Below are 230686 nucleotides of genomic sequence, written 5' to 3'. Positions count from 1 at the left end.
GTATGGAATTGATGCGGAAGCTCACCAAGCTACCTTGAAAGCAGGCGGTAAGACCATTGGTGTGCTCGGATGCGGAATGAATCACGTTTATCCTACTCGGCATCGAGAACTTTATCGTGAAATTGAATCTTTTGGCCTACTTCTCAGCGAATATCCTCCTCATATTCCACCTGTTTCTGGATTATTTCCAGAGCGAAATCGTATCATAAGTGGTCTTTCTATCGGTGTATTAGTGGTGGAAGCAGCAGAAAAAAGCGGATCTTTGATTACGGCAGACTGTGCACTTGAGCAGGGCAAGGAAGTTTTTGCGATTCCTGGTCCGATTTTTTCATTGATGAGTGCGGGACCGCATAACTTGATCAAACAAGGTGCAAAGTTAGTAACGTGCAGTAGCGATATATGGGAGGAAATCAAACATCATCTTCCAGAAGCTGAGCAGAAGCAGCAGTTCGAAAAAAGTGATGCAAACGATGTAATTCCCTTATCTAATGAAGAAAAAGCAATTGTAGAAGCCGTAACATATGACGGGATTCATCTGGATGAGTTAATGAGTAGCTTAGAAAAAGACCAACGCAGGATGCTACATCAGCTGGTCATTCGTTTGGAAGCAAAAGGGGCCATCGTAGCACTTCCGGGAGGTTATTTTGCTCGTCGCTAGCATTTTTTCCAGATATTTGGCAAAGTCTAGACGTACAAGTGTTTGACAAACCGGATGAGGGTATTTAATAATAGGGAAGATTCCTTACTAAAAGGGGAGGAAAAAAATGGCTGATACGCTAGTAATCGTAGAATCCCCTACGAAGGCCAAGACCATTGGAAAATACCTGGGTAGTAAATATATCGTGAAAGCGTCTATTGGGCATGTACGCGATTTGCCGAAAAGCCAAATGGGTGTAGACGTTACGCGTAATTTTGAACCCAAATACATAACCATTCGCGGCAAAGGCGATGTATTGAAGGGCTTAAAAGATGCCGCTAAAAAAGTAAAAAAAGTATATCTCGCAGCCGACCCGGATCGCGAAGGGGAGGCAATTGCTTGGCATTTGGCACAATACTTGGGGCTCGATTTGAATCAGCCGCTTCGTGTGGTATTTAATGAGATTACCAAAGATGCGATCAAAGAAGCGTTCAAGCATCCACGACACATAAACATGGACTTGGTAAATGCTCAACAGGCACGTCGTATTCTCGACAGGCTCGTTGGCTACAATATTAGTCCAATTCTATGGAAAAAGGTTCGGAAAGGCTTGAGTGCTGGACGTGTTCAATCGGTTGCGGTAAAGCTTATCATGGATCGTGAGCGGGAGATCCAAGAATTTATCCCCGAAGAGTATTGGACAATTGCGAGCACATTGATCAGCGACGGTAAAGAAATTAACGCGAAGTTCTATGGTTATGGCGATGAAAAGGTGGAGCTCCATTCGGAAGATGATGTAGCAGCGGTATTAAAACAAATGAAGAACAAGCCATATGTGGTACAAAAGGTAACCAAGCGTGAACGCAAGCGCAATCCTGCACCTCCTTTTATCACGAGTTCTTTACAACAAGAGGCAGCGCGTAAGCTGAATTTCCGCACTTCTAAGACCATGCGAATTGCTCAAGAACTCTATGAGGGGATCGACGTTGGCAATAAAGAAGGCGCAGTTGGTTTGATTACCTATATGCGTACAGACTCTACTCGCCTATCTGTAACTGCACAGAATGAAGCAAAAGAATACATACTTGAGAAGTATGGTCCAGACTATGTGTTGTCTGAGCCACGCAATCAGGCGAAAAACGAAAATGCCCAAGATGCTCACGAAGCGATTCGTCCAACAGGTGTGATGCGTACACCAGAAGAAATCAAGGAATACTTGTCGAGAGATCAATTACGCTTGTATCGATTAATCTGGGAGCGTTTCCTTGCCAGTCAAATGTCATCTGCTGTTCTTGACACGATGAGCGTAGATATTGACGCAGGTGGAGTTACCTTCAGAGCTACAGGATCAAAAGTGAAGTTCCCTGGATTTATGAAGGTATATATTGAAGGAAACGATGATGGCACAGAAGAAGAAAGCTTCCTTCCGCCTATTGAAGAAGGACAAATCCTTGAACAAAAAGAAATCGAGCCGAGTCAGCACTTTACACAGCCACCGCCTCGATTCTCCGAAGCCCGCATGCTTAAAACGATGGAAGAGATGGGAATTGGACGTCCGTCTACCTATGCGCCTACATTAGAAACCATTCAAAAACGGGGCTATGTGGCGTTAGAGGAGAAGCGATTTGTCCCGACTGAGTTGGGCGAGATTGTGATCACGCTTGTCGAGGAGTTTTTCCCGGAGATCCTCAACGTAGAATTCACAGCGCATATGGAATCGGGCTTGGATAACGTCGAAGCAGGAACCACCAATTGGGTGCAGGTGCTGGACGATTTTTATCAAGACTTTGCAAAGCGTGTTGTTGTTGCAGAAGAAGAAATGAAAGAAGTAGAGCTGAAAGTCGAAGAATCAGATGAATCATGCGAGCTTTGCGGCCGTGTGATGGTATATAAGCTTGGTCGATTCGGCAAGTTTTTAGCCTGTTCCGGGTTCCCGGATTGCCGTAATACGAAGCCGATTGTAAAAGAAATCGGCGTAAAGTGTCCGCAGTGTGAAACCGGAGAGATTATCGAACGTAAATCTAAGAAGAGTCGTATTTTTTACGGATGCAATCAATATCCGGAGTGCGATTTTGTATCGTGGGACAAACCGATTGCCAGACCTTGTCCCAAATGCTCCAGCATGCTCGTAGAGAAAAAGCGCAAGAAGCAAGGAGTTAGCATTGTTTGCACCAAGTGTGATTATCAAGAAGAAGCAGACTCCTAAGCAGCTTGATTCGATTTTGTAGTTTGGAGGATTAACAGCATGTCACAACCAACAATTACAGTAGTGGGCGCTGGTCTCGCTGGTAGTGAGGCAGCATGGCAAATCGCGCAGGCGGGTGTAAAAGTAAAGCTGTATGAAATGAGACCGAAGACACAAACGCCTGCACACCATACCGATAAATTTGCAGAGTTGGTATGCAGTAATTCATTGCGTGCTAACACGTTGACAAATGCAGTGGGTGTATTAAAAGAAGAAATGCGTCGACTGAACTCTGTCATCATCGATGCGGCAGATCGTTGCGCGGTTCCAGCAGGAGGCGCGCTTGCCGTAGACAGACACGAGTTCGCGGCTCATGTTACAGATGCAGTTCGTAATCATCCATTGGTGGAGGTCATTTCGGATGAGATTACCGAAATTCCAGATGGGATTGTCGTAATTGCGACGGGGCCACTTACTTCTCCCGCTTTGTCTACCAAGTTAAAAGAGCTGACGGGTGAAGAATATCTATACTTCTATGATGCGGCTGCGCCCATTATCGAGAAAGACTCGATTGATATGAACAAGGTATTCGTTGCTTCCAGATATGATAAAGGTGAAGCAGCCTACCTGAACTGCCCGATGACAGAAGAGGAGTTCAATCGCTTCTATGATGCGCTGATCTCTGCGGAAACAGTTCCATTGAAGGAATTTGAAAAGGAAATCTTCTTCGAAGGCTGCATGCCGATTGAAGTATTGGCAAAGCGTGGTCACAAAACCATGACATTTGGTCCCATGAAGCCAGTGGGCCTAGTTGATCCGCGGACAGGTAAAAAGTCTTACGCGGTTGTACAGCTTCGTCAGGACAATAGTGCTGCGACGTTGTATAACATCGTAGGTTTCCAGACTCATTTGAAATGGCCGGATCAAAAAAGAGTCTTTTCACTCATTCCTGGGTTGGAAAACTGCGAAATCGTCCGTTATGGTGTGATGCACCGCAACACCTTTATCAACTCGCCAAAACTGCTGAAGCCTACGTACCAGTATAAAGACCGGGAAACACTTTTCTTTGCTGGTCAAATGACTGGAGTAGAAGGATATGTAGAATCAGCGGCATCTGGCTTGCTTGCGGGGATAAATGCAGCCCGACTCGCAAAAGGGGAAGAATTGATCGAGCTTCCGCCAGAAACAATTATGGGCAGTATGGCTCGTTATATTACAACGGCAGATCCAAAGCATTTCCAACCGATGAACGCAAACTTCGGGTTGGTACCGGAATGGCCAGAAAGAATCCGAGACAAGCGTTTGAAAAATGAAAAGCTCGCTGAGCGGGCGCTAGATACAATTCAGAATTTTACACAAGAACGACACAATTAACATTGATATCCGATTTTCGTCTGTGTTACTATATAGGTGCTTCGAGGAGGGTGCATCCCGTATGGACATTTCGCAACAAAATTCTGCGGATATTGAGATGTTTACCCGCTATTTGCGAGTTGAAAAAAACGCCTCTCCTCATACGGTGAAGCAGTATGTGGCAGATATCAGCGAATTTGTCTCCTTTATGGAACAGCACCAAATCACCGTATTTGCTGCTGTTTCTTATTTGCATGGTCGCTCCTTTCTCGCGCAATTGGCTGGCAGGGGGCTTTCCCGGCGAAGTATTGCCCGCAAGCTATCCAGTTTGCGTAGCTTGTACCGATTTCTGTTGCGTGAAGGTCAACTGGAACAGAATCCATTTCAACTAGTCTCCACTCCCAAAATGGAGAAGAAACTTCCTTCCTTTTTATATCCGCAAGAAGTTCAAGCTTTTTTCGATCTGCCTGATACCACCACTCCATTGGGAATTCGTGATCGGCTGATTTTTGAACTGTTGTATGCAAGCGGCATGCGTGTTACGGAGCTTACCACTTTATCTGTGAATGATGTGAATCCGAGCATGGGAGTCGCCTTGGTTTATGGAAAAGGAGCGAAAGAACGGTATGTGCCGGTTGGTAGTTATGCCTGCGACGTTCTTCGGCAATACCTAGAATATGGAAGAGAAAAACTGTTGGCTGGAAAAGTAGAACACGGCAATTTGCTGGTTAACTATCGGGGAGAACCGTTATCCGACCGCAGTGTTCGTCGGATTGTAGACAAATACGTAGATACGTACGCTCTTCAATTGCGGGTTTCACCACATACCTTTCGTCATACGTTTGCGACCCATATGTTGAACGGCGGTGCTGATTTGCGTACCGTGCAAGAATTACTGGGACACGTCAATGTTTCGACGACACAGGTGTACACCCATGTGACCAAAGAGCGACTTCGGCATGTATATGACACCGCTCACCCACGAGCAAACCCGGGCAATACAGGTTCCGCCAATCGGACATAACGGGAGGAATCAGTGATGGAACAGTTTCACGCAACAACCATATTTGCTGTACAGCACAATGGGTCTGTAGCGATGGCCGGAGATGGTCAGGTTACTTTTGGCAACAGCATGGTAATGAAGCACGGTGCCAAAAAAGTAAGACGTCTATATCGCGGCGAAGTTTTAGCAGGATTCGCTGGCTCTGTTGCTGATGCTATTACGCTTTTTGAGAAGTTTGAAGGAAAGCTGGAGGAGTATCACGGCAATCTGCAGCGTGCTGCTGTAGAGCTGGCGAAAGAGTGGCGCATGGATAAAATTTTGCGTCGTTTGGAAGCAATGATGATTGTTGCCAATAAGGAGCATTTGTTGCTTATCTCCGGAAATGGCGAAATCATTGAGCCTGATGATGGGATTCTTGCAATTGGTTCTGGCGGTAGCTTTGCCCTTGCAGCAGGTCGTGCATTGAAGACATATGCGCCTCATCTCGGCGCACGTGAAATTGCGGAAGCATCGCTTCGTACCGCTGCTGAAATTTGCGTGTTCACAAACAACAATCTTGTTGTGGATGAGTTGAATTGAGCGAAAGGGAGGAACCTACTGTGCTGAATCTTGAGCAATTAACCCCGCGTAAGATCGTAGAGCATTTGGATAAATACATTGTCGGGCAGGCACAAGCCAAGAAAGCCATTGCTGTAGCGCTTCGCAACCGCTATCGTCGCAGTCGTTTGCCAGAGCAAATGATTGAAGAGGTTGTTCCAAAAAACATCTTAATGATCGGACCTACTGGTGTTGGAAAAACGGAAATTGCACGTCGGATTGCCAAACTGACAGGTGCTCCTTTTATTAAAGTAGAAGCAACGAAGTTTACGGAAGTCGGTTATGTAGGACGAGATGTAGAATCGATGGTCCGTGATCTGGTGGAAGCTTCTATCCGTACGGTCAAACAGGAAAAAGTAGAGTCGGTGAAAGAGAAAGCCGAGAAGCTTGCGAATGAAGCGATTGTGAACGTACTCGTCCCATCTCGCAAGCAGTCGAACTCGTTCAAAAATCCGTTGGAGATGTTCTTCGGTGGACAGCAGCAACAGCAGCAGGATACCTCTGATCAAGAAGAAGTGTCGATCCAGCAGCAACGTAGACAAATCATGTGGCAATTGACGAATGGCCAGTTAGAAGAGCAAATGATTGAGATTGAAGTCGAAGATCAATCACCTTCGATGTTTGACATGTTCCAGGTTCCGGGTACAGAACAAATGGGGATGCAAATGCAGGATATGCTCGGTAGCCTGATGCCTAAGCGGATGAAGAAACGAAAATTGCGAATAAAAGATGCGCGAAAGGTATTAATTCAGCAGGAAGCGCAAAAACTGGTGGATATGGACGAAGTTACGCAGGAGTCTATTCGTCGAGCTGAACAACACGGTATTATCTTCATTGACGAAATTGACAAGATTGCGGGTAAGGATGGGCGTGGCCCGGATGTATCCCGTGAAGGGGTCCAGCGTGATATTTTACCGATTGTGGAAGGCTCAACTGTTATGACCAAGTACGGTCCTGTCAAAACAGATTATGTTCTGTTTATCGCAGCTGGTGCTTTTCACATGGCAAAGCCATCAGATTTAATTCCTGAATTACAAGGCCGTTTTCCGATTCGGGTTGAACTGACTAGCTTGCGCGTTGAAGATTTTGTCCGAATTTTGACTGAGCCTAAAAACGCGTTGCTTAAGCAGTACGTGGCCCTCTTGGAAACAGAAGGTGTGCGTGTTGAATTTACACCAGAAGCCATTCAGGAACTCGCTCGTCTCGCTGCTGAGGTCAATCAGAGCACAGATAACATTGGTGCTAGACGTTTGCACACCATATTGGAGAAGCTACTGGAGGATCTCTCTTTTGAAGCCCCAGAAATCCACCTAGAAGTTGTACAGATTACCCCCGATTATGTCCAACAGAAATTAGGTACAATCGCGGGGAACAAAGACTTGAGTCAATATATTTTATAAACATTGGATAGGCAGCACATATAATTAGGAGGAAATACAGATGGATCTACTGTCAAAAACAAGAAGAATTAACCGCATGTTGCAAAAATCCGCGGGTCATGCCGTGAACTTCAATGAAATGTCTCAAGTTTTGAGTGACGTTATTGAAGCAAATACTTATGTTGTAAGCCGCAAAGGAAAACTTCTCGGCTATGCGATTCATCAAGAGATGGATAACAGCCGTATGCGCAAAATGCTGGAAGAGCGCCGTTTTCCAGAAGAGTACAGCATGGGGTTACTGAAAGTAGATGAAACATCTGCGAACCTGGATGTAGATAGCCCATACACCATTTTCCCAGTAGAAATGAAAGAAGTATTCCGCACAGGTTGGACGACGCTTGTTCCGATCATGGGTGGAGGAGATCGTCTCGGTACGCTGATTTTGGGTCGCATTAACGATCAATTTGTCGATGATGACCTGATCCTCGCAGAAGTAGGGGCAACTGTAGTAGGTATGGAAATCTTGCGCGAGCGTTCTGAAGCAATCGAAGAAGAAGCGCGCAGCAAAGCGGTTGTACAAATGGCAATTGGTTCCCTCTCTTATAGTGAGTTGGAAGCAGTTGAGCATATCTTTGAAGAACTCGAAGGAAAAGAAGGCTTGCTCGTAGCCTCCAAAATCGCCGATCGCGTAGGCATTACTCGCTCTGTAATTGTAAACGCACTGCGTAAGCTGGAGAGTGCGGGTGTTATCGAATCCCGTTCTTTGGGAATGAAAGGTACCTTCATTAAAGTACTGAATGAAAAGCTGTTGCCTGAACTGGAGAAGCTCAAAACCTCGTAATGTACCTTGTTAAAGTTACGCGAAAGTAAACAAAAGGTGTAGCAACTCATGTTGCTGCACCTTTCTTCATGGGACTTTAGTCCTGGTTTTTTCAAGAAACGACACATTATTACCATAAATTATATATTGATTTTTTATGCATGCTTCGACATTTGCGATGGTTTGAATATGGTTTCCTTGTAAAATGCAGTAAAAAAACAGGAAAGATAAGGGATTTAGTCCCATTGAATCATTTTGAAAAACGTCATGAAAAGGGGCTTTTTTGTCCAAATTGATTTTGCTATGATTGAATCGTATTAGGGTGTCGAAAATACAGGAAATATAGGTGGTTTTAGGGAAAAGAATTGACTCATATTGGGGGAGAAGGAAAAATGCTGGATAGTTACCATCTGCAGGTCCTGGAGAGATCACTCGACGCTGCAACATTGCGACATAGAACGATCGCAAACAACCTTGCCAACATAGACACCCCTCAATTCAAAAGTCAACAAGTCATCTTTGAGAGCTTTTTGCAAGATGAGTTGAACGCAAGAGCGGGAAATGGCAAGTTAGAAGCGTATCGGACCAATCAACGACACCTCCCGTTTGGAAATGTAGGGGGCGTTGCAGTACCACAGGTTGTGTCCAATCCGAATAACTTCATTCAGAACAGTGGCAATGATGTTGACTTGGAAACAGAAACAACAGAATTGGCCAAAAACCAAATTTGGTACAGCGGATTAACACAATTGACAGCAGGACATTTTCAAAAACTACGAAGTGTAATTGAGGGTGGAGGTAAATAAGGATGAGCTTGTTTCAGGGAATTAACACAAGTGCTTCTGCCTTAACAGCTAACCGCTTGCGACTGGATACGATTGCTTCCAACATTGCAAATGCGGAAACCACTCGAGCAAGCTTCGTTGATGGCGCCTGGCAGCCATATCGGAGGAAAATGGTGGAGTTGTCACCTCAAACAAATGGAACATTTGATAACTTCCTGCAAGCAGCCGTGGGGACGGTCTCAGGAAGTCGAGGTGGACAAGGTGTGAAGGTCACAGCGATTCAAGAAGACAATACACCGTTTAAGCGAGTATTTGATCCATCTCATCCAGATGCAGACCAAGACGGATATCTCTTGATGCCGAATGTCGACCCGATGAAAGAGATGGTGGACATGATCTCTGCATCAAGATCATACGAAGCCAACGTGACAGCATTGAACGCTTCCAAATCGATGATGCTAAAAGCATTGGAAATCAAGTAAAGCGGGTGACAGTAAGGAATGGAAATGAGTGCAATCTCCCAACTAACGCCAATTCGTACACCGAGTGTGAACAAGCCAACCCCAGCTGAAGTTTCCCAAGAATTCTCATCGTTTCTATCGGATGCCATGAATAAAGTGAATCAGGCGCAAGTAGAATCGTCGAATCTTGCCGACAGGTTTGCAGCGGGAGAAATCACCGACTTGCACCAATTGACTGTTGCAGGTCAAAAAGCTACCGTGATGCTACAGATGACTATGCAGGTCAGGAACAAGATGATTGAGTCTTATCAAGAAATCATGCGCATGTCGATTTGATCGTTGTTGGTATCCTTTGAGAGGTGAAACATGAACGAACGTTTAGCAGTATACAAAGACCAGTTTACGTCAAAATGGAACCAATTTTCCAAGAAACAAAAATGGATGATTCTCGGTATTTCGCTCTTCCTCTTGATTTCTCTTGGTCTATACATATACATCGCTTCTCAGCCGGTGTACAAACCACTCTACAACCAAAAATTGAGTGAACAAGAAATCGGGACTATCAAGCAAGAGTTGGAAGCTTCACAAATCCCATATCGTATCACGGGGAATGGTACAAGTATCGAGGTTCCAGAAAAAATGGCACAAGATGTTATTGTCGATTTGGCTGCACAAGGTATTCCGAGTCAAGCAGGAATTAATGCGGAAATTTTCTCCAGTACCCTTGGAGTTACAGATCGTCAATTTGATGTCATGAAGAAAGAGGCTTTACAACAAGAGCTGCGGAAGATGCTAGAACGTGTAAAAGGCGTACGCTCCGCACAAGTGATGATTACATTGCCGCAGGAAAGCGTTTGGGTGACGGAGACTCCGGATACAGCGACGGCTTCCGTTATCGTCGATGTTGAACCTGGAACAACGCTTGATCAAAAGCAAATTAACTCGCTTTATCTGCTTGTTTCCCGAAGCGTTCCGAAATTGCCAATGGAAGCGATTGCGATTACAGACCAGTATTCCAATCCGCTTGAACGTTCCGAAGGCAATGAAAACGAAGGCACATTGAGTAGCTTTAAGCAACAGGAAACAATCAAAGCAGATGTTGAAAAGAAAATTCAACAAAACCTGTACAACTTGTTGGGTACCATCATGGGACGCGATAAAGTCATCGTCCATACGTTCATCAAAATGAACTTTGACAAAGAAAATCGCGTAGAGAACATAGTCGAGGCACCTGACAAAGAGAATAACGAAGGACTTATCATTTCTTCTCAAAAATTATCAAAAGCCTTCTCTGGACAAGGTCAGCCTCCAGGGGGAATTGCAGGAACCAATAACAATGCAGTTACGAACTACCCGGGAGCTACCCCACAAGGAAGTAACAGTCAATACGAAGAGTTGAATGATACGATTAACCGTGAAGTAAATCGCATCACGCGAAATGTTACATCAAGCCCGTACAAGATCGAAGACATCACAATCAACGTGGGTGTAGAACCGCCGGAGGGTGGAACGTTGGATGCGGCTACGCTTGAGAGCATCAAACAAGTGTTGCGCAATGTTGTTCGTGTCACTTTAAGTGAACAGGCTTCTGATTTAACGGATGCTGAGTTGGACAAGCATATCTCTGTACTCCCTCGTCAGTTCTCAGGAAAAGCTGAGATTGAGGATTCCAGTGCACTAAGTCCTGCTGTTCTTTGGACGGTTGGTGGTATTGCAGTCCTGGCACTTGCTGCTGTTGCCTTCCTCGTTTATCGCAGACGCAGTCAAGCGAAGCAACAACAAGAAGAAGAGGAATTGCCAGACTTGCTGACACCGTTAAACGCGGCCGAAATACCAGACTTGATTTACCAAGAAGATGGAGACCAGGTAGTGGTCAGAAAGCAACTTGAAAAATTGGCGCGAAGCAAACCAGATGAGTTTGTTGTTCTGCTTCGTACTTGGTTAGCAGAAGATTAAGGAGTGAATGGTATGGCTCGCGGCGCTAAAGAGTTGTCAGGACGACAAAAAGCAGCTATCCTCCTCATCTCACTCGGGCCGGAAGTTTCTGCCCAGGTGTTCAAGCATTTGCGTGAGGATGAGATCGAGCAACTGACATTAGAAATCGCCAATGTGCGAAAAGTGGATACGGATGAAAAAGATAAAATTTTATCTGAATTTCACCAGATAGCAGTTGCCAAGGAGGTAATTGCACAAGGCGGGATTACATACGCCAAAGAAATTTTGCAAAAAGCTTTGGGTGAGACCAAAGCGATGGATATTATCAATCGCTTGACGGCAAACCTTCAAGTTCGACCGTTTGACTTTGCAAGGAAGGCTGATCCAGGTCAAATCCTTAACTTTATCCAAAATGAGCATCCGCAGACGATAGCTTTGGTGCTTTCTTATTTGGAAGCCCAACAAGCAGCCATGATTCTGTCCGCTCTTCCGCAAGAACGTCAAGCAGAGGTTGCGAAACGTATTGCGACTATGGACAGTACTTCACCGGAAGTAATTGCTCAAGTTGAACAAGTATTGGAGCAAAAGCTCTCTGCCACTGTTACCCAAGATTACACCCAGGCAGGCGGGATCGAAGCGATCGTGGCTGTACTCAACGGTGTCGATCGTGGAACCGAACGCACGATTCTGGATTCCCTCGAAATTCAAGATCCAGAGCTGGCAGAAGAAATCAAGAAGCGTATGTTCGTCTTCGAAGATATTGCAACACTCGACAACCGTTCGATTCAGCGCGTTATCCGCGATGTGGAAAATGCCGATCTGCAACTTTCTCTCAAAGTATCCAGCGAAGAAGTTCGGGAAGTTATTTTCCGGAACATGTCCAAACGGATGGCGGATACCTTCAAAGAAGAAATGGAGTTTATGGGCCCAGTTCGCCTTCGCGATGTCGAAGAGGCACAATCTCGTATCGTTGCAATCATCCGTCGCTTAGAGGAGGCTGGTGAGATCATCATCGCCCGCGGTGGAGGAGATGATATCATTGTCTAGGATCATCAAAAGCGCCAATTATCGGCCTTCTGAGGAATCTTTTCTCCTCTCGGTAACGCCTGTACCACTTAAGACGGAAGAAGTTGCCGAAAGGTTGCAAGAAAATCAAGAAATTTTAAATCAAGCTGAGATCGAAGCGAAAACGATCATCTCAGATGCAGAAGAGACCGCGCAAAACATCTTGCAGCAAACTGCGGAACAAGCAGAACAACTAAGACAAGAGACGCTTGCTCAGATGGAAGAATGGTGGGAACAAAAGCGTCAGGAAGCTGCGCAACTGTTTCAACAAGTACAAGAGCAAGCATTGGCGGAAGGGCAAGAGGCAGGATTCGAAGTGGGTAAACGTGAGGCGTACGAGGAGCAAACTGCTACACTCAGCCAAGCGAAAACCATTTTGGAACAGGCGTTTGCCGAGAAAAAACAGATTATAGCTGAAGCGGAGCCTTTCCTAGTGGAACTCAGCATGGAAATCGCAAAAAAAATCATTGGACAGGAATTGCAACAGCATCCCGAACAGGTCCTGGAGATGACCAAAAAAGCACTCCGCCGCTCCCGTGTTCATGGCGAGATTACGGTGTGCGTCAACCATAAGAACTTCGAATATGTGCTCGAACATCGTGCCGGTTTTCTGGAATTGCTAGATGGACAAGCAGAGCTCTCCATTTATCCTGACTATACGGTACAAGATGATGGATGTGTCATCCGTACTGCTTTGGGAAGTGTTGATGCCCGCATTGATACACAAATGGAGGAGATTAGGCAGGCACTGCTTACGATTGCCAGAGGAAGTGAGGCTCCATGAGCATCCTAGATCTCTCGAAGTACAAGCACATGCTGCATAGCTTAGATCCGATGCGCGTAAATGGCAAAGTGACACAGGTTGTTGGACTCACTATTGAGTCGCAAGGGCCAGAAGTGAAATTAGGCGAGATATGCCATCTATATCCGGCTAACACAAAGGAACCGATCATCGCAGAAGTCGTTGGCTTTCGCGAAAACAAAGTGCTGTTAATGCCTTTAGGCGAATTGACCGAAATTGGTCCAGGTTGTGATGTGGTCGCGACAGGACGTTCGCTAGATGTAAAAGTTGGACCTGAAATATTGGGTTCGATCCTCGATGGACTGGGCCGACCCTACCAAGGTTCACTGCCATTTGGGCTGACATCTTATCCTACGAACAATATGCCGCCAAATCCGATCCTTCGACCGCGCATTCAAGAGCCATTGAGTGTAGGTGTGAGAGCGATAGATGGTCTCCTTACCATTGGGAAAGGTCAGCGGGTCGGCATCTTCGCTGGATCAGGGGTTGGAAAAAGTACATTGATGGGAATGATCGCCCGAAATACTACGGCAGATATCAATGTCATTGGTCTTATTGGAGAACGCGGACGTGAAGTCATGGAGTTTATCGAGCGCGATCTTGGGGAAGAAGGACTAAAGCGCTCTGTTGTTGTCGTAGCTACTTCCGATCAACCCGCCATGATTCGAATCAAGGGAGCAATGATTGCGACATCCATCGCGGAATATTTCCGCGATCGTGGAATGAATGTCATGCTCATGATGGATTCTGTCACGCGCTTTGCCATGGCACAACGTGAGGTGGGCTTGGCAATCGGAGAACCGCCAGCTACACGTGGTTATACGCCATCAGTGTTTGCAATGCTGCCAAAGCTAATGGAGCGCGCAGGAACAGCGGATAAGGGGAGTATTACAGCCTTTTATACCGTACTGGTTGATTCTGACGACATGAACGATCCGATTGCGGATGCGGCGCGGGGAATTTTGGACGGTCACATCGTTCTTGACCGAAAAATCGCTCACAAAGGTCACTTTCCTGCCATTGATGTGATGGCGAGTGTAAGTCGTGTCATGAATGAAATCGTCGATAGTAACCATTTGGATGCTGCTCGTCAGCTGAAAAAGCATTTGGCTACGTTTCGTGAAGCAGAGGACCTCATCAATATTGGGGCGTACAAGCCAGGAAGCAACCGGGAAATCGATGCAGCCATTCGCTATCGAGATATCATTTCTGGTTTTACGGCACAAGGAACGCATGAGCCATCTACTTTGCAGGGCGCTATCCAAGCGTTGACAGCTCATTTCGGAGGAGTGAACTAACGTGCGAGTGTTCCAGTTTCATCTCCAAAAGGTTCTTGATTTAAAGGAAAAAGAAAAAGAACAAGCAGAGTGGGCTTTCGGAAAGTCGATCCAGCGTAAAAACGAAGAAGAGTGGAAGCTTTCTCAACTAACTGATCATCATGACGAGATGACGATGAAGCTCCAGGAAGTACAGATGCAGACATGCAGTGCTGCACAGCTCATTTCCATTACGCAATATCAGCAATCTGTTGCGAGATCCATTCAGAATCAGCAACGTACCTTGCATGGTTGTGAACAGGATGTGGAACGCTGTCAGTCACGATTGACGGAACGTATGAAAGAGTCCCAACTATGGCAACGCCTTCGGGAAAAGTCGCTCCACCAATTTCTGGACGACCAGAAGCAAAGAGAGCAAAAAGAATTGGATGAGATCGGTACGCAGCTCTATCTTCGCCGAAGCTACTGAGGGAGGTTCCAAATGGAAGAAATCCAAGAAGAACGGGAATACGGCAGGTGGGAATGGTTCTTTTATATGATTGTCATTCCTGCACTGTTTGCCAGCCTCCTTGGCGGTGTGCTCCTGAGCTTGCTCGGAGTAAATGTGTTAGGGAATGTTCTCCACTGGGCTAACTCCATACCGTACGTGGAAAAATTAGTCCCGGACGAATATGCGGCAACTCCCGACTCAGAAGAACAACCTGACATGGACAAACAAGTGGCAACCCTACAGCAAGATCATGCAAAAAACCAGCAGCAGATAAGCGCATTACAAGAAGAGTCTGCAAAGAAAGACGCCACCATTGTGGCGCTGGAAAAACAGATCGATGATTTAAACAAGGCAATGGAAGATAAACGTGCTACTGAAGAAGAACGTCAGAAGCAGTTTGCAGATTTGGCGAAAGTGTATACAACCATGTCACCCAAAAATGCGGCGGCCATCATTGAAAATCTCAAGCTCGAAGAGTCAGTGACGGTTATGACCAAAATGAAACCTGCCCAGCAAGCTGACATTTTGGCGAAGATGGAACCGAAGAAAGCTGCCGATATTTCGATCTTGTTAAAAGATTCAGTAGTGAACAAAGATGATGACATTGCTGCTCTACAACAACGTGTAGATGTTCTTACAAAGGCGCTCAGCAATACGCGTGATGGGTCTGAATCGAATGAGGATCTAAAGAACACATTTACTCAATTGCCGCCAGCGGATGCTGCTGCCATTATTCGTTCACTCATGAGTACTAACAAGGCTCAAGCCATTGCTTTAATGAAAGATTTGCCTGCAGATAAACGGGCACAAACTCTCTCAGCGATCGCCAATGACGACAAGAAAGAAAAAGACAATCTGGCGGCTCGCATCACGACAGAGTTGCTTCGAAAATAGATTGAGTAATCATCTGTTTTCGTTCCTATAAGCAACAAATCAAAAAGAGGAGGTGAACGAGATGAATGTAGCCAATTTGACTCCTGCCGTAGGATCAGCAGGATCTGTTACAGCTACACCTGTAGCAAATGCGGGAGGAACTGGTTTAGGACAAATGTTTTCCATGCAATTGATGCAGGTGTTGGATCAGGTGGGGAACGCAGAAGACACAATGGTTGCGCCGGAGGGTTTAAGTGAAGAGGAAATGCTAGCATTAGCTGAGCTCATGGCATTATTTGCTCAACTGCTTGGCTCTGGCCAAACTACGCAAGACGAATTACCACCTGACGCCCAAGAAAAATTTGCAACTGCAATTGAACAACTTTTGGGTAAAGCGCAAGGAAATGCTGGGCAAGTGAGTGAGGATTTGAAGCAGATTCTAGCTAACCTGAAAAAAGGGGAAGCAACTCCGAACGACCTGGACAAACTGGCAGCTCTTCTCGAATCCCTGAAGAATCAAAAAGGAAATGCTGAGGAGTCAAAACGAAGTGGACTGAACTTGCGATCAGATGTGATGGCAAACATGAACACAACCCAACAGGACACGTTTAAGACGATTTCTCCACTGCGGTTGAATCAAGGTCTCTCGGCTTACAAGCTAGAAGCAGGGATTCAGTCCCAGACAGTACAGTCTACCCTTCAAAGCGGCCTTTTGAATCAAGAGGGCGATACACAAGAAGGCACGTTGAACGGAAATGGTCAGACTCCGATTATTGCTTCATCTAATACGCAGACACAATCTGTACAGACCTTTCAGCAACAGTCGGTTCCAACACATCATGTGAACGCCAATCAACTGACACAGCAAGTCACACAGCTTTTCGTGTCCAAGATGCACTTGACGCAAAATAATGGCGTACATGAGGCAAGGTTGATTCTGAATCCACAATCTTTGGGCCAGGTAGATGTCACGATTACTTCCCAAAATGGTGTGATTACAGCACAGTTCCATGCGGAAACACAGGCTGGAAAGGAAATGCTGGACAATCAGCTTCCGCAGCTTCGAGCTGCTTTGACCCAACAAGGATTGCAGGTTGATCGCTTGGAGGTAAACCAGCAGCAGGATACAGCTTTTAACTTCCAACAGCAGCGTGAACAAGCACGACAACAGCAAGAGAATCGACAACAGCAAGAGAAAGACGAGCAAGAATTTGCTCTCGATGCCCTGGTTGATAGCAATGAATCAACAGAAGTGCTATGGAATCGATTGCGGGACACGGCTCGCGGCATTGACGACATCGTCTAGGATTGGATAGAAGGAGGAAGCGCCATGAACCAATTTCGTGTGGGGCAACCCTATTTTCCTCCGAAAACGAATCACGTCGCAAAAGCTACTACCCAAACTGCTCCGGGAAACAACACGTTATTTCAGCAGTATTTGACGGAATCGATTGGCGCTGCAACCAAATCGGAGCCACTTAGCTTTAGCCAGCATGCCGTCAATCGCTTGCAGGAGCGGGGCATTACGCTAGAAAGACAGCAGATGGAGCGTTTGGAATCCGCTGTGCAAAAAGCAGCCGCCAAAGGCGCCAGAGAGTCTCTCGTTATGATGGATAATGTGGCCTACGTCGTGAGCATCGTAAATCGGAAAATTATTACCGCCGTAGACGATGGTAGCATGAAGGACAACGTATTTACTAACATTGATAGTGCCATTTTCGTGTAGGTGGCTGTTCACTGGGCTGGACCTCCTTTTGAGGAAGCCCATTCGGTTACCGACTGACAGAGGTAGCCGCTCTAAATGAGAAGGTTAAGGAGGAAATAACTATGCTTCGCTCAATGTACTCAGGTATTTCAGGCATGCGTGGTTTTCAAACAAAACTGGACGTTATTGGTAACAATATCGCGAACGTAAACACAGTTGGCTTTAAAAAGGGTCGTGTGATGTTTCAAGATATTTTGAGCCAAAACGTTCAAGGGGCTGGTGCTCCTACAGATGGTGGTAAAGGCGGTACAAACCCGACGCAAATCGGTCTAGGTGCTTCCATTGCTTCGATTGATACGGTTTTCTCTGCTGGTAGCCCAATGACAACGAACCTGCCGACAGACCTTTCTATTGAAGGGGACGCGTTTTTCATGGTCAGTCCTGATGAAGGGGCAACCATTTATTATACGCGTGCAGGGAACTTCACTCGTGATGCCCAAGGTTTCTTGGTGAACTCCCAGGGGATGAAGTTGATGAACACGGACCCGGCTCCAATTCAAATCAACCAAGCAGATGGAATTGTTTCTTACTCCATTGGCAAAGATGGCGTAATTACGACTGTGGATGATACTGGAGCACTTGCTTCGGACAATACCATTGGCGTAATGACCTTCAACAACCCAAGTGGTTTGAAGAAGATCGGTAACAATCTCTACGAAAACACAGTGAACGCCGGTGCACGTGATGATGACCCAATGACTCCAGCTACTCCAGCAGATGCACGAATCAGCATCATCGCAGGACAACTGGAAATGTCAAACGTTGACCTTTCTGAGGAATTTACAGAAATGATCGTGGCACAACGCGGTTTCCAAGCAAACTCTAGGATCATCACGACATCTGACACAGTATTAGAAGAACTGGTGAACCTGAAACGATAATTTCGTTTAACGGAAAAGCCGGGGAAGTGTTCTAAGACTTCCCCAGCTTGATCCGGAAAGGAGCAGCCAATGATTAAGTTAACTCGGTTTAACGGCTCTACTTTTTATCTGAACATCACTCACATTGAAACTGTTGAAGCAACTCCGGATAGCGTGATCACGCTGTTCAACGACAGAAAGTACATCGTGAAGGATTCGGTGGAATCCATCGCTGAACGTGTTCAGGCTTTTTATCATAATGTTCCTCCGGCAACATCTGTACCGAAAATGCCGGGTGATTCAAATGAATAGCGGGAGGCATTAGCGATGTTTCAAAATCGATTGTTTAACATGGCTCTAATCATTATCATCGCGATATCGCTACTGGGAGTGATCTCGTTTGTTCTCTGGCAAACGTATCTCTCTCCGGCTGCGCAAACATCTTCGACGGAAGAGCAAGAAGTGAAACCGCTCACGGCAGAGGAAATGAAAGAGTTCTCCGTTGACACTGGCGAAATTACGACGAACTTGCTAACGAATAATTACATGATTGTACGCTTTAGCATTACGGCGGACAGTGCTGATGCCAAAACAGAATTAGAGCAGCGTTTGCCGCAAGTCAATCAGGTGATTATTAAAACATTGGCGGGGTTGACACCAGAAGACATAAAAGGAACTGAAGGTGTGAACAAGCTGGAAGCAAAAATCATGAATGAAATCAGCTCCCTGATGCAAGAGGGTAAGATTGTTCAAGTAGTGACAACCAAACGCGTCTTGTCATAGGAAGCGATTATGGTATACATAGCAAGGAGGTGACGACATATGGCCGAGGTTCTCTCACAGAGTGAGATTGATGCGCTGTTGGCCGCCCTATCTTCGGGCGAAATGGATGCCAACGAGCTGAAAAAGGAAGAAACTGAGCGTAAAGTCAAAGTATATGATTTCAAACGCGCCCTGCGGTTCTCAAAAGATCAGATCCGTGGTTTAACGCGAATCCATGAAAACTACGCGAGGCTGTTGACTACTTATTTTTCAGCTCAGCTCCGTACCTTCGTGCAAATTACGGTTGCCTCCGTCGATCAATTGCCGTATGACGAATTTATACGTTCTATTCCCAAGATGACCATCTTGAACATCTTTGAAGCTCCTCCGCTGGAAGGACGAATGGTTTTGGAAGTAAATCCAAACATCGCCTATACCATGCTGGATCGACTTCTGGGAGGACAGGGGGCGATTCCGGAAAAGATGGGCGCCCTTACGGAAATTGAAACAACGGTGATGGAACGTGTATTCGGCAAAGCGCTGGATACTTTCCACGAGGCATGGAAGCAAATCATTGAGCTAGATCCGTATCAAGAAGGTTTGGAGATGAATCCACAGTTCATGCAGATCGTCTCACCTAACGAGATTGTCGTGGTAATCTCCTTTAGTACCAAAATCGGCGATACAACAGGAATGATCAATCTCTGTTTGCCTCACGTGGTACTGGAGCCAATCATGACAAAGCTGTCTGGACAATACTGGTTCTCCAAACAAAAGAAAACACGGGATGAAGAAGAGCGCCTGCGTGTAGAAGAGCGAGTAAAAGTTGCAAAATTGCCGATTGTTGCTGAAATGGGAACAGCTACGATTACAGTAGGAGATTTCCTGCAGCTACAAAAAGGTGATGTCATTCAATTGGATCAATCAATCGACAACAAGTTAAAGATTAAAGTGGGCGACCACTTAAAGTTCTTGGGTCAGCCAGGAACACATAAAGGAAGAGTCGCCGTACAGATTGATGAAGTCATAGAGGAGGGGGAGGAACAAAATGAGTAGAGATATGCTTTCTCAAGACGAGATTGACGCGCTGTTACGTGCGAACAACTTGGTTGAGGACGAAGAGGAAGCTGTGTCGGCAGTGACCCAGGATGTTGCCGATTTTCTGTCCCCGTTTGAACAGGATGCACTCGGAGAAATTGGGAATATCTCCTTTGGGAGCGCAGCTACTGCGTTATCTACTTTGTTAAGTCAAAAAGTAGATATTACAACCCCTACTGTTTCCGTAGTTAATGTGGATGAATTGGAAAGTGAATTTCCGATTCCTCACGTGGCTGTCCACGTGGAATATACAGATGGTTTCAAAGGAATTAACCTGCTAGTCATTCGCATGGAAGATGCAGCAGTTATCGCGGATCTGATGATGGGCGGAGACGGCAGACCAGCGAACACGGAAATGTCTGAGCTTCATATCAGTGCGGTACAGGAAGCAATGAATCAGATGATGGGTTCCGCCGCTACGTCCATGTCAACGATTTTCAACCAGTTCATTAATATTACGCCACCAGGCATTGATGTAATGGATCTGGCGCAAGGCAAGGGTGGAGACAGCTTCTCTGATGATGACAGTCCTCTGGTAAAAGTATCTTTCCGCTTAAAGGTAGGAGAGCAAGGCGAACTTATCGATTCCAATATTATGCAGCTTCTCCCGCTTTCCTTTGCGAAAAAGATGATAGATAGACTGGTTGGAGGTGCAGGGGATGAAGAAGCAGCAGCGGCCCTCATAGATGAGATAGAGATGCCTTCTCTGCCTGCTATGAGTCTGTCGGCTCCTTCTATCCAACCAAGTGCACAAGAGCAACCACAGAGCCACGTACCGCCTGTAGCGCCACCACCACAGCAACAGCCGATGTATCAGCAACCGCCGGGTTACGCACAGCCAATGGGCTACCCAGGACAGCCGCCGATGTATCCTGACGCGTATGGACAACAAATGATGCCACCTGGCTACGCTCCGTACCCAGGAATGTATCAGCAGCCTCCAATGGCTCCGCCAGCTCCACAGCATTTCGGAGGTCCAGCAGCTAGTCAGGCGAATGTAGTAGCAGCACAATTTGCTCCGCTTGGAGGTGCTCCTATGTATACAGGAGACATACAGAACTTGAACTTGCTTCACGATATTCCATTGCAAGTAACAGTTGAGTTAGGTCGTACGAAAAAGCTGATTAGAGAAATCCTTGACTTGTCCGCTGGATCGATTATACAGTTGGACAAGCTGGCAGGTGAGCATGTAGACATTTTGGTGAACAACAAATTAATTGCCAAGGGCGAGGTTGTCGTCATTGATGAGAACTTTGGGGTTCGTGTTACAGACATCATCAGTCAGATCGATCGTGTTCAAAAATTACAATAATCCAATCAAGAAGGAAGCATTAGGGAGGAGCTATTCATGTCTAACAAAGTTTTAATCGTAGACGATGCAGCATTCATGCGTATGATGATCAAGGAAATTCTTTCGAAAAACGGGTACAGTGTCGTAGGGGAAGCAAGTGACGGTGCACAAGCAGTTGAAAAGTATAAAGAATTGGGACCTGATCTCGTAACCATGGATATTACCATGCCAGAGATGGATGGAATTTCTGCATTGAAAGAAATAAAAAAATTAGATCCTAACGCGCGTGTGATCATGTGCTCCGCGATGGGACAACAAGCGATGGTAATCGATGCGATCCAGGCGGGCGCAAAAGACTTCATCGTAAAACCATTCCAGGCGGATCGCGTTCTTGAAGCGATCAAAAAGACAATGAGCTAATGATGATGATCCGGAATGCAGGGGCAAGACTCATTTTAGCCTTCAGTCTGATCCTGTTGCTTTTCGTCTCCTCCCTGCCAAGTACCGTTTTTGCAGAAGGTTCAGTAGCGGATGCGTACAACCAGGGAAAAGTGCCAACTAGCAATGCGCCCGCCGGCAGTGAACAGCCGGCGGCCATTCCGGGCAGCGGAACAGGAAGTATGATCGGGTATCTAGTTCAAGTCATCTTTTCGCTAGGCTTTATTGCAGTATTGATCTTTTTATTGCTCCGTTTTCTTGGTCGACGTCAAGGAGCTCAAAGTCATGGACCGATTAAAGTGATTAGCGCTACTGCACTAGGCAATGGCAAAACACTTCAGGTTGTTATGATCGGCGAGTCATTGTACATCGTGGGAGTGGGAGAAAACGTTCAATTGCTTCGTAGGATCGAACCGGGTGAAGAGGTAGATTTGATCTTGGCAGACGCAGAGATCAAACCAATGAAAAGCCCATTCTCATTAGAATGGCTCCCGTTCGGTAAGAAAAAGCAGGCTGAAGAAGAAATCTTGTTTTCTTCTGATATGGACGGCAAAAGCTTTCAGGATCTGTTGCAGGGTCAATGGAACGACTTGAAAAATCGTCCAGACCAAACAGAACATTGGAAGAAAGAGCAAGCTCAGGACAGAGGGGACCAAAAATGAAATATTTTTTGCAGGTGCTGATGCTTGTCGCAGTGTTGCTATCCGTACCTGATATGGTCATGGCGGCGCCAGCGGGTACACCGCTTGTTCCGAGTATTGATTTGAAGATAGGCGGCGGAACAGGAACACCGCAGGAGACATCGACGGCCATTCAGCTGTTACTGATTTTGACAGTATTATCTGTAGCTCCAGCGATTTTGCTTTTAATGACCAGTTTTGCGCGAATTGTTATTGTGTTGTCTTTTGTTCGAAATGCGTTGGCAACTCAACAAATGCCACCGAACCAGGTATTGATTGCCCTTGCATTGTTTATGACTTTCTTCATTATGGCTCCGACACTCGGACAAGTAAACGAAACAGCCGTGCAGCCATTTATGCAAGGAAAGCTAACGCAACAGCAGGCATTGAACGCAGCGGTCATACCCTTTAAGGAATTTATGGCAAAGCAGACGCGTGAAAAAGATTTAGCACTTTTTCTGGAATACACAAAAGCCGAACGACCAAAATCAATCCAAGATATTCCGTTGAATGCGCTGGTACCTGCTTTTGCCATTAGTGAATTGAAGACGGCTTTTCAGATTGGCTTTATGATATTCATTCCATTTCTCGTAATTGATATGATCGTCTCCAGTATTTTGATGGGGATGGGGATGATGATGTTACCGCCGGTTATGATTTCATTGCCGTTTAAGATTTTATTGTTCATCATGGTGGACGGCTGGTATCTCATTGTGAGATCACTTTTGACCAGTTTTTAGCGACATTCCGAATGCCTCAGGAGGTAGAGCATGACACAAGAATTACTTATGCAGATTGCCCAAAGCTCTGTTTATACCATCCTGCTGATTTCGGCACCCGCACTTGGGGTCGCCTTACTGGTCGGTTTGATGGTCAGTGTCTTTCAGGCAACGACACAAATTCAGGAGCAGACACTCGCTTTTATTCCAAAGATCGTGGCCGTATTTGTCGTGATCTTGGCTGTTGGTCCATGGATGCTTCGGGTAATGCTTGATTTCACGATGGGGATCTTCGGTAACCTTCATCGTTTTGTTGGGTAGCATATGAATCTTTTTCTGATGTATCTGCCCGTATTCTTGCTTGTTTTTGTCCGAATGAGCGCCTTTTTTGTAACGGCTCCGTTCTTTTCCATTCGCGGTGTACCGAATCAGTTTAAAATCGGTCTCGCGTTTATCATTGCCGTCATCAGTTTTCAATCCTTGCCGGTACAAGGCGAGATTCCGATGGATTTGACATTTATTTTGTATGTCATGAAGGAAGCCCTTGTTGGTGTCATTCTTGGTTACATATGTGAAATGATGTTTATCGCCATTCAGGTTGCCGGTGGACTGATGGACATGCAGATGGGGCTCGCAATGGCAAACGTGATTGACCCGAAAACGGGTGCATATATCCCGGTGACAGGTAACTTCAAAAACATTCTCGCTGTCCTGTACTTTTTCAGTATTGACGGACATCACATGCTGATACGAGGTGTAATGAGCAGTTACCAGGTTATACCGGTGGACATCATGTGGGCGGCTTTCGGAAGCGAGAACGTCATGATGACAGCAGTAAAAACATTTCAAACGATGTTTACGAGTGCGTTTATGATTGCGGCACCGATCGTCGTTGCATTGTTTCTGGTTGATCTCTCTCTTGGTATTATCGCCAAATCTGTCCCGCAGTTTAATATCTTTGTGGTGGGTTTGCCCATTAAACTGCTTGCCGGCTTTTTACTGCTTATCGTGGTGATGCCTGCGTTCTTGCTGACCCTGAACGGATTGTTTGGGAACATGTTCCGGGCACTTGCAGAAATGATGAAATCGCTCGGAGGAGCACCATGAATCAATTGAGGCTTTCTTATCAAGTAGATCTTCAATTTTTTAATGGGGAAAAGACAGAAAAAGCTACGCCCAAGAAAAAGCAAGACGCACGAAAAAAAGGGCAAGTCGCGAAAAGTCAGGATCTTTCCCCAGCCCTATCTTTAACAGCATTCTTCTTTCTGTTAATGATGCTTGGCTCTACCATGCTAGGCACATTTCAAGATTTGATGCGGGAGTCATTGATTACATATACCACGTGGCAAGTAAATGAAGAAAATTTAAAAGTCATCGTGATGCAGCTCGTATTTGAAGCGATAAAAATTGTCGGACCTATCCTAGGCTTGAGTTTTCTTGTCGCATTTGCGGTGAACTACATGCAGGTAGGCTGGCTAATTAGTACAGAACCCCTTCAAATGAAACTGGAAAAGATCGATCCGATTAAAGGGGCAAAACGCATTTTTTCCTTACGCTCGCTCGTAGAGCTATTGAAATCTTTATTAAAGATAAGCGCAGGCATATATGTCGCGTACGTCATTTTGTGGAATGCAAAGGAACAAGTTGTACAGCTTTCCTTATTGTCTGTCGGAGCAGTCCTAGCGTTTACTGCCGAAGAGGTGACAAAGCTAGGAATCTATCTCGGGTTATTGCTTTTCATTCTCGCGATTCTGGACTATGCCTATCAGCGTTATGAGCATGAAAAGAATCTGCGAATGTCCAAGCAGGATCTCAAGGACGAGCATAAGCAAGCGGAAGGTGATCCGCTCATTAAAGGGAAGATTCGTGAACGGCAAAGAAGTATGGCCATTCGCCGTATGATGCAGGAGCTTCCCAAAGCGGATGTCATTATTACGAACCCGACTCACTTTGCCGTTGCCGTTCGCTATGACGCAAGTGCGATGAGTGCACCGACGGTAATCGCCAAAGGGCAAGACTATCTAGCATTAAAAATAAGGGAAGTAGCGAAAAAGCATCGTATCGTTACCATGGAAAACAAGCCCTTGGCCCGGGCTCTCTATAGTCAAGTTGAAGTTGGGCAACAAATTCCCGAAGAGATGTTTAAAGCGGTCGCGGAAGTTCTCGCGTACGTCTACAAGCTGCAAGGGAAAGTGAAATAAATGGAAGGAGGATAACCAGTGGGATTCAAATTTAAAGAAGTTGGTACGATCCTTTTTGTCATAAGCATTGTTGTCATGATGGTAATCCCACTTCCTTCAGCGCTACTTGATTTGCTGTTGATTTTGAATATCTCCCTTGCATTGACCATCTTGCTTGTGTCGATGTATACAAAAGAAACTTTGGAATTCTCGATCTTTCCGACGGTTTTGCTTATTACAACACTGTTTCGACTAGCTCTGAACGTGTCGACAACGAGAAATATTTTATCGCACGGTGAAGGCGGTAAAGTTATTGAAACGTTCGGTAGCTTTGTAGTCGGTGGTAATCAAGTCGTCGGTTTCGTCGTGTTCCTCATCTTGATCATCATTCAGTTTATCGTAATCACCAAAGGTTCTGAGCGTGTAGCTGAGGTAGCAGCACGTTTTACGCTCGACGCGATGCCTGGTAAACAGATGAGTATCGACGCGGATCTGAATGCAGGAATGATCACAGAAGCAGATGCACGTGTCCGAAGAAAAAAGATTGAGAACGAAGCTGATTTTTATGGGGCAATGGATGGTGCCAGCAAATTTGTAAAAGGGGACGCCATCGCGGGTATTATCATTTTTATTGTAAATATTATCGGTGGTTTTATCATCGGGATGCTCATTCACGATATGAGCTTTGCCGAGTCTGCCTCTCGATTCACTACCATGTCTGTCGGTGACGCACTTGTGAGCCAGATTCCAGCGCTCTTAATCTCGACCGCAGCAGGTATTATTGTCACGCGTTCCACTTCTGGTGAAGGTCTGGGTGAAGATATCGTCAAGCAGATGTTCAGCTTTCCGCGTCTTCTCTATATCGTAGCCGGATGCATGTTATTGCTGGGGCTCTTTACACCAATTGGAATTCTGCCTGTACTTCCGGTATGCGGGATAATGGCATTTGCTGCTTGGAAAATGGAGAAGAACCAAAAGATGCAAATACAAGAATCCGCCGACAAGGTGGAAGAGCAGCAGATGGAAGAAGTACGCAGTCCAGAAAGCGTCGTGAATCTGTTACAGGTCGATCCCATCGAGTTCGAGTTCGGTTATGGCTTAATCCCGCTTGCCGATGTGAAGCAGGGAGGAGATCTGTTAGATCGAGTCATCATGATTCGAAGACAAATTGCACTCGAGATGGGGATCGTTGTTCCGGTCATTCGTATACGTGACAACATCCAGCTTCGACCGAATGAATATATGATCAAAATAAAAGGCAACCAGGTCGCAAAAGGGGAAATCATGCTGGATCACTACCTGGCGATGAGCCCGGGGATCGAAGATGATTCTATTGTTGGGATAGAAACCGTAGAACCTGCGTTTGGATTGCCCGCATTATGGGTAACAGAAGAGAATAAGGAGATTGCTGAGCTGTCTGGCTATACAGTTGTCGATCCGCCATCTGTTGTGGCTACACATCTGACAGAGGTCATCAAGCGACATGCCCACGAATTGTTAGGTCGCCAGGAAACAAGGGCCCTGATCGACAATGTACGGGAGACAGCACCAGTTCTCGTAGACGAGCTGATTCCAAGTCTGCTCGCCATTGGGGACGTACAAAAAGTATTGCAAAAGCTGTTGCGTGAAAAAGTGTCTGTTCGAAATCTTCACGTTATCCTTGAAGCACTTGCGGATCATGCCTTGTATACAAAAGATCCAGATGTGCTGACAGAATATGTGAGACAGGCGATGGCGAGACAGATCACACTCCAATTTACGGAGCCAGGACAACCACTTCGCGTGCTTACAGCTGGAGCAGGATTGGAAAAAGCAATCTCTGAACGTGTGGAACAGTCTGAGCAAGGAAGCTATCTGGCGATGGATCCGGAAACGTCTCAGCGAATTTTCCAAAACATGTCGACTGAAGTGAGCAAAATGATCAACTCGGGTCAACAGCCGATCATTCTTTCATCACCAGCGGTTCGAATGTACTTGCGTCAATTAGTAGATCGTATGATGCCAGACGTTCCCGTTTTGTCGTACAGCGAGCTCGAACCACATGTTGAAGTGCAAAGCGTAGGGATGGTGAACATTTCGTGAGGGTAAAACGTTACATTGTCGATTCGATGCCAGAAGCAATGGAAAAAATCAGGACGGACTTAGGAATGGATGCAGTGCTTCTTAATTCCAAGCCGATCAAAACAGGTGGATTGTTCGGGATGTTTGGCAAACAACGAATCGAAGTAATCGCTGCTGTCGATGAAAAGGCATCCGAGCGAGAAAATCCCACAGTAGCAGCTGAACATCGAACCAACAACGTTTTGCCCAAATCGCAGACAGGTACGTACACGGCTGCTCAAGCGTATCGAAAACCGACTGTGACAAAAACAACGGAGAATCAACAAGTTGAATCAACAGGTAGGGAGCAGGTCGTAGCCGCGATGACACAAACCGCGGTTGCGAAGCCTCCAAAAGAAGAGATCCCAGATACGAGAGCCGGACAGAAGCAAGGAGAGCCAACTGAGCAGCAAGCTCCTGTCATGACAAGCAATCATGACGCGATTGCCACTGAAATGCGAGATATGCGTCAAATGTTTCAAAAGCTGTTGGTGCATGACTTAAGTGAACAACTTCCTCCGGCGATACAGTCTATTCGTGCAAAGTTAATGAAGCAAGAAGTGACTGAAGAGCTAACTGCGGAAATCATTCGAAAAGTAATGGAAATGTCGCAACCGGGTGAAAAGTGGACGGAGGAAGAAGCGTTTGCGGTATGCCGAACGATTATCACTTCCATGATCGAACCATATACAGCCTCTTCGCCAAAGCTGGGTAAGAACGTGCGGTATGCTTTCTTTTTCGGTCCGACAGGGGTTGGAAAAACAACGACCATTGCGAAGCTTGCGGCGAATAGCATGTTGAAGGAAAAGCGAAAAATCGGCTTTATCACGGCTGATACGTATCGAATGGCAGCTGTAGAACAATTGAAGACGTACGCAAACATTTTAAATGTCCCGCTGGAGGTTGTCTTTTCTCCCAAAGAAATGGCGACAGCGATGGAACGCTTAAGTGATTGTGACCTCATTTTTGTAGATACGGCTGGACGAAATTTTCGCAACGATGAGTATGTGGAAGGCATTCGTGAATTGTTGGAGCATGGAAAAGACAGCGTGAACTACCTAGTACTGAGCTTGAGCTCCAAATTCAACGATATGAAAGCGATCGTCCAAAACTTTGCGGAAGTTCAAGTGAAGCAAGTCATTTTTACAAAAGCGGATGAAACGAACAGCTTTGGCACGATGTTGAATGTTTGCCAGGAGATGAATCTACAGCTCTCCTATGTAACGACAGGTCAAAATGTACCAGATGATATCGTTGTAGCTACACCCGCGCTGGTTTCAACGATGATTATGGGAGAGTAAACAGATGCGTGACCAAGCAGAGCAACTCCGTGAGCGGATGCTACAAAACAAGAAGACACGACCAACTAGACTGGTGACAGTGACGAGTGGAAAAGGTGGTGTTGGCAAGTCCAATTTCAGCTTGAATTTTGGACTTGGTTTGAGTGAGAAGGGTCATAAGGCGGTTTTGTTTGACTTGGATCTGGGTCTGGCAAATCTGGATGTATTAATGGGAATTACTCCAAAAAAGCATCTGTTTCATTTGTTAGAGCCAGATACGACTGTTTGGGACATTATCGAGCACGGGCCAGGAGGCTTGGAATTCATCGCGGGTGGTTCTGGATTTACGCAGATCATGCAGTTAGATGATGAGAAGCTAGATCGCTTATTCTCCCATCTGGACCCGCTGCAAGGCTATGCCGACACAATCATTTTTGATACGGGAGCAGGTTTTTCAAAAGAATCCATGCGATTCATGCTCTCCTCAGACGAGGTCATCCTCGTTACCACTCCCGAACCACCAGCGATAACGGATGCCTATGCAGTCATCAAGATGCTACACGCACGTAATCCCGCTGTCTCCATTCGTTTGGTGATAAACAGAGCGTCATCGGAGAAAGAAGGTAAAATGACGGCGGACAAGCTTGCGATGGTTTCCAAACGCTTTCTGGATATGGATATTCAGTCACTTGGATATGTTTCGGATGATCCTTATGTTTCAAAAGCTGTTAAACTGCAGCGTCCTTTTCTACTTACATATCCACAATCGCAAGCCGCGAGAAGCATACGAAATCTGGTAGAACGGTATTTGGATCGTCCGGATACTTCAGATGCTTCTGTCAGTGGTCTCAAAGGTTTTCTTGCGAAGTTGAGGCACTTCATACGATGAGACATAAAAGTAGGAAGGGAGCGACATTCGAATGAGTAAAATCCGCGTCCTCGTCACAGACGATTCTGCATTCATGCGTAAAGTGATTTCGGACATTTTATCTACTGATCCTGAGATTGAAGTGATTGATCGAGCCAAGAATGGACTCGAATGTATTGAAAAATGTAAAGAACTGGCGCCGGATGTCCTCACACTCGACATTGAAATGCCGGTTATGAACGGTTTGGACGCGCTTGAAAAGCTGATGAATGAGTACCCGCTTCCGATCGTCATGTTGAGCAGTCTGACAAAAGAAGGGGCCGAAGCTACGATTCATGCGTTGGAGCTAGGTGCGTTTGACTTTGTAACGAAGCCTTCTGGTCCAATTTCTCTCGACATCCATAAAGTGGGCGATCGTCTTATCGAGCGTGTGAAGGCTGCGGCAGCAGCGAAAGTACGTTTGAGAAAGCAGATGCCTCGCGTAGTCAAACCGGTATCTTCCGAATCAAAAGCTACACCTGTTGCACCAGCAGCTCCAGTAATACGTACGAAAATACCGAGCCCGCCTGCCGTGATGCGGTCACAAGTGGGCGGAAAGGCAAGACTGGTGGTTTTAGGTACTTCCACGGGTGGTCCTAAAGCATTGCAGAGTGTACTGACTGCAATTCCGGCGAACTTTCCGGCACCAATTGCCATCGTTCAGCATATGCCAGCAGGTTTCACAAAATCGTTAGCAAATCGGCTAGACTCGTTATGCCAAATTCGAGTAACCGAGGTTGTCGATGGCGAGTATTTGGAAAATGGTACAGCTTACATCGCTCCAGGAGGCTTCCATTTCGAAGTTCGCCAAGTAAATGGGAGACTACAGGCCTATTTACATCAAGAGGAGCCACGAGGCGGTCACAGACCGTCTGTCGATATCCTGTTTGAATCAGTCAGTCAATTGACAAATGTAGACAAATGGGCAATCATCATGACAGGCATGGGAAATGATGGGACTAAAGGGCTAAAGCGCATGAAGGAGCTTGGCGTTGTCACAAGTATTATCGAGGATGAGTCGAGTTGTGTCGTATTCGGAATGCCACGAGCAGCGATTCAAGCAGGCTTGGCAGACAACGTGGCCCCATTAGAAAAGATTCCGGAGCTGTTGTGCAAGCTCTTGCACTGATTTTTGGGAGGTGGATCACCGATGGATATGAATCAGTATTTGGACATGTTTATTGAGGAGTCAAAGGAACACCTACAGGCAATCAACGCCAACTTGTTACTCTTGGAAAGTGATCCGGGTAATATTGGCCACGTCAAAGAGATTTTTCGTTCCGCTCATACATTGAAGGGGATGTCGGCGACCATGGGCTTTGAAGACATGGCGAGTTTGACTCACGAAGCGGAAAATGTACTTGACCTGATTCGCAATCAAAAGTTAACGATTACCAGTGATATTATGGACGCTATTTTTCAGAGCGTAGATTTGATTGAAGGCATGGTCATCGATATCACGGAAGGTGGAGACGGTTCAGCAGATGTATCCACTATTGTAAAGAAGCTGCGGGCGATTGTAGCTGGAGACTTTTCAGCCGAGCAGGAAGTAGCAGCTGCTACGATGGAAGTGGAAGCACCGCAAGAGGAAAGCACGCCTGCTGAAGATCATGAGCTGGATGATTATGCAATGATGGTCCTGAAGCAGTCGCAGGAACTCGGAAACAACGTTTTGTGGATCAAAGTGACATTGAATGAAAACTGCTTGCTCAAGGCTGCTCGCTCTTACATGGTTTTTGATCAATTGGAATCCATGGGTGAAGTGATCAAAACGAAGCCGGCTGTTGAAGATATCGAGAATGAGCGATTTGAACAATCGTTTGAAATCGCCTATGTGACGGAGCAATCAATTGAAAAAGTACGTACTACGATTCTTAACATTTCGGAAATCCAAGATGTGACAATCGAAACCATTCAATTGAAGAGTGAAGCTCCACCTGCTCCCGTAGTGCAACAGACGCCAGCGCCAGCTGAAAAAGGAGCAGCAGAAGCGCCTCAAGCACCTGTGAAGAAGGCGACGGCTGGTGGAAAAACAATTCGTGTGGATATCGAACGCTTGGATATCTTGATGAATCTGTTTAGCGAATTAGTCATTGACCGCGGTCGTCTGGAGCAGTTGGCACGCGAGATCGGAAAGAATGAACTGCAAGAAACCGTGGAGCACATGAGCCGGATTAGTGGCGATTTGCAAAACATCATTCTGACCATGCGCATGGTTCCGGTGGAGCAAGTATTCAATCGTTTCCCACGTATGATTCGCGACCTGCAAAAAGATCTGAATAAAAAAGTGAATCTGGAGATAATCGGTGCGGAGACAGAATTGGACCGTACTGTCATTGACGAAATCGGGGACCCACTCAATCACTTGCTGCGTAACTCGCTTGACCACGGAATTGAGTCTCCAGCAGATCGGAAAAAGGCGGGTAAGCCAGAGGAAGGAAAAATCGAGCTCCGCGCTTTCCACAGTGGGAACCATGTATTCATTGAAGTAAAAGATGACGGTGCTGGAATCAATAAGGATAAAGTTCTCAAAAAAGCGCTTGAGAGAGGCATTGTCAATCCTGCCAATGCAGACAGCATGAGCGACAAACAAATCCACGAGTTGCTATTTGCAGCAGGCTTTAGTACAGCGGAAGTTGTTTCTGATATTTCCGGTCGTGGTGTTGGACTGGATGTCGTTAAGTCCAAAATTGAATCGTTGGGTGGAAGTGTCAGCGTAGATTCTGTGCGAGGCCAAGGCACGACTTTCCTCATTCAATTGCCACTTACGCTCTCTATCATTTCCGCGATGCTGGTACAAGTGAAAGATGAGAAGTACGCTGTCCCACTCAGCTCCATTATTGAGACGGCTGTATTTAAAAAAGATCAAATCATGATGGCTCACCGCCAGAAAGTGATCGACTTCCGGGGACGTGTAGTTCCGCTCGTTTCGCTACAGGACATTTTCCAAGTGCCTGATAATGGGGAAACAATGGAAGATGAAGTGGCAGTCGTCATCGTACGTAAAGGTGAGAAAATGGCAGGCCTTGTCGTCGATTCGTTCATCGGCCAACAAGAGATTGTTCTAAAATCTTTGGGCAAATATCTGGTTAATGTATTTGCCATTTCAGGTGCAACGATCCTGGGAGACGGTCAGGTCGCGCTCATCATAGATTGTAACTCACTGATTAAGTAGAAGGAGGGGCAGCCACATGCTCGATCAAAAAGAAGTCATTAGCGAAGTCAAAGTGATTGTCTTTCGATTGAAGGACGAAGAGTATGGCGTAGAGGTTCATCAGGTCAAATCCATTGAAAAGCTGGAGCACATCACAAGAGTTCCTCGAACGCCTAGTTTCGTCAAAGGGGTTATTAATCTGCGTGGCGTTGTGACACCGATTATTGACCTGCGCAATCGCTTTAGTCTTGAAGAAAGCGTCTATTCCGAAGCGACTCGAATCATTATCGTGGCCGTAGGTGAGTTGGAAGTGGGTCTCATTGTAGATGCTGCTAACGATGTTATTGATATACCAGTTGATGCGATTGAACCGCCTCCAGAGGTTGTTGGAGGAGTGGAAGCTGCTTATTTGCGAGGCGTCGCTAAGCTGGATAAACGACTGTTAATCCTCTTAAACCTCGATAAAGTATTGAGCAATGAGGAAATCAAGCAGTTGGACGCAATTGAGGGGTAAGTAAAATGGGCGATTTTACGAAGTTTGGGGATTTCCAATTTGACGTTTTACGGGAAATCGGGAATATCGGTGCTGGTCACGCTGCCACGGCTCTCTCCAAGCTCATACAAAAAGAAATCGATATGAAAGTTCCACAAGTAAAGATTATCCCCTTCGACGAAGTTGCAGATTGTGTAGGAGGAGCGGAAACTGTAGTAGTGACCGTCTTCCTCCGGGTTGAAGGCGATTGTCCAGGGAACATGTTTTTCATCCTTGATTTGGATTCTGCCAAGCACCTGCTCGAACAAATTACGGGAATTAATAAAGATGTATACGAGTGGGAAGAGCTGGAGATATCAGCGCTGCACGAGATTGGCAACATCTTAACAGGTTCTTATCTATCATCGTTAGCTGATTTTACACAATTAAATTTACAGCCGTCCGTACCTGCACTCGCTGTGGATATGGCTGGAGCTATTCTAAGTTATGGATTAATAGCGTTGGGTCAAGCGGGTGACTTTGCCCTCACGATTGACACCGCTTTTTTCGAAGGCAATGATCAAGTAAAAGGGAACTTTTTCTTAATTCCTGATCCTGAATCGCTCCCAATACTATTTCGTTCATTAGGGGTTCCGTTCGATGGAGATTATTAAGATAGGGATGGCTGATCTTGGTGTGGCAAAGCCGCCGAGTAAGCTGCGTACTACCGGTTTAGGTTCTTGCGTAGGGGTAGTGCTCTACGATCATATCCATAAAATTGCAGGTATGGCACATGTTATGCTTCCAGAATCGTCTTTGGCTAAAAGCGGGGAGCTAACGATAGGCAAGTATGCGGATACAGCAATCCCTCATCTGATTCAGTTGATGGTGAAGGCTGGCGCGGAGACCAGACACACAGTTGCGAAATTGGCTGGTGGCGCACAAATGTTCGCGTTTTTAGGGAATAATGACACCATGCGGATTGGGCCTCGGAACGTAGAGGCGTGCAAACTTGCATTGAAGGATGCTCATATAAAGATCGTGGCAGAAGATACAGGGGGAAACTGCGGTCGGACAATCGAGTTAGATGCCACAAACGGCATTCTTCAAATCAGGACCGTAAATCAAGGTGTGAAGGAAGTATAACAAATGTTAGGAACCATTTGGATTAATTTTGGATTAGGAATGCTCGCATTTCTTGTGACGCTGGGTACGGCTGTGGCGAGTAATGTCTGGCTCGTATCACTGGAGAGAGCAGGTATCGCATTTGTCCTATTCTTCCTCGCAGCTTTTCCAATTCGTTGGCTGCTCGCAACGTTCATTCAGTCATCTACTCCACCAATGGTTACGGACACGCTAGAGGGGACAAGCTCTCCTCTAGCAGAAGGTGGAGTCGTTCTGGAAATTGGACAACAATTGGAACAGGAAGATCAAACATTTGCACCACTCTCAATCAACAAGATGGAAAGGATTCATCCTACTGAGGATCCAGCCACCGTTGCAGAGGTCGTTAGGCGCTTATCAGATGAGTAAAGGTTGGTGACTATTCGTGGCACGGCTAACCAGTCAAGAAAAAGCAAAAGAGTTCGATAAATGGGTCATGTGGAAGCAAGAGGGGAGTCGCGAGGCGGAGGTTGACTTGGTCACGCGGTTTTTGCCACTGGTCGATAAGGTGGCAAATCGGTTGGCGATTAATCTGCCAGCAAATGTGGACAAGGATGACTTGATTAGTTATGGGCGCTTTGGGCTATTGGACGCTTTGGCTAAATTCGATCATACCCGGGGTCTCCAATTTGAGACGTACGCCATGTGGCGGATTCGTGGTGCGATGATCGATGGACTACGCGAGAATGACTGGATCCCTCGTACTGTTCGAGACAAGGCCAAAAAAATCGAAGAAGCATACACCACCTTGGAACAGCAAATGCTGCGAATGCCAACCGATCAAGAAGTGTCTGATTATCTGGGAATAAGCAAAAAGGAGCTTCAACAGGTTTTCTTGGAAACCTCTCTTGCCAGCATGGTTTCTATCGATGAGGCAGTAGGGGATGAAGACGAACAAAAAACAGCAAGACATTCGTATATTATCGACGAGCTCACACCTCGCCCTGATAATGTGGCGGAAGTATCCAGCTTAAAAGAGGTTCTTGTAACGGTCATCGACAAATTGCCTGAAAAGGAACGATTGGTTGTCTCCTTGTTTTATTTTGAAGAAATGACCTTATCAGAAATTGCGGAAATCATGAGCTTGTCACCTTCAAGAATATCCCAGTTGCACTCCAAAGCTCTTTTCCGACTTCGTTCTGCGTTGTCCAGATGGAAATCGCAATTGATGTAAGGGGACATTACCCAAGCTTGAGAGGGGTAGAATGATGGAAGGGATCGGGAAATATAAAATAGAAGTAAAAATTTCAGCTGATAAATTGGAGGCTGAGGTACTTCTCCGTGTGGACGAACAAGATATCGACGAAATTGTCATCTTGGAAACAGATGTATACAAAGTATTACAAGCAAGCCATGTGAAATATGGAATTCTCGATGATGTAGTCCAGAACTTGTGTACCTTACCAGCGAAGTATGCAAACGCGAGAGTAGTGGTTGCTCAAGGGATAGCACCTGTGGCCGGAACCGATGCGACTATTGAGTACCCCTATTTGGCATCTATTAATGAAGGGGAAGGTCCAAAAGAGCTTGAGGATGGTCGAGTTGATTTTTATAATGTGACGACAATCCCTAATGTGGCAAAAGGGCAACTCTTGGCACGTAAAATATCAGCAAGCCAGGGACAACCAGGCACAGCAGTTACCGGAGAGCCCATCGCTCCCAAAGCCGGCAAGGAAATAAACATAAAGCCTGGGAAAAATGTTGTGCTCAATCAAGAGCGGACGATGCTATACGCCGCTATTGACGGGCAAGTCTCCTTTACGGAACAGGCAAAAATGAACGTGTTTCCCGTATTTGAAGTAAACGGGGATGTTGATTTTGGTGTTGGCAATATTGATTTTGTGGGAACGGTGGTCATTCGCGGGAACGTATTGAATGGCTTTCGCGTAAAGTCATCAGGAGATATACGTGTACTTGGCAGTGTAGAAGGGGCCGAGTTGTACGCGGAAGGCTCCATTGAAATCAAAAGCGGAATAGTTGCCCAGGACAAAGGCTGCATTGTTGCGGGGAAAGATGTCCGGACATCCTTTATCCAAAACGCAAATGTAACGGCTGGCAATCAAGTGATTGTTTCACAAAGCATCATGTTCTCAACCGTACGAGCTGGAAAGCAAATCATTTGCAAAGGGGCAAAAGGCTTCATCATTGGCGGTGTGCTGCAAGCTGGAGAAAAGATTGCGGCTCGAGTATTTGGGAACAGCAGCGCCACTCCTACGATACTCGAAGTAGGAGTAAAACCGGAATTAAGACAAGAACTAGCGAACATTCAAAAAGAACTACAAAATGTGTATGAAAATTTACGCAAAACAGATCAAGGGCTAGGCGTTATGAATCAGATCCTTCAAGTCAGCAAAGAACTTCCAGCAGACAAACGCCTTATGCAAATCAAGCTAACCAATACTCGTTTGGTTCTGGAAAAAGAAAGCAAGGAATTGGAAGCACGCAGAAATGATATTGAACTCGAGCTGAAAGGGGAAGGACCAGCAGCTATTGAGGCATATCATGTGATGTATCCAGGAATCAAAATGACGTTTGGAAAGCTGGTGCACTTTATCAAGCACGAGTATGCAAGAACGAGATTTATTGTGCTGGACGGTGAAATTAGCACAGCAACTCTTATCTAATCCAGGATGCTAACATACTTAGTGTGACAAAGGGAGTTGGGGCCATATGAGTTTGAAAGCGGTTGAATTGCAGGTGGCAATACCACGAACGCTAGAAGTCAGCCGAATTCAGGAGCATCAGCAACAACGAACCATGCATGAACAACAATCAATGATTGATCAGCGAAGAGACCTGGATGAACATATGCGCCAGCGCCCAAGCGATCTTGAGCAGTCACAAAAGAACCAGATACGCGAACGAGAAAAAAAGCAAGGACAGCAAGAACATCAGGACAAAAAAGAATCCGCTGGAAGTCAAATGTCCGAATCGAGCGAAGGTGTATCTACGAATGCTGATCTCATGAGAGATCCATTGCGCGGGCGTATTATAGATATTTCTTTATAAACGAAGATTAAGCCAGAAATAAAGGTGGACAACATGGACGTAGTGTATCCCATCCTGATTGGAGCAGGAATGATCAGCATGCTTCTTGCTTTTGTCATTAAAAAGAAGCAGCCTGTTGACTCCTTTTCCTCAATACCGACACAACGCACGACGGACAAGGACGAGCTCGAAAAAAGCGTGCAGCGTCTTCAAAAACAGGTAAAGCAAGAAACCAATCTTCTTGCTGCAGAATGGCAGGAAATGAGAGCGGATCTTCTCGAGGATATTGCTAGTTTGCGCAAGCGATTAGACAATATGGAAGAACAATGGCAAAAGGGTGAAACTCATAAGCAAGAAGCTCCAATGGAAACGAATCGGATCGAAGCAGCACCTCAAATTCAAGAGGTGGATATGCTGGCACTACGAGAACGTTATCGCCGTGCCTTTGAGCTGAGTAAAGAAGGGTTGTCTCGGGATGAGATTGCAAAACGACTCGGTGCCGGCAGAGGGGAAATCGATTTGATCTTTTCCTTGGCTGACAGGCATGAGCGAGGTCTTGCCGATGCGTAAACAAGAGCTCTTATTTGGATTTGGAGCAGGACTGATTGTGGCTACCTCTATAATCGGACTGTTAGCGCCTAAGCAGACTACGCAAGCCCCAGCCATGACTGTCGATCAAATGAAAGTAGCTGCACAAGAGCTGGAAATGGTCGTGCTTACAGCAGAAGAATACAAACAGTGGCAGGAAGAAAAGAAAGTGAACGTACAGCCAGCTCCTGGAGTGCCTAAGGCGCCAGTTACGCCAAAGGTAGGTCAAACAGTGGCGCCTGTGACAAAGCAACCGCAGACGCCAACTGTACAGCCTACGACACCTGCTGCTTCATCAGAGCAAAAGGCGATTCCGCCAGCGAATCCGAGTAAGGACGGTCAGCCTACTCCAACCGTACCGAATACGCAGACACCAACGTCACCCAATGCGCTGGCACCTACAGCTCCGACAGTGGAAGCACCAGTAGCAGAAAAGAAGGTATCTTTCACCGTTCCTTACAAAGCAACTGCAGAGGATGTAGCGCAGATTCTAGTAAAGGAAGGAATCCTTCCTGCCGACAATCAATTTGTGGCACAGCTACGTGCGAGCGACAAGCTAAATCGTATTCGTGTTGGTACCTATGAAGTGTCGACCGCCGCTAAGGAAGCAGATATCGTCAAGTTGATAACAACTCCGCCTAAAAAATAGGCGGTTTTTTTCAATGTAACCAAATGTGTCCATTTGTCGTCAGCCATGAAGGGTCAAAACTTTTTTTTACGAAATAAATGGAATTCGTTTGTTGCAATTGAAACTCCCATATGATATATTCATTTACGGTGTTGAAATCGCACGTCCACCAATTCCAGCAACGGTGCTGCCAATGGCAGAATTGCTTGGAACATGCGGTGAGGCGGAGGTAGGCATCACAAAAACCATTCTTGAAGGAGGTGTGAAATATGGCAGTAATTTCGATGAAACAATTGCTCGAGGCTGGTGTACACTTCGGTCACCAAACTCGTCGTTGGAACCCGAAAATGGCTCGCTATATCTTCACCGAACGTAACGGAATCTACATTATTGACCTGCAAAAAACCGTTAAAAAAGTAGAGGAAGCGTACAACTTCGTGCGTGAACTCGCTCAAGACGGCGGAAAAATCCTCTTCGTTGGTACGAAGAAACAGGCACAAGAATCCGTTAAAGAAGAAGCAGAACGCACAGGTCACTACTTCATCAACCAACGTTGGTTGGGTGGTACTCTGACAAACTTCACAACCATCAAAAAACGTACTGCTCGCTTGGCTGAGCTGAAACGTATGGAAAACGATGGTACTTTCGCAGTATTGCCTAAGAAAGAAGTTATCGTTCTGCGCAAAGAAATGGATCGTCTGGAAAAATTCTTGGGCGGTATCGCTCACATGGATAAACTGCCTGACGCTCTGTTTGTCATCGATCCTCGTAAAGAGCGCATCGCTGTAGCAGAAGCTCGTAAATTGGGTATCCCAATCGTAGCGATCGTAGATACTAACTGCGATCCAGATGAAATCGATTATGTGATCCCAGGTAACGATGACGCAATTCGCGCTGTGAAATTGCTCACTGCTAAAATGGCAGACGCTCTCTTGGAAGGAAATCAAGGTACAGAGCAACAAGCAACAACAACTGCGTAAGCATGTGTGTTAAAGGGTGGACTGAGGGTGTCAGAACCCCCGTCCATCCTTTTTTGCTGAATAGCGTCGCCGAGGTTAACAGGCGACTTGCTTTTCGATTATAATAGGATCGTAACTTTTCGAGGAGGTTTCACTCAATGGCAATTAGTGCACAAGCGGTTAAAGAACTGCGCGAGCGTACAGGCGCAGGTATGATGGATTGCAAACGCGCGCTGGAAGAAACAGCAGGCGACATGGAAAAAGCAATTGACTTGCTCCGTGAGCGCGGTGTAGCGAAAGCGGCGAAAAAATCCGGACGTATTGCAGCCGAAGGTTTGACTGCGACAGCAGTTGCTGGAAACGTAGCAGCAGTTGTAGAAGTAAACTGCGAAACTGACTTCGTTGGTAAAAACCCTGAGTTCCAAACACTTGTGAAAGACATCGCTGAGCACGTTGTATCCCAACGTCCTGCATCTGTTGAAGAAGCTCTGGAGCAACCTTTCAAAGGTGCTGGCGAGACTTTGGCTCATGTAATCAACGAGAAAATCGCGACTATCGGAGAAAACATCTCCTTCCGTCGTTTTGCACTCTCCGAGAAAACAGACAACGGCGTTTTCGGTGCTTACCTGCACATGGGTGGCCGTATCGGCGTTTTGGTTACTTTGGAAGGTACACAAGACGAAACACTGGCTCGCGACTTGGGCATGCACGCAGCAGCGTCTAACCCTCGTTTTGCTAACCGTGATGAAGTTTCCGCAGATGAGATCGAGCGCGAGCGTGAAGTTCTGAAAAACCAAGCGCTGGCTGAAGGCAAACCTGCTAACATCGTTGAGAAAATGGTAGAAGGCCGCCTCTCCAAATTCTTCGAAGAATACGTACTGGTTGAGCAACCATTCGTAAAAGATACTGACAAGAAAGTAGCTGTTCTGTTGAAAGAAGCAGGCGCTACCTTGAAAGAATTCGCTCGCTTCCAAGTAGGCGAAGGTATCGAGAAAAAACAAGAAGACTTCGCAGCTGAAGTAATGGCTCAAGTTAATAAGCAATAATAAAGGTTATAGGGAACACCTTCGTGTTCCCTATTTTCAAAGCGAGAGTTTCACTTTGTGTGAAACTCTCTGCATGTAAAGAGCAATGTGTACCTGTTCCCAATTAGAAGGAATGAAGACTGGGCACAGAGAATGATTCATGAATGGAGGCCGTTTCACATGCCACTTCCTGCCTATAAACGGGTTGTGTTAAAGTTGAGTGGGGAAGCTTTGGCGGGGGACTTAGGGTATGGTATTGACCCAAAGGTTATTTTCTCCGTCGCTAACCAGATCAAGGAAATCGTAGAATTGGGTGTACAAGTCGCAGTAGTCGTCGGAGGAGGTAACATCTGGCGCGGACTTTCCGGCAGCTCTAAAGGAATGGATCGGGCAACAGCCGATTACATGGGGATGCTGGCCACAATTATGAACTCACTCGCCTTGCAGGATGGGTTAGAAAAAGTGAACGTCCCGACTCGTGTTCAAACCTCGATTGAGATGAGACAGGTAGCAGAACCATACATACGCCGTCGTGCCATTCGTCATTTGGAAAAAATGCGCGTGGTCATCTTCGCTGCCGGTACTGGTAACCCATACTTTTCAACGGATACGACTGCAGCTCTGCGTGCAGCTGAGATTGAAGCTGAAGTAATCCTGATGGCGAAAAACAAGGTAGACGGTGTGTACTCTGCAGACCCAAGCCTTGACCCGAACGCCAAGAAGTACGACCAGTTGACATTCCTGGAAGTACTGAATAAAGGTTTAGGTGTCATGGATTCAACGGCGTCCAGCTTGTGTATGGATAACAGTATTCCGTTGATCGTCTTTAACATTTCTGAAGAAGGCAATATTCGTCGGGCAGTAATGGGCGACAAAATCGGTACTCTAGTGAAAGGGGAATAATTATGCCTCAAACTGTGCTAAAAGACATGGAAGATCGCATGAATAAAGCGATCAATGCTTTGAAAAGAGATCTGTCCAGCCTGCGTGCAGGTCGTGCGAACCCAGCGATGCTGGATCGTGTTACAGTAGACTACTACGGCACTCCAACGCCGATTAGCCAATTGGCAAACATCAGCGTACCAGAACCACGTATGCTGACTATCCAGCCTTGGGATAAAACGGCGCTTAAAGAAATTGACCGTGCGCTGCAACAATCGGATTTGGGAATTTCTCCATCCAACGATGGCGTAATTATCCGCCTGATCATTCCTCCACTCACAGAAGAGCGTCGTAAAGACCTCGTGAAGCTGGCAGGAAAAGGTGGAGAAGAGGCAAAGGTAGCGATTCGTAACATCCGTCGTGATGCAAACGATGAAATCAAAAAGCTTGAAAAAGCTGCTACCATTTCTGAGGACGATTCCCGTCGTCATCAAGAAACTATTCAAAAAACGACGGATAAATTCATCGCCGAAGTTGACAAGGTCGTTAAGGACAAAGAGAAAGACATTTTGGAAGTATAGGTAATGGTAATCCCCCTCGTTTGAGGGGGATGTACGTCTATATCTCTCATTACGGGGGAACACTTTATGTTAGAACATCTGGCGCGCAAATGGGGCCGCAAAGAAAAGCAATCGGAGCCAGCCGAGTTGGATCGTTCCGGTAAGATTCCGGAGCATGTGGCAATTATTATGGATGGTAACGGTCGTTGGGCCAATAAGCGCAGTTTACCCCGGGTTGCCGGGCACCGTGCAGGAATGAAAGCAGTAAAAGAAGTCGTCAAGGCTGCAGACGAGATCGGCGTGCGCTATATGACGATGTACGCGTTCTCTACCGAAAACTGGAAGCGACCACGCGATGAAGTGGATTTTCTCATGAAACTTCCGCAGGAATTTTTGTCGACAGAATTGGATGAATTAATAGAACGTGGTGTCCGCATACGCATGCTGGGCAGTAAAAACGAGCTGCCTTCTCATACGCTGAAAGCACTGCTGGAAGCAGAAGAGAAAACGAAGGACAATAGCGGTCTTCAATTGAATTTTGCCCTGAATTACGGCGGGCGAGATGAGCTTGCGAAAGCATTTTCAGTAATGGCAGCACAAGTAAAAGCAGGTGAGCTTCAACCAGAACAACTGACTGAAGAATTGATTTCGAGCTACCTGTATACAAGCGAAATTCCCGATCCAGACCTCTTGATTCGCACAAGTGGAGAGATTCGCTTGAGTAACTTTATGCTGTGGCAATTAGCATATACAGAATTATGGTTTACGGACGTGCTATGGCCTGATTTTACCCGTGAACATTTTTATCAGGCAATCGTGGAATACCAAGGCCGAGCTCGTCGCTACGGGGCGGTATAGCCGAGAGGTGGAATCAGTTGAAGCAACGTATAATAACAGGCCTGATAGGTGGGGCTGCTTTTCTATTATTGATGTATGCTGGTGGAGTTTGGTACTCACTATTGGTGTTTTTACTGGCTGTCATTGGCTATTATGAATTTATGAGAATGGCTGGTATTCAGTCATTTTATTTGGCAGGATTGCTCGGATATGTATTGATGTTAAGCATTTTGTGGCCGTCTCTATTATTTTCGGATTGGCTCAGTATCAGCATGCCGGATCTGATGCTGCCCGTCATCCTGCTCTTGTTGATTTACTCCGTTTTGCGGAAAAATCAGTTTCACATTGAACACGTCGCCCTTACGTTGGTGGGGGCGTTATACATAGGCTACGGTTTTACTTATATGGCCGCTACCCGAAACCTACCTGAAGGATTCATGCTTACGGTCATGGTCATTATGGGAATCTGGTCGACAGATTCGGGTGCCTATTTTGTCGGAAAAGCAATAGGTAAGCGTAAGCTGTGGCCGGAAATAAGTCCAAACAAGACGGTGGAAGGGGCTTTAGGAGGTCTCGCCGCTTCTGTCTTGATTGTTCTTTCCATCAATGCAAGCTTTGGACATTTTGCGATTGATCAGGCATTGACCATCGCACTTGTTGCGGGGATCGTCGGGCAATTGGGTGATTTGGTTGAGTCGGCATTCAAGAGACATTTCCATGTAAAAGATTCAGGACAGCTCATTCCGGGTCACGGAGGCGTTTTGGATCGCTTTGATAGTTTTTTGCTCGTCTTTCCGGTTCTACATCTATTAGGTATTGTCTAAAACCTTTTGCATATAGAAAGAGATATAGAGGGTGAAATCCGTGAAAAAAATAGCGCTCTTAGGTTCAACGGGGTCAGTTGGAACGAGCACGCTTGAAGTCGTAGACCAGCATCCTGAGGATTTTTCGGTGGTGGCTATGGCTGCTGGAACAAACGTCGATCTATTGACACGCCAGGTGGAAAAATTCAAGCCCGAGCTCGTTTCTGTGGGAAATGAGAAGGCTGCCGTTGAACTGCGAGATAGATTGGCGGGTAAGTCTCAGCCAGAAATCGTTTACGGAGCAGAAGGCTTGGAACTGGTTTCCCGTCATGAAGCTGCCAATTTCGTTATGACCGCTGTTGTCGGCAGTGTAGGGGTCGCACCTACACTCGCTGCAATTGAGGCGGGAAAAACAATTGGACTGGCCAACAAAGAGACACTGGTGAGCGCTGGCCCTGTTGTTATGAAACGAGCGAAAGAAAAAGGCGTATCGATTATTCCAGTAGACAGCGAGCATTCAGCTGTCTACCAATGTCTGCAAGGTGAGCGCAGGGAAGATGTGGCGCGAGTCATTTTGACCGCTTCAGGCGGTTCCTTCCGTCACCTCTCTCGTGAGGATTTACAGCAAGTGACAGTAGAGCAGGCATTGGCTCATCCGAATTGGAGCATGGGTGCAAAGATTACGATCGATTCTGCTACTATGATGAACAAAGGTTTTGAAGTGATCGAGGCTCATTGGCTGTTCAATTTACCTTATGAGCAAATCGAATGCGTATTGCATTATGAAAGTATCATACACTCTATGGTAGAATACAAAGACAGAGCGGTTATGGCCCAACTCGGTACGCCGGATATGAAGGTTCCGATTCAGTACGCCATGAGCTATCCCATCAGAAAAGAACTGCCTACCGAACCACTCGATTTGGTCAAGATCGCCACGCTTCATTTTGCAGCCATGGATTATGAGCGTTATCCACTGTTAAAATTAGCGTATGAGTGCGGCATGGCAGGAGGTACGCATACTGCGGTACTGAATGCAGCCAATGAAGTCGCAGTTGATAGGTTCTTGAAGGGAGAGATCCGTTTTTTGGACATTGAAAAGGTCGTCCGAAAAACATGCGAAGCTCACCCCGGTGTAGCGAGTCCAGGGCTTGCAGATATTTTTGCAGCTGATGAGTGGGCACGCTCTTATGCGCTCGTCTCCAGCTAAGGAATATGAGTGTTAGATACTTGACAGAAAGGTGGCTGTTCACTTGCCTTTGCCCAACCTGGATTCCGTTGAATCAATTCTCGCGATTGTAGTTGTATTTGGGGTACTTGTCTTTGTGCACGAACTAGGACACTTCCTTCTGGCCAAGAAGGCAGGGATCTTATGTCGTGAATTTGCACTGGGAATGGGGCCAAAAATTTTTCGCGTGAAGCGGGGAGAAACGGAATACACCTTACGCCTGTTACCCATCGGCGGTCTCGTTCGCATGGCGGGGGAAGACCCGGAGATGGATATGTTGAAACCGCACATGGAAGTAAGCGTGGAGCGGGATGCGTTAGGAAAGGTCACACATATTTTGCTCGATGGGCCAAGTTCTGGTTCCGCTCGTGCGATCACCGGTACAGTCGTACAATTTGATCTGGAGCAAAATTTAAATATCGTGCTTGAAGTGGATGGAGAGCAGAAGACATTTGCTGTACATCCACAGGCTCAGCTGGTCAAGGATGGAGAAGAAGTACAGATTGCCCCTCTGAACAGACAGTTCAAAGGCAAGACAGTTTCACAACGTTTTTGGGCGATTTTTGCAGGACCTGCAGCCAACTTTTTGCTGGCGTTTGTTTTGTTTATCGTGATCGGCTTCTTGTACGGTGTACCGAATGGCAGCTATCTGGGAAATGTAATCCCGGGAGGACCTGCTGCTCAAGCCGGATTATTGTCAGGTGATAAGGTGATCGCGATTCAGGGTCAGCCTGTATCCTCGTGGAAAGACGTTGTCGAGAAGATTAGCAAAGCGCCGGACCAACAGTTAACATTTGAGTACGAGCGCAATGGACAGCGTATGACTGTGCCAGTTAAAGTAGGAAAAGACGAAAACAACGTGGGCAAAATTATGGTAACCAATGCAACCACGTTTGCCCCAGGGGAAGTTCTGAAATCGGGTGCAGCCAACACTTACGATTTTACGGTGATGATCCTGAAAAGCTTGGGAATGCTCGTAACTGGGGAATACGGATTGAAGGACTTGAGTGGTCCAGTCGGTATTTTCAAGATGACTGGAGAGGTTGCGCAACAAGGTATGGCGATTCTGTTGAAATGGGCTGCTGTATTGAGCATTAACCTTGGATTGTTCAATCTGTTGCCGCTGCCAGCTTTGGATGGCGGACGTCTCGCATTCTTGGGAGTAGAGGCGCTGCGTGGTCGACCTGTTGACCCGCATAAAGAAGGAATGGTTCATTTCTTGGGCTTTGCCTTTTTGATGTTGCTGATTTTGGTAGTGACGTGGAATGATCTGCAACGATTGTTCTCCTAATCACGTACTAACACGATAGAAAGAAAAACAGACATACCTAAAAGGATGGTGCAAAATGTTCAAGCGCGAGGAGACGAAACCGGTTTTTGTAGGTGGAGTGCAAATCGGGGGCCAAAAAAGCGTAGTCATCCAATCGATGACGACAGCAGACACACGTGATGTAGAAAAAACTCTGGCCGAGATTCAGAGACTGCACGATGTCGGTTGCCAAATTGTTCGCTTGGCCGTCATCAATGAGGATGCAGCCCGTGCCATCAAAAAAATTAAAGAACGCTCCCCATTGCCGCTCGTTGCCGATATTCATTTCGACCACAAGCTGGCATTGATTGCGCTGGAGAGCGGAATTGATAAAATTCGGATTAACCCAGGAAACATCGGTTCGAAAGAAAAAACGCAACGCGTAGTGGAAGCGTGCCGTGAGCGCAATGTTCCAATCCGTATCGGGGTCAACTCCGGTTCAGTAGAGAGAAGACTTTTGGAAAAATACGGGTACCCTTCTCCGGAAGCAATCGTAGAAAGTGCAATCGACCATGTGCAAATTCTGGAAGACTTGAATTACGACAACATCGTCATTTCCTTGAAGTCTTCCGATGTTCCAACGATGATCCAAACCTATTCGTTGATGGCACAGAAACGTAACTATCCGTTGCACGTCGGTGTAACAGAAGCAGGTACACAGTTCTCTGGCAGTATTAAGTCTTCCGTTGGAATCGGAACGGTATTGTCGATGGGAATCGGTGACACCATCCGTGTATCCCTGACGGCTGATCCTGTTGAAGAAATTAAAGTAGCAAAACAAATCCTTCGCAGCTTGGATATCGTGAACAACGATCCAGTAGTCATTGCATGCCCATCTTGCGGTCGATGCGCTATTGACCTGATCGGCTTGGCAACAAAAGTCGAGGATGCTATTTCCACGCTGAAAGTACCGTTAAAAGTAGCGGTAATGGGATGCGCGGTAAATGGCCCTGGTGAAGCTCGTGAAGCAGATGTAGGCGTTGCCGGCGGAAATGGCGAGGGCTTGATTTTCCGTAATGGTGAAATTGTTCGGAAAGTAAAAGAAACTGAGTTGTTTGAAGAGCTGATGAAAGAAATTAACGAAATGGTAAACGAGCAAAAACCTACAACTGTAGGATAATGCACGTTGATTGCTGATAAGGCATAAGGAGGACACGCACGTGTTGAAGCAAAGTCAAATGTTGATCCCTACCCTGCGGGAAGTGCCATCCGACGCGGAGATTGCCAGCCACAAGCTGCTGCTCCGCGCAGGAATGGCCCGCCAACTGGCTTCCGGTATTTATACGTACCTGCCCCTGGCGCTCCGTTCCCTGCACAAAATCCAAGCGATTGTGCGTGAAGAAATGAACAATGCTGGGGGACAAGAGCTGTTGATGCCAGCGATGCAACCAGCTGAGCTCTGGCATCAAACGGGCCGCTGGGATGTATACGGTCCCGAGCTCGTTCGCCTGCGTGATCGTCATGATCGTCCTTTTGCCTTGGGTCCAACCCACGAAGAAGTCATTACGAGTCTCGTGCGTGATGAGATTAACTCTTACAAAAAACTGCCGATCAACCTTTATCAAATCCAAACCAAGTTCCGTGATGAAGTGCGTCCCCGCTTCGGTTTGATTCGTTGCCGCGAGTTTATTATGAAGGATGCTTACTCTTTCGATACGTCACAGGAAGGGCTGGATCGCAACTTCCAGGCTATGTATGATGCGTACACGAACATCTTTACCCGTGTAGGCTTGAATTTCCGTGCAGTAGAAGCTGATGCAGGTGCAATCGGCGGAAAAGGCACTTACGAATTCATGGCGTTGTGCGACATTGGGGAAGACACGATTGCTTATTCTGAAGAAGGCGATTATGCGGCCAACTTGGAAAAGGCAGAAGTCGTGTACAAGCCATCGGCGAAGCCAGCAACAGAAGCGCCAGCTCGCGAAAAATTGCATACGCCTGGCACCAAAACGATCGACCAATTGGTACAAGCACTGCAAATCGAAGCAAAGCAAATCATCAAGAGCCTCATTTATCGCGTAGACGACAAGCTGGTTATGGTGCTGGTGCGCGGTGATCATGAGATCAATGAAGTGAAGCTGAAGAACTTGTACGATGCGACGATCGTAGGACTGGCTTCTGAAGCGGATATCGTTTCGGTAACAGGAGCGCCTGCGGGATTTGTTGGCCCAGTTGGCATTGATCCTGAAAAAGTGGAAATCATCGCAGACAATTTTGTTCAAGATGTTTATGATGGTGTCGTCGGTGCCAATGAAACAGACTATCATCTGACTCACGTAGTTGCTGGTCGTGATTTCACCGTTTCCAAGTACGCTGACTTGCGTAACATTACAGAAGGTGACGAGTGCCCTCGTACAGGTGGTGTTATCAAGTTTGCACGTGGTGTAGAAGTCGGTCACGTATTCAAGCTGGGTACGAAATACTCCACAGCGATGGGTGCTACGTACCTGGATGAGAACGGTCGCAGTCAACCAATGATCATGGGTTGCTACGGAATCGGTGTATCTCGTACGATTGCGGCAGTGATTGAGCAGAACAATGATGAAAATGGTATCATTTGGCCAGTATCTGTTGCACCTTTCCATGTGCATGTGATTCCGGTCAATGTTAAAGTAGAAGAGCAACGTCAAGCTAGTGAACAAATTACAGAAGCATTGCGCAAGGCTGGCGTAGAAGTTTTGTTTGACGATCGTCCTGAGCGTGCTGGTGTGAAGTTTAAAGACGCGGATTTGATTGGATTGCCTCTGCGTATTACGGTTTCTGATAAAGCCGCACAAGAAGGAACCGTGGAAGTGCGTATCCGCAAAAACGGTGAAGCACATGATGTGAAGCTTGATCAATTGGTCGATGAAGTGAAAGGCTTCTTATCTCGTGTTGACCAAACTGGAGCTGCTTTGTTCGGTAACTAGTTGCATGCAGGAATAAGAAGGATTTTGTCGAATTTTTACGGGGTACTCCCCTAGATTAATGGGGAGTGCCTCTTTTTCTTGTTTGAACGCTCACTTATAGGGAAGGTGGGAAAACCGTGGACCGTTTACAAGAGCAAAAACATCGCTTCTCCCTATTGGTCAAGCAAATGGAAGTTCCTGACGAATGGGTGGAGCGATTTTTTCTTGATGCTCAGATTGAAAAGCTAGAGCTGTATAAACAAAACAAAGAATGGGTTTTTCACTTTGCCCTCCCGAGAATGATACCTGCGGATGTTTATGCAGCTTTTACCAAGCGATTGACGCATACATTTTCACATCTAGCGAAAGTAGAAACCCGATTTCGCTATCTGCAAAAGCCGTCACTCGATCACGTAGTCGAAGAGTATTGGGATGTATTACTAGCGGGGCTGGAGCCAACTCTGAACTCCCTGGCAGTGACGATGCGTCAGGCGCGTAAGCAAGTCGACCAACAGGAAGTCAAGGTGTACTTGCCAACGGAGATGTCCGTTGAGGTTGCCAAGCGTAAGCGAGCGGATAATGAGCTATTGGCTGCTTTCCAGAAGGCTACCGATTGCTCGATGCGTTTTACTTTCCATGGGGAAGAAAGCGATGACGCATATAAGGCCTTTGAGGAGCAACGTAAAGAGGAAGAGCGTGCTCTCGTCGAAGTTGTGATGACGGCTGTTGCGCAAGATAGCAAATCGTCTGATAAAGCTGAGGCTGTCACTACGCTCATGATGGGCTATGAAATCAAAGATGCGCCGATCCCGATTTGCGAGATTCAAGATGAGGAACGCCGTATCGTCATTCAAGGAACCGTATTTAACGTTGAAGTAAAAGAGCTTCGCAGTGGACGCCATTTGCTCACTTTTAACGTTTCAGACTATACGGATTCTCTCACGGTGAAGATGTTCTCCCGCGATAAAGAAGATGTGAAAATGCTTGAATTGCTAAAAGACGGCATGTGGGTGAAAGTACGGGGAAGTGTACAGCATGACACGTTTGTACGCGATCTTGTGATGAATGCCAATGATTTAAACCAGATTGAGCAGGTCATTCGCAAGGATCATGCGGAAGAGAAACGTGTTGAGCTCCACTGCCATACGCCGATGAGTGCGCTGGATGCCGTTGCATCCGTAAAATCCCTGGTTTCGACAGCAGCAAAGTGGGGTCATAAAGCAATTGCTGTCACTGACCATGGTGTCGTGCAGGCTTTTCCAGAGGCGTATTCCATCGCCAAAAAGAACAACATCAAATGCATTCTCGGTATGGAAGCATACGTAGTCGAGGATGGTATCGATATCGTTTATAACCTGCAAGCAGACAATAATCTTGCCATTGATGAAAATACCGAATACGTCGTATTTGATACGGAGACGACGGGGTTAAATGCCTCAGAACATACCATCATCGAGATCGCTGCTGTCAAAATGAAAGGCTCAGAAATTGTCGACCAATGGACGGAGCTGATTGACCCGCAATTGGAAATTGGGCCAAAGACAACCGAGATTACGGGGATTACCAACGAAATGCTCCGCGGGCAAGAGACACTCGATGTGGTGCTCCGCAAATTCAAGGATTTTACTGGTGACGCCATCCTGGTTGCGCATAATGCTGAGTTTGACAAAGCGTTTATTAACGCCTGTGCCAAAAGGATTGGCATGGAGCCATGGAGCAATCCATTTTTAGATACGTTGCCGTTGGCTCGTTTGATGTACAAAGGAATGCGCAATTATCGTTTGGGATCATTAGCGAAAAAGTTCAACGTCGAGCTCATCAATGCTCACCGTGCGTTGGACGATACTGTGGCCTTGGCTCACGTGTTCCAGCAAATGTTGAAGGACATAAAAGAAGCGGAAATCAAATCGCTTGCTGAGCTGAATGAAAAAAGCAACGAAGAGGCGGATTACAAGAGTGGACGTCCATTCCATGCGACGATTCTCGTGCAAAATAAAGAAGGCCTTAAAAACCTGTACAAGCTCGTGAGTCGTTCCCATGTGGAAACTTTCTTCCGTTGGCCCCGAATTCAGCGAAGCCAACTGACCAAATACCGCGAAGGCTTGCTAATTGGTACGGCGTGCAAAGACGGAGAACTCATGCAATCGATTCTCCGTGGTAAGTCACCAGAAGAGTTGAAGGAAGTTGCTGCTTTTTACGACTTTTTGGAATTACAGCCGATCGCTCATTACTCACCACTGTTGCGTAATGAAGAAATTCCTTCGTTGGAGACGATGAAAGGCTACCATGAAAAGATTGTTCAAATGGGAAAAGAGCTCGGCAAGCTGGTCGTTGCCACAGGGGATGTGCATTTCCTGAATCCCCAGGATGAAATCTTCCGCGATGTTTTCTTATTGTCAAAAGGAGATCCAACCGCAGGCAACCAGCCGCCGCTTTACTTTCATACAACGGAAGAGATGCTAGAGGCGTTTTCCTTTTTGGGGGAAGAGACCGCAAAAGAAATTGTCGTAACAAATACGAATGCCATTGCGGATATGATTGAGGATATTAGTCCGATTCCAGACAAGCTGTACACGCCGATCATTGAAGGGGCAGACGATGAGCTTCGTCAAATGTGCTACGACAAAGCAAGGTCGTTATATGGTGACCCATTGCCCGAACTGGTCGAGCATCGCTTGGAAAAAGAATTGACCAGTATCATCAAGCACGGCTTCGGTGTGATTTATTTGATTTCGCAGCGTTTGGTAACGAAATCGTTGAATGATGGTTACCTGGTAGGTTCACGTGGGTCTGTAGGCTCGTCATTTGTTGCGACGATGTCTGAGATTACTGAGGTAAACCCATTGCCTCCTCACTATCGTTGCCCAAATTGCAAGCACAGCGAGTTTATTACAGATGGTTCAATAGCCTCTGGGTTTGACTTGGAGGATAAAGCCTGTACAGAATGTGGGACCATGTATGCCAAGGACGGCCAGGATATCCCGTTCGAGACGTTCCTCGGCTTTAAAGGAGACAAAGTACCGGATATTGACTTGAACTTCTCCGGTGATTATCAGCCCCGTGCACACAAGTACACACAAGAGCTTTTCGGAGCGGATTACGTATATCGTGCAGGAACGATTGGTACCGTTGCGGAAAAAACAGCTTATGGCTACGTGCGAAAGTATGCCGATGAGCGTGGCATGACGTTGCGCAATGCAGAGATATCCAGGATCGTCAACGGCTGTACAGGTGTAAAAAGGACGACAGGACAGCATCCGGGCGGTATTATCGTAGTTCCTGACTACATGGAAATTGAAGATTTTTGTCCGATTCAGTTCCCGGCTGATGATAATGAGTCAGAATGGCGCACAACCCATTTCGACTTCCACTCCATTCATGACAACTTGCTAAAACTCGATATTCTTGGACACGATGATCCGACTGTCATTCGCATGCTGCAAGACTTGACGGGAATGGACCCGAAGACGATTCCACTGGATGATAAAAAGACGATGTCCATCTTCAGTACAACGGAAGCCTTGGGAGTTACACCGGAGCAAATCGGTACGAATATGGGGACACTTGGCATTCCTGAGTTCGGAACCAAATTCGTACGTCAGATGCTAGAAGACACGAAACCGACTACGTTTGCCGAGCTTGTTCAGATTTCTGGACTCTCTCATGGTACGGACGTTTGGTTGAACAACGCACAAGACTTGATCAGAAACGGTACCTGCAAGTTGCCAGACGTAATTGGTTGTCGTGACGATATCATGGTGTATTTGATCTATAAAGGGCTAGAGCCTTCACGCGCCTTTAAGATCATGGAGTCTGTGCGTAAGGGGAAAGGGGTTCCTGAGGACGATCAGGAAGAAATGCGCAATAACAATGTGCCAGAATGGTATATTCAGTCGTGCCAGCGGATCAAGTACATGTTCCCGAAGGCGCACGCGACTGCTTACGTCATGATGGCCGTGCGGATTGCCTATTTCAAGGTTCATCGCCCATTGGAGTTTTACGCAACGTATTTCACTGTTCGCGCAGATGACTTTGACATTCCGCTGATGGTCAAAGGCTCAGCAGCGATTAAGCAAAAGATTGAAGAAATCGAAGGCAAGGGACACGATGCACAGCCTAAAGAAAAGGCATTACTGACTGTTTTGGAGATGGCGCTGGAGATGGTAGAGCGTGGCTTCCGTTTTGTCAACGTTGATTTGTACAAGTCGGACGCTACCCGCTTCTTGATCGAAGGTGATTCCCTCATCGCTCCGTTCAACGCCCTGCCTGGTTTAGGGACGAACGCAGCGATCAGTATCGTGCAAGCGAGAGAGCAAGGGGAGTTTTTGTCCAAGGAGGACCTCCTATCCCGATCCCGCATCTCCAAGACCATTTTGGAGTTCTTGGACGAGCAAGGTGCTTTGAAGGGATTGCCAGAATCCAACCAGCTATCCTTGTTCTAAGGCGTCCAGACAAGGCTCACAATCATCCAAAGGTTGTCAGCAGAGGGCTGTTATGCTATAATTTTTTTGGAAATACTGGTTTTATACGCATGGCTGATCGAGAGTGGGGAAACCCACTCTTTCTTTCTGGCTACACCTCATGGTTCAAATGAGAAGGAGGTACTTGCTTGAGCAAGGTAACAGGCATCGTCACTGAACTCGTCACGCCCATTGTGGAAGGATTGGGCCTGGAGCTAGTTGACATCGAGTACAAAAAGGAAGGCAGCAACTGGTTTCTGCGCGTGTTTATCGACAATGAAACTGGCAACATCGACATTGATGACTGCCGCCTTGTCAGCGAGAAGCTGAGCGAAAAACTAGACGAAGTAGATCCCATCCCTACGGCATACTTTTTAGAAGTATCTTCGCCGGGTGCTGAGCGCCCATTACGCAAGGATAAGGATTTCACGAAAGCTGTCGGCAGAAATGTGCATATCACAACAAAAGAGCCAATAGAAGGTGCAACCACGTTCGAAGGCGAACTGGTATCCTATGAGGATGGCAAGCTGACAGTAAAAGAAGCAAAGAAAACGTATGTAATTTCCCAAGAGCAAATTGACACGGCTAGAATGGCAATTATTTTTTAGTTGTCGCGGCCTGTGTAGCCTGTGGTAAGTAAAGGAGGAGGCAACGAAAGTCATGAACGGCGATTTTATCGAGGCTTTAGAAGCCATTGAGAGAGAGAAAGGCATCACCAAAGACGTACTGATTGAGGCCATCGAAGCGGCTCTTATCTCTGGATACAAACGTAACTTCAACTCGGCCCAAAATGTGCGGGTGGATGTAAATCGTCATTCAGGTATGGTGCGTGTGTTTGCGCGGAAGAACGTAGTGGAAGAGGTATTGGATCCGCGCCTAGAGATCTCTCAAGAAGCAGCACAAGAAATCGATCCTAACTTCCGTCTGGAGGACATCGTCGAAATCGAGGTAACGCCTCGTGATTTCGGTCGTATTGCTGCTCAGACAGCGAAGCAAGTGGTTACGCAGCGCATTCGCGAAGCGGAGCGCGGTTTGATCTACAGCGAGTTTATTGAGCGTGAAGACGATATCGTAACTGGCGTCGTTCAGCGTATGGACGCTCGCAATTATTACATTGATCTGGGTAAGGCGGAAGCCGTTATGCCGATCACCGAAAAAATGCCATCCGAAGATTTTAAATCACAAGATCGTGTGAAGGCATACATCATCAAAGTAGAGAAAACCACTAAAGGACCGCAAATCGTCGTTTCCCGTACTCACCCGGGGCTTTTGAAGCGCCTCTTCGAATTAGAAGTGCCAGAAATATATGACGGTGTGGTTGAAATCAAATCTGTTGCGCGTGAAGCGGGTGATCGCTCGAAGATCGCTGTGCATTCCATCAACGCAGATGTTGATCCAGTAGGGGCTTGTGTCGGTCCAAAGGGCATGCGCGTCCAAACGATCGTTACAGAGCTGAAAGGCGAAAAGATCGACATTGTTCGTTGGTCTGAAGATCCTGCGGAGTATGTAGCCAATGCACTCAGCCCTGCAAAAGTGCTGCATGTAGAGGTTAACGTAGCGGAGAAGGTTACACGTGTGATCGTTCCTGATTATCAATTGTCTCTGGCGATTGGTAAGCGCGGTCAAAACGCACGCCTGGCAGCCAAGCTGACGGGCTGGAAGATCGATATCAAGAGCGAGTCCCAAGCCGACCAAGAAGGCATCGCTTATCCAAAAGAAGTAGAGAGCGATGAAGGGACGGACAACGAATAATCATGAAGCAAAAAAAGATCCCGTTGCGTAAGTGCATTGTTTGCCAAGGAATGTTTCCGAAAAAGGAATTAATCCGCGTTGTCCGGACGCCAGAAGAAGAGATCGTCATTGATCTTACTGGAAGGGCGGCGGGACGCGGTACCTATGTGTGTCGGCAGGAAAGCTGTCTGAAGCCGGATGCGTTCGCATCGGGAAAATGGAAAAAAGTGCTGGAACGTGCCCTCAATATGTCCATCTCCCAAGAAAAGTATGATGCTTTCCGTGAGAAATGGTTGGAGATGATGGGAAAATGATCCCAAAAGCAGCACAACTACTCGGATTGGCGATGCGAGCGAGAAAGATCGTTACCGGGGAGGAACTGGTCATTACCGCTATTCGTAATGGGCAGGCCCGTCTGGTATTACTCGCATCAGATGCATCAGACAATACCGCCAAGAAAGTAAAGGATAAATGTTCCTATTACGGTGTCTCATGTGTAACCACTGGCGACCGACATTCATTGGGACACGCAATCGGAAAAGATGGGCGCGTTACCGTGGCGGTAACCGATGGGAAATTGGCCGAAAGCATTCAGCGTCTGCTCACCTAACTTAGAAAGGGTGAAGTATATTTGAAGACACGTGTGTATGAGTATGCCAAACAGCACAACATGAGCAGTAAGGAAATCCTCAATTTGCTAAAACGATTGAATATAGAAGTAGCAAATCATATGAGTATCATGGAAGAAGGGACGATCAAAAGGATCGAGGATCACATGGCCAAATTGCGTTCTGGTGCCAAACCAGAAACGCGCAGTACACCTAGTGATGCAAGACCCAAACAAACGGACGATCAACGACGCCCCAACGACTCCAGAGGACAACAGATCAAACCCCAGCAGCAAGCGGGGCAAGTTCAACCGGTTAGAAATGAAAGACCAAACAGCGATCGCGGACCAAAGAACACAAGCACAAATCGTCCAGGAAATAGCAGTGCTAGTGGCAATCCCGATCAGCATAGTCCTCAGCATGGAAAAAATCAGGGGAAGAATCAGGAGAGAAAACCAAACAATATGAGAAGTCAACCTGCAAAGCCGTCTGACCGTAAGCCGCAGAATCAACAACGACCACAAAACCAACAGCGTCCTCAAAATCAGCAACGACCACAAAACCAGCAACGACCACAAAACCAGCAGCGTCCTGCACAGCAGAACCAAACGGAAGGTCGTACAGGGGAAGATTTTGAAGATAAAGTGAACCTTCCATCCAACGTTGGTATGGAAAAGCGTGAGAAAATCAAAAAAGCCCCTCCAACCCAAAAGACTTTCGAAGATAACAAGAAGAGTCAACCATTCCGCGGTGGGAACAACCGTAACAACCAAAACAACCGCCGTGGAGGAAACAACCATCGTGGTGGAGGACAAAAGCCGCAACGCCCTGTTCTTGAACCACCTACAAAGATTACGTTTACAGAGTCTTTGACTGTAAATGAGCTGGCAGTGAAACTGCGCAAGGAACCGGCTGAAGTCATCAAAAAGCTGTTCGGTTTGGGCATCATGGCGACGATCAACCAGTACCTCGACCGTGAAGCTATCGAACTCATTTGCGCGGACTACAACGTAGAAGTCGAAGAAAAAATCATCATCGATGAAACGAACTTCGAAACGCTGGAAGAAGTAGATGCACCAGAAAGCCTGTTGGAGCGCCCGCCAGTTGTTACCATCATGGGTCACGTTGACCACGGGAAAACAACTTTGCTGGATGCGATTCGCTCTACAAACGTAGTAGCGGGAGAAGCAGGCGGAATTACACAGCATATCGGTGCGTACCAAGTTGAGATCAAAGGAAAGAAAATTACATTCCTCGATACACCTGGTCACGCGGCGTTCACAACTATGCGTGCACGTGGTGCGCAAATCACGGATATTACCATTCTGGTTGTTGCAGCAGATGACGGTGTCATGCCGCAAACGATTGAGGCGATCAGCCATGCAAAAGCGGCAAACGTTCCAATCATCGTAGCTGTTAACAAGGTTGACAAACCAGAAGCAAATATTGACCGTATTAAGCAAGAGCTGACCGAGTATGAACTGGTTGCCGAAGAGTGGGGCGGCGATACGATCTTCTCCCCATTGTCTGCGAAACAGCGTACAGGTATCGAAGAACTGCTTGAGTACATCTTGCTCGTATCCGAAGTACAAGAACTGAAAGCAAACCCAGACAAGCGCGCTCGCGGTACTGTTGTAGAAGCTGAGCTTGACAAGGGACGCGGTCCAGTTGCAACCATTCTGGTTCAACAAGGTACCCTACGCGTTGGTGACCCAATTGTAGTAGGTTCCGCTTTCGGACGTGTACGTGCAATGGTGAACGACAAAGGACGCCGTCTGAAAGAAGCTGGTCCATCTACGCCAGTTGAAATCACTGGTCTGAATGATGTACCACAAGCAGGTGACCAGTTCCGTGTCTTTGAAGACGAGAAAAAGGCGCGCGCAATCGGGGAAGCACGTGCATCCAAGCAGCGTGAATCCGAGCGTCGTGAGAGCTCCCGCGTTTCTTTGGATGACTTGTTCCAGCACATCCAAGAAGGCGACATCAAAGAGCTGAACCTGATCGTAAAAGGTGACGTACAAGGTTCTGTAGAAGCTCTGCGTGGTGCTTTGGAGAAAATTGAAGTCAACGGTACACGTGTCAAAATCATTCATACAGGTGCTGGCGCAATTACAGAGTCCGATGTTACGTTAGCAAATGCATCGAATGCGATTATCATTGGCTTCAACGTGCGTCCTGAACCGAATGCACGCAGCATGGCTGAACAAGAGAAGATCGACATTCGCCTGCACCGTGTCATTTACACTGTAATCGAAGAGATCGAGTCTGCTCTCAAAGGGATGCTTGATCCAGTCTTCAAAGAAAATATTATCGGCCAGGCTGAAATTCGTGAAGTGTTCAAAGTATCCAAAGTCGGAAACATTGCAGGTTGCTATGTGACTGAAGGTAAATTGAGCCGCGATGCTGGTGCGCGTTTGATCCGTGAAGGCATTGTGATTTATGAAGGTAAGCTCGATACCCTCAAGCGCTTCAAAGATGATGCGAAAGACGTTGCAGCAGGCTATGAGTGTGGTCTCACTTTGGAACGCTTCAATGACCTCAAAATCGGCGACGTAATCGAAGCATTCGTCATGGTTGAAGTGAAACAATAATGATAGCCGGTGTGCAGATTGAACTGTTTCTGCCGGCTAGCCAAAACCTGAAAGAAAAACGAGCCATCGTCAAAAGTCTGATCGGCAAGCTGCGGAGCCGATTTAACGTCTCCGCGGCAGAGGTGGCTTATCTCGAGCAATGGCAGCGTACCGTGTTGGGTATCGCTGCCGTTGCTAATGAGATATCTTTTTTACAACAAGAAATGCAGACTGTCGTTCGATTTGTAGAGAACCATCCAGATGTAGAGTTGATTCGTGTGGATACGGAATACTACGATTAATGAACAGTCAGCGGAGGTGAAAAATCGATGAATAAAACACGGATTAGCCGCGTAGGCGAAGAAATCAAAAAAGAGCTGAGCCTCGTATTGCAGCGTGGACTTAAAGATCCTCGTGTCGGTTTTGTAACAGTAACGGATGTAGAGGTAAGCAGTGACCTGCAATTGGCGAAGGTTTTTGTCAGCATTTTTGGCAGTGAGGAAGAACGTAAAGCTTCTCTTGCTGGTTTGACAAAAGCGAAAGGTTATTTGCGTACGGAGATCGGGAAACGCGTAAAGCTGCGTCACATTCCTGATTTTGTATTCAAGCTGGACGAGTCCATTGACTACGGCAGCAAAATTGAATCAATCCTGCGTGAAATCTCCACAGAGGGAGAGAAACAGGATGAATCCTAATCAAATGGCAGTACAGGAAGCGGCGCGGTTTATGCAGGAGCACGACCGCTTCCTGGTTCTCTCTCATGTAAGTCCTGACGGAGATGCTACAGGATCTGCTTTGGGAGTCGTGCTCATGCTAGAGCAATTGGGAAAAGAGTATGTGGTTGTAAACGAAGGGGAAACACCGATCAAGTTTAACTTCTTGCCCCGGTTTGACCGTCTTTATAACCTGCGCAAACAACCACTGAACGAGACGTTCGGGGCCGTAATCGCTGTAGACTGCGCGGATGAGTCGCGGATGGGCGATGTACGGTCTTTATTTGCTTCTGGCGCTGCTTTGCTGAATATCGATCACCATCCGACCAACGATCATTTTGGAACGGTAAATCTGGTCCGTCCGGATGCAGCCGCAACAGCAGAGATTTTGTTTGATGTTGCTGAAGCAACTGGGGTTTCTTTCAATGATGAGCTTGCGCTGTGCATCTATACTGGTCTTCTGACGGATACAGGTGGTTTCCGCTATTCGAACACATCACCGCGCGTCATGGAAATCGCTGCTCGATTGCTCGGATACGGTGTGAAGCCAGGAGACGTAGCAGAGCGCTGCCTGGAGGAAATTACTTTTGCCCATGTGAAAGTTTTGCGACGTGCGCTCCAAACCTTGCAACTGTCCCATCAAAATTTGGTTGCTTCCATCACTGTTTCAGCCGCAGATTTTGCAGAAGTGGGTGCCGAGCGAGAAGATGCTGGTGGATTGGTGAATTACTGCCGCAACATTGAGGGAGTCGAGGTCGGCGTTTCTTTTGTGGAAGCGGAACCAGGAGTGGTCAAGGTGAGCATGCGTGCTCGCGATCGGGTTGACGTAGCTGTCATTGCGAAGCAGCTCGGTGGCGGTGGACACGCAAAAGCAGCAGGATGCACGATCAAAGGAGCACTTTCAGAAGTACAGCAAAAAGTATGGACTGTGCTGGACGATGCAGTAGGAGTGAAATTCGATGAGTAACGTGAACGGCGTGCTGGTTATCGACAAGCCAGCTGGTATGACTTCTCATGATTGTGTAGCACGTATTCGTCGATTGTATGGAACGAAAAAAGTGGGGCATACGGGTACACTCGATCCAGATGTGACGGGAGTACTCCCCATTTGTGTGGGACACGCAACGAGGCTAGTCGAATATTTGCAAGAGCTGCCTAAGCGCTATGATGTAGTCATGCGCCTCGGCTCTACGACCACGACGGAAGATGCTTCTGGAGAAGTGGTGGAGCAAGCTGGAGTAGATGCAGCATCGATTACGACGGAGCGTATTCAAGCGCTGTTCGAATCCTTTCTGGGTGAAATGGAGCAGGTACCTCCGATGTTCTCTGCGGTAAAGGTAAACGGCAAGCGGCTGTATGACCTTGCTCGTGAAGGTACGGTAATCGAGCGGCAGGCACGGAAAGTGACGCTGTATGAGCTGACACTTCATAAGATTAGCGTGGATGGGGACACTGTCGATGTTGCATTCACGTGTACGTGCTCGAAAGGCACATACATGCGCACCTTATGTGTTGACCTCGGACGCGCTCTGGGTTATCCTGCCCATATGAAGCTGTTGCGGCGAATAAAAAGCGGCCCGTTCCAGGAGCAAGAGGCAATCCCCCTCCAGCAAATTGAGGAACAGGCAGCAAACGGGGAAGACATTTCCCGCTACTTGGTCTCCATCCCTCAAGCAATCTCGTTCTTACCATCGTTTCAGGTCAAGCCTGAACGGATCAAAGCAGTACGTAATGGACTTGCGACTGCACTTCCGGGCGTCACTGCGGAGGAAGGTAGTTTGATTTGCTTGTTTGCGGGGGAAGAATTACTTGGCATCCATCGCGTATGCCGTGGAGACAAAGGACTTTTCGCCAAACCAGAAAAAGTCTTTCCAGCCGAGGTGTAATCCGTGAAAACGATCTACCTGACATACCCGTTTCCGTCTGACCTGCAAGCGAATCCTTGTGCGATTGCACTGGGGTACTTTGATGGTGTACATATTGGGCATCGCCGAGTCATTCAAAAGGCGATTGATACAGCGAAAGCAAACGGATGGCAAAGTACGGTAGTGACCTTTGATCCGCATCCTCGAGAAGTATTGGGGCAAAGCGGTTATACCCGCTATTTGACACCACTTACAGACAAGCTCGAGCAATTCGAAAAGATGGGCGTAGACACCACGTATGTGATGAAGTTCGATATTAGCTTTGCGGCTATTTATCCAGAGGATTTCATCGCAGAGTGCCTTCTCCCATTGGAATGCCGCCATATTGTCGTTGGCTTCGACTACACCTTTGGTTATCGCGGGATGGGAACTGCCCATACCTTGCAAGAAATGAGCAAAGGTCGCTATGGGCTAGACATTGTGGGTCCGGTAAATCGCTTGGGTGAAAAAGTGAGCAGTACAATCATCCGTGAATATCTTCATCATGGGGATGTCGAGCAGGTTCGCCATTTGCTAGGTCGCCCCTACAAAGTGCGCGGGACAGTCGTGCATGGTGACAAACGCGGTCGAACCATTGGCTTTCCTACAGCGAACGTCCAAGTGAATCAGCCGTATTTGATCGGAAAGAATGGGGTTTACGGTGTTCGCTTTACTGTGGATGAACAAAGCTACTATGGCGTCATGAACGTAGGGATCAAGCCTACATTTGAACTGGAGAAAAAAGAAAAGTCACTAGAAGTGCACATTTTTGAGTTCTCTGGTGAAATCTATGACAAAGAAGTAGAAGTAGAGTTCCTGTTCTACATACGGGAAGAACAGAAATTTGCTGGAGTCGATGCACTCATCGCGCAAATTGGACGAGATGTACAAACGGCGAAGCAAAAATTCGCAGAAGGAATCTCGTAAAGGATTCTCTTTGCTTTTCACAAAATGGTATGCTATAATTCAAAACGTTGTACAGATAACCGTAGCTTGGCTGTCCGATTCTCACCGACGGCAGACTCGGCGAACGGTATAAAAAATGAGGAGGTGAGTCATGATGGCATTGACTCAAGAACGTAAAACTCAACTGATTCAAGAGTTCCGTACTCATGAGAACGACACCGGTTCACCGGAAGTGCAAATCGCTATCTTGACCGAAAACATTAACAATCTGAACGGACACTTGCGTACGCACAAGAAAGATCACCACAGCCGTCGTGGTCTCTTGAAAATGGTTGGTCAACGTCGTAACCTGTTGACATACCTGCGTGAAGCAGATGTTCAACGCTATCGTTCGGTTGTAGACCGCCTGGGTCTGCGCCGCTAATCAGCGTCTTGCAAAAAGCGGGTTCTACCCGCTTTTTCTATCGTGTAGGAGGGTTTAGCGTAGAAATGCGCTAAGCCCATCCGAAACGAGTAAAAAGGCTTGTGTCCTATCTGGTAGTTTTCATTAGCTTCAAAAGAAGCTTTTTTTATTATCTAGAACGACTGCCAAAGGTAACCATTTAATTTTTATCATGGCAGGAAATAATACATATAGGTAGAAAACAAAGTGTGAAATGCACATTGTTGTGAAGGAGGACTGCTAGCATCATGGAGCAACAATACCGTACATATGACTTCGAACTGGCAGGCCGAAAACTGACCCTGGAATTTGGCAAAATGGCTAAACAGGCGCATGGTTCGGTCTTGGTTCGTTACGGCGATACAGCAATCCTGTCCGCAGTTACAGTCTCGAAGGAACCAAAACCACTTGATTTCTTTCCATTGACTGTCAACTATGAGGAGCGTCTCTACGCGGTTGGGAAAATTCCTGGCGGCTTTATTAAAAGAGAAGGACGTCCAAGTGAAAAGGCAATTTTGGCTAGCCGCTTGATTGACCGCCCTGTCCGCCCTCTTTTTGCAGAAGGATTCCGTAACGATGTACAAATCGTAAATACTGTTTTGTCTGTGGATCAAGACTGCTCACCTGAAATCGCTGCGATGATCGGTACTTCCGCAGCGCTGTCCGTTTCGGAAATTCCTTTTGAAGGTCCGATTGCAGGAGTGATCGTAGGACGAATTGACGGGGAGTTCGTCATTAATCCTACTGTAGCTCAAGCGGAGAAAAGCGATATTCACCTGACTGTCGCAGGTACACACAAAGCGATTAACATGGTGGAAGCAGCTGCGAACCAAGTACCAGAAGCAGTAATGCTCGAAGCGATCATGGCTGGTCATGACGTAATTAAGCAGCTCGTAGAATTCCAGAACATGATCGTGTCCGAAATTGGCAAGCAAAAGATGGAAGTCATCTTGCATGAGGTAGATCCTGAAATCGATCAAGCTGTGCGTGAATATGCGGAAGCTCGCCTGAAAGAAGCTGTTCGCATCGAAGAAAAACAAGCACGCTACGATGCTATTGACGATATCAAGGCAGAAACCAAAGAGCATTTTGCAGCCAAGGACCCTGAGGCATATCCAGGGCAGGAAAAGATGATTAGCGAAGTGCTTGGCAATATTGTCAAGGACGAGGTTCGCCGTCTGATTACTGACGAGAAAGTTCGCCCTGATGGACGAGCTCTGAACGAAATCCGTCCGCTGTCCAGTGAGACAACCATTCTTTCCCGTACACATGGCTCTGCTATGTTTACCCGCGGTCAGACGCAAGCGCTGAGCGTTTGCACACTGGGCGCGCTGGGAGATGTTCAGATTCTCGATGGACTCGGTCTGGAAGAATCGAAGCGTTTTATGCACCATTACAACTTCCCGCCGTATAGCGTGGGTGAAGCACGTCCGTTGCGTCCTCCAGGGCGTCGTGAAATCGGACACGGTGCGTTGGGTGAGCGTGCAATTGAACCGATCATTCCATCTGAGACAGAGTTCCCTTACACGATTCGTCTCGTATCCGAAGTAATTGAATCCAACGGTTCCACATCGCAAGCGTCGATTTGCGCGAGCGTACTTGCCTTGATGGATGCAGGTGTACCAATCAAAGCACCGGTAGCAGGTATTGCGATGGGCTTGATCATGAGCAAAGATGAGAAATCTTTCTCGATCCTGTCTGATATTCAAGGTATGGAAGATCATTTGGGAGACATGGATTTCAAAGTAGCGGGTACAGAGGCTGGTGTAACAGCTATCCAAATGGACATCAAAATTTCCGGTATTAACCGTGAGATTTTAGAGCTGGCCTTGGAGCAAGCGCGTGTAGGTCGTTTGCACATCCTGAACCATATGATGAGCACGATTTCCGAACCGCGTAAAGAACTGTCCCCTTATGCACCAAAAATCATGACCATGACGATCAATCCGGAGAAAATTCGCGATGTAATCGGTCCACAAGGTCGTGTCATCAATAAGATTATCGAAGAAACCGGCGTAAAAATCGACATCGAACAAGATGGACGAGTCTTCATCGCATCCATCAACCACGAAGCGAATCTGCGCGCGAAACAAATCATTGAAGATCTGGTTCGTGAGGTAGCTGTTGGACAGGTGTACCTGGGAACTGTAAAACGCGTAGAGAAGTACGGTGCGTTCATCGAGTTGTTCGCAGGTAAAGAGGGCTTGTGCCACATCTCTCAACTGGCTGAAGAGCGTGTAGCCAAAACAGAAGATGTTGTCGCAGTTGGTGATAAAGTAGAAGTGAAAGTGACCGAGATCGACGACCAAGGTCGTGTGAATCTCTCTCGCAAAGCAGTTTTGAAAGAGCAAGCTGCTGCGGCACAAGCTGCTGAAACACCAACACAAGCAGAATAAAGAAAAACAAAAGGCTTCGTCACTCGAAGAAATTCGTGTACGGAAGCTTTTTTCTTTTATATGCGGGATGCTCCCGTTTCGTATGTCTAAGTCATTCCTTCCTCTCATACATTGGACAAGAGAGACTCGTACGATCGATAGAGGAGGGCGACGCCCTAATGACGAATAGGACCAGGAGACTTTTGTTCATCGTTATATATGGAGCAGCGCTGATCGTTCTCTTGAATTATCAGCCTATTCATCATTACATTAGCACGATCAAAAATGTCCAAGTAGTGAATGGAGATCGTAATGAAAACGAAAAAGCGCGTTTACGGGCGCAGATTGAAAAGTGGAAAGAGGGCAGAGAGGAACAGCCGATAGATGCCGTCGTCGATCAGACGTGGAAGGCAATTCCGGGCTATAATGGCCGTGTAGTGGATGTAGAAGAATCAATCAATAAAATGCTGGCTACGGGTGTGTCCAGTCCAGATTTGCTGGTATACAAGGAAGTACCTCCAGCGGTTTCGCTTGAGCAATTAGGAGCACAGCCCATCTATCGAGGAAATCCGAATAAACCAGCGATTTCTTTCATGATTAACGTGGCTTGGGGAAATGAGTACCTCGATTCGATGCTCAATACACTCGATAAACATAAGGTAAAGACAACCTTCTTTCTGGATGGCTCTTGGGTAAAACGTTACCCAGAAGAAGCAAAAAAGATCTTGGCACGTGGCCATGAGATTGGTAATCACGCGTATTCCCATCCCGATATGAACACACTGGGAACACAGAGAATTCATCAAGAGATAAGTCGTACGCAAGATGTTATTTATAAAACGCTGGAAGTGAAGCCTTCCCTGTTTGCCCCCCCATCTGGTGCTTTTAACCAGCGCGTTGTACAAATCGCGCATTCTTCTTATCAAATGAATACGATTCTATGGACGGCAGATACGATTGACTGGCAGAAACCTTCGCCTGCTTATGTGATCAATAAAATAAGCCGGAAAATGGGCAATGGTGTCCTTGTGCTCATGCATCCTACCTCTACCTCCGAGGCCAGTTTAGATCAACTCCTGACGATCGCTAAAAAGAAGGGGCTACAGCCAACGACTGTTTCGGAGGTTATTTCGAGCCGTAGACTCCCGTCACCGTAAATACATGTTCATTTATTGTGGAGACAAAGGAAGTTTGCTATAGTTAGACGTGTTTACAAGAAATTCCCCGAGGTTTCGGGTAGAGACAGATGAACAACCGAGGAGGATTTACGTGATACAACATCATACGTGTGATAACGGTCTCCGAATCGTGACGGAACGGATTCCGTCCGTTCGCTCCGTTGCCTTAGGCATCTGGGTAGGGACTGGTTCGAAATATGAAAACGAGAAAAACAACGGGATTTCCCATTTTCTCGAGCATATGTTTTTTAAAGGGACGACAACTCGTTCTGCAAAGGAAATTGCGGAAACCTTTGATGAGATTGGCGGGAATGTGAACGCCTTTACCTCGAAGGAGTATACTTGCTATTACGCAAGAGTGCTCGACCAACACGCTCCAATCGCCCTCGATGTTCTTTCTGATATGTATTTCAACTCGGTGTTTGATGCCGATGAGTTGGAAAAGGAAAAGAACGTCGTCATTGAAGAGATTAGCATGTATGAAGACGCGCCAGATGATATGGTGCATGATTTGATTGCGCGTGCTTCGTACAGCACACACCCACTGGGGTATTCGATTTTGGGGACGGAAGATGTCCTGCGTAGCTTGAAACGTGACGATTTGCTCGCTTATATTGATCAGCATTACCTGCCAACGAATACGGTGATTACAGTAGCAGGAAACTTTGAAGACAGTTTGATTGAAGACATTCAAAAGCGCTTTCAGACTTTCTCGCGTCCAGGCAGTATGCCGACCTTGTCTACACCTGACTTTGCTGGAAATGTGATCGCTCATCATAAGGCGACAGAGCAAGCGCATTTGTGCCTGTCACTACCTGGTTTTAAGGTAGGGCATCCTGAAGTATACTCCTTGATTTTGCTGAACAACGTGCTGGGAGGCAGCATGAGCTCGCGTCTTTTCCAAGAAATTCGCGAAGAGCGAGGCTTGGCATACTCTGTTTATTCCTATCATTCGTCCTATAAAGAAGCGGGTACGTTCCATGTATATACAGGAACGGCACCAGAGCAAGTAGGACAGGTATTTGATATCGTCTCGCGCGTCCTGCGCGATGTAGCTGATCATGGAATTACAGACAAAGAGCTGAACAAAGGAAAAGAGCAACTGAAAGGCAGCCTGATGCTCAGCTTGGAGAGCACGAACAGCCGTATGAGTCGACTTGGCAAGAATGAACTCCTGCTGGGCCGTCACCTTAGTCTAGACGAGATCATCGCCAAAATTGACCGTGTTTCCCATGAATCTGTCTTGGCTGTGGCGCAGCAACTGTTCCGTTCCAAGATGGCTATGGCGATGGTGAGCCCACTCGACGGCTTCCCTGAAAACGTGAAGAACGATATTTTGTTGTAAGCAAAAATCCGGCATAGCCCGGATTTTTTTGCGTATATCAACAGTAAATGAAAGGACAAAGGGGGCTTCTCCATGCGCTTAAGCGAGTTGGGTGGGAAGGAGATTATCGGACTGGACAACGGGGAGAAAATGGGGGTCATCAGTGATTCCGATTTAGTCATCCATCCCGAAAACGGTACGATTCAATCCATCATCTTGCCAGGAGGCAGTTTCTTTGGTTTCGGCAAGAAGCGAGAGGACCTCGTGATCCCATGGAGCTCCATCGTAAAAATTGGGCCAGATATGGTCATCATCCAGCTTCAAGCGCCTGAGGCACAAGCTTTGCAAAAGTAGGCGCTTCTGTCACCGAAGTAGCAGGAGCGGAATAGGATGGGGGTAGACCGCATGGATTTCCGTCAACTTTTCCAAATGGAAAACCTTTGCGTTCCGATCATTTAATGCAGTAAAATGTGTGGAAAGGGGAACGCAGCATGCTAACGGGCATACATGTTGCCTTCATCGGCGGAGACGCTCGCCAGTTGGAAGTCATTAAGCGATGCATACAACTGGATGCTAGCGTCACGTTAGTTGGCTTCGACAACCTGGAAAGTAATTTTACAGGGGCAACGAAGAAACCATTAACATGCGATGTGTTGAAAGACGTGGACGCCCTCATCCTACCCATCGTAGGGACCGATGACCAAGGATACGTGGAAAGTATTTTCTGCTCCAAACAAATGCAGTTGCTAGACGAACATGTGGCGAGTCTGCCGAGTCATTGCGTGGTTTACACGGGAATGGCGAAGCCTTATCTGAAAAAGCTGTTGGCTTCCACACAGCTTCCTCTGGTGGAGCTCTTGGATCGTGATGACGTAGCTATCTATAACTCTATCCCTACTGTAGAGGGAGCGTTAATGATGGCGATTCAACATACGGATATTACGATTCATGGATCTCAGTCCATTGTTTTGGGATTGGGCCGAACAGGTTTGTCCATGGCTCGAGCATTGCATGCGTTAGGGGCCCGCGTAAGAGTTGGGGCCAGACGTCAAGAACACTTGGCACGCATTTATGAGATGGGATTGACTCCCTTCCATATAAGCGAAGTAAGGCAACAGGTTACGAATGCTGATTTCATTTTTAATACCATCCCGCAATTATTACTCACGGCAGAAGTGATAGCTCAAATGCCTCAGTCGGCGTTTATTCTTGATCTTGCCTCCAAGCCAGGGGGAACGGATTTTCGTTACGCTGAAAGACGAGGTATCAAAGCTCTTCTTGCTCCCGGATTACCTGGAATCGTTGCACCGAAAACCGCTGGACAAATTTTAGCCCAAACATTATCTCGTCTTATTGCGGGTCAAAGGAAAGCGCCAGGAGGGGATGCAACATGAGTAAGCTTCAGGGAAAGACCATTGGATTTGGTTTGTCTGGATCGCATTGCACCTTTGAGGAAACCATGCCGCAAATTAAGCGATTTGTGGATGCTGGAGCACGGGTGGTACCAATCGTATCGAATACGATTATGACCACGGATACACGCTTCGGTACTTCCCAAAGCTGGCAGCAACAAATCAAGGAACTGACGGGGGAAGAGCTTATTTCGACGATTCCTCAGGCTGAGCCGTTGGGACCTTCCAAGTTGTTGGATGTCATGCTGATTGCGCCCTGCACAGGCAGTACGACGAGTCGACTGGCGAATGCCATTACGGATAGTGCCGTACTGATGGCAGCTAAAGCGACGATGCGTAATCTGCGACCTATAGTGATTGCCATTTCTACCAATGATGGTCTGGGATTAAATGCAGCCAATATTGCCAAGCTGTTGGCCGCGAAAAATATGTATTTCGTACCGTTCGGGCAGGATGCCCCGGATAAAAAACCGAACTCGCTTGTAGCTCGTATGGATCTCCTATTGGAAACATGCGAAGCAGCTTTGGAAGGTCGACAATTACAACCCTTGCTCATCGAAAGATTTAACTACTAATAAGACTACAGAAAAAACAATTAACCTGCTTTTTCGCGATTAGGAGGAGAGTAAGAGATGGCAAACCAACTGACTTTCAATGTTGCTGTAGTCGGTGCGACTGGTGCAGTCGGACAGCAGATGATTCAACTATTAGAAAAGCGCAACTTCCCAATCAAACAGCTTAAGCTGCTTGCTTCTGGACGTTCTGCAGGAAAAACAGTCACCTTCAAGGGGCAAGAAATTGTACTGGAAGAGGCAACTCCAGACAGTTTTGCAGGGGTTGATTTTGCCTTGTTTAGTGCTGGCGGATCGGTCAGCAAGGAACTGGCTCATCATGCAGTGCGTCATGGTGCCGTTGTCATTGACAATACCAGCGCATTCCGGATGGATCCAGATGTTCCTCTCGTTGTGCCAGAAGTAAACATGGATGCTGCGCTCGCTCATAATGGAATCATTGCGAATCCGAATTGCTCTACGATTCAGATGGTTGCCGCTCTAAAACCCTTGTATGATCGTTTTGGTATAGACCGAATCATCGTTTCTACTTACCAGGCAGTATCTGGTGCAGGTCAATCTGCGATCAATGAATTACTGGACCAAAGTCGAGATATTTTGGATGGTAAAGAACCGCAGTGTAACGTACTTCCCGTAGGCAAATTGCCTGTACATCATCAGATTGCGTACAACGCGATTCCGCAGATTGATGTGTTCACCGACAATGGTTTTACTTATGAAGAAATGAAAATGATCAATGAGACCAAAAAAATCTTCGGTGATGACACTGTACTTGTTTCAGCTACTTGCGTACGTATTCCAGTGGTCTATGGCCATAGCGAGTCGGTATATGTAGAGCTGAAACAGGATTACGATCTGGCAGAAGTAAAGGCCCTGCTGAAAAACGCTCCCGGTGTCGTGTTAGTAGATGTGCCGGAGGAACAGCAGTATCCACTCGCTACTGATGCAACAGGCAAACTGGAAGTATTCGTGGGCCGGGTGCGTCGTGATCTCCATCATCCTCGTGGACTGCATATGTGGATCGTTTCTGACAATCTTCTCAAGGGTGCAGCATGGAATACAGTACAAATCGCTGAAGAACTCATAAAAGCAAGAGTATAGGGGAGAGGTTAGTGAAGATTCTCGTCCAGAAGTTCGGTGGTTCTTCCTTGACGACGGAGGATTGCCGGATGCGGGCAATCTACCATATGGAAAAAGCAATTGATGAGGGCTATGCCCTCGTCGTTGTCGTATCGGCAATGGGTCGCAAAGGTGATCCATACGCAACCGATACACTTTTGCAGTTGGTTCGTGCGAATGGGAACCAACTGCCAAGTCGAGAAACGGATATGCTGATGCATACCGGAGAAATCATCTCTGCTACAGTCATGTGCAGCATGCTGAATGCACGAGGAATTAAAGCAACGATTTTGACAGGCGGTCAGGCAAATATTGTGACGAGCGACGACTTTACGAATGCACAAATTATGTCGATCGATCCAAGCCGTATTTTGCAGGACTTGCAGGAAAGTCAAGTTGTGATCGTTCCAGGGTTTCAGGGACGTACAGCCGAGTGGGAAATTACGACACTGGGGCGGGGCGGAAGCGATACGACTGCAACCGCTCTCGGTGTCGCCTTGAAGGCTGAAACGGTGGATATTTTCACCGACGTGGAAGGCATCATGACGGCGGACCCGCGTATCGTCGAAGAAGCGCAGCGGCTCGGTATGGTGACCTACACGGAGATTTGCAACATGGCTCACCTCGGTGCAAAAGTTATTCATCCTAGAGCGGTGGAGATCGCGATGCACGCAAACGTGCCGATTCGTGTTCGCTCTACGTTTTCGGACGACCCCGGTACACTCGTTACGACTATGCTGGAGATCGGGAAATTGGGCTACACTGTACACGACAGAGTCGTCATGGGAATTGCTCATGTACCGAACATTACGCAGATCAAGGTCGCGAATAAAGAAGGGTCTTACGATACACAGCTACAAGTCTTCAAAACGATGGCAACCAATAACATCAGTGTAGATTTCATCAATGTGAACCCAATGGGTGTTGCTTACACGGTCCATGATGAAATGGGAGAAAAAGCTGCTCGTCTGTTAACGGAAATGGGTTACGAGCCGCAGCTTTTGCCGCATTGTGCAAAAGTGTCCGTTATTGGTGCAGGTATGACGGGCGTGCCGGGCGTGATGGCGCGAATCGTGGAGGCACTTACGCAAGAAGACATTCAAATTCTTCAATCGGCAGACTCCCATACAACCATCTGGGTACTCGTGCATGAAATGGATATGGTGAGGGCTGTTCGTGCGCTTCATCAGCAGTTCAACCTGCATGTTCAACATATGTAAGAGCATATCCTGACTAAAATACCTACTGATCACAATAAGAGGAGTTGGAGAGGTAGTGGCACGTTTTGGCCGACTGGTTACCGCTATGGTAACACCTTTTAATGAGCAGCTACAGGTCGATTACGATAAAACAGAGCGACTGATTGACCATTTGATTGCTAATGGTACAACTGGAATCGTACTAAGTGGTACCACGGGTGAATCACCGACCTTATCCCGTACGGAGAAACTCGATCTTTTCCGTCATGTGGTTTCCTACGCAAAAGGAAGATGCCATATCATTGCAGGAACAGGCAGCAATGATACAGCATCAAGCATTGAGTTCACCCAAGCTGTACAATCCATTGGCGTAGACGCTGTCATGGTGGTTGCACCTTATTACAGCAAGCCATCGCAGGAAGGGCTTTACGCACACTTCAAGGCATTATCGGAAGCAACCGAGCTGCCGGTGATGCTGTATAATGTGCCAGGAAGATCCGTCGTCAATATGACTGCCGAAACGACACTTCGTTTGGCGGAACTGCCTAATGTAGTATGCATAAAGGAAGCCTCCGGTAATTTGTCGCAGATGTCGCAAATCATTGAACATGCTCCGGAAGGCTTTGAGCTGTACAGTGGTGACGATGGCTTAACCTTACCGATCCTGTCTATCGGGGGAGTGGGCATTGTCAGTGTGGCGAGTCACGTAGTTGGTCGTCCAATGACAGACATGATGGACGCCTTTTTTGCCGGTAACTTTACGGAGGCAGCAAGACTGCATCGCAAGCTGTTGCCGATTTTTGAAGGCCTGTTTGCCTACCCGAGCCCAGGACCGACCAAGGTCGCTTTAGAAAAGCTCGGCGTTCAAGTTGGGGGAGTTCGACTGCCTTTAGTCGAGCTGAACGAACAAGAAAAAGCATTCGTGCATTCCCTGCTTATTTAACTCCATAGAAGATCAAGAGCCATTCCTACCCGGGATGGCTCTTTTTCCTTGTGTTCATGATTTCACTTCGGGTATAATAAGAACAAGTGATTTGGGGCGGTTTTTTTGAGTGGACATGACAACTAAATATAGGAGGTTACACGTTTTGGCAAAGTCGAATCACTCTGTTCTCGTTTTCGCCCTGGGCGGAGTCGGCGAAATTGGGAAGAATATGTACGTGGTACAAAGCGGTGACGACATCGTAGTGATTGATGCCGGATTGAAGTTCCCAGAAGAGGAAATGCTGGGGATTGATATGGTTATTCCGGATATCACCTACTTGGAGGAACATCGCGACAAGGTTCGGGGTATTATTATTACGCATGGACACGAAGACCACATCGGCGGCCTCAGCTACGTGCTGAAGCATTTGAAAGTCCCGGTTTATGCGACAAAACTTACCCTTGGTTTAATTGATGCAAAGTTAAAAGAAGCGGGCATCCTAAACGAAACAAAACGCGTATTGATCAACAGCGACTCGGAAGTCGTTCTCGGAAAGATGAAGGCGACCTTTTTCCGCGTAAACCACAGCATCCCGGATTGTGTAGGGGTATGCCTGGATACGCCAGAAGGTTACATCGTTCATACAGGAGACTTCAAGTTCGATCAAACACCTGTTAACAATCAGGTAGCTGATCTGGCAAAAATGGCGATGATCGGTGACAGAGGCGTTTTATGCTTGCTCTCTGACAGTACGAATGCAGAACGGCCTGGATTTACCGGATCGGAACGCTCAGTGGGCAAAGCACTCATGGATGTGTTCAGCAAAGCATCTGGACGTATTGTTGTTTCTACGTTTGCATCAAATGTTCACCGCATTCAACAAGTGGTGGACGCTGCAGCACAGTTCAACCGTAAATTGACGGTTGTTGGCCGGAGCATGCAAAATGTCATTACTATCAGCAGAGACTTAGGGTACTTGATGGTCCCTGAGGGCTTGATTGTTGAGATCGATGAAATCAACAAATTACCTGCTGAACAAGTCGTTATTTTATCAACTGGAAGCCAAGGAGAGCCTATGTCCGCGCTCACTCGGATGGCCCGATCCGCCCATCGGAAAATTGACATCCTTCCAGGGGATACTGTTATTATTGCAGCCACTCCCATTCCAGGGAATGAAAAATACGTGGCGCGTACGATCGATCAATTATCGCGCATTGGTGCAGATGTCATTTATGGTGGCCATGGACCTAACGGAACCGTCCACGTCTCCGGTCATGGTAGCCAAGAAGAATTGCGCCTGATGCTTAACCTAATGAAGCCTAAGTACTTTATTCCTGTTCACGGTGAATATCGCATGTTGAAAACGCATGCCTTACTTGCTGAACAGGTTGGCATTCCTGAAGAAAACATGTTCTTGCTGGATAACGGCGATACAGTTGAATTCTTAGGGGGCAAGGCCCGTTACGGTGGAAAAGTCCATGCTGGCAATGTTTTGATTGACGGCTTGGGTGTTGGTGATGTAGGAAACATCGTACTTAGAGATCGCAAATTACTGTCACAAGATGGCATACTGGTAGTTGTCGTTACACTCAGCAAACAAAATGGCACGATTTTGTCTGGTCCAGACATCATTTCTCGCGGTTTCGTCTACGTGCGTGAATCCGAAGAGTTGCTGGATGAGGCAAATCGCATAGTGACCCAAACACTTGTCAAATGCATGGAAGAAAATGTGAATGAATGGTCTTCACTGAAAAATAACGTAAAAGAGTCGTTAGGCCGCTATCTGTATGAGCAAACGCGCAGACGTCCGATGATCTTGCCGATTATCATGGAAGTGTAGGATCACTTGATAAAGAGCTAGAAACCCTTTTGAAGAAGGGTTTCTGGCTTTTTTTGGCTTTGTGGGCGCATGATTTTTCCTCCCCTTATCCATACTACAGAGGAAAGTGAGGGAGGATCATCCATGCCGAATCAACAATTTAACGATTTTTTAAATAGGCCACCGTTTGGAAACGCAGCGGTAAATAGTAAGGAATCCCAGCCACAATCACCAACTGATGATCAGGAGCCTGCAGCTTCGCCGCCGTCAGAAGCACCTGTACAAGAAGATCCGAAGAAAAAACTACTCGATTCCATTACGCAATTGGGTCAGACAAACGTCCCGCAGCTCGAAAGCAATATTTATTGTATGACCATCATCGGACAAGTAGAAGGGCATATTCAGCTCCCTCCTCAAAATAAGACGACCAAATACGAGCACCTCATCCCTCAATTGGTTGCGGCAGAACAAAACAGCAAAATAGAGGGCGTGCTTGTTATTTTGAATACGGTTGGTGGGGATGTGGAAGCAGGCTTGGCGATTGCGGAAATGGTTTCGTCCTTATCCAAACCGGTAGTCACACTCGTACTCGGGGGTGGTCATAGTATTGGTGTGCCAATCGCTGTAGCTGGTTCGTACTCGTTTATTGCAGAAACGGCTACAATGACGATCCATCCGATCCGCTTGACAGGTCTTGTAATTGGAGTACCCCAAACGTTTGAGTACTTGGACAAAATGCAAGATCGTGTCGTTAGCTTCATTTCCCGTCACTCCAATGTCTCGGAAGAAAAGTTCCGTGAGCTTATGACCCGAACCGGTGAATTGACACGAGACATCGGAACCAATGTGATTGGCGTAGATGCGGTGAAATACGGTTTGATTGATGAAGTCGGCGGCCTTGGAAGTGCGCTGAAAAAGCTGAATGAACTAATCAAAGCGCAAAAAGGTGAGGAGAGTGTACTCCAATGATCTTATACTCCATCATTCCGATGGAAACGGTTTTTGAGAACATGGAGCAAGTGGAGAAACAAGAGCTGAAAGAGATCACAGTGGGTCACGCCACGATGCTCATTGAGCAAACTGGACCGTTTGAAGGAAAAATCGTCAGGCTCATTAGTCCAGATCCGCAAGACTACTTAAAGGAGCAGTACGCACCGGGACAAAAAATCCAGTTTCAACCTGAATGGCTCGTCTAAGAAGTCCTGTATTTCTATGAATTTCCTGTGTTATACTAGTGATGTACGAACAGCAGCCGAACACGCGACGGCTGCCTTTTTTAACGAATAGGAATTTATAAATGAAATTCCGGAGCGCATGGTAACTTTCCGCTAAAACGCGGTCGCTCCACGTTGAAAAAGCCTCGATAGAGGGTTTCTTACCATTCGGTACATAACGGGTGTAATGACCAGGAGGAGGCGTGCCATTGAGTAGGAGAAAAAAAGAGCGTTCACAAGCGGCATTGGCCTCAGTTGTCAAAATAGAGCTGCTGGGACTTCTCATCATCGTGCTGTCCTTGATCGGGCTTTTGGAGAGTGGATGGCTAGGCAAAAATGTACTGGCACTTCTATTTCGATTTATTGCGGGCTCATGGGATTTCATCATTCCTGTTCTGCTAATCGGTATGGCCATACATATGATGTTTACAAGAAAGTCACCGAAGCTTACTTACCGCGTCTTAGGGATAGCTCTCATTGGTGTGGCGATTTTGACCTGGGATCACATGATTCTGTACAAACAAATTACCGCAGATGGAAAATTTGCAGAGCAAAGCATCATTAAGGTTACGTGGGACAGAATTTGGCTCGATCATGGTCAAAAAGTGTCAACCACCGGGGTAGGCGGAGGAATGGTCGGTGCCCTGTTTTTTGCGATGACAAATGGTCTTGTTGGAACAATTGGTACTGGTCTCGTGATTGTTTTCCTTTTCCTTGTGGGACTGATGTTTCTGTTCAATCTTTCTTATGTAAACATTTTGATGTTTGCCAAGGACAAGCTCGCTTTGTTTTACGGAAAGGCCAAGGATACAGTGAAGGACTCTGTACAGCTTTTGCAGGAAGAGAGCGAGAAGCGAAAGAAGGAAGCAAAGGAAGCCGAAGAAGCTCGCAAGCACAAGCAATCGGAGGAAGAGAACGAGGTCATCGCAGTTACGGCGTTAAAAGAGCAAAAATCTCATCCACAGCCTGCTATTCAGGAGGAAGAAGTCCAGCAACCGAACGCCCCGTTAATTCGTGATTTTACGGATCGCATTGCGTTGGATGAAGATGAGGTACCGGTTGATCCTAGTCATCAAGCGAGAGTTGCACAACCGAAAACGAACCAGGAAATTACGTTTGCGCTCGAAGGAGAAGAAGAAATCTTCGGTACAATAGCTACTGGAGAAGAACAGAACACCATACCGTATGAGCTGCCAAGTCTACAAATGCTCGCAAGGCCCAAGGCGAGTTCTACAGGAAAAGACGTCGATCATACCTCAAATGCGGCGAAATTAGTGCAGACACTGAAGAGCTTTGGGGTCAATGCAACGGTTTCCGAAGTACATCGCGGACCAGCTGTTACACGATATGAAGTTCAGCCTGCTACAGGAGTAAAAGTAAGCAGGATTGTTAGCTTGACGGATGACCTTGCTCTGGCATTGGCGGCAAAAGATATCCGGATTGAGGCACCAATCCCAGGAAAATCAGCCATCGGCATCGAGGTTCCGAACTCGGAGGTAGCAGTCGTATCCCTACGAGAAGTGTTGGAAGCTCCCGAGTATCAAGATGCGCCAGGGAAGCTCACCGTTGCTCTTGGCCGAGATATTTCCGGAGAGCCGATCGTAGCAGATTTGACCAAAATGCCCCATTTGCTCGTAGCCGGTGCGACCGGAAGCGGAAAATCAGTATGCATTAATGGATTGATCATGAGTATTTTGTTCAAGGCCAAACCAGAAGAAGTCAAGCTGATGATGGTTGACCCGAAAATGGTGGAACTGAATGTGTACAACGGAATTCCACATTTGTTGGCTCCTGTTGTTACTGACCCGAGAAGGGCTTCTGTTGCATTGAAAAAGGTCGTGGCCGAGATGGAGCGGCGTTATAATTTGTTTGCCAAAACAGGGAGCCGCAATATTGAAATGTACAATGCCCAAGTGGTAGGGACGCCACTACCCTATATTGTCGTCATCGTCGATGAGCTTGCTGACTTGATGATGGTAGCTCCGGGAGAAGTGGAAGATGCGATTTGTCGACTCGCGCAAATGGCTCGTGCTTCCGGAATTCATCTCATCATCGCGACACAACGTCCTTCCGTAGATGTCATTACGGGTGTAATCAAGGCAAATATCCCGTCCCGTATTGCCTTTGGGGTATCTTCGATGGCTGACTCTAGAACGATTCTGGATATGGGGGGAGCAGAAAAGCTTCTCGGAAGAGGGGACATGCTTTCGCTGCCGATGGGCGCATCCAAGCCGACTCGTGTTCAAGGGGCCTTTGTATCCGACAAGGAAGTAGAAGAGGTCGTTCGTTTTGTGAAAGAACAGCAAGAGGTTCGCTACAATGAAGAAATGATCCCCGGTGACGTGCAGGAGGAACAGCAGCCAGTCGTGGATGATGAACTGTACGATCAAGCTGTCCAAATCGTTTCAGAAGCCCAAACGGCATCGGCATCCTTGTTGCAGCGTCGTCTCCGTGTCGGTTATACGAGAGCTGCACGTTTGATTGATATGATGGAAGCTCAAGGAGTAGTCGGTCCATATGAGGGAAGCAAGCCTCGTGAGGTTCGTCTTCCACGCCCGTCCATAGAAAGTAATATTTCATAAAGTGAGACCATGCCAGTATTTGTACTGGTAGGGTCTTTTTTCCTATTTTAGGAGAAAAATCCCTGTCGAAATTAATCATTTTGCATTATTATTCATAAATATTTGGCTTGCATGATACTCGCCCCTCATGTAAAATTTCTAAGAGATTGACGGAAATTGTTGTTATTAAGTCTCATACGAATCAGAGGTCTGACGTCCTACCTGTTGGGATGGCTGAAGGACAGCAGGAGTGAATGATGATGAGCATCAAAGGGAATGTTCGATCACTGTTTCTCTTGGTAATGGACAAGATCAAGAGTGATATCGAAACCGGACTTCTTCGTCCTGGTGAACGCCTCCCTTCTGAAGCCGAACTATCCAAACAGCTTGGTGTAAGCAGGGCGACGCTTCGCGAGGCACTCCGACTTCTTGAGGAAGAGAAGATTGTCATTCGTAGACACGGTGTAGGTACCTTTATTAATTCAAAGCCTGTTTTTTCAGGTGGGATTGGGGAACTCTTTAGTGTGACGGATGCAATCGAGCGTCAAGGATATACGGCAGGAACCTTGATCCTGAAAACATCCTTTGGCGAATCTGCTGAAGAAGAGAGGAAGCGGCTAGCCTTAAATCCGGGTGAAGGCGTTCTCATAGTAGAGCGAATTCGAACGGCTGACGGTGAGCCTGTGGTTTATTGTGTGGACCGCATTCCTGCACATCTGGTGCCCGAGGGCTATGCGGCAAGTGGAGAGTCTATCTTCAAATGGCTAGAGAGCGTAACAGGGGTAAGGATCGCATACGCAGTAGCCGATATTGAACCTGTGGGCTACAATGAAAAGGTTTCCAACCTGCTGCATTGCGATAAATCTGCTCCCATGCTCTTGCTCAAACAGATTCATTACGACGAAAGTGAAAAGCCAGTGCTATACTCCCATAATTACTTCAGGGCTGACAAAATTCATTTTCATGTCGTACGGAGACGGTTGTAACTGTGGGGGCAACCTCACTCAACAATTTCATCAACTAAAAACAGGGGGTAATCTCAGATGAAGAAAGTTCTATCCGTGCTTTCTGTGGCAACGCTCAGCCTGTCGCTCGTTCTCGCTGGGTGCGGAAGCAAACCAGAAGCACAGCCTCAAGGCCAAACTGGTAGCAATGGAGGCGCTCCAGCCGCTAAAGCTATCAAAGTAGGTATGGTTACAGACGTTGGCGGTGTAAACGACAACTCCTTTAACCAGAGTGCTTGGGAAGGGCTGCAAAAACTCCAAACCGATTTGAATCTCCCGAAAGAAAACGTAAACTATCTGCAATCAAAATCAGATGCTGACTATGTACCAAACCTGACTCAATTCGTAAAAGACGGTTGGGATCTAACTTGGGGTATCGGCTTCCTGATGGGTGACCACCTGAAAAAAGTAGCAGATGAAAACAAAGACGCAAAATTGGCGATCATCGACGCTGAAGTTGATGCTCCTAACGTTGCATCCGTACTCTTTAAAGAGCATGAAGGCTCCTTCCTCGCTGGGGTAGTTGCAGCGAAAATGACCAAAACGAAAAAGGTTGGATTCGTGGGTGGCGTTGACATCCCAGTAATCAAACGTTTTGACCTTGGTTTCGAAGCGGGCGTAAAAGCTGTAGATCCAAGCATTCAAGTAGTGAAAGTTTACACGGGTGCTTTTGATAAACCAGACATGGGTAAATCCACGGCTTCCTCCATGTACGGTCAAGGTGTGGACATCATATTCCACGCTTCCGGCGGTACAGGCGACGGTGTGTTCAACGAAGCAAAAGACCGTAAAGCTAAAGGCGAGAACGTATGGGTAATCGGTGTTGACAAAGACCAATCCCTGACTTTCGGCGACGAAATCACTTTGACTTCCATGGTAAAACGTGTTGACGAAGCAGTTATTCGTGTAGCGAAAGACCTGTCTGAGGGTAAATTCAAAGGCGGAGTACAATGGCTCGGACTGGCTGAAAACGGTGTAGGTCTGGCTGACACTTCTACGAAGAACGTTCCTGAAGACGTACTGAAGCTGGTTGAAGAATACAAGCAAAAAATCGTTAAAGGCGAAATCACAGTTCCTGACAAGTAAAAACTAAGGAAGCTGCAAAAGGACAAGGCTGGTTCGAGCTACTGGCCTTGTCCTTTACCTTCACAATAGACCCGAAAAATGGGGTGAGCATGCATGAACTCGGTAAAAAAAGTGGTTGAAATGAGAGGGATCACAAAACGGTTCCCAGGCATTGTTGCGAACGACAGTATTACACTGTCTGTAGGTAAAGGTGAAATTCATGCGCTGCTTGGAGAGAATGGCGCAGGTAAGTCCACACTCATGAATATCTTGTTCGGTCTATATCAGCCGGATGAAGGCGAAATTCTGATTAACGAGAAAGTTGTACAGATCACCAGTCCAAGGGTTGCAAACGAACTTGGTATTGGAATGGTTCACCAACATTTTATGCTCGTAGAAACATTTACAGTCACTGAAAACATTGTGCTAGGAAATGAACCGAAAAACGGGTTGAAGATAGATATTCAAAGCGCTGAGAAAGCGGTAGAAAAACTGTCGAATCAATACGGGCTCAAAGTTGATCCGAGAGCAAAAATCCAGGATATCTCCGTAGGGATGCAGCAGCGCGTAGAGATTTTGAAAACGCTTTATCGCGGCGCGGACATCTTGATTTTTGATGAGCCTACGGCTGTATTGACGCCGCAGGAAATCCATGAACTTATCGAGATCATGCATAACTTGGTAAAAGAAGGTAAGACGATTATCCTGATCACGCACAAGCTAAAAGAAATTATGGCAGTATGTGACGCGGTTACGATCATTCGTCGAGGAAAAGTCATTGACTCCGTATGGGTAAAAGATACGAATCCAGACGACTTGGCTGCAAAAATGGTTGGTCGTGAAGTAAACTTCCGCGTGGATAAAACGGAAGCAAAACCAAAAGAAACGATCTTGGCTGTAGAGAACTTGACTGCGATGGGTAACCGAGGTGTGAATGCACTGAACAATCTCAGCTTAGAGGTTCGTGCTGGTGAAATTCTCGGAATTGCTGGAGTCGACGGAAACGGCCAAAGTGAACTGATTGAAGTATTAACTGGCTTGCGTAAAGCAACAAGTGGGCGTGTCCTTCTTAATGGCAAAGAAATTACGAATCAAAATCCGCGAAACATCTCGGAATCAGGATTGTCTCATATTCCTGAAGACCGACATAAACGAGGATTGGTTCTTGATTTCACCATGAGTGAAAATATGGTATTGGAAACGTACTTCCATCCAACGTTTTGCAAAGGCGGTTTTCTTGATTATGGCGCCATTGACAAGCATGCGGCCAAGCTTATCGAAGAATTCGACGTTCGGACTCCGAGTATTTACACACCAGCACGAGCACTGTCGGGAGGAAACCAACAAAAGGCAATTATTGCCCGCGAAGTGGACAAGAACCCGGATTTGCTGATTGCGGCACAACCTACTCGTGGCTTGGATGTAGGGGCTATCGAATTCATTCATCGCAGACTAATTGATCAACGCGATCAGGGAAAAGCGGTTCTCTTGCTTTCCTTGGAGTTGGATGAGGTTATCAATGTGTCCGACCGGATTGCGGTTATTTATGAGGGCGCCATTGTGGGGATTGTCGATGCTAAATCGACAACGGAACAAGAGCTCGGCTTGATGATGTCCGGCGGAAAAGTAATGCAAGGAGGGGGAAACGATGAATAGAGTTATTGCGGTCTTCACGAAAGAATCGTTTCTCGTTCCTGCCGTTGCGATCCTTCTTGGTCTTTTGACTGGAGCAATCGCAATGCTGGCAGGTGGATTTAACCCAATCGATGCCTATACGGCTTTGATTAAAAAAGTATTTGGAAGCGCGTATAACTTTGGTGAAACCATTCGCCAAATTACGCCTTTGATCTTTACAGGTTTGGCTGTGGCGTTTGCATTCCGTACAGGTCTCTTTAACATCGGGGCAGAAGGTCAATTTATCGTAGGGATGATTGCTTCTACTGTCGTAGGTGTTTCGTTTGACCTTCCAGCTATCATTCATGCTCCACTTGCTATCCTTGCAGGTGCTGTAGCAGGTGGCTTGTGGGGTGCCATTGCCGGTTATTTGAAAGCAGCTCGTGGTGTCAATGAGGTTATTACCAGCATCATGTTGAACTGGGTAGCTCTTTACTTTGCAAACTGGGTCATGAATGCTTTCTTTATTCCAGCAGGCAAACAAACATCCGAAGAAGTAAAGGATTCTGCGATCATTACCATTGGATGGCTCGCCGAAATGTTTGACAATGCTCGTTTACACTGGGGTACACTGATTGCCGTACTCGCAGCTATTTTCTTCTATATCATTCTTTGGAAAACAAAATCTGGTTTTGAATTGCGTTCCGTTGGTTTGAATCCGCATGCTTCTGAGTATGCTGGTATGAACGTGAATCGTAATGTTGTAAAGGCCATGTTCATTGGTGGTATGTTTGCAGGAATTGGTGGAGCTACTGAGATTTTGGGCGTATTCCACTATCAAGCGATCATGACGCAGCATACGGGCTATGGCTTTGATGGAATTGCGGTAGCATTGATTGGCGGAAATACACCATTCGGGGTTATCCTTGCTGCTATATTGTTTGGGGTTCTCACATTCGGTGCGAGCGGCATGCAGTTTAGTGCGGGTGTACCGTTTGAGTTGATTCGTGTTGTAATTGCTTCTGTTATTTTCTTCGTTGCTGCACATGGCATCGTGAAAATTTTCGTTAAGCCGATCTTGATGAAGAAAAAGGAAGGTGGACACTGATGGATTGGGGATTAATTCTCAGCAACCTCGTTCATGATACCATCGTGTTTTCCACTGCCTTGATTTTTGCCGCATTGGGTGGACTGTACTCCGAGCGTTCTGGTGTCGTGAACATTGCGCTAGAAGGTATGATGATTATCGGTGCTTTTACTGGTGCCGTAATGACCTATGCTTTCCAAGATTCACTGGGTGCTTGGGCACCGTGGGTCGGATTTATTGCGGCAGGGATTGCCGGTTCTATTTTTGCACTCCCGCATGCCGTTGCTTCTGTTACATTTAAAGCGGATCAGACTGTCAGTGGTGTGGCCCTGAACTTCCTGGCAGCTGGGCTTTCTATCTACCTGACCAAAATTATTTTCGACGGAGCAGGCCAGACAACAACATTGAACACTGTGTTTAACAAATTCAGTATTCCTGGATTGAGTGAAATTCCGTACATCGGACATGCCATTTTTGAGGCGTATCCTACTAGCTATCTAGCTTTCATTGCCGTTTTCCTTACTTGGTATATTGTATTTAAGACACCATTCGGATTGCGCTTGCGTTCAGTTGGTGAGCATCCGCGTGCTGCTGATACAGTAGGGATCAATGTAAAGAGAATGCGTTACACGGCTGTTATGATCAGTGGTATGCTGGCTGCATTGGGTGGAGCTACCATTTCTTTGACGACAACCAGTAACTTTTCCCATAACACGGTTTCCGGACAAGGGTTTATCGCGATTGCGGCCTTGATCTTTGGTAAATGGCATCCAATGGGTGCGATGGGAGCAGCTTTGTTCTTTGGTGTCGCTCAAGCGATCAAGTCTTTGGTGCAAATCTTCGGATTGACCAATTACATTCCTACTGAATTTATCTTCATGCTTCCGTACGTACTGACGATTCTCGTGATGGCTGGTCTGGTAGGGCGATCCAGTGCTCCAGCGGCCCTCGGCAAACCTTACGATACGGGATCTCGTTAATCATTCGTTGACAAAATTTAGCGTCTAGAACCTGTCACTTCCTCTGTGCGATAATTTTTGTGACTGCTTGCGGTCCGCAAAAAACGGTCCTAACCGTTTTTGCAAATTATCTGTGGGGAGGGAAAAAGATGAACCGCTGTCTACATACGTACAGCAGTTATCGATGGAACAGGATTCTAGGCGCTTTTGTCTTTTGCCTGATGATAGCCGTATCCGGTGGAATGGTTTCAGCAAAAGAGCCAGGACCGGTCATTTCAGTCGTTGTCGATGGAAGGGGAGTCCAATCAGATGTATCGCCCATCCATCAAAATGGACGCATGCTCGTTCCGATCCGGATAGTAGCGGAGGCGACAGGATCAGAAGTAAGCTACGAAGCCCAAACACAAAAAGTAATGCTCAACAAAAAAGGCAAGCATATCACCCTTACAATTGGAAGCCAGACTGCGTATGTTGATGGAAAACGCTTGAAGATGGATGTCTCTCCCATCATTGTGGATAAGCGGACGCTTGTTCCGATCCGGTTTATCTCAGAGGCATTTGGCTATCAAGTTCAATGGGATGAGATGTCGGCCGTTGCATACATACAATCCAAACCTGTGGAGGACAAGGCTGCGAGTGTGAAATACTCTTTGAATCCGTATGTCGTTCAACAGGGTGATACCTTATCAAAAATTGCAGCTAGCCACGACACGAGCATGAATGCTATTCAGAAAAATAATCCTCTCTCTTCTGATGAGCTACTGGTGGGTCAAATTTTATTTTTGCCAGAAGGTGCACAACGAGCTGAGCATCCCATTGCCACAAAAGTTGCGGATGATCAATTGATTGGAGACCAATTTCGGTTTCCTTTCCACGATAATAGCTGGTATGAGCCGTATGGGGATAGCTTCGGGTCTGATCGAGAGTGGACGGAGACGAATAGCGGCAGTGTCCGTAGTCACGAAGGCATCGACATTATGGCACCGAAAGGAACGCCGATTTACTCGGTATCTGATGGGACGATCAACAAAGTGGGCTGGAATACGTATGGTGGTTGGAGAGTAAACATTACGGATGAGAACGGTCAATATCGGATGTATTACGCTCATTTGCAGGCGTATGCACCAGGATTGTTTATAGGGAAAACGATAAAAGCTGGACAACTGATCGGTTTTGTTGGAGATACAGGCTACGGTGGAACTGGTACAGTGGGAATGTTTGAACCTCACCTGCATTTTGGCCTCTATCGTAACAGCACCGGGAAAGCGATCGATCCGTATGATTACTTGCGTATTTGGGAGCAAAATAAAGTGGAGAGTCCCCTCTAATATTGGGACAAACTACTACGGAGTACCTTTACGAATAAAAGGAGGCCCTTCGTATGTGGACTTGTCCGTACTGTGGGGGAAGCCACGGCTTACCCTTTCACGATGAGCAGTTGGATGGCATGCTCTGTCTCTCGTCTGATTGTGGTCGATTTGTTGAAGAGCATAGCACATCAGATGATCCTCGAGAGTGGGATGCAATGGATATGTAAAGGAAAAGAGTGAACGCCCTTCGTAAAAAGGTGTCGTTCGCTCTTTTTTGTACATAGGGAAGCGCTGTGATTTGCGTATTACGGGACTTGCGTGAGCGCATAGGATGAAGGACTGGGATATATAATGGAAGATTCTGATGCTTGATGCCCTGACAATTGGTTACAATAGAGAAGAGTATGAGTAAGCTGATGGAGAAGGGAGATTGGACTATGACTGCTTCTACAACCGAAATTGCATTTCAAAGCTCCCAAATCAATGGGATGAACGTACATATCCTTCCAACCGAAAAGTTCAAGACAACGACGATCGTGACGATGATTGAACAGGCGCTATCGGAGGAGCACGTAACGAAAACAGCATTGCTTGCGATGGTCATGAAACGTGCCAGCGCTCGTTTTCCAGAAACGAAGCTATTGCGAGCACATTTGGATTTCCTGTATGGTGCTATTTTTGATGTAGATGTCACCAAAAAAGGCGAGCGACAAATCCTGCAAATTTACATGGAAGTCCCGAATGAAAAATATTTGTCCAATGAAGCCTCTCTTTTGGAGCAGGCCATCGAATTCGTAGGAGATATGCTCGTTAGACCGTATATACAAAACAACGCTTTTTCCGAAAAGTACTTGGCACAGGAAAAAGAGACGCTACGTAAACGGATGGAGAGTTTGATCGACGACAAAATGAAATATGCGAACCAACGTGTGACAGAAGAAATGTGTAAAGGCGAACCATTCGCTCTTCTCGTCCAAGGGCGCGTGACGGATTTGCCGAAGATCTCCGGTCAGGAGTTGTATCAATATTTTAAAGAAGTAACGACGACGAATCCGATCAATATGTTCGTGGTGGGCGACGTTGATCAGCAGGAAGTGAGCGAGGCAATTCGCAAGCATATCCCATTGGAGCGCTCCCACGTAGGTGAACTGCAGATCGCATTGACGGCGAAGAATGTATCAGCTCAACGCGAAGTGATCGATCGACTGGATGTCAACCAAGCAAAGCTCAATATCGGCTGCCGCACGCAGATCACTTATAAGGATGACGATTACCCGACGCTGCTCTTGTTCAACGGGATATTAGGTGGTTTTCCTCACTCCAAGCTGTTTGTCAACGTCCGTGAAAAAGAGAGTCTCGCTTACTATGCCGTTTCCAGACTAGAGAGTCACAAAGGGATTCTCATGATTATGTCTGGGATTGATGTTAGCAAATATCAGCGTGCAGTTGAGATTATTAAGCAGCAGCTTGATCTGATGCAACAAGGAACCATCACGGAAGAGGAAATGAGCCAGACGCGGGCGACTTTGTCTAACCAGTTCCGTGAACTGCTGGACAGTGCTCGCGGCATGATTGAATTTACGTACAACGGTGTAATTAGCGGACGTCCTCGGAAAATCGAAGAGCTTTTGGCGGGGATCAACCAAGCGACCATTGAGGATATCAAGAAAGTAGCGAGCAAGGTGACGATCGACACGATTTATCTGCTACGGGACAAGAAGGGAGAGGCATAAGATGCAGACCACTGTCTTTGAACAAGTAAATGAAACGGTATATCATGAAGCTCTCCAAAATGGATTGCAAGTCTATTTGGTTCCCAAACAAGGCTTCAGCAAAACATACGCTGTGTTCACTACGCGCTACGGCTCCATTGATAGCCATTTCCGAACCCGAAGCGGGGAAGAAATCAATGTCCCTGACGGCATTGCGCATTTTCTTGAGCACAAAATGTTTGAGAAAAAAGATCGGGATGTCATGCACGAATTCAGTAAAAACGGGGCGAGCTGCAATGCGTTCACGAGCTTCAATCGTACAGCTTATTTGTTTTCGTGCACAGATAAGCTAGATGACAATCTGAATCTGCTGCTCGACTATGTACAGGACCCGTATTTTACAGATGCCAGTGTAGAAAAGGAAAAAGGAATCATCGGCCAGGAAATCACCATGTACGATGACAATCCTGACTGGAAGGTGTACATGAACCTCTTAAAGGCCATGTACCAAAAGTATCCGATTAACATTGAGATTGCGGGTACGATCGAGACGATTTCTCATATTACAAAAGAATATTTGTATCAGTGCTATGAAACGTTTTATCATCCAGCCAATATGCTCCTATTGGTCGTGGGTTCCTTCGAGCCAGAAGCGATCATGAAGCTCATTCGAGAAAATCAGGGAGCAAAGGAGTTTCCTCCTGCGCCACAAATCACACGCGTTTTTCCTGAAGAGCCATCAGCTCCAGCGGAAGCAAAAGTAGAAGCGTTTCTAACAGTTGGCTTGCCCAAATGCATGATTGGAATCAAGGAAAAGGAAAACGGTCTAACCAAGGAAGCCTTGTTAAAACGCGAGTTGACTACTAAACTAGTATTGGACATCGCGTTCGGCACAAGCTCCGCTGTCTATGAGCGTTTGTATGACAGCGAGTTGATTACGGAAAGCTTTGATTTTGACTACAGTAGTGAGCAGGATTATGCCTATACGATCATTGGTGGAGATACACCTGATCCAGAGCGTTTAGTGGAAACGATCAAAGCAGAAATCGAACAGTTGAAGCAAAATGGTATAGCCCAGGATGATTTTGAGCGTGCAAAGCGTAAAAAAATCGGAAACTTCCTGCGTTCTCTAAACTCCGTGGAGTTTATCGCTAACCAGTTTACCAGCTTCAAATTTAACGGAAATGATCTGTTTTCCGTTGTGCCGACGTTGGAGTCGATCACACGCGAAGATGTGGAAAAACGTTTGAAGGAGCATTTTTTAATCGAGCAGATGGCTGTTTCCATCGTTCGTTCCGCTTCGCCACAGGAGTAATGTATTCATGTTCAAGCAAGAGACGCCATGGGCGTTAATTACGGGAGCTTCCGGAGAGATCGGGCAGGCGATCGCTACCTACCTGATTGATGCGGGGGTTCCCCTTTATCTGCATTACAATCGAAATATAGAAAAATTGGAGCCGTTGGTGCAAAAATGCCAGGAGAGAGGCGTTCCGTACGGCATCCTCCAAGCTGATCTACGGGATCCACAGCAAATTGCGGCTATGTTTGCACAGATGCAGGTTGCACCTTTGTTGATCGTAAACAACGCCTCAGTGGATGATGTCGGCTTATTTACGGATGTGACTGTCGAGAAATTCGATGAGCTCATCGCACTCAATGTTCGATCCGCTTTTTTGGTCTGCCAAGCTGCTGTTCCAGCCATGCTGCGTGCAAGGTATGGGCGCATCGTCAACATTTCTTCCATTTGGGGGCTGACAGGCGGTTCGTGTGAGGTGCTGTATTCCATGACTAAAGGAGCAATCAATACGTTCACCAAAGCCCTGGCAAAGGAAATGGCCCCAAACGGAATCACGGTAAATGCAGTCGCTCCTGGAGCAATTGCTGGTGGCATGATGGAGCGTTTTGCACCAGATGAAATGGAAATGATCGCGGAAGAAATACCTGCCAACCGTCTCGGACAACCCTATGAAGTAGCCGCAGTCGTGCGCTTTTTGCTTTCGGCGGATTCCAGTTATGTGACGGGTCAAGTGATTAGTCCAAACGGTGGATGGTACACGTAGAAGAGAAGTATGCATGAATAAAATACGAGAAATGATGGAATTCTACCTTTTGTGTGGGCAGCAAATCTGTTCGCAACGTACAAAAGGAGGGAATTTCCCTATGTCGATTCTTGACAATTTCAGCGACTGGAAAGCGTTTCTCGGAGATCGGGTAGAACAAGCGAAACAAGCCGGGATGGAAAGCGATACGCTTCAAAATGTAGCTTATCAAATCGGTAGCTATCTGTCTGAGCAAGTAGACCCGAAAAACGATCAGGAGCGTCTGTTGAAACAGCTGTGGGATGCAGGTGATCAACAGCAGCAACAAGCTTTGGCATCACTCATGGTGAAGCTTGTTCAGAATCGCAATGACGCGAACGCTGGCAGCTAGCCATTTAAATCCCCTACTTTTGGGGATTTTTCTTTTCGCGATTGTCGAATGAAACGAACGTGATATACTACATAAGAAGAGAATTCTGGTTGGCGGAGAGGATTACATATGGAAGCGAAGAAAGAATGGTACATGGAGTATGAGATTGCCCGTAACCGTCCCGGTCTCTTAGGGGACGTATCTTCTATTCTGGGGATGTTGAACATCAATATCGTGACGATCAATGGTGTGGATACCATGCGTCGAGGTATGCTGCTCTTGACCGATGATGATGAAAAAATGGAGGTTTTGCGCAACGTTGTGCAAAAAATGGACAACATAACCATAACGAGGTTACGTCCCCCGACCATGCTGGATCGATTGGCTGTACGCCACGGTCGCTATATTGAACGGGATAGCGAGGACAAAAAAACATTTCGCTTTGTTCGTGAGGAGCTGGGCTTGCTGGTCGATTTCATGGCAGAAATCCTGAAGAGGGAAGGTCACCAGCTCATCGGGATTCGTGGCATGCCTCGCGTAGGGAAGACAGAATCCATGATTGCAGCCAGCGTATCCGCCAATAAACGTTGGACATTCATTTCCTCTACTTTGTTGCGCCAGACGGTGCGTAGCTCCTTAGCCATTGATGAAATGTCTACTGATCATGTATATTTGATAGATGGAATTGTCTCAACGCTGCGATCGACAGAAAAGCACTTTACCTTGCTACGGGAGATTATGAACTTTCCTGCCGCAAAGATCATTGAGCATCCGGATATATTCGTAAGGGAATCAGAGTACCAACTTGATGATTTCCATTACATTATTGAGCTGCGTCATCATCCGGATGAAGAGATTACATATGAGCTTATCAACAATCGCGGCTTTGATAATTTCGAAATGAATTAAGGAGGGGCAGCTGTGTCTGAGCTAGGTCAAGTCCTACAAAGGGCCCGCGAAGAAAAAGGAATCACGCTCGACGACATCCAACGTATCACCAAGATACAGCGGCGATATTTGGAAGCCATTGAAAGGGGTCATTTTCACGTACTTCCTGGCCACTTTTACGCGCGTGCATTTATAAAGAGTTATGCGGAAGCTGTCGGTCTAGACCCGAACCACATCCTGACTCACTTTCAGTCCGATTTGCCGGCCCAGCCACCTACAGAGCAAGTAGAACGACTGCGTCGCAGACGAGTTGCTTCAGCGAACAATCCATTACAAGCGGGGCGATGGGTTACCAAAACCTTGCTCGTATTGTTTATTGCCTTGATTTTCGGGGTTATTTATTTCGCTGTTGTCAACAACAACGGAGGTCAGATGACTCAGCCAATGCCGGGTGGAGCAGTTAACCCTGGAGCTGAAATTGTCACGCCTGGCAATGGTGGTGGAGCGTCAACATCCCCGATTGCTCAACAACCGAAGCCTCCTGCTATTACCACACCGACTCCCGAAACAGGAACAAACCCACCTGAGTCCGTTACGGATACTCCTCAGGCAACCATCACATTCGAATCGCAGCAAGGATCGATGTATAACTATTCCTTGCAAGGTGGAGAAAAAATCACGGTTTATCTGAAGGTGAAAGAAGAAACAAGCTGGTTTGGTATTTCGGAAGGAAAAGGCAAAACTTATGTCGAGCAGGGCACGCTCAAGAAGGATCAGGAAAAAACGATTGAGCTGGGGAAATCCGCTTATATTCGTTTGGGCAAACCGACTGTAGTGGAATTGAAGGTTAACGGAGTCTTGGTAGACACGTCTAAAATGAAGTCAATGCCGTCCAATATTACGATGAAAGTAAAAGAGGCGGTCACCCAGTAGGCAAGCATATGCTTGCCTTTTGTACTTTTCTCTGTTTTGACACTTCCTTGAGGCTTATATTATACTGGATAGGTGTAATATGGGTTGGTGTGACCAATTGGAGGAAAAAAGATGACAGAGAAGGTAGGCACGCGTGAAAAAGTAGCGATTGTTACGCTGGGCTGTGAAAAGAATCTCGTTGATTCGGACATGATGGCCCATCTGATAGATGAAAAAGGTTATGAACTGGTTGATAACCCGGAAGAAGCAACTGTGGTTATCGTCAATACCTGCGGTTTCATCGATGCAGCCAAGGAAGAATCCGTAAACAAGATTCTGGAAATGGGTGAATTGAAGGAATCCGGCAAACTGAAATCGCTTGTGGTGGCAGGCTGTCTCACACAACGTTACAAAGAGGATATCTTGAATGAGATTCCTGAGGTGGACGGCATTGTCGGAACAGGCGATTTTATGTCGATTACAGGTATTATCGAAGAATCTCTCGAGGGCAAGCGACCGATTTTTGTAGGAAATCCCATTTTTACGTACGAAGATGTAGTGAAGCGGAAAGTAAAACAAGGCACATACTCTGCATATATTAAAATTGCCGAGGGTTGCGACAACGCCTGTACGTTCTGCTCGATTCCTTTGATGCGTGGGGGATTCCGCAGTCGTACCATTGAGTCCATCGTAGAAGAAGCGCGTCATTTGGCTGCACAAGGTATCGTAGAAGTAAGTCTGATCGCACAAGATTCTACGAACTACGGAACGGATATTTACGATGGAAAGCTGATGCTTCCTGAGCTTTTAAACCGTCTGGCAGAAGTCGAGGGCATCGAGTGGATTCGTCTTCACTATGCATACCCTGGATTTTTCACGGATGAATTGATCCATACCTTTGCTACCAATCCAAAAGTGTGCAAGTACGTAGATATGCCTTTGCAGCACTCCGAAGACCATATTTTGAAAAGAATGCGTCGCCCTGGAAGACAGACGGACATTCGTGCGCTGGTAGAAAAAATTCGCGCGCAGGTTCCAGATGTGGCACTCCGTACCTCTTTGATTGTAGGGTTCCCGGGGGAAACAGACGAAGACTTCGAGCGCCTGAGCGAGTTTGTGAAGGATATCCGCTTTGATCGACTGGGTGTGTTTACTTACTCCAACGAGGATGACACGCCAGCTTCCCGTCTGCCTGACCACGTAGACGAAGAGGTTAAGGAAAAACGTGCGAACATGCTGATGGAGATTCAGCGTGAAGTAGCCGGAGATCGCAATGGACGCTTTGTTGGTCAAGTCCTGGAAGTTTTGATTGAACGTTACGAAGGACGTAACGATATTTATGTAGGTAGAACACAGTATGACGCTCCGGAAATCGATGGTGAAGTATTCGTCACTGGATTTAAAGGCGAACTGGGCACCATCGTAAAAGTAAAAATTACACACTCCTATGAATACGATTTAGCCGGGGAGGTAGTCTAGGTGAATCTCGCCAACCGCATCACCCTCGCCAGGATTTTCCTGGTGCCGGTAGTTATGTTTTTTCTGCTGGTGCGTTACAACATCGGGACATTTTCGATTGGCAGCCTGACGATGACGTATAACGAGCTGATTGCGGCTTTGGTGTTTATCCTAGCAGCCAGTACGGACGGACTCGACGGTTATATTGCACGGAAGAAAAAAATCGTGACGAACTTGGGGAAGTTTCTGGACCCGCTTGCTGATAAGCTGTTGATTTCTGCAGCACTCATTTCGCTCGTAGAGATGCAACGTTTGGAAGCGTGGATTGCGATTGTCATTATCAGCCGGGAGTTTGCGGTAACTGGTCTACGGCTAGTTGCTGCGGCAGAAGGACAGGTAATTGCTGCGAGTGCATTGGGTAAACTGAAAACATGGGTGCAGATCGTAGCAATTACGGCTGTCATGATTCGCAACTTCCCATTTGGGTTCTTCGGCATTCCGTTCGACGAACTAGCTACTTGGGCGATGGTGATCATCACGATTTACTCCGGGTACGACTACTTTGCGAAAAATCGTAACGTGATCCAATACTCGTAATGCGGGTATTGGTCTCTTTTTTCACAAGACTCTTCTCTTGAGCGTTTGCAAGTGATAAACTATTAGTTTAGAGGCTTTTCTACTCTCAAAGAGAATGGGATGAGGAAGATGAGAGCGGAGATTATCGCGGTAGGTACCGAACTTTTGTTAGGCCAGATCGCTAACACCAACGCACAGTTTCTTTCTCAGAAGCTGGCGGAGATTGGCGTGGGAGTATACTTTCATACGGTTGTGGGAGACAACACGGAGCGATTGCTACAAGTGATTCGATTGGCATCAGGACGATCTGATCTCGTCATTTTCACGGGTGGGCTAGGGCCGACTCAAGATGATTTGACGAAAGAAACCTTGGCGGGGCATGTAGGCATTGGATTGGAAACGAATTCAGAGGCCATGGAGAGAATCGAAAAATTCTTTTCGCAACGTGGGATTGTCATGACGGAGAACAATCGTAAGCAGGCACTGGTGCTTTCTAGCAGCCATGTATTCTCCAACGATTTCGGGATGGCGCCGGGGATGGCGATCCGTCATGACAGTAGTACGTTCGTGCTGTTGCCTGGACCACCAAGCGAGCTGTATCCAATGGTGGAGAATTACGTGATGCCTTACTTAACCGATTTGCTCCCCGAAAAACAAGTGTTTCATTCTCATGTACTCCGGTTCTACGGAATAGGCGAATCCGCTTTGGAGGAAAAACTGCTCGATCTGATCGAAAAGCAGGACAATCCAACGATCGCGCCATACGCCAAAGAATTCGAGGTAACACTGCGCATTACGGCAAGAGCTGCTACAGTCGAAGAAGGGGAATCCCTAATCTTGCCTGTAGAAAAAGAAATTCTCAGCCGTGTTGGCCAGTATATGTACGGGATGGGCGAGAGCTCGTCGCTGCATGACGTGCTGGTTTCTGAGCTAAAAAAGAGAAATGAGACGATTGCTTGTGCAGAAAGCTGCACAGGAGGAGCGATTGCCTCGTTGATTACCTCTGTGCCAGGAAGCTCGCAAGTGTTTCGTGGAGGGGTAGTCTGCTACACTAATGAAGTGAAGAATCAACTGCTCGAAGTACCTGATTCCATTTTGCAAACAGATGGAGCAGTCAGTGAGAAAACAGCTCAGTTGCTGGCTGAACATGTACGAGAAAAGCTGGGAGCTACTTACGGGATTTCTGTTACGGGAGTGGCTGGACCCGATCCTTCCGAGGGCAAGCCTGTTGGCCTTGTTTACGTAGGGATCGCGGCTGAAGGAATGCCCACAGTTGTAAAAGAGCTGCGCCTTGCCGGAAGAAGGCATGCAATCGTTGGGCGTGCTGCTAAATACGCGTTGTTTTATGCGCTGCAAATGCAAAAAGAAAGGTGATTTTTTTCATGACGATTTTTTCCGATTTTCCTTTACATAAATCTATTCTGCAAGCAATTCACGATATGGGCTTCGAGGAGCCATCACCGATTCAGGCAGCTTGCATTCCAAAAGTTCTGGATGGCGGTGACCTGATTGGTCAAGCACAGACAGGTACTGGTAAGACTGCTGCATTCGGGATTCCACTTGTAGAAAAGATTACGCCTGCCAATCGTGTACAAGCGATCGTGCTGACCCCAACTCGTGAGCTGGCTATCCAGGTTGCGGGAGAGCTCTTGCGTATCTCGAAATACAACAAAGTTCGTACGCTGCCAATCTATGGCGGACAATCGATCGGACATCAAATTCGTGCACTGCGTCAAGGTGTACAAATCGTTGTAGGTACTCCTGGCCGTGTCATGGACCACTTGCGTCGCAAAACATTGAAGCTGGATCACGTACATACCCTCGTTTTGGATGAAGCGGATGAAATGCTGGACATGGGCTTCATCGAAGATATCGAGACAATCATCAATCATATGCCAGAAGAGCGTCAAACCTTGCTGTTCTCTGCGACGATGCCGCCAGAAATCAAGCGTTTGGCTACCCGTTACATGAAACAGCCGCAAACGATCGCGGTGAGCCGTGAAGAAGTAACGGCACCATTGATCGAACAGGTATACTACAAAGTGTTTGACCGTAACAAAGTAGAGAGCCTCTGCCGCATCTTGGACAGTGAGGATGTTGAGCTGGGTATCATTTTCTGCCGCACTAAGCGCGGGGTAGATGAGTTGTCCGAAGTGCTGCAATCCCGCGGATACCTTGCTGACGGCTTGCATGGCGACTTGTCACAGGCACAACGTGACAAGGTCATGAATGCGTTCCGTGAGGGCTCGATTGAATTCCTGATCGCGACAGATGTAGCAGCACGCGGTATCGACGTAGGAAACGTTTCTCACGTAATCAACTACGATATTCCACAAGACTCTGAGAGTTACGTACACCGTATCGGCCGTACTGGTCGCGCAGGTCGCAAAGGAATTGCGATGACGCTGGTTACTCCTCGTGAAGTAAGACAAATGATGTTTATCCAAAAGCAGACAAAAGCACAAGTTCTCTCTCGCAATGTTCCTTCCCTGGAGGAAGTGGCTGAGCGTAAACAAGAACAATTGCGTGAACAGTTGACTAGCCTTTTGGAAAGCGATGCAATCGCGGATATGTATCAAAAAGTAGCGGAGGCTCTCGTAGGTCAATACCCGGCTGAAAAAGTAGCTGCTGCTGCATTGCACCTGGCATTCCATACCGAAGCGGGACAAGGGCAGGAAGTAGAAGCATACAACTTTGGTGAGACGGGTGCAGCAAAAGGCATGGTTCGCTTCTTCCTGAACGTAGGTCGAAATGCGAACATGAAGCCACAGGATCTGGTAAGAGAGATCTCTGAATCTGTGGGTATCCCAGGAAAATCAGTAGGTCGCATCGACATTTTCGAGAACTTCACATTTGTTGAGGTTCCAGAAGAGGTAGCGGCATTCGTATATGAGTCACTGCGTCAAACACGTATCAACGGAAAACGAATCAATCTGGAGCCTGCAAAGCCTCGCGGAGCGAAGCGTTCCTAATTAGAAAGCATTACACAAAGCAGTCATTTCACTGGGGTCAACCAGGAAATGGCTGCTTTTTTACGATGCGAATATTTGTTCGTAAAAAATACTTGGCAAACACTTCTGTCTCGAGGTATGATGAAGACAAGCAAAACAGAAGCGAAAAATTGAAAGGGTGTGTACCATTTGTCAGATCGTCGCGCAGCTTTGGAGAGTGCATTGCGTCAAATAGAAAAGCAATTCGGTAAAGGTTCCATTATGAAGTTGGGGGAAGTTTCCAACGTTCAGATTTCTACTGTATCGAGCGGAGCGCTTGCTCTTGATATCGCACTTGGTGTGGGCGGATTCCCACGTGGACGGATTATTGAGATTTACGGACCAGAGTCTTCTGGTAAAACAACAGTAGCACTTCATGCGATTGCAGAAGTACAAAGACAAGGTGGACAGGCTGCGTTTATCGATGCTGAGCATGCCTTGGATCCGGTTTACGCTGCGAAGCTGGGTGTGAACATCGACGAATTGCTATTGTCCCAACCAGATACTGGTGAGCAAGCTTTGGAGATCGCGGAAGCGCTGGTGCGCTCTGGTGCGGTAGACATTATCGTAGTCGACTCCGTTGCGGCACTCGTGCCAAAAGCAGAGATCGAGGGCGAGATGGGAGATTCCCACGTAGGCTTGCAAGCACGTTTGATGTCCCAAGCACTCCGCAAGCTGTCTGGTGCCATCAACAAGTCCAAAACGATTGCAATCTTCATCAACCAGCTTCGTGAAAAAGTGGGAGTTATGTTCGGTAACCCGGAAACAACTCCAGGTGGACGCGCTTTGAAGTTCTACGCGAGTGTTCGTTTGGATGTTCGTAAAGCGGAATCTATCAAAGTCGGTAACGACATTTTGGGTAGCAAAACGAAGATCAAAGTTGTCAAAAATAAAGTGGCTCCACCATTTAAGGTTGCAGAAGTGGACATCATGTACGGTGAAGGTATTTCCAGAGAAGGTAGCATTCTCGACATCGGTTCTGAGATTGACGTCGTGCAAAAGAGTGGTGCTTGGTATTCCTTCAACGAAGAGCGACTCGGCCAAGGTAGAGAAAATTCGAAGGTCTTCCTGAAGGAAAATCCGCACATTGCATCACAGATTGAAACTAAAGTGCGCGAATACTTCAGCCTGAACCCTGGTTCTGTTCCAGAAGTAGAGGCAGAGCATGACCCAGAGCAAGATGAAGAGCCTACATTTGATCTGGAGTAAGAAAGTAAAACAGCAGCCTGTCGATGAGACAGGCTGTTATTTTAGCTTTGCGAAGGAGTGAATCATCATGAAGAGCGGCCTGATCACTGCCGTTCATCGAGATATCAAACAAAAGCAACGCTACCATATCGATGTAGAAGGCGAGTATGCCATTACCGTACACGAAGACATACTGGTAAAGTACAACCTATTTAAGGGAACAGAATTAGATGAAGCTTTTTGCCGAGAAGTTCTGATAGCAGAAGAAAAGCATAAAGCGTATTTAGGTGCTTTGCGATACCTCGGCATACGTCCACGGACAAGCAGTCAACTGCATTCTTATTTGGTAGAGAAGGGGTTTTCTACGCAGATTGCCGAAGAGATATGCCAGCGCTGCAAGGATCACGGTTACATCGATGATGAAGCATTTGCGAAGCAATGGGTAGACGAGCGATTGCGTTTGAAGCCGAGGAGCCCGTATATGCTGGGTATGGAGCTTACCCAGCGTGGAGTGGACAGAGCGATTGTAGAGGACGCAGTACGTGGCGTGTCTAGGCAGGCTGAACTAGATGCTGCTCGCGCATTGATAGAGAAGAAGGTGCGACGCATAGAGGGTGTACCGAACCCCGATGAAGAACGCAAGCTGCTGTCCATGCTGATGCGCAAGGGATTCTCCCATGCGATCATTCAACAAATGCGTGAAGAATTGCGTCATAGAAGCGATAGTTAGTGCCAACTCTATTTGCATGATCTTGACAATTCTTGTTCACAAATAATAAAATAGGTTTGTATTTACTTGGTGTATCATAACTTTTTGTGATTTGCTCACTCGTTGCCTATGAAACAACTGAAAAACCGTGCGAAAGCAGTACGGATTCAGCGGACCGAGTAAAATCGGTCTTGTTTTTTAGCCGAATGTTCAAATGTGAGAGCACTCCATGAAAAACAAATGCTTGGAAAGCGGGGAGATGTCTTACAATAAGGAGGTGAAACGAAAAAGCCTATGGATCCTATAATTACTGTTGTCATTGTGCTCGTTGCCCTGCTGATCGGCTTGGGTGCTGGCTACTTCACTCGTAAATCGATTGCGGAAGCGAAGATCTCCAGTGCAGAAGAAGCTGCACGACAGATCGTGGAGGAAGCCAAACGGGACGCCGAGGCCGTTAAGAAGGAGAAGGTGCTGGAGGCAAAGGATGAAGTGTTCAAGCTTCGATCCGAAGCGGAAACCGAATTGCGTGAGCGACGCAATGAGATCCAGCGTCAGGAACGACGAATTCTACAAAAAGAAGAATCGTTGGACCGCAAGATGGAACAGTTGGAGCGCAAAGAAGAAGAATTGTCTGAGCGTGACCGTGCCATCGCAGAACTGCAAAGCAAGGTAGAGCACTTATATAAAGAGCAAGTATCAGAGCTAGAACGAATCTCCGGCTTGACGCAGGATGAGGCGAAGACGATCATTCTCACTGATGTGGAGAATACCGTCCGTCACGAAATGGCTGTGATGATCAAGGAGATTGAGACTCAGGCCAAGGAAGAAGCGGACAAGCGTGCTCGTGAGATCATTACGACCTCCATTCAACGATGTGCAGCAGACCACGTAGCAGAAACAACCGTTTCTGTGGTTACGCTGCCAAATGATGAGATGAAGGGACGTATTATCGGACGCGAAGGACGTAACATTCGTGCCCTGGAGACGTTGACTGGTATCGATCTGATTATTGACGATACTCCAGAAGCAGTCATCCTGTCTGGCTTCGACCCGATTCGTCGGGAAATCGCCAAGACAGCGTTGGATAAACTGGTTGCAGACGGTCGCATTCACCCAGCTCGCATCGAGGAAATGGTGGAAAAAGCGCGTCGCGAAGTAGACGAGCGAATCCGTGAATACGGTGAGCAAGCAACGTTCGAAACAGGCGTTCACGGCTTGCATCCAGATCTGATCAAGATTCTTGGACGCTTGCGTTATCGTACAAGCTACGGTCAAAACGTACTGAAGCACTCTATGGAAGTGGCACATCTCGCCGGTTTGATGGCGGCAGAACTGAAAGAAGATGTGAAGCTGGCCAAACGTGCAGGTTTGCTGCATGATATCGGAAAAGCGATTGACCATGAAGTAGAAGGTTCACACGTTGAAATCGGTGTAGAACTGGCTAAGAAGTACAATGAGCATCACGTAGTAGTGAACAGTATTGCGTCTCATCACGGTGATACCGAACCAACTTCCGTCATTGCTATGCTCGTGGGAGCTGCCGACGCCCTGTCTGCCGCACGCCCAGGTGCACGCCGTGAGACATTGGAAACATATATCAGACGTTTGGAGAAACTGGAAGAAATCTCTGAGTCGTTCGATGGCGTAGAAAAGTCTTATGCGATTCAAGCAGGACGCGAAATTCGCGTGATGGTTCAACCTGATAAGATTGACGATGCGGAAGCTACCCGTCTGGCACGGGATATCACGAAACGAATTGAAAATGAACTTGACTACCCAGGTCATATTAAAGTAACGGTTATCCGTGAAACACGGGCAGTTGAGTATGCAAAGTAAAGTGGCTGCGTGCCACTTTACTTTTTTTGTAGCACACCAAATGCTCGACGAAGTCAAGTTTTCTACTGAGCAGAGGAATTGTGTATACTAGCAATGAGGTGATTGGGTAATGAAGTTGTTATTCATTGGAGATATTATGGGCTCGCCTGGCAGAGAGATCGTGAAAACATATTTGCCATTACTGAAACGAAAATACAGTCCTACCTTTATCGTAGCGAATGGAGAGAACGCTGCGCATGGTCGCGGGATCACAGAGAAAATTACCAAGGAGCTTTTTGAGTGGGGTGTTCACGCGATTACGCTCGGGAATCATACGTGGGATCAAAGAGAAATTTTCGATTTTATTGATGATGAGCCGCGGATGATCAGACCTGCGAACTTCCCGGAAGGGGCTCCTGGAAAAGGGATTACATATATCAAGCAACCTGAAGGGGAACTAGCCGTTATTAATTTGATGGGGCGTACATTCTTGCCACCGCTCGATTGTCCTTTCCAAATGGCTGACAAGCTAGTAGAGCAAGCTCGGAAACGTACGAAGCTCATTTTTGTAGACTTTCATGCGGAAGCTACATCGGAAAAGCAAGCAATGTCATGGTATCTCGATGGGAAGGTAACAGCGGTCGTGGGGACGCATACCCATGTGCAAACTGCTGATGAACGGATTTTGCCTCAAGGAACCGGATTTTTGTGTGATGTGGGAATGTGTGGCCCAAGTAATGGCATTTTGGGGATGGAACGCGAAGCTGTTATTAAGAAATTTTTGACGCAGCTCCCTGTTCGCTTTGAGGTAGCGCCAGACCCTGCGCAGTTGAATGCGGTGTTGATTACGCTAGATAAAGCGACGGGGCATGCGAAAAAAATGGAGCGAATCAGAATTGACTCTGACCATCCGTTTATGGAATAATGGGAATAAGATTAGAATTTTTTGAATCTTTCAAGCGAGTTAGCAGGAATTTTTAGGGGTTATGCGAATATCATTCTAATGATGACAGGATTCCTATCAGACGGGAGGTTCAAAAAGGATGGAAGTATTAAAAGTTTCAGCAAAGTCTAACCCCAATTCCGTTGCTGGTGCCCTTGCCGGAGTTCTTCGTGAACGAGGAGCGGCTGAGATCCAAGCCATTGGCGCTGGGGCGCTTAATCAAGCTGTGAAGGCAGTAGCAATCGCACGAGGGTTCGTAGCGCCGAGTGGAGTTGACCTCATTTGTATTCCAGCCTTTACCGACATCGTGATTGATGGAGAAGAACGAACTGCAATCAAATTAATCGTAGAACCCAGATGATACAACTGCAAATGCTTCACCTGCCTGTTTGTTCGAAGAATGAACAGGTTTTTTCGTTTGTCCAGAAGTATGAATTCCGAAGTGATCGAAGAGAAGGAGCGTTTCCATATGAAAATCTTTGATGCGCATAGCGATGTATTATGCAAGCTATGGCAGAACCCCGATTTGGATTTCTATAAAGAAGACAAGCTCTTGCAAGCAGGTTTTACCGCTCTTGAAAAAGGGAATGTAGACATACAAGTGCTTGCCTGTTTTGTCCCTTCTCATGTGCCTTTTGGACGACGTTTTCATACTGTACTAGAAATGGTCGATATTTTTTATCAAGAGGTGAGTGAAAAATTCCGACCCATTTTCACAAAGGCAGATTTGGCTGAATGCGTATTAAAGGGACAGAAAGGGGCTATTCTGTTTGTAGAAGGCGCGCATGCATTAGAAGAGAGTCTGGTTCAGCTACGTACGTGGTTCCGGCTTGGAGTACGGGGAATGACGCTGACCTGGAATCATGGCAATGCCCTAGCGAGTGGAAATGCAGAGCCGAATCCAGGTGGACTGACTTCATTTGGACGAGAAGTCATTGATGAAATGAATCGGCTGGGGATGATTATTGATGTTTCGCATTTGGCCGATCCAGGATTCTGGGATGTACTAGAATGCTCGAAAGCACCAGTGATCGCTTCACACTCGAATGTGAGAAGCCTATGCCATCACTCTCGCAATTTGACGGACGAGCAAATACGAGCGTTAATCGCCAAAGATGGCGCGATCGGCTTGACGTTTGTAGACTTCTTTACCGTATCGGAGAAGCGCACGGTTTGGATCGATGACTTGTTGCGCCATTTGGATCACATCTGCGCGTTGGGTGGCGTAGACCACGTAGGTTTTGGCTCCGATTTCGATGGGATCACCGAGACGTTTGGAGACATGGCATCTGCGGCAGATTACTCCCAGTTACTAGAAGCTTTGTTAAAACGTTATAAAGAGGCGGAAGTATTGAAATTTGTGCAAGGAAATTGGTTGCGTGTTTTCGGAAACGTGCTACAATAAAGCATGAGGATATTAATGTACCAAGTTCAACATTAAAATTCAGGTCAAAAGTAAGTTGAGTAAAAGCACTTGCAATTTGACATGGACAGGACTACAATTGTTACTGTCTATGCACAGAAATGTCACATCTTATCAGTCTTTTCAAGGTGTGATAGGCAGCTTTTCTCACAGTCACTGAAAGGGTGGAATCTGAATGATTAGTCAACTTTCCTGGAAAGTTGGAGGACAGCAAGGGGAGGGCATCGAGAGTACTGGTGAGATTTTCTCGATGGCGATGAACCGGATGGGGTACCATCTGTATAGCTACCGTCACTTCTCTTCCCGTATTAAGGGTGGACACACGAACAATAAAATTCGCGTGAGCACAACGCCAATGCGTGCGATCTCTGACGATCTGGACATTCTCGTAGCGTTTGACCAAGAGACGATCGATTTCAATGCGCATGAGCTGCGTGAAGGCGGTATCATTATCGCGGATGCGAAATTTAATCCAAAATTGCCGGACGGCTTGAAGCCAGTTCGCTTCTTCACTGTACCACTGACTGAAATCGCTGATGAGCTGGGAACTTCCCTGATGAAAAACATGGTGTCGATTGGTGCGTCTAGTGCCATCCTCGGCATTTCAGTGGAAAGCTTCCGTCCCATCGTTGAAGATATGTTCCTCCGCAAGGGCGAAAAAGTGGTTGAAAAGAACATGGATGCCATTCGCCGCGGTTTTGATTTCGTAAATGAATTGACTGGTGGTCAACTGCCTGAGTTCCAAATGGAAAAGGCTGATCCACAAAAACAACTGTTCCTCATCGGTAACGATGCGATCGCTCTGGGTGCTGTAGCAGCAGGCTGCCGTTTCATGCCAGCTTACCCGATCACACCTGCTTCCGAAGTAATGGAATACTTGATTAAAAAGCTGCCTAAATTGGGCGGTACTGTTATCCAAACAGAAGACGAGATTGCTGCTGTAACGATGGCAATCGGTGCTAACTTCGCGGGTGCTCGTTCCTTGACTGCTTCTGCAGGTCCTGGTCTGTCCCTGATGATGGAAGCAATTGGTCTGGCTGGTATCACGGAACAACCAGTTGTAATCGTGAACACACAGCGTGGTGGCCCATCTACCGGTATGCCTACCAAAATTGAGCAATCCGATGTGAATGCTATGATCTATGGTACGCATGGTGATATTCCAAAAGTAGTTATCGCGCCAAGCACAGTAGAAGAGTGCTTCTACGATGCAGTTGAAGCGTTTAACATTGCGGAAGAATACCAACTGCCAGTTATCCTGATGACAGACTTGACGCTGTCCTTGGGTAAACAAACCGTTGTTCCATTTGACTACAGCAAAGTAGAAATCCGTCGCGGAAAACTGCTTGCTGGACAAGAATTGCCAGAAAAAGAGCAAAACGACCTGTTCAAACGTTATGAAGTAACAGAAGACGGCGTTTCTCCTCGTGTGATTCCTGGTCAAAAATACGGTCTGCACCATGTAACTGGTGTTGAGCATGATCAAACTGGTCGTCCATCTGAGAATGCTGCAAACCGTATTCAACAAATGGATAAACGTATGCGCAAAATGGAAGGCGTCCTGAAAAACTTCAAAGGCGCTGTAACAGCAGATGCTCCTCACGCTGACGCGGATGTTCTGGTTGTGGGTATCAACTCCACAATTGGTACGATTCAAGAAGCAAAAGGCCGTCTGGAACAAGAGGGAATGAAAGTAAACCATGCACAAATCCGTTTGCTGCATCCGTTCCCAACTGAAGAAATCAAAGCACTCGTAGACAAAGCGAAGAAAGTTGTTGTTGTTGAGCACAACGCTCAAGCGCAAGTAACAAGCTTGCTCAAACAACACGTTGGAAACGCTGAAAAAATCGAATCCGTGCTTAAATATGACGGTAACCCATTCCTGCCGAAGGAAATCTATGCTGAAGTGAAGGAGCTGGTAAAACATGGCGACTATGAAAGAGTTTCGAAATAACGTTAAGCCAAACTGGTGCCCAGGCTGTGGAGACTTCTCCATCCAAGCGGCTATTCAACGCGCTGCAGCGAACGTAGGTCTGGAACCTGAAAATCTGGCGGTTGTTTCCGGTATCGGTTGCTCTGGTCGTATTTCCGGCTACATCAACTGTTATGGTTTCCACGGTATTCACGGACGTTCCCTGCCAATCGCACAAGGTGTGAAAATGGCGAACCGCGAGCTGACAGTTATTGCAGCTGGTGGTGACGGGGATGGTTTCGCGATCGGTATGGGCCATACTGTACACGCTATCCGTCGTAATATGAACGTTACGTACATCGTAATGGATAACCAAATCTACGGTCTGACAAAAGGTCAAACCTCCCCGCGTTCCGCGACTGGTTTCGTGACCAAGTCTACACCGGCAGGTTCCATCGAGTCCTCCATTTCTCCAGTTGAACTGGCGCTGTCTGTAGGTGCGACTTTCGTTGCTCAATCCTTCTCTAGCGATCTGAAGGGCTTGACTGAACTGATTGAAAAAGGTATCCAACACGAAGGCTTCTCCTTGATCAACGTATTCAGCCCTTGTGTAACCTACAACAAGGTAAATACGTACGACTGGTTCAAAGAGAACATCGTACCAGTAGACACGATCGAAGGATACGATCCACATGACCGTATCAAAGCAATGTCTACCTCTATGCAACACAAAGGCCTGATTACAGGTCTGATCTACCAAAACACTGAGCAAAAACCTTACGAAGCTCTCGTAAATGGCTTCAAAGAACAAGGTTTGGTGAACCAAGACATTCGCTTGTCTGAAGAAGACTTCGAAAAATTGGTTAAAGAATTTGCTTAAGTTTGATAGAGTGGAAAACCTCTCCTTAACGGGAGAGGTTTTTTTATTACATACGATCGCGCCACTGCCTATACACTAGCATGACAAGGAAAAAGACGACCAGTTGACCAAAAAGTGGATACAGGAAGCGGAGAAGCGAGCTAAACCCGATAAAACTGATCAAATAACAAATTAGTAAAATCCCCAGTAAAATAGTTGGACCTCGAAGTGGAGTAACTTGTCTAATCTGCTGGGCTAGGCCAAATACGTTTGCCACAAGAGTCGAGAAAATTTCCGCATACACCAATAGGGAGAACAAAAAGGGAATAGTCGGTCCCAAGCCTTGCAGCACAGCAATCATGGGCATTTCCGCGTGATGGATACCCGGCATTTTTACAGACAGAGAAGCATAGGCGAGCAAGAGAAGAAGGCCTATTCCCAACCCTCCCATGATTCCCCCCAGGATGAGAGGCTTCTCGCTCGTACTCTGTCTGCCCATCGGAATCAAAACCGCTTGTGTAAGTGTGACATTTAAGGCAACATAATAAAAGGGAGAACTAAGCCATGCCCAAGGACGTAACGATTCAACGACGACATTCGTATCTAACCATGGCTTCGTATAAAGGAAGACGAGCACAGTAAAGCCAATGAGCATCGGAACAAATATGCTGTTTACGTGATGGATGGCAAACAGCCCTTTTTTCGTCACGAAAAAAATCAAAATCATGCTAAACCAAATGCCGATTTGAGGAGATAATCGAAAAGACTCCCAAAAAATCGCGCCAGTAGCAGCGAGCATGACGGAGGTAGTACCTAGCAATACGGTTAAAAGCAAGGTATTAAATACAGTGCCAAACGGATGCCCAAATAAATAGGTGCTGACTTCTTGATAGGAATCGGCCTGAATCCGATAGGCAATCAGCATGACGCGGATGCCTGCCCAAATAAACAGCATCGTCGCCAGTATGATGCCTACTAAGCCTTGTGTTCCATATTGAACAAAGAACTCTACAATTTCTTTGCCAGAGGCAAAACCAGCTCCTACGACTGTCCCAATATACGTAAAAGCGATCTGCCATGCGGCTCTCCATGTTCCTTGCATCTCAGACCTCCTGTCCCACCTTATTCCATCCTATGAGAGGGAGTGAACCGAATATGCGCGTTACCGTGTTAGGCTATCAATCTCCTTATCCTGGCCCAGGGGGTGCTACTCCGGGTTACTTGATTGAGACAGACCGTGTCAAAATTCTACTCGACTGTGGTAGCGGTGTTCTTGCACAGTTAGGCAAGCATTTGCCCATTTATGAGCTGGATGCTATGCTCTTATCTCACTATCATCATGATCATGTTGCAGATGTAGGAGTGATGCAGTACGGCTTGATGGTTCATCAGCTATTTGGCCAAAGACCTGCTGACAAACCACTTCCGATCTTCGCACCAGCACTGCCAGTGGCCAATGCTCAGACATTGGTGTATCGAGATGCGACCACATTTACCCCAATCACCGAAGAAACGTCTGTTACCATTGGGGACGTCTCGATCACTTTTTTACGGACAGACCATGGTGATGGAGATCCATGCTACGCCATGCGTTTGGAATCAAATGGACGTGTCCTCGTATACGGGGCTGACAGTGGACCAGGTACAGCCTGGGAGAGATTTGCTAGTCAGGCGGATTTGTTTATTTGCGAGGGGACCTATCTGGATTACAATTTACCAGCGAAGCCAAATGGGCACTTGTCTGTTCGCCAAGCGGCGGAATTGGCACAATCCCTATCCTGCCGTTCTTTACTAGTTACGCATTTGTTTTACGGCTATGAGGAGTCTCAAGTAATCGCGGAGGCCAATGCCTTTGTCGCAGGCCCAGTTTATGCGGCGCGCATCGGTCTGCAAATCGATTTATAGCGTTGTTTGTATATAGAGAGAGGAGAGTTGACTGTGTTTCCAAATGTATTAGAAGTTGCACGTAAATTAATCCGTGAACGGGTACAAGTAGGAGAAACTGTTGTAGACGCCACGATGGGGAATGGAAATGACACCTTATTTCTTGCGCAATTGGTGCAAGAAGAAGGGAAAGTAATCGCCTTCGATATCCAGAAGCAGGCGATCGAGAAAACGCGAGAGAGACTCGAGAGAGAGGGTCTGGCGAACAGGGTAGAAATGAAGCTCGCCAGTCATGAGGAAATTGACAGGCTGGAGATTAGTGCCGCGGCGATTATGTTTAATTTGGGCTATTTGCCGGGTGGAGACAAAGAAATCACAACACAAGCGAGCAGCACCATTCAGGCGATTCAATCAGGGTTGAGGGTACTCAGACCAGGCGGAATCATGACGGTCATGATTTACTGGGGGCATCCGGCGGGTGAGGCGGAAAAAGAGGCAGTGGAAGCGTTTTGCCACGAGCTAAGTCAATTAGATTATTTGGTTTTAAAATACCAATATATCAATCAGCAAAACCAAGCTCCGTTTTTACTGGCCATCGAACGCAGGGGACAATAAAAAGAACGAAACGCGATCCTTTCCCGGGCAAGCGCAGCATCCGACATCAATCCTATGGGAAAGCAATTATTTTGTCAGATTGCGAAAGAGGTGTACAAAAATAGGCACGCTCTTGCCCTTTCTGGCACATACCCTATGTAGAGCAATGTGGCAAGGGGGATCTACGTGGACAGAATCGGGATAATGTTGGATTGGGCCCTTATGGAGAAAGGAATTCATGGCATCAAGTCATATGAACGTCTGCCTTATTATGTCGAAATCGGGAAAGAGCTTGGATTGGAGCCTGTTTTTTTCCATCCGCGGCATGTGAAGCCAGGAGATGAAAGGGTCAAGGGATATTTTTGGAACGGAAACCGACTCGTCTCCCAACTGGTTTCAGTCCCGCGAGTCATCCACAATCGTGTTTTGACAGGGGATGCAAAAGCGCGGAATGTGATTCGAAGATTGAGCCAAAAGAAGACGGTATTCAATGGCTTGGTTGTGCGGGATAAGAGAAAAGTACACCAGATGCTCTGGAAAAACGAACAAATCCGCAGCTATCTGCCGCATACAGTCCCTTATTCCATGGAGCAGTTGCGTCAGTTCTTGGATAAGTACCAGGTGGTGTACGTCAAGCCTTCGATTGGATCGGTCGGAATTGGGGTAGCACGTATTGAACGGCATGGAGCCAATTATCACTTCATTGCATCAAAAAAACGGCAGATTTTATCTCATTCGCAGATACTTTCCACGGTACGACGTTGGGTTGGTAACAAAAGATTTCTGATCCAGCGAGGAATTCCTTTGGCGCGCTATGGAGGCAAAACGTTTGATATTCGTGTTTCCGTGCAGAAAAACAAAGAGAAACAGTGGACTGTGAGCGGGATGGTTGCCAAGGTCGCTAATAAGAAAAACAAGCTGAGCAATCTCTCACGAGGAGGGACAGCAGTACCGTTTTCGGAAGCTTTGGAACCCATCTTTCCTGAGGTGAAACAACAACAAGCGGTCATCGAAAGAGTCGGGATAGCGGCGGTGGAAATTGCGAAGCAGTACGGTCGGCATTTTTCATCATTAGCAGACCTAGGCATGGATATGGGAATTGACGAGCGAGGCAATCCGTATTTAATTGAAGTCAATGTGCGTGATCAGCGCTATTCGTTTTTCAAGGCTGGAGAGCAGGCGATGTTTAAACAAACATACCGTCATCCACTGGAATATGCGCAGACATTACTCGCGGAAAAAAAGAAACGGAAGCATCAGCTTCTGTCGCCAAGCTATATGCTTTAAAGGAGAAACGTAGAAGAATGTGAAAAAGACGGTGGCAATTATTGCCCCGTCTTTTCGTATGCGGTGACCTATGATTCTGCCGGCTGTTGTTGCTCAGCCAATGGAAAGGGCAGATTGCGAAAGTGACGATATACCAAAGCCAATATCGATTTTCGAGTCAAGATTCCTTGGAAATAGTGCTCGTCGTCTTCAATGCAGACGAAAGGGTGATTAATGGAGACTTCCAATGCTTTCAAAAATTCATCGGTGTCACGCAATCGAGGGACCTTCGTATCCATCACATCATCTACAATATGTTCGGACATATGCTCAGTCTCGAAGCGTTCCAGACCTAGCGCTTTATTCATGATCATATTCGTGCTGATTAACCCATGCAAACGATACTGATGATCCAATACAGGAACGGCTGAATAGCCAGACTTGATTAGGACTAGCAGGGCGTGCTCAAGCGAATTACCTAACTGCACATGTGCGACCTTTGTGGACGCGATTATGAGATCTTTGATCGGAATATGTAACAATGGGATCTCTTGATTCATCCAGATCCACCACCTTTTCTTTCTGTCGTCTATAGCAGTAAGCACTGCTCGTGGTCCTCTTCTATGATACCGTAAGCGAGGTACAAACGGTAGGGGCATTAGACGAAAAAAAGCCCGGCAGTTACGCCAGGCAAGTAATCGAGGTGTGGAACAATCGTCCCTAGTTCTAGTATGAGAGATCATGTTGTTTTTTACATTAGGTGTTTAGAGGAAACCAGTTTCATCGCTACGCTTTATACGTTTGATTTTTGAGGATCGGTTTTGCTTCCACACGTTTTTTCCGATTGAACCAAAAGGACATCGTCGTCAACTCGTAAAGGAAAATGCACAGTGGCGGTGTAATCACGAACATGCCGAGAACCAATGACGGCGTCGACCATCCTAGACGATGAATGACGTAGCTCTGTAGTAAAAACAAGATCAACGGATGAACCAAATAGATAGCCATATTTTGTTTTGCCAACCGGGCAAGCCAAGGACCGAGTTTAGGCAGTTTGCCGAGATAACTGGATGCAGGATAAAAGCTGATGATGACACAGAGTGTGTACACCAAGTAAAGCGGTTCGAAAATATTCATGCTCTCGTAGTAGCTTTTTGATCCAGAAAGATAGCTGTACGCCATCCATACGGCTGCACTTGCCATCACAACGATAGAAGGTATTTGAAGGCGTCTCACCCACGTCCGCCATTTATCCACATTCATCCCGGCATAAGCGCCGAGTGCAAACGTAAATACGTACATGAAAACATAATGCTGTCCGTAAACATAACTGTGGTTGATGAGGGACAAGAATGGGTTTGCAGCCCAATCAATGGCCCATAAAGGCTTGATAAACAAATAGTGGTAGAGAACGTACAGACCAGCTTGTCCAATAAAGAGGGCGATGATCCAGCGGAAGTTCAGGTACCGTTCCATCCACGGTTTGATCAGGCAAAATAACAAGCACAGTTGCAAGTAAAGTGGAATGTAATACAGGTGGTAGAATGAGCTACCCGTAAACAGACTATCAAAAAATGGTCCTACCAGCACGGCAGGGTCAAAAGTTTGGTGTTTAAAATAGGTGAAGATGGCTGTCCAAATTACGTAAGGAAAAATAACCGCGCGCCAGCGTTTTTTCCAAAAAGCCCGCCAATCCAATTGTCGGTTCTGATACCAGTAAAACAGCAGCATTCCAGTTGCAAAGATAAACAAAGAGCGACCGAATTTTAACAAGATGATTAGAACAGCTTGTAAATCATTATTCCACGGATACGTCTTCTCATTTGAGAGAAAAAAACTGAGGATGTGAATCATCAAGACAGTAAGAGCCCCAAAAACAAAAAGGGCATTCAGATCCTGAAACGTCCCCTTTCGATTGCTATTCATAATTCCTCCAGAATTTTACCGGCAGCACCTGGAGAATCAAAAGCAAATATCATGCCCGTTATTCGGGTAAGTGCCAGTCAGGTGCGGCCAGTTCTTTTGCGGTATAAGAAAATAAGTGTAATCGTTGTGACAAATGATGTCTCGACTCTGTCACTAACTCATTTTGCACATAAAAGGGGGTAGGTGATACAGCCCACTCAGAACGGATTGTCTCCAATAGACGTGCTTTTACATCATCTATAGTGGCCAATTTTCCAGTCAAGCTCGCAATGCTGCCAACGGTAGAAGCATCAATGGAAGGAATTGGCTTATGACTTTGCATTTCATCCAAGCCTGCAAGACGGTAAAAGCGTTCCATCCATTCCCCACGTGGCCGATCATCTACGTTAATGCATAACTGCAAAATAGAACCGTGTCGCGTGCGTCTTTGTGCCATACCTCCAATTTTTTTACCGTGAATGGAAAAATCGTATTCCCCAGCACAGTAGGAACCCGTTACTTCTCCAAAATCCAGCTTCCCGTAATCACGCAGGCCCACATCAAGAAGCTGGGCTACAAATGAGAAGAAGGAGTCAATGGAGATCGAAGTGTCAGGCAATAAACAAGCCATATTGAGTACGCCAGCATCAAGCGGAACACAGGCGCCACCAGACGAGCGAAGAACACAACCAAAGCCATCTTGACCGAATTCACGCAAGGCTTGCTGGAGATGAGGAAGCTTGGCGTCCCTGCGGCCGAGATAGAGCGCCTGATCGTACACCCAGAGATGAATCACCGGGGTTGCAGATTCAGATTGCATACTGGCTGCCAACGCTTCATCACGGATTAAAGGCTCAAGTGGACTATCCTGGTAGGTACCGGAGTCCATCCAGCGAAACGGTTGATTTACAGAAAATGACATAGGAAGGCTCCTTCACAGGACAAGAATAGCTACCATTATACATCTGAAATGCGTTTATTTCTACGATTTCGCTATCTTTTTTCCATTTGGTAGAACATGCATGTCAAGAAGAGTGAAAAAAATACCCGACAGGCCAAAATAGCTTGTCGGGTCAAAATATGGTCCTTATTTGGTTTCCTTGAAGGAGAAATTGTCCAGATAGGTCGTTTTGCGAGGCGCGTTTTCAGTTGCCTCTTCTTGCAGGTACAGACCGAGCTTTGTGCCTTCTTGTTTCACATACTGTTGACCGAACAAGTATTGATCGTTCAGGTAAATGGAAACAGTATTCTCGTTAACGGTCACTTTTAAGCGGTTGCTGGATTTCAGCTTGTAGGAGCTAGAAGTAATGATGTCAATATCGTCTTCTTCGACATCATTCACTTTGCCTAAAACAACGCGATCTTTTTGGACGAATACAACATTGGCTTTTCCGTCTTTACCGTTGAAGTAAAGGCCGCCTAAACCTTCACTGCCTACGACATTGACATCGACGGTCAATTCGTATTTTTTAACTTTGTCAGACTCATTCCAATTCAGTGGCAGGAAGTAGTGATCCAGATCATCATCATCGGATTCGGCTGTCACTTGTTTGCTAGTGACCTCCCAGTTTCCTGTCGCTTTGTCTGTATCCCAGTTTTTCAATTTGGAATCAGAGAAGGAATCGCTGATACTGATTCGCTCTGGTTCTGGCTGAGGCTGCGGTTGACCAGGGTTAGGGAATACAATTTTGCTCTCATCATCGTCACGATCCAAAATAGCACGATAGAGCAGAGAAGCAGCTTCCGCACGAGTAATCGGGTCTTGTGGACGGAAATTGCCATTGTATCCTTTCATCAGATCCGTTTGAATCGCAACTGCAATATACGGACGCAGAGCTGACGAAATATCATCGTAATCACGGAACTTTTTCAATTGATTCAAGTCGGCTTTGTACTTTTGATCGTAGCCCAACAGGCGTACCAATGCGACAGCAATGTCTTCACGTACTGCTGCTCGATCTGGTTTATACGTGTAGGTGGAGCCGGATTTGTAACCTGTCAAGTAAGGCTTGGCGTATTCCACATACAGAAATGCCCAGTGATGACGCGGTACATCCTTAAAGGTTTGGTCGACGTAGCGTTTGTTTATATCTACATCTGCTGCTGCGATCATAATTTTGGCAAATTCGGCGCGGGTAACTTCATTGTTCGGTCGAAACGTCCCATTGTCGTACCCTTTGATGATCCCTTTGGCCGCCATCTCCGTAATTTCCTTGTATGCCCAATGGCTACGTGGAACGTCTGAGAACGAAGGGGTGGAAGCGGCACCAACGACCGGGATAACCGTTAAGAACATCAACACCGACAAAAATACGGCTAGTGCTCTTTTCATGTTAACCTCCTCAAAATGGCAATTTAGTTTTTGTTGACTGCTATTCAGACGGCGAGTGGGCTTGTATTGTTGCAGGAGAAAAAAATATTATGGTGAAAATAGGAAAAAAGACGGAGTTTCAAAAAATTTGGCAGGTAAGGAGGAGCATGTACCAATGGTAAGGGCATGCTTGTTTGATTTGGATGGAACGCTTTTGGATCGGCTGGGGGTGAAAGCAAGTCAAGTAGTATATCGTACATATTTTGCCTCATAATGGTTATTATGCATTAGCTTTTATATCACCCAAAATGATATAATTCTTTATTGGTTACTTATGTAGATGATTTTAGCTGAGGTGATAAATGATGAAGGAAACGAAAGAGGCGACTGTGGACTTAAAATCCGTTAAGTCTCCAAAGAAAACGGAAGACTATGCGAAATACTTCCAGGCCCCCTCTCTGAAAGATGCGAAAAAGCGCGGTAAGGAAGAGATTTTAGTCCATTACGATTTTAATATCCCGGAAGACATGCAGAACATCGGAAAAGGAAAGCGTTATCACGTTCGTACGTATGGCTGCCAAATGAACGAGCATGATTCGGAGACGATTTCTGGTATTTTGCAGGCCATGGGCTATACCTCCTCTGACTCTGTCGAAGATGCGGATGTCATCCTATTTAACACCTGTGCGATCCGCGAAAATGCAGAGGATAAAGTATTTGGAGAGCTTGGCCACATGAAGCGGCTCAAGAATAACAATCCGAATCTGATCCTCGGGGTTTGCGGCTGTATGTCCCAAGAAGAGAAAGTCGTCAAGAAAATCCTGAAAAGCTACCAGCAGGTTGACTTGATTTTTGGAACGCACAATATTCACCGTCTGCCAGAACTGTTGCGTGATGCGATGTTCAGCAAAGAAATGGTGATTGAGGTTTGGTCCAAAGAAGGCGATATCGTCGAAAATATGCCGAAGCTCCGCGAAGGAAACACCAAGGGCTGGGTTAACATTATGTACGGCTGTGACAAGTTCTGTACGTACTGTATCGTGCCGTATACCCGCGGAAAAGAGCGCAGTCGACGCCCGGAAGATGTTATCGCGGAAGTGCGTGATCTTGCTCGCCAAGGCTTTAAGGAAATCATGCTTCTTGGACAAAACGTCAATGCGTATGGGAAAGATTTTGAGGATATCGAATATGGTTTTGGAGATCTAATGGACGAGATCCGCAAGATTGATATCCCGCGTGTGCGCTTCACGACAAGTCATCCGAGAGATTTTGACGACCACTTGATCGAGGTGCTGGCAAAGGGAGGCAACCTGGTGGAGCAAATCCATTTGCCTGTCCAATCCGGTTCGACAGAAGTACTCAAGCGGATGGCACGCAAATATTCGCGTGAGCATTATCTGGAGCTGGTTCGCAAAATCAAGGACGCGATCCCGAATGTCTCGCTTTCTACCGATATTATTGTTGGCTTCCCAGGCGAAACTGACGAGCAGTTCGAAGATACCATTTCGATGGTGGAAGAGGTTAAGTACGATTTTGCGTACACCTTCATTTACTCCCCACGTGAAGGTACACCGGCTGCTGTCATGGAAGACAACGTTCCGATGGAAGTGAAAAAAGCGCGCTTGTATCGACTCAATGAAGTGTTGGCTCGCATCGGACTGGAGCAGAATAAAAAACTGCAGGATCAGGTTGTCGAGGTACTTGTGGAAGGCGAATCGAGGACAAATGCGGAAGTGCTCGCGGGACGTACGCGTACGAACAAGCTGGTCCATTTCACCGGAGACAAATCTTTGATCGGACAGTATGTGCACATAAAAATTACAGATGCGAAAACGTGGACACTCCACGGAGAACTCGTATCCAAAGTTGAGGTGTAGGTCATTATGGAACAAACAAACGTGTATACACAGAAAGACATACTTGAGAAAGCTCGCGAACTCGCAGCTATGATCGCGCGTACGAATGAAGTTGATTTCTTCAAACGTGCCGAACTGCAAATCAAGCACAATGAACGTGTGCAAGATTTAATTGATACATTAAAGCAGAAGCAAAAGCAAATGGTGATGTTTGAATCCATCAACAAGCCGGAACTGGTGAAAAAAGTGGAAGACGAGTACAACCAATTGCATGAGGAGCTGGATTCCATTCCAATTGTTACGGAATTCAAGCAATCGCAGGTCGATGTGAACGATCTTTTGCAAATGGTCACGAACGTGATCACGAACACCGTTTCGGAGCGTATTATTTTGGATACAGGCGGAAACCCATTGACAGGAGAGACAGGTGGCGGGCCTGAAAAGAAAAAATCTGACGGTTGCTGCTCCTAATTCTCGATAGAAAGCCTTCCCGGCGCTGTTTTGATGAATACCCAACAACTTTCCCAAATATAAGGTGGTTGTTTGCACGCTAGTCGAATGCCCTGCATACAAATGTACAGAAACGTTGTATGGAGGAGGTAACGAAATGTCGGGTATAGACAAAGATCTACAGTGCCGGGAACTTATCGCGAAAGCAGTCTGCGGCAAAGGCCATAAATTTTCTATTACCACCCACACCATCATACCGTCGCAAACTCCTTCGACGATCCTCGGATGCTGGATTATAAACACGAACTTCCAAGCAGAGAAAGTCGGAGATGCCGTTGAAGTATCTGGTACGTATGACGTCAACCTGTGGTTTTCGTTTGCTAATAACACGCAAACCGAAGTCAAGCGGGAAACTGTTCAGTTCTCCGTACTCGTACCGCTTACGTTCTTCGACAAGAACTGCAGAGGCGATCTGGAAATCGTAGCACGCGCCGTGGAGCAACCGAAGTGCATAAAAGCAGAGTTAAGTGGTGGTGGCACAATCACAGTCAGAGTTGAAAGCGAATATGCAGTAGAGGTCATTGGGGAAACAAAGGTGTGCGTTGTTGTCTGCAATAGTTGTGATGAAAAAGAGTTTCATCTGGTTGACGACTTTGAAGATAACAGTGACGAGTTTGAAGACTTTGATTCCGCTACGCTACTCGACGAGCTCGACTAAAGAGGAGAAATTATCTCCTCTTTTTTCTTTTTTCGGATGCTCACCATTCACACTTTTTTCTAGGCGCAGTCATAAGATAACGAGAGAATAGCGGGGGAGTGTGGAAGGCATGATTCTACGCACGAAGGCGAGTCAGCGAGCTAACAAGCAGGAAATGCCAGTAACACAACCAATGACGGCCAACGCGAAAGAAGTCGTTGCCTATTTGCATCGTCCGGAAATAGGGCGCTGGTTACTGCGACAGGGGAGAATTCCTGTAACAACAGGAAAAGCAGCGCGACCGGGCTGGCGGACATATAGGATCTGTCTTTACCAAGACTATGTACTGGATATCGCCAGGAGTGAGGAACAATCACAGTGGTTGCTGCACCGGATGGAGGAACCCGAATGGTATTCCGTCTCCTTGCCTTCTACCGAAACAGAGGTTCAGGTGGTGCAAGGGCTGGCTGCTCGCAGTTTGTATGCCGCTGGAGCCGATGCGGGTCAAGTGACGATCATGGCGGCTTCTCCCCATCGACTGAAGGTCGTCGAGGTGGAACCAAATTGGCCAGCCAAGCATGCTGACGAATATATGCAGCGGGCTCGAGAGTGGTGGGAAGGCCGGATGCGCAAACAGCCGCAAAAGCTGCAAAGCATGGGGGCTGATCCCGAGTTTGCTTTACGCAAGCCAACAGGAGAGATGGCACTTGCTTCTGACTTTCTGAGCATCAATGGGACGGTTGGATGTGATACGACACGTTATCGAGAAGAATTAGGTCTCCATCAGCACCCGGTTGCAGAGTTGAGACCTGCGCCATCAGAGGACCCTGATCAATTATTTATGCATATCTATGATAATCTGGCACTCGCATACCAAAAAATAGGAAACTCGTCTATCGAATGGCTCGCTGGCGGAATGCCGTTTCAAGGTTATCCAATCGGCGGGCATATTCATTTTGGCGGGCTTACCCCTACTTTTTCTCTTCGGCGAAAGTTGGATGCGTACCTGGCTCTTCCCCTTGTTCTGATTGAGGATGCAGGCTGTATGAGCCGCAGAGAGCGATATGGATTTTTGGGGGATGTAAGGGAGAAGGAATATGGTTTCGAATATCGTACACTCCCCAGTTGGCTCGTTGATCCCCTTGTCACTCGAGGTATTCTTCATTTGGCCCATTTGGTTGCAACCAACCACGAAAAGCTACAAGCGATGCCTCATCTAAAGCTCCCGCTCATCAAAGCATACTACCAGGGCGAAAAAGAAAAGCTCCTGCCGTACGTTGCCCAAGTCTGGCAAGAATTAAAGGAGCTACCAGGCTATACGCTGTCACGAATTCATTTGGATCGCTACTTTTCTTTTTTAATCGAAAGCCAATCGTGGAGAACGGATGAAGACCTTCGCAAGACATGGAAGTTACAATAAACAGATCTACCATCGGATGAAGGGTCAACATTACCGTACAATCATGATATAATAGCGACGAGAATTAGTAGGCTAGGAGAAGAAAATCATGGCTCAATATACCCCGATGATTCAACAGTATCTGGCTATCAAAAAAGATTATCCGGATACTTTCTTATTTTTTCGCTTAGGCGATTTTTATGAACTGTTTTTTGATGATGCCATTCTTGCGTCCCGTGAGCTGGAAATTACACTGACGGGACGTGATGGTGGTGGTTCTGAACGCATACCAATGTGTGGTGTTCCACATCATGCGGCAGATGGCTATATTGCAGAGCTACTGAAAAAAGGCCATAAAGTAGCTGTTTGCGAGCAAGTCGAAGATCCAAAAGAAGCCAAAGGGGTCGTTCGCCGGGAAGTTACACGCGTCATTACTCCGGGAACGATGATGGAAGGCAAATGGCTGACGGATAAGGAAAACAATTACATGGCAGCATTAGCCCAAGTAGAAGGGCGAACAGGTGTTGCTGCGTGTGATATGAGTACAGGTGAGATGTACGTTACCTCTTTGGTGGGACAAGCAGAGGCTGTTCTGGATGAAGCCTTGCAATATCGCCCCAAGGAGCTCGTCTTTTTTGGCCTCGCTGTTTTGCCGAAGACAGCACTGCCATCTACTGTCGTGGATGCCCACCAACTGGACGCATTTGCAGTGGATAGTCAATATGCGGAGCAGGCAAAAGGGCTGGATATGTCCATGCGAGCGGCGGTCAATGCTCTCTTGTTCTACATAGGGACGACCCAAAAACGCAGTCTTGCCCATATGCGCCTGTTAAAGCAGTACGATGCAAAGCAGTATCTGCAAATGGACGGCTTTTCTAGACGCAATTTGGAATTGACAGAGACCATTCGCGATAAGACGAAAAAGGGCTCTCTGTTGTGGCTGTTGGATCGGACTCAAACCGCAATGGGTGGTCGTCTTTTGCGCAGATGGATTGAGCGTCCATTGCTCAGTCGCGATCAGTTGGAGGCACGTCTGAGCGCTGTGGAAGCCTTGAAGGGTGACATGCTACTTCGCTCCGATTTGCGGACTTGCTTGGATCGTGTCTATGATTTGGAGCGTCTGGCGGGTCGTATTTCCTATGGGAATGCGAACGCACGAGATCTCATTCAACTGCGGATGTCTTTGGAAGCTGTTCCAGAGCTGAAGCAGTATATGATCCAAACGAATACGCCGGTATTGATGGAACTGGCGCAAGGGATGGATGAGTGTACAGACATCGTCAACTATTTGGCTCATGCACTCGTAGATGATCCGCCGATATCGGTTCGTGAAGGCGGTATGCTTCGTACGGGATACGATGAGTACTTGGACAAGCTCCATACGGCAAGTCGTGAAGGTAAGACGTGGATTGCCCAACTGGAGCAGGGAGAACGGGAAGCGACAGGGATTCGTTCGCTCAAAGTAGGCTTCAATAAGGTGTTTGGCTACTACATCGAAATATCGAAGTCCAATATCGCCAACGTTCCGGCGGGGCGGTATGAGCGCAAGCAGACTTTGGCGAATGCAGAGCGGTACATTACACCAGAGTTGAAGGAACGCGAAGCGCTCATTCTTGAAGCGGAAGAAAAGATGATTGAGTTGGAATACCAACTGTTCGTGGCGGTAAGAAGCGAAGTTGCGAAGCATATACCAAGACTGCAGAATCTCGCTGAGCGCATTGCATCTGTGGACGTTCTCCAGGCATTTGCTACGGTAAGTGACGAGCGCGGTTTTATACGCCCGGAGCTTGTGGAAAACGGCGAATACGTCATTAGAGAAGGGCGTCATCCAGTAGTAGAAGCTGTTCTGGAGCGCGAAAAATACGTGGCAAATGACGTGGAGATGGATCAGACGAATCGTCAAGTTTTGCTCATTACGGGTCCAAATATGGCGGGTAAGAGTACGTACATGAGACAGATCGCCTTGATCACGGTGATGGCACAGATCGGTTGCTTCGTTCCGGCTAAAGAGGCCAAGCTGGCGATAGTCGATCAGATTTTTACTCGGATTGGGGCAGCCGACGATTTGGTTGGCGGGCACAGTACGTTTATGGTGGAAATGCTGGAGACCAGACACGCCCTGCAAAAAGCGACAGCGAAGAGCTTGATCCTGCTCGATGAAATTGGCCGCGGGACTTCGACGTACGATGGAATGGCGCTTGCACAAGCAGTCATTGAGTACATTTGCCAAAAAATCGGTGCCAAAACGCTCTTCTCCACACACTACCACGAGTTGACCGGGCTAGCAGAGACGTTGAGTGGTGTCGTGAATGTCAATGCTCGATGCGAAGAACGGGAAGGAAAGCTCTTGTTCCTTCATAAAATTGAAGAAGGACGAGCCGATAAAAGTTATGGAATCCATGTGGCAGAGCTGGCTGAAATGCCGACCTGGGTCATTGAGCGGGCGCGCAGTATCTTAACCGGACTTGAAGCGAATGGGAGTGCAGGGACTGGTAATGCAGCGAGTGACGTGCAAATGTCGCTCGAATCGCTATGGACGGCTCCAGTTGCTGCGGTGCGTGAAGAACCGATGCAGTTCCATTCGGCCGAGGAAGAAGCAATTATGGATGAACTGCGCGAGCTGGATTTGAATTCAACGACGCCAATGGACGCCATGATGAAGCTATATGCATGGAAACAGCAATTAAAAAAGCGATAGGGTTCGTCCGGAGGGGAGGCACTCATGGGAACCATTCACGTTTTAGATGAGCATCTCGCCAATATGATTGCTGCAGGGGAAGTAGTGGAAAGACCGGCTTCAGTTGTCAAAGAGCTGGTCGAAAATGCCATTGATGCCAGTGCGACGACAATTGAGATCCACGTTGAGGAAGGCGGTCTGGAGATGATTCGGATCGTTGACAATGGGAAAGGGATGGATCGGGAAGATTGTCAACTGGCTTTTGAGCGCCATGCCACCAGTAAAATCAGCAACGCTCGTGATTTGTTCCGTATTCGTACACTGGGCTTTCGTGGCGAGGCTCTGCCGAGTATTGCGGCAGTCTCGCGCATGGAGCTTACGAGCAGTACGTCCAGTAGTGAGGTAGGTACTCATCTCTTGATTGAAGGTGGGCAACTCGGAACGATATCCGATAAAGCCGCTGTAAAAGGGACGGAAGTATGTGTACGCAGCTTGTTTTTCAACACACCTGCTCGCTTGAAATACATGAAGTCGATCGCTACGGAAGTCGGACACATTTCCGATTATGTGAATCGGCTTGCACTCACGCATCCGTCGATCTCCTTCCTTCTGACTCATAACGGCAAGACACTTTTGCAAACGTCTGGCGACGGAAAGCTGCTGCACGTCATGGCGGCAATCTACGGCGTGCAGGTAGCGAAGCTGTTGCTACCCATTGCAGGGGAGACCCTCGACTATAAGTGGTCTGGTTATCTTTCGAAGACGGAAGTGACAAGGGCGAATCGCTCCTACCTTTCGACGCTGGTAAACGGTCGGTATGTGCGCAGCTATTCAATCAACAATGCGATCATGCGCGGTTATCATACATTGTTGCCCATTGGCCGTTATCCGATTGTGGCTTTGCAGATCGAGATGGATCCGTCACTGGTCGATGTGAACGTACATCCTGCCAAACTAGAGGCGAGATTCAGTAAAGAAGATGAATTGTGCAGCGCAATAGAACAATCGGTAAAAGAGACATTGCGACAAGGCTTAGGAATTGTCAGACCCATGACTACGCAGCCGAAAGCTAAGGTCGTCACTCAGGTCGTTCAACCGCAGTTTGACCTGCAAATCAGCAAGCCTGAAACACCGCAATCGTCATTATTAGCAGCGAGTCCCCGACTACAGGAATGGATGGCCAAGCAGGAAATGACAAGTAAGCACGTGGAAGTAGTGCCGCATATCGCACCATCCATTGAGAATGGCACGGTGAGGGAGACCACAGCCAACTATGAAAAGCGGGAGTCTGCAAAAGTAGAGGCTATCCCGCATGAAATCACGCAGGCGACTCTGCTGGATCAAATGCCCACGAAGGAAGCTTTCCAACCTTACGAGACTAAGCTTCCGTCACAATTGGACATTGCCCAGGCACCATCTCCCGTGCATCCATTAAATGAAATCAGCAGCATGGACAATTCAGTTGGGGCAGGTACCGAACAAACACAGCCACTCCCGGAAGCAACCAATGAAAATGAGACGGATTCGCCTGTTCCCGTTATGTACCCAGTTGGTCAAGTACATGGCACCTACATCGTCGCGCAAAATGACGAGGGCATGTATTTAATCGATCAACATGCCGCGCAGGAGCGGATATTTTACGAGTATTTCATGGGCAAGCTTGCAGAAGAGGACATTTCCAGCCAGATCATGCTGTTTCCACATACGGTGGAGTATACGGCGGCAGAGGCAAGTAAACTGGAAAAGCGACTGTCGCTTTTGCAATCGTTTGGTTTGGAGATCGAGGCGTTCGGTGGACGGACCTTTATTGTTCGCGCTCATCCACATTGGTTCCCAGAAGGGGCGGAGCTGGAAGTCATTGAGGAGCTCATTCAATTTGTACTGGAAACGGGCGAAAACGCCCAAGCCAATGTCGTGCTGATGCGCGAAAAAGCTGCCATCATGATGTCTTGTAAAGCATCGATTAAAGCGAATCGCTTCCTGACACATGCAGAAATGGAAAGCTTGCTGAACCAGTTGCGCAAGACGAGCAGTCCGTATACGTGCCCACACGGCAGGCCGATTGTGATTCATTTTACTGGTTATGACTTAGAAAAAATGTTTAAGCGTGTGATGTAACAGACACTCCCTGGGACAACTCCTTAGGGGGTGTTTCTTTGGATGGTCTATTCAGAAAATTTAAAAACCGGTATTGATTTTAGACAAACACTGACTTATGATTACTTGCAAAAACGAGGTGAAACGAAATGAGTTCATCACGCCAAACCGGGATGTTTATTTATCCGTGGGATATAGCCGAGAGTGGTATCGAAGCGATGATGCAAACATTGCAAGAAGCCAGATGCAATACAGCAGTGGTCAATAGCAGCTACCATCAGGGGAGATTTTTTCACCCACGAAGCAAAACGTTTCGCAGGCTGCCGTTTTCAGGAGTATCGTTTACGCCTGAATGGTCGAAGTACAACCGTTTGCGCCCGACTGTACACGAACAAATCGCGCAAGCAGGCATTCTTGCCAAAATGAAAGAAGCTTGTGAGCAGGCAGGGATGGGGTTTCATACATGGTGGGTTGGCCTTCACAATTCTACGCTTGGTTTGGCTCACCCAGATCTTTGTGTGCAAAACATTTGGGGCGATACATACACATACGCATTATGTCCATCGCAGCCTGAGGTTCAGCATTACGCCAAGGCGCTTTTTACAGATACGCTAGAGCAGGTCAACCCAGAACGGATTTTGATCGAAGCAACCGCCTTTTTGCCGATGAAGCATGGCGAACATCATGAAGTATGCCTCCTGCCGTTAGGAGAATCTCTACAATGGTTACTCTCGCTCTGTTTTTGCGGAGCTTGTACAGAGCGTGCCGAATCGAAGAAAATCGATGTTGAAGCAGTCAGACAACTTGTATCAAGGCTAGTCAGTCAAATGGTGGATGCCGATTCCATCTCGCAAGTAGCCGCTGAAGTGAGAGAAGTTGCCTTTTTACTGCTGGAATACCCGGAATTGTATCACTATCAGCAAACCCGTCTGGAAGTAGTAGATGGGTTATGGAGGAGCCTGAAGGAAATCGCGCAGAGTAAGGGGACCGCATTGGATGGCTTTCCGTCCTCGACACCGTTTTACGTGAATCAGTCCTATTGGGAAGGGGTTTCGTTGCGAAAAGCTGCGGCTACTCTCGATCGTATCGTTCCTCTCGCCTACGGAGACAGTGTCAATGAGGTGGCGTATACGTTTCATGCGATCAAGCTCGTAGCCCCAGAAGCAACGTTGGGGGCGGCTTTTTCCCTGCATCATACTCAAATCCAGTCAGCAGTCGATTTGGCAGCGAGGGTGAAAACTGCGGTGGATGCAGGTGCGCAATCGATTATTTATTACAATCTCGGTCTGTTAAATAACCGCAGGCTGGACAAGATCAAACAGGCGAACCTTGCAGTCGAGGAGTGGAGATAGCTTTTTCATACGCATGACGTATGCCCATTTGTAAGAAGACCCACGGTACTTTGCGGGTCTTTTTTACATCGGTGAAAACGGATGGACTGGAAAATCATACTACAGTCCGACGCGCTTTCATAAAAAATGGTATGATTGTCATAGCGAATAGGAAAACAGTTTGGTTCAGATTCTATTTGACCGGCAAATTAATCCTGCTTACAATAATATGATCGTTACCGTTTATGTAAAAACCGTCGAGTCGTTTTTCTAGAACAGCAGTTCTTGTCAAAAAGGGCGAAGACGTAAGGAAGGGAACAAAGGCGTGATTGTTACGACAGGACTTGAGCCTGGTGAAGAAACCTTGCGTCACGCAGCTGAATTGGCTAGTACATTGGGGCTACAGGTTGTGAATCGACGCGATTTTTCATTGGGTCAAATGCGCAAGCGATATGGGGGAGAAGAAGTATTGGTGGTTTCCGCTCTTGGAGCACGTTTGGAAGTGCCGGGGAAAAAACCATTCTTTTTTCATCCGAATACATCTGCTTTTCGTATAAAGCGGCTCATGCGCGGCGATACTGATACTATGCTTGTTGCTTGCCAAATTCAACCAGGGGATGAAGTGCTGGACGCAACCTTGGGTTTGGGTGCTGACGCTATAGTATTTTCTCATGCGACAGGTGCAAATGGGAAAGTCGTTGGCATCGAATCTGAGCGATTGCTAGCCATCTTGGTAGAAGATGGACTGCGGCACTGGTCATCTGATGCGGAAGAATTGGAGCAAGCCATGCGTCGTATTGAGGTGCGATGTGGCAACCATCTAGAAGTGCTGAGAGGACTGCCTGCCCGTTCCTTCGACGTCGTTTATTTCGATCCTATGTTCGAAGTAACTGTACAAAGCTCGTCGGGGATCGCCGGAGTCCGGGAGCTTGCCAATCCAGATGCTCTTTCTGAAGAGGCTGTTTTGGAAGCGCAACGAGTTGCGAGAAAACGTGTGGTAATGAAAGAAGGAAAAGAAGGTAGGATGTACGAGCGCTTTGGTTTTACGCCGTTTCGCTCCCGCGGCCAGCAGGTCGTGTACAGCTACAAAGAGATAGGTGGAGGGGAGTGACCTTGCAACAGAGAGAAAGGCTAGTCGTGATTATTGGCCCTACAGCGGTCGGCAAAACCCAGCTTAGTTTGGAGCTGGCCGAACAGTTCGACGGTGAGATCATTTCCGGAGATTCCATGCAAGTATACCGGGGAATGGATATTGGCACCGCAAAAGCAGAACCTGAGGAGCTTGCGAAAATACCGCATCACCTCATTGATATTAAAAATCCAGACGAAGAATACTCTGTCGCGATGTTTCAGGAAAGTGCCGCAGAATTGATTACAGACATCAACCAACGTGGCAAACTTCCGTTTATCGTCGGCGGGACAGGTCTGTACATAGAATCGGTTACCCATCGATTTCAGTTTTCCACCACTTCTCAAGACCCTGAGCTCCGTGATCGTCTGCAAAGATTGGCTGACAGCGAAGGCGTGGAAGCACTGCACGCCAGACTGGCCGATGTCGATCCGATTACAGCCGAACGCTTGCATCCTAATGATGTAAAGCGGGTGATTCGTGCATTGGAGATTTATGAGAGCAGTGGGTACAAAATGTCCGACTTTCAACTGCGGGCACAGCATTCACCTTATGATTTGGTGATGATCGGTCTTACGATGGATCGTGCAAAGCTGTATGAACGAATCAACCACCGGGTCGAACTGATGATCGAAGCGGGATTGGTTGAGGAAGTGAGGGGGCTCCTGGATTCTGGCTACGACGCGTCGTTGGTCTCCATGCAAGGCTTGGGGTACAAGGAGCTGATTCCTTATCTGTATGGAGAAATCACGCTAGAGAAAGCAGTGAACGACATACAGCAGCGAACACGCCATTTTGCTAAACGCCAGCTTTCTTGGTTCCGTCGAATAGCAGAAATTCAATGGTTTGACATGACTGATCCGGTTGAGCAGAGGAATAACGTGGAAACTATCAAGCGAATATTGGCAGGAAAGTTTCAACAATTGCCGAATATATAACATACAAGTCCTTTTAGGGGGTAGTGTACATGAAACAGACGATCAACATTCAAGATACGTTCTTGAATCATTTGCGGAAAGAAAACATCGCGGTTACCATTTACCTTGTGAACGGATTTCAATTGCGCGGGTATATTAAAGCATTCGATAATTTCACGATTGTGATTGATAGCGAAGGCAAGCAACAATTAGTATACAAGCATGCGATCTCCACTTTCACTCCGCAACGCCCTGTATCGCTCATGTCTCAGGAAAACAACCAACAGTAAGCGAAGCAATACCAGCAGCCAGGATACATGTGATCCTGGCTCTTTTTTTATGATCTGACGCATCTTTTTTCAATAAAAAAGCCCTGTCGCCGTTGAAGCGAACAGGGCTTTCACATTACTCCATGCAATGATTATTCGTGTAAATTTGGAACGTAATGCCGAACTTGTCCTTCACATTGCCGTAAGCTGGGCTGAAGAACGTTTCTTGCAGAGGCATAAGCACTTGACCGCCTTCTTGCAGGGCATCAAAAATCTTATGAGATTGTTCTTTATCATCGGTTGAGATGCAAATGGTCACTTGATCACCAAGTTGATGCGGTTGTCCTGGAAAGGTATCGGAAAACATCATTTCCGTTTCACCGACACGAATAGTAGCATGCCCAATACGATTCTTGGCTTCTGCAGGTAATGGGAACTCCGGATTTTCTGGCATTTCACCGAAGGTTTGCTTGAACAGCACTTCAGCACCTAGCGCACTCTCGTAAAAGCTGATCGCTTCACTTGCAGTACCATTCAGAACGATGTAAGGAATCAAACGCAATGCCATGTGTCAACATCTCCCTTGGTTTTCATATGACCAACTCTTCAAACCCACTTACTATTATGGCCCATAATGTGATTGTAATACACGGAACATACGTTTGCAACAAGAGAATTGATCAGGCCGCTGATGAACTCCGACGAACCATGACTATGTAGCAGATAATGGCGCCAATCGTAGAAAGAGCGATGATAATTCCCATAGGTACTGCGGTATGTTCGCCGCTGATTCCCACAAGTGGAGCGACAATTCCGCCGCTAATGAAGGAGAGTAGCCCCTGGAGAGCCGATGCACTTCCTGCCGCCTTGCTTTGATTTTGCATGGCAAGGGAAAATCCTGTCGCGCCCACAATCCCTACACTCGATACGACAAAGAAAAGGGGAACGAGCACAGCAATAAGACCAGCTTGTAGGAGAATCATCGCCAAAAGGAGGATTCCACCGACTCCCGCAATGGTAATCCCAGCTATGAACAAGGAAGTTTCTTTCACTTTCCCTGCAAGCTTTCCTGTGATTTGACTCGCAATAATAATGCCTACACCATTAATCGCGAAAATGAGACTAAACGTTTGTGGAGACACTTCAAATATTTTTTGAAACACAAAGGGCGAACCGGCGATGTACGCAAACATGGCAGCAGTCACCAGTCCTTGCGCGATGGCGTACCCCATAAAAACGCGATCTTTCAGCAGGGTACCAAAGGTTGTCAGTGTATTGCCGATTCCCCCCTTGGAGCGGCGCTCTTGTGGCAATGTTTCTGGAAGAGCGAGCAGCACGACGAAGAACATGATAGCGCCAATCAGCCCTAGTACGACAAACACGCCGTGCCAGGTAGTAAATTGCAAAATTTGGCCCCCTACAATTGGTGCCGCGATCGGGGCGATCCCGTTAATAAGCATCAAGAGGGCGAAAAACTTTGTCAGCTCTGTCCCTGAGTACAAATCGCGAACCGTAGCGCGGGCGATAACAATTCCCGCAGAACCAGCAAGACCTTGTACGAAGCGAAGCAAGACGAACGTATAAATAGAGGGAGCTACCGCACACAAAAAGGAAGAGACCGCATACAAAATGAGCCCGATAATTAAAGGGATTCTTCGACCGCGTACATCGCTGATCGGCCCCGCGAACAATTGACCAATGGACAGGCCGAGCATGCATGCTGTCAAACTCAGTTGAGTCATGGAGGTGCTCGTCTGCAAATCATCGGCAAGCATAGGAAGCGCAGGTAAATACATATCTAGGGACAGTGGACCAAAAGCAGAAAGTGACCCTAGAATCGCAGCCATCCACAGCCGGCGTGATTTGTTGCCGGTTAGGGACGTGGAATCAAGTTCTTTTGCTAGATTATTCACGGCAAGTTGTCAAACCTTTCTCATTATTATTCCAGGAAAGAAGCTTTTTACAACTCAGAAGTGGGTTGCGTATTTTGCAAGTAAAAAGCTTGGAGGTTGCTGTGCATCCGATCGAGTAAGCCCCGCAACACATCTTTTTCTTCCTCTGAGAATCCGATGAAGCAATTTTCTTCAATGACGCGTAATACTTCTTTGACATGCTTGGTAGCCATCCGACCTTTGTCGGTAAGATAAACGCGGGAGATACGTTGGTCCCGTTCATCTGCTCTGCGCTCGACAAGTCCCGATTTGGCCATCCGATTAATCATGACGGTAAGCGTAGCGGGCTTTACCCCGATTTTTCGGGCCAATTCTCTTTGAATCATTCCATCTTTTTCAATCAAGCGCATCAACAGAATGGGCTGACCGGGATAGACGTCGTATTTTTGAATCAGAAACTCTACATTTTGCCGATGCATTTTCATTACATGCGATGCAGAATGGGTTAATGCGGTTGCATAACTAAACTCCACCAAAGTACCCCCAATTAATTAGTTTGCTAATGAATATTTTGTTATAGACGTCCCTAAGTTTATGCCTTGTCCTATTATACAAAAACGATTGGGCTTCGTCATGAAAATGATTTGCATTTACGAGCTTGGGAAGGATACGCTGCATTCTTTGGAGAAGTAATTATGTCCTTGAAAATCGAATGAACAGGTTAGGTGAGATCAAGATGATCCTGAATGAAAAAATAAAAGCGGCAGTCGTACAAGTAACAGGCGTAAACGGGGAAGATCTCGGAATCATCTCCACAAAAGAAGCGCTTCAAATGGCAAAAGAACAGGGAGTGGACTTGGTATGTCTTTCTTTGGCTTCGAGTCCGCCGCCTTGTCAGTTAGTGAATCGAACGAATTATAAGGAGCAGGTTATCAAGGAAAACGCCAAAAACCGAAAAGCAGAAAAAGGAGTTAAAGTAAAAGAACTTCGTTTAAGTGCCTACATCGAAGACCATGATTACGATACGAAAAAGAGACAGGCAGAGCGAATTCTTTCATCCGGAGATGCCTTGCAGTTGACTGTCAAACTGGAGAAAAAGGAAAGTCAGGAAGCCAAGCGATTAATGGAGCAGCTCATCAAAGATCTGGCTCATTGCGGAAAACAGGATAAAGGGATTCAAGTAAGCGGCAAGCAGGTAGTTGCCAATCTATTGCCACTCTAATGACGAAAAGGGAGTAAGTGCATGCCTTTTACTTTTGCTCATCCGGCTATTGTACTGCCGTTACGCAAATGCAAGTGGTTTTCGTTCTCTGCACTCGTTTTTGGCAGTATGGCACCGGATTTTGAGTATTTCTTCCGGATGCAGCCATTCAGCGTGTACAGTCACACCATGCTCGGATTGTGGCTGGTTGATTTGCCTATCGCGATCCTATTAGCTTTTTTGTACCAGTACGTGGTCAAGAAACCGATGCTTGCGCGTTTGCCAGAGTGGATTGGACGAGGACTGGACTATACAAACAATCGAAGCAGATTGCCAGCGTGGCGAACGGCAAGTGTATTTATGTACTCCGCGTTACTCGGAAGTTTAAGTCATATCGCATGGGACGCCTTCACTCATGACGGTGGTCGTATGGTTGACCACTTCTTGTTCTTACAACAATCCATCTCGTTCGCTCATTATCAAGTGCCGGTTTACAAGCTGCTGCAACACGGTAGTACCCTTTTCGGCGGCTTGGCTATTTTGTATGTCATTGCGCGAAGTTCGAGGAAAAACAAACAGATCACTATGAAACAAGTACCTGCCTTGGAAAAATGGTTGTTCTGGTTCGGAGTGGGGTTGTTTGGTATCGTGACAGTCTTTTTACACGCATTCCTGGTAAAAGGAATTTCACCCTTCGTCCATCCTTTGCAGCAAGTGGTTCCGTTTCTCTCGGGATCACTGCTTGGAATCGTGGTGCTCTGCTTCACTTTGGACAGGCTCAGATTAAAAAAGTAGAATCCCTCAAAAAATGAGGGATTTTATTGTTTCTAAATGGAAAAATCCTCAGACTTCAGATTCATTAAATCATCACGGGTTGGGTCAGGAATTTTGAGCAATCTAACAGCTTGCACACGTATCGCCTTTTCAATATTATTTCGTACATATCTCGCATTGCTGAAATTTACATGAAATGGATCACTCGTTACTGTCAGCAGTCTTCTTCTCAGTTTTTCACTTGCTTCAGCAGAGATTCTATACTCCTTGTTCTTTGCCATTAGATGTGCAATATCCATCAACTCATCAACCTCATAATCAGCAAAGTTGATGTGGACGGGAAAGCGTGAGGGCAGTCCCGGATTTAACTCAAGGAATGTATCCATTTCATCATTGTACCCTGCTATTATACAGACGAAATCATTGCCAAAGTCCTCCAGGCATTTTGTAAGACAGTCTACAGCCTCTTTTCCAAAATCTTTTTCACCGCCACGAGCTAATGAGTAGGCCTCATCGATAAACAGTATTCCGCCCATGGCTTTCTTAACAAGATCACGGGTCTTTTGTGCCGTGTGTCCAATAAATTCACCAACGAGATCTGCACGTTCAACTTCAGTTAGATGGCCCTTCGTTAAAACACCCATTTCCTTAAAGATCTTTCCGAAAAGGCGTGCAATTGTTGTTTTCCCAGTACCGGGATTTCCTTTAAAAACCATATGGAAAACTTGCTTCTCAATTTTAAGCCCATGTCGTTCCCTTGCTTTATTCATTTTGATGAGCGCATAAATTTCATAGATCGTTTTCTTGGCTTCATGTAAACCAATCAGGCTTTCTAATTCTTCAAAAACAGTTGTTAAATTGGAACTCGACGTGGTACGAACTATTTCAGGTAAAGTATTTAGCTGCTTAACACTTACTGGTCGATTGAATACAACTTGAATTCGATTATTACTACTTGAAGATTCGAGCACCTCCGTTTGAGGAATGGCTCCTGCTTGCTTCACATGTTTCACCTGCCTTGACCATCATACAGAAAGTATACTCAGGAACATCGGAAAACCTGCCAATTTTTACGCAAGAGATCGAATTGGACAAGTCATTTATGGGTAACGAATTTGGGCCAGCAGTTATTGTTGCGGCAATTACTACAAAGATATCCCTCCAAGAAACGAAAAAGCCGCTCTTTTTGAGCGGCTATCCTGTTCTATTTCCCAAGAGTAATATCAGTATTTAATATAGGCAGTACCAGTGGATGTAGTCCAAGCACTTCCACTTACTCGTAAAAGATAATGACCTTTAGGCAAATCAACAATTGTACCTCCACCATAAGCATTGGCGGTCATATACGCTACTTCTTTGCCATCGCCTATAGTTATAATAGCAACTCTAACGTCGCCTCCTTCTTTGTTAGTCCATCCGTATTCAACAGATCGATCAGTGTCCAGATAAATTTGTTCAGTCGAAGTAAGGTTTGAGCCAAAGAAGTAGAAATTCCAATTTACTGTTTTCTCTGCTGCTGATGCTACTGGTACTATTACCAAAACAAACATGAGCATAAGCGTGAAAATTGAACCTTTGTTAAACAATTTGTTCATAAATTATATTCCTTTCATAATTGAAATTTTTGGAAATATAACAGGAATATTAATATTATACATTAATTCCGATAAGAAGCAATTATTTGAAGAATTGTGTTTAAATAGATTAATATCCATATTTTGATAATTAAAAAGTAATAACATAAACTAGCTTAAGTACTATCCTTAAAATTCGAAATGAGGTGTAATTATGTCAAAAATCAGCAAGGTTGTATTAGCAAGTACCCTAGCACTCACTGGAATTGTTGGATTGTTCCCGGTTAACATCTCCAAGGCAAATGTTGCTGATTCTCAAGCAGAGGCTGCTAGTATCACTCCTCAACAAACTTATGCCGATGCGAAAAAAGGGCAGTCAGCCAAAAGTAGTAATATTAACGGTGCTGGGCAATATGGGCGTATCAATCTTACTATCGAAAACAATGTAACTTCCGCTACCGCTCGAGTCATGAAAGTGGTTAGCTGGGGATTTGATCAAGAAATCGCTTCAGTTAGTATTAATTACGAGGATTCCTATAATGGTATTAGAAGCGCAACAAAAGATGTTTGGTTAGAATCGGGTACGCTCTATTACATCGAGCTAAATGTCTCTCAAGACCAAAATGCAAGTGCTGGACTCAGTAATTATACTTGGTAATCTCGATTGACTACTGGTACTTCCCAAAAGAATGATACCAAGTCAGATAAAACGACCATTACTCCGTAAGAAAAGAGTGATGGTCGTTTTGTTATCTTCAACGATTCCTGTTGGAAATTCCACAATATGATATAATCTTCCAAAATAAAGGGCTTTACCAAATATGCGGAGGAACAAGATGGAGCAAAAGAAATATACGGACGTCATACGTCTCGGCCATCAAACGACAGAAGGTGTATTCAAGGAAGGCGATTCCATTATCATTCAAGAAAAGCTTGACGGGGCGAATGCAAGCTTTCGATACGATGAAGAAACAAACTGCATCCGGGCATTCTCTCGAAATATGGAATTGCATGAGGAAGAGAATCTGCACGGCTTTTTCCAATGGACACAACAGCTCCCGAAAGAGGAAATCGTGGCGGGCATGGTTTATTTCGGAGAGTGGTTGAATCCGCATAAAATCAAATACCCTCAGTATGAAAAGCAGTTCTTTATATTTGATATGTACGATACCGCTGCCTGCGAATATGTGGATTTCGCTATCGTGGAAAGGGAAGCGCAGCGGCTTGGCTTGCATCTCGTGCCGGTCTTTTATCGGGGGGAATACCAAGGGGAAGAGCATCTCAAATCGTTTGTCGGCAAAACAGCGCTAGGTGGCAAGCTTCGAGATGAAGAAATCGGTGAGGGCATTGTCGTGAAAAATGCCGATTATCGGGATCGTTTTGGACGGCAGCTATTTGTCAAAATCGTCACGGATGTATTTAGTGAAGTCAAACGTCAAAAGCCACTGAAAGACCCGAATCAACCGAAATCGGAAGAAGTGTTGTTTGTAGAGCAGTATGTGACGCTCGCACGTGTGGAGAAGTTTCTCTACAAATTGATTGATGAAGGTGTAGTGGAAGAGACATTTGGCGTCAAAGACATGGGGGTTATTCTGAAAAATTTGAATCTCCGCATTCATGAAGATCTCCTCAAGGAAGAGGCGGATGCCCTGCCTGATGGATATGATGAGAAGGAGCTCCGCAAAGTGATTAGCAAAGCGATTCCGCTTTTTGTGAAGGAGATTTTCTCGGAGAAAGCGGCAGGTAACCCATGACTAAAAGTTGATTTCAGTTGACGTGCCCTGCTGTCGTAACGTTTTGGGCAAAATGTGGTATGATAGTGCATGAAGGGGCGTGAATCGGTGAACGATCTGATCAAAACGCAAGAAACAGCCATACTGGTTGGTTGCTATTTAGATAACCGGGATGAAGAAAGAACCCGTCTTTCCATGGAAGAATTGCATGAGCTGGCCGATACTGCTGGTGTAGAAGTACTGGACGTCATCACGCAGAATCGGGACCGGGTTGATTCTGCCTGGTATTTGGGGACAGGAAAAATTGATGAAATCGCGCAGAGAGCCGAAGAGCTGGATGTGGACGTCATCATTTTCAACGATGAGTTGTCCCCGAGTCAGACTCGTAATTTGGATAAAGTTTTTGATTGCAAAGTGATTGATCGCACGCAGCTCATTTTGGATATTTTTGCAGGACGTGCACAGTCGCGCGAAGGGAAAATCCAGGTAGAGCTGGCGCAGTACAACTACTTGCTGCCGCGTCTTGCCGGGCAAGGGAAACAGCTTTCCCGTCTCGGAGGCGGTATCGGTACGCGTGGTCCAGGTGAAACCAAGCTGGAAAGTGACCGCCGTCATATTCGCAAGCGGATCAGTGAGCTCAAGCAGCAATTAGAGGATACCGTTCGGACGAGACAATTGCATCGGGAGCGTCGGAAGAAAAACAATGTGTTCCAGATTGCGTTGGTCGGCTATACGAATGCTGGGAAGTCGACGATCCTTAACAAGCTTACGAATGCAAACACGTTGCAGGAAGACAAACTGTTTGCCACTTTGGACCCGACGACCAGGCAATTGGAGTTGCCGAGCGGACTCGATGTGCTTTTAACAGATACAGTTGGTTTTATTCAGGACTTGCCAACGAGTCTGGTCGCTGCATTCCGTTCGACACTGGAAGGTGTGAAGGAAGCGGACCTCATCCTGCATGTGGTGGATAGTCATCACCCTGATTTTCAAGTACACATGGAAGTTGTAGACAAGATTTTGCGCGAGCTAAAAGCAGAAGAAATTCCGCAGCTAGTCGTTTTCAACAAGGCAGATATGCTTGCAGAGGGATCTTACTTGCCGCGTGCAGACGAATCGATTCTGATTTCTGCCATGCGGGAAGATGACCTGAAGCAACTGCTCAGCCGGATTGAGTCATTTGCTCTGCAATCTTTCAATGAGATGAAGCTGCGCGTTCCTGTTGAGCGCGGAGACATTCTCTCCCTTCTGCATCGGGATGGGGTAGAGATGGAACAAGAATTTAATGAAGAGGAAGCGGCCTACTTGATCACCGTCCGTGTGAACAAGGATAATCCGATATACGGCAAGATTGCTCCTTTCCTCCTGGATAAACCAGAGACTGTTGAAGAGAGTTGGTAAGTAACAGATGTTTTCATATTTTTCCCATGGAGAAAAGCTTCGTCCCCTCGTAATGGAGGTAGAAGCGACGATCTCAGAGAGACATCGTCAAATTTCTGCTTTGGTGGATACAAATCAACTGAAAGTATTGCGTTCCTTCCAAAAGCATGAAGTCAATGAATTTCATTTTTCAACATCCACTGGCTATGGCTACGATGACTCCGGACGTGCAACGTTAGAATCGATTTACGCCGAGGTATTTGGTGGAGAAGCGGCATTGGTGCGAAACCATATTATCTCGGGTACGCATGCGATCGCGATTTCTTTGTTTGGCATTCTTCGTCCAGGCGACGATCTTCTCTATATTACGGGCAAACCGTACGATACGCTTGAAGAAGTAGTAGGTGTGCGCGGAGAAGGGCAAGGCTCACTCAAGGATTACGGCATCGGCTACAGCTACGTGCCTTTGACGCCAGAAGGTGAAATTGATTTTGTCGCAGTCGCACAAGCGATTACACCAAAGACGAAGGTTATTGGGATTCAACGTTCACGAGGCTATGCAGATCGACCTTCTTTCACCATTGCGAAAATCCAAGAAATGATTCGGGTTGTAAAAGAAATCAAGCCTGATCTGATCGTATTTGTAGATAACTGCTACGGAGAGTTCACGGAGGAGCAAGAGCCATTGCACGTAGGTGCAGATATCATGGCAGGCTCTCTCATCAAAAACCCGGGTGGCGGTCTGGTCAAAACAGGTGGTTATATAGTAGGACGCGAGGATTTGGTTCAGCTTGCTTCGTATCGGATGGCAGCACCGGGAATTGGCGCAGAGGGTGGTGCATCGCTCTATTCGCTATTGGAGATGTACCAAGGCTTTTTCTTGGCTCCACACGTAGTGGGAGAAGCTTTAAAGGGAGCGGTATTCTCTTCGGCAATGCTGGAACGTCTGGGCTTCAAAACAAATCCACTGTGGCATGAGCCGCGGACCGACCTGATTCAATCCGTGGAATTCGGCAGTGCGGAACGACTGATCACGTTTTGCCAAGGGATACAAAAAGCAGCACCAGTCGATTCACACGTCACTCCGTATCCAAGCGAAATGCCTGGATACGCTGATCCTGTCATTATGGCAGCAGGTACGTTTATTCAAGGGGCGAGCATCGAATTCTCGGCAGATGGCCCGATTCGTCCACCTTACTTGGGCTTCGTTCAAGGTGGTTTGACGTACTCCCACGTAAAAGTGGGGATTTTGACGGCGTTGAACGGGATGCTGGAAAAAGGCTTACTCGAAATAGCGAGTGAATAGGATAAAATCGCAAGGATTGAACGGCATTCTCTGGATGAAGGAGGATGCCGTTATTTCATGTAAAAAAACGTACATAACTTTCTGTGTAATATTATCTAACATCTATTGACAGGGATTTTGTTATAAAATAGAATAAGACTAAGAAATACGAAACAGGAGGGACAAGTCATGAGTGATGACCTTCGCCGGAATATGGCCCTCTTTCCCATTGGGATCGTCATGAAGCTGACGGATCTCACTGCGAGGCAAATCCGTTATTACGAGCAAAACGACCTGATTCAGCCCGCCCGCACAGAAGGGAAGCAGAGGCTCTTTTCTTTCAACGACGTAGATCGCTTGTTGGAGATCAAGGCTCTGATTGAAAAAGGACTGAATATCGCAGGGATCAAGCAAGTCCTGCAAATGCAAGAGCCTGCTTTGGAACAAACAGAGATTACGACGACGTCCGAAGAGAAACGCAAGGACATGTCCGACAAAGAGCTGCATCAGCTCCTAAGGCAACAGATTATGTATCGCGATGCCACTCGCCATGGCGAGGGTGCATTGATACGTGGAGAGCTTTCCCGCTTCTTCCACTAGATAGAAAGCCGATATAGAGACAGGAGGAGAGAAATGTGAGCAAGTTTACAAGAGAAGACATCATGCGCATGGCCCAAGAAGAGGACGTAAGGTATATCCGACTGCAGTTTACCGACCTGATGGGGATCATTAAAAACGTAGAAATCCCACTGTCCCAATTGCCAAAAGCACTCGATGGCAAAATGATGTTTGATGGTTCTTCCATCGAAGGCTTCGTTCGCATTGAGGAATCCGACATGTACCTGGTACCTGATCTGGATACATGGGTTGTATTCCCGTGGGGCAATGAGTTTGGTAAAATTGCACGTCTGATCTGTGATATCCACATGCCAGATGGCTCTCCATTCGAAGGAGATCCGCGCTACATCCTGAAGCGTGCCTTGAAAGAAGCCGAAGAAATGGGCTTCACAGCTTTCAACGTAGGTCCAGAGCCTGAATTTTTCCTATTCAAGCTGGATGCAAAAGGTGAGCCAACGCTGGATCTGAATGACCAAGGCGGATACTTCGACTTTGCTCCACTCGACTCCGGTGAAAACTGCCGTCGTGATATCGTATTGACATTGGAGAAAATGGGCTTTGAAGTGGAAGCATCTCACCACGAGGTAGCTCCAGGTCAACACGAAATCGACTTCAAGTATGCAAATGCACTCCAAGCAGCTGACCAAATCTTGACGTTCAAACTGGTTGTTAAAACGATCGCGCAAAAACACGGTCTGCATGCCACCTTCATGCCAAAACCGCTGTATGGTGTAGCTGGTTCCGGTATGCACGCGAACCAATCGCTGTTCCGTGGTAAAGAAAATGCTTTCTATGACGAGTCCGATGTAATGGGACTGAGCCAAACAGCGAAGCATTATCTGGCAGGTATTTTGCAGCATGCTCGCAGCTTTACAGCGATCACGAATCCGCTCGTAAACTCTTACAAGCGTTTGGTTCCTGGTTACGAGGCTCCTTGTTACGTAGCTTGGTCTGCAAAAAACCGTTCTCCATTGATCCGTATTCCTGCTTCCAGAGGCTTGAGCACACGTATTGAAGTACGTAGCCCAGACCCAGCAACGAACCCATACTTGGCGTTGGCAGTTATGCTGAAAGCTGGTTTGGACGGAATCAAAAACAAGCTTACGCCACCTGCTGCTATTGATCGCAACATCTACGTGATGACCGAGCAAGACCGCGAAGCCAACGGAATCGAGAACTTGCCTGCTACTTTGAAGGAAGCAATCGAGTGCCTGAAAGCAGATCCGGTGATTTGCGAAGCATTGGGCGAGCACGCATTGGTGCACTTTATTGAAGCGAAAGAAATTGAGTGGGATATGTTCCGTACACGCGTTCACGATTGGGAACGCGAGCAATACATGACTGCTTATTAATAAGCGAAACCCCTTGTGCCTGTATGGTCAAGGGCCCGTTTAGTGAACAGTAAGAAAAAACCGGGCCGTTAGGTCACTAGCTGGCGTCTGAATTCAACAGGCGTCAGCTTTTTTAATTTTCTCTGCGGGCATTTTCGTTGTTGTAGAAGTCAATGTACTCCTCAATTCGCCTTTGTGCCTCATCGATACTTCGGATATCATAAGGATAGGGCCCTTCCGTTTTAAGATGCGAGAAGAAACCCTCCATCGAGGCATTGTCATAACAGTTGCCTCTTCTAGACATGCTGATTTGGGCGCCAACCTTTGGCAGCATGTCGTTTGGAAACACCCTTTAATCTCATCTGAATTGCGTGCAACTTAGGTTCTTCACTATAATGCTTAAACTTCTGCCCTTTCTGTGCTGGCATAAAAATACACCCCCTAAAGTTTTCATCGGTAAACCGTAGGGGTTTTTCCAATGTCTACTTTAAGGGGTGCAATTCATTTAAGGAGACGGGTTTTTAACTTTTGTCTACGGAATTTGCGGGTACACGAAACAAATACTTTATTTGACCACGAGGTACAATTCGTAGCCAACGATTCGTTACTTCTGATTATCTTCAGGAAGTAGCGAATATTCTAAACCCATAAAACTAGCTACAGAGAGCTCTTCTTCGTTTATGACCTGAAATCGGTAATTAGCAGGAGACAGTAGCGCCTGGTTATCGGCTTCTGTCAAATTTTCTTTTAGCTTTAGCTGTTGCGAAATCGTATACCGATTCTCTTTACTGTTTAACTCAATTTGAACGTGTGAAGGAGTCTCAGCAAGCAAATTTTTAATGGTCTCGTTACCCGGCATATCTGCAAACGTAAAGTAAATGGGTTTTTCCGTATGCATCATTTTTTCTCTCAATTCGTCTGAAATTAAGATTCGTAGCGTAAGTTCTGCCGAATTACCGGTTTTTGTTATTTGAAGCACGGATGTTTTCAAATTCTCCCCAGTAATTTCTTCGAAATAATCGTAGACGCTTACATATGACTTCTCTTTAGGCACTGTTACTGATGAACTACCCTCGCTACAGCCACTAAGAAGAACTATGAACAGAAGGAGAAGGATATGGAGAGGTCGGATCATAGATCTTTTGACTTTTTACTAGAATACTCTTTGTACGAGTATTTGACGTTAACGTAGTTAGAATCTACTACTCTGCCTTGAAAATATTCGACTATGTTTCCAGTTGTTTTTACGGCTTTTGATCCGTATTCAACAGTTGTAATCGTACGCTTTGGTATGACCCAACTGTGGGTTGTTTCTATAGTGTCTTCTTTTCCAAATGAAACTTCTGCATTAATCCCCACTTTTCCCTCTATTAACCTCCAGTTGACTTTCGACTCGGCTTCCAGACCTATTTTTCCGGTCAGAAATGTTTTTCTTGTAACCTTCCTTGAAAAGGTATCGTTCTCGTTACTATCGTTCTCAATATCAGCTTCATAAGATTTTGATTTGTATAGGTCCTTCTTAGACTGTTCATACACTTTGCCAGTCATATCATTGCCTAAGGGACCAATCTTAGATGAATCACTCTTTGTAAGGGCATTTGTAAAATCATACTCTACTGGGTTCTCATATACATGTTCAACAATTTTTAGTTTACCTATTTTAATAGGCTCACCTTGAGATACTGCGAAGGCAGAACCAGCCCCAGATACTACTAAACTGCTAAGTAAGACAGTTGCGATAGAAAACTTCTTAATATTCATTCTTTTCCCTCCAGTATATTTAACGCAATTTTCAATGCCGGAATCATCATAACATATATTTCCAATTAATGTATATAACTGGATTGTTTTGTACTTGGAGATCTGGAGCCGACAATGACAATTAGGAAGCAGCGAGCGTGATTCCTTTCAACTCAGTAGATTAACTGCTTGGATAAAAGCGGGAGGGGTTTGTGATCCGATTAACAAACAAGCATAATAGAAAAAACAAATACTAAATGAAGACAAGAGCCCTCCAATGTTGAAGGGCTCTAATTTCTACATGTATAGCCCACCCACAAATCACCCACAAAATGATGAAAAGATTTGATGTCATTTGAAACAACAATAGGTGAAACGGTTGATTTTATGCGATTTCTAGGGGGTATTAAAACCGATTGAAAGCCAAGAATATGTTCCTCACACGCGTTCATGATTGGAGCGCGAGCAATATATGACTGCTTACATCTAAGTGAAACCCCTTGTGCCTGAGTCTGTAGCCGTTACGACAAGATTGTTCGATCCTGAAACCATCTGCTTTGGCGTAACTGTTATCTTCCATGCACCAGAACTTACCGATATAGGTACGTCTGCTCCACGATTCAAACGATACTTCATGTTCACATGTCTGTCTGGATCGGACACGGTACCGATGATCGATACGGGCGAACCATCAGATGTGCTTTCGCGTATACGACAGTACACAGTATGATTACAACGATAACTGTAAAATGGTTCGTGTCGACGAAGTGCGAGCTTGGTACGTTAGAAGAGGCAATGTGACGAAGTAATTGTAAATATCTGATTGTTGAGTATACAGAGTGTATATACTACAATATATACAACGACCAATAACCTTACATTTTCTCCTCGACATGTTCGTCGGGGATTTTTTAATATTAAGGTGACAGTATGTTCATTTCTCCGATGTTGCTCGAACAAGCTGATAAACTATTTTCGGACGGACGTTATGTCTTCGAGCCAAAGATAGACGGCCGCCGCCTGATCTTATCACGAAGAAACGGCGAGACACGACTTTATACAAGAAACAACAACGATGTAACAGCAAAATACTCGGAATTGATAATGGATGGTTGGACGGTGAGTTGGCGCTCATGAACCCAGACATAGAAATCCCTGACGTTGAGCTGACTATACAGCGATCCCAGTCGAAGCGATCGCAACTGCCGATATCTTACGTCGTGTTCGATATTCTACATGATGATGAAGCTGACCTTAGAGGGCTTTCCTTAATGGGGAATAAAGCTGTCCTTGGACGTACGATAATGGTTACCCAAACAATAAGCAAACCCGCCTCCTCAAAAAGGAGACGGGTTATTCTTGTTACACATTACGGGGTTGTAAATCTTATTTCTCCAGAAACAGGTATATATTGATTGTTATTATCTTTACTGCGATTTTTGATTTCAAAATAGTATTCGCCTGCTTTAGGGATTCTGAAGGTATGACCCATAGAATTCCTATTTCCTGTCCTTGTAACCTCGTGAACTTCATGATTGGTTGGATGGAGGATCTGCCACAAACTGTAAGTTACTTCAGTATTCCTAGCACTGGATTGAGTAACATATAACGTGAATCTACCTGAATTCCTTGCATCAAAGTGGTACTCTTCGGTAGTCAGCACATTGGTAAATGGAAAAAGATGTGTTGAAGCAGGTTGAGGAGAAACTTGCTTGTTAGATGTATTTTCTTGTTGAGCAAAAGCGGAAGGGGCACCGATGGCTAATACAGCAGAAGCCAAGATCACAGACAAAAACTGAAAACGATAGTGATGTGGTTCGGCTGAATTATTAGTCGTTTTCGACTCCAAGTAACGACATAAGAAAACGACCTCTCCATACGAATACAACACTCCTTTTTCTAGGAACGTAGCGCGGGAGGATAGGACAAAAAAAGCAGGACATACAAGCTCAATTGTGTTAAAAAGCAGAACCTATAAAAGAATGGTAAAGAAAAATGAACCTAGCCATACTGAAACACTTGTTAGGCAATACCTCCAGATACTTGAGGACTTTCGGGCAAAAAGAAAATTGGTTCCCAAACAAATTAATAAGTAAATCAGGATAACCAAATAGCCTAAGGGACTAGTACTTGGAGACCGGCTACCATCAAGTGCACCACCAGTCATTATGACAAATAGTAGAACATAGACTCCTGCGATCCCAAGGAGGATGTTCAAGGCGACAGCAGATAACTTCATCCACAAAGGTATCCACCTCGAAAAAGTTGTTATTAGTTGGACGCGCTTCATCTTGTTAATGAAGTCTCGTCATCTGCCAGTAATTCATGGAGCATCCGCTCCTTGTTATTTAGAAACTCTTTATAGTAAAAATAATGATCAGTTTCTTCTAGTGATTTCATCTGAATACCACTACCAGTTAACTCGTATATCACACTATCCGGATAGGCCATGAGAATGGGAGAGTGAGTTGATATAACAAATTGTGAGTTTGTTTTGATTAGAGAGTGGATTCTAGAGAGCATAGCCATTTGACGGAAAGGTGATAATGCAGCTTCTGGTTCGTCCAATATATACAGTCCATTGCCACTAAATCGATGAAGAAATGTGGCAAAGAAAGCTTCTCCATGAGAGAGACGGTGCAGAGACTTGCCGCCATATGAGTCAATAATCGGTCTACCATAGGAAGGAGCTCGGTCCATCTCGTCGATATTTGTAGCCAGATTGTAATAGGTCTCGGCTCTGAAAAAGAATCCATCTTTTGGTTTTCTAAAACCTCGAATGAGCCGTATAAATTGGTGTAGCTCAGAATGAGTATCTTGAGTAGAAAAAGAAAAATTAATAGTTCCACCTTCTGGATTAAATCCTAATGCAACGGCAATTGCTTCAAGGAAGGTAGACTTACCCATACCATTTTCACCGATGATATACGTCACTTTAGGATGGATATCTAGATTTTCAAAATCAGTAAGAAAGGGGAGATTAAATGGGTAGGTCAAAAAAGAGGGAACATCCTCCCTTTTCAAATGTATGCTACGTAAGAATGTGTCTTTTGAACTCGTTGTCAAATTTCTATGCTCCTCTCTTCACTATTTTTATTTCATTCATTATACGCGAGCACTTCGAGGGATGAAAGTTCGTGTACTTCCATAAAAGAAAGCTTATTTATCAAAATGTGTAGGGAAGAAAGAGGGACCTTATAACCAATACCCTATCCAGTAAATTGCTCCGCTGATTACGACTAATGCGATGAAAAACATTATTCTAGCTCTAACCTTTTTGGGACTTGGAGAAAAGATAATTTTCGCACCAACCCACAAGAAAAGAAGCAACGCTAATAAAACTTTAGATAGTAGCAACAATGTAAATCACCTCCAATTTATGGTTAATTATACCGTGTATTAGCTTGGAGGAATGCTGGTTATAACCAATTTAACACGAAAGTTATTGAGGGAAACGAGGTAAGAAAGGATTGAAAAAAAGAAAGGGAATATGTATAAGCCCCGTTTGTTTGGGGCCTTGAACCTAGCAATTGCAAGGGAAAGGAAAGAGGTTTATTACGAAATTTATTGGAATGGTGATGATGGTGAACGTTTCATTGCTACCAGTGTAGACCCGAACGCGAAAACCATTTGGTCCGACACTGAGAAGACAGCCGGTAAATGTATCGAATATTGTTTTTACTACAACAATTCTGTTGATTAATCGGACTGCTTTTCTACGATTCTTTCTTTGTATTTCCAAGGACACTTTTCTCGATGAAGTTGTAACACCTTTTTGTGCCGCCAATTCTGACACCTCCTTTACTATATGGTATAGAGAATGCAAATGGGGGAAGCTTGGCAACTGATACGAGCCTATGGTAAACGCAAATGTACGAATTGATGCACAAATTCATTTTAGAAAGGCTTATCCAAATTAACGACAAAGTTTAAAGGGCGATTATGTAAAAAGGGCAGCTTATAAAGCCGCCCATAAACATTGAAAATTACTCGCAACTGCAAGCAACAATTACTAAAAGGACGAAGAGAACCAAAATTAAAGAAAAGTCATCAAAAAAGCCAGCGCTCATTAATGTCACCCCTTAATAGTGATTGAGGATAACCCCCAAATTAAGGTATGTCATATAACGAACTATGTAAGGGCGTTTGTACAAGAAAAATAAAATGGGTGTAAGAAATGTAAATTTTATGGTGATTAACACAAAGTGTACCTAGTCAATTACGAAGAAATCATCAAAAATCTCTCCGTGGTATCTTCACTTTGGTCGTTTACCTTTCATTTACCGCAATAGTGATGGAAAAAAGCCCTTTAATAAAAGGGCCAGTAAATACGATAAGTATCTGTGTCGAAAACAACATCAACCTGAATGGCAGATGAGTAAGGAATGAGTTCGAAATCAAAAAGCTTACAAAAGATATGAGGGAAATTGCTTATTTGTTCACTCTGCTTTATTGCAATAGCGAACATACCCTTCAATTCATGGAGTCTGTGTTTCTTTCCATGAAGGATAATCTCATCAGTAAAATGACCTGTTACTTCAATCAACATCTAATCATGACCGAGTGCTAATCAGTCGTTATAGCAACAAATGATAACTACCATTTTACAACAATATGAAGTTAACAAAACGGTAATTGTATTCGTAGGCTTCAATTGTACTTTAGATGACCAAGAATGTTGATAAGCTTGCCAAATGGGTCGCGGACGTAGAAACGTCGAACACCCCATGGCTCATCTGCTAGCCCATATTCAATTGGAAACCCTGCATTCTTCATCCGTTCGAGCGCTGTATCGACGTCATCAACTTCAATTGATAGATCGGGGGTATGAGTGTGGGAACCTCCCTGAGCAAAACTAATTTGAACGCTCATTTCTTCGGTAGTCCCGTAAGTTGCGATCCAACCATGATCCATCAATAAATTTAGGCCGAGTACGTCCTGATAAAAGCATTTAGCTGCGGCGATATCCTGGCTCTCAATATTGGCAACGATTCGTTTGACGTTCATTTCGTACCCTCCCGAATTATTGGAGTTTTTGATAATCTATTGATGATTTTATATGAAATATACGTGATTAACAAAACACACGATTTGTTACATGTGCAACGGTATTACTGGATAAGAATTTTGAGCCAAATCAATTGCGATAGCCAGTCTAATCTGTTTCACTTTGCTCAGCCCGTGTTTGTACTGAGCAACTGAAACTAATTTAATCCTTGTATAATTATTGCCTTACTTTTCCGCCGCTTGGGAAGGATCTCTTCCTGGGGCAGTTGTGATACGATTTCGGCGAATGCGTCAAATAGCCCCCACCTTTATCAAGATGAGGGCCGTCTGGACTGCTGCCAGTTGATGAACTATCGTGGCAACTTGCGATTGTTCCTCTTCAACGGATTTACTGTTCGTGTTGTGCAATAGAGGTGCAACTTGAAATTCTGTCCAAAATAGGTCTTGCATGCCTTTACTGCTTCTGGTCGTGAGGGTTAGGGTCACGACAGGGGAGTTGGGATCGTTGACGAGCCTTTCGAAAGGTACGACGTCGAGAAACACGCCTCCGGTGGGATACTCCTCGCCGGTCTCCAAGTTCACCATCATGTAGCGATAGTTAAACATCTCTTTGATTAAGGTTCACATTAAATATGACCGCAATGTGTCGTTATTTCAAGCTGCTTGGAAAGAGCATTGAAGATATGTGTAGGGTCTTAACAAAAGAGAATTAGAGAATAGGTGGACCCCTCGAATTTGAGGGGCATGTACACGTCACATTTGAGACAGTAGTCAAAGACCTTTAACGATTGCGCTAAAAAATGAAGTGCTCCCTAAAATCAAATGATCTTCTTTGCGTTTTACGCCGGAAATTAGCAAGGAGCCCCATCTCTCTTCGCATACACCACATTCAGCCAAGGTCTGGAGACTATCTCTTACATCACAAGCAGTTGGACTCGACAGCTCTTCATTTTCTCACGTTCTTCTTCCGGATATACCAGCCGCGTTTATGAAAGGAGATGGACCTGTAATTCTGGGCTAGTCTGATGATTCGTTTACGAGTAAGTGATGCCGGTTTTGAAGATAAGCTTTTGTTAAGGGAACTTCTTACAACCAGATGACCGGGGTAGTGAGCTTTCACGAAGTTACCGTAAGTTTCGAACTCGGAGAAGCCGGCATAACTCTGCTTGTTGGTTTTCTTAATAATCGCCCTGTACCACCTAGTCTTATGCCTGGCCTCAATTTTAGACTTCAGCCGGGAGAGCTTCGATTTGTCGAACAGCATATAGTGGGCAACGAAAGAACGCGAAGCGGTTGCCCTGGTTCCCATTAATTTCCTATAGGTGCGGAAATACTCGGGACGACTCCAGCTACGGCAGTAAAAAACGGTTTTCCCGTTGACGAGAAAAACATGAGGGCGAATGAGAATGGTGTCTGCGTCAATCACAAGATAATACCTTTGCTTGGTCAAGTTTCCTCCCGCCAATTTTAACAATTGTTGGAGTAGCCAGCCCGAGCGATTGGTGCGTTTGGTTTGGTAGTGAATGTCTTTTTTTGTAATGGGTAGGACGCGTCTTTCATTGATGAAGGTGCAGTTTTTACGCCGGCAAAGGGCTTGGATTCGTTTGCTTGGTGGCGATACAACCATGATCTTACCGACCGGATGCTTCACTTGCTTCCGTATACTGTCAATGACATAGGGAAGAGTGCCAAGGTCTTTCTCAATAGCTGGGATCAGGACATCAATTTTAATAGAGCTGTTGAAGGTGCTTTTCGCTGAACGTGTCAACTTCTCAACTCCTTTTCGCTTAGCAGCTTTAAGCATATGTGTCTGAACAGGTTAGACAGAGTGTCCGACTTTCCAGATAGAATATGATTTTCTTCCTTAAGGTGAATATGACAGATATGGAAATCCTGAGAAATGGATGTTTGTCTGAAACTCTCCTCGCTTGACTCGTCGAAATCCGGCGAAAGCGTCAAATGAATGCATTCACATTTTAACAGTCTGTGTAGGGAGGAAAGCTCATGGCACGAGTTGAGGCAACGAGTTGGCGGTATGAGCTGCCATCGATTAAAGGACAGGGCTGGGGGAGTTTCATGATAACGGCAACAATGCATTTCGTTGGGGGTACCTTGGGGGAACGTGACTTGCGAAAATTTATAGCTGATGCAGGATTAAGCCAAGGTTACATGTGAAGCAAACTGGCACCGAGTGAAGGCGTGGTATATCAAGGTGACGAGACTGTCCAAAAATAAAAGCAGAACTAATTCGGAGTCGTAGGGAAGGCCTACTGTCGGAGGAAGAAGCCGGAGAAGAATGGGGACTGGTTGCGTTACAAAATTGTCGTCGAAAGTCACTCACGTGTAGTGATACTGATCCGTATGGAGCTCGCGTTCTCTTCTCCGAATGTTCTGCCGGAGCATATCAGGATCACATGCAAGCGTGCCTGAAAAAGAGCGATTTAACTTAACAGTACCTGCGAGAAGTGGAAAGACGTAAGAAACGTCAACACACCTCTTAACCAACGTAAGAGGTGTGTCTATTATCAAACTTTGTTAAAATGTAAATTTGTTTGTCGAGTAGGGACCGTCGGGAAATATATTCTTTAGAGAGTCTTCTATAAAACCCAAGAGGACGCATTTTAACTATAGAGAAATTACCTAAAGCTACTCAAGGAGCGAAACCGTAAAATAGTAAAATAAAAACAAACATCAAAACGTATCCGGCCATTGTTGCAAAGGGGATATACAAGATACTCAATACGGCGATGAGAATCTGAGAAAGACCTTTACGATTGAAAAAGCGGATAAGGCTAATTAATCCGATAACAATCAGGGGCACAATGTAAAAATAAGAGAATATGGTAACCCAATTGAATAAAATTTGAAAAGCTTCTGGAGCGACAGGGCCTTTTTCCATTGAGTGAGTACCCATTATGTAAAATCTTCCGCTAAAAAAGACTAATGAAATGATGATGAAATAGTAAAAGAGAATGGCTTTCCATTTAACCATATAAAACACCTCAAACAAAAGAATGTATCTACATTAAAGATGAATATAGGAAAAATAAAAAGTACCATCTTTATTTAGTACCTAAGAGTCAGGGTAACAAAATATTTCTGGAGTAGACAAAAAAACACGCTCTCAGTAGGGTGCTCAAATGTGTATTCGTCAAACCATAATGAACGTCCGTTGATGATCCGCCACAAGAACAGAGAAATTGATAGAGTGACATTCATCCTTAAGGCGTCTGGTGGAGGAAAACCTTAGTGGCGAAAATACGTGAAAAATACCCCATAAAGGGGTAAAGTTTATTGCTTCAAGACTGAAATGGCGTGACGAGCTTTATAGGCAAATTGGATCGGCTCGTCGATTGATTCAAAGTGTATAAACATGATACCAGGGTTGTTAAAAAGCCAGTGATTGTGAAGGGCAGTAACCAGTATATCGTAATGGCGAAGAACAGAAATGAATGGGTTAATTTCTTCTGGGAGAATTACTGTTTCACCCAAGCAAAGCACCTTCCCATTTTGTGGTCAAAGGAAGTTGCCTGACGTAGGATCGGTATTTTCACTAATTATTCGAAAATGGGTTGCATGATTACTTGCGCTCTGGATAGCTGTAACGAGTGTGGGAGTGATGTAGTCGAGGTGACAAGCGGTGCCGTATTCAGAAGGAGAAGAAATAGCGGTAATGGAGGATTAATAATAATGGTTGGAGGCTGTTAGTAGTGTTTGGGTTGCGCCAATGACCGGAATCTGAACTGTTACTATTTTCGTTGGCCTTACGTAGAATGATCTCCATAATAGGTTAGTTGATTTTATGATTCTGTACCAAACTACTATTTCTTTTAACAAGCAGTACCAGAACAGGTAGCGGTACATGAACGGAAATCATGGTCCGAATACAAACGATGCTGTCAATGGCTTGGTTCCGATTACGACAGTAGCATCGAACTCGTCAGACCTTGTCACCCGTGCAATCAGCCCGCAACGAGTGAAGATATCGACTGTCTGAGGTGTCTGACGCTCGCTTGTCTCAACTAGTAAGTGTCCACCAGGCGCCAGCCAGAGTGGAGCAGCAGCCACTATTCGTCTCTGAACGTCAAGCCCATCTGTTCCCCCGTCGAGTGCTATTTTCGCCTCATGTATGCGAGCTTCAGGTGGAAGAAATTCGATGGCTTTGGTAGGAACGTAGGGAGCATTCGCAACGATGACGTTAACACGCCCCCTCAGTATGATAGGAAGAGGCTCAAATAAATCTCCTTCGTATACGCGCCCCCCTGTGGGAGTAACATTCCGGCGAGTGCATTGCACCGAGTCTGGATCAATGTCAGTAGCATACAATTCGATATGTTCCAAGTAAGCAAGAACCGCACCCACCGCCCCTGAACCGCAACATAGGTCAAGCACTACCGACTTTGGACGGATGAGGGCGGCAGCCTGTCTAACGAGAAATGCTGTACGTTGTCTGGGAACGAAAACTCCCTTATCCACAATAATCCGCAGTCCACAGAACTCAGCCCATCCGATAATGTGTTCGAGAGGCATGCCAGTTGTTCGCAGTTCTACCATGTCCGAAAGTTCAGTTGTTGTCCCTGCAGAAGCGATGAGTAACCTGGCCTCATCTTCAGCGAAAACACACCCAGCTTCCCGAAGTTTAGTGACGATAATAGACAAAAAATGATCGTCATGATCCCCATAGTCATTCAAAGAATAAATTCCCTCACTTCAGAATTGATGTAATTTATGTATTAGATTTTATTTTATCTAAGGAGCCAACACAACACATGATTTGAAAAATAGGAGAGCTTGTGTGGATGAGACAATTTCTGCATCCTGAATTTCAAGGTAATCACTGCTACCTTGAGGCAATAGTAACCACTTCAGTAGGAATTTTGAACTGTTTGGAGAATACGATGTATCAATCATTGGAATAGGGGGACGTTCATATGGGCTTATTAGACGGTCTAATGGGTAACGCTTCGGAAGTTAACATTGCAGATGTTCAAAGAGAGTATGCTCAAATCTTAGCGAAAAATGAGAACATCGAAAAGGCGTACAAATTAATTCGTGATATGTTTATCTTCACCAACAAGCGGTTAATACTGGTTGACAAGCAAGGCATTACTGGTAGAAAAATAGAGTACCACTCCATACCTTATAAAAGTATTAACCATTTTAGCATTGAAACAGCCGGAAATTTTGACTTGGATGCGGAATTGAAAATTTGGGTTTCTGGAAGTGCAGTACCGATCCAAAAACAATTTAACAAAAATTTGAATATTTATCACATACAGAGTGTGTTGGCCGAGTACATTTTGAATGAGTAGCAGACAGTGGTCGGAATTCAACCAGAGACTGGTTGTTCAGTTTCGTTTGCATACAAATTGAGTTATAGTAGGGAACTGCATAATATGAAATCTAGTGTAGATTCTCTTGGGGATCAGGCGTACAACTTAATCTGTGCAGATGAGTCTGCGCTATTTTTTTGGCAAGAGAAGGATTACATACCTGTATATACTTGTAGTAAATATCGATCTGATAACCTACTATATACATGACTACTTTTTTATTCACGTATTACTTCTTGTGAACCCCAATTTGCTTAAAGCAATTGGGGACTTTTTTGTATCGAGGTGACGACATGTTTATTTCTCCGATGCGGTTCTAACAGGTAGATAAGTCGTTATTCGACAGCCGTTACATTTTACATAAATATTATGCTGTACAAAAATAGCCTGAGTGAGGAGCTATTTTTGTACAGTTTTTTAAATAAGGCTATGCCCAGCCATTCAAGTTCCTAATGGTATGGTTGTCTTAACGTATCGAACTTTAGTGCCATTGAATTCCCCATAAGAAAAAGAGCTAGGAAGACCTAGACTTGGAGCTTACTCTAAGGAGTATGGTTATGACGGAAGGGAAAGATGAGCAAGCTAGGAGGCATTCATGTACGAAGAACGGACGTATTCGATTTCCGAAGTTGCAGAGCAGACAGGACTTTCTACGGATACTCTTCGATATTACGAGAAAATAGGATTGCTTGCTTCGCCGAAGAGAGGTGGCGGACAAAAACGAATGTACGACGAGGAAGATATAGGCCGTATCCGTTTCTTGAACCATCTAAAAAAACAGACATGCCACTCAAGAACATCAAAGAGTATGTACAGCACTACTCACAGAATGACTATGCGCACTGTTATGCGTTGTTGGACTCGCACCGGGAGGCGATCGAGGGTATTTGCGAAGGCAGGCGCCCAAGTGGTCGTGCCGCCCGTTCGCGGAACAAAGCCAAAGTCGCAATGGAGGCCGTTCCTGAAGCGGAATTAGGCGAGCTTGATCTTGCCGATCCGGATTCGATCGATGCCTTCGCCCACCGATTCGAGGAGTCGTGCCGTCCCCTTCACATTCTCGTGAACTGCGCAGGGATCATGGCTATACCTGAACAGCATGATCGCAGGGGGTATGAACTGCAGTTCGCCACCAATCACTTGGGTCACTTTCAATTGACAGCACGGCTTTGGCCAGCTCTGAAACGAGCAAACGGCGCTCGGGTCGTTTCCGTTTCCTCAGGTGGTCATAGATTAGGTAACATCAATTTCAAGGATCCAAACTATCTGCACCGCCCTTACAACAAATGGGAGGCGTATGGGCAATCCAAGACGGCTAACGCCCTATTCGCCCTAGAACTGGATACACGCGGCAAACCACACCATGTACGAGCGTTCTCCGTACACCCCGGTACCATCGTCACCGAGCTCTCCCGTCATTTGTCCAATGAAGAATTGAGTGCTTCTGGGGTAATCGACGTACAGGGACGGCGGACGTTTAGTGAATTGACGGTGGGACGCAAAACCGTACCGGAAGGAGCCGCGACGATCGTCTGGTGTGCTGTAAGCAACCAACTCGAAGGCAAGGGTGGCGTTTATTGCCAAAATATCGATATTGCTTCTTTGGTTCCGATTGAAGTAGGGAAACCAGGAGTACCCGGCGTATGCCCATGGGCTGCAGATGAGCAGATTGCCAAGCGGCTCTGGTCATTGAGTGAAGAACTCACTGGAGTTAGTTTTACCATTTGAACGATCCGACATCGAGATATTGAAAGAAGGCACAGTTCTCCGGTAGTTTCCGATGGTGCTTGAATGGTTACACTCGCTGCTTCTCAAGCCTGCACCGATATTTGGCGACTTTACTTTTTTAACTTAGTCAGAGTCTTCAAAAACTTGAGGCACCTTCCTGTTAGATAGGAGGTGCCTCGCCGTGTTATTTGGTCAATTCCATCATTTCTATTTAGCCGAAATGCATTCCGATAGATCCTGATCATAGCCTTCAAAAGTCCAATCTTTGGGCTATTCTTTTATAACATCTTTTCCAAAATCATAATAATTTTGAAACAAGGGTATAAATAGAGAGAATGTTCGTTTTTCAACATACATATCTATTGATGCTTGAAAAATAGGGAAGAAGGTGATCCTTGCTATTTGAATGCTAGCACTCCACTGATATTTAATTTGATTTGCTAACAAAACCTGAAGAGGGACCAAAAACTGGGGCTAATCTTGACGGGTGTACCTTGTGGCTAAGGCCAAAAAATTCACAGAAGTTCATAATCAGTGGGCTCCACTTCTCGGGATCGATGTAGTTCTTCTCGCCAGTCATTAGGATTTGTTCATCAACATGAACGCGTATTATCTTTACTTCAATAGCTTTTAAAGAGCTGGGCAGTTCAAAATGATGGACTTGTTCTACCGCAGCCTCTAATTGCACTGGGCACTCAGCAACGCGTGGAGGCCGAATCAGGTCCGAATCTTGAGGGGTTAGCCTAGCCGTTCCGAATTTATCCGGTTCAAATCGATATCCCATATTAGCCTTGCGCTCAGGGACAGGATTTCGCCCAGTTAGTAAAGCGAGACGATCCACCGCATGAGCAAGATCAGGCGAAGGAAGATTCAAAACACATTCGCGCTCGCGCAACAAATTGGTAACGGTTTGAGATGAGCTACTCATTCCAAGCATGCAAGATTGATTAAGCCACCATGCAGAAGACATAGGGGCAAGGTTGACAGAATTGTCCTCATTTAATGTGCTGATGAGTACAACTGGCGTCCCAAAGTATAGAATTTTTGGTTCAACTACCTTGTGCATAATCGTGCTCCCTCCACTATGAAAAGAAATGTTTTCCATCGTCTCAAATAAGAGACCTATTTCAAATTATAATGACTATTCTTTTCGTTATTTTGCTGTTTCATTTCAATTGAAAGGGAGTAATCAATGGCTCGTTTCGTATAAACATAAAAAATATAAAAACATTGACATATACACTAAAGTATGTGATTATCTTCTCTGTCACTTATAATGATAATCATTATCAAATAATACTTCACACCAAACATCACGTGACAAGGAGAAATGAACGGATGAAAAAAGGAACACGAATCGTACTGGCCTGCTTAGTTGCAGTGGTCACTGTCGTATCGGCGGGTTGCGGAAGCAGCCAAACGGCTTCGGAAGCACCTAAGAAGTCTGAGACACGCGTAGTCAAGCACTTGATGGGGGAAGTGACAATCCCTGCGGAACCAAAACGGATTGCAGACGTATCGGGGGCAGCGGAGGAGCTATTAATTTTGGGACACAAGCCGGTTGCTACGACCAATACATACAAGACAAAAATCATGTCCCACGTAGCGGATAAGCTGACAGATGTAAAAACGGTTGGCTGGATGTGGGATGACTCTATCAACCTGGAAGCGGTGGTAGAAACAAAGCCAGACCTGATTATTATGAATAACCGCCAGCAAAAGATGTACGAGCAACTATCCAAAATTGCGCCGACAGTCGTTCTAGAGACAGACATGGACAAATGGCGTGATAAGTTTAAAGAAATCGGCCGCCTGCTAGGACAAGAAGAGGACGTGAACAAATGGCTGGCTGGTTATGACGAGAAGACGAAAGGGATGCGCGAGCAACTCAAGCAAGCGTACGGCGACCAGACCTTTATGTTCCTGGCTGTAACGCCAAAATTGTTCCGCGTCTATGGAAACTATGGGTATGCAGATATCTTGTTCACAGATCTCGGCCTGAAGCCTGCAGAAGGAACACCTACGAATAAAACAATGGAAATGATCGAGCTGGAAGGACTAACAAATTTTCAGCCAGATCATATGTTCCTCGTCAATTTCGGTGGAAAAGCAGATGATGTTTACGCAGAACTGAAAAAGAGTCCAGTATGGAAAAGCAACAAGGCAGTTCAACATGGCCATCTCTACGAAGTAACCAATGAAACATTCAACATCAAAGCCTTTGGCCCAATTGGAAAGGAAATGCTCTTAGAAGAGATTGGTAGCATGTTGCTGAAGAAACAATAACCATGCGATTAACACAAATGATAGGGACTATTCGAAAGTTGTTTCCCTTATAAGCGAAACCCCTTGTGCCTGTTGGTGCGAGGGGATTTTTCTCTTTCGTAGGGCATCAGACAAATGTGATCACAAATCCCGTGAGATCTTCAGCGACGGCAACGATTGTAACACTTTGATATAACGTGTATTCATGAACGTCATCAAGGTAAGATGCAAGCTTCGTTCTGCGTACTCTTGAGGAAAAGGAAAAAGTGGTCATTCGACTTTTCACAGGGAGAATAAGACGAAGAAAGAGCAATGCAAATATGTATAAAGCCCGTCTTCACAATCAAGACGGGCTAAAAGCTATTCATGTTTTATTGAATCGTAAAAGTAGCTACGATAACATTTTGATCCTCATAGGAATAGGGGGCTTGAAATTGTACATAGCGATACCCGTCCGAATCAGCTTTAATAATGATTCCTGTCGTACCGCTCCAAATCTGTTTATTTTGAGCATTATAGACTGTGTAATTCGCAAAGCTACCTTTTGCACTGATGCGGAGCTCCTGCCCTTTCTTTAGATAAATCGCTTCTTTTGGACTTAACTGCCCAGGAGTAAGGGAGTAATATTTGGTGAATTGTTGTTCTTGTTTTTGCTGCTCCAAGGTTACTGTGTCTGCTTCACCTTGTACTTGAGCATTGGTAGAAGCGGAAGCATATACAGGTGCGCCAGAGAGGAGTAAAGCGAGCATCGAAATAGAGAGAAGCTGTTTTTTCATACCTAGTACACTCCTTTGTATCAATTGTGATCGAATTCTAAATGCACGAACTAAAGCTAATTATACTCAAATTGAATGAAATGGTAAATAATTACATAAAAAGATAATTGCTCGCCTAAGCAGCATTTCTCTTCGACAAAAGGAATGCATCTCTAATGCATACTTATTAAGCTAATTAGCAAGCGAACTGGCAAATTTCTCGACTTACCTCCATATAGTGATCAAAGAACATAATGTGCTTTTTCTCAGGTATGATTACACATTTGCTTCTCGTAATTAATGTAGTCTTCGATCGAAGTGAAAACGATGTCTGATTCTCAGGGTTTCTCAACAACCGAGGGAACTTTCTACAATATGGGGGGCATCCGTGTCCACCAAGCTCGATGGAAACTGGAGTGGAATGCTCCACAAAATAGGGTACTACCCCATTCTAAACGGCAGCATTGCCGCTCATAATATGGAGAAAGATTACCGGAGTAGCAGAGGCACTAAATGGGTGAACTATTATCTGAATGTCGTTGGCTGAAACTTTTAAACAGAAACTTGAGTGGATGTAAAGCGGCGGGCCTTAAGCGGTGGTGACGTGTTCGGAGTAAAGTGGTTCGAGGTTCGTATTGAGAGGATCGGATGCGTTCCTATCATGATCGAAACCATAAAATAAGGCCCCCATTAGGAGGTTTACTCATTTCAAGAAAGTTCTGATAATAACGCAACTCAATTTCGAATATTTGTAAAATATTGATCTATCAACCATTGGAACTCATGCCTATGGGAATACGATAGTGGCAGGCCATGAAAGAGGCGCTAAGCTTCAATACGCTTAGCGCCACGAGGAGCGGTTATTTTAGTACATTCAAAGCACGCCGTAGTTTCTTTGCAAACTCTAAGGGTGGCTCTACAGATTCAAGATGCAAATACATGAGACGTGGCTTGTCGAAGAGCCAGTGATTGTGCAGGGCAGTAACGATAAACCCTTGTTTACGAACAGCGTCAATAAACTCTTGGACTTCGGATTGAAGGAGTGTAAATTCACCTGTATTCAAGGTGTTTCCTTCTTTATCGAGGGATTCAATGGTAATTTCGTGCTCAGTATCATATGGCTTGCCCAAGATTGTTGCATGGAGATTACGCTTAATCGTGATAGAACAAGTATCATTTGACATGCCTGTCCCACCCAGAATTTTAGCTATACGATCGCATAAACTTTTCGGTATCTTCAAGTGTGATCCTCCTTTTCTTGTTTTCATGCATTCTATGTAGAAGAGAATTAAGAGGTTCTGGACAGAGGTAAAAAAGGGTGCATGTACAAGTGAAAAAGATAACGATACAAAACATACTGGTAAGAAGCAGGGGCTAGCTCTATGAAAAACGAACGGAATGGAAAGGTTTTATGGAGGGGGAATAAATGAATGTTCAGTTGATGAAAATTTCAGATGCAAAGCAAGTTACAACTTGGAAATATCCGCAGGAATATTCCTTTTATGATTTTGATCATAGTCCAGAAACACTTCAAGAACTATTAGACGGTACCTATTATGCAGTTTGAGATAATCATGGTCAGCTTACGGGCTTCTTCTGTTTCGGGCTTAATGCACAAGGTCCCAGAAGGTCGCAAGCAAAATCTTTACAAGGGCGAGATCGTGATGACGATGGAAATGGAGAATCTTGGATAGGCAGAGTACATGGTTGTACAAAAAATACCCCTAGAAAGGGGCACAAAAGACTCTAATCGAATGATCTACAGTTTAATCCACGGAGTATCGCCAAAACTAGGTTCAGCAGCTAATGCACCAGAACTTACGGACATAACCATTACAATAGCAAAAACAGCAGCAACGGAAATATGTAGTTTGAACAAAACAAATAAAGCGATCCAGCAGGCTAGCTGATCTGGAAAGGGTTGCGTCCCTCCACATTGACTATGCTGGGAGACCGGTATGAAAAGCCTTGAAAACAAGGTGCCACATTTCAATGATTTCGCTATCAGTCTGGGAGATAGCAAGCATAGGATAGGATAGACCTAGAATGTAAGCTGGTAGGAATGTTATGAACAGTGTTGCAAGGGATAGAGGTTTATCTGAACGCGCTTACATGAGTACGAGTTGGTAGGTTCCTTACATGAAGACGTGAAGGGCGTTAAGCCGCTCGGGGAAAGAACCGGGCGGCTCTTTGGGGAACGTGGGAGGAGTAGACAAAAAGATGGGCTCAAAGCTTACTGATGTCAAAGAGGGGGAGAGAGGGCAGCTAAGCCGCCCATAACATTGGACAGAAATTAGCACTCATCACAACTGCAAGCAACAATTGTTAATAGAACGAAAAGAACCAAAACTAAAGCAAAATTGTCGTCAAAGAATCCCATGGATATCACCCCTTCAAGTGTATGAGGAATAACCTCAAACTCAAGCTATGCAAATTGAGGAGCTATGTAAGGGCGATATCACAGGAAGTGGAAAATTTGGGCATGCAACAAACTGTTACTTGTCATGTCCAACAGTTCAAGAATGTTATTTCAGCAGGGGGATACACGACGAAAAAAGCTATGCCTTAGCCTCATTCAGGTCATGGCATTTAGGATTGCCTTTTTGAAACGTAGCTCCCTCTACCAAGGGCATAAGCATCTGCCATGATAAATAATGCATGAGTCTCCGCAAGGCTCAATTAAATAATTTGAACCTAACATTTTCATGAGCTTCTTCAGCATGATCATTCACCTCACTGGTAGATATTTCCATTCATTACCATCTTATCGTGAATACGTGATTATAAGAACATGAATTTAGAGAGCCCCCACAAAAGTGTAGGAATAGACAGGAAGATATGCATTTTTCCATGATGCGTGAACCTGACATAGGTAAGAATAAAGAACCAAAAAGCAAAGGCCAAACTAATTTTTAAAGCCAGTTAAAAGCTAGTTGCTCGTAATTTAACAAATGAAAAAAAGAAAACATCATACCGATCGTTAAACAGTCGGTGCATGATGTTTGATTTAAAACCGATGCAGAATTCACTTTTCATATATTTCCCATAGTACCTTTAGTGGTTTCTTTCCAAGCTTTATTGGATGTGTTGGTGTTAAACGCTATAAATCGGCCATCCGCAATACCCGTCAGCTTCACATGGTACACGTTGTTCTTTTGCGCTGCTAACACCAGGTAATGAAAGCGATAGAAATAATGCAGTAGCAATACCAAACAGAGCAAATTTTTTCATAAATCTTCCCCCTAGTAAGTTTGACTTCCCAAAAAAGTTTACGCTCGGTGAGCTGCTCATGTAGCGAAACGTATCCAACCATTGTGTACAGTGTTCCGGTATAAAAAACGAACGAAATTAGGATGATAGGTAGACGGAAAAAGACCATCCCTCTGCGGCGTACATAGCTGTTGGGACGGCCTTTTTAAGTACTATCTAATATTACGCGGGACACATGCAATGTTTTCCTGCTGGTATACACTCCCGTGGGCATGGGCGGATTGAGTTAGCACCAATTTTTTGAAGTAATTTCTTTAACATTGTTATTCACCTCCTGAAATGGAAAAATAAAACTTTCGATTTAATAGTAACACACTCGTACTCTAATTAACATACAAAATACCAAAAATTCGGAAAATACGTCCATGTCTTAGTTATTAAACTACGAATTGTGATAACAGAGAGGGGAAATTGTTGAATGCTGACTGATATCTGCGACAACGTAAAAATTATGTTCGATGATCGCTAACTTGAATCAGCAGCTAATCATGACCGAGCGTTTAAGGGGAGTGATACAGGGTATTTGAAACTCATCACAAACTGACGTATAATCGATATTATTGATTAATCACTAAAAGGGAGGCAATCTTGCAATGACGTCAGTCAATCGTAAAACGGAAATCATTTCTGCTGCCATTGAAGTCTTTGCTGAAATCGGATATTTCCGGGCAACAACAGCGCAAGTGGCAGAGCGTGCAAAGATTTCCCAGCCGTATATTTTCAAGTTTTTTGCATCGAAGGAAGCTTTGTTACAGGCAGCCTTGGAGGCGTCGTGGGAGCGGATCATTGCCTCTTTCCGTCTCGTTGTGGAGTCCGCATCCAAAGTGCAATTGGAAACAGATTTAATCAAGGCCTATGAAAAGATTTTGGTTTCCCATCAAAATGAAATACTTCTTCAAATGCAGTCCCAGACGATTCAAGAGCCTTCGATTCGAGAGGCAATGCGCGAAGGGTTTCGGGAGGTTCGTCAGATCGTCCTCACAGCTTTTCGTGAAGCGGGCATCGCGAGCCCAGAAGAGAGAACGCTTATTTTCCTGGCAAGAGGAATGCTGTGTAATATTTCAGCAGCGTTAGACATGCCGGAATTGATGGAGGTGTAGCGGAGAAAAAATTGCGACAATTAGTTATTGACTAATCACTAACTAAAGAGTTATAGTTCAAATTAGTTAGTGATTGATCAATCACAAATAAAACGAGTGGAGATGATCCCAATGAAAAAAGCGATTGTAGTCGGGGCGACAGGCGGAACGGGAGCGGCAATTTTAGAGGAGCTAATCAATCGAGGGGTTGAAACGATTGCTTTTGGGCGTTCTCTAGAAAAGCTAGAGCAAATGGCGTCAGAGCTGGGGAATCCAGAACATTTGTCACTGGCCGTCGGGGATGCATTACGGTCTCAAGACATCGTAGCAGCATCGGAGGGAGCGGATGTACTATTTCATTGTGCAAACGTCCCTTATCACGAGATGGTAAATAAGCTGATCCCACTTGGCGAAGCGATCATGGAAGCCGCCAATAAGAGAGGTTTGAAGGTTGTTGCGGTAGACGGCATTTATCCATACGGGAGAAAGCAGATGGAACCAGTGACGGAGGAGCATCCAAAGCAACCGCATACAAAGAAAGGAAAAATCAGGCTGGCATTTGAACAGATGCTTTTTAGCAGTCGATGGGATCATGCACGAACGATGATTGTCAGATTGCCGGATTATTACGGACCTACTGCTAATCAGGCATCGTATTTGGGTTCCACACTCGAGGCAATTGCGGCTGGAAAACCGGGGCTTTTCATTGGGAATATGCATGTTCCTCGCGAGTTTGTTTATTTGCCGGATGCGGCGAAGATGATTGTAGAGTTGGCCAGTCGAGAGTTTGCCTATGGACAAAACTGGCACATTCCAGGTGGAGGCATCATTTCCGGTCGAGACATCGTCCGAATCGCCCAAAAAGCAAGTGGCACCGTGAAACCTGTCATTCCTCTTGGGAAAATTGGTTTGTCTTTGCTGGGGATGTTCGTCCCGGTGATGAAGGAGGTTGTCGAGATGCTATACTTAACCGAAAAACCATTGATCCTTAGCGGAGAAAAATATGAACGGCTTATTGGACCGATCCCAGTAACGAATTTCGAGGAGGGTATAACGGCAACGATCAAAGATTTACAGAATCGTACTTCCATGAAATAAATGATAGCTGGTAGTTATTGATTAATCACTAACAAATTTCTGAAACAAACTTCTTTAAATATTCCTTTACAGGAATATTCCCTTCGGTGTATATTTTATCTAACAAGATGATCACAATAACGCTGAAGGGGATGAGAGGAACGTAGAATCCATTATGTAACGAGGTGAGTGACATGTCAGGGATGAATCCGGGCATGGACATGGCGACGCTGAGTGCTCTGGCTGAACCGAATCGTATGAAAATCGTCGAACTTTTGCGCGACGGTCCTCTAACTGTAGGGGAAATCGCAGACCATCTGGGGCTTCGCCAGCCCCAAGCCTCGAAGCATTTGAAGGTGCTTAGTGATAACGGAATCGTGGATGTGAAGGCCGAAGCCAATCGCCGAATTTACAAGCTCAAGCCAGAGCCTTTCCGAGCGCTGGATTCTTGGGTGAAGTCATTCCAGCGTGTTATGGAAGAAAGATTCGATAATCTGGAAGACTATTTGCGGGAACTGCAAAATAAGGAAAATACTTGAGAACCATTCAAATGAATGAGGAGGAATTACTATGTCAAGAAACACAATGGTTTCAAGGGTAGAGAACGAGCGGGTGTTGGTACTGGAGCGAGTATTCGACGCGCCAAGAGAACTCGTGTTCAAGATGTTTAAGGAGCCTGAACATCTCAAGCGTTGGTGGGGACCGAAAGGCTGGGAACTCCCGGTTTGTAATGTCGATTTCCGTCCAGGCGGTGTTTGGCACTACTGTATGAAATGTGTAGATAAGAATCAAGGTGATTTTTACGGCATGGAATCTTGGGGCAAAGGTGTTTATAAGGAAATGGTTGAGCCAGAGAAAATCATTTATACCGATTACTTTTCAGATGCAGAAGGCAACACCAATGATACCTTGCCTTCGACAGAGGTTATGATGGAGTTCATCGATCTGGGTGGCAAGACGAAGTTGGTCAGCCGCTCTGAATATGTATCTGCGGAAGCCCTCAAAACTGTCATGGACATGGGCATGCTAGAGGGCATCACCCAAACGTGGGATCGTTTGGAAGAGAGTCTGTACGAGATCAAGTAAGGGACATATCGAAAGGCCGCCTGGGATGGAGACTCGGCGGCTTTTTCATTTTCGTTGCAGATTTACTTCACCATCAGCGAGATAAAATCGTTTAACTTATCCAGCGAAATCATATTTTGATTGCATGTCACACTGTCTTGGCAAATGTAGTTTCCTTTTTTCAAATACGTTCCATCCCCAGAACCTTTGGCTTCGAGGACGAACATGCCGAGTTCCTCAAAGTGATTACAGAGCGCACAAACGCCTTTTTTATTTACGTTTGTAAACTGACCGTGAATGCCAATCAGTTTTCCTTCGTGGTAAGCGACAATATATTTCTTTTCCGTGGCAGTGTCTAACCAGCTCACATAAGAGGTTTCTGAAAAATCGATCTCAGCTAAATTCGAGACTTTAAGCTTCTTTACTTTGGGAAAGAGCTTCTTAATAGAAGTCTCTGTGAGAGCAGGGAATGGAATCACAAACGGTGAAAGCTGCTGCAAAAACTGCTTTCCTTCTGCCTTTTCTTTAATCGAATCAATCGGATGCAAAATCTCTTTTTGTTCTTCTGTCATGTTCGGGAACAACTGAAAGATTTCTTCATGGGCAATTTCTTTGCGAGCCCGAATCACGTTGACATCTGTACTGGTCGCATAGGCGTTCATGATTGCTTGAACGCGCGATTTAATGAAGTGATACTGATGCGTATGGATAAAAGGTTCCATGTTGCGGTTCCTCCTGTTTCTGTCTTGTAAGGTGGGTTTCTCTTTACTTTAGTGTGTTTGCAAGAAAAGAGAAAGGGAAAGGACATTTCTCAAAAAAACTCGCCATAAAAAAGCACTGACAACCTGAATGGAAAGGTCGTCAGTGCTTTATAAACGTCTATTTGGTATACACGATTTTCTTAATCGTCTCTGTAGACAAAAAGTATTCCTCCGCTAACTGAGAAATAGCCGTCCCGGCCCGAAAACTGCTTTTAATAGCCGTATTCCGCTCATCCAGGAGTTTTCTCCCGCCAGTGCGCGTCCCCCATTTTTGATGGGTTACTTTTGTCTTTGGAATATAAATGGTTTCTCCTTGCACGTACTTTTGTATTTCTGCAAGTAACGATTCAGGAAGGATTAAATTTGCTTTCACACATTTCATTTCTGCTCGCTCCTTATTCATAAATAGGCAAATAAGGGGCAAAGCCAAGAAAATAGGAAATGAGATACGCAAATGAAGGCGATGATTGGATTAAACGTAAGACCACCTCATGCAAAGTATCGCCTCACTATTTCTAGGCTTTGCATGAGCCGCTGCGGTATGTGGCAAATTGAGAGCATTCGCCATTGGTACACCCCCCTCGAGGTCCATTTAAAAATCGGTGTCCCTTTTCCTTTTCGGAAAGGGAGTATTTGTAATTATATAAGAAAATGACGTTTTTGTATAACGATACTTACAAAAATGTAAGTGGATATGGAATGCTCATTTACAACCTTTTGAAAGTCCAATATAGTAAAGGTATCTAATTTGAAAAGAGGTTTTGATTGTATATGATGAAACTGATAATCGCTAAGTAAAATTCGAATGAATTTTATATGGGAAAAGGTTACATGAAGGGCGTGCCCTTGGTTTATTTTTTATACCTTTTTTCAAGAGCGATTAGAAGGCATTATATCTCATCAAAACAAATTTCACGTTTGTGCATGATATCTATTCTGTTTGGGATAGGTATCTTCATTACAACGATAAATTTGACCATGAGAAGAGAATTCTTCTTGTGGTCTTTTTTATTGGAAAGAAGGGACTGCTGAAAAGAAATGAATGATAACAGACAGCACAAACAACAGAATGGGAGGTTTTTACATGGGTGAATATCGATTGATTAGCGACTACAAGCATATCAAAACATATAAGGAAAGCTTTCATGACCTCGCCAAACAGATCTTTCAGCTCGATTTTAAAGAATGGGATAACAAGGGCTTCTGGAATGACAGCTATGTCTGCTATTCCTATTTGGATGGGGATCAGGTTATTGCTAACGCTTCTGCCAGTAAGATGATCGTGACATCCAATGGGAAGGACTATCAGGCACTTCAGATCGGAACGGTCATGACACATCCAGCTTACCGCAACCAAGGGTTGGCAGCGAAATTGATGAACCATATTCTTGAAACTTGTGAGAAGGAATACGATTTTATCTATTTGTATGCCAATGATACCGTACTCGATTTTTATCCGAAGTTCGGATTTGAGAGAGTACAGGAAAGTAGTTTTCGCTTACTGGCATCTGATTTAAAAGAGAAAGTAGGACAAAAATCAGTCTTGCGCAAGCTAGATGTTGATAACGAGGCTGATTTTATCGTCATGAAGGAAGTTGCTGCTAAACGAATCCCCGTTTCATCGAGGCTGGCCGTCAAGGATAGCGAGCATCTGTTGATGTTTTACTTTCTTCTTGTTTTTCGGGATGCGATCTATTACGTCGAGGAGGAGGATGTGATTGTCTTATTGGAACGAGAAGACGACCAACTGCATGTATTTGATCTTGTAAGTAAAAAGCCAGTTGATATAGAAGCGGTCATTTCCCATTTGGTAACGGCTGAGACAACGATCATTCATTTTCACTTTATGCCGGATAGTGAGAATGAGAAAATCCAATCTTCTTTGATGAAAACGACGGATGATGTCTTATTTGTTCGTCCCTCGTTAAAAATGGAGACAGAACATTTTCGTTTTCCACTTACTTCACACGCATAAAAGGTTTGAAATGACACATCAGGTGAAACAGTAAAATAGAAGGGATGAGGAGACGTCCAGTATGGAAGGATGTGAAGGGAAAAGCATGTGCGGCCGTTTTACTCTCGTAACGAACTTGGAGAAATGGAAGGAACGATTCCAAATCGAAGTCATTCCATTTGATGCAAAGCCACGGTACAATATTGCACCAGGTCAGTTCATTCCAGCGATTATTGCTGATCGTGGCGAACGACGTATGGGTCAGTTGAGATGGGGGTTAGTGCCGTCCTGGGCTGCCGATGAGAAGAGCAGCTACAAAATGATCAATGCGCGTTGCGAGACGTTAAATGAAAAGCCCACATTCAAACAGCTTTTTGCCCGAAAACGATAAATCCTTCCTGCTGACAGCTTTTATGAGTGGATGAACGCCCTCACAGGGAAGCAACCGATACGGATCATGATGAAAACCGGGGAACCATTTGCTTTTGCTGGCCTGTATGATACGTGGATGAATCAAGAGGGAGAAAAAGTACATACCTGCACGATTGTTACGACAAAGGCGAATGAGCTCATCGAAAATATACATGAGCGGATGCCTGTCATTTTAAAGAAAGAGGACGAGGACTTATGGCTTGATCGAGAGAAGTATGATCGGTTGCAGCTCCAGTGGCTGTTTACCCCCTATGATTCCAGCGAGATGATGGTGTATCCGGTATCCACTAAAGTGGGCAGCACGAAAAATGATGATCCTTCCTGCATTTAAGAAGTAGAGATCGGCTCATTGTTTGAAGATGAATCCTTTCGTAGGACCTGAACTCTTTGTCGTAATTCCTGTTCGGTTAACGACTCTAATTGCAACAAAGCCTCGTATGGATCATCACCCGGAATATGAAAGTATCGAGCAAATGCAGGCTCTGTTTTGATGCCAGTTTGCTTCAGAGCTCTGATATGTTGGTTCGCATCCAAGCCTCCTATGTCTAACAATCGTGCTTCGATGTCCATATGACGATAGGCATTTTGCTTTTCGACAGCTACTGGTTGAGCAAACAATTCAAACCAAAAGTCAGCTACGAAAAACGAGATCACGCACGTGGGAGTACTTTTTACATCTAGGTGTGTCACTTCAAATTCGGGTAAGCAGCCAAAAGCTGTACGAACAGCTTGCTCAAACTGTTCCAGATCGTGACTCTCGCAAATAATATCCAAATCGCTTTGCATAACGTCTATGTCTAATGGGATGGTTCCGGCAAGCACTGGACGGAATTCGGATAGTACCTCCATGATGTGGGTCTGTTGTATCGCTTCCCACGCCGCTTTTTGGCGCATCGTTCCTCTACCCAAGTAAGAAAGATCATGCCAATTTCTCATGAGACTACCTCCATTCTACTTTCTTTTGAAATAGTTTAGACAAAAGTGAATAAGTACGCAACGAAATCGGTCATCACTCGTATACCTAGATGAAGGGAGTGTAGTAGATGGAAATATTTTTGTGGGTAGTGGTTGTGTTATTGTTCTTGCTAAGCATTGCAGGAATTTTTTTACCTGTTTTACCTGATACGATATTACTGTGGGCGGGCTTTTTGCTCTATCACTTTTTCATTGCAGATCCGGGAGCGGGATTGCCGGCATCCTTTTGGTGGGGAATGGTCGTTCTCAGTATTCTGCTTTACGGTGCTGACTTACTGACGAACATGTACTTCGTGAAAAGGTACGGAGGGTCCAAATGGTCGTCCATTGCTGCTGCGGTCGGAATTATTCTTGGGATTTTCGTTTTCCCACCGTTTGGTATGCTGATTTTGCCGTTCGTATTCGTCGTTCTCGTAGAATTAATGGTGCAGAAGCAATCGATGGAGCGAGCAGTGAAAGCGGGCGTAGGTTCATTAATCGGATTTTTGGGCAGTGCAGTCGTAAAAGTCATCTTGCAAGTTACGATGATCATCTGGTTTTTTGTCGCCAGATAATATACAGAAAACGAAAAGGACAGCCGAGGCTGTCCTTTTTTACGTGGAAATTAGTGAATGAGTCGATAAACACCAATGACTTTACCGAGAATGGTGACATGCTCCAGAATGATCGGTTCCATCGTGGCATTTTCCGGTTGGAGACGGAAGTGGTTCTTTTCTTTGAAAAATCTTTTGACGGTCGCTTCGTCTTCTTCTGTCATCGCTACGACGATGTCACCATTGTTTGCTACGTGCTGTTGGCGAACGATTACGTAATCTCCATCGAGAATCCCGGCATCAATCATACTGTTCCCGGAGACGCGCAGCATATAAACCTTGTCAGAAGTCACGATATTGTCTGGAAGCGGGAAGTATTCTTCCACATCCTCAATGGCAGTAATCGGTTGTCCAGCGGTTACTTTTCCGATTACTGGCACACGGACGACAGAGTCTTCGAAATTGTCTTGAAAACGATCTTCATCAGATAGCAATTCGATGGCGCGAGGTTTGGTTGGATCTCGACGAATGAGGCCTTTTTTCTCCAAGCGTGCCAAATGCCCATGTACTGTTGAGCTGGAAGCTAGTCCAACAGCCTCTCCGATTTCACGTACAGATGGCGGATATCCTTTATCACGAACTTCCTTTCGTATGAACTCGATGATGGCTTGTTGTCTACTCGATAATTTTGACATAGAAAGACACCCCTGATTTCTCGAACATATTTTCCTATATTATACCATGGGAGCTTGCGTTCGACAAACATAAGTTCGATTATTTGTTGACATGAACATATGTTCTCATTTATCATGAGGTTACAAGTGATCAGAACGTATGTTTGTGAGGAGGCCATTATTATGAATTCATCGACAGTACGTAATCGTTTCGAGAAAAAAGAAGAACGCCGTGTTCGTTTTGGTATCACGAGAGGACAAGCTCTCTTGTTTCTTATTACATTTACTCTCTTTTTTTATTTGTTGACCGAACTAGTGTTTGCTTCTTCGCCAATAGAGGAGCCACAAGGTATAGAAGTAACCGTACAATCTGGAGATAGCCTATGGTCATTAGCTGTTCAATACAATCCAGATCAGCATATGGATGTTCGCGACTATATAATAGAGATTAAAGATGCGAACGGATTAGAGAGCAACAGGATTTATCCAGGTCAGACTCTCATCCTTCCTGATACTCCGTAAGTGTTCGGCTGTCTTGCGGGATCATTCGAATGTGGTATAATGAAGCGGCACTACTACAGAGTGGGAGGAACCAGCAGTGGTATCTGACGCAGAAATTAAACGCATTAACGAATTGGTCAAAAAATCTCGCGAAGAAGGTTTGACCGAAGAGGAAAAGCTCGAACAAAAAGCATTGCGCCAAAAGTACATTGACGCCGTTAAGCTTTCATTGAGAGCAAATTTGGATTCCATCCGTTATGTGGAAGACCTTGAAGAAAATAAGCCAAAACAGTAAGATAACAATTACTGATACGACAGACATCCTCGCTTGACGCTAGGGTGTCTTTTTCTGTGACATACATAACAGCTTTGATAGCCAAGGAGGGAAAGCGATGGCCTGGATAGCTGTGGCGGTTGGAGGAGCAGTTGGCTCTCTTTTGCGCTATCTATTGTCTTTACTCGCAAACCAGCCGGGATGGCCGTGGGGAACCTGGATCGCCAATGTTTGTGGATCGTTGATCATCGGCATCTTGTTCGTGCTAGGGAAAGAACGTGGCATGTTATCTCCGACACTCTATCTTTTATTTGCAACGGGGGTCATGGGAGGATTTACGACGTTCTCTAGCTTCTCCTTGGAAGTGGTCTCTTTTTGGGGAGAAGGCCACTTGTTGCGTGGCACTTTGTACGCACTTCTCAGTTTGGGAGTCGGACTACTTTCTTGTGCGGTTGGAATATGGCTGGCTAGGCAATGGTCCTAATACGTTCAATGACACGATACATGTGAGGGGGAATGATTGTGAGTACACAGCATCGTGATTATGAATTGGAACAAAAAAAGCTGGATGATACCATTTCAGCGATCGACGAAGAAATGGAGCAGCTTCGCAATGATATTCGCGAGGCAACAGATGACTATGTGAAACAGGTCGTTAACTATAATAAGGCAAAGGATTTGCGTTACCTAGAAGATCAAGGGCGAGAGAAGCCTTATTTCGGCAGAGTGGATTTCTTGAAGGATGAAATCTACGAGCTGGATCAGGTCTACATAGGAAAACGGGGAATTGTACGCAGCGATACGTTTGATTCTGTCGTCGTGGATTGGCGTGCGCCTATCGCCAGTCTTTATTATTCCGGTGAGAGCAAAGACGCGTTTTACCGGATGGGACGCGAGATCGTACGTGGTGAAGTTCGATTAAAGCGTAATTTTGCGATCGAAGACGGAAAGATCGTCGGCATCTATGATGGAGCAGTAAAAGAAACAATTAACCGTGAGATGGGGCATCCCGATGAGTTTTTGCAAGAGGGCTTCATCGATGAATTTTTGGCAGCCAATCTGAATCAGGCGAACGATAGCAGGCTAAAAGACATCGTCGCAACGATTCAATCTGAGCAAAATGATATTATCAGGGCGGAAAAAGAACGGCCCATTGTTGTGCAAGGAGTAGCAGGGAGCGGAAAAACGACCATCGCCCTGCACCGACTCTCCTATTTGATTTATAACTACCAGGATTCCATGATGTCCAAAAAGTTCATGGTGTTTGCACCTAACCGGATGTTTCTTACCTATATCTCCGAGGTTTTGCCTGAGCTGGGCGTCGATGACGTTCAACAGTCTACCTTTGTAGATTGGGCAGCGCGTCTTGTGAAGCCTCTGCTGCCAAAAGGATGGAAAATCGTGAGTCCTGATAAGCCCCTTCAATTGTTCTTCGAAGAGGGGCAGGATGAGCGCCAGCAAGAAATGACGCGAAACAGACTTCGCTTCAAAGGATCACTCGCTTGTCGGGAGGCGCTTGAGCAATACATTCGTCATATCGTCGACACAAGAATTCCTTTTAAGAAGCTCAGCTTTTTATACAACAAGACGAAGCAAGTCTTTTCCATTCCGGGTGATTTTATTCGTCAATGCTTTTTGGAGTTATTCGCGAATATGCCGTATCATCGCCGAGTAGAAGCGCTTCGCAAGCATTTGAAACAAGAAATGAACAAGCAATTGTTTGCTCATTTGCGAGAGCGAAAAGTCGATTTGGACAAAGAAGGCTTGTACAAATTCGAGAAAATGCTGGAGCAAATACTGGATACGTACCTGACTTCGTTTCCAAGACTGGAAATCTTCGCGGCTTATCGCGAGTTGATTGCTGACGAGGAATTGCTACGCAAGCTCGTACCTGCTGACATTTCAGACGAAGTTGTGCGTGATGTGACGCAGTCAAGTGCTGCACTGTTTGCAGAGGAGAGATTGGAGCCAGAAGATATCGCGCCATTGCTATATTTGCAGCATATTGTTGAAGGTATGAATAAGGCAGAGCATTTTGATCATACGGTTGTGGATGAGGCACAAGACTTGAGTGCGCTGGAAATAGCCGTCATTGCATTGGCAACCAAGCGAAACTCGTTAACGATTGTGGGAGATATTGCGCAAGGCATTCATAGCTATCGAGGGATTCATGCCTGGGAAGAGTTGACAAAGGGCATTTTTGCACAGATGTTTCCTTCCTATTACACGTTGTCGCAAAGCTATCGTTCGACAATTGAGATCATGCGTTGTGCCAATGAAGTGTTGCGGCAGATTGAATTGCCCGAGACGGTATTGGCAAAACCGGTTTTGCGACATGGCGAAAAACCAATCATGGTCAAGGCTCGTTCACGAGCGCAACTGTGGGAGGACATCTCTTCGCGTGTGGCTGCCTACCAATCGGAAGGCTTCAAAACGATAGCGATCGTAGCGAAAACCATTCAAGCGAGTAAAAAAGCACATAAAGGTCTGCAAGACAAGATAGCTGATCTGACCCTGTTGGGCAGCAAAGATAACCAATTTCCGGGTGGCGTAACTGTCATGCCTGCTTTTCTAACGAAAGGCTTGCAGTTCGATGTGGTCATGTTACTGGATGTGGACGCCTATCAAAGTAACGAATGGGACGCAAAACTGTTGTATGTCGCAATGACACGTCCGGTCCATCGCCTTGTTATGACGCAGGTGGATAACGTTTCTTCGCCGTTGCTGAAAGATTTATCGACAGAGCTGTACACCATGGCTACTGATGAATAAGAAACTAGGTATCAAAGAAAACCCTCTGCCTGTAAAAAAGCAGAGGGTTTATCTGTATCATGCTTAGTGGTCACCTGTGTTACCTTTGGAAGGGTTGGTAATAACAAAACCTTCTTGTGGCAAGAAGAGGTAATCAATGATGACGCCATCGAGCAATGGCTCATCCTTTTTCACGATCACATCGATCTCTTTATCTGTCGAGATCACAACATCTTCTTCTGTTGGCTTGTCCAGAGCGAGTCCGTAGTGTGCGTGATCACCGTGAGCGTGAGTAATATAAAGGCGCAGTTTCAACTCTTTGTCTTCTTCTGCCTCGATGATTGGAGTCAATTGCTTGGCAGCGTTACGAGTGATTTTTAGTTTCACAGGTCAAATCCCCTAACTGTATGTAAGTTACCCCTCCATCTTAGCAAGAGGGAAATCAGGATGCAATGTTGAAAGTGTTACGATATGTCTAGAGAATGACAACAGGGTGGAAGGAGAGTCATCTATGAAAATCGATTTGCGCAGTGATACCGTTACGAAACCAACCGAGGAGATGCTTCGAGCAATGGCAGAAGCGGAGGTTGGTGATGATGTTTATAGAGAGGACCCAACTGTCAATCGTTTGGAAGCGATCGCGGCTGAAATACTCGGAAAGGAAGCTGCCCTGTTCGTAACAAGTGGTACGCAAGGCAATCAGGTCGCTGTTTTGACGCATTGTGTCAACGGAGATGAGGTCATTGCTGAAGCGGATTCGCACATTTTTTACTATGAAGGCGGTGCTATGTCGGCATTGGCTGGTGTGCAAACACGGACGCTGGTTGGAGAACGTGGTGCTTTGCGTGCAGAAGATGTGGAGAGGGCGATTCGGGGCAACAATATCCATTTTCCTCGCACAAAATTGATCTGTCTCGAAAATACGCATAATCGCGCTGGCGGGGCGGTAATCTCTGTTGCGCAAATGAAGAGTGTCTATGATATCGCCAAAAAACACGGTATTCCTGTTCATTTGGACGGTGCTCGTCTCTTCAATGCGGCTGTTGCCCAAGGGGTTGCAGTCAGTGAGCTAAGCGCTTTTGCCGATACCGTTCAGATTTGCATGTCCAAAGGGCTAAGTGCTCCAGTTGGTTCCATTTTGGCTGGAGATCGTGCATTTATCGAAGAAGCGAGATGGTGGAGAAAAAAATTAGGAGGCGGGCTACGTCAGGCTGGGTATTTGGCAGCACCAGGCATCATCGCTCTGACACAGATGACCGAACGATTGGCAGAAGACCATGAACGGGCACAGCAATTGGCAAAAGGCTTGCGCCAGCTATCGCTTCAGGTCGAGCAAGTCGAGACGAATATCGTGCTGGTGAATACAGACTCGATTGGACAAACAGCTATCGCTTTCTTGGAACGTTTGGAGGAAAAAGGAGTGCTCGCTGTTGATTTTGACGAGTATGTCGTTCGTTTTACGACGCATCGACACATTAGCGAGCAACATATCGAGACCGTTGTTGCAGCAGTAGAGGCATTATTGGAAACGGTGTAATCGTTTCAACCAATTGTAGCCAGTCGAAGGGGAGACTGGCTTTTTTCTTTGCTTCAATAACAAATTCTAAATAATTAGACAATTTGTACAAAATAAGAGTCTTTACGCGATCTGTTTTTCGCCATACCGTCTGATTTGTTTCGTCCGCACTTACGTTATCATGGTAGTGTGATAAAGCACTAGCGTTTACTGGTGTGTGGAATCGAATGGAATCAAGGGGGATGGTCTCGATGAGAAAGAGGATGAGCTTCATTTTGAGCTGCTTCTTGCTGCTTCAAGTTTTAGCGGGATGTAGTTCAAGTGAAACGGCGGTAACGAACAAACCGAATGATCAGGCATCTCAACCAACGCAGCCAACGGGAAAAGAGATGGTGTTGAATTGGAACGCAGACGGTGGCGAGCCTCCGACAGCAGATCCCGGACTTGCTTCCGATGGCACTTCCTTTGATGTCATTACTGCCTGTTTTGAAGGGTTGACTCGCTATGGACCGGATGGGAAAATAGCCAACGCCATTGCCGACAGTTATACAGTATCCGAGGATTTGACGACGTACACGTTCAAATTGAAAAGGAATGCGCTATGGAGTAACGGAGATTCGGTAACCGCCCATGATTTTGAGTTCGCCTGGAAACGAAATCTCGATCCAAAGACAGCATCCGAATATGCCTACATGCTTTATTTCATTAAAGGCGCTGAGGAATTCAACACAGGGAAAGGATCGCAGGAAGGTGTAGGGGTCAAAGCGCTTGACGATTTTACTCTAGAGGTCAAGCTCAATTCACCAGCTCCGTTTTTTTACGAGCTAACGGCTTTTCCGACATTGTTTCCTTTACATAAAAAGACCCTGGAGGCACATCCGGACTGGGCAGCGTCTCCAGACAACTACGTGGGCAACGGCCCATTCAAAATGGAGCTATGGGAGCATAAAAACAAAATAGTTCTTGTGAAAAACGAGAAGTATCATGACAAAGATGCTGTGAAGCTCGACAAAATCGTCTGGAGCATGATTACCGATACCAACACCGCTCAAGCGTTGTTTGATTCTGGTGATTTGGATTGGGGAGGGCATCCTAGCTACGTGTTGCCCGTCGATGTGATCCCTGCATTGCAGGATGAAGGAAAAATCGTAATGGCGCCGTATCCGAATACAGTTGCCGTCACCTTTAATACAATCATGCCCCCCTTTACGAATAAAAAGATTCGGCAAGCCTTCTCGTATTCGATTCAACGGCAGCCTCTCGTAGACGGAATCGTGCAGACAGGGGTACCTGCGGCGTTTGCATGGGTTCCGCCCTCTATGCAGCTCAGCGGAAATGACTATTTTCAAGAGGATGTAGACAAAGCCAAACAGTTATTGGGTGAAGGGTTGAAGGAGTTGGGGCTTTCAACGATGCCTGAAGTGACATACACGTATGGTTCAGGTGACGATCGTCAGAAAAAGCTGGCGGAAGCTCTTCAGGATCAATGGAAAAGAAGTCTAGGTGTAGATGTAAAAATCAGTGGCTTGGAGGAAAAAGTTTTTTTACAAAACAAGCGCGCCAAAAACTATCAGTTTGCCTACCGAAATTGGGGTGCTGATTTTAACGACCCTATCAATTTCCTGGAAATTTTCAAGGACAAAACAGTGGGGACGAACGACGCTGCTTGGGAAAACGACAGGTACCGAGAGCTAATCGTCCAGAGTTACTTGGAAAAAGACCTGACAAAGCGTAATGCGATCATGCGTGAGGCGGAGACTATTTTAATGGAGGAAATGCCGATTGCTCCTGTGTACTATGGTGCTAGACCGTATATAAAAAATGACAAAGTCAAAGGATTTTTGATCAACCCGTTTGGTGGTCGAGATTTTAAATATACAACCATCGAACAATAGGTAAAGTCGTATAAAAGTCTTGCCGTGTCCGGAAAATGGGAGAGCGGCAAGGCTTTTTTTGGTTCCGTTCGGTTGACTAACTTGCGTGTAATTCAGACCCGCCAATGAAATACTATAGCTATCCAACACAGGGGAAAAGAGGGATGGATATATGATCTCGGCCAAAGAACGAGAACGCATTCTCAATCAAATGAAACGGGACGAGAGCAAGATTGTCAACATCGTACTAAACGACGCTAATCAGGTTGCAGGAGAAATTGAAAAAGCCAACCACCAAGGCATTTTCCTGGTGGATGGCCGGTATTACGGGTACGAGGACATCAAAGAAATCAATGGCTCGTAATGGTTACAGACGGGGAGGTGGGAAGAAGTAGCGCAAGGCGTCAGGAAGCTCTTTTTGCCACAAACCCCAGACGTGATTCCCTGGTTTTTCTCGATACGACAAGGTTGCTTGTTTGTCCTCAAGAATCTGTTTTGCCTCGCGATTCCATTGCACGAAATCGAAGGTGCCCGCACTTGTTTCCACAACTGTCTCATCGAGGCCAACGACCATCCAGATTCGCAGCCAGGATAGGCTGGACTGCTTCAAAAGCCGATCGAGTGTCGTTTGGAAAAACGCCCCGGACAGCGCGATTACTTGTGGAAAGAGGTCGGGGTACTCCAATGCGAGATGCAAAGAAACGGTTCCACCCAAAGAATCTCCTGCGAGTATACGTGAACCAGGATCACGGCGCACAGGATAACGCTCCTCTATGTAAGGAATCAGCTCTTCGGTGAAAAAACGCTGATAGGCTGCATTTCTCGACCCCGATGGAGAATACTCGCTCGTGCGCTTGTTGCGATCGACTGAGACACCGACGACGATGTAGGGTTCGATACCTTCTTCCAGAATCAATTGATTGGAGATGGTCGCGATTCGCCCCATCGTAAAGAAGTCGTTCCCATCCTGGCAATACACAACAGGGTAAGAAAGAAGCTCATTGTACCCCGGCGGTAGGTATACTTTGACCGAGCGGGGAGTGTCCACGTGGATGCTGGGCACTTCTTCTTTTATTATGGTTCGCTTTACATAGTCAGACATCGATTACACTCCCTGTTTGCTCAAATGAAAAACTAAGCCTTGAAAAAAACTGATACAGCTTATATAGTAAATGATAACAGAGAGGAAATAAACCCTGTAATATCAATACTGTAACACATTAAACAGGTATTTTGACTGCAATATAACAGGGTGTTGCAAACGGCGCTGTAAGCCCTTTCTTGCACCATGCAACTTTCTTCTGGTTTTTATCAGGGTCACTTCCGCCGCGAATGGCATTCGTCGCTTATCGAGCAGATGCTCAGATAGAGGCGACAAAGGGCAACGCGGGAAAGAAAGTCCCTTATTCTAGTGACGAGGTGAATGTGATGAGCGTATCCACTGCTGTTGAACAAACAGAGAACAACGCCCCGCTGCAAATTCTTGCCCCGGATGGTACGGTTGTTCGTCCTGACTTGATGCCTAAGCTCTCCGATGATGAATTGCGTGAACTGATGCGTAAAATGGTATTTACCCGTGTATGGGACCAACGCGCAATCAGCTTGAACCGCCAAGGTCGTCTTGGTTTCTATGCACCAGTAGCTGGTCAAGAAGCAAGCATGATCGGTTCCGAGGCTGCACTTTCCAAAGAGGACTTTGTCCTGCCTAGCTACCGTGATATTCCACAAATGGTATGGCATGGTTACCCTATGCACAAAGCATTCCTGTACTCTCGCGGACACATCGAAGGTGGCAAGATTCCTGAAGGTGTAAACGTATTGATGCCACAAATCATCATCGCAGCTCAATGTACACAAGCAACAGGTGTTGCAATGGGTTACAAGCTGCGCGGTGAAAAGAAAGTGGCGATCAACTACTTTGGTGACGGTGCGACCTCCCAAGGTGACTTCTACGAGGGTATGAACTTTGCAGGGGTATACAAGCTGCCCGTTATCTTCTTCTCTCAAAACAACGGTTATGCGATCTCCCTGCCGTTCGAAAAGCAAACGGCTTCTGAAAATATCGCAGTCAAAGCAGTTGCGGCTGGTATTGCTAGCGAGCGCGTGGACGGTATGGATATTCTCGCCGTTTACTACGCGGTTCAACAAGCAAAAGAGCGCGGCGTGAACGGCGAAGGTGCGACTCTGATCGAAGCAATGACGTACCGTTATGGTCCTCATACCATGGCTGGTGATGACCCAACTCGTTACCGTACAGGTGAAGAGCAAAGCGAGTGGGAACTGCGCGATCCACTGATCCGCTTCCGCAAGTTCCTCGAAGCAAAAGGTCTCTGGAGCGAAAAAGACGAAGAAGCGGTCATCGAAGAAGCGAAAGCAGCTGTTGCGGACGCAATCAAAAAAGCGGACGAAACACCTAAGATGAAAGTTAGCGAACTGATCGATGTAATGTTTGAGACACTGCCGCCTGCACTCGAAGAGCAAAAGGCAGAATTCCTGGCGAAGGAGTCGAAATAAGCCATGGCACAAATGACAATGGTTCAAGCCATTACGGATGCAATGCGCGTAGAGTTGAAGCGCGATGAAACCGTTCTTGTCTTCGGTGAAGACGTAGGTAACAACGGCGGGGTGTTCCGTGCAACAGAAGGTCTGCAAGCTGAGTTCGGCGAGCAACGCGTTTTCGATACGCCACTCGCTGAGTCCGGAATCGGCGGTTTGGCTGTTGGTCTTTCCGTAAACGGCTTCCGTCCAGTAGCAGAAATTCAGTTCTTTGGTTTCGTATTTGAAACGTTCGATGCAATTGCATCTCAAGCTACTCGTATGCGTTACCGTTCCGGCGGTCGCTTCACGAGCCCAGTTACATTCCGCTCCCCATTTGGTGGCGGTGTGAAAACGCCTGAGCTGCATGCTGACTCTTTGGAAGGCTTGATGATGCAAACTCCGGGTCTGAAAGTAGTTATCCCTTCCAATCCGTATGATGCAAAAGGACTGTTGATCTCCGCGATTCGCGACAACGATCCAGTTGTATTCCTTGAGCACATGAAGCTGTACCGTTCCTTCCGTCAAGAAGTTCCAGAAGGTGAGTACACAATTCCACTCGGCAAAGCAAACGTAGTAAAAGAAGGTAGCGATGTTACCATCATCACCTATGGTGCGATGGTGCATACCAGCCTGAAAGCAGCAGAAGAAATCGAGAAAGCGCGTGGAGCAAAAGTAGAAGTAATCGACCTGCGCACCATCAGCCCACTCGATATCGATACCATCGTGGATTCTGTGAAGAAAACAAATCGTGCGATTGTGGTTCAAGAAGCACAAAAAACGTCTGGTGTTGCGGCAGAAATCATCACGCAAATCAACGAGCGTGCGATCCTGCACCTCGAAGCACCAGTGCTGCGTATTACAGCACCAGATACCGTTTACCCGTTTGCACAAGCAGAAGATGTATGGCTGCCTGACGTAAAACGCGTAGTGGATGGTCTGACTCAAGTCCTCGATTTTTAATTGAGAAACGGACATAATGGCGGAAAAGTTGAAAGCTTTCCGCCTTCTTTTGGGAAATATAGGCTTACTACTATGGCGAAGTGTTATAAGGAGGAGATACTGTGAGTCGTTTTACATTCAGACTCCCGGAGCTCGGCGAGGGTATCCATGAAGGCGAAATCGTCAAATGGCACGTACAGCCCGGAGATTCCGTAGAAGAAGACCAAGTCATCATGGAAGTACAAAATGACAAGGCGGTTGTAGAAGTACCGTCGCCTGTTAAAGGGAAGGTTATCGATCTGAAAGTAACTGAGGGTACGGTTTCTGTAGTCGGCGATCCACTGATCGAGTTTGACGTAGAAGGCGAAATTCCGAACCTGCCAGACCATGGTCATGGCGATTCCCACGCTGCTGAAGCGGCACCAGCGCCTCAAGCTGCAGACAAAATGGAGCCAGGCTGCGACATCGGTTCCCAAGTGAGTGCAAATGCGAACCAAACTTTGGAAACGCCAATGGCACAAGCAACTGCAACAGCAGTAGCGGCACCTATTGACCGTAAGCATGTGTTGGCTACGCCTTCCGTTCGCAAATACGCTCGTGAAAAAGGCGTTCAATTGGCTAATGTACCTGGTACAGGCAAATTGGGTCGCATCACACGCGAAGACGTAGATCGCTTCGTATCTGGCGGAGCAGCAGCACCAACTGCACAAGCAGTGGCAGCTCCAGTAGCAACTGAGGCTCCTGCAGCAGCAGCTACAGGTGTAGCACAAGCAGCAGCGGCTCCAACTGTTCACCACACACCTACAGCAGGCGAGCTGGAAGAGCGCGTTCCGCTGAAAGGTATGCGTAAAGCAATCGCGAAAGCAATGGTGAAATCTGCATACACAGCACCACACGTAACAATCTTCGACGAAGTGGATGTTACAGCACTTGTTGCGATGCGTAAAGATGCGAAGCCACTTGCTGAAGAGCGTGGTGTGAAGCTGACTTACCTGCCTATGATCGTGAAAGCTGTTGTAGCTGGTCTGAAGAAATTCCCAGAACTCAACGCTTCTATCGACGATGAAAAACAAGAAATCATCTTCAAAAAGTACTACAACATCGGTATCGCTACTTCGACAGAAGACGGCTTGCTCGTTCCGGTTGTGAAATCCGCTGACAGCAAATCCATCTTCCAAATCGCAGGTGAAATCGGCGAGCTGGCGAAGAAAGCACGCGACCGCAAAGCGACTGCTGACGAGTTGAGAGGTTCTACTTTCAGCATCACAAACATCGGTTCTGCGGGCGGTATGTTCTTCACGCCTATCATTAACTATCCAGAAGTAGCTATTCTGGGTGTTGGCCGCATTAGCGAAAAGCCGATTGTGAAAAATGGAGAAATCGCGGTAGGTCAAATGTTGCACCTGTCCTTGAGCTTTGACCACCGCTTGGTTGATGGCGAACCTGCACAGCGTTTCGTCAACTACGTGAAGCAGCTCCTCGAAAACCCAACGCTGCTCGTCATGGAGGGATAAGAGACAATGGTAGTAGGTGAATTTACTACAGAGGTTGACGTACTCGTAATCGGTGCCGGTCCAGGTGGATATGTGGCAGCGATTCGTGCAGCTCAACTTGGTAAAACAGTAGCAGTCGTGGAAAAAGCTGAGCTGGGCGGTGTTTGCCTGAACGTAGGTTGCATCCCTTCCAAAGCAATGATCCACGCTGCACACACATATGAGCACACACAACATACAGAATCCATGGGTATCACCATGGAAAATGTAAAAGTGGATTTTGCCAAAGTACAAGAGTGGAAAAGCGGCATCGTGAAGCAACTAACTGGTGGTGTAGGCTCCCTCTTCAAAGGCAACAAAATCCAGGTAATCCCTGGTGAAGCGCTGTTCGTAAGTGAAAATGAAGTACGTGTATTCCACGGTTATGATGTCAACCGTTATCGCTTCCAGCATTGCATCATTGCAACTGGTTCGCGTCCAATCGAGTTGCCTGCATTCCCGTTTGGCAAACGCGTAATGTCTTCCACTGAAGCGCTGTCCTTGACTGAACTGCCGAAGAGCCTCGTGGTAATCGGTGGCGGATACATCGGTATCGAGCTTGGTACGGTGTTCGCGAAGTTTGGTACAAAAGTTACGATTTTGGAAGGTTCCGATCAAATCTTGCCAGGATTTGAGCCAGACATGCCACGTTTGGTGGAACGCAAGCTGAAAAAGCTCGACGTTACCATCCATACAAAAGCATTGGCACAAGGAATGGAAGAGACAGAAAACGGCGTGATCGTGACTGCAGAAGTAAAAGGCGAGCAACAAAAAATCGAGGCGGAATACGTGCTCGTTACGGTTGGACGCCGTCCGAATACAGATGAACTCGGTATTCGCGACATCGGCATGAACGTGACTGACCGTGGGTTGATCGTTGTTGATAAGCAAGGCCGCACGAGCATTCCTAACGTGTACGCGATTGGGGATATCGTAGCAGGCCCTGCATTGGCTCACAAAGCTTCCTACGAAGGTAAGGTTGCTGCTGAGGCGATTGCTGGCCATCCGGCAGAAGTAGACTACAAGGCAATTCCAGCGGTTGTATTCTGCGATCCAGAAATCGCAAGCGTAGGAATCAATGAGAAAGAAGCAAAAGAAAAAGGCATCGATTACATTGTAGGTCGTTTCCCATTCGCAGCAAACGGTCGCGCTCTGTCTGTAAATGCAGGCGAAGGCTACGTGAAGCTGATTGCAGAAAAAGAAACGAATCTTGTATTGGGTGCGCAAATCGTTGGTCCAGAAGCATCCAACATCATCGCAGAGATCGGTTTGGCGATCGAAATGGGCGCAACACTCGAAGATATCGAGCTGACCATCCACGCACATCCAACACTGGGTGAAGTAACAATGGAAGCTGCTGAATTGGCTCTGGGTCGTCCGATCCACGTTATGAAATAAGAAGTGGAAAAGCCTTGTGCCGGAAAATGGGTACAAGGCTTTTTCTTCGACATCTTACCCTTTCCACCTGTTCTGAAATAATGTAAAATAGTGGGAGACAACGTTAGGTGGGGGTCTACAGCATGGAAACAACGAGTAAGATGATTGATGACTTGCGACTAAAGCTAGAGCGTGCAGCAAAAGATGCAGGTTACAATTTTCTTGACCCTGAAATCGTGAGAATCAGTCAACAATTAGATAAATTGATTGTCGCACATATGCAACATGAAAAACGCCCTTCATGAGGGCGTTTTTGGTTGAGGGGGAACTTCCGAGATGGAATACAGCAAATGGGCATTCCAACCCTTTTTCGTAAGCGTGGGTTCTTGGGCATAATAATAGCTAGGATAAAGAATGAGATGCTGTGCATCGTAGCTTGGACCATTACTCGGACAGGTGAGCTGATGAGTTTCTGTGTCATAGGTAATTGCGGGAGAAATGGTTTGCAGATAGGTAGTAAGGGAATCGATTCCTTGTAAAGAGTAATAAATCCGTTCTGCTTCACGTACGAATTTTGGAGCAATCGCCTCCCAATTCGCCTCAAAAAATAACTGCCAATAAGATGAAACGAACAGGCTGAAACGGCCTTTCACATAATCGGCATCCTCTTCTAAATCGAAGGCAACCACAGGAGCATCGTGATGGGATATCCACTCCTCCAGGATCGGTTTCATGCTACGCACAAAATGATCGGTGGGAAGTGTTACGAAGTACTCATATTGATCATCGACAGCCATCACACCTTTTGTATGTAGGGGGTCAAATGAGTCTGGGATCCCATATCGAAAGAGGGGAACAAAATAACCCCATTCTTTTAAAAGACGGGCTGACTCAAACTGCTCTACCTTTTCTTCGGTCCAATACGCAAATCGCTCGGGAGGTGTCTCTTGGGCAAGTGTGTACAAACTAGCAGCCATCTCGTACAGCGGAGAAACACTATAGCTGATCAAATTGGAAAGAGGGCTTTGGTTGCCCGGAAGTGGAATGGTGATCATCTTCACTTAACCTCCATCAAGGATACTAAATTTATCATAGTGCATCCTTGTAGGACAATTCAATCTTTTTCGATGTAAAAAAAAGGAAAAGGCAGTGACACCCGACTGCAATGGAGCCGGGTGCCATACATTATCCTTCGCGTGTTTGAATGGAGCGCGAATGATTTTGCTGCTTCACTTTTTTAGAGCCGGGCTGGGGTTCGCCAGTCTGTTCCAGAGGTCGAGCTACATTATTGTAAGTTTGATGCGGATTTTCATCAAGAATATGATCCTTTTCCATAAAATCAACTCCTTCTTTACCTAGTTTGGCGTAAACACATGATGACGAATCATAGGAAATGCTGGTATTCTATAGTGAGGTTGTTCCAAACACGTATGGTGAGGAAGCATGTCCACATATTAGAAGGAATTGATGTGTTGTCAAAATGACAGAATGGCACGATACTGTTTATAGAACATAATATTTATTATGTAAACAATAAACGAGCTCTGCTGGTCTGGAAGGAGCGAGAACTATGCCGGTCTTAATCGCCCCCGTATTCAATTCAACAACAGCTCAGCCCGTTCGGATCGATTTGCCTAATTCGTACACGCTCATATCAGGCGCAAAGAGGCCATATGAGATCGCATCTCGTTTCTTACGTAATGAGATGGACGAGAACAAACGAACCTTTGATTTGCGTGTAGATCCCAACAGTTTATTTTTAGTTGCGGATCACGAAGAGATGAAAGTAACGGATGATCGGGTGTGGATTGAAGAAATCGAAAGTAAGTTGAATCTAGCTTCCACAACGGGGACTTGTTCGATTCCTTACATCATCACCGTCAATGGCAATATGTATGGCATTACGTATTTGAAGCGATCGCTTGATGGGGACAAGTACACATTTGATGATGAAGCGGCGGGCATTTTTACTTCATTAGTCGAACAGAAGCTGCCATCCCTTGCTTTTCGTCGCTATGCGCTTTCGCTGGAGAAGAAAAACTACGAGGATCAGTTGTTGGATCTGTGGATAGCATTGGAATCGTTGTTCGTTCCCGACGGCAAAAAAGGCGAAATTACCTATAAATTGCGTGTACGAATGGCGTACTATTTTGGAGATACCGCCTTGCAGCGTGAACGGATTGCTCAGTTTGTAAAAAAATCGTACAATCATCGCTCAGAGATTGTGCATAGCGGCAAGCTGTTCGGTGACAAGCTGGCTACAGAAGTCACTATTCTGAGGGCGATGACACGAGCCGCGATCTTGAACATCGCCGGGGAAAGTATCAACCTTCAGGATATGCGTGTCCGGCTAGACGAATTGGTATTTACGGGCGAATCTTATGTGGCAAGGTACGCTCCTACTTTTTTTGAAAGAATTTTGTTGTAAGCCTCATAGAGGAAACAGATCAGGAGGAAGAATAGAGCATGAGTGTTTTGATTGTAGAGAATTTGTCCCATGGTTTTGGGGACCGTGTTTTGTTTCGCGATGTGTCTTTCCGTTTGCAACCGAATGACCGTGTAGGACTCGTGGGCGCAAATGGTACCGGAAAATCTACGATGATGGGGATTTTGACAGGACAAAACTTGCCTGATAACGGGCGAATTGAATGGATGCCCAAAATCGAATACGGATATTTGGATCAGCATACCAAGCTGCAAGCTGGCAAAACGATTCGCGACGTACTCAAGGACGCCTTCCTGCCGCTGTTAGAGCAAGAGGCTGAACTGATGACGATTGGCGAAAAGATGGCCGAGGCAACGCCAGAGGAACTGGAAGAATTGCTGGAGCGCATGGGCGAAATTCAAGACAAGCTGGAAACAAGCGGCTTTTATTTGATCGATGCAAAAGTAGATGAAATCGCCAACGCTCTGGGTTTGAGTGCAATCGGTTTGGAACGTGACGTTGCATCCCTCTCTGGTGGTCAGCGTACCAAGGTTCTTTTGGCAAAATTGCTGCTGGAAAAACCAACGGTTCTTTTGCTGGATGAGCCGACGAACTACTTGGATGAAGAGCATATCGTGTGGCTGAAAAACTACTTGAAGGAATATCCATATGCCTTCATGCTGATTTCCCATGACACGACCTTCATGAACGAAGTCGTGAATGTGATTTATCATTTGGAATTTACCAAGCTGAATCGTTACACAGGGAACTACGAATCCTTCCTGGCACAGTCTGAGACGAAACGCAGTCAGCACTTTGACGCATTTGAGAAGCAGCAGGAAGAAATCGCAAAAATGGAAGACTTTATTGCGCGGAATAAAGCACGTGCGTCTACTACTGGTCGCGCGAAGAGCCGTCAAAAGCAGCTCGATAAAATGGATCGCATCGACAAGCCGGAAACGGCTGCGAAACCTTCGTTTATCTTCAAAGAATCACGAGCAAGTAGCCGTTTTGTCATCGAGGCTGAAAACCTGGAGATCGGATATTCCCATCCATTGCTGCCAAAGCTTAGCGTGAAGCTGGAGCGCGGTGAAAAAGTAGCGATTGTCGGCATGAACGGTGTCGGTAAGTCTACTTTGTTGAAAACGTTGCTTGGCGTGATTCCTCCGCTGGGTGGAAAGCTGGAAAAAGGCGATTTCCTCCATCCTGCTTACTTCGAGCAAGAAGTGAAGGCGAAGCCAATTACTGCACTTGATGATGTATGGAATGAATTCCCTTCCATGAATAACCATGAGGTTCGTGGAGCGCTGGCACGTTGTGGTTTGAAAAATGAGCATATCAATCGTAACATGAACGCTCTGTCCGGGGGCGAGCAAGCAAAAGTTCGTCTCTGTAAATTACTGCAGCGCGAAAGCAACTGGCTGGTATTTGACGAGCCGACGAACCACTTGGATGTCGTCGCCAAGGAAGAGCTCAAACGTTCCTTGAAGGAGTTCAAAGGGACCGTCCTTCTCGTATGCCACGAACCTGAATTTTATGAGGATTGGGTTACACAGACGTGGGATGTTGAGAAATGGAGCTTGGAGCAGGCAAAAACACCGATTAAATTGTAAAAGCAAAAACAGGCAGCCACCATTAGGTGAAACTGCCTGTTTTTTATGTGAGCGACGCATTTCGCATCCGGATCATGGAATAGTGCAGACTGCTTTGTAACAATGAATCTCGAAGCGGTAACAGTGAAGGAGTGATTCTCAATTCAATATCCGCTTGGCTAAGGCAGTGCACGAGGTCACCTAATGGCCTTACGTCTAGTGGTGTAACGGTTTCCTTTGACAAATAGTAGCCCGCGCCTTCGTCCCAGCAATTAAAAGATTCTGGTGAGAAGGTGTATTCATATAGCTTTGTTTGTGTAAGTACCGGATACCATTTGCTTTCGATAGCCATAACCATTTTGGCGCTCGTCAAGCCAAGAAAGCGCTCGACATCAACTGACTCGGAATCCGCTTTTTTGTAAAAGCAAATCCTCGGGCAATCTCGCGGTAAATAATACATCGGTGCTCGTGCTTCATCAATCGCCCAAACAGCCGGAGCAAGTGTGGGGTGGGAGGGATGTGCGCGCGGCTGAAAAGTCGTAATGGTGGGGTCTTCACTGTAATGAAACAACTTGTCCAAAATCTTAAACCTCCTCGCAATCATCTCAGCCCTTCTTTAAAAAACAGCCCACGCATTTGGCAAATAGCGGCCTCGATGATAGGGAGAAGACGTTTTTGTGATGGCCTCACCATTGTGCAGCATCATGGAGCTGGAACCACCGTCCATGGCCATTGCTGTAACCACACCGCGCTCAGCCAATACTTCCGCCATGTCGTTCATGCTTGCCCCGATAGAATGCCCGGGTTGGCGACCGTCAATGACAGCAAATACGATCGTCCCGTCCTCTTTTTGTCCAATTGCGGTACGAGGTTGAATACCCCAGCTTTTGGCAGGCTTACCTTCAAACATATTTTTCCCATTTACAATCAACTGCGGACGGAAGCTCACAGCGTCACGTACGCCCATCTTTACGAGTTGTTCAGCCGAGTAGCTGCCTGTAATCAGTTTACCGTCATAGGTAAGTCCTAATGCGGTTTCTCCGCTTCTCGGGTTGTAGCCTTGCAAAATCTTTCCGTCGTGGATGACGACGCCGTAAGCTCGCGCTCCTTTGCCGTAGCCGTCTGGGTCGGCGAATCCACTCGCATTGACAATCCCGATGGCTCCTGTTTTCTTCACAAATTCATCTAGCAAATCTCCACGGTCCTTGCGATTCGTGACGACGAGTCGTACTCTGCTCGGGTCGCTAATGTACATGATTTTTCCTTTAAAGTAATAACTGCCTTTCGAGATGTCAATTTCCTCAATCTCGATTAGCTCCTTTGGTTTCTCAGGGAGTGTAACGGTTACCAGATTCGATTTTGGCGGAACAGGAGGTCCTGCCGTGCCTATGCCTTCGGAATTGATAACGGTCGGATGTGTAATTTGCTGCTTTAGTTCTTTCAGTTTTTCATCGGGTAAAAACGTATAGGGGGCCCAGTAATCATGCTGTGTTGTCAATAAAGTGCCTGCCGCCCACTCGCGTAATTCTACCCCGTTTTTCGTTCCAAATAAAAAAATAATTCCCAGTAGTGCTAAGGTTGTGCAGGTTAAGGCAGTACCGAGCAACCATTTTTTAACCCAACGCCATGGTCTTTTGCGCTTGGCTCGCTTTCGTGTGCGAATGCGCGATAACGTTTCCATTCCATATTCACATCCATTTGACAATTTATACGAGGGTTATCATTCCTATATGAGAAGACGCATGACCGGGCAAAAGGTTTCAGGAAAATAATATGTGATCACCCTGGTCAAAATAAGGTCAGGAGGTGATAGGTGTGCGTGACTATGATGAGGCGTTTCAAAAGGAAGTAGAGGAATACATGGAAAGTCCAAAAGGGACACGTAACCAAACCACCAGCCGGGACCGTCAAGACCAGGGTGAGAAGCAGGAAACCCGTTTCGATTCCAATAACGGGTAAGAAGGAAGGTCAGGCGAAGTCCGTTGTGGATTTCGCCTGTTTTTATCTATCTCCGATGGACCTTACCTCACGAGGACTGGCTTACCTCTGTTTTCTACCTGCAAAGTGTGGTAAGCTTACCCAATGCACGAATTTATGCCAGGAGGGTTTTTGTGAGCACCACGTTTGCAGATTTACAAATTAGCACACCGCTGTTGACTATATTGCGAGAGCGAAAAATGGAAACACCGACACCTGTACAGAGTGAAGCCATCCCGTTGATTATGGCTGGTCGAGATGCTTTGATTGAATCGCCGACAGGGACAGGCAAGACGTTTGCTTATCTATTGCCGATTTTATCGAAAATCAATATGGAGCAAAAAGATGTACAGGCAATAGTACTCGCACCGACGCATGAGCTCGTTGTTCAGATTGCGCGGGAAGCAGAAAGCCTTCTGCCGGGTAAGGACACGGCCGTGATGTCCATTATTGGTGGAGTCGATGTGAAACGCCAAATCGAGAGACTGAAAAAGAAGCCTGTACTGATCGTAGCAACCCCAGGAAGACTGCTGGAGCTGATTGAGCAGCGCAAGCTAAAGGTCCATGAAGTGAAAACAGTTGTTGTCGACGAAGCAGACCGGATGCTTGATGCGGGCTTTGGCAAGCCAGTTCAAGAGGTCATGAAAAGGACACTGCGTGATACACAACGCCTGTTATTCTCCGCGACAATCGCAGAGGAAGTCGTACATACGGCTGAAATTTTTACAAAAGATGCTGCTGTTATTCGCGCAGCAGCACCGGAAGGCGCCGCAGGAGTAGCACACATGTACTTGGTCACCGACCCACGTAAAAAGGTGGATACGCTCCGTCGATTGTTGCGCCTCGTCAATGTTCGCTCCTCGATTGTTTTTGTCAATCAAATCGAAAAAGTGGACGAGATTGTCTCGAAGCTCAACTACCATCATTTGCCGTGCAGACTCCTGCACCGTGATGCTACAAAAGAAGATCGTGCCCGCACTCTGCAACAATTCCGGGATGGAGCGTTCCCCGTGTTGATTACGACAGATGTATCAGCGCGTGGCATTGATATTCCAGGTGTGGAATGCATTGTTCATTACGATCCTGCATCGGATGCTGACACGTACATTCATCGCAGTGGCCGAACTGGGCGCATGGGGCGTGCTGGACTGGTATTTTCGATCATTACGACACAGGAACGTTTTATCATCCAAAAATTTTCCAAGCAAACAGGCTTGCCTATTGCTGAAAAATTCATGACGCACGGAGCACTGGAAGATCCGCGTCCTGTACGAAATCCCGCGCCAGCACAAAAGTCAGGAGCTCCTTCCAAAAATGCGAGCTCTGCAAAACGGAATCAAAATCGTACACATAAGAAGGGCAGCTTTGGAACAAAGTAGGACAAGAAGTACACAACTTGTCTGCAGGAGGTTTCCATGCGCAAAGATCGGTTATATGAAGAGGATTTGCTGGTAAACGGCACAGTTGGTGGAGAAGTTCTGACGAAACACGAACGACAAGTGCTGCGCCAGGAAGCAGGGGAACTGAAGAAAAAGATGGAACAGGCGAAACAAGAGCCGATTGCAGAATGAATGACGAAGAAGAGCAGGGAGAATCCGTGAAGACTACGGATGCCCTGCTCTTTTTTCTTGGTAGTGGATCAAATAGCAGTCCAGCTCTCTGAGCCAATCATGTACGCTTTCATAAGGGGCGTCCATTTGTAACAAGCGCCTTATCATCATGTGAATAGAAGGAGATAAAGATAGCTCCTCTTCCCAGCTTTTTTCAGGTGCGTCCGGTTCTTCTTCGTACCCGGAATAGAGCAAGAATAAAAAGAAATGCCCCAATGCATACAAATCACTGGAAGGAGCAACTTCTCGTTTCAATTGTTTTTCAGACGGGTAGGCAGAAAGAGTATCAGCTGTGTAGGTCGGGCGATCACCAACGAACCGGGCGAGGCCAAAATCAATCAAGTACGGCTTGTCCTCTTTCCAGATGACGTTGGGGATGCGAACGTCGCGGTGAATCACATTTTGCTCATGGAGGTAAGCCACGAGTTCCCCGATTTGGCGGATCCATTCAGCGCATTTTTGCTCATTAGCCACGATATTTTGATCAAACAGCATGTCTTCGAGTGTCGGGCCTGCAATATAAGTCATGACCATAAACGAGTCTTGCCGATAAGTGAAGGAATCCAGACAGTGAGGGATTTGCGGATGCGAGAGGGACATCAGCACCTTTTTCTCATACGCTTGCATGGCTTCTCCTTTTGGCGTATGACGAAGGCTTGGTTTCACTTGTTTCAGCACGACCTGATTACCTGTAGGGGTGTGCGTGGCGAGATAAGCGATCCCGTAGCTTCCCATCCCTAATACTTTTGTTATTTCATACTGACCTGTTAGGTGGCCGGGCTGATACGGTTTATCGCGTACCGTTTCGTTCCACCATGACTTCATACGAGTCCACATTGTGTGATTTTCCCCTCCTCCCTTCATCTTATCATGATTTGAAAAAGCTGACCTTTTTTTCAATAGGTTTGCTATAATCAGTTCGTTACATGCAGACAGGAGCGAAGGGTATGAATTTTACAATTGACTGGTTATCCTTTTATCTAATGGAACAGCCTGAAGAAGAGGATGGCATTAAACAAGTGCGGATGACGCGCTATTTGAGCCATGATGAATATCAGAAAAGCGAACTGAAAGATTTTCTCGATGGGGAATTCGCTCGGATTGCGAAAAGAAAAGTCGAGATGAATCCGAAGACAGAAGGCACGCCGACAAAACTGGGTCAATTTGTGCTAGAGCCTGGACATCCATTGGACTCGAACCCCAACTATGCCCTCTTGAATCGATTACTGGCAGCGGAAACGTCAGGGGAGAGCAAGGAGCCCTGTCAGGAGCTGATTCAGTCGTATTTGCGAACCTCTCAGGTGAGAGGCGGAGTCATGATTGTGGTCCGGACGAGGCTAGAGCTGATTGACGAGCGCTATGTCTTTATTTTAAAATGCGATTTCGAACAAAAAACAGCGGTCATTACAGATGAGAAGAGTCTTATATCGAATGTACGCATGGCGATCAATGCCAAAAACATGAAATCGCTAATGTATCCGTATATGATCGAATCCGGGATGAATGATCCGTATCACGTGAAAATTCATCAGTTTTCTCACGCGCGGTATTTCGAGGAATTTCTGCGTTTTATCGAGTATCCGCAAACGATGACCCAGATCGTCTCCGAGGAAGTCATTTCATTGGCGAGACAGCACATCGAATATACGTATCCCGAAGAGTCCGAAGAGCGGGTACGGGAAGAGGAAGCAATCGAACTCATTGCCGCAAGTCCTAAGCGGGAGCTCGCAGAAAAATGGGAGCATGAGACTGTGATGGAAGCGATGCAAATCATTACAGATCGCCAACCAGAGGTCGAGCTGAAGTTCAAGCTGGATCATATGCAGATCCGCACATTATTGGCCGATTATGGAACCAGCCTGCATATCGCCAAAGTGAACGGGCGTTATTTGGTGCTACTAGAGGGCGAGCAGCTACAGTTCGAGCGTGGCATGTCCCCTGTGGAGTTTTTAAAGCCAAAGGCATTGACGGACATCGTGAAAGAAATCGAAGAGAGAAGCCGGAACGTTGCATATAACCCAGTAAGCACGCCAACGGAGGATGATGATAATCCGCCTTGGTAATAAACGAAGGGAAGGGAGTGATGGAGTTTGGATCGACAACTACGAGTAAGCGATCAAGAGCATAACATTTATCCGGTTTTGCGCCATGCCTCTATGATCAACAAGTACCCGGAGCGGTGGGTGGTGAAGGAGCATACAGCTGATACGTACGTACTGTACGCCTTAGATCAAGGCGAAGGTTACGCATTGATTGAGAAGCAGATGTTGCAGGAAGCAGGCTGGACGAGCGAGCAGCTTCATTCATACGCGATGGAAAACTTGCGAAAGCTCCCCTTTTCAGTAAAGTCACAAGAGGTAGGAGGTCAGCGCATCCACTTTATTAGTCCGACAGATGGATACGCGGCAAGCCGAATTTTGCTTGATTCATTTCTGGCCGAGATGGATCAAAAGAAGCAAGGTGACTCACTTGGTGTCGCGATTCCACATCAGGATGTGCTGATCGTGGCGGATATGACAGGAGAAGCTGGGGCCCACCTGTTAGCGCGTCTCACCTATGATTTTGCATCGAAAGGGCAAGTACCGATTTCTGTCTTGCCTTTTTACTGGGAGGAAGGGGAATTGACCCCATTTCTCGTGGTGACGCACGACTCCGGTACGAAAATTGAAAGAAAGTAGAGCAAGCGCGGGAGGCATTTTCCCGCGTTTTCTATACCGCCGGAAAATGGGAGGAAACCCTCGTATGAAAAATTTCATGATTGGTCAATATGGAGGTTTTGATCAGGCAAAATACGTACGAGATTTTAAGGAGGGCTTTTACGGAATAGAGGCATGCTTGTTTGATTCGGAGGAGGATATCCAAAACCTACAGTGTGAATCTCTAGCAAAAGGGTTTGCGATCGGTGTTCATTTTCCGCTGCGTGCAGGTCAATCTGAGCTGCGGGATGCTCTATTCATGGATGCTCATGATCAGACGAGAGCCGAGGCATTTGAAAGGATAGAGAAGGAATTGGCATTTATGGCATTCATTCGGCCAACCTATGTCTTATTCCATTATCCGAAGCCTGTCATTTTGGATGATCGCGTCGACTGGCGTGCATGGCGATTTTATGATTCGCGAGAATATGTCTGGGAGCATACCTACACGGAAGCAGAGTTTCAGTATCGTAGCGAGCAGTTGTTTGCGTGGATGGCTGAGAAAGGCAAGGAGTTTCGCTTCACGCCAGTCCTTGAATTCGATGCACTCAACCGTTATGTGTATGAGACAGAATTTTTAGAGTGCTTGCTACAAAAATATCCAACGATAAAGCTCTGTCTCGATACCGGTCGCTTATTCCTTCAAGAAAAAATCGACCCGTTTTTCGATGCCCGCCACGTCATCCAAACGTATGCAAAATATGCCTGGAGCATTCATTTGAAGAGTATGAAGGTGACCGCTGGTGGGGTTGAATTCGTTCACTTTCCCGTTCTTCCTGAATGTAAACCGGAAGAAGGATGGGCTCCGATTAAGGACTACCTGACGATCATCCGGAAGGAAAACCCGAACGTAAAGATCATGTTCGAGCATCGTTCCGACCAAGTAACAGACGAACAGCTCGAGCGTTGCTATCATTGGGTGAAGCAACTCCTATCTGATCCTCATGAATCCACGTCCAGTAATAACTCAATGTAGCGTCCGGCATCTTGAATGAGCCAGTATGGATACCTGGGACCGTGTATGTACAAGTCTGTGGCGGTCACGAGCATCGTCTTCACCCGTGTTTTATCACCCGTCAACTGCGCGCATACCCCCATCGTCATCCACGGATATAAATCACCAGTCTGAAAGGTATCAAAATGCGGGAACGCGTCCGTGATCCTTTGGTAGAGCAGTGAGGCGGTGTTAGCGTCTGTCATGCTGTAGACAATGGGAAACGCTTGGGAAGTGACGTCCGGGTACCATTTTCGCCAGCCGGGATACGTACGATCATACATCGCATACGACTTGCGAATCCGACTGTACATTCCTCTGATGCCTAGCTCGCAGGCTTTGGCGCGAGAGGCAGCTTCCTCAGCAGCCTCCACATCTCCCATCAACGAAAATAAATACGAAGCATCTGCCAGTCCCTTGACCACCTCGCAATTGTCCATCAAATATTTGACCCGATACGAATGCTTCGCCCAGGTTAGACCGTCCTTCTGTTGGAGGCGGGCAACTGCTTGGAGAAGGGACAAGAGTGTAGTGTGGTTGGCATACAGCCAGTCCATACGCCCTGTTGCTCGTATCCATTCCGCAAGCAGGCTGAAATAAGTGGTGTGGTAGCTATCTTCGCTGTCGTTCGTGCCGGTATCGATTTCTCTTCCTTGTTCAAGTCGAAAATCATTGATATAACCGTCCGCATTCAAGTTTCGCAAATACCAATCGAGATGACCGCAAACAGCCTCTGCCTCCTTCATGCGGATGAGGGAAACAATTCCGAGGTTGGTGAAGTACGGATTGATCTGATCACGATTAGGGCCAAGGCGAAAAGTGCCGCTCGGTAATTGGCAGGATAACAAAAAACTTGTTTGATTCAACGCCATTTCTTGCATCCATTTTTCCATAAGGCTGACCTCCTCTCCAAGCTACGTGATTGCTGTGACGAGTTTGACTCCATATTCAATCCATTGCAGGGAACGCACATAAGAATCACTGTCAATGGAAGACAGTGAAGCAGGTTCCTTCACGACCTCGTGCCATTTGTCATCTCGAAACCAATCTACCCCATCTGCGGGATCGTGTCCATAATCAGCCCATGCATCTTGAAGACGTGGGCTGTATATCTTCGGACTTCCTTCTAGCAAATCATGTCCATCCAAGCGTAGTTGGTACTCATCTTTTGTGGTGGAAGGAATAGGATGAGGTGTGAACAAATGCGGCCAATAATCCGCTCGCGAGCCCGTATGAGGAATACGAGAGCAATAGGAGACCATTTTTTCGAAGCGAAAAGGCTCCTCAAACAATTGCTGATACAGCGACTTTCCGACCTGAATGCGGTTTCTGACGTCGGGAAAATGATGAACATTCAACCCGATCAAGCTAAGTCGGCGGTCAGTAGGATGTGCTTTATAGGGAATGAGCACTTGATTCATCGAGAGAGCAGATTGAGCTACGAAAGCAAACGAAGCGAAAATACGATTCAGTGTAAACGGCTTCTGTACGACACGTTGTTCGATATATTGCTGTTCATTCACGATGAGTGCATGGGTAAGGCGTGCACTGTCTTTGGATGCGAGGAACTCCTGCCAATACGATTGCATAAAGACGGAAACACCAAGAGGCGCCAAAAGCTTTGTTAAATCTGTCCCCGTTCGTTTCATCTCCGCATACAGTAGTAATTGTGGATAGGCATCGTGAAAAATCAGCCAGTTACATCTTTCCAAGAACCAAAAAAAGGGCTCGATCGCTTGTGCATCCATGATAAGCGGTAGCCATTCTCCTTTTAAATCGGTCATGCTCCACCCGCCATTTCGTGAGACCAGATGGGCCAATAACGCCCAGTGAACCTCTTGGTGCTCGAGATAAAAGGCGAGGTATGCTTGTGTGCGGGTGACATTGTTGCGATTGGCTTTGGCTGTTGCTTGTCTGATTTGAGCAACCAGGTTCTGCGCGGCAATTTTCGTTACAGTCGAATCTGTCATGGTTATGGGTAGCTCCTTGTTGTTTTTACATTGAAAAAAGCAGGTCCATTGGGCGACCCGCTTTTTACTCAACCAATCATTTCTAGTACGAGAAGCCGAACCAGTAGTTTTTCCTTGGCTTCTTCCCACGTATTCGCAAAAATGACAACGTGCTCCGATTGGAACTCCGTTTCAGCGACAAAAATCCCATTTTGTTCGTAGATGTTCATAGATGATCGTCCTTTCTGCTGCCTTTCAAGCATTGTATGCTATCATGTAAGAGATGATGCATCCAGCATGCTGGAAAATCATGAGAAGGGTGGCACCAAACATGATAGTAAAAGTGACAAAAGAGGCAGTAGAACGCATAGCCAGTACAGACAAGCCTGTTCGGATCAACGGTGAGCTAGTCGGAGGCTGCGGGATGAATGTAGAGTATGCGTTGTGGTGGGATACTCAAGGTCCTGAAGATGAAGTCTACCAGGTCGATTCTTTGACGTTTCTGATAGATCACGAAACCATTGCCTATATCGGGTCTGATCTGCTGACGATTGATTATCGTGCGCAACAAGGCTTTCGCATGGTTACACCACAGCAAATTTTGGCCTATGGCCTTCAGTTGAAAGAGCGCTGGAGCTAATCACTTCGGGAAAAATTGCAAAATAAAGGCGAGAATACCTGCTGCAATTAAAGGGCCGACCGCAACTCCACGGAAAAAAGTGACACCAGCGATTGTACCTAGCAGCAAGCCAGTAACGATCAATGGATTTTTGGTCATCAAGACCGTTCCCTTTCCCGCCAGGTAAGCCACAAACATACCGACGGCGACGGCCAGTAACGAATGCCAATTCGTGAAAATCTCCAAGATGGAGGAAGGATTGATTTTGCCGCTTGCAAGCGGAGTCATGATGCCAATCGTCAGTATAATGATCCCGAGCTGTAGTCCATGCTGCTCGAGCAGTGGGAAATATCGGTCCAACGACAGGAGTCTCATAAGAAGAAGGAGAGCGACAGCAATGGACACAGTTGCGTTGTTTCCAATGACACCGAGTGCTAAAAGGATTAAGAGAATGATACTAATCCAGTCCATAAGTATTGGTCGCTCCCTTTCGTTTTAGTTAGTATATCCATAAGAAAGCAGCTTGTTAGCGAAAACCGAGGATGGGCGCATTTGGTTCCGGGAGCTCGGTGAGAAGTCAAAGATTTGGTTAGAGTAATAAAAAAATAGACCTCATTGAATTGAGGTCTAACAAGCTACTTTCCATTAATCAAACCAAAGTTCCAGCATTCCTACTGGAAAACCTGTTTGTTCGTCCGAATCAGGGAAACGTCCCCAAGCAAAGACGCCGTTGAAATAATCAATTGTAAACGGCTGATCGTAATCTGGCACGCTGTATTTGCTGCCGATTCGGAACTCACCCGTTCCTAAATAGTACGATTTCGCCATGAAGTACTTTTGTGTAATGATCGCAAGCTGTGAGTGATCACCAAGCTTCTTTTTTTCTTTCGCTTCGACGTGCAGGCGCTCCATTTCCTCCTGCAGCTCGGCGAGTGTCATTTGACTGTACAAACGCAACAGACTGCCCCCTTTCCATACAGGTATATTGTAGCAAAAGACAAGGGAAAAGGCGATGGATGCAGAATCTCTAAGGAAACGAAAGGGGAGTCGTTTCGAAAATGACACGTTTTGATTTGCATGGAAAGAAAGCAATCATAACAGGTGCTGGAAGAGGCATTGGGAAGGCACTGGCGTTGGGAATCGCGGAAGCGGGTGCGGAGGTTGCGGTAGTCTCGCGAACAGCTTCTAATTTGCAAGAAGTGGTATCGGAGATTGAAGCAAAAGGCGGAGTGGCTTTCCCCGTCGAGGCTGACTTGACTGTGCCTGATGCAGCGGACCGTGTTGTGAAGCAAGTTGTCGAGGGATTAGGGGGTGTTCATATCCTGATCAACAATGCAGGTATGAATATCCGCAAAAAAGCTCATGAGGTAACGGAAGAAGAGTGGGACAGAGTAGTGGATTTGAATTTGAAAGCAGCATTTTTCATGAGTCAAGCTGCTGGCAAAATCATGTGCGAGCAGCGCTATGGCAGAATCGTCAATATCGCTTCGGTCGCAGGTGTAGTAGCGCTTCGTACGGGTGTCGCGTATGGTGCCAGCAAAGCGGGGCTCATCCAGATGACAAGGGTGCTCGCATTAGAATGGAGCAAGTTTGGCGTCAACGTAAATGCGATCGCACCGTGGTATTTTCGTACGCCACTGACAGAGAGCTTGCTTAGCGACGAAGCATTCGTCCAAGAGGTGTTGCAGCGAACCCTGAGTGGCCGAATCGGGGATGTCGAGGACTTGGTAGGACCAGCGATTTTCTTGTCCTCTGATGCAGCTTCATACATATCAGGCCAAACCATTTCGGTTGATGGCGGTATGTCTATATACGGGTTTTGATTAAAAAAAGGGGCATTCCCAGTTGGGAATGCCTAATTATTGGGGGCGATTGAGAAAAAGAACGACTGATTGTTCTATGACTGGTTTGCTCTCACCCAAAACAGTCAATCAATCAAAGCTATTAGCGTAGGCATACTCAGATTGAATGATCGATCTAAACATGCTTACGTTAAAAAGTCATCCAAAGAAGATAATCGAACTTTTTCTCAATGCGTTGAAAAAGTGCTTACACCTACAACATAGCAAGTAAAAGTAAAGTATCAATTAAATAAAAATAAAGCATTATTAAATTTTTTCTGTAAGTAGCACGTTAACGGGCAAAACGATGGTTACCGATTTCAACCGTTACAGGACGTGACCAAATCCACTTGGATGTAGCCGTATCCGGATTGAAGAAGTACAAGGAACCATTGCTCGGGTCCTTTCCATTCACCGCGTCCTGGACCGCTTTTCTCGTGCTTTCATTTGATTTATGTGTCAAATTGCCGTCATGGACAGGCGAAAACGCATTGGGAGCATAAATAACCTCCCGTACCGTATTTGGAAATTCATCTGAAGCAACCCGATTCAATACAACGGCAGCAATCGCTACCTGTCCTTCATACGGTTCTCCCCGGCCTTCCGCATATACTAACCGGGCGAGCAGTTCCATATCCCTCTCCGAAACCTTCACTTTTCCATTGCGAACCACTTTTGGGCGACTATCACGACTAACCTGCACAGACTCGCGTTTTGCTGCTGTTGCAGATTCCTTCTTCGAAACTTGTTCCGATGGCGCCTGTGCATTACCGAGAACAGGCAGGATTTGTACTGGCTGTGGTGCCATTGCACTTGTCGGTGTGACAAATAAGCATAACAGCATCAAGCCAAAACTGTTCAAAAAGAAGAAAAAGCGCGTTGGCGCTTCTCGTGTCAACATGGTGTGAACCACTCCTTTTCGCTTTTTGCGTTTTGATTGCGGAAGCGAATCAGGTCTTTTGCAAGTCTAGCGGTCTTATGGGGATGGTTCAAGAGGGAATTGGTTCCATAGAACTATTTACAAAATCACGAAATCCGTGAAAATGTTTTCATGAACGGATGTTCCTTCTATAAAAAAACCACTTTCCCGTTGAGAAAGTGGCTTTCGTGTGCAGTTTGAGGCTGCTCTTATTTTTCCGTAATCGTAATGGATTTAATGGTAATCTTTTGCTCTGGAACACTTGGTTCACCCGTTTGTGGGTGTTTCTTTACTTTTGTTCCGGCAATTTTTTGAACGACATCCATGCCACCCGTAACTTTTCCGAAAATCGTGTAATTCGGAGAGTTGTCCAATCCTGTCACGTCAGGTCCAGAACCAATGAAGAATTGGCTACCATTCGTGTTTTTACCGGAATTCGCCATGGCAACCACGCCAGCTTCATATTTATGACCAGTTTTCAATTCGTCTTCAAACGTGTAACCAGGGCCACCCATGCCAGATCCCAATGGATCTCCTGTTTGAATCATGAAGTCTTTGATGACGCGGTGGAACGTGATGCCATCGTAGAACTTGTCCTTTGCGAGGAAAATAAAATTATTGACAGCAATTGGCGCGTCTTTCTCAAACAGATCGATCTTAATGTCTCCCATGGAAGTAGAGATTGTCGCTTGATAGTCCTTTGCTTTGTCAATCTGCATTGCCGGAGCCTTCTCGTATTTCTTCTCTCCGGTTGGGCCCGGTGGGTTAGCTGGCTCCTTGGATGCTGGTTTCTCTGCTGGCGTAGTCGGCTGATTAGGAGCGGCTTCATTGCTTCCTGTGGAACAACCCGTAACCAAGGCGATTGCCGTCAGACATGTGAACAGAGTTGTCATCATCTTTCTCATCTTATGCACCTTCCTTTGTTTCATACTGTTGGGTGGTTCGGTTTCGAATTATAACACAAATAGTCGAGCTTTTGCCAATCCGCTAGTTTCCTTTCCAATCTCGCATGGTATGATTGGGAGAAAAGGGTGATCAATGTGGCAGAGCGATTTGAGACCAAAACGGTTCATATCGGACATGACCCTTTACGGGGAGTAAAAAGCAAAACTACACCGATTTATCAAACCTCTGTTTTTGCCTTCGAAGGCTTGGAAGAAGTAGAACAGTACTACGTCGGCGAAGGAGACTACTTGTACACCCGGAATGGCAATCCCAACCAAGCGGAGCTGGCTCGTGCAATCGCTGCTTTAGAAGGTGCAGAAGCAGGTGTCAGTGCTGCCTCCGGTATGGGAGCGATCATGGCGGGTTTACTTGCTGTTCTTTCTCCTGGAGATCACGTGCTGGCTTCCCATGAAATTTATGGCGGTACCTACGCTCTACTGCACAAGGAGCTGTCGCGATTTGGGATCGAGCTTACATGCATCCAGCTTGGTCAAAAGACAAAGCTTGCTGATCATGCTCGCCCAACTACGAGGCTGTTTTTCTTGGAGACTATCACGAATCCGCTATTGACTGTTGTCGATCTGCCTTACTGGATCAACGAAGCAAAAAGTCTTGACTTAACCGTCATGGTGGATAATACGTTTGCGACCCCGTATTTGGTACAACCTATTTTATTCGGAGCAGATCTCGTGGTACATAGTGGAACCAAATACATAGGTGGACATAGCGATGTGACGTCAGGTGCTCTGGTTGGATCACAGGCGACAATCAAGCGTGCCACAGAGATCGTAGCCAACTACGGTGCATCGCTCAGTCCCTTTGAGGCCTGGTTGACATCGCGTGGTTTGAAAACATTGGCAGTGAGAATGGAGCGTCAATGCGATAATGCTAGCCAGATTGCTGCGTTTCTTCGTGAGCATCCAGCAGTTGGGCAAGTGTATTACCCAAGTCCTACGGATACTTTCTTTTTTTCACGGCAAAAGCAGGGAGCAATGGTATCCTTTGTTCTCGCAGACGAGACGAAAATCTACGACTTTTACCGGGCACTTGACTGGATCAAGCTGGCTCCGTCTCTTGCTGGTGTGGAGACGAGTGTTTCTCATCCTGTTACGACGTCCCACCGTGCTTTTTCTGAAGAGCAGCGCAAGGAAACGGGAATTACGATGGGCCTGGTACGGTTATCGGTCGGAATCGAGGCTGTTTCCGACATTCAGTTAGCATTAGATGCTGCATTAGGTAAATAATTCAAAAAACTTTGCCGCATCATGAAACTTTCTACCTAAGAAATACGTAATACTTAGTTAGAGTAGTCTCAGGATGCAGTGGGGAAAGCCCATTCTGAGAACATGCTTCAGTCTGGAAGAAACCGAGGAAAACGCAAATGGGAATGGCTATGAAGCAACCGTCGGGGCCATCATCCGGAGATTATTATGAATCTCGTCCATTTACGGAACTGTATGACGAATATTTTGATCGCGTCAACCGGTATTTACGATGCCGGGTTCAGAGTACGTGGGATGCCGATGATTTGACCACCGTGGTCTTTTTAAAAGCGCTAGAAAAATTCGAGCAGTATAGCAGAACGAGTCCTTTCGCATCATGGATTTTTCGTATTGCTCACAATACATATGTGGATTTTATGCGGAAAAACAGGGAGTTACCGGTCGACCAGGAAGATTTTCTAGGAGCAGAACCGGACGACACATGGCAGCCGGAACGGCAGGCGCTGACGAATGAAGAGATTCGTCAGCTTCGTGATCGACTGGACTTGTTATCTCAGGATCAACGAGACGTGTTGATGCTCCGCTATTTTGCTGACCTCAAAATCAGTCAGGTAGCTGAGGTTCTTGGCAAAACAGAATCGAGTATCAAAATGATTTCATATCGCGGATTACAAAAACTTCAGAAGATGTATGAGAGGGGGGACTCCGAATGAGAGAAGAGGAGAAGCACCCCCAGGATCATCAATCGGATGATCAGACTGTAACCCAGCTCCTAGCCCATTTGAAGCAGATGCGCGGATCGGTTCCTGTCAATTATCAGTTAAAATCAGACCTCAAAAAACAATTGCTCCAGAAAATGAGAGATCTCGAAGCCAAACAGGCAAAAGCTCCAAGTGCCGCACCCAAAAAATGGGGGAGGCTGGTTTGGAGCGGAATCGCTGCTGCTGCTCTAATCCTTGCCATAGGCGGATTTGTGTGGTGGAACAATACCTCTCTTGCCGTTCGAGAGCATGAAGTACTTAAGCTGCCAGCACAAGCAGCCGTGGAGCTTGTTGATATTGACCAGAAAGCCACTCAGCTAGCTTATATCCATAACAATGCAGAGCTGAAAACCATTCCAATCGATGAGAAATTAAAGCCAATCACGATCAAGTTGCCGCCAACCGAAGGAAAATTTACGGGGGTAGCATGGTCTCATTCTGGGAAGCAAATCGCTGTCGTCGAGCAGGATAAAAAATTATCGCGGATATGGATTGTGGAGATGCCAACGACTTACAGCATGGGAAGCAGCCGATTGCTGAAGGAAGAAGAAGGGGTATTATACTCTTCACCAAGCTGGTCTGAACATGATGATTCGCTTGCCTTTACCCGCTCTAAAAATGGCGTCGAAGAAATTTGGGTGAGCAGCACAGTATCGTTCCAGGAATGGAAGCTTGTAGAAGGCTCCCAGCCTGAATGGTCACCAGATGGAAGCTTGCTTGCCTTCAATAAAGCCGGTGAAGTACAGCTGATGGAAATGCGGACGGGGAAAGTTACCTCACTTGCAGTGGGACAGTGGGCATCGTGGAGCTCCGATACGCGATTGACCTATACACACCCAAATGGAACGCTGATGGAAGTAAACGTGAGTGAAGAGCCTTTTGTGACACGCGAGCTACCATTGCGAAACCAGTCATCTGAAGAGCTGATCAAAGGAAACTGGGCAAACAAAGGTAAGCACTTCATGCTTATCTCGCGTCATGATCAGCTGCAACAACTGGTTATCTCTTTGGCGTCACGAAAATGAGCGGAGGAACAAGCATGAGATGGAAATGGGTGTTAATCTTTGTCATCACATGGCTTAGCTTTTCGATACGCCCAGCTATGGCAGAGAGCAACGTAGACATACAATTCGAGATACCTTTAAGTGGTATCGTCAAATATGAATCATGGATGAGATTAAACGTAAAGGTAACCAGCCAAGAACAGGATTTCACTGGGGCTGTAGAGTTAACGCAGCGACAAGTCAAAAAAAATAATGAATTAACGCTTCGGCGTCCAATCAAGCTGGAGCAAGGAAAGAGTACAACCGTGTACTTTGATATGCCTTCCCAAATCGTGCTCGATGATTGGTACGTCCAGGTAACGCAAAACGGTCAAGTAGTCAAAAGCGAAAAGCTGCGTATCCCTTATCCAACAGACGGGCGCACCATTGGGGTGATCAGCGAAGAGGGCAATGCGTTTCATTTCCTTGCCGTCAATCAATCACAATCCAAAATGAATCGCCCCTTGTCCGTTCAAAATCTCACGGAACAAATGTTGCCAGACCAATCGTGGATTTACGAAAACATAGACATGTTAGCACTGGCAGGCAATAGTGGTTCCACGATTAATGATCAACAGATGGCAGCGATCAAGGAGTGGATTCAGCTAGGAGGGATCGTGGTTGTTTCCGCAGGTCCCAATCAAGATGGGATGATCCAGCGGTTTGCTGATATCCTCCCTGTGGAAGCAGGAAAAGCTGGTAATATAGAGCTACAGGAAGCATTAAGTGAGTATGACATTGCGAAAGTAGCGCCAAATGGCAGAATCGGTGTATACAACCGTGACTTGCCCTTATTTGTGTCAAAATCGTACGGCAGAGGATTGCTGCTGTTTGTCAACTATGATGTGACAGCAGAGCCGTTGGCATCGTGGCAATTCAATCCACAGCTATGGCAGAATGCAATGATCCAGCATGGTGCCAAGAAGATTTTTGAAGAAAAGCTTTATATGGATCAAATGACCCGGCCTTTTCTTGACTTGAGCAAGAAGATTCCTGAAGTACAGACTCCTCCTCCGATCTGGATGGTGGCGCTATGGGGTGGCTATGCAATTGTACTCGCACCAGTGACATACTTCGTTCTGAAAAGAATCAGAAAGCCTGAATGGGCGTGGGGAGTCATCCCGGTCGGAGGAATTTTCTTGACCGTCGCTATATTCGCGGTTGGAAAGCCTGCTGTCGTGAAAACGAGTACCAGCTACGCCGTAACCAAGATCGACATATTAGATGAGTCTCTGGCGCATGTTCGCTCAGCCGCAACGTTTTTGGGGGTGGATCAAAACGAATACGATGTTCAGCTTGAACCTTCGATCGTTGCACTACCTTTAACATTGGGGAGAAATGATTATCGACCAGAGGGATTAATGGTTGGCGATGAGGTTCTCTCTTTCCGCAATCTTCCTTATTTGACACCGAAACAGGCGATTGGTATCGGGGTAAAGCATGATATGGGTGCTTTTGAAACTTCCTTGCGAATCAATGAGAATCGCCTGCAAGGGCACGTGAAAAACAACACGGAGTTTGCCTATGATCAGACTTATATTGAAATAGGTTATCAGCGAATTCCGCTTGGGCCATTGAAAAAGGGAGAGGAAAAGCAGATTGACAGTGTGCTTGAACCCTTGTTTATGCCAAGAAAACAACAAACAACAAACGAATTGCAAACATTGGAAGAACGAATCAAAGAAATGCAGGAAAGAGTCGTTGATTATGAAGAGGGGAATCAGGTAAGTATCATCGGCACAACAACAGAGCCTCTTCCTCTGATGACAATGCAAGTGCCTCACCAATCGCATTACTGGAATGTCATTCAACAGCCTATTCAATTCCAGCCGAATGAACAAGGTCTAGTCACTTGTCCTTATGGCCTACTTGATGCCGATATGTATGAAATGACAGGAGACTTCGACAGCACCGGGTACATTTGGCAGCTTGGGAAGGGCAGTATTACGTTTGAATTGCGTACAGATAAAGCGGCGATCCATATGAAGCGAATAACGGTTCCGTTGAATCACAGCTCATTCAAGCCTTTCCGGATCGAATACTTCCACCAAAAGAGCGGTAGATGGATACCTGTTGAGCGCGGGACGAGACTTGTCCTCGATAATGAACTCCAGCAAGTTTTGACGCCAAATCAAACAGTATTGCTTCGTTTTTCCCATAATGGAACGTCGCGATTAGCTCTACCAGAGCCAATTTTCCAGGTAGAGGGGGTGCGGAAATGGTAATCGAAACCGTTCATTTAGGAAAAAGATACGGCAATTTGCAAGCATTGACGGATTTGAACCTTTCCATCGAGCGAGGTAAGGTGTTCGGTTTCATTGGTCCAAATGGGGCCGGTAAATCTACTACGATGCTCATCTTGTCTACCCTTCTGGAACAGAGTGAAGGGGAAGCCTTTGTCTGTGGCTACAATGTACGAAAAGATCCTGCGAGTGTACGTCAGTCTGTTGGCTACATGCCCGATTTTTTCGGCGTATATGACAATTTGACAGCGGTGGAGTATTTGGAGTTTTATGCCGGGGCGTACAAAATTCCTGCTTCCAAAAGACGGGCACTCGTCGGTGATCTTTTGGAGTTAGTGAATTTGTCTCACAAAGCAGACGCTTTTGTGGATTCTTTGTCTCGAGGCATGCAACAGCGTCTGGGATTAGCGCGTTGTCTCGTACATGATCCGGCCGTGCTGATTTTGGATGAACCCGCGTCAGGACTGGACCCGCGAGCTCGTATCGAATTGCGCGAAATTATGAAGCAACTGCGCGAAATGGGCAAGACAATTATTATCAGCTCCCATGTTTTGCCGGAGCTAGCTGAGCTGTGTGATGATATTGGTGTCATTGAAAAAGGAAGATTAATTGCGTATGGTTCTGTGCATGAGGTCAGCAACCGGGACACAGGACAAAGCCGGATGCAACTGAGAGCCCTGCGGAATTTGGACAAAGCCGGACTTCTATTAGCGAGCTCTCCGCATGTCCATCAATTGACAGACTATATGGGAGGCTTTCGCTTCTACTTTCAAGGGACGGAGCAACAAAAAGCTGAATTGCTTCAAGAACTGCTGGATGAGCAGGTCGCAGTCGTCTACTATGGCGATTCCAAGAAAGATTTAGAAGACGTCTTCTTAGCGATAACGGAAGGAGTCGGTATGGAGTGAGCGACTTCTTGTTCAATCCTCTTTTAGTAAAAGAAATGCGGGACAGATTCCGCTCAAGAAAGACCATGCTTATTTTAGTGGTTTACTTGGTTGTCATGGGGGGGATACCGATGGGCTTTTTGCTCATGGACCCCTTAAAGGCCGAATCGTTAGGGGATAACCGGGATCTGTTTCTGATTTCCGCGGGGATACACTATGCGATGGTTTGCTTTGTTGCACCTGCTTTGACTGCTGGAGCGATCAGTGGAGAGAGAGAACGCCAGACCTTGCCTATTTTGCTGACGACCCAGTTGTCGACGCGCACGATTATTTTGAGCAAGCTCATTACGTCTTTGGCGTTCTCCACGCTGCTTTTGATTGCCTCGATGCCTTTGTACAGTATCGTGATGCTGTACGGAAGTGTCTCCCCGGAACAAATGGCCCAGCTCGTCCTATTTCTCGCGGTGAATATGTTTTTTCTCGGGTCGTTGGGGTTGTTCTGCTCCACCTGGATTAAACGAACGTCGATCTCGACAGTTACCACATACGGCATTGCCTTCTTTTTTGTGGTAGGTACTGGCTTGCTGTTCTTTTTTATCGGTGAGTCCTTGCAACAGACATATCCAGAACGATACATCAATTCGAATGTTTGGAACATGTATGAGTTGCAGATGCTGGCAGGGACGAACCCTATTATCGTGTTGTTGGACATTTTAGGCGAGTCCTTCGATCAATCCAATGACATTAGTTTTGCACCGTGGTTGTTTTTCTCATGTGTGTACGTGGTTCTTTCCTTTGTACTCGTCATCTGGAGCGCTTATTTGTTAAAACCAATCCGCCGAAAATGGTGGAGTTGGAAGAAACGACCTGTTCGTGTACAATGAAAAAGGTGTATGGGAAAAGGGAGGTTTTTTTTGTGAGCGATCAAGATGTGCAGATCATTGATTTTGAAGAATTGCTTCGTGCGATTGAGAGCCGTCTGGCATCTGCTGGAATGTATGTCAAACGCGAAGCGATCGTGACTATTCTTCAGGCAGAAGAAGCATTTTTGCTTGAAAAAGGTGTTCTTCAAGAGTATAGTGAGTAATCAGCTAACAACCTGCCTAACGTGGTAGGTTGTTTTTCATGGACAGGGGAAGCACAGAGTTATTCGCCTGTTTGCTTCTCCCGGAAAAAAACGGTATGATGGAACAGATTACGAATATCAGCATAAGGACGTGAACACATTGACAGAAGAGAACAAAGACCTCGAATTGGGCGATATCATTACATTGGACGATGAAAACGGTGAACCGTTGGGGGATTTCGAAGTATTGGCTATGTTCGACCTGAACGGTAAAGAATATATTGCCTTGGCTGAAGCTGTGGAAGATGAAGAAAGCGAAGAAGATGAAGAAGTGGATATCTTCGTTTTCCAAGTGGACGGCGGCGAAATGGTACCATTGGAAGAGGACGAGGAGAGCACTGTTTACGCGAAGCTGAACGAAGTGCTGGAAGGCATCGAACTCATTAAAGAAGACAAGTAATCCCGCTATAAAGGAAACAAGCCACTGCTGGCGTTAGAACCCAAGCAGTGGCTTTTTCATGCGGTCTATCAGTCATTCATTTTAATAATGTTATCCTTAAGGTCTCGTACAACGAGAAGGCATGTATAGTCCGTGTCTTGCAGTTCCCGAACCAATGCCGAGCACTCGTCTTTGGTAAGACCCAGCTTTTCGAGACGGGTACGGAGTTCTTTACCGCCATTGTCAAAGAAATGCGCCATGCTGTCAATGTGACCGACGGCACTTTCAAAGTGGGTACTGTATTTATAAAAATTGTTTCGTTGATTCGAGTGATTTTTATCAGGATTCCATTTCAAAACCCAGATGTCATCACTGTTGTATCCGGCAGCATTTAACGCATGAACATCAGAAGCTAGCTCAGCATCATACTTATGGAATTTGACAAACGGCTTGGTAGCACTGATCAAAAGTATTCCCCCCTTTTTGGCCTCAGGAATCGATGCCTTACTAGGATGCCCATAGCCAAAGGGCGGATGAATGGAAATACCTGAGGCAAACTGATAACGCTATGTAAGAACAATTGACATATTTTCCATGATCGTAGCAGGATTTACGATGATGGGGGAAGAAATAGAGAAAGGGAAACAGATGTTTTGGTTTTTCGTTTTGACCAATCTTCACCATTAGTGCTACACTAATTGATGGAATATGCATGTCATGTACAGAACGAAATGAGAAACGAGGAATACTGAGAAGAATCGGCCATCTCGCTAGGGGCGAGGTGGCTTTTTTGCCCCATTTTGCTACTGGCGTTGAATACTATGGGAACCATACGGTACAATAGCGATTAAGTGTTCGCTTTTATTAGGAAAACGTTCCTCTCATGGGGGTTGAATCATCTCGGCGTTTTTCAAAAAAGGTGAATACGACCCTAGCCATCAGTAAAAAAGGCATGATCGTTTTTCTACGTGTCCGAAGAGTAGAGGGGAGAGCGCGATTGAAGGAAACAGAAACACAGCAAACACTAACGTATACAGAAGAAGATATTCAGGTCTTAGAAGGCTTGATTGCCGTTCGAAAGCGGCCTGGAATGTACATAGGCTCCACGGGCTCGCGTGGCTTGCATCATCTGCTGTGGGAAATTGTAGATAACGCCAAAGACGAGGCCCTTGCCGGCGTTAACGATAGCATCATCGTCACTTTGTACAAGGATGGCAGTGTCAGTGTGGAAGACCATGGACGCGGAATTCCAACGGGTATGCACAAGACTGGCCGACCTGTACCAGAAGTTATTTTTACGACGCTCCACGCCGGTGGTAAATTTGGCGGTGGCGGATATAAAAAAAGTGGTGGCTTGCACGGGGTAGGCTCCAGTGTCGTTGTGGCCTTGTCCCAATGGCTTGAGGTCGAAATCCACCGGGAAGGCAAAATTCATAAGCAGCGCTTTGAATATGTTGTGGATGCAAATGGAACTGAGCATGTTGGTAAACCGGTTACTGGTCTTGAAATCACAGGGACCACCAAACGTACAGGAACAACGGTTCGTTTTCTGCCGGATGACGCGGTGTTTGGCAATGCTCGCTTTGACTATGAGACGATTCGTGATCGTTTTCGTGAGACGGCATTCCTTCTGAAAAAGCTGCGCATGGTTTTAATAGACGAGCGTGGACCTGAAAAGAAACGGGAAGAGTTTTACTTCGAAGATGGCTTGAAATCATATGTATCGTACTTGAACGAGGGGAAAAATACGCTCCATCCGATCGTTTACTTTGAAGGGGAAAAGGACAATATCTACGTCGAGCTGGCTTTTCAGTACAATGACGGCTATGCAGAGACACTGGTGTCCTATGTCAACTCGATTGTAACAACGGACGGCGGAACTCATGTCACAGGCTTCCGCAACGGTACGACCCGGATTTTTAACGAATTTGCCCGGAAAAAAGGGTACTTGAAAGAAAAGGACCCGAACTTGACTGGAAACGATTTGCGGGAAGGTTTCCTCGGTGTATTGTCATTGCAAATGGCTGACGTCCAGTTTGAGTCCCAAACAAAAGACAAGCTGGGGAACGAAGAAGCACGGGCAATCGTAGAACAGATTGTTTCCGAAAAGCTAGGCTTCTTCCTCGAGGAAAATCCGGAAATAGGCAAGCTGCTGATTGACAAGGCGTTGCGTTCTGCTGAGATTCGTGAAGAGCTGCGCAAACAACGCGAAGCCCTGCGCGGCGACAAGAAAGGCAAAACCACCAAAAAGCGCAAATCGATTTCGGAAAAGTTTACTCCGCCGCAATACAGAGACTCCAAGCGCAATGAGCTCTTCCTCGTCGAAGGGGATTCCGCAGGTGGCTCTGCAAAACAGGCGCGTAATTCAGAGTTCCAAGCTTTGTTTAGCCTGCGCGGGAAGCCGTTGAACACGGAAAAAGCAAAGCTTTCCGAGGTATTGGCGAATGAAGAGTTCCGCACGATCCTAGAGGTGCTTGAAACCGATATTGGCGAAGAGTTTTCCATCGAAAACTGTGCATTTGACAAAGTGATCATCATGTCTGACGCGGACGTTGACGGCTCACATATTCAAACGCTGCTGCTGACCTTCTTCTTCCGCTACATGCGCCAGATGATTGCAGCTGGTCACTTGTATATTGCTCAACCGCCTTTGTATCAGGTGAAAAGGCAGAGCAAGGGCAAGCAGACTGAGGCGATCTACTGTTGGAGCGATTACGAGCTGGAACAGGCGTTGAAAAAGGCTGGACGCGGTGCTGAAGTGCAGCGCTATAAAGGTTTGGGTGAGATGAACGCCGATCAGCTCTGGGAAACAACCATGGACCCTGAGACGCGCAAGCTCATTAAGGTTGAACTGGAAGACCTCGCTCACTGTGAGAAGCTGGTAACCGTTTTGATGGGTGACAAAGTCCCACCACGGCGTGAGTGGATCGAGAACCACGTCACCTTTGAAGTGGGGGAGGATGAATAAGCATGTTGTCCAATCAAATTATTAATCAGAGCTTCGCGGAGATTATGGGAAAGCGCTTCGGGGACTATGCCAACCTCGTTATTCTCTCACGCGCGATCCCAGATGCTCGTGATGGACTAAAGCCGGTACAGCGCCGTATTTTGTATGCCATGTACCAAGAAGGCAACACGAACGATAAACCATACCGGAAATCAGCGAAAACGGTCGGGTACGTGATGGGTACCTTTCACCCGCACGGTGACTCGGCGATTTACGAAACGATGGTACGGATGGCGCAATGGTGGAAAATGCGGCAGGTGCTCATCCAAGGACACGGAAACTTTGGTAGCTTGGACGCAGACCCACCAGCCGCTATGCGTTATACCGAATCCAGATTGTCGGCATTGGCCAATGAGCTTTTGCGAGACATTGAAAAGGATACGGTTACATTTATCCCGAACTACGACAACTCGGCTCAACAACCGGCAGTATTGCCTTCACGATTTCCTAATCTTCTCGTGAATGGTGCTGCTGGGATCGCGGTTGGTTTTGCAACGGACATCCCTACTCACAATTTGGGCGAAGTCATTGATGCGGCTGTTGCCCAAATGAAGAACCCGAATATCTCGCTGGATGAGCTGATGCAGCACGTCAAAGGTCCAGATTTTCCGACAGGCGGTATTGTTCAGGGGCTGTCCGGAATTCGCAAGGCGTTTGAGACAGGCCGTGGTCAATTCATCATTCGCGGGAAGACCCATGTAGAGGAGCCAAAAGGCGGGAAGATCAAAAAAATCGTCATTTCCGAAATCCCATACGAAGTGGTCAAGTCGAAGCTCGTCGGCCAAATCGATGAGCTCGTAATGGAGCGCAAAATCGAGGGGGCACTGGCGGTTCGCGATGAAACCGGTCGGAAAGAGGCCGAGCAGAAAAAAGTCCGTATCGTCGTGGATATCCGCAAGGAAGCGGATGAGCAGGCGATTCTCAACTACCTGTACAAAAATACGGATCTGCAAATCTATTACAATTACAACATGAACGTGATTCATGAGGGAACCATCCGTCAGATGGGACTCAAGGCTTTGCTGGGAGCTTACATCGATCACCAAAAAGAGGTCGTCACGAATCGCTGCCAATATGATCTGAATCGTAAGCAAAACCGCGAGCATATTGTGGAAGGCTTGATTCGCGCCAAGTCCATTTTGCGTCAAATCGTTGATACGATTATGGATTCGGAAGACCGTGCAGATGCCAAGAAAAACATCATGGAGAAATACGGCTTTACGGAAAACCAAGCAGATGCGATCTTGAGCATTCAGCTCGCTTCTTTGACACGTTTGGATATCGTTAAGTTGGAAAAAGAATTGGCTACGTTGGCAAAGGAAATCGAGGAATTGAAATCGATTTTGGCAAGCGAGAAAAAGCTGATTCAAGTCATTACAGGCGAGCTGAACGAGATCAAGAAAAAATACGCCGAAGAGCGCCTGACAGAAATCCAGGGCGAAATCGAGGAAATCAAAATCGATATCGCGATGCAAATCAATGCAGAGGATTGCATCGTAACCCTCACAAACGAAGGATATATCAAGCGGACGAGCCCGCGCTCCTTCAAATCAGTGGGGGGAACGTTGGAGACATGTGGGGTAAAAGAAGGGGACCGTGTCCGTTATTTCATGGAGACGAATACGTCCCACACAGCTCTCTTCTTTACTCAAGATGGTAAATACTTCGCCACACTGGTCAACGCCTTCCCGGACGATAAATGGAAGGATATCGGTTCCGCCCTCGTCAACATCATCCCGTTGGAGAAGAATCAGCGGATCGTTGGTTTTACGATCGTAGAAAACTTCAAACAACCGTTGTATGTATACCATGTAAGTAAAAATGGTTTGATGAAAAAGACGGCGTTGTCCGAATACGAAACGAATCGTTCTAGTGCTTTGGTAGCTGCGAAGCTGAAAGCAGACAATGACGAGTTTGTGAATGTATTTGTGGCGGACGAAGCCGGGGCGATACTCGGTGCTACGAAGGATGGAATGGGCATTCGATTCCAGCGCAGTGAAGTCAGCGCAACGGGTAGAGCGTCGAGCGGGGTAAAAGCAATCGCACTTGCTCCTGGCGACGATGTCATCATGATGCTTCCGATTGAGGAAGTCGATTCTCGTGCCTTTAGCTTGTTGACGGCTGAAGGGGTTGTAAAACGTACAGCCATTGCTGCGATCCCACTCCAGGCTCGCGCAGGCAAAGGCGTACAGTTGATTCGTAAACGAAAAAATAATCCGCATGAGCTTGTTGCGATGTTCATCGAGGAAACCGTTTATGCCTGGACGTCGCAGAACGAATGGACCCTTGTTGAGACAGAGCAAGTGATCGTCAACGAGCAAGGTGGCATCGGCCGACATCTGGTGGAGGGTGGGGTAAAAGCAGTTGCTTTTGAAACCGTTTTGCCGACAGATGAACCGAAGGACGAAGCGACCGCAAAGAGCTCAGGAGACGGAGCTGGCACAGCAGGACAACAGTAAACGCCTACTGTCCAGGCTAGCCTGTTCGATGGAAATCATCGTGAATAAAAGGAATGATGAATAGATGGCGTTTGAAGCCTTTGTTTCACCGCTGAGCTGGCAGCAGGTTTCTCTGCTCCTCGACACTGTGCAATATTTCGAAGACGCGCCGAAACTGCTCTCTCTTCCACAAGAGCAAGGAGCAAGTGTGCCTGTGCCGATTACGTCAGACACATTAAAGACCATGCTCGGTTGTTTGGACGAAGAGGATGCATTTAGCCGCAAAGCTTTTTCATTGAGATGGGAAGTAGCTGCGGACGAGGGAAGTGGCTATCTTGTTGTCGAGCTCCCGAATGGAGACACCGTGAGACAGCCAGCCGTTCTATCCGCTTTTTCTCCGGTTTAACAAATAAACGCTTTGGTGACGCACTTGCATTCATGACAGGATGTGAGCCGTTTAGCCAAAGCGTTTTTTGCATACAAAAAGATTGCCAGCAAATCGGAATATGTGATACAGTTTGAACACGAGTTGTTGTGTAATAAAGTTAGTTACTTACTGAATTGGCAACCTTACAACTGGAGGATGGAATCATGGAAAAAGTCATCGATCAAAAGGCTTTTATGGACGTCATTCGGGAGCGTCGTTCCGTACGTCATTACGATCCAACAGCAAAAATCTCGCGGGATGAACTCAAGGAAATGCTGAAAGAAGCAACCTTGGCACCTTCCAGCTCTAACCTCCAGCCATGGCGGTTTTTGATTATCGATGAACAGCCATTGAAAGAGAAGCTGCTCCCCATCGCATTTAACCAAAAGCAGGTGGTAGAAGCTGCGGCGATCATTGCAGTCTTGGCTGATTATGAGGGCTACAAACAAGCTGGGAGCATTTACAAAAAAGCGGTAGAAGCAGGCTACTTGACAGAGGAAGTAAAAGCTACACTCATCGACAATATCAACAAGCGTTATGAGAATCGGGATCGAGCAATCATCAAGGAAATTGCTTTGGTAGACGGAGGTCTCGTCTCGATGCAATTGATGCTCGTAGCCAAGGCAAGAGGGTATGACACGGTGCCAATGGGAGGCTATAACAGCGAGAAATTCAAGGAAGCTTTCCAAATCCCGGATCAATATGAAACGGTCATGTTGATTGCAGTCGGCAAAGCGGCAGAGCCTGGTCATCCGACTACTCGCCTGGATGTAGAGGAGATTACGTTCTGGAATGAGATGCCGAGTAAATAAGCATGGAGAAGTGGAATAGCCTTGACCTGATAAGATTTTGGGTCTGGGCTTTTTTCGCGTTTGCAAGCTTTCGAGGAACAGACATGCTGGCAATCAGGTGTAAGGGGGCGTACAATAGGGAGACATGACAGTAACGAAAGAGAAGTCGCAGACGAGCGAAAGAAGGGTGTAGGATGAAAAGATTGTTGGCAATCAGCGATATTCATGGGGAATTGGAGAAACTGGAATCGTTGATGGAGCAAGTTCAGTACGATCCACAAAACGATCAATTGATCCTGCTAGGTGATTATGTAGACCGTGGACCAGAGTCGAAGGGAGTCGTCGACAAGGTGAAACAGCTCCATGCTGAAGGGGCAATCGTGTTGATGGGCAACCATGATCATATGATGGTTAAATCATTCGAGCAAGACCCTGTCTTTATCGAACGATGGTTCCGAAACGGCGCACAAAAGACGTTGGCGAGCTATGGTCATGCCGCAGCAGATACGGAGTCTGGCGCACCGGAGGCCTTGGAAATCACCTCTTCAGTCAAAGAGCATCTGGAATTTTTGGCTGGCTTGGACTGCTATTATGAAACCGATGAGTATATTTTTGTTCACGGGGGTGTACATCCCGAGACTCCGCTTGCAGAGACTGACCCGTACCTGCTGATGTGGATACGTGATGAGTTCCATAAAGGCTACCAGGGTGAGAAAACTGTTGTTTTTGGCCATACGCCGACCAGTTATTTACACGGTAAACCTGATGTATTTTACGGTGAAAATAAAATCATCGGCATTGACGGAGGTGCCGTATACGGTGGCCGTCTACATTGCTTGGAGCTGCCCAGCCGAAAGGTTTATTCGGTAGAGTAATAGAACAAGAACGAAAGGCTTTCACCACTTTTTGCAAAGAGCGGCTGAAAGCCTTTTTGGTAAGCGTCAAGATAAGTTCAGAGTAATATTGTAATGAATTTTTATTTAAATAAATTGCAAAAATTAATAATTTAAGGCTTGTCTTCTAATATTTGGGATAGTAAAATATTCCCAACTCACTCATATTCTTATTGTTTACCATCATATTAGCCCACGTGAATACTTGCAAATCAATGACCAATTTCCCCTGCCATAGTCGCTGTAATGTGACTGTTACTCTAACCGTCGCCCTTATTCCACTGCTAGAGAAGACAAAAGAACCAGCCATTTTAAAAAATCAATGAATCGATACATTCATTCCTGGCAAAAGGTAAGAATCACCCATCTCATTCTGGCGATGGTTTCTTACTGCTTCATACTTCAAGAAAAATCAATAAAAGGGAATAAAAGTAAGTCGTGAATCTGGTAGCTACATTCCAAAGTGTGGAAAGAAAAAGAATGGGCTGAGCTTTGTCTTCCGGGTGAGTGGATAAGGTTTCCGGGTAAAAGTTCCTAATATTCTGAATGAAATAATTGTTTGCTTATATCGGATACCAGCGAGTGACGGCTTGGGGAAATTCACTTCTCTTGTATACACGTGGGGAGCAAGAGGGAGCATTTGGAGTGGTTATGCTCACCAGACACGGCTAGAAACTATCAAACACGGGACAAGGGAGGAACAACGCTTTGCATTTTGTTCAGACATTAGTAGAAGCGCTGGAATTGTGGAAGAACGAGGACCAAAAAGGCGTTACCTTCATTTTGGGAGACCAGAATGAGGTGTTTGTTTCCTATAAAGAATTGTATGAAGAAGCTCTTGGCTATTTATTTATCCTCCAAAAAAGTGGAATCAAGCCTGGTGATGAGGTCGTTTTTCAAATTGAAGATAGTAATCTTCGAACTTTTGTCTGCCTTTTTTGGGGATGCTTACTCGGTGGAATGATTGCTGTTCCTATCTCTGTAGGGGATAACGAAGAGCATCGTCTTAAGCTGTTAAAGGTTTGGCGGACATTAATCAATCCGTATCTCATTACAACGGATAGTGTCTGGAAACGACTGGAGGATTTCTTTAGGAAACACAACTACCTGACGGAAATGGAATCGTTGAAGTCGAAGTCCTTCCTGCTTGATGAGACCGTGAAAACAGAAGAGAAGGGCACAATCTATTATCCTACTGCTGATCATGTGGCCTTTATTCAATTTTCATCTGGGTCTACGGGGGATCCAAAAGGGGTTACCCTGACGCATGAAAACCTTGTCCATAATGTGATTGCGATTAATAACAGACTTGAAACGACTGAGTCTGACTCATTTCTAAGCTGGATGCCCTTAACTCATGACATGGGGATGATCGCGTTCCATTTAGCCCCGTTGTACGCAGGAGTTCAGCATTATTTTATTCATACCTCACTGTTTATCAGGCGACCTACGCTATGGCTGAAGAAAGCAAGCGAGCACAAGGCGACAATTACTTCTTCTCCGAACTTTGGGTATAAATATGTGTTGTCTAGGTTTAAACCAGAAGTGGCAGAAGAGTGGGATTTGTCTACGCTTCGTGCGATTCTAAATGGTGCAGAACCCATTGCTTCAGAATTGATCCATCATTTTTTGGATCAGATGAGCCCTTATGGATTGAAGAAAACAAGCATGGTCCCATGCTATGGATTGGCTGAAGCCTCCGTGGGAGTATCGATACCTGATCAAAACTTGCATTTTACAACGATTTCTCTGGATCGTAGGTTTATCCAGATAGGAAAGCCAATCAAGATGACGGATCAAACAAATCCAGAAGCGCTCACCCTAGTAGAAGTCGGTTACCCCATTGATTTTTGCGAGGTAAGAATATGTGATGACGAGGATCACGAGCTGCCAAGCGATACGGTTGGCCATATCCAGATTAGAGGGAAGAATGTAACCACTGGATACTACAACAACCCTACTGCCACTGCAAATGTAATGACGGCTGATGGATGGCTCAGAACAGGGGATCTGGGTTTTATGCGAAACGAACGTCTTGTCATTACGGGGCGTGAAAAAGACATCATCTTCGTGAATGGTCAAAACGTTTATCCGCATGATATTGAGCGGATTGCTGAAGAAGTCGAAGGAGTCGAGCTAGGGAAGGTCGTTGCTTGCGGGGTATTCAACGAGAAAAGCAAAGAAGAAGACATTCTTGTGTTTATCCTTCATCGGAAAAGTGTAGACGAGTTCATTGCTCTCTCTAAGAAAGTGAAAACGCATTTGAACGAGCGAACCGGATGGAGAATAAGCGAGGTCTTGCCGATTCAGCGCATCCCCAAAACAACGAGTGGAAAAGTCGAACGATATAGAGTGGCTAGGGAGTATCAGTCGGGAGCATTTCGCGAGGTTTCCGAGGAAATGCAACGCCGAATCACCGAACAGGTAGAAGAGGTGGGAACCGATCAATCACCTCAGTTACGTGAAGAAGTAGAAAAACAACTGCTTGCCATTTGCCGCGAGGTGCTTCAATCAGACAGATTGGGACCAAACGACAGTTATTTTGACGTAGGCGTGTCCTCGATGCAGTTGACCCAGTTAGCAGGGCGGATAGAAGAAGAGATGGGGATTACGTTGTCCGTAACAGATTTGTTTGCCTATCCAACGATCTCCAAGCTTTCTCGCAGTCTCTTCCACGACGATCTAGCGACTGATCGCCTAAAAGAGACAGATACGGGCCAACAGAAGCAAAAGGATATCGCGATTATCGGGATTTCTTGTAAGTTCCCGCAGGCTCAGGATCTGGATCAATTTTGGCAAAACATCCGGGGAGGAAAGGATTGCATTCACGAGCTTCATGGTCAGAGACGAAAGGATGCCGAACAATATGTATCGCTGGTAAGAGGCGAGCAGGGCAATTCTGACCTTGTGGAGGGTGGTTATTTAGACGAGATTGATAAATTTGACTATTCTTTCTTCTCGATCACCCCGAAAGAAGCGAAGCTAATGGACCCCAACCAAAGGCTGTTCCTTGAAAATGCCTGGAATACGCTAGAGGATGCTGGTTATGGCGGGCACAAGCTTTCAGGGGAAAAAGTAGGGGTGTATGTCGGCTTCTCCAAGTTAGGATACGATTACGAACGCCTTTTGTCAGTGGTAAGTCCCAAGGATTTACCCTCTTATGCAGTAGGCAACCTTCCTTCCATTATTGCAAGCCGCATTTCGCACTTGCTTGATTTGCGTGGCCCTGCTGTTACCGTGGATACAGCCTGCTCTTCTTCCTTGGTTGCGGTTCATATGGCGTGCAAAGCTATCCAAAATGGTGATTGTGAGATGGCATTGGCAGGTGGAGTCAAAACCATCCTGCTGGCGTTGAAGGCTGGAATTGGAATGGAATCCTCTGACAACCGTTCAAGGGCGTTTGACGATCAATCTGATGGAACAGGTTGGGGGGAAGGCGTAGCTAGTGTTCTGTTAAAACCTTTGGACAAAGCCATCGAGGACGGGGATCACATCTATGCTGTGATTAAGGGAAGCGCTGTTAATCAAGACGGCGTTACAGTCGGGATTACCGCACCGAACTCACAGGCCCAGGCAGAATTGATCGTAGACGCTTGGGAGGATGCGCAAGTCGACCCTGAAACGATTAGCTATATAGAGGCGCATGGAACGGGCACAAAGCTGGGGGACCCTGTTGAGCTGGATGGAATTCAGAGAGCATTCCGACAATATACACAGAAGAAACAGTTTTGTGGAATCGGCACTGTCAAAGCGAATATTGGACATTTATATGAAGCAGCGGGAATTGCTGGCTTGATTAAGGCTGCTTTGCAGTTAAAGCACAAAGAGCTACCGGCCCTCGTCCATTTCCAGAAACCGAATCGGAATTTTGCATTTGAAAAGTCGCCAGTCTATGCGCAAAACAGACTGGAAAAATGGGAAACAGATGGACACCCGCGGAGATGCGGGGTTAGCTCGTTTGGGTTTAGCGGGACCAATAGCCACGTTATCTTGGAAGAGTATGTGCCCGTTAATGAAACGGAGATGACAGTCTCAGACGAGGTGCAAGTGTTTACCTTGTCGACCAAATCCGAGTCAGCCCTTCAACGTCTGATTCAAAAATACCGGGAGTTTCTTTCTTCCAGCGGACCGCTTTCTCTGTCTGATTTGTGCTATACAGCAAATACCGGGAGAGAAACGTTTCCCTATCGCATTGCGCTCATTTTGCATAGTCGCAGTGATTTCGAACAAAAGCTCGACCGATTGGCGGTTCGGCTTGAAAATGATCGAGATGTTTTTGTCTACGCACCTGGTAAAAAGCGCATTCCAGAAGAAACCGTTCATCTGTTGAGTCAATCCGCTCGGGATGTGCAGGAAAAGTACCACACGGCGAGTACAGAGATGAAGTATTCGTATGCAACGACATTATGCGACTTGTATGTACAGGGAGCTACGGTTGACTGGGATGCGTTCTACAGCGATGGCAAAAAGAGAAGAAAAATGCCACTGCCAGTCTATCCTTTCGACCAGCATCGCTCTTGGATTACAGATGATGTGATCAGTATCATTCCAGAACAGACGAATACTATTAGCGAAAATAGAGGTGCTACTGTGTCAGAGATAGGAACTGCGCCAATCGTAAAAGTTCTGAAAGAGTTGGTTCATCATGCTTCAGGTTTTGCTGTAGAAGAAATTGACCCATCCCTTCATTTTCTGGAGCTAGGCTTGGATTCTATTATGCTCGTACAAATCAATCGAGAAATTCAGGAAAAGTTTGGAGTGGTCATTCCGGCTCAAGAGTTGTTCGAAACCATTACCAGCGTGGATAAGCTAGCAGCGCACATTGCTCTTGAGCTATCCAGTAGCCCGGCTGTTGCTTCTGCCAAACAAATGGAATGGATGGCAATCGAGCAACCGAAAGCAAACGTAGTGTCGGAACGAAATGAAGTTCAGAGTGTTCAACAATTAAAGCCGAGCGAACAAACCATGAAGATGCCAGTCTCAAGAAGCACTGGGGCGGTGGAAACGATCATTGAAAAGCAGATTTCGCTCTTGTCTGAACACCAAAACCAAATGGCAACGTTGTTACAAAAGCAATTGGAGCTGTTGAATCAGGAACAAAGCTATGTACCAAAACAAATCGCTGAATTTGCGCCTGTTGCTCCCGAGAGCAAGAAACCTGAGGCAAAACCACCGGTCACGGTGAAGGGGAATGAAGAGGAACGCCAGAAGCCATTTATACCGTATCAGCCACTGATGATCGGTGAACGAGGCAATTTTACATCGCAGCAAAGAGAGTATCTGAACGCATTCATTCAACGCTATACGGAAAAGACAAAGCACTCCAAGAAGTATACGCAAGAGCACCGATTTGTTCATGCCAACAATCGTAATGTGTCTGGATTCCGTTCGTATTGGAAGGAAATGGTCTATCCGATCATTACGCAAGCATCAGTTGGTTCAAAAATGTGGGATCTGGATGGGAATGAATATGTCGATCTGACGATGGGTTTCGGGGTAAACCTGCTCGGTCATAATCCCGCATTTATTATGAAAAAGCTGGAGGAGCAGATTCAATCTGATCTGCCTCCGCTGGGTCCTATGTCGGATGTAGCTGGAAGGGTAGCGGAATTAATCAGTGAGCTAACCGGAGTAGAGCGTGTCGCCTTTTACAATTCGGGGACAGAGGCAGTAATGGTGGCACTGCGTTTGGCCAGAGCTGTTACAGGCCGTTCGAAAATCGCATTATTTTCCGGCTCCTATCACGGTACATTTGACGGCATTCTGACTGTTGCTGATCCTGAGTCTCAGGACGGGAAGGCCGTACCGATGGCACCAGGTATTACCCAGCATACAGTGGATGACGTGCTGGTCTTAAACTACAACCATCCAAAATCAATCGAGCTGATCAAAAAACATGCACATGAACTGGCCGCAGTATTAGTCGAGCCCGTTCAAAGCCGCCGTCCAGATCTGCAGCCAGTGGAATTCTTGAAGGAAGTCAGAGAGATTACAAGCCAATCAGGCACTGCCCTTATTTTTGACGAGATCATTACGGGATTCCGCATACATCTTGGTGGCGCACAGGCGTGGTATGGAATAGAAGCAGACCTCGTTACGTATGGAAAAGTTCCGGGTGGTGGCATGCCGATCGGTGTTGTAGCCGGGAAAGCTGCGTTCATGGATGCAGTAGACGGGGGGACCTGGAATTTTGGAGATCATTCTTACCCGGTAAATGCGGAGAAAAAGACGTTTGTGGGCGGAACGTTTTGCACGCATCCACTGACGATGCATGCCGCGATCGCTACGCTGGAATATTTGAAGGAACAGGGTCCGAAGCTTCAGGAAGCGTTGACTCAAAAGACCCTCTACTTGGTAGATACGCTTAACGCGTATTTTAAGAACGAGCAGATTCCAATCCAAATGATCAATTGCGGTTCCTTGTTCCGCTTCGTATCGTTTACCGATATAGAATTGTTCTTCTATCATTTGATCAGCAAGGGCATTTATATATGGGAGGGCAGAAATTGCTTCCTTTCCACTGCTCATTCCGATGAGGATATCGAGAAACTGATCCAAGCGGTGAAGGAAAGTATTGATGATCTGCGTCGAGGAGGCTTTTTGCCGGAGCCACCCCCAACTTCTCCAAATGGAGGCCGGAAACAAAATCAAGTCGTCGAAATGACAAACTTTACGAGACGGGATGGGCTAAAGCCAGAGGCAACGCTTCTGGAAAGGGCGGGGGAACAACTGAAGCTCCCTCTTAGCCCTGAACAGAAGCAAATGTGGTTTGCAGCCAAATATCGCGTGGAAGCATCAGCCGCTTTTAACGAGACCGCCTCCCTTCAAGTCGAGGGTGAGCTTGATATCCCTGTGTTTGAGCAGGCAGTCCAAGCCATGGTGGATCGCCATGAAGCATTGCGAACCATCATTGATTCCAACGGAGAGTATCAGGTGGTACTACCCAAGAGGGACATACGTGTTCGATTCGTGGATTTGAGCCACCTTTCATCCCAGGAACAGGAAGAAAAAAAGAATCAGCTATTGGATGAACAAACAGGCACACCATTTGAACTGTCTTCTGAGGACCCCCTGTATCGGGTAAGTGTCATCAAGCTGGCTTCCGACAAATTCCTGACGTCCTACACTTTCCATCACATGATTGCGGATGGGTGGTCCATGGCTGTTTTTATCAAAGAGCTGGATGATATCTACTCGGCCCTTATACAGAAACGACCAATATCGCTCGAGCCTTCTACACCGTTTTCTGCTTACCGAAACTGGCAAGAAGATCAGATGCAAAATCCAGCGTTTCAGGACGCGCTCACGTACTGGAACGAAAAATTCGCAGATCCTATCCCCAAGCTCGTTTTTCCTTTAGGGCAACGAGAAACGGGAAAACCATCTTTTACAGGCGAGCGTATTACCTTCAAGATCGACAGTAACATCACAAGGAAGGCAAGAAAAAGAAGCATTCAAAACAAGAACAGTCTGTTTATTACCTTGCTCGCTTCTTTTAACATCTTCCTTCATCGTATTCTTGGCAATAGAAAAATGGTGGTTGCGATTCCTACTGCGGGTCAATCTCATATCGGCAAAATGTCCTTGATCGGAAACTGCGTCAATCTGTTGCCGGTTTGCACGGAGATTGACGGCAATGATACGGCTGCGGATTATTTGTCCCGGGTGAAACAGGCGGTTGCGGAGATGGAAAAGCATCAAGCCTACTCCTTTGCAGCATTAGCTGAGAATTTGCCGCATCAGAACTTGCCGGAGCTTTCGGTGTTGTTCAATATGGATCGACCGCTTCACAACCTGACTTTCGCTCAAATGAAGGCTACGCTGTTGCCCAATCGGATCATTTACAGCAAGTACGATCTTTTTGTAAACGTGACAGAAGTGGGCGGAGAGCTTGTGGTTGATGTGGATGCACGAAGCGGGGTAGTAACCACGGAGATTCTTCGCCAGTGGGGTGTCTACTTTGCCAATCTTTTGCATCGTATTGCAGAAGACGATCAGGAAAAAATTCGTGCACTATCGCTTTTACAGCCCAACGAGATGGAAAGAATGATACGTGAATCCAGTGGCAACCTGGGCAAATATGCAGCGGATTGGACAGAACTTTTGCAGGATATGCCAGATGATCGAGTAGGACGAGCTTCCCTTTATGTCCTGGATCAGTATCAGCAATTGGCTCCTATGGGTGCAGTTGGACAGGTGTATCTGGCAGATGGGGGATTCGCGCATGAAGACCCGTCTCAGTGGCAGCGAACTACGAAATCTGCTGTTCCGCTAGGAAATGGAGAAATCCACATTATCCATTCATTCGATCGGCTTGCAGGGAAAAAAAGTATGAGCGGCAGAGAAGTAGAGTCGGCTGGAACGGCAACCGAAGAGGCCATCAGAGTCATTTGGCAGGAAATCTTGGGAAGCTCCCCGATGTATCTGGATGATAATTTTTTTGAACAAGGCGGGAACTCCTTACAAGCAACTGTCATGCTCAGCAGAATCTACAAGGAATGCCACGTGCAAATTCCTTTGCATCAAATTTTTCAATCGCAGACGATACGTGAATTAGCCAAATATGTAGACTCTTCCAAGCATCAAGCTTTTACACCCATTCGCTCATGCGAATTGCAGCCATACTATAAATCTTCTTCGGCTCAGAAAAGAATGTATATCCTCCAAGGACTGGATGGAGGAACCGCCTATAACCTGTCCGGCTACTTACAATTGGATGGGGAACTGGAACTTGATCGTCTGATTCACTCTTTGCAACAGGTTGTACAAAGGCACGAGTCTTTCCGAACCAACTTTGTGATCAGAGATAATGAAGTCGTGCAAGTTTTACATGACGATCTGCCAGTGGATATAGAGGTCGAACAATTGGCTGAAGAAGATGTAAATGAGGCGATTCGCACCTTTATCCAGCCATTTGATCTCAGCAAAGCACCGCTTATTCGGGCGAAAATCTTCCAAGTGTCAGCCAGACGCTTCATTGTAGCTGTGGACATGCATCACATTATTTCGGATGGCTATTCGGTATCCCTGTTTATCCGTGAACTGCTCCATACGTATAGAGGAGAATCACTGCCTGAACTCGGCGTGACGTATAAAGATTTCGTGGCATGGGAGCAAGAGAGGGAGCAGTCAGAACAGCTCTTGGCTCAAAAGGAGTACTGGCTTGAGCAATTTAGCCAAGGAGAACTTCCGGTATTGAAGCTTCCCATCGATTACCAAAGACCGCCGGTTCAATCCTTTGAAGGTGACCGCTTGACGATGGGGATCGGTGAGGAAGTCAGGAAGCAGTTGCTCCAATTGGCTAGGGAAACTGACACGACCTTGTACATGGTATTGCTTGCTGCTTACAATGTTATGCTTTACCGATACACCGGGCAGGAGGATCTGATTGTCGGTTCTGCTGTGGCGGGAAGACAACATCCTGATTTGGAACGAATGATGGGCATGTTTGTAAATACATTGGCCATCCGAAACTATCCGACAGGAAGCAAGACCTTTACGGATTTCCTGAAAGAAGTGAAATATCAAGCATTACGTGCCTTTGAAAACCAGGAGTATCCGTTTGAAAAACTGGTTGATGATCTGCAACTAAACAAAGATTTAAGCCGCAATCCTCTCTTTGATACCATGTTTGATTATCATTATGAATCCTTTGACGACGTGACCTCAGATGATTTCAAAGTCACGATGTATGAATATCCAAAAGGCGTGTCTCTCTTTGATCTCAGTCTTGATGTCCATGACGATGGAACAACGCTCACTTGCCAATTTGATTACAGCACTCACCTGTTTAAACGCGATACAGTTGAGCGAATGGCCAATCATTTTGCCAAGATCCTTCACTCCATTGTGAAGTCTAATGAGAGTTGCCTAGCTGATTTGGAGTACTTGTCCAGCGAGGACGTCAAGCAGGTTGTTTCCGACTTTAATCAAGCAAGAAAGCAAATACCCGCTCCTCTCTATCCGACGTTCTATGAATGGTTTGAGGCAGAAGCAATACGCCATGCAGAGCAAGTAGCAGTTTCTTACGGGGAAGAGCAGATCAGCTATCAGGAACTGAATGCGAAAGCAAACCGCTTGGCCCGAACGCTGCGTGATCAGGGCGTAAAACCAAACAGCTCCGTTGCGATTTTGGCGGAACGCTCGATTAACATGGTCATCGCTGTTCTGGCTGTCATGAAGGCGGGTGGAGCCTATGTTCCGATTGATCCTCAGTATCCGAAGGACCGCATTTCGTTCATGCTGGAAGACAGTCAAGCAAAGGTCATGCTGGTTAATCAAAATGGACAGAGCGGAATAGACTTCAGCGGCGCCATTATCGATCTGGACGCAGAGGCCAGTTACAGGGAGGATTCGTCCAATCTCGATGCCATCTCCGAACCGAGCGATCTCGCTTATATCATCTATACATCCGGCACGACAGGTAAACCCAAAGGGGTCATGATCGAGCATCGCAATCTGGTGAGTGTAGCCAATACATGGCGCTATGAGTACGAACTTGAACAGATGAATGTGAAGCTTTTGCAGATGGCGAGTTTCTCCTTTGACGTGTTTGCAGGGGATTTGTGCAGGGCCTTGCTGCATGGTGGACATTTGGTGATTTGTCCTAGTGATGTAAGGATTGATCTTCCAGCTCTTTACCAGTGGTTGACCCGGTATGAAATTTCCTTGTTTGAATCGACACCTGCCCTTGTTCTTCCTTTTATGGAGTACATTTATCAAAATGGATTGCCGCTCACTCATCTGAAACTGCTGATTCTTGGTTCGGATACATGCCAAAGTGAAGCGTTTGTCCGGTTGGTCGAGCGTTTCGGGCAGATCAAAATCATCAATAGCTATGGAGTCACGGAGGCGGCTATTGATTCCAGCTACTTCGAAATGGCTGGCGATACCGAAATGACAACCGGAAACGTTCCGATCGGAAAACCGCTGCAAAACACAGAATTTTATGTGTTGGATTCTCAATTGAGGCCACAGCCGGTGGGCGTGTACGGAGAACTATATATCGGGGGAGCGGGTGTTGCGCGGGGTTATCTGAACCGTGAGGAATTAACCCGTGAGCGCTTCATTCAAAATCCTTTCCGTCCTGGTGAGACCATGTATAAGACCGGCGATATTGTGCGCTGGATGGCAGATGGAAACATGGAGTTTGTTGGTCGCTCGGACTATCAATTGAAGATTCGTGGATACCGTGTGGAGCTGGGCGAAGTCGAAAATCAGCTGTTACGGCATGAAAAGGTTCGCAATGCCATTGTGCTTCCGAAGACAAAGGGAGATGAATCCGTTGTATTGTGCGCGTATTACACGACGGATGAGGGAGTAAGTACGTCTGAAATCAAGGCATTTTTAGCCGATTCCCTGCCTGAATTTATGGTGCCGACCTTCATCATCCAATTGGCAGAGCTGCCTGTGACGCCAAACGGCAAAATCGATCGTAATGCTTTGCCAACCCCCGACCTTTCTAAGCTGATATCCGAGGAATACGTAGAGCCTGCGACGGAAAATGAAAGAAAACTTGCAGGAATATGGCAAGAGGTCTTGGGTATCGAGCGAGTCGGTGCTCTGGATCGGTTCTTTGAAATTGGTGGGCATTCGCTGCATGCCGCCATTCTGCTTGCCAAAGTGAACAAGGAGTGGCGGGTAGAAATTCCACTGCGAGCCGTTTTCCAAAATCCTACCGTCAGAAGCTTTGCCCACGTCATTTCTGAATCGACACAGGCCGAAAAGCCTTTGATTCAGGTGGTTGGAAAACAAGAGCATTATGAGCTTTCTCCTTCGCAAAAAAGGATTTTTACCGTTCAATCACTCGATGAAACGAGTGTGGCCTATAACATGGCAGGCGCTTTGATTCTTTCCGGGAAGCTGGATGTTGCGGCATTGGAAAACGCATTCCAGTCTCTCATCCAAAGGCATGAGGCGTTCCGTACGTCCTTCGACTACGTAAATGGTGAGCCGAAACAATTTGTCCACGACTCTGTCCGTTTTGCTATCGATCAGGCTCACACAGAGGACAGCCCTGAGAGGATAGAAAATCTCATACGGGCGTTCATTCAACCATTCGAACTGAGCCTGGCTCCATTATTGCGTGTCAAGCTGGTCAAACTGGTGGAGGACAAGCATTTGCTCCTGATTGACATGCATCACATCATAGCAGATGGAACATCGGTGAGCATTGTGATTGATGAGTTGAATCATCTGTATAACGGGCGGAATCCAGAACCACTCACCGTACAGTACAAGGATTATTCCGCTTGGTTGAAACAGATCAAGACGACGGGTCAGTCGCATAGGCAGGAGAAATTCTGGATAGATGAATTCAGTGGGGAACTACCTGTCATGAATCTGCCTACGGACTATCAGCGACCGCAGTTTCAAAGCTTTGAAGGGGGGACGGTCGAAAGCAAGATTGAGGCGGATGTATCCCGCAGATTGCACGATTTGGCGAAGGAAGCAAACGTAACGGTCTTTTCCATTCTATTGGCGGCGTACAACGTGTTGCTGTCCAAATATTCAGGGCAAGAGGACATTGTCGTAGGAACCCCAGTGGCAGGACGTAACCACACCGATGTTCAAAATGTAGTGGGGATGTTTGTAAATACGCTTGCCCTGCGAAATTATCCAGCAGGCACTAAAACGTTCCGCGAGTTTGTCCAAGAGCTAAGTGAGAAGTCACTACTGGCGTTTGAACATCAGGATTATCCATTGGAAGACTTGGTAGAAAAGCTTCAGGTTCGACGCGACCCTAGCAGGAATCCATTATTTGACACCATGTTCTCCTATGACAATGTGGAAGATACGGCATTTGAGTGGAACAAGGTAGAGGTCAGGCTTTATCCATTCCAAACGAAAATATCCAAGTTAGACATCGTCATGAATGTCGAGACGAGAGATGAAAGCTTTTTTGTGGAGTGCGAATATAGCACCAGTCTATTTAAGTCTGAAACGATGGAGCGTTTTATCAACCATTTTACCAACGTACTGCGGCAGGTAGCTGCGAACATGGATATTCTTGTGGGTGAGATTGAGCTCATGTCTCCAGAAGAAGTGCAGTTTTTGGAGAAGCTCAGTAATGATACGAAGCGAGAGTATTCTGTGGTACAACCGATCCATGTTGCCATCGAGGAATCAGCCAGACTTTATCCAAATCGAATTGCCGTTTCCTATCACGGCTCGACAATCACGTACCAACAATTAAACGAGAAAGCCAATGCAGTTGCTTCTGATCTGCTGAAACGCGGTATAGGAAAAGGCAAGTATGTACCTGTCCTTATGGAAAGAAGTCTGGAATTGGTCATATCGTTATTGGGTGTAATGAAGACGGGAGCTGCGTTTTCACCATTGGACATTCAGTGGCCTGTCGATCGACTCCAGTCTGTTATTGCCGAGCTGGGTAGCGAGTTCGTATTCGTAGAATCTGACCATACCTTTACGGAAACGGATTTGGGAGCGAAATTGGTTGCGATTGATCTGGGACACCTGACAACGGAAGCGGAAAATCCTAATCTGTCCGTATCGCCGGAAGACCCCATCTATGTCATTTTTACTTCTGGCTCAACAGGCAAACCAAAAGGAGTCGTTGTACCGCATAGAGGGATCGTCAACCGCTTTAACTGGATGGATGATTATTTTGGCCAAGATGCAGCCCAATCTGTCCTTCAGACCACCAATCACGTCTATGACAGTGCCATTTGGCAATTCTTCTGGCCACTGACCAATGGCGGAAAAACGGTCTTGCCTACTACGGGGATGACTGTCTCGGCTGATTACATGGCTGGAATCATAGAAGACGAACAAATTACCTTAACGGATTTCGTCCCATCCGTCTTTAATGTGATCGTAAATCAGTTAGCAGAAAATCTCGAACTGCAGGGCAAATTACAATCGCTCAAGAAGATCATTATCGGCGGCGAGGAAATCGTTCCGTCTGCGGTTTCCAAATTTCTGAAAATATTCCAGTATGTATCACCGACGAATTTGTATGGCCCGACAGAAGCAAGTATCGGATGCATTGCCTATCAAATTACGGGAGAAGAAGATCGCATCCCGATTGGAAAACCGATATTCAACACGAAAATCCTTCTGCTCGATGCGTACGGAAAGCGAGTGCCGATAGGTGTCCCTGGAGAAATCTACATCTCAGGCATGCCGCTTGGACTAGGTTACTTGCATAACGAGGAGCTAACGAGACAGAGCTTTGTTGATAATCCATACGCGGAACCGGGCTATGAAAAAATGTATAAGACAGGGGATTTGGCTGTCTATTTACCTGATGGAAACATCCATTTTCTGGGCAGAAGGGATTTCCAGATCAAAATCAGGGGATATCGAATCGAGCCAGGGGAAATCGAAAGCAAGCTGCTTTTGCTGGAACAGGTAAAAGAAGCAATCGTTATCGCCAGAGAAGAAGAAAATGGAAGCAAGTACTTATGCGCGTATATTGTATCAGAGCATGAGCTTGCCGCTGACGAGTGGAGGGACTTGCTCGCTAAAGATTTGCCCGATTACATGATCCCGTCTTTCTTCGTTCGACTAGACGCTATGCCGATTACCGCTGTTGGAAAAGTGGATCGGAAAAAACTCCCCCTTCCTGATCGCTCTCTCTTGGTGGAGGAACACATCGTCGAGCCGTCCGATGAACAGGAACAAATCATGGTCACCATCTGGAAGGATGTACTGGGGCTTGCGCAAGTAAGTGTGACCCACAACTTCTTTGAGCTTGGGGGAGACTCCATTAAAGCTCTTCAGATGATAGCGAGATTGAGGAGTCATGGATATGAGCTCCGATTGAAAGACTTGTTCCAAAACCCGCGTATTCGCAGTGCAGCAAAATATCTCCAGACGCTGACCAGACAGATTGAGCAAGGACCTGTACTAGGGGCAGTAGCGTTGACACCGATCCAGATGAACTTCTTTGAACAAAACCATCAGAACCCTCATCACTACAATCAATCTGTCATGTTATTCAGCGAAGCTGGCTTTGATCCAGAGCTGGTTCAACAAGCATTTATGAAGCTGTTTGAGCATCATGATGCTTTGCGAATGAAATTCCAAATGAATGAGTCAGGCATTGTTCAGGAACATCGGGAACTGGACGAATGCATGGTTCCCATTACGATTAGGGAGTTCCCGGCTCAAAGTGTAGCGGAAATGGAGCAAGCGGCGCAGCTCATACAGGAAGGGATCGATTTGACGGATACTGCGTTGGTAAATCTCGGCCTTTTCCGAACAGATGCAGGAGATCACTTGTTAATCGTGATTCATCATCTCGTTGTCGATGGTGTCTCATGGCGGATTCTTCTGGAAGATTTCCATACGGTGTATGACTCGTTACTGAAGAAAGAAGAGCCTGCATTGCCTATGAAAACCGATTCCTATCAAAATTGGTCAGAAGAATTGCAAAAATATGCACAGGGAAGCGAGATTCAGCAGGAAATCGGATATTGGAAACAGGTCGAGGAAATGCCATTCTCTCCTCTGGCAAAGGCGGAAACGATTGGGGCACCGCTTATGCAAGATACAACAGATGTCACCATCGAGCTGGATGAAGCCTACACAGAAAAGCTGCTGAAGCAGAGCCACCAGGCGTATAACACGGAAGTGAATGATTTGTTGCTTACGGCGTTAGGCTTGACGGTAAAAGAGTGGGCGGGGATAGATCATGTGCTCGTCAATCTGGAGGGACATGGCAGAGAAGAGATCGTGAAGGGCATCGATATTTCACGCACTGTCGGATGGTTTACAGCCCAGTATCCATTCGTACTGGATATGAGCCGATCGGAATCTTTAGGCTACCAAATCAAAATGGTGAAAGATAGCCTGCGACGTGTGCCAAACAAGGGCATTGGGTACAGCATTTTACAGTATCTGTCTGCGAAACAAACCGATGTTCCGTTAACGTTCCAGGTAAAGCCCGAGATCAGTTTTAACTACTTGGGCCAGTTCGATACGGACTTGGAGTCAGGAAGCATGACGACTTCCTCCCTTTCTCCGGGCCGAGAAATCAGTCCGACCGCCATTCGATCCTTTGCGCTTGATGTGAATGGAATGGTCGTGAATCGCAAGCTGACACTTACTTTTACGTATCATCGTGAAGAGTTTGAAGAAGGAACCATTCAGCGCCTCGTGGATGCCTACCGAGATAAGATCGTAGAAATCATTACGCACTGCTTATCGAAAGAGTCAGTCGAGCAAAGCCCAACAGATTTTACATACGATGAGCTGTCCATTGAGGAATTAGATCATCTTTCCCAACTGCTGGGTGAAAAAATTCAATGATAGATGGTGATGAGGTTTGAATGGTGTTCAGATTAAAAATATATACCGCTTGACACCTATGCAAGAAGGCATGCTGTATCACTTTATCCTTCATCCTGAATCAGAGGTTCACTTCGAACAAACGGTGATTACGATGGAGGAGTCGTTGCGGCTTGATCTCCTTGATCAGAGCTTTCGCGACCTCGTCGAAAGATTCGATATCCTGCGAACAGTCTTTCACTATAAAGAAAGTAAAAAGCCTCTGCAAATCGTGTTGAAGCAAAGAGAGGCAGCTATTCAGATTGAGGACATCTCTGACCTGACTCAGGATGAACAAGAAGCATTTGTGGAGCAATTTCTTGTAAGGGATCGGAGCAATAGATTTGATCTGGAAAAAGATCTGTTGTTTCGGATTACCGTTATGAAATTGAGTGAATCAAAATTCAAGATGGTGTGGAGTTTCCACCATATTATTATGGACGGCTGGTGCTTGGGGATTGTCGCAAAAGACTTTTTCCATATCTATCACTCTTATCTTCAAAATAAGAAGGCTGAGCTTGCTCCACCGTATTCGTTCAGTAGCTATGTCACCTGGCTTGGCAAGCAAAACAAACAAGAGGGACTCTCGTTTTGGCGAGATAGCTTGGATGGATTTGATCAGCAATCTCCGTTACCGGTTGAATATCTTTCAACCGGTAACGGGTACCAACGAGAATCGATCGTGTTTCGCATTGATCAGGAAACGACTGCCCGTTTGGAGCAGATAGCGAGATCAAATGATGTGACACTGAGTATCGTCTTTCATTCCCTCTGGGGATTGTTGCTGCAACGATACAATTATGCCAAAGACGTTGTCTTCGGCTCCGTCGTTTCGGGACGTCCCTCCGAGCTCATTGGCGTAGAAGAAATGGTTGGATTGTTTGTCAATACGATCCCAATGCGAATTCGCAGTGAAGGCAAACAGACATTTTCGGAGTTGCTCGGGCAGGTGCAACAATTCTTCACAGCCACAAGCAGCTACCAATACTTGTCTCTGGCGGATATTCAGTCCGAAACCGCATTAAAACAAAACCTGATTCAGCATCTCATGGTCTTTGAAAACTATCCATTGAAGGAGGAGGCATTCGACGAAGATGGAAAAGGCGGTTTATTCGGAATCACGGACGTCCAAGGATATGAGCAAACCAGCTACGACTTCAACTTGTGCATTATTCCCGGAAAGGAATTAGAAATTCACTTTATCTATAATGCACTTGCTTACAGCGATGCTTATCTGCAAAAAGTCCGAGCGCATTTGAATCAGTTGATTCAAAGTGTCGTCCGCAATCCCGACCAGCCGCTTGCAAACATGCAAATGGTCACGGACGAGGAGCAGGCCCTTATTCTGCAACAATGGAATGATACGGAGATGCTGGTTGATCAAAGTCAAACCATCGACCAGCTATTTAAGGAACAGGTCAAAAAGGGACCACATCACATTGCCGTGGTCGATCAGGAAGGCACCTACACGTATCAGGAATTAGATGACAAATCCGATGCGCTGGCCCACATGCTGCGTGAGAAAGGGGTAAAACCGGGCAGCATTGTTGGTGTGATGGTGGAGCGCTCTACCGCTTACAGCCTTGCCATCTTGGCCGTTTTGAAAGCGGGCGGTGCCTTTCTCCCAATTAGCACAGACCATCCGAGCGAACGGATCAGCTATATGATCGAAGATAGCGGGGCAAACATTGTTTTGATCCATGATCCGACTGTGGCGTATGCAGAGCGTATTCTTCCAGCAGCAATGTTGATCAATCTTGATGATCGGAGCGTATACAACGGCGTTACATCTGATGTACAGACCCTTCATCGTTCCAGTGATCTGGCCTACGTTATTTATACATCCGGGTCAACGGGGAAGCCAAAGGGGGTAAGGCTGCACCACATCGGAATTGCCAACCTCCAGCAGTTTTTCATCAACGATCTCGGTATTTCCCAGCATGACAAAGTGTTGCAGTTTGCCAGTATCTCGTTTGATGCCTCTGTCTGGGAGTTTACG

General features: G+C 46.3%; 221 protein-coding genes and 1 pseudogene (2 of these 222 cut by a window edge). 177 read left to right on the top strand and 45 right to left on the bottom strand.

Annotated elements, in window-relative coordinates:
- The 103 genes from dprA to ASG16_RS29925 form a co-directional block, all read left to right on the top strand.
- Nucleotides 1-658, top strand: the 3' portion of a protein-coding gene (dprA, locus tag ASG16_RS30430) for a DNA-processing protein DprA (protein WP_056488434.1). Its footprint begins 461 nt before the window's first position; only the last 658 of its 1119 coding nucleotides appear in the window; its start codon lies off the left edge, out of view; it ends in the stop codon at nt 656-658.
- 106 nt (nt 659-764) lie between these two features.
- Nucleotides 765-2843, top strand: a complete 2079-nt coding sequence (gene topA / locus ASG16_RS30425; protein ID WP_056488431.1) for a type I DNA topoisomerase — start codon at nt 765-767, stop codon at nt 2841-2843.
- Nucleotides 2844-2882: 39 nt separating this feature from the next.
- Nucleotides 2883-4196 carry an FADH(2)-oxidizing methylenetetrahydrofolate--tRNA-(uracil(54)-C(5))-methyltransferase TrmFO gene (trmFO, locus tag ASG16_RS30420; protein WP_056488428.1) on the top strand — a complete coding sequence of 438 codons (1314 nt, stop codon included), beginning with the start codon at nt 2883-2885 and terminating at the stop codon, nt 4194-4196.
- A 61-nt stretch (nt 4197-4257) separates the two neighbouring features.
- A complete protein-coding gene (gene xerC, locus ASG16_RS30415) occupies nt 4258-5199 on the top strand; it encodes a tyrosine recombinase XerC (RefSeq protein ID WP_047067930.1) in 942 nt (313 codons plus the stop codon).
- Between the two features lie 15 nt (nt 5200-5214).
- A complete protein-coding gene (hslV, locus tag ASG16_RS30410; protein ID WP_015891764.1) occupies nt 5215-5757 on the top strand; it encodes an ATP-dependent protease subunit HslV in 543 nt (180 codons plus the stop codon).
- A 20-nt stretch (nt 5758-5777) separates the two neighbouring features.
- Nucleotides 5778-7175 carry an ATP-dependent protease ATPase subunit HslU gene (hslU, locus tag ASG16_RS30405; protein WP_304650854.1) on the top strand — a complete coding sequence of 466 codons (1398 nt, stop codon included), beginning with the start codon at nt 5778-5780 and terminating at the stop codon, nt 7173-7175.
- 40 nt (nt 7176-7215) lie between these two features.
- The gene (gene codY / locus ASG16_RS30400; protein WP_048033461.1) at nt 7216-7995 is read left to right on the top strand and encodes a GTP-sensing pleiotropic transcriptional regulator CodY; all 780 of its coding nucleotides are present in this window, start codon (nt 7216-7218) and stop codon (nt 7993-7995) included.
- Nucleotides 7996-8366: 371 nt separating this feature from the next.
- Nucleotides 8367-8780, top strand: a complete 414-nt coding sequence (flgB, locus tag ASG16_RS30395) for a flagellar basal body rod protein FlgB (protein WP_017249334.1) — start codon at nt 8367-8369, stop codon at nt 8778-8780.
- A 2-nt stretch (nt 8781-8782) separates the two neighbouring features.
- Complete coding sequence (flgC, locus tag ASG16_RS30390; protein ID WP_056488425.1) at nt 8783-9241, top strand: flagellar basal body rod protein FlgC; 459 nt, start codon at nt 8783-8785, stop codon at nt 9239-9241.
- A gap of 18 nt (nt 9242-9259) precedes the next feature.
- Nucleotides 9260-9556 (top strand): flagellar hook-basal body complex protein FliE, encoded by a 297-nt coding sequence (gene fliE / locus ASG16_RS30385; protein ID WP_048033459.1) that lies wholly within the window; start codon nt 9260-9262, stop codon nt 9554-9556.
- A gap of 30 nt (nt 9557-9586) precedes the next feature.
- Complete coding sequence (fliF, locus tag ASG16_RS30380) at nt 9587-11176, top strand: flagellar basal-body MS-ring/collar protein FliF (protein ID WP_056488421.1); 1590 nt, start codon at nt 9587-9589, stop codon at nt 11174-11176.
- 12 nt (nt 11177-11188) lie between these two features.
- Nucleotides 11189-12202 carry a flagellar motor switch protein FliG gene (fliG, locus tag ASG16_RS30375; RefSeq protein WP_007719331.1) on the top strand — a complete coding sequence of 338 codons (1014 nt, stop codon included), beginning with the start codon at nt 11189-11191 and terminating at the stop codon, nt 12200-12202.
- The gene (locus ASG16_RS30370; RefSeq protein ID WP_056488417.1) at nt 12186-13004 is read left to right on the top strand and encodes a FliH/SctL family protein; all 819 of its coding nucleotides are present in this window, start codon (nt 12186-12188) and stop codon (nt 13002-13004) included. The genes fliG and ASG16_RS30370 overlap by 17 nt, the downstream gene beginning before the upstream one ends.
- Nucleotides 13001-14320, top strand: a complete 1320-nt coding sequence (fliI, locus tag ASG16_RS30365) for a flagellar protein export ATPase FliI (RefSeq protein ID WP_048033456.1) — start codon at nt 13001-13003, stop codon at nt 14318-14320. Before ASG16_RS30370 ends, fliI begins: the two co-directional genes overlap by 4 nt.
- Before the next feature lies 1 nt (nt 14321).
- Nucleotides 14322-14768 (top strand): flagellar export protein FliJ, encoded by a 447-nt coding sequence (fliJ, locus tag ASG16_RS30360; protein WP_048033455.1) that lies wholly within the window; start codon nt 14322-14324, stop codon nt 14766-14768.
- Nucleotides 14769-14780: 12 nt separating this feature from the next.
- Complete coding sequence (locus tag ASG16_RS30355) at nt 14781-15683, top strand: MotE family protein (RefSeq protein ID WP_048033454.1); 903 nt, start codon at nt 14781-14783, stop codon at nt 15681-15683.
- A gap of 61 nt (nt 15684-15744) precedes the next feature.
- A complete protein-coding gene (locus ASG16_RS30350; RefSeq protein ID WP_056488414.1) occupies nt 15745-16968 on the top strand; it encodes a flagellar hook-length control protein FliK in 1224 nt (407 codons plus the stop codon).
- A gap of 24 nt (nt 16969-16992) precedes the next feature.
- Nucleotides 16993-17388 carry a TIGR02530 family flagellar biosynthesis protein gene (locus ASG16_RS30345; protein ID WP_056488411.1) on the top strand — a complete coding sequence of 132 codons (396 nt, stop codon included), beginning with the start codon at nt 16993-16995 and terminating at the stop codon, nt 17386-17388.
- A 101-nt stretch (nt 17389-17489) separates the two neighbouring features.
- Nucleotides 17490-18308 (top strand): flagellar basal body rod protein FlgG, encoded by an 819-nt coding sequence (gene flgG / locus ASG16_RS30340; RefSeq protein WP_048033451.1) that lies wholly within the window; start codon nt 17490-17492, stop codon nt 18306-18308.
- A 69-nt stretch (nt 18309-18377) separates the two neighbouring features.
- Nucleotides 18378-18599: a flagellar FlbD family protein gene (locus ASG16_RS30335; protein ID WP_017249323.1), complete on the top strand. Its 222-nt coding sequence runs from the start codon at nt 18378-18380 to the stop codon at nt 18597-18599.
- A gap of 15 nt (nt 18600-18614) precedes the next feature.
- On the top strand, nt 18615-19070 hold the full coding sequence (locus ASG16_RS30330; RefSeq protein ID WP_048033450.1) for a flagellar basal body-associated FliL family protein: 456 nt from the start codon (nt 18615-18617) through the stop codon (nt 19068-19070).
- Between the two features lie 39 nt (nt 19071-19109).
- A complete protein-coding gene (gene fliM / locus ASG16_RS30325) occupies nt 19110-20105 on the top strand; it encodes a flagellar motor switch protein FliM (protein WP_016743325.1) in 996 nt (331 codons plus the stop codon).
- Nucleotides 20098-21459: a flagellar motor switch phosphatase FliY gene (gene fliY / locus ASG16_RS30320; protein WP_056488407.1), complete on the top strand. Its 1362-nt coding sequence runs from the start codon at nt 20098-20100 to the stop codon at nt 21457-21459. Before fliM ends, fliY begins: the two co-directional genes overlap by 8 nt.
- 36 nt (nt 21460-21495) lie before the next feature.
- Nucleotides 21496-21858, top strand: coding sequence for a response regulator (locus ASG16_RS30315; RefSeq protein WP_007719294.1), 363 nt, complete (start codon nt 21496-21498; stop codon nt 21856-21858).
- Nucleotides 21858-22538: a flagellar biosynthetic protein FliO gene (locus tag ASG16_RS30310; protein ID WP_056488405.1), complete on the top strand. Its 681-nt coding sequence runs from the start codon at nt 21858-21860 to the stop codon at nt 22536-22538. Before ASG16_RS30315 ends, ASG16_RS30310 begins: the two co-directional genes overlap by 1 nt.
- Nucleotides 22535-23296, top strand: coding sequence for a flagellar type III secretion system pore protein FliP (gene fliP / locus ASG16_RS30305; RefSeq protein WP_056488402.1), 762 nt, complete (start codon nt 22535-22537; stop codon nt 23294-23296). Before ASG16_RS30310 ends, fliP begins: the two co-directional genes overlap by 4 nt.
- A gap of 30 nt (nt 23297-23326) precedes the next feature.
- Nucleotides 23327-23596: a flagellar biosynthesis protein FliQ gene (gene fliQ / locus ASG16_RS30300; RefSeq protein WP_048033446.1), complete on the top strand. Its 270-nt coding sequence runs from the start codon at nt 23327-23329 to the stop codon at nt 23594-23596.
- Between the two features lie 3 nt (nt 23597-23599).
- Nucleotides 23600-24382 (top strand): flagellar biosynthetic protein FliR, encoded by a 783-nt coding sequence (gene fliR / locus ASG16_RS30295; protein WP_048033445.1) that lies wholly within the window; start codon nt 23600-23602, stop codon nt 24380-24382.
- The gene (gene flhB / locus ASG16_RS30290) at nt 24379-25476 is read left to right on the top strand and encodes a flagellar biosynthesis protein FlhB (protein ID WP_056488399.1); all 1098 of its coding nucleotides are present in this window, start codon (nt 24379-24381) and stop codon (nt 25474-25476) included. Before fliR ends, flhB begins: the two co-directional genes overlap by 4 nt.
- Before the next feature lie 18 nt (nt 25477-25494).
- Nucleotides 25495-27537: a flagellar biosynthesis protein FlhA gene (gene flhA, locus ASG16_RS30285; protein WP_056488397.1), complete on the top strand. Its 2043-nt coding sequence runs from the start codon at nt 25495-25497 to the stop codon at nt 27535-27537.
- Entirely contained in the window at nt 27534-28856 is a 1323-nt protein-coding gene (gene flhF / locus ASG16_RS30280) for a flagellar biosynthesis GTPase FlhF (protein ID WP_056488394.1), read from the top strand. The genes flhA and flhF overlap by 4 nt, the downstream gene beginning before the upstream one ends.
- Nucleotides 28857-28860: 4 nt before the next feature.
- The gene (locus tag ASG16_RS30275; RefSeq protein ID WP_056488391.1) at nt 28861-29724 is read left to right on the top strand and encodes a MinD/ParA family protein; all 864 of its coding nucleotides are present in this window, start codon (nt 28861-28863) and stop codon (nt 29722-29724) included.
- Nucleotides 29725-29755: 31 nt separating this feature from the next.
- Nucleotides 29756-30871: a protein-glutamate methylesterase/protein-glutamine glutaminase gene (locus ASG16_RS30270; protein WP_056488388.1), complete on the top strand. Its 1116-nt coding sequence runs from the start codon at nt 29756-29758 to the stop codon at nt 30869-30871.
- Nucleotides 30872-30892: 21 nt separating this feature from the next.
- Nucleotides 30893-32917 carry a chemotaxis protein CheA gene (locus ASG16_RS30265; protein ID WP_048033439.1) on the top strand — a complete coding sequence of 675 codons (2025 nt, stop codon included), beginning with the start codon at nt 30893-30895 and terminating at the stop codon, nt 32915-32917.
- Between the two features lie 16 nt (nt 32918-32933).
- A complete protein-coding gene (locus tag ASG16_RS30260; RefSeq protein WP_048033438.1) occupies nt 32934-33410 on the top strand; it encodes a chemotaxis protein CheW in 477 nt (158 codons plus the stop codon).
- Nucleotides 33411-33415: 5 nt separating this feature from the next.
- Entirely contained in the window at nt 33416-34042 is a 627-nt protein-coding gene (locus ASG16_RS30255) for a chemotaxis protein CheC (protein WP_048033437.1), read from the top strand.
- Nucleotides 34029-34514: a chemotaxis protein CheD gene (locus ASG16_RS30250; protein ID WP_007719270.1), complete on the top strand. Its 486-nt coding sequence runs from the start codon at nt 34029-34031 to the stop codon at nt 34512-34514. Before ASG16_RS30255 ends, ASG16_RS30250 begins: the two co-directional genes overlap by 14 nt.
- 3 nt (nt 34515-34517) lie before the next feature.
- Nucleotides 34518-34901 carry a hypothetical protein gene (locus ASG16_RS30245; RefSeq protein WP_048033436.1) on the top strand — a complete coding sequence of 128 codons (384 nt, stop codon included), beginning with the start codon at nt 34518-34520 and terminating at the stop codon, nt 34899-34901.
- Nucleotides 34902-34917: 16 nt separating this feature from the next.
- Nucleotides 34918-35706 carry a FliA/WhiG family RNA polymerase sigma factor gene (locus ASG16_RS30240; RefSeq protein WP_047067879.1) on the top strand — a complete coding sequence of 263 codons (789 nt, stop codon included), beginning with the start codon at nt 34918-34920 and terminating at the stop codon, nt 35704-35706.
- Nucleotides 35707-35737: 31 nt separating this feature from the next.
- Complete coding sequence (locus ASG16_RS30235; protein WP_082517181.1) at nt 35738-37156, top strand: flagellar assembly protein A; 1419 nt, start codon at nt 35738-35740, stop codon at nt 37154-37156.
- 46 nt (nt 37157-37202) lie between these two features.
- The gene (locus tag ASG16_RS30230) at nt 37203-37541 is read left to right on the top strand and encodes a hypothetical protein (RefSeq protein ID WP_048033435.1); all 339 of its coding nucleotides are present in this window, start codon (nt 37203-37205) and stop codon (nt 37539-37541) included.
- Between the two features lie 24 nt (nt 37542-37565).
- Entirely contained in the window at nt 37566-38090 is a 525-nt protein-coding gene (locus tag ASG16_RS30225) for a DUF6115 domain-containing protein (protein ID WP_082517180.1), read from the top strand.
- Nucleotides 38065-38757 (top strand): hypothetical protein, encoded by a 693-nt coding sequence (locus tag ASG16_RS30220; protein WP_056488383.1) that lies wholly within the window; start codon nt 38065-38067, stop codon nt 38755-38757. The genes ASG16_RS30225 and ASG16_RS30220 overlap by 26 nt, the downstream gene beginning before the upstream one ends.
- Nucleotides 38758-39005: 248 nt before the next feature.
- Nucleotides 39006-39716: a 30S ribosomal protein S2 gene (gene rpsB, locus ASG16_RS30215; RefSeq protein ID WP_015891726.1), complete on the top strand. Its 711-nt coding sequence runs from the start codon at nt 39006-39008 to the stop codon at nt 39714-39716.
- Between the two features lie 137 nt (nt 39717-39853).
- On the top strand, nt 39854-40741 hold the full coding sequence (gene tsf, locus ASG16_RS30210; protein WP_048033432.1) for a translation elongation factor Ts: 888 nt from the start codon (nt 39854-39856) through the stop codon (nt 40739-40741).
- A gap of 159 nt (nt 40742-40900) precedes the next feature.
- Nucleotides 40901-41623 (top strand): UMP kinase, encoded by a 723-nt coding sequence (gene pyrH / locus ASG16_RS30205; RefSeq protein ID WP_007719254.1) that lies wholly within the window; start codon nt 40901-40903, stop codon nt 41621-41623.
- A 2-nt stretch (nt 41624-41625) separates the two neighbouring features.
- Nucleotides 41626-42183, top strand: coding sequence for a ribosome recycling factor (gene frr / locus ASG16_RS30200; protein WP_056488381.1), 558 nt, complete (start codon nt 41626-41628; stop codon nt 42181-42183).
- A 66-nt stretch (nt 42184-42249) separates the two neighbouring features.
- The gene (gene uppS, locus ASG16_RS30195; RefSeq protein ID WP_048033430.1) at nt 42250-43020 is read left to right on the top strand and encodes an undecaprenyl pyrophosphate synthase; all 771 of its coding nucleotides are present in this window, start codon (nt 42250-42252) and stop codon (nt 43018-43020) included.
- 17 nt (nt 43021-43037) lie between these two features.
- Nucleotides 43038-43823, top strand: coding sequence for a phosphatidate cytidylyltransferase (locus ASG16_RS30190; protein WP_056488379.1), 786 nt, complete (start codon nt 43038-43040; stop codon nt 43821-43823).
- Between the two features lie 40 nt (nt 43824-43863).
- The gene (locus ASG16_RS30185) at nt 43864-45012 is read left to right on the top strand and encodes a 1-deoxy-D-xylulose-5-phosphate reductoisomerase (RefSeq protein WP_056488533.1); all 1149 of its coding nucleotides are present in this window, start codon (nt 43864-43866) and stop codon (nt 45010-45012) included.
- 43 nt (nt 45013-45055) lie between these two features.
- Nucleotides 45056-46321, top strand: coding sequence for an RIP metalloprotease RseP (gene rseP / locus ASG16_RS30180; protein ID WP_056488376.1), 1266 nt, complete (start codon nt 45056-45058; stop codon nt 46319-46321).
- A gap of 55 nt (nt 46322-46376) precedes the next feature.
- The gene (gene ispG, locus ASG16_RS30175) at nt 46377-47459 is read left to right on the top strand and encodes a flavodoxin-dependent (E)-4-hydroxy-3-methylbut-2-enyl-diphosphate synthase (protein ID WP_048033427.1); all 1083 of its coding nucleotides are present in this window, start codon (nt 46377-46379) and stop codon (nt 47457-47459) included.
- A gap of 43 nt (nt 47460-47502) precedes the next feature.
- A complete protein-coding gene (locus ASG16_RS30170; RefSeq protein WP_157966796.1) occupies nt 47503-49248 on the top strand; it encodes a proline--tRNA ligase in 1746 nt (581 codons plus the stop codon).
- Nucleotides 49249-49364: 116 nt separating this feature from the next.
- Nucleotides 49365-53669 (top strand): PolC-type DNA polymerase III, encoded by a 4305-nt coding sequence (locus ASG16_RS30165; RefSeq protein WP_056488370.1) that lies wholly within the window; start codon nt 49365-49367, stop codon nt 53667-53669.
- 167 nt (nt 53670-53836) lie between these two features.
- Nucleotides 53837-54295, top strand: coding sequence for a ribosome maturation factor RimP (gene rimP, locus ASG16_RS30160; RefSeq protein ID WP_056488367.1), 459 nt, complete (start codon nt 53837-53839; stop codon nt 54293-54295).
- Between the two features lie 52 nt (nt 54296-54347).
- Complete coding sequence (nusA, locus tag ASG16_RS30155; protein ID WP_048033423.1) at nt 54348-55439, top strand: transcription termination factor NusA; 1092 nt, start codon at nt 54348-54350, stop codon at nt 55437-55439.
- A gap of 2 nt (nt 55440-55441) precedes the next feature.
- Nucleotides 55442-55732: an RNase P modulator RnpM gene (rnpM, locus tag ASG16_RS30150; RefSeq protein ID WP_048033422.1), complete on the top strand. Its 291-nt coding sequence runs from the start codon at nt 55442-55444 to the stop codon at nt 55730-55732.
- On the top strand, nt 55729-56028 hold the full coding sequence (locus ASG16_RS30145; protein WP_007719232.1) for a YlxQ family RNA-binding protein: 300 nt from the start codon (nt 55729-55731) through the stop codon (nt 56026-56028). The genes rnpM and ASG16_RS30145 overlap by 4 nt, the downstream gene beginning before the upstream one ends.
- Nucleotides 56029-56049: 21 nt before the next feature.
- The gene (gene infB, locus ASG16_RS30140) at nt 56050-58617 is read left to right on the top strand and encodes a translation initiation factor IF-2 (protein ID WP_056488364.1); all 2568 of its coding nucleotides are present in this window, start codon (nt 56050-56052) and stop codon (nt 58615-58617) included.
- Entirely contained in the window at nt 58617-58898 is a 282-nt protein-coding gene (locus tag ASG16_RS30135) for a DUF503 domain-containing protein (protein WP_007719228.1), read from the top strand. Before infB ends, ASG16_RS30135 begins: the two co-directional genes overlap by 1 nt.
- Before the next feature lie 27 nt (nt 58899-58925).
- On the top strand, nt 58926-59291 hold the full coding sequence (gene rbfA / locus ASG16_RS30130; protein WP_007719226.1) for a 30S ribosome-binding factor RbfA: 366 nt from the start codon (nt 58926-58928) through the stop codon (nt 59289-59291).
- Nucleotides 59281-60276: a DHH family phosphoesterase gene (locus tag ASG16_RS30125; protein WP_056488361.1), complete on the top strand. Its 996-nt coding sequence runs from the start codon at nt 59281-59283 to the stop codon at nt 60274-60276. Before rbfA ends, ASG16_RS30125 begins: the two co-directional genes overlap by 11 nt.
- The gene (gene truB, locus ASG16_RS30120) at nt 60269-61195 is read left to right on the top strand and encodes a tRNA pseudouridine(55) synthase TruB (protein ID WP_048033419.1); all 927 of its coding nucleotides are present in this window, start codon (nt 60269-60271) and stop codon (nt 61193-61195) included. The genes ASG16_RS30125 and truB overlap by 8 nt, the downstream gene beginning before the upstream one ends.
- A gap of 3 nt (nt 61196-61198) precedes the next feature.
- Nucleotides 61199-62140: a bifunctional riboflavin kinase/FAD synthetase gene (locus tag ASG16_RS30115; RefSeq protein WP_048033418.1), complete on the top strand. Its 942-nt coding sequence runs from the start codon at nt 61199-61201 to the stop codon at nt 62138-62140.
- 133 nt (nt 62141-62273) lie between these two features.
- Complete coding sequence (gene rpsO, locus ASG16_RS30110; protein WP_015891708.1) at nt 62274-62543, top strand: 30S ribosomal protein S15; 270 nt, start codon at nt 62274-62276, stop codon at nt 62541-62543.
- Between the two features lie 266 nt (nt 62544-62809).
- Nucleotides 62810-64957 (top strand): polyribonucleotide nucleotidyltransferase, encoded by a 2148-nt coding sequence (pnp, locus tag ASG16_RS30105; RefSeq protein WP_056488359.1) that lies wholly within the window; start codon nt 62810-62812, stop codon nt 64955-64957.
- A gap of 158 nt (nt 64958-65115) precedes the next feature.
- Entirely contained in the window at nt 65116-66093 is a 978-nt protein-coding gene (locus tag ASG16_RS30100; protein ID WP_048033416.1) for a polysaccharide deacetylase family protein, read from the top strand.
- A 112-nt stretch (nt 66094-66205) separates the two neighbouring features.
- Nucleotides 66206-67459, top strand: coding sequence for a M16 family metallopeptidase (locus ASG16_RS30095; protein ID WP_056488357.1), 1254 nt, complete (start codon nt 66206-66208; stop codon nt 67457-67459).
- 72 nt (nt 67460-67531) lie between these two features.
- A complete protein-coding gene (locus tag ASG16_RS30090) occupies nt 67532-67792 on the top strand; it encodes a YlmC/YmxH family sporulation protein (RefSeq protein ID WP_056488354.1) in 261 nt (86 codons plus the stop codon).
- Between the two features lie 137 nt (nt 67793-67929).
- Nucleotides 67930-68832, top strand: coding sequence for a dipicolinate synthase subunit DpsA (gene dpsA / locus ASG16_RS30085; RefSeq protein ID WP_017249282.1), 903 nt, complete (start codon nt 67930-67932; stop codon nt 68830-68832).
- A complete protein-coding gene (locus ASG16_RS30080; RefSeq protein WP_007719213.1) occupies nt 68829-69425 on the top strand; it encodes a dipicolinate synthase subunit B in 597 nt (198 codons plus the stop codon). The genes dpsA and ASG16_RS30080 overlap by 4 nt, the downstream gene beginning before the upstream one ends.
- 57 nt (nt 69426-69482) lie before the next feature.
- Entirely contained in the window at nt 69483-70523 is a 1041-nt protein-coding gene (locus ASG16_RS30075; RefSeq protein WP_048033413.1) for an aspartate-semialdehyde dehydrogenase, read from the top strand.
- Between the two features lie 11 nt (nt 70524-70534).
- Nucleotides 70535-71761 (top strand): aspartate kinase, encoded by a 1227-nt coding sequence (dapG, locus tag ASG16_RS30070; protein WP_056488351.1) that lies wholly within the window; start codon nt 70535-70537, stop codon nt 71759-71761.
- A gap of 55 nt (nt 71762-71816) precedes the next feature.
- The gene (gene dapA / locus ASG16_RS30065) at nt 71817-72683 is read left to right on the top strand and encodes a 4-hydroxy-tetrahydrodipicolinate synthase (protein WP_056488348.1); all 867 of its coding nucleotides are present in this window, start codon (nt 71817-71819) and stop codon (nt 72681-72683) included.
- A gap of 145 nt (nt 72684-72828) precedes the next feature.
- On the top strand, nt 72829-74505 hold the full coding sequence (locus ASG16_RS30060; RefSeq protein ID WP_056488345.1) for a ribonuclease J: 1677 nt from the start codon (nt 72829-72831) through the stop codon (nt 74503-74505).
- Nucleotides 74506-74628: 123 nt separating this feature from the next.
- Entirely contained in the window at nt 74629-75453 is an 825-nt protein-coding gene (locus ASG16_RS30055; RefSeq protein ID WP_056488342.1) for a ClpP family protease, read from the top strand.
- Nucleotides 75450-75680: a YlzJ-like family protein gene (locus ASG16_RS30050; RefSeq protein ID WP_056488339.1), complete on the top strand. Its 231-nt coding sequence runs from the start codon at nt 75450-75452 to the stop codon at nt 75678-75680. Before ASG16_RS30055 ends, ASG16_RS30050 begins: the two co-directional genes overlap by 4 nt.
- A gap of 221 nt (nt 75681-75901) precedes the next feature.
- Nucleotides 75902-78280 (top strand): FtsK/SpoIIIE family DNA translocase, encoded by a 2379-nt coding sequence (locus ASG16_RS30045; protein ID WP_056488336.1) that lies wholly within the window; start codon nt 75902-75904, stop codon nt 78278-78280.
- Nucleotides 78281-78519: 239 nt separating this feature from the next.
- Nucleotides 78520-79245 (top strand): GntR family transcriptional regulator, encoded by a 726-nt coding sequence (locus ASG16_RS30040; RefSeq protein WP_015891694.1) that lies wholly within the window; start codon nt 78520-78522, stop codon nt 79243-79245.
- Between the two features lie 57 nt (nt 79246-79302).
- Nucleotides 79303-80349 (top strand): BMP family lipoprotein, encoded by a 1047-nt coding sequence (locus ASG16_RS30035; RefSeq protein WP_048033407.1) that lies wholly within the window; start codon nt 79303-79305, stop codon nt 80347-80349.
- A gap of 93 nt (nt 80350-80442) precedes the next feature.
- Complete coding sequence (locus ASG16_RS30030; protein ID WP_056488334.1) at nt 80443-81984, top strand: ABC transporter ATP-binding protein; 1542 nt, start codon at nt 80443-80445, stop codon at nt 81982-81984.
- Entirely contained in the window at nt 81977-83050 is a 1074-nt protein-coding gene (locus ASG16_RS30025; protein WP_056488331.1) for an ABC transporter permease, read from the top strand. The genes ASG16_RS30030 and ASG16_RS30025 overlap by 8 nt, the downstream gene beginning before the upstream one ends.
- Entirely contained in the window at nt 83050-84009 is a 960-nt protein-coding gene (locus ASG16_RS30020) for an ABC transporter permease (RefSeq protein WP_048033404.1), read from the top strand. The genes ASG16_RS30025 and ASG16_RS30020 overlap by 1 nt, the downstream gene beginning before the upstream one ends.
- A gap of 128 nt (nt 84010-84137) precedes the next feature.
- A complete protein-coding gene (locus tag ASG16_RS30015) occupies nt 84138-85316 on the top strand; it encodes a stalk domain-containing protein (RefSeq protein ID WP_056488327.1) in 1179 nt (392 codons plus the stop codon).
- 53 nt (nt 85317-85369) lie between these two features.
- Nucleotides 85370-85525 (top strand): hypothetical protein, encoded by a 156-nt coding sequence (locus tag ASG16_RS31115; protein WP_164724468.1) that lies wholly within the window; start codon nt 85370-85372, stop codon nt 85523-85525.
- A 210-nt stretch (nt 85526-85735) separates the two neighbouring features.
- A complete protein-coding gene (gene yfmF / locus ASG16_RS30010) occupies nt 85736-87031 on the top strand; it encodes an EF-P 5-aminopentanol modification-associated protein YfmF (RefSeq protein WP_056488324.1) in 1296 nt (431 codons plus the stop codon).
- Between the two features lies 1 nt (nt 87032).
- Nucleotides 87033-88325, top strand: coding sequence for an EF-P 5-aminopentanol modification-associated protein YfmH (gene yfmH / locus ASG16_RS30005; protein WP_048033401.1), 1293 nt, complete (start codon nt 87033-87035; stop codon nt 88323-88325).
- Nucleotides 88326-88332: 7 nt separating this feature from the next.
- Complete coding sequence (gene ymfI, locus ASG16_RS30000; protein ID WP_056488321.1) at nt 88333-89070, top strand: elongation factor P 5-aminopentanone reductase; 738 nt, start codon at nt 88333-88335, stop codon at nt 89068-89070.
- 100 nt (nt 89071-89170) lie between these two features.
- A complete protein-coding gene (locus ASG16_RS29995; protein WP_048033399.1) occupies nt 89171-89440 on the top strand; it encodes a DUF3243 domain-containing protein in 270 nt (89 codons plus the stop codon).
- Between the two features lie 108 nt (nt 89441-89548).
- Nucleotides 89549-90328, top strand: a complete 780-nt coding sequence (locus ASG16_RS29990; protein ID WP_015891684.1) for a YmfK family protein — start codon at nt 89549-89551, stop codon at nt 90326-90328.
- A gap of 12 nt (nt 90329-90340) precedes the next feature.
- Complete coding sequence (locus ASG16_RS29985) at nt 90341-91240, top strand: helix-turn-helix domain-containing protein (protein WP_048033398.1); 900 nt, start codon at nt 90341-90343, stop codon at nt 91238-91240.
- Between the two features lie 111 nt (nt 91241-91351).
- Nucleotides 91352-92698 carry a 30S ribosomal protein S12 methylthiotransferase RimO gene (gene rimO / locus ASG16_RS29980; RefSeq protein WP_056488318.1) on the top strand — a complete coding sequence of 449 codons (1347 nt, stop codon included), beginning with the start codon at nt 91352-91354 and terminating at the stop codon, nt 92696-92698.
- The gene (pgsA, locus tag ASG16_RS29975) at nt 92699-93274 is read left to right on the top strand and encodes a CDP-diacylglycerol--glycerol-3-phosphate 3-phosphatidyltransferase (RefSeq protein ID WP_056488315.1); all 576 of its coding nucleotides are present in this window, start codon (nt 92699-92701) and stop codon (nt 93272-93274) included.
- A 108-nt stretch (nt 93275-93382) separates the two neighbouring features.
- Complete coding sequence (locus ASG16_RS29970) at nt 93383-94627, top strand: competence/damage-inducible protein A (RefSeq protein WP_056488312.1); 1245 nt, start codon at nt 93383-93385, stop codon at nt 94625-94627.
- A gap of 8 nt (nt 94628-94635) precedes the next feature.
- Nucleotides 94636-96225 (top strand): DEAD/DEAH box helicase, encoded by a 1590-nt coding sequence (locus tag ASG16_RS29965; RefSeq protein WP_056488308.1) that lies wholly within the window; start codon nt 94636-94638, stop codon nt 96223-96225.
- Nucleotides 96226-96393: 168 nt separating this feature from the next.
- Nucleotides 96394-97452 carry a recombinase RecA gene (recA, locus tag ASG16_RS29960; RefSeq protein ID WP_048033393.1) on the top strand — a complete coding sequence of 353 codons (1059 nt, stop codon included), beginning with the start codon at nt 96394-96396 and terminating at the stop codon, nt 97450-97452.
- A 67-nt stretch (nt 97453-97519) separates the two neighbouring features.
- A complete protein-coding gene (locus tag ASG16_RS29955; protein WP_056488304.1) occupies nt 97520-98161 on the top strand; it encodes a RecX family transcriptional regulator in 642 nt (213 codons plus the stop codon).
- Nucleotides 98162-98434: 273 nt separating this feature from the next.
- Nucleotides 98435-99976: a ribonuclease Y gene (gene rny, locus ASG16_RS29950; protein WP_007719154.1), complete on the top strand. Its 1542-nt coding sequence runs from the start codon at nt 98435-98437 to the stop codon at nt 99974-99976.
- Between the two features lie 109 nt (nt 99977-100085).
- Nucleotides 100086-100880, top strand: a complete 795-nt coding sequence (locus tag ASG16_RS29945; RefSeq protein ID WP_056488300.1) for a TIGR00282 family metallophosphoesterase — start codon at nt 100086-100088, stop codon at nt 100878-100880.
- Between the two features lie 118 nt (nt 100881-100998).
- The gene (spoVS, locus tag ASG16_RS29940) at nt 100999-101259 is read left to right on the top strand and encodes a stage V sporulation protein SpoVS (protein ID WP_003385776.1); all 261 of its coding nucleotides are present in this window, start codon (nt 100999-101001) and stop codon (nt 101257-101259) included.
- A gap of 108 nt (nt 101260-101367) precedes the next feature.
- Nucleotides 101368-102303, top strand: coding sequence for a dipeptidase (locus tag ASG16_RS29935; protein WP_056488299.1), 936 nt, complete (start codon nt 101368-101370; stop codon nt 102301-102303).
- A gap of 193 nt (nt 102304-102496) precedes the next feature.
- Nucleotides 102497-104275, top strand: a complete 1779-nt coding sequence (locus tag ASG16_RS29930; RefSeq protein ID WP_048033389.1) for a 2-oxoacid:acceptor oxidoreductase subunit alpha — start codon at nt 102497-102499, stop codon at nt 104273-104275.
- Nucleotides 104247-105113, top strand: coding sequence for a 2-oxoacid:ferredoxin oxidoreductase subunit beta (locus tag ASG16_RS29925; protein ID WP_048033388.1), 867 nt, complete (start codon nt 104247-104249; stop codon nt 105111-105113). The genes ASG16_RS29930 and ASG16_RS29925 overlap by 29 nt, the downstream gene beginning before the upstream one ends.
- Nucleotides 105114-105159: 46 nt before the next feature.
- On the opposite strand, the gene ASG16_RS29920 is transcribed toward ASG16_RS29925, so the two are convergent.
- Nucleotides 105160-106194: a YkvI family membrane protein gene (locus ASG16_RS29920; protein ID WP_056488296.1), complete on the bottom strand. Its 1035-nt coding sequence runs from the start codon at nt 106192-106194 to the stop codon at nt 105160-105162.
- A gap of 53 nt (nt 106195-106247) precedes the next feature.
- On the opposite strand from ASG16_RS29920, the gene ASG16_RS29915 reads away from it, so the two are divergent.
- From ASG16_RS29915 to ASG16_RS29905, 3 genes are all read left to right on the top strand, one after another.
- On the top strand, nt 106248-106997 hold the full coding sequence (locus ASG16_RS29915; protein WP_056488293.1) for an MBL fold metallo-hydrolase: 750 nt from the start codon (nt 106248-106250) through the stop codon (nt 106995-106997).
- Nucleotides 106998-107030: 33 nt separating this feature from the next.
- Nucleotides 107031-107591 carry a tRNA 5-(aminomethyl)-2-thiouridylate-methyltransferase MnmM gene (gene mnmM / locus ASG16_RS29910; protein ID WP_056488289.1) on the top strand — a complete coding sequence of 187 codons (561 nt, stop codon included), beginning with the start codon at nt 107031-107033 and terminating at the stop codon, nt 107589-107591.
- A 165-nt stretch (nt 107592-107756) separates the two neighbouring features.
- Nucleotides 107757-108857: a YheC/YheD family endospore coat-associated protein gene (locus tag ASG16_RS29905; RefSeq protein ID WP_048033384.1), complete on the top strand. Its 1101-nt coding sequence runs from the start codon at nt 107757-107759 to the stop codon at nt 108855-108857.
- A gap of 68 nt (nt 108858-108925) precedes the next feature.
- Here ASG16_RS29905 and cbpB read toward each other — a convergent pair whose 3' ends face one another.
- The 4 genes from cbpB to ASG16_RS29885 form a co-directional block, all read right to left on the bottom strand.
- Nucleotides 108926-109396: a cyclic-di-AMP-binding protein CbpB gene (cbpB, locus tag ASG16_RS29900; protein ID WP_056488287.1), complete on the bottom strand. Its 471-nt coding sequence runs from the start codon at nt 109394-109396 to the stop codon at nt 108926-108928.
- A 226-nt stretch (nt 109397-109622) separates the two neighbouring features.
- Complete coding sequence (locus tag ASG16_RS29895) at nt 109623-110762, bottom strand: acyltransferase (RefSeq protein WP_056488284.1); 1140 nt, start codon at nt 110760-110762, stop codon at nt 109623-109625.
- 58 nt (nt 110763-110820) lie between these two features.
- Nucleotides 110821-111663 (bottom strand): lipoate--protein ligase family protein, encoded by an 843-nt coding sequence (locus tag ASG16_RS29890; protein WP_056488282.1) that lies wholly within the window; start codon nt 111661-111663, stop codon nt 110821-110823.
- A gap of 165 nt (nt 111664-111828) precedes the next feature.
- Nucleotides 111829-113073: an S-layer homology domain-containing protein gene (locus ASG16_RS29885; RefSeq protein WP_056488279.1), complete on the bottom strand. Its 1245-nt coding sequence runs from the start codon at nt 113071-113073 to the stop codon at nt 111829-111831.
- A gap of 344 nt (nt 113074-113417) precedes the next feature.
- On the opposite strand from ASG16_RS29885, the gene miaB reads away from it, so the two are divergent.
- The 10 genes from miaB to hfq all read left to right on the top strand — a co-directional run bounded on the left by miaB (nt 113418) and on the right by hfq (nt 125895).
- Nucleotides 113418-114929, top strand: coding sequence for a tRNA (N6-isopentenyl adenosine(37)-C2)-methylthiotransferase MiaB (gene miaB, locus ASG16_RS29880; RefSeq protein WP_048033378.1), 1512 nt, complete (start codon nt 113418-113420; stop codon nt 114927-114929).
- 6 nt (nt 114930-114935) lie between these two features.
- Nucleotides 114936-115379: a YlbF/YmcA family competence regulator gene (locus tag ASG16_RS29875; RefSeq protein WP_056488276.1), complete on the top strand. Its 444-nt coding sequence runs from the start codon at nt 114936-114938 to the stop codon at nt 115377-115379.
- A 136-nt stretch (nt 115380-115515) separates the two neighbouring features.
- Entirely contained in the window at nt 115516-116076 is a 561-nt protein-coding gene (gene cotE, locus ASG16_RS29870; RefSeq protein ID WP_048033376.1) for an outer spore coat protein CotE, read from the top strand.
- A 109-nt stretch (nt 116077-116185) separates the two neighbouring features.
- Nucleotides 116186-117475, top strand: coding sequence for a putative amidoligase domain-containing protein (locus tag ASG16_RS29865; RefSeq protein WP_056488273.1), 1290 nt, complete (start codon nt 116186-116188; stop codon nt 117473-117475).
- A gap of 88 nt (nt 117476-117563) precedes the next feature.
- Complete coding sequence (gene mutS, locus ASG16_RS29860; RefSeq protein WP_056488270.1) at nt 117564-120152, top strand: DNA mismatch repair protein MutS; 2589 nt, start codon at nt 117564-117566, stop codon at nt 120150-120152.
- A 24-nt stretch (nt 120153-120176) separates the two neighbouring features.
- The gene (gene mutL / locus ASG16_RS29855; RefSeq protein ID WP_056488267.1) at nt 120177-122249 is read left to right on the top strand and encodes a DNA mismatch repair endonuclease MutL; all 2073 of its coding nucleotides are present in this window, start codon (nt 120177-120179) and stop codon (nt 122247-122249) included.
- Nucleotides 122250-122377: 128 nt separating this feature from the next.
- Entirely contained in the window at nt 122378-123580 is a 1203-nt protein-coding gene (locus tag ASG16_RS29850) for an alpha-amylase family protein (RefSeq protein WP_056488264.1), read from the top strand.
- A gap of 304 nt (nt 123581-123884) precedes the next feature.
- The gene (locus tag ASG16_RS29845; protein WP_056488261.1) at nt 123885-124670 is read left to right on the top strand and encodes a class I SAM-dependent methyltransferase; all 786 of its coding nucleotides are present in this window, start codon (nt 123885-123887) and stop codon (nt 124668-124670) included.
- A complete protein-coding gene (gene miaA, locus ASG16_RS29840; RefSeq protein ID WP_056488258.1) occupies nt 124667-125626 on the top strand; it encodes a tRNA (adenosine(37)-N6)-dimethylallyltransferase MiaA in 960 nt (319 codons plus the stop codon). Before ASG16_RS29845 ends, miaA begins: the two co-directional genes overlap by 4 nt.
- A 29-nt stretch (nt 125627-125655) precedes the next feature.
- Nucleotides 125656-125895, top strand: coding sequence for an RNA chaperone Hfq (gene hfq, locus ASG16_RS29835; protein WP_007719110.1), 240 nt, complete (start codon nt 125656-125658; stop codon nt 125893-125895).
- 115 nt (nt 125896-126010) lie between these two features.
- On the opposite strand, the gene ASG16_RS29830 is transcribed toward hfq, so the two are convergent.
- The 3 genes from ASG16_RS29830 to ASG16_RS29820 all read right to left on the bottom strand — a co-directional run bounded on the left by ASG16_RS29830 (nt 126011) and on the right by ASG16_RS29820 (nt 128302).
- Nucleotides 126011-126442, bottom strand: a complete 432-nt coding sequence (locus tag ASG16_RS29830; RefSeq protein WP_048033370.1) for a VOC family protein — start codon at nt 126440-126442, stop codon at nt 126011-126013.
- A 112-nt stretch (nt 126443-126554) separates the two neighbouring features.
- On the bottom strand, nt 126555-127787 hold the full coding sequence (locus ASG16_RS29825; protein WP_056488255.1) for a multidrug effflux MFS transporter: 1233 nt from the start codon (nt 127785-127787) through the stop codon (nt 126555-126557).
- A gap of 47 nt (nt 127788-127834) precedes the next feature.
- Complete coding sequence (locus tag ASG16_RS29820) at nt 127835-128302, bottom strand: MarR family winged helix-turn-helix transcriptional regulator (RefSeq protein WP_198674289.1); 468 nt, start codon at nt 128300-128302, stop codon at nt 127835-127837.
- Nucleotides 128303-128502: 200 nt separating this feature from the next.
- Between ASG16_RS29820 and infC the strand changes: the two genes are divergently transcribed.
- The gene (gene infC / locus ASG16_RS29815) at nt 128503-128988 is read left to right on the top strand and encodes a translation initiation factor IF-3 (RefSeq protein WP_056488252.1); all 486 of its coding nucleotides are present in this window, start codon (nt 128503-128505) and stop codon (nt 128986-128988) included.
- Nucleotides 128989-129009: 21 nt separating this feature from the next.
- Entirely contained in the window at nt 129010-129762 is a 753-nt protein-coding gene (locus ASG16_RS29810; RefSeq protein ID WP_056488249.1) for a DUF4184 family protein, read from the top strand.
- Between the two features lie 32 nt (nt 129763-129794).
- Here ASG16_RS29810 and ASG16_RS29805 read toward each other — a convergent pair whose 3' ends face one another.
- Nucleotides 129795-130745 carry an AAA family ATPase gene (locus ASG16_RS29805; protein ID WP_048033366.1) on the bottom strand — a complete coding sequence of 317 codons (951 nt, stop codon included), beginning with the start codon at nt 130743-130745 and terminating at the stop codon, nt 129795-129797.
- A 219-nt stretch (nt 130746-130964) separates the two neighbouring features.
- Entirely contained in the window at nt 130965-131336 is a 372-nt protein-coding gene (locus tag ASG16_RS29795; protein WP_056488242.1) for a hypothetical protein, read from the bottom strand.
- Between the two features lie 193 nt (nt 131337-131529).
- On the opposite strand from ASG16_RS29795, the gene ASG16_RS29790 reads away from it, so the two are divergent.
- The 6 genes from ASG16_RS29790 to glnA all read left to right on the top strand — a co-directional run bounded on the left by ASG16_RS29790 (nt 131530) and on the right by glnA (nt 137683).
- Complete coding sequence (locus ASG16_RS29790; protein WP_056488239.1) at nt 131530-131973, top strand: hypothetical protein; 444 nt, start codon at nt 131530-131532, stop codon at nt 131971-131973.
- A 178-nt stretch (nt 131974-132151) separates the two neighbouring features.
- Nucleotides 132152-133069: an RNA ligase family protein gene (locus tag ASG16_RS29785; RefSeq protein ID WP_056488236.1), complete on the top strand. Its 918-nt coding sequence runs from the start codon at nt 132152-132154 to the stop codon at nt 133067-133069.
- 87 nt (nt 133070-133156) lie between these two features.
- Complete coding sequence (hflX, locus tag ASG16_RS29780; RefSeq protein ID WP_048033361.1) at nt 133157-134449, top strand: GTPase HflX; 1293 nt, start codon at nt 133157-133159, stop codon at nt 134447-134449.
- A gap of 7 nt (nt 134450-134456) precedes the next feature.
- Nucleotides 134457-135734, top strand: a complete 1278-nt coding sequence (locus ASG16_RS29775; RefSeq protein ID WP_056488233.1) for a methionine gamma-lyase family protein — start codon at nt 134457-134459, stop codon at nt 135732-135734.
- Nucleotides 135735-135902: 168 nt separating this feature from the next.
- Nucleotides 135903-136313 (top strand): MerR family transcriptional regulator, encoded by a 411-nt coding sequence (locus ASG16_RS29770; protein ID WP_007719086.1) that lies wholly within the window; start codon nt 135903-135905, stop codon nt 136311-136313.
- A 35-nt stretch (nt 136314-136348) separates the two neighbouring features.
- On the top strand, nt 136349-137683 hold the full coding sequence (gene glnA, locus ASG16_RS29765; protein ID WP_048033359.1) for a type I glutamate--ammonia ligase: 1335 nt from the start codon (nt 136349-136351) through the stop codon (nt 137681-137683).
- A 112-nt stretch (nt 137684-137795) separates the two neighbouring features.
- Here glnA and ASG16_RS31725 read toward each other — a convergent pair whose 3' ends face one another.
- The 3 genes from ASG16_RS31725 to ASG16_RS29745 form a co-directional block, all read right to left on the bottom strand.
- On the bottom strand, nt 137796-137930 hold the full coding sequence (locus ASG16_RS31725) for an IS3 family transposase (RefSeq protein WP_370444425.1): 135 nt from the start codon (nt 137928-137930) through the stop codon (nt 137796-137798).
- Between the two features lie 336 nt (nt 137931-138266).
- Nucleotides 138267-138641 carry a hypothetical protein gene (locus ASG16_RS29750; RefSeq protein ID WP_241970857.1) on the bottom strand — a complete coding sequence of 125 codons (375 nt, stop codon included), beginning with the start codon at nt 138639-138641 and terminating at the stop codon, nt 138267-138269.
- A gap of 152 nt (nt 138642-138793) precedes the next feature.
- Nucleotides 138794-139423, bottom strand: coding sequence for a hypothetical protein (locus ASG16_RS29745; protein ID WP_048033357.1), 630 nt, complete (start codon nt 139421-139423; stop codon nt 138794-138796).
- Nucleotides 139424-139904: 481 nt separating this feature from the next.
- Between ASG16_RS29745 and ASG16_RS30620 the strand changes: the two genes are divergently transcribed.
- Nucleotides 139905-140132 carry a hypothetical protein gene (locus ASG16_RS30620; protein ID WP_133257458.1) on the top strand — a complete coding sequence of 76 codons (228 nt, stop codon included), beginning with the start codon at nt 139905-139907 and terminating at the stop codon, nt 140130-140132.
- Nucleotides 140133-140332: 200 nt separating this feature from the next.
- Nucleotides 140333-140539: an ATP-dependent DNA ligase gene (locus tag ASG16_RS31445; RefSeq protein WP_056488227.1), complete on the top strand. Its 207-nt coding sequence runs from the start codon at nt 140333-140335 to the stop codon at nt 140537-140539.
- Between the two features lie 232 nt (nt 140540-140771).
- Here ASG16_RS31445 and ASG16_RS31110 read toward each other — a convergent pair whose 3' ends face one another.
- The 5 genes from ASG16_RS31110 to ASG16_RS29710 form a co-directional block, all read right to left on the bottom strand.
- The gene (locus ASG16_RS31110) at nt 140772-141290 is read right to left on the bottom strand and encodes a hypothetical protein (protein WP_198674294.1); all 519 of its coding nucleotides are present in this window, start codon (nt 141288-141290) and stop codon (nt 140772-140774) included.
- A 398-nt stretch (nt 141291-141688) separates the two neighbouring features.
- Nucleotides 141689-142468 (bottom strand): AAA family ATPase, encoded by a 780-nt coding sequence (locus ASG16_RS29735; RefSeq protein WP_056488221.1) that lies wholly within the window; start codon nt 142466-142468, stop codon nt 141689-141691.
- 920 nt (nt 142469-143388) lie between these two features.
- The gene (locus ASG16_RS29725; RefSeq protein ID WP_012685423.1) at nt 143389-143472 is read right to left on the bottom strand and encodes a YjcZ family sporulation protein; all 84 of its coding nucleotides are present in this window, start codon (nt 143470-143472) and stop codon (nt 143389-143391) included.
- 580 nt (nt 143473-144052) lie between these two features.
- The gene (locus ASG16_RS29720) at nt 144053-144409 is read right to left on the bottom strand and encodes a VOC family protein (protein WP_056488214.1); all 357 of its coding nucleotides are present in this window, start codon (nt 144407-144409) and stop codon (nt 144053-144055) included.
- Between the two features lie 946 nt (nt 144410-145355).
- The gene (locus ASG16_RS29710; RefSeq protein WP_056488209.1) at nt 145356-146177 is read right to left on the bottom strand and encodes a DUF6492 family protein; all 822 of its coding nucleotides are present in this window, start codon (nt 146175-146177) and stop codon (nt 145356-145358) included.
- Nucleotides 146178-146413: 236 nt separating this feature from the next.
- Here ASG16_RS29710 and ASG16_RS30770 point away from each other — a divergent pair, with 236 nt between their 5' ends.
- On the top strand, nt 146414-146584 hold the full coding sequence (locus tag ASG16_RS30770; RefSeq protein WP_157966792.1) for a hypothetical protein: 171 nt from the start codon (nt 146414-146416) through the stop codon (nt 146582-146584).
- A gap of 475 nt (nt 146585-147059) precedes the next feature.
- Here the strand turns inward: ASG16_RS30770 and ASG16_RS29705 are convergent, their stop codons facing one another.
- The 3 genes from ASG16_RS29705 to ASG16_RS29695 all read right to left on the bottom strand — a co-directional run bounded on the left by ASG16_RS29705 (nt 147060) and on the right by ASG16_RS29695 (nt 149101).
- A complete protein-coding gene (locus ASG16_RS29705) occupies nt 147060-147401 on the bottom strand; it encodes a hypothetical protein (protein WP_056488206.1) in 342 nt (113 codons plus the stop codon).
- Nucleotides 147402-147700: 299 nt separating this feature from the next.
- On the bottom strand, nt 147701-147910 hold the full coding sequence (locus ASG16_RS29700; protein WP_082517178.1) for a DUF1259 domain-containing protein: 210 nt from the start codon (nt 147908-147910) through the stop codon (nt 147701-147703).
- Nucleotides 147911-148282: 372 nt separating this feature from the next.
- The gene (locus ASG16_RS29695) at nt 148283-149101 is read right to left on the bottom strand and encodes a putative protein N(5)-glutamine methyltransferase (protein ID WP_056488202.1); all 819 of its coding nucleotides are present in this window, start codon (nt 149099-149101) and stop codon (nt 148283-148285) included.
- A 239-nt stretch (nt 149102-149340) separates the two neighbouring features.
- Between ASG16_RS29695 and ASG16_RS29690 the strand changes: the two genes are divergently transcribed.
- The 3 genes from ASG16_RS29690 to ASG16_RS29680 all read left to right on the top strand — a co-directional run bounded on the left by ASG16_RS29690 (nt 149341) and on the right by ASG16_RS29680 (nt 151467).
- Nucleotides 149341-149721 (top strand): PH domain-containing protein, encoded by a 381-nt coding sequence (locus tag ASG16_RS29690; protein ID WP_048033352.1) that lies wholly within the window; start codon nt 149341-149343, stop codon nt 149719-149721.
- 616 nt (nt 149722-150337) lie between these two features.
- Nucleotides 150338-150718, top strand: a complete 381-nt coding sequence (locus ASG16_RS29685; protein ID WP_241970855.1) for a MerR family transcriptional regulator — start codon at nt 150338-150340, stop codon at nt 150716-150718.
- Entirely contained in the window at nt 150619-151467 is an 849-nt protein-coding gene (locus tag ASG16_RS29680; RefSeq protein WP_241970867.1) for an SDR family NAD(P)-dependent oxidoreductase, read from the top strand. Before ASG16_RS29685 ends, ASG16_RS29680 begins: the two co-directional genes overlap by 100 nt.
- A gap of 427 nt (nt 151468-151894) precedes the next feature.
- Here the strand turns inward: ASG16_RS29680 and ASG16_RS29675 are convergent, their stop codons facing one another.
- Nucleotides 151895-152533, bottom strand: coding sequence for a flavin reductase family protein (locus ASG16_RS29675; protein ID WP_056488199.1), 639 nt, complete (start codon nt 152531-152533; stop codon nt 151895-151897).
- A 272-nt stretch (nt 152534-152805) separates the two neighbouring features.
- Between ASG16_RS29675 and ASG16_RS29670 the strand changes: the two genes are divergently transcribed.
- Nucleotides 152806-153753: an iron-hydroxamate ABC transporter substrate-binding protein gene (locus ASG16_RS29670; protein WP_056488197.1), complete on the top strand. Its 948-nt coding sequence runs from the start codon at nt 152806-152808 to the stop codon at nt 153751-153753.
- Nucleotides 153754-154103: 350 nt separating this feature from the next.
- On the opposite strand, the gene ASG16_RS29665 is transcribed toward ASG16_RS29670, so the two are convergent.
- Nucleotides 154104-154508: a hypothetical protein gene (locus ASG16_RS29665; RefSeq protein WP_056488195.1), complete on the bottom strand. Its 405-nt coding sequence runs from the start codon at nt 154506-154508 to the stop codon at nt 154104-154106.
- 367 nt (nt 154509-154875) lie between these two features.
- Here ASG16_RS29665 and ASG16_RS30765 point away from each other — a divergent pair, with 367 nt between their 5' ends.
- A complete protein-coding gene (locus tag ASG16_RS30765) occupies nt 154876-155034 on the top strand; it encodes a hypothetical protein (RefSeq protein WP_157966791.1) in 159 nt (52 codons plus the stop codon).
- A 313-nt stretch (nt 155035-155347) separates the two neighbouring features.
- On the opposite strand, the gene ASG16_RS29660 is transcribed toward ASG16_RS30765, so the two are convergent.
- Nucleotides 155348-155728 (bottom strand): DUF1259 domain-containing protein, encoded by a 381-nt coding sequence (locus tag ASG16_RS29660; RefSeq protein WP_056488193.1) that lies wholly within the window; start codon nt 155726-155728, stop codon nt 155348-155350.
- A 185-nt stretch (nt 155729-155913) separates the two neighbouring features.
- Between ASG16_RS29660 and ASG16_RS30760 the strand changes: the two genes are divergently transcribed.
- On the top strand, nt 155914-156054 hold the full coding sequence (locus ASG16_RS30760; RefSeq protein ID WP_157966790.1) for a hypothetical protein: 141 nt from the start codon (nt 155914-155916) through the stop codon (nt 156052-156054).
- Nucleotides 156055-156780: 726 nt separating this feature from the next.
- Here ASG16_RS30760 and ASG16_RS29655 read toward each other — a convergent pair.
- Together ASG16_RS29655 and ASG16_RS30755 are read right to left on the bottom strand one after the other, a co-directional pair.
- Nucleotides 156781-156867 (bottom strand): YjcZ family sporulation protein, encoded by an 87-nt coding sequence (locus ASG16_RS29655; RefSeq protein WP_016743434.1) that lies wholly within the window; start codon nt 156865-156867, stop codon nt 156781-156783.
- A gap of 713 nt (nt 156868-157580) precedes the next feature.
- On the bottom strand, nt 157581-157718 hold the full coding sequence (locus tag ASG16_RS30755) for a hypothetical protein (RefSeq protein WP_157966789.1): 138 nt from the start codon (nt 157716-157718) through the stop codon (nt 157581-157583).
- 632 nt (nt 157719-158350) lie between these two features.
- Here ASG16_RS30755 and ASG16_RS29650 point away from each other — a divergent pair.
- The 4 genes from ASG16_RS29650 to ASG16_RS29635 all read left to right on the top strand — a co-directional run bounded on the left by ASG16_RS29650 (nt 158351) and on the right by ASG16_RS29635 (nt 160999).
- Nucleotides 158351-158857 (top strand): TetR/AcrR family transcriptional regulator, encoded by a 507-nt coding sequence (locus ASG16_RS29650; RefSeq protein ID WP_056488191.1) that lies wholly within the window; start codon nt 158351-158353, stop codon nt 158855-158857.
- Between the two features lie 111 nt (nt 158858-158968).
- Nucleotides 158969-159934, top strand: a complete 966-nt coding sequence (locus tag ASG16_RS29645; protein WP_198674288.1) for an SDR family NAD(P)-dependent oxidoreductase — start codon at nt 158969-158971, stop codon at nt 159932-159934.
- A 173-nt stretch (nt 159935-160107) separates the two neighbouring features.
- On the top strand, nt 160108-160452 hold the full coding sequence (locus ASG16_RS29640; protein ID WP_056488189.1) for an ArsR/SmtB family transcription factor: 345 nt from the start codon (nt 160108-160110) through the stop codon (nt 160450-160452).
- 31 nt (nt 160453-160483) lie between these two features.
- Nucleotides 160484-160999, top strand: coding sequence for an SRPBCC domain-containing protein (locus tag ASG16_RS29635; RefSeq protein ID WP_056488186.1), 516 nt, complete (start codon nt 160484-160486; stop codon nt 160997-160999).
- Nucleotides 161000-161061: 62 nt separating this feature from the next.
- Here ASG16_RS29635 and ASG16_RS29630 read toward each other — a convergent pair whose 3' ends face one another.
- Entirely contained in the window at nt 161062-161700 is a 639-nt protein-coding gene (locus ASG16_RS29630) for a FusB/FusC family EF-G-binding protein (protein ID WP_056488183.1), read from the bottom strand.
- Between the two features lie 157 nt (nt 161701-161857).
- On the bottom strand, nt 161858-162121 hold the full coding sequence (locus ASG16_RS29625) for a CD3324 family protein (RefSeq protein WP_007718970.1): 264 nt from the start codon (nt 162119-162121) through the stop codon (nt 161858-161860).
- Nucleotides 162122-162823: 702 nt separating this feature from the next.
- Between ASG16_RS29625 and ASG16_RS29620 the strand changes: the two genes are divergently transcribed.
- Both ASG16_RS29620 and ASG16_RS29615 read left to right on the top strand, forming a co-directional pair.
- A complete protein-coding gene (locus ASG16_RS29620; protein ID WP_056488179.1) occupies nt 162824-163714 on the top strand; it encodes a GNAT family N-acetyltransferase in 891 nt (296 codons plus the stop codon).
- Between the two features lie 85 nt (nt 163715-163799).
- A pseudogene (locus tag ASG16_RS29615) lies at nt 163800-164456 on the top strand (SOS response-associated peptidase).
- Here the strand turns inward: ASG16_RS29615 and ASG16_RS29610 are convergent.
- Complete coding sequence (locus ASG16_RS29610) at nt 164453-165061, bottom strand: DUF4269 domain-containing protein (RefSeq protein WP_056488176.1); 609 nt, start codon at nt 165059-165061, stop codon at nt 164453-164455. The pseudogene ASG16_RS29615 and the gene ASG16_RS29610 sit on opposite strands and share 4 nt — an antisense overlap.
- 107 nt (nt 165062-165168) lie before the next feature.
- On the opposite strand from ASG16_RS29610, the gene ASG16_RS29605 reads away from it, so the two are divergent.
- Nucleotides 165169-165654, top strand: coding sequence for a DUF456 domain-containing protein (locus tag ASG16_RS29605; RefSeq protein WP_007718943.1), 486 nt, complete (start codon nt 165169-165171; stop codon nt 165652-165654).
- Nucleotides 165655-165704: 50 nt separating this feature from the next.
- On the opposite strand, the gene lexA is transcribed toward ASG16_RS29605, so the two are convergent.
- The gene (gene lexA / locus ASG16_RS29600) at nt 165705-166328 is read right to left on the bottom strand and encodes a transcriptional repressor LexA (protein WP_007718939.1); all 624 of its coding nucleotides are present in this window, start codon (nt 166326-166328) and stop codon (nt 165705-165707) included.
- 162 nt (nt 166329-166490) lie between these two features.
- Between lexA and yneA the strand changes: the two genes are divergently transcribed.
- The 4 genes from yneA (at nt 166491) to ASG16_RS29580 (ending at nt 169854) form a co-directional block, all read left to right on the top strand.
- Nucleotides 166491-166829, top strand: a complete 339-nt coding sequence (gene yneA, locus ASG16_RS29595) for a cell division suppressor protein YneA (RefSeq protein WP_056488173.1) — start codon at nt 166491-166493, stop codon at nt 166827-166829.
- Nucleotides 166830-166905: 76 nt separating this feature from the next.
- The gene (locus ASG16_RS29590) at nt 166906-167103 is read left to right on the top strand and encodes a DUF896 domain-containing protein (protein ID WP_007718933.1); all 198 of its coding nucleotides are present in this window, start codon (nt 166906-166908) and stop codon (nt 167101-167103) included.
- A 97-nt stretch (nt 167104-167200) separates the two neighbouring features.
- Entirely contained in the window at nt 167201-167566 is a 366-nt protein-coding gene (gene crcB, locus ASG16_RS29585; protein WP_056488171.1) for a fluoride efflux transporter CrcB, read from the top strand.
- A gap of 38 nt (nt 167567-167604) precedes the next feature.
- A complete protein-coding gene (locus tag ASG16_RS29580) occupies nt 167605-169854 on the top strand; it encodes a HelD family protein (protein WP_056488168.1) in 2250 nt (749 codons plus the stop codon).
- A gap of 63 nt (nt 169855-169917) precedes the next feature.
- Here ASG16_RS29580 and ASG16_RS29575 read toward each other — a convergent pair whose 3' ends face one another.
- Nucleotides 169918-170220 carry a HesB/IscA family protein gene (locus tag ASG16_RS29575; protein WP_048033335.1) on the bottom strand — a complete coding sequence of 101 codons (303 nt, stop codon included), beginning with the start codon at nt 170218-170220 and terminating at the stop codon, nt 169918-169920.
- A 124-nt stretch (nt 170221-170344) separates the two neighbouring features.
- Here ASG16_RS29575 and ltaE point away from each other — a divergent pair, with 124 nt between their 5' ends.
- The 3 genes from ltaE (at nt 170345) to ASG16_RS29560 (ending at nt 173587) form a co-directional block, all read left to right on the top strand.
- Nucleotides 170345-171370: a low-specificity L-threonine aldolase gene (gene ltaE / locus ASG16_RS29570; protein ID WP_056488165.1), complete on the top strand. Its 1026-nt coding sequence runs from the start codon at nt 170345-170347 to the stop codon at nt 171368-171370.
- A 230-nt stretch (nt 171371-171600) separates the two neighbouring features.
- Nucleotides 171601-173244, top strand: a complete 1644-nt coding sequence (locus ASG16_RS29565) for a peptide ABC transporter substrate-binding protein (protein WP_056488162.1) — start codon at nt 171601-171603, stop codon at nt 173242-173244.
- A 151-nt stretch (nt 173245-173395) separates the two neighbouring features.
- Entirely contained in the window at nt 173396-173587 is a 192-nt protein-coding gene (locus ASG16_RS29560) for a hypothetical protein (RefSeq protein WP_007718905.1), read from the top strand.
- Between the two features lie 3 nt (nt 173588-173590).
- Here the strand turns inward: ASG16_RS29560 and ASG16_RS29555 are convergent, their stop codons facing one another.
- Nucleotides 173591-174325, bottom strand: coding sequence for an alpha/beta hydrolase (locus tag ASG16_RS29555; protein ID WP_056488160.1), 735 nt, complete (start codon nt 174323-174325; stop codon nt 173591-173593).
- A 326-nt stretch (nt 174326-174651) separates the two neighbouring features.
- Here ASG16_RS29555 and pdhA point away from each other — a divergent pair, with 326 nt between their 5' ends.
- The 5 genes from pdhA (at nt 174652) to ASG16_RS29530 (ending at nt 179914) form a co-directional block, all read left to right on the top strand.
- Entirely contained in the window at nt 174652-175737 is a 1086-nt protein-coding gene (gene pdhA / locus ASG16_RS29550; RefSeq protein WP_015891588.1) for a pyruvate dehydrogenase (acetyl-transferring) E1 component subunit alpha, read from the top strand.
- Between the two features lie 3 nt (nt 175738-175740).
- Nucleotides 175741-176721: an alpha-ketoacid dehydrogenase subunit beta gene (locus ASG16_RS29545; RefSeq protein ID WP_047067643.1), complete on the top strand. Its 981-nt coding sequence runs from the start codon at nt 175741-175743 to the stop codon at nt 176719-176721.
- 101 nt (nt 176722-176822) lie between these two features.
- Complete coding sequence (locus ASG16_RS29540; RefSeq protein ID WP_056488157.1) at nt 176823-178214, top strand: dihydrolipoamide acetyltransferase family protein; 1392 nt, start codon at nt 176823-176825, stop codon at nt 178212-178214.
- A gap of 6 nt (nt 178215-178220) precedes the next feature.
- Nucleotides 178221-179630 carry a dihydrolipoyl dehydrogenase gene (lpdA, locus tag ASG16_RS29535; protein ID WP_056488154.1) on the top strand — a complete coding sequence of 470 codons (1410 nt, stop codon included), beginning with the start codon at nt 178221-178223 and terminating at the stop codon, nt 179628-179630.
- Nucleotides 179631-179752: 122 nt separating this feature from the next.
- Entirely contained in the window at nt 179753-179914 is a 162-nt protein-coding gene (locus tag ASG16_RS29530; RefSeq protein WP_007718886.1) for an aspartyl-phosphate phosphatase Spo0E family protein, read from the top strand.
- On the opposite strand, the gene ASG16_RS29525 is transcribed toward ASG16_RS29530, so the two are convergent.
- Together ASG16_RS29525 and ASG16_RS29520 are read right to left on the bottom strand one after the other, a co-directional pair.
- Complete coding sequence (locus ASG16_RS29525) at nt 179909-180664, bottom strand: hypothetical protein (protein WP_056488151.1); 756 nt, start codon at nt 180662-180664, stop codon at nt 179909-179911. The genes ASG16_RS29530 and ASG16_RS29525 overlap by 6 nt on opposite strands.
- 130 nt (nt 180665-180794) lie before the next feature.
- The gene (locus tag ASG16_RS29520; RefSeq protein WP_015891582.1) at nt 180795-180944 is read right to left on the bottom strand and encodes a hypothetical protein; all 150 of its coding nucleotides are present in this window, start codon (nt 180942-180944) and stop codon (nt 180795-180797) included.
- 235 nt (nt 180945-181179) lie between these two features.
- Between ASG16_RS29520 and ASG16_RS29515 the strand changes: the two genes are divergently transcribed.
- Together ASG16_RS29515 and ASG16_RS29510 are read left to right on the top strand one after the other, a co-directional pair.
- Nucleotides 181180-182037: a HEPN domain-containing protein gene (locus tag ASG16_RS29515; RefSeq protein ID WP_048033327.1), complete on the top strand. Its 858-nt coding sequence runs from the start codon at nt 181180-181182 to the stop codon at nt 182035-182037.
- Between the two features lie 38 nt (nt 182038-182075).
- Nucleotides 182076-183647 (top strand): ABC-F family ATP-binding cassette domain-containing protein, encoded by a 1572-nt coding sequence (locus tag ASG16_RS29510; protein ID WP_056488148.1) that lies wholly within the window; start codon nt 182076-182078, stop codon nt 183645-183647.
- 43 nt (nt 183648-183690) lie between these two features.
- Here the strand turns inward: ASG16_RS29510 and ASG16_RS29505 are convergent, their stop codons facing one another.
- Complete coding sequence (locus ASG16_RS29505; protein WP_056488145.1) at nt 183691-184206, bottom strand: DUF6886 family protein; 516 nt, start codon at nt 184204-184206, stop codon at nt 183691-183693.
- Between the two features lie 36 nt (nt 184207-184242).
- Nucleotides 184243-185307, bottom strand: a complete 1065-nt coding sequence (locus ASG16_RS29500) for a phosphodiester glycosidase family protein (protein ID WP_056488142.1) — start codon at nt 185305-185307, stop codon at nt 184243-184245.
- 134 nt (nt 185308-185441) lie between these two features.
- On the opposite strand from ASG16_RS29500, the gene ASG16_RS31105 reads away from it, so the two are divergent.
- The 3 genes from ASG16_RS31105 (at nt 185442) to ASG16_RS31100 (ending at nt 187174) form a co-directional block, all read left to right on the top strand.
- Nucleotides 185442-185585, top strand: a complete 144-nt coding sequence (locus ASG16_RS31105; protein ID WP_162837736.1) for a hypothetical protein — start codon at nt 185442-185444, stop codon at nt 185583-185585.
- Nucleotides 185586-185737: 152 nt separating this feature from the next.
- A complete protein-coding gene (locus ASG16_RS29495; RefSeq protein WP_056488138.1) occupies nt 185738-186982 on the top strand; it encodes a DEAD/DEAH box helicase in 1245 nt (414 codons plus the stop codon).
- A 36-nt stretch (nt 186983-187018) separates the two neighbouring features.
- Complete coding sequence (locus ASG16_RS31100; RefSeq protein ID WP_198674287.1) at nt 187019-187174, top strand: hypothetical protein; 156 nt, start codon at nt 187019-187021, stop codon at nt 187172-187174.
- A 33-nt stretch (nt 187175-187207) separates the two neighbouring features.
- Here ASG16_RS31100 and ASG16_RS29490 read toward each other — a convergent pair whose 3' ends face one another.
- Nucleotides 187208-188038 carry a serine/threonine protein kinase gene (locus ASG16_RS29490; RefSeq protein ID WP_241970854.1) on the bottom strand — a complete coding sequence of 277 codons (831 nt, stop codon included), beginning with the start codon at nt 188036-188038 and terminating at the stop codon, nt 187208-187210.
- Between the two features lie 122 nt (nt 188039-188160).
- Between ASG16_RS29490 and ASG16_RS29485 the strand changes: the two genes are divergently transcribed.
- The 3 genes from ASG16_RS29485 to ASG16_RS29475 all read left to right on the top strand — a co-directional run bounded on the left by ASG16_RS29485 (nt 188161) and on the right by ASG16_RS29475 (nt 190885).
- Nucleotides 188161-189276, top strand: coding sequence for a DUF3900 domain-containing protein (locus ASG16_RS29485; protein WP_048033322.1), 1116 nt, complete (start codon nt 188161-188163; stop codon nt 189274-189276).
- A gap of 27 nt (nt 189277-189303) precedes the next feature.
- Nucleotides 189304-189891 (top strand): DUF1444 family protein, encoded by a 588-nt coding sequence (locus ASG16_RS29480; RefSeq protein ID WP_056488133.1) that lies wholly within the window; start codon nt 189304-189306, stop codon nt 189889-189891.
- A gap of 64 nt (nt 189892-189955) precedes the next feature.
- On the top strand, nt 189956-190885 hold the full coding sequence (locus ASG16_RS29475; protein WP_056488130.1) for an IolE/MocC family protein: 930 nt from the start codon (nt 189956-189958) through the stop codon (nt 190883-190885).
- On the opposite strand, the gene ASG16_RS29470 is transcribed toward ASG16_RS29475, so the two are convergent.
- From ASG16_RS29470 to ASG16_RS31095, 3 genes are all read right to left on the bottom strand, one after another.
- Nucleotides 190852-191796: a prenyltransferase/squalene oxidase repeat-containing protein gene (locus ASG16_RS29470; protein ID WP_056488128.1), complete on the bottom strand. Its 945-nt coding sequence runs from the start codon at nt 191794-191796 to the stop codon at nt 190852-190854. The genes ASG16_RS29475 and ASG16_RS29470 overlap by 34 nt on opposite strands.
- Nucleotides 191797-191817: 21 nt before the next feature.
- Nucleotides 191818-192873: a DUF2515 family protein gene (locus ASG16_RS29465; RefSeq protein ID WP_056488125.1), complete on the bottom strand. Its 1056-nt coding sequence runs from the start codon at nt 192871-192873 to the stop codon at nt 191818-191820.
- A gap of 68 nt (nt 192874-192941) precedes the next feature.
- On the bottom strand, nt 192942-193082 hold the full coding sequence (locus ASG16_RS31095) for a hypothetical protein (RefSeq protein WP_173629840.1): 141 nt from the start codon (nt 193080-193082) through the stop codon (nt 192942-192944).
- A gap of 101 nt (nt 193083-193183) precedes the next feature.
- Between ASG16_RS31095 and ASG16_RS29460 the strand changes: the two genes are divergently transcribed.
- The gene (locus ASG16_RS29460; protein ID WP_056488122.1) at nt 193184-193492 is read left to right on the top strand and encodes an iron-sulfur cluster biosynthesis family protein; all 309 of its coding nucleotides are present in this window, start codon (nt 193184-193186) and stop codon (nt 193490-193492) included.
- Here ASG16_RS29460 and ASG16_RS29455 read toward each other — a convergent pair whose 3' ends face one another.
- Both ASG16_RS29455 and ASG16_RS29450 read right to left on the bottom strand, forming a co-directional pair.
- Nucleotides 193493-193942, bottom strand: a complete 450-nt coding sequence (locus tag ASG16_RS29455; protein WP_056488121.1) for a DUF441 domain-containing protein — start codon at nt 193940-193942, stop codon at nt 193493-193495.
- A 174-nt stretch (nt 193943-194116) separates the two neighbouring features.
- A complete protein-coding gene (locus tag ASG16_RS29450) occupies nt 194117-194428 on the bottom strand; it encodes a YfhH family protein (protein ID WP_048033314.1) in 312 nt (103 codons plus the stop codon).
- Nucleotides 194429-194529: 101 nt separating this feature from the next.
- On the opposite strand from ASG16_RS29450, the gene ASG16_RS29445 reads away from it, so the two are divergent.
- A complete protein-coding gene (locus ASG16_RS29445) occupies nt 194530-195294 on the top strand; it encodes an SDR family NAD(P)-dependent oxidoreductase (RefSeq protein ID WP_056488119.1) in 765 nt (254 codons plus the stop codon).
- A 310-nt stretch (nt 195295-195604) separates the two neighbouring features.
- Here the strand turns inward: ASG16_RS29445 and ASG16_RS29440 are convergent, their stop codons facing one another.
- Both ASG16_RS29440 and ASG16_RS29435 read right to left on the bottom strand, forming a co-directional pair.
- Nucleotides 195605-196213 carry a cell wall hydrolase gene (locus tag ASG16_RS29440; RefSeq protein WP_056488117.1) on the bottom strand — a complete coding sequence of 203 codons (609 nt, stop codon included), beginning with the start codon at nt 196211-196213 and terminating at the stop codon, nt 195605-195607.
- 227 nt (nt 196214-196440) lie between these two features.
- Nucleotides 196441-197136 carry a peptidylprolyl isomerase gene (locus ASG16_RS29435; protein WP_056488114.1) on the bottom strand — a complete coding sequence of 232 codons (696 nt, stop codon included), beginning with the start codon at nt 197134-197136 and terminating at the stop codon, nt 196441-196443.
- Nucleotides 197137-197262: 126 nt separating this feature from the next.
- Between ASG16_RS29435 and ASG16_RS29430 the strand changes: the two genes are divergently transcribed.
- The 8 genes from ASG16_RS29430 to ASG16_RS29395 all read left to right on the top strand — a co-directional run bounded on the left by ASG16_RS29430 (nt 197263) and on the right by ASG16_RS29395 (nt 204859).
- On the top strand, nt 197263-198420 hold the full coding sequence (locus ASG16_RS29430; RefSeq protein ID WP_056488113.1) for a trans-sulfuration enzyme family protein: 1158 nt from the start codon (nt 197263-197265) through the stop codon (nt 198418-198420).
- Between the two features lie 137 nt (nt 198421-198557).
- Nucleotides 198558-199112, top strand: a complete 555-nt coding sequence (locus tag ASG16_RS29425) for an RNA polymerase sigma factor (protein WP_007718835.1) — start codon at nt 198558-198560, stop codon at nt 199110-199112.
- Nucleotides 199109-200185 (top strand): TolB family protein, encoded by a 1077-nt coding sequence (locus tag ASG16_RS29420; RefSeq protein WP_056488110.1) that lies wholly within the window; start codon nt 199109-199111, stop codon nt 200183-200185. The genes ASG16_RS29425 and ASG16_RS29420 overlap by 4 nt, the downstream gene beginning before the upstream one ends.
- A 14-nt stretch (nt 200186-200199) precedes the next feature.
- Entirely contained in the window at nt 200200-202428 is a 2229-nt protein-coding gene (locus ASG16_RS29415; protein ID WP_056488107.1) for a DUF8725 domain-containing protein, read from the top strand.
- On the top strand, nt 202422-203354 hold the full coding sequence (locus tag ASG16_RS29410; RefSeq protein WP_056488106.1) for an ABC transporter ATP-binding protein: 933 nt from the start codon (nt 202422-202424) through the stop codon (nt 203352-203354). Before ASG16_RS29415 ends, ASG16_RS29410 begins: the two co-directional genes overlap by 7 nt.
- Nucleotides 203351-204217, top strand: coding sequence for an ABC transporter permease (locus tag ASG16_RS29405; RefSeq protein WP_056488103.1), 867 nt, complete (start codon nt 203351-203353; stop codon nt 204215-204217). The genes ASG16_RS29410 and ASG16_RS29405 overlap by 4 nt, the downstream gene beginning before the upstream one ends.
- A 32-nt stretch (nt 204218-204249) precedes the next feature.
- Entirely contained in the window at nt 204250-204420 is a 171-nt protein-coding gene (locus tag ASG16_RS29400; protein ID WP_007718825.1) for a hypothetical protein, read from the top strand.
- Nucleotides 204421-204559: 139 nt separating this feature from the next.
- Nucleotides 204560-204859, top strand: coding sequence for a DUF1292 domain-containing protein (locus ASG16_RS29395; RefSeq protein WP_007718819.1), 300 nt, complete (start codon nt 204560-204562; stop codon nt 204857-204859).
- Nucleotides 204860-204927: 68 nt separating this feature from the next.
- Here the strand turns inward: ASG16_RS29395 and ASG16_RS29390 are convergent, their stop codons facing one another.
- Nucleotides 204928-205305, bottom strand: coding sequence for a YflT domain-containing protein (locus ASG16_RS29390; protein WP_048033305.1), 378 nt, complete (start codon nt 205303-205305; stop codon nt 204928-204930).
- Between the two features lie 530 nt (nt 205306-205835).
- Here ASG16_RS29390 and ASG16_RS29385 point away from each other — a divergent pair.
- The 7 genes from ASG16_RS29385 to ASG16_RS29355 form a co-directional block, all read left to right on the top strand.
- Nucleotides 205836-207806 carry a DNA gyrase/topoisomerase IV subunit B gene (locus tag ASG16_RS29385; RefSeq protein ID WP_056488522.1) on the top strand — a complete coding sequence of 657 codons (1971 nt, stop codon included), beginning with the start codon at nt 205836-205838 and terminating at the stop codon, nt 207804-207806.
- 2 nt (nt 207807-207808) lie between these two features.
- A complete protein-coding gene (gene parC, locus ASG16_RS29380) occupies nt 207809-210304 on the top strand; it encodes a DNA topoisomerase IV subunit A (RefSeq protein WP_056488097.1) in 2496 nt (831 codons plus the stop codon).
- A 64-nt stretch (nt 210305-210368) separates the two neighbouring features.
- On the top strand, nt 210369-210689 hold the full coding sequence (locus ASG16_RS29375) for a hypothetical protein (protein WP_056488094.1): 321 nt from the start codon (nt 210369-210371) through the stop codon (nt 210687-210689).
- A 185-nt stretch (nt 210690-210874) separates the two neighbouring features.
- Entirely contained in the window at nt 210875-211522 is a 648-nt protein-coding gene (locus ASG16_RS29370; protein WP_056488093.1) for a nitroreductase family protein, read from the top strand.
- Nucleotides 211523-211695: 173 nt separating this feature from the next.
- A complete protein-coding gene (locus ASG16_RS29365) occupies nt 211696-212376 on the top strand; it encodes a metallophosphoesterase family protein (RefSeq protein WP_056488092.1) in 681 nt (226 codons plus the stop codon).
- 726 nt (nt 212377-213102) lie between these two features.
- Nucleotides 213103-228669, top strand: coding sequence for a hybrid non-ribosomal peptide synthetase/type I polyketide synthase (locus tag ASG16_RS29360; protein ID WP_056488091.1), 15567 nt, complete (start codon nt 213103-213105; stop codon nt 228667-228669).
- 16 nt (nt 228670-228685) lie between these two features.
- On the top strand, nt 228686-230686 hold the 5' end (the start) of the coding sequence (locus ASG16_RS29355) for a non-ribosomal peptide synthetase (RefSeq protein ID WP_056488090.1). 2727 nt of this gene lie beyond the right edge of the window; 2001 of the gene's 4728 nt are visible here — the first part of the coding sequence; it begins with the start codon at nt 228686-228688; the stop codon falls past the right edge of the window.

This window comes from Brevibacillus sp. Leaf182, from assembly GCF_001423865.2.
In the GTDB taxonomy this organism is placed as follows: Bacteria; Bacillota; Bacilli; order Brevibacillales; family Brevibacillaceae; genus Brevibacillus; species Brevibacillus brevis_C.
The sequence above is the reverse complement of the archived record's forward strand: the minus strand, read 5'-3'. Positions and strand labels throughout refer to the sequence as shown.

Coding starts and splice junctions, on each gene's coding strand:
- ASG16_RS30315 (WP_007719294.1), top strand. CDS start 21,496: ATGTCTAACAAAGTTTTAATCGTAGACGATGCAGCATTCATGCGTATG.
- rimO (WP_056488318.1), top strand. CDS start 91,352: ATGACAGAGAAGGTAGGCACGCGTGAAAAAGTAGCGATTGTTACGCTG.
- ASG16_RS29625 (WP_007718970.1), bottom strand. CDS start 162,121: ATGAAATGTGTGAAAGCAAATTTAATCCTTCCTGAATCGTTACTTGCA.
- ASG16_RS29545 (WP_047067643.1), top strand. CDS start 175,741: ATGGCACAAATGACAATGGTTCAAGCCATTACGGATGCAATGCGCGTA.
- miaB (WP_048033378.1), top strand. CDS start 113,418: ATGAAGGAAACGAAAGAGGCGACTGTGGACTTAAAATCCGTTAAGTCT.
- ASG16_RS30220 (WP_056488383.1), top strand. CDS start 38,065: ATGAGCGAGGTCTTGCCGATGCGTAAACAAGAGCTCTTATTTGGATTT.
- ASG16_RS29915 (WP_056488293.1), top strand. CDS start 106,248: ATGCGCGTTACCGTGTTAGGCTATCAATCTCCTTATCCTGGCCCAGGG.
- ASG16_RS29630 (WP_056488183.1), bottom strand. CDS start 161,700: ATGGAACCTTTTATCCATACGCATCAGTATCACTTCATTAAATCGCGC.
- ASG16_RS30230 (WP_048033435.1), top strand. CDS start 37,203: ATGAGTTTGAAAGCGGTTGAATTGCAGGTGGCAATACCACGAACGCTA.
- hfq (WP_007719110.1), top strand. CDS start 125,656: ATGAAACAGACGATCAACATTCAAGATACGTTCTTGAATCATTTGCGG.
- rpsO (WP_015891708.1), top strand. CDS start 62,274: ATGGCATTGACTCAAGAACGTAAAACTCAACTGATTCAAGAGTTCCGT.
- ASG16_RS29530 (WP_007718886.1), top strand. CDS start 179,753: ATGGAAACAACGAGTAAGATGATTGATGACTTGCGACTAAAGCTAGAG.
- ASG16_RS29935 (WP_056488299.1), top strand. CDS start 101,368: ATGAAAATCTTTGATGCGCATAGCGATGTATTATGCAAGCTATGGCAG.
- ASG16_RS29850 (WP_056488264.1), top strand. CDS start 122,378: ATGAGTTCATCACGCCAAACCGGGATGTTTATTTATCCGTGGGATATA.
- ASG16_RS29560 (WP_007718905.1), top strand. CDS start 173,396: ATGATCTCGGCCAAAGAACGAGAACGCATTCTCAATCAAATGAAACGG.
- mutL (WP_056488267.1), top strand. CDS start 120,177: ATGGGAACCATTCACGTTTTAGATGAGCATCTCGCCAATATGATTGCT.
- yneA (WP_056488173.1), top strand. CDS start 166,491: ATGAATTCATCGACAGTACGTAATCGTTTCGAGAAAAAAGAAGAACGC.
- ASG16_RS29925 (WP_048033388.1), top strand. CDS start 104,247: ATGGCGACTATGAAAGAGTTTCGAAATAACGTTAAGCCAAACTGGTGC.
- ASG16_RS30370 (WP_056488417.1), top strand. CDS start 12,186: ATGATATCATTGTCTAGGATCATCAAAAGCGCCAATTATCGGCCTTCT.
- ASG16_RS29440 (WP_056488117.1), bottom strand. CDS start 196,213: ATGTTGACACGAGAAGCGCCAACGCGCTTTTTCTTCTTTTTGAACAGT.
- fliY (WP_056488407.1), top strand. CDS start 20,098: ATGAGTAGAGATATGCTTTCTCAAGACGAGATTGACGCGCTGTTACGT.
- fliE (WP_048033459.1), top strand. CDS start 9,260: ATGGAAATGAGTGCAATCTCCCAACTAACGCCAATTCGTACACCGAGT.
- ASG16_RS29555 (WP_056488160.1), bottom strand. CDS start 174,325: ATGTCTGACTATGTAAAGCGAACCATAATAAAAGAAGAAGTGCCCAGC.
- cotE (WP_048033376.1), top strand. CDS start 115,516: ATGTCGGGTATAGACAAAGATCTACAGTGCCGGGAACTTATCGCGAAA.
- ASG16_RS29895 (WP_056488284.1), bottom strand. CDS start 110,762: ATGAATAGCAATCGAAAGGGGACGTTTCAGGATCTGAATGCCCTTTTT.
- infC (WP_056488252.1), top strand. CDS start 128,503: ATGATCCTGAATGAAAAAATAAAAGCGGCAGTCGTACAAGTAACAGGC.
- ASG16_RS29485 (WP_048033322.1), top strand. CDS start 188,161: ATGAATTTTACAATTGACTGGTTATCCTTTTATCTAATGGAACAGCCT.
- ASG16_RS29965 (WP_056488308.1), top strand. CDS start 94,636: ATGACGATTTTTTCCGATTTTCCTTTACATAAATCTATTCTGCAAGCA.
- ASG16_RS29510 (WP_056488148.1), top strand. CDS start 182,076: ATGAGTGTTTTGATTGTAGAGAATTTGTCCCATGGTTTTGGGGACCGT.
- trmFO (WP_056488428.1), top strand. CDS start 2,883: ATGTCACAACCAACAATTACAGTAGTGGGCGCTGGTCTCGCTGGTAGT.
- ASG16_RS29500 (WP_056488142.1), bottom strand. CDS start 185,307: ATGGAAACGTTATCGCGCATTCGCACACGAAAGCGAGCCAAGCGCAAA.
- ASG16_RS29650 (WP_056488191.1), top strand. CDS start 158,351: ATGACGTCAGTCAATCGTAAAACGGAAATCATTTCTGCTGCCATTGAA.
- ASG16_RS29465 (WP_056488125.1), bottom strand. CDS start 192,873: ATGACAGATTCGACTGTAACGAAAATTGCCGCGCAGAACCTGGTTGCT.
- rny (WP_007719154.1), top strand. CDS start 98,435: ATGGATCCTATAATTACTGTTGTCATTGTGCTCGTTGCCCTGCTGATC.
- ymfI (WP_056488321.1), top strand. CDS start 88,333: ATGTTCAAGCAAGAGACGCCATGGGCGTTAATTACGGGAGCTTCCGGA.
- ASG16_RS29645 (WP_198674288.1), top strand. CDS start 158,969: ATGAAAAAAGCGATTGTAGTCGGGGCGACAGGCGGAACGGGAGCGGCA.
- ASG16_RS30025 (WP_056488331.1), top strand. CDS start 81,977: ATGAATAGAGTTATTGCGGTCTTCACGAAAGAATCGTTTCTCGTTCCT.
- ASG16_RS29990 (WP_015891684.1), top strand. CDS start 89,549: ATGGAAGCGAAGAAAGAATGGTACATGGAGTATGAGATTGCCCGTAAC.
- ASG16_RS30355 (WP_048033454.1), top strand. CDS start 14,781: ATGGAAGAAATCCAAGAAGAACGGGAATACGGCAGGTGGGAATGGTTC.
- ASG16_RS29890 (WP_056488282.1), bottom strand. CDS start 111,663: ATGTCATTTTCTGTAAATCAACCGTTTCGCTGGATGGACTCCGGTACC.
- flgG (WP_048033451.1), top strand. CDS start 17,490: ATGCTTCGCTCAATGTACTCAGGTATTTCAGGCATGCGTGGTTTTCAA.
- ASG16_RS29770 (WP_007719086.1), top strand. CDS start 135,903: ATGAGTGATGACCTTCGCCGGAATATGGCCCTCTTTCCCATTGGGATC.
- ASG16_RS30755 (WP_157966789.1), bottom strand. CDS start 157,718: ATGAAAAAATTTGCTCTGTTTGGTATTGCTACTGCATTATTTCTATCG.
- ASG16_RS29375 (WP_056488094.1), top strand. CDS start 210,369: ATGGCGTTTGAAGCCTTTGTTTCACCGCTGAGCTGGCAGCAGGTTTCT.
- ASG16_RS30770 (WP_157966792.1), top strand. CDS start 146,414: ATGGCACGAGTTGAGGCAACGAGTTGGCGGTATGAGCTGCCATCGATT.
- ASG16_RS29920 (WP_056488296.1), bottom strand. CDS start 106,194: ATGCAAGGAACATGGAGAGCCGCATGGCAGATCGCTTTTACGTATATT.
- ASG16_RS31115 (WP_164724468.1), top strand. CDS start 85,370: ATGTGGACTTGTCCGTACTGTGGGGGAAGCCACGGCTTACCCTTTCAC.
- xerC (WP_047067930.1), top strand. CDS start 4,258: ATGGACATTTCGCAACAAAATTCTGCGGATATTGAGATGTTTACCCGC.
- cbpB (WP_056488287.1), bottom strand. CDS start 109,396: ATGAATCAAGAGATCCCATTGTTACATATTCCGATCAAAGATCTCATA.
- ASG16_RS29620 (WP_056488179.1), top strand. CDS start 162,824: ATGGGTGAATATCGATTGATTAGCGACTACAAGCATATCAAAACATAT.
- ASG16_RS30275 (WP_056488391.1), top strand. CDS start 28,861: ATGCGTGACCAAGCAGAGCAACTCCGTGAGCGGATGCTACAAAACAAG.
- ASG16_RS29515 (WP_048033327.1), top strand. CDS start 181,180: ATGCCGGTCTTAATCGCCCCCGTATTCAATTCAACAACAGCTCAGCCC.
- ASG16_RS29955 (WP_056488304.1), top strand. CDS start 97,520: ATGAAGAGCGGCCTGATCACTGCCGTTCATCGAGATATCAAACAAAAG.
- rnpM (WP_048033422.1), top strand. CDS start 55,442: ATGAAGCAAAAAAAGATCCCGTTGCGTAAGTGCATTGTTTGCCAAGGA.
- codY (WP_048033461.1), top strand. CDS start 7,216: ATGGATCTACTGTCAAAAACAAGAAGAATTAACCGCATGTTGCAAAAA.
- fliI (WP_048033456.1), top strand. CDS start 13,001: ATGAGCATCCTAGATCTCTCGAAGTACAAGCACATGCTGCATAGCTTA.
- ASG16_RS29425 (WP_007718835.1), top strand. CDS start 198,558: ATGGGAATGGCTATGAAGCAACCGTCGGGGCCATCATCCGGAGATTAT.
- topA (WP_056488431.1), top strand. CDS start 765: ATGGCTGATACGCTAGTAATCGTAGAATCCCCTACGAAGGCCAAGACC.
- ASG16_RS29490 (WP_241970854.1), bottom strand. CDS start 188,038: ATGAAGTCATGGTGGAACGAAACGGTACGCGATAAACCGTATCAGCCC.
- ASG16_RS29365 (WP_056488092.1), top strand. CDS start 211,696: ATGAAAAGATTGTTGGCAATCAGCGATATTCATGGGGAATTGGAGAAA.
- ASG16_RS29475 (WP_056488130.1), top strand. CDS start 189,956: ATGAAAAATTTCATGATTGGTCAATATGGAGGTTTTGATCAGGCAAAA.
- fliQ (WP_048033446.1), top strand. CDS start 23,327: ATGACACAAGAATTACTTATGCAGATTGCCCAAAGCTCTGTTTATACC.
- ASG16_RS30235 (WP_082517181.1), top strand. CDS start 35,738: ATGATGGAAGGGATCGGGAAATATAAAATAGAAGTAAAAATTTCAGCT.
- ASG16_RS29775 (WP_056488233.1), top strand. CDS start 134,457: ATGTTTTCATATTTTTCCCATGGAGAAAAGCTTCGTCCCCTCGTAATG.
- ASG16_RS29720 (WP_056488214.1), bottom strand. CDS start 144,409: ATGAACGTCAAACGAATCGTTGCCAATATTGAGAGCCAGGATATCGCC.
- uppS (WP_048033430.1), top strand. CDS start 42,250: ATGTTAGAACATCTGGCGCGCAAATGGGGCCGCAAAGAAAAGCAATCG.
- ASG16_RS29810 (WP_056488249.1), top strand. CDS start 129,010: ATGCCTTTTACTTTTGCTCATCCGGCTATTGTACTGCCGTTACGCAAA.
- ASG16_RS29785 (WP_056488236.1), top strand. CDS start 132,152: ATGGAGCAAAAGAAATATACGGACGTCATACGTCTCGGCCATCAAACG.
- ASG16_RS29670 (WP_056488197.1), top strand. CDS start 152,806: ATGAAAAAAGGAACACGAATCGTACTGGCCTGCTTAGTTGCAGTGGTC.
- ASG16_RS29610 (WP_056488176.1), bottom strand. CDS start 165,061: ATGAGAAATTGGCATGATCTTTCTTACTTGGGTAGAGGAACGATGCGC.
- spoVS (WP_003385776.1), top strand. CDS start 100,999: ATGGAAGTATTAAAAGTTTCAGCAAAGTCTAACCCCAATTCCGTTGCT.
- ASG16_RS30145 (WP_007719232.1), top strand. CDS start 55,729: ATGATCCCAAAAGCAGCACAACTACTCGGATTGGCGATGCGAGCGAGA.
- ASG16_RS29885 (WP_056488279.1), bottom strand. CDS start 113,073: ATGAAAAGAGCACTAGCCGTATTTTTGTCGGTGTTGATGTTCTTAACG.
- ASG16_RS30075 (WP_048033413.1), top strand. CDS start 69,483: ATGGCAAACCAACTGACTTTCAATGTTGCTGTAGTCGGTGCGACTGGT.
- fliR (WP_048033445.1), top strand. CDS start 23,600: ATGAATCTTTTTCTGATGTATCTGCCCGTATTCTTGCTTGTTTTTGTC.
- ASG16_RS29685 (WP_241970855.1), top strand. CDS start 150,338: ATGTACGAAGAACGGACGTATTCGATTTCCGAAGTTGCAGAGCAGACA.
- ASG16_RS31100 (WP_198674287.1), top strand. CDS start 187,019: ATGCGCAAAGATCGGTTATATGAAGAGGATTTGCTGGTAAACGGCACA.
- ASG16_RS29930 (WP_048033389.1), top strand. CDS start 102,497: ATGATTAGTCAACTTTCCTGGAAAGTTGGAGGACAGCAAGGGGAGGGC.
- ASG16_RS29705 (WP_056488206.1), bottom strand. CDS start 147,401: ATGGTTAAATGGAAAGCCATTCTCTTTTACTATTTCATCATCATTTCA.
- ASG16_RS29470 (WP_056488128.1), bottom strand. CDS start 191,796: ATGGAAAAATGGATGCAAGAAATGGCGTTGAATCAAACAAGTTTTTTG.
- ASG16_RS30035 (WP_048033407.1), top strand. CDS start 79,303: ATGAAGAAAGTTCTATCCGTGCTTTCTGTGGCAACGCTCAGCCTGTCG.
- ASG16_RS30760 (WP_157966790.1), top strand. CDS start 155,914: ATGAATGTTCAGTTGATGAAAATTTCAGATGCAAAGCAAGTTACAACT.
- ASG16_RS30330 (WP_048033450.1), top strand. CDS start 18,615: ATGTTTCAAAATCGATTGTTTAACATGGCTCTAATCATTATCATCGCG.
- ASG16_RS29690 (WP_048033352.1), top strand. CDS start 149,341: ATGGGCTTATTAGACGGTCTAATGGGTAACGCTTCGGAAGTTAACATT.
- ASG16_RS29455 (WP_056488121.1), bottom strand. CDS start 193,942: ATGGACTGGATTAGTATCATTCTCTTAATCCTTTTAGCACTCGGTGTC.
- crcB (WP_056488171.1), top strand. CDS start 167,201: ATGGCCTGGATAGCTGTGGCGGTTGGAGGAGCAGTTGGCTCTCTTTTG.
- flgC (WP_056488425.1), top strand. CDS start 8,783: ATGAGCTTGTTTCAGGGAATTAACACAAGTGCTTCTGCCTTAACAGCT.
- ASG16_RS30055 (WP_056488342.1), top strand. CDS start 74,629: ATGCCGAATCAACAATTTAACGATTTTTTAAATAGGCCACCGTTTGGA.
- ASG16_RS31095 (WP_173629840.1), bottom strand. CDS start 193,082: ATGAACATCTACGAACAAAATGGGATTTTTGTCGCTGAAACGGAGTTC.
- ASG16_RS29830 (WP_048033370.1), bottom strand. CDS start 126,442: ATGGCATTGCGTTTGATTCCTTACATCGTTCTGAATGGTACTGCAAGT.
- ASG16_RS30020 (WP_048033404.1), top strand. CDS start 83,050: ATGGATTGGGGATTAATTCTCAGCAACCTCGTTCATGATACCATCGTG.
- rpsB (WP_015891726.1), top strand. CDS start 39,006: ATGGCAGTAATTTCGATGAAACAATTGCTCGAGGCTGGTGTACACTTC.
- ASG16_RS29745 (WP_048033357.1), bottom strand. CDS start 139,423: ATGAATATTAAGAAGTTTTCTATCGCAACTGTCTTACTTAGCAGTTTA.
- ASG16_RS30255 (WP_048033437.1), top strand. CDS start 33,416: ATGGGCGATTTTACGAAGTTTGGGGATTTCCAATTTGACGTTTTACGG.
- ASG16_RS29865 (WP_056488273.1), top strand. CDS start 116,186: ATGATTCTACGCACGAAGGCGAGTCAGCGAGCTAACAAGCAGGAAATG.
- fliG (WP_007719331.1), top strand. CDS start 11,189: ATGGCTCGCGGCGCTAAAGAGTTGTCAGGACGACAAAAAGCAGCTATC.
- hslV (WP_015891764.1), top strand. CDS start 5,215: ATGGAACAGTTTCACGCAACAACCATATTTGCTGTACAGCACAATGGG.
- pnp (WP_056488359.1), top strand. CDS start 62,810: ATGGAGCAACAATACCGTACATATGACTTCGAACTGGCAGGCCGAAAA.
- ASG16_RS29725 (WP_012685423.1), bottom strand. CDS start 143,472: ATGAGCGCTGGCTTTTTTGATGACTTTTCTTTAATTTTGGTTCTCTTC.
- ASG16_RS29370 (WP_056488093.1), top strand. CDS start 210,875: ATGGAAAAAGTCATCGATCAAAAGGCTTTTATGGACGTCATTCGGGAG.
- ASG16_RS29790 (WP_056488239.1), top strand. CDS start 131,530: ATGTCAAAAATCAGCAAGGTTGTATTAGCAAGTACCCTAGCACTCACT.
- pdhA (WP_015891588.1), top strand. CDS start 174,652: ATGAGCGTATCCACTGCTGTTGAACAAACAGAGAACAACGCCCCGCTG.
- ispG (WP_048033427.1), top strand. CDS start 46,377: ATGTTCAAGCGCGAGGAGACGAAACCGGTTTTTGTAGGTGGAGTGCAA.
- frr (WP_056488381.1), top strand. CDS start 41,626: ATGCCTCAAACTGTGCTAAAAGACATGGAAGATCGCATGAATAAAGCG.
- ASG16_RS29565 (WP_056488162.1), top strand. CDS start 171,601: ATGAGAAAGAGGATGAGCTTCATTTTGAGCTGCTTCTTGCTGCTTCAA.
- ASG16_RS30265 (WP_048033439.1), top strand. CDS start 30,893: ATGGATATGAATCAGTATTTGGACATGTTTATTGAGGAGTCAAAGGAA.
- ASG16_RS30250 (WP_007719270.1), top strand. CDS start 34,029: ATGGAGATTATTAAGATAGGGATGGCTGATCTTGGTGTGGCAAAGCCG.
- ASG16_RS29970 (WP_056488312.1), top strand. CDS start 93,383: ATGAGAGCGGAGATTATCGCGGTAGGTACCGAACTTTTGTTAGGCCAG.
- ASG16_RS30030 (WP_056488334.1), top strand. CDS start 80,443: ATGAACTCGGTAAAAAAAGTGGTTGAAATGAGAGGGATCACAAAACGG.
- rbfA (WP_007719226.1), top strand. CDS start 58,926: ATGAATAAAACACGGATTAGCCGCGTAGGCGAAGAAATCAAAAAAGAG.
- ASG16_RS29795 (WP_056488242.1), bottom strand. CDS start 131,336: ATGAACAAATTGTTTAACAAAGGTTCAATTTTCACGCTTATGCTCATG.
- ASG16_RS30270 (WP_056488388.1), top strand. CDS start 29,756: ATGAGTAAAATCCGCGTCCTCGTCACAGACGATTCTGCATTCATGCGT.
- ASG16_RS29675 (WP_056488199.1), bottom strand. CDS start 152,533: ATGCACAAGGTAGTTGAACCAAAAATTCTATACTTTGGGACGCCAGTT.
- pyrH (WP_007719254.1), top strand. CDS start 40,901: ATGCCACTTCCTGCCTATAAACGGGTTGTGTTAAAGTTGAGTGGGGAA.
- ASG16_RS29640 (WP_056488189.1), top strand. CDS start 160,108: ATGTCAGGGATGAATCCGGGCATGGACATGGCGACGCTGAGTGCTCTG.
- fliF (WP_056488421.1), top strand. CDS start 9,587: ATGAACGAACGTTTAGCAGTATACAAAGACCAGTTTACGTCAAAATGG.
- dpsA (WP_017249282.1), top strand. CDS start 67,930: ATGCTAACGGGCATACATGTTGCCTTCATCGGCGGAGACGCTCGCCAG.
- mutS (WP_056488270.1), top strand. CDS start 117,564: ATGGCTCAATATACCCCGATGATTCAACAGTATCTGGCTATCAAAAAA.
- ASG16_RS30080 (WP_007719213.1), top strand. CDS start 68,829: ATGAGTAAGCTTCAGGGAAAGACCATTGGATTTGGTTTGTCTGGATCG.
- ASG16_RS29605 (WP_007718943.1), top strand. CDS start 165,169: ATGGAAATATTTTTGTGGGTAGTGGTTGTGTTATTGTTCTTGCTAAGC.
- ASG16_RS29435 (WP_056488114.1), bottom strand. CDS start 197,136: ATGAGAAAGATGATGACAACTCTGTTCACATGTCTGACGGCAATCGCC.
- ASG16_RS30260 (WP_048033438.1), top strand. CDS start 32,934: ATGCTCGATCAAAAAGAAGTCATTAGCGAAGTCAAAGTGATTGTCTTT.
- ASG16_RS30040 (WP_015891694.1), top strand. CDS start 78,520: ATGAGCATCAAAGGGAATGTTCGATCACTGTTTCTCTTGGTAATGGAC.
- yfmH (WP_048033401.1), top strand. CDS start 87,033: ATGCAGACCACTGTCTTTGAACAAGTAAATGAAACGGTATATCATGAA.
- fliP (WP_056488402.1), top strand. CDS start 22,535: ATGAAATATTTTTTGCAGGTGCTGATGCTTGTCGCAGTGTTGCTATCC.
- parC (WP_056488097.1), top strand. CDS start 207,809: ATGTTGTCCAATCAAATTATTAATCAGAGCTTCGCGGAGATTATGGGA.
- ASG16_RS30345 (WP_056488411.1), top strand. CDS start 16,993: ATGAACCAATTTCGTGTGGGGCAACCCTATTTTCCTCCGAAAACGAAT.
- ASG16_RS29420 (WP_056488110.1), top strand. CDS start 199,109: ATGAGAGAAGAGGAGAAGCACCCCCAGGATCATCAATCGGATGATCAG.
- ASG16_RS30350 (WP_056488414.1), top strand. CDS start 15,745: ATGAATGTAGCCAATTTGACTCCTGCCGTAGGATCAGCAGGATCTGTT.
- nusA (WP_048033423.1), top strand. CDS start 54,348: ATGAACGGCGATTTTATCGAGGCTTTAGAAGCCATTGAGAGAGAGAAA.
- ASG16_RS29665 (WP_056488195.1), bottom strand. CDS start 154,508: ATGAAAAAACAGCTTCTCTCTATTTCGATGCTCGCTTTACTCCTCTCT.
- ASG16_RS30335 (WP_017249323.1), top strand. CDS start 18,378: ATGATTAAGTTAACTCGGTTTAACGGCTCTACTTTTTATCTGAACATC.
- ASG16_RS30015 (WP_056488327.1), top strand. CDS start 84,138: ATGAACCGCTGTCTACATACGTACAGCAGTTATCGATGGAACAGGATT.
- ASG16_RS29410 (WP_056488106.1), top strand. CDS start 202,422: ATGGTAATCGAAACCGTTCATTTAGGAAAAAGATACGGCAATTTGCAA.
- flhB (WP_056488399.1), top strand. CDS start 24,379: ATGAATCAATTGAGGCTTTCTTATCAAGTAGATCTTCAATTTTTTAAT.
- tsf (WP_048033432.1), top strand. CDS start 39,854: ATGGCAATTAGTGCACAAGCGGTTAAAGAACTGCGCGAGCGTACAGGC.
- ASG16_RS30245 (WP_048033436.1), top strand. CDS start 34,518: ATGTTAGGAACCATTTGGATTAATTTTGGATTAGGAATGCTCGCATTT.
- ASG16_RS30125 (WP_056488361.1), top strand. CDS start 59,281: ATGAATCCTAATCAAATGGCAGTACAGGAAGCGGCGCGGTTTATGCAG.
- truB (WP_048033419.1), top strand. CDS start 60,269: ATGAGTAACGTGAACGGCGTGCTGGTTATCGACAAGCCAGCTGGTATG.
- lpdA (WP_056488154.1), top strand. CDS start 178,221: ATGGTAGTAGGTGAATTTACTACAGAGGTTGACGTACTCGTAATCGGT.
- ASG16_RS30135 (WP_007719228.1), top strand. CDS start 58,617: ATGATAGCCGGTGTGCAGATTGAACTGTTTCTGCCGGCTAGCCAAAAC.
- ltaE (WP_056488165.1), top strand. CDS start 170,345: ATGAAAATCGATTTGCGCAGTGATACCGTTACGAAACCAACCGAGGAG.
- lexA (WP_007718939.1), bottom strand. CDS start 166,328: ATGTCAAAATTATCGAGTAGACAACAAGCCATCATCGAGTTCATACGA.
- ASG16_RS29945 (WP_056488300.1), top strand. CDS start 100,086: ATGAAGTTGTTATTCATTGGAGATATTATGGGCTCGCCTGGCAGAGAG.
- ASG16_RS29995 (WP_048033399.1), top strand. CDS start 89,171: ATGTCGATTCTTGACAATTTCAGCGACTGGAAAGCGTTTCTCGGAGAT.
- ASG16_RS31445 (WP_056488227.1), top strand. CDS start 140,333: ATGTTCATTTCTCCGATGTTGCTCGAACAAGCTGATAAACTATTTTCG.
- yfmF (WP_056488324.1), top strand. CDS start 85,736: ATGACTGCTTCTACAACCGAAATTGCATTTCAAAGCTCCCAAATCAAT.
- ASG16_RS30050 (WP_056488339.1), top strand. CDS start 75,450: ATGATCTTATACTCCATCATTCCGATGGAAACGGTTTTTGAGAACATG.
- ASG16_RS29445 (WP_056488119.1), top strand. CDS start 194,530: ATGACACGTTTTGATTTGCATGGAAAGAAAGCAATCATAACAGGTGCT.
- ASG16_RS30100 (WP_048033416.1), top strand. CDS start 65,116: ATGACGAATAGGACCAGGAGACTTTTGTTCATCGTTATATATGGAGCA.
- ASG16_RS29655 (WP_016743434.1), bottom strand. CDS start 156,867: ATGGGATTCTTTGACGACAATTTTGCTTTAGTTTTGGTTCTTTTCGTT.
- flgB (WP_017249334.1), top strand. CDS start 8,367: ATGCTGGATAGTTACCATCTGCAGGTCCTGGAGAGATCACTCGACGCT.
- ASG16_RS30310 (WP_056488405.1), top strand. CDS start 21,858: ATGATGATGATCCGGAATGCAGGGGCAAGACTCATTTTAGCCTTCAGT.
- ASG16_RS29460 (WP_056488122.1), top strand. CDS start 193,184: ATGATAGTAAAAGTGACAAAAGAGGCAGTAGAACGCATAGCCAGTACA.
- ASG16_RS29525 (WP_056488151.1), bottom strand. CDS start 180,664: ATGATCACCATTCCACTTCCGGGCAACCAAAGCCCTCTTTCCAATTTG.
- ASG16_RS29875 (WP_056488276.1), top strand. CDS start 114,936: ATGGAACAAACAAACGTGTATACACAGAAAGACATACTTGAGAAAGCT.
- fliM (WP_016743325.1), top strand. CDS start 19,110: ATGGCCGAGGTTCTCTCACAGAGTGAGATTGATGCGCTGTTGGCCGCC.
- ASG16_RS29520 (WP_015891582.1), bottom strand. CDS start 180,944: ATGGAAAAGGATCATATTCTTGATGAAAATCCGCATCAAACTTACAAT.
- ASG16_RS31725 (WP_370444425.1), bottom strand. CDS start 137,930: ATGGAGGGTTTCTTCTCGCATCTTAAAACGGAAGGGCCCTATCCTTAT.
- ASG16_RS30090 (WP_056488354.1), top strand. CDS start 67,532: ATGCGCTTAAGCGAGTTGGGTGGGAAGGAGATTATCGGACTGGACAAC.
- ASG16_RS29635 (WP_056488186.1), top strand. CDS start 160,484: ATGTCAAGAAACACAATGGTTTCAAGGGTAGAGAACGAGCGGGTGTTG.
- ASG16_RS29415 (WP_056488107.1), top strand. CDS start 200,200: ATGAGATGGAAATGGGTGTTAATCTTTGTCATCACATGGCTTAGCTTT.